220 protein-coding genes, 3 tRNA genes and 1 pseudogene (1 of these 224 cut by a window edge) are annotated in these 224,782 nt (G+C 72.7%); 100 read left to right on the forward strand and 124 right to left on the reverse strand.

Translation table 11 applies throughout. The features are described 5' to 3' along the window. Together ABD709_RS10105 and ABD709_RS10110 are read left to right on the forward strand one after the other, a co-directional pair. Positions 1-241, forward strand: a pseudogene (locus ABD709_RS10105) (pyridoxal 5'-phosphate synthase lyase subunit PdxS); the annotation flags it as partial. A gap of 20 nt (positions 242-261) precedes the next feature. Further along, positions 262-2,418 (forward strand): molybdopterin-containing oxidoreductase family protein, encoded by a 2,157-nt coding sequence (locus ABD709_RS10110; RefSeq protein WP_344774922.1) that lies wholly within the window; start codon positions 262-264, stop codon positions 2,416-2,418. An 11-nt stretch (positions 2,419-2,429) separates the two neighbouring features. Here the strand turns inward: ABD709_RS10110 and ABD709_RS10115 are convergent, their stop codons facing one another. Both ABD709_RS10115 and ABD709_RS10120 read right to left on the reverse strand, forming a co-directional pair. Next, positions 2,430-3,575, reverse strand: coding sequence for an acyl-CoA dehydrogenase family protein (locus ABD709_RS10115; protein ID WP_344774924.1), 1,146 nt, complete (start codon positions 3,573-3,575; stop codon positions 2,430-2,432). Positions 3,576-3,585: 10 nt separating this feature from the next. After that, entirely contained in the window at positions 3,586-5,076 is a 1,491-nt protein-coding gene (locus tag ABD709_RS10120) for an MFS transporter (protein ID WP_344774926.1), read from the reverse strand. Positions 5,077-5,197: 121 nt separating this feature from the next. Between ABD709_RS10120 and ABD709_RS10125 the strand changes: the two genes are divergently transcribed. Both ABD709_RS10125 and ABD709_RS10130 read left to right on the forward strand, forming a co-directional pair. After that, the gene (locus tag ABD709_RS10125) at positions 5,198-6,223 is read left to right on the forward strand and encodes an ATP-binding cassette domain-containing protein (protein WP_344774928.1); all 1,026 of its coding nucleotides are present in this window, start codon (positions 5,198-5,200) and stop codon (positions 6,221-6,223) included. Continuing rightward, the gene (locus ABD709_RS10130; RefSeq protein WP_344774930.1) at positions 6,220-6,972 is read left to right on the forward strand and encodes an ABC transporter permease; all 753 of its coding nucleotides are present in this window, start codon (positions 6,220-6,222) and stop codon (positions 6,970-6,972) included. Before ABD709_RS10125 ends, ABD709_RS10130 begins: the two co-directional genes overlap by 4 nt. 15 nt (positions 6,973-6,987) lie before the next feature. On the opposite strand, the gene ABD709_RS10135 is transcribed toward ABD709_RS10130, so the two are convergent. The 3 genes from ABD709_RS10135 to ABD709_RS10145 are packed head-to-tail and all read right to left on the reverse strand — an operon-like array spanning position 6,988 to position 11,180. Continuing rightward, the gene (locus ABD709_RS10135) at positions 6,988-7,254 is read right to left on the reverse strand and encodes a protealysin inhibitor emfourin (RefSeq protein ID WP_344774932.1); all 267 of its coding nucleotides are present in this window, start codon (positions 7,252-7,254) and stop codon (positions 6,988-6,990) included. Continuing rightward, entirely contained in the window at positions 7,254-8,987 is a 1,734-nt protein-coding gene (locus ABD709_RS10140) for a serine/threonine-protein kinase (protein ID WP_344774934.1), read from the reverse strand. The genes ABD709_RS10135 and ABD709_RS10140 overlap by 1 nt, the downstream gene beginning before the upstream one ends. A gap of 9 nt (positions 8,988-8,996) precedes the next feature. Beyond that, positions 8,997-11,180 (reverse strand): MMPL family transporter, encoded by a 2,184-nt coding sequence (locus ABD709_RS10145; RefSeq protein ID WP_344774936.1) that lies wholly within the window; start codon positions 11,178-11,180, stop codon positions 8,997-8,999. A 112-nt stretch (positions 11,181-11,292) separates the two neighbouring features. Between ABD709_RS10145 and ABD709_RS10150 the strand changes: the two genes are divergently transcribed. Beyond that, positions 11,293-12,057, forward strand: coding sequence for a TetR/AcrR family transcriptional regulator (locus tag ABD709_RS10150; RefSeq protein WP_344774938.1), 765 nt, complete (start codon positions 11,293-11,295; stop codon positions 12,055-12,057). On the opposite strand, the gene ABD709_RS10155 is transcribed toward ABD709_RS10150, so the two are convergent. Beyond that, on the reverse strand, positions 12,054-12,743 hold the full coding sequence (locus tag ABD709_RS10155; protein WP_344774940.1) for an NAD-dependent deacylase: 690 nt from the start codon (positions 12,741-12,743) through the stop codon (positions 12,054-12,056). The two genes, ABD709_RS10150 and ABD709_RS10155, sit on opposite strands and share 4 nt — an antisense overlap. A 182-nt stretch (positions 12,744-12,925) precedes the next feature. Between ABD709_RS10155 and ABD709_RS10160 the strand changes: the two genes are divergently transcribed. Continuing rightward, positions 12,926-13,123 carry a hypothetical protein gene (locus ABD709_RS10160; RefSeq protein ID WP_344774942.1) on the forward strand — a complete coding sequence of 66 codons (198 nt, stop codon included), beginning with the start codon at positions 12,926-12,928 and terminating at the stop codon, positions 13,121-13,123. A 4-nt stretch (positions 13,124-13,127) separates the two neighbouring features. Here ABD709_RS10160 and ABD709_RS10165 read toward each other — a convergent pair whose 3' ends face one another. Then, positions 13,128-13,322 (reverse strand): hypothetical protein, encoded by a 195-nt coding sequence (locus tag ABD709_RS10165; RefSeq protein WP_344774944.1) that lies wholly within the window; start codon positions 13,320-13,322, stop codon positions 13,128-13,130. A 237-nt stretch (positions 13,323-13,559) separates the two neighbouring features. Here ABD709_RS10165 and ABD709_RS10170 point away from each other — a divergent pair, with 237 nt between their 5' ends. Next, on the forward strand, positions 13,560-14,549 hold the full coding sequence (locus tag ABD709_RS10170) for an exonuclease/endonuclease/phosphatase family protein (protein ID WP_344774946.1): 990 nt from the start codon (positions 13,560-13,562) through the stop codon (positions 14,547-14,549). Positions 14,550-14,875: 326 nt separating this feature from the next. On the opposite strand, the gene ABD709_RS10175 is transcribed toward ABD709_RS10170, so the two are convergent. From ABD709_RS10175 to ABD709_RS10195, 5 genes are all read right to left on the reverse strand, one after another. Further along, complete coding sequence (locus ABD709_RS10175; protein WP_344774948.1) at positions 14,876-15,826, reverse strand: AraC family transcriptional regulator; 951 nt, start codon at positions 15,824-15,826, stop codon at positions 14,876-14,878. Between the two features lie 52 nt (positions 15,827-15,878). Then, complete coding sequence (locus tag ABD709_RS10180) at positions 15,879-16,379, reverse strand: hemerythrin domain-containing protein (protein ID WP_344774950.1); 501 nt, start codon at positions 16,377-16,379, stop codon at positions 15,879-15,881. Positions 16,380-16,401: 22 nt separating this feature from the next. Continuing rightward, positions 16,402-17,355 carry a 1,4-dihydroxy-2-naphthoyl-CoA synthase gene (locus ABD709_RS10185; RefSeq protein ID WP_344774952.1) on the reverse strand — a complete coding sequence of 318 codons (954 nt, stop codon included), beginning with the start codon at positions 17,353-17,355 and terminating at the stop codon, positions 16,402-16,404. A gap of 20 nt (positions 17,356-17,375) precedes the next feature. Next, positions 17,376-17,861, reverse strand: a complete 486-nt coding sequence (locus tag ABD709_RS10190) for a nitroreductase family deazaflavin-dependent oxidoreductase (protein ID WP_344774954.1) — start codon at positions 17,859-17,861, stop codon at positions 17,376-17,378. A 310-nt stretch (positions 17,862-18,171) separates the two neighbouring features. Further along, entirely contained in the window at positions 18,172-19,641 is a 1,470-nt protein-coding gene (locus tag ABD709_RS10195; RefSeq protein ID WP_344774956.1) for a hypothetical protein, read from the reverse strand. 92 nt (positions 19,642-19,733) lie between these two features. On the opposite strand from ABD709_RS10195, the gene ABD709_RS10200 reads away from it, so the two are divergent. Further along, entirely contained in the window at positions 19,734-22,667 is a 2,934-nt protein-coding gene (locus ABD709_RS10200; RefSeq protein ID WP_344774958.1) for an AfsR/SARP family transcriptional regulator, read from the forward strand. A gap of 4 nt (positions 22,668-22,671) precedes the next feature. On the opposite strand, the gene ABD709_RS10205 is transcribed toward ABD709_RS10200, so the two are convergent. The 4 genes from ABD709_RS10205 to recC form a co-directional block, all read right to left on the reverse strand. After that, a complete protein-coding gene (locus ABD709_RS10205) occupies positions 22,672-23,280 on the reverse strand; it encodes an ACT domain-containing protein (protein ID WP_344774960.1) in 609 nt (202 codons plus the stop codon). A gap of 64 nt (positions 23,281-23,344) precedes the next feature. Then, on the reverse strand, positions 23,345-25,138 hold the full coding sequence (recD, locus tag ABD709_RS10210) for an exodeoxyribonuclease V subunit alpha (protein WP_344774962.1): 1,794 nt from the start codon (positions 25,136-25,138) through the stop codon (positions 23,345-23,347). Beyond that, entirely contained in the window at positions 25,135-28,509 is a 3,375-nt protein-coding gene (locus tag ABD709_RS10215; RefSeq protein ID WP_344774964.1) for a UvrD-helicase domain-containing protein, read from the reverse strand. Before ABD709_RS10215 ends, recD begins: the two co-directional genes overlap by 4 nt. Then, positions 28,506-31,928: an exodeoxyribonuclease V subunit gamma gene (recC, locus tag ABD709_RS10220; protein ID WP_344774966.1), complete on the reverse strand. Its 3,423-nt coding sequence runs from the start codon at positions 31,926-31,928 to the stop codon at positions 28,506-28,508. Before recC ends, ABD709_RS10215 begins: the two co-directional genes overlap by 4 nt. Positions 31,929-31,981: 53 nt before the next feature. Between recC and chrA the strand changes: the two genes are divergently transcribed. Beyond that, positions 31,982-33,346, forward strand: coding sequence for a chromate efflux transporter (chrA, locus tag ABD709_RS10225; protein ID WP_344774968.1), 1,365 nt, complete (start codon positions 31,982-31,984; stop codon positions 33,344-33,346). On the opposite strand, the gene ABD709_RS10230 is transcribed toward chrA, so the two are convergent. Together ABD709_RS10230 and ABD709_RS10235 are read right to left on the reverse strand one after the other, a co-directional pair. Further along, positions 33,331-33,828: a PGPGW domain-containing protein gene (locus tag ABD709_RS10230; RefSeq protein WP_344774970.1), complete on the reverse strand. Its 498-nt coding sequence runs from the start codon at positions 33,826-33,828 to the stop codon at positions 33,331-33,333. The genes chrA and ABD709_RS10230 overlap by 16 nt on opposite strands. A 22-nt stretch (positions 33,829-33,850) precedes the next feature. Beyond that, positions 33,851-34,345: a nuclear transport factor 2 family protein gene (locus ABD709_RS10235; RefSeq protein WP_344774972.1), complete on the reverse strand. Its 495-nt coding sequence runs from the start codon at positions 34,343-34,345 to the stop codon at positions 33,851-33,853. Positions 34,346-34,479: 134 nt separating this feature from the next. On the opposite strand from ABD709_RS10235, the gene ABD709_RS10240 reads away from it, so the two are divergent. The 7 genes from ABD709_RS10240 to ABD709_RS10270 all read left to right on the forward strand — a co-directional run bounded on the left by ABD709_RS10240 (position 34,480) and on the right by ABD709_RS10270 (position 43,542). Then, positions 34,480-36,054 (forward strand): adenylate/guanylate cyclase domain-containing protein, encoded by a 1,575-nt coding sequence (locus ABD709_RS10240; protein WP_344774974.1) that lies wholly within the window; start codon positions 34,480-34,482, stop codon positions 36,052-36,054. A 97-nt stretch (positions 36,055-36,151) separates the two neighbouring features. Then, the gene (locus ABD709_RS10245; RefSeq protein ID WP_344774976.1) at positions 36,152-37,474 is read left to right on the forward strand and encodes an O-antigen ligase family protein; all 1,323 of its coding nucleotides are present in this window, start codon (positions 36,152-36,154) and stop codon (positions 37,472-37,474) included. After that, positions 37,471-38,406 (forward strand): glycosyltransferase family 2 protein, encoded by a 936-nt coding sequence (locus ABD709_RS10250; RefSeq protein WP_344774978.1) that lies wholly within the window; start codon positions 37,471-37,473, stop codon positions 38,404-38,406. Before ABD709_RS10245 ends, ABD709_RS10250 begins: the two co-directional genes overlap by 4 nt. 46 nt (positions 38,407-38,452) lie before the next feature. Continuing rightward, positions 38,453-39,805: a Wzz/FepE/Etk N-terminal domain-containing protein gene (locus tag ABD709_RS10255; protein WP_344774980.1), complete on the forward strand. Its 1,353-nt coding sequence runs from the start codon at positions 38,453-38,455 to the stop codon at positions 39,803-39,805. Continuing rightward, a complete protein-coding gene (locus ABD709_RS10260; RefSeq protein ID WP_344774982.1) occupies positions 39,802-40,713 on the forward strand; it encodes a sulfotransferase family protein in 912 nt (303 codons plus the stop codon). The genes ABD709_RS10255 and ABD709_RS10260 overlap by 4 nt, the downstream gene beginning before the upstream one ends. Next, complete coding sequence (locus ABD709_RS10265) at positions 40,686-41,978, forward strand: hypothetical protein (RefSeq protein WP_344774984.1); 1,293 nt, start codon at positions 40,686-40,688, stop codon at positions 41,976-41,978. The genes ABD709_RS10260 and ABD709_RS10265 overlap by 28 nt, the downstream gene beginning before the upstream one ends. Continuing rightward, complete coding sequence (locus ABD709_RS10270) at positions 41,962-43,542, forward strand: lipopolysaccharide biosynthesis protein (protein ID WP_344774986.1); 1,581 nt, start codon at positions 41,962-41,964, stop codon at positions 43,540-43,542. Before ABD709_RS10265 ends, ABD709_RS10270 begins: the two co-directional genes overlap by 17 nt. Here the strand turns inward: ABD709_RS10270 and ABD709_RS10275 are convergent. From ABD709_RS10275 to ABD709_RS10295, 5 genes are all read right to left on the reverse strand, one after another. Beyond that, positions 43,517-44,551, reverse strand: coding sequence for a glycoside hydrolase family 16 protein (locus tag ABD709_RS10275; RefSeq protein ID WP_344774988.1), 1,035 nt, complete (start codon positions 44,549-44,551; stop codon positions 43,517-43,519). The genes ABD709_RS10270 and ABD709_RS10275 overlap by 26 nt on opposite strands. A gap of 30 nt (positions 44,552-44,581) precedes the next feature. Continuing rightward, the gene (locus tag ABD709_RS10280; protein ID WP_344774990.1) at positions 44,582-47,464 is read right to left on the reverse strand and encodes a fibrinogen-like YCDxxxxGGGW domain-containing protein; all 2,883 of its coding nucleotides are present in this window, start codon (positions 47,462-47,464) and stop codon (positions 44,582-44,584) included. Positions 47,465-47,603: 139 nt separating this feature from the next. Next, positions 47,604-48,224: a hypothetical protein gene (locus ABD709_RS10285; protein ID WP_344774992.1), complete on the reverse strand. Its 621-nt coding sequence runs from the start codon at positions 48,222-48,224 to the stop codon at positions 47,604-47,606. Continuing rightward, positions 48,224-48,988, reverse strand: a complete 765-nt coding sequence (locus ABD709_RS10290) for a class I SAM-dependent methyltransferase (protein WP_344774994.1) — start codon at positions 48,986-48,988, stop codon at positions 48,224-48,226. The genes ABD709_RS10285 and ABD709_RS10290 overlap by 1 nt, the downstream gene beginning before the upstream one ends. A gap of 90 nt (positions 48,989-49,078) precedes the next feature. Continuing rightward, a complete protein-coding gene (locus ABD709_RS10295) occupies positions 49,079-50,074 on the reverse strand; it encodes a glycosyltransferase (protein WP_344774996.1) in 996 nt (331 codons plus the stop codon). 181 nt (positions 50,075-50,255) lie between these two features. On the opposite strand from ABD709_RS10295, the gene ABD709_RS10300 reads away from it, so the two are divergent. Continuing rightward, positions 50,256-50,999 carry a LuxR C-terminal-related transcriptional regulator gene (locus ABD709_RS10300; RefSeq protein WP_344774998.1) on the forward strand — a complete coding sequence of 248 codons (744 nt, stop codon included), beginning with the start codon at positions 50,256-50,258 and terminating at the stop codon, positions 50,997-50,999. Positions 51,000-51,029: 30 nt separating this feature from the next. Here ABD709_RS10300 and ABD709_RS10305 read toward each other — a convergent pair whose 3' ends face one another. From ABD709_RS10305 to ABD709_RS10315, 3 genes are all read right to left on the reverse strand, one after another. Further along, positions 51,030-51,611, reverse strand: a complete 582-nt coding sequence (locus ABD709_RS10305; protein ID WP_344775000.1) for a TetR/AcrR family transcriptional regulator — start codon at positions 51,609-51,611, stop codon at positions 51,030-51,032. An 11-nt stretch (positions 51,612-51,622) separates the two neighbouring features. After that, entirely contained in the window at positions 51,623-54,676 is a 3,054-nt protein-coding gene (locus ABD709_RS10310) for an MMPL family transporter (RefSeq protein WP_344775002.1), read from the reverse strand. A 107-nt stretch (positions 54,677-54,783) separates the two neighbouring features. Next, positions 54,784-55,947, reverse strand: a complete 1,164-nt coding sequence (locus tag ABD709_RS10315) for a zinc-binding dehydrogenase (RefSeq protein WP_344775004.1) — start codon at positions 55,945-55,947, stop codon at positions 54,784-54,786. A 72-nt stretch (positions 55,948-56,019) separates the two neighbouring features. On the opposite strand from ABD709_RS10315, the gene ABD709_RS10320 reads away from it, so the two are divergent. Genes ABD709_RS10320 through ABD709_RS10340 form a run of 5 tightly spaced genes read left to right on the forward strand, consistent with a single transcriptional unit; the run spans position 56,020 to position 60,734 of the window. Beyond that, positions 56,020-57,048 carry an ABC transporter substrate-binding protein gene (locus ABD709_RS10320; RefSeq protein WP_344775006.1) on the forward strand — a complete coding sequence of 343 codons (1,029 nt, stop codon included), beginning with the start codon at positions 56,020-56,022 and terminating at the stop codon, positions 57,046-57,048. Then, a complete protein-coding gene (locus ABD709_RS10325) occupies positions 57,045-58,031 on the forward strand; it encodes a FecCD family ABC transporter permease (RefSeq protein ID WP_344775007.1) in 987 nt (328 codons plus the stop codon). The genes ABD709_RS10320 and ABD709_RS10325 overlap by 4 nt, the downstream gene beginning before the upstream one ends. Beyond that, positions 58,028-59,044, forward strand: a complete 1,017-nt coding sequence (locus tag ABD709_RS10330) for a FecCD family ABC transporter permease (protein ID WP_344775009.1) — start codon at positions 58,028-58,030, stop codon at positions 59,042-59,044. Before ABD709_RS10325 ends, ABD709_RS10330 begins: the two co-directional genes overlap by 4 nt. Next, entirely contained in the window at positions 59,041-59,829 is a 789-nt protein-coding gene (locus ABD709_RS10335) for an ABC transporter ATP-binding protein (RefSeq protein ID WP_344775011.1), read from the forward strand. Before ABD709_RS10330 ends, ABD709_RS10335 begins: the two co-directional genes overlap by 4 nt. Positions 59,830-59,843: 14 nt before the next feature. Then, a complete protein-coding gene (locus ABD709_RS10340) occupies positions 59,844-60,734 on the forward strand; it encodes a siderophore-interacting protein (protein WP_344775013.1) in 891 nt (296 codons plus the stop codon). A 6-nt stretch (positions 60,735-60,740) separates the two neighbouring features. On the opposite strand, the gene ABD709_RS10345 is transcribed toward ABD709_RS10340, so the two are convergent. Together ABD709_RS10345 and ABD709_RS10350 are read right to left on the reverse strand one after the other, a co-directional pair. After that, complete coding sequence (locus tag ABD709_RS10345; RefSeq protein WP_344775015.1) at positions 60,741-61,586, reverse strand: acyl-CoA thioesterase domain-containing protein; 846 nt, start codon at positions 61,584-61,586, stop codon at positions 60,741-60,743. A 77-nt stretch (positions 61,587-61,663) separates the two neighbouring features. After that, the gene (locus tag ABD709_RS10350) at positions 61,664-63,487 is read right to left on the reverse strand and encodes a phosphoenolpyruvate carboxykinase (GTP) (RefSeq protein WP_344775017.1); all 1,824 of its coding nucleotides are present in this window, start codon (positions 63,485-63,487) and stop codon (positions 61,664-61,666) included. Positions 63,488-63,647: 160 nt separating this feature from the next. Here ABD709_RS10350 and ABD709_RS10355 point away from each other — a divergent pair, with 160 nt between their 5' ends. Both ABD709_RS10355 and ABD709_RS10360 read left to right on the forward strand, forming a co-directional pair. Further along, positions 63,648-63,938: a calcium-binding protein gene (locus ABD709_RS10355; RefSeq protein ID WP_344775019.1), complete on the forward strand. Its 291-nt coding sequence runs from the start codon at positions 63,648-63,650 to the stop codon at positions 63,936-63,938. A gap of 56 nt (positions 63,939-63,994) precedes the next feature. Continuing rightward, a complete protein-coding gene (locus ABD709_RS10360) occupies positions 63,995-64,585 on the forward strand; it encodes a calcium-binding protein (RefSeq protein ID WP_344775021.1) in 591 nt (196 codons plus the stop codon). Here ABD709_RS10360 and ABD709_RS10365 read toward each other — a convergent pair. The 3 genes from ABD709_RS10365 to ABD709_RS10375 form a co-directional block, all read right to left on the reverse strand. Continuing rightward, entirely contained in the window at positions 64,582-65,217 is a 636-nt protein-coding gene (locus tag ABD709_RS10365; protein ID WP_344775023.1) for an HAD family hydrolase, read from the reverse strand. The genes ABD709_RS10360 and ABD709_RS10365 overlap by 4 nt on opposite strands. 10 nt (positions 65,218-65,227) lie before the next feature. Then, positions 65,228-65,431, reverse strand: coding sequence for a hypothetical protein (locus ABD709_RS10370; protein WP_344775024.1), 204 nt, complete (start codon positions 65,429-65,431; stop codon positions 65,228-65,230). Between the two features lie 105 nt (positions 65,432-65,536). Beyond that, a complete protein-coding gene (locus tag ABD709_RS10375) occupies positions 65,537-65,863 on the reverse strand; it encodes a DMT family transporter (RefSeq protein ID WP_344775025.1) in 327 nt (108 codons plus the stop codon). Positions 65,864-65,962: 99 nt separating this feature from the next. On the opposite strand from ABD709_RS10375, the gene ABD709_RS10380 reads away from it, so the two are divergent. Continuing rightward, on the forward strand, positions 65,963-66,523 hold the full coding sequence (locus ABD709_RS10380; protein ID WP_344775026.1) for a TetR family transcriptional regulator: 561 nt from the start codon (positions 65,963-65,965) through the stop codon (positions 66,521-66,523). Here the strand turns inward: ABD709_RS10380 and ABD709_RS10385 are convergent. Then, a complete protein-coding gene (locus ABD709_RS10385) occupies positions 66,516-67,709 on the reverse strand; it encodes a glycosyltransferase (RefSeq protein ID WP_344775028.1) in 1,194 nt (397 codons plus the stop codon). The two genes, ABD709_RS10380 and ABD709_RS10385, sit on opposite strands and share 8 nt — an antisense overlap. Next, positions 67,706-69,730 carry an ArnT family glycosyltransferase gene (locus ABD709_RS10390; RefSeq protein ID WP_344775030.1) on the reverse strand — a complete coding sequence of 675 codons (2,025 nt, stop codon included), beginning with the start codon at positions 69,728-69,730 and terminating at the stop codon, positions 67,706-67,708. The genes ABD709_RS10385 and ABD709_RS10390 overlap by 4 nt, the downstream gene beginning before the upstream one ends. A gap of 121 nt (positions 69,731-69,851) precedes the next feature. Between ABD709_RS10390 and ABD709_RS10395 the strand changes: the two genes are divergently transcribed. Next, positions 69,852-71,876, forward strand: coding sequence for a heparinase II/III domain-containing protein (locus ABD709_RS10395; RefSeq protein WP_344775032.1), 2,025 nt, complete (start codon positions 69,852-69,854; stop codon positions 71,874-71,876). 3 nt (positions 71,877-71,879) lie between these two features. On the opposite strand, the gene ABD709_RS10400 is transcribed toward ABD709_RS10395, so the two are convergent. After that, complete coding sequence (locus ABD709_RS10400; RefSeq protein WP_344775034.1) at positions 71,880-72,755, reverse strand: LLM class flavin-dependent oxidoreductase; 876 nt, start codon at positions 72,753-72,755, stop codon at positions 71,880-71,882. Between the two features lie 34 nt (positions 72,756-72,789). On the opposite strand from ABD709_RS10400, the gene ABD709_RS10405 reads away from it, so the two are divergent. Further along, entirely contained in the window at positions 72,790-73,278 is a 489-nt protein-coding gene (locus ABD709_RS10405) for a nuclear transport factor 2 family protein (RefSeq protein ID WP_344775036.1), read from the forward strand. Positions 73,279-73,296: 18 nt separating this feature from the next. Here ABD709_RS10405 and ABD709_RS10410 read toward each other — a convergent pair whose 3' ends face one another. The 4 genes from ABD709_RS10410 to zwf are packed head-to-tail and all read right to left on the reverse strand — an operon-like array spanning position 73,297 to position 78,345. Continuing rightward, a complete protein-coding gene (locus ABD709_RS10410) occupies positions 73,297-74,298 on the reverse strand; it encodes an alkaline phosphatase family protein (RefSeq protein ID WP_344775038.1) in 1,002 nt (333 codons plus the stop codon). 48 nt (positions 74,299-74,346) lie between these two features. Beyond that, positions 74,347-74,973, reverse strand: a complete 627-nt coding sequence (gene eda / locus ABD709_RS10415) for a bifunctional 4-hydroxy-2-oxoglutarate aldolase/2-dehydro-3-deoxy-phosphogluconate aldolase (RefSeq protein ID WP_344775040.1) — start codon at positions 74,971-74,973, stop codon at positions 74,347-74,349. Beyond that, positions 74,966-76,855, reverse strand: coding sequence for a phosphogluconate dehydratase (gene edd, locus ABD709_RS10420; RefSeq protein ID WP_425575101.1), 1,890 nt, complete (start codon positions 76,853-76,855; stop codon positions 74,966-74,968). Before edd ends, eda begins: the two co-directional genes overlap by 8 nt. Further along, positions 76,852-78,345: a glucose-6-phosphate dehydrogenase gene (gene zwf / locus ABD709_RS10425; RefSeq protein WP_344775042.1), complete on the reverse strand. Its 1,494-nt coding sequence runs from the start codon at positions 78,343-78,345 to the stop codon at positions 76,852-76,854. Before zwf ends, edd begins: the two co-directional genes overlap by 4 nt. Positions 78,346-78,431: 86 nt before the next feature. Here zwf and ABD709_RS10430 point away from each other — a divergent pair, with 86 nt between their 5' ends. After that, positions 78,432-79,631, forward strand: coding sequence for an ROK family transcriptional regulator (locus ABD709_RS10430; protein ID WP_344775044.1), 1,200 nt, complete (start codon positions 78,432-78,434; stop codon positions 79,629-79,631). Continuing rightward, on the forward strand, positions 79,628-80,557 hold the full coding sequence (locus ABD709_RS10435) for an MBL fold metallo-hydrolase (protein ID WP_344775046.1): 930 nt from the start codon (positions 79,628-79,630) through the stop codon (positions 80,555-80,557). The genes ABD709_RS10430 and ABD709_RS10435 overlap by 4 nt, the downstream gene beginning before the upstream one ends. Here ABD709_RS10435 and ABD709_RS10440 read toward each other — a convergent pair. Beyond that, the gene (locus ABD709_RS10440) at positions 80,538-81,140 is read right to left on the reverse strand and encodes a TetR/AcrR family transcriptional regulator (protein ID WP_344775048.1); all 603 of its coding nucleotides are present in this window, start codon (positions 81,138-81,140) and stop codon (positions 80,538-80,540) included. The two genes, ABD709_RS10435 and ABD709_RS10440, sit on opposite strands and share 20 nt — an antisense overlap. Before the next feature lie 59 nt (positions 81,141-81,199). On the opposite strand from ABD709_RS10440, the gene ABD709_RS10445 reads away from it, so the two are divergent. Then, a complete protein-coding gene (locus ABD709_RS10445; protein WP_344775050.1) occupies positions 81,200-81,715 on the forward strand; it encodes a GNAT family N-acetyltransferase in 516 nt (171 codons plus the stop codon). A 39-nt stretch (positions 81,716-81,754) separates the two neighbouring features. Next, the gene (locus tag ABD709_RS10450) at positions 81,755-82,120 is read left to right on the forward strand and encodes a hypothetical protein (protein ID WP_344775052.1); all 366 of its coding nucleotides are present in this window, start codon (positions 81,755-81,757) and stop codon (positions 82,118-82,120) included. Between the two features lie 25 nt (positions 82,121-82,145). Here the strand turns inward: ABD709_RS10450 and ABD709_RS10455 are convergent, their stop codons facing one another. Continuing rightward, entirely contained in the window at positions 82,146-82,742 is a 597-nt protein-coding gene (locus ABD709_RS10455) for a hypothetical protein (RefSeq protein WP_344775054.1), read from the reverse strand. A gap of 109 nt (positions 82,743-82,851) precedes the next feature. Here ABD709_RS10455 and ABD709_RS10460 point away from each other — a divergent pair, with 109 nt between their 5' ends. Next, positions 82,852-83,583 (forward strand): SDR family NAD(P)-dependent oxidoreductase, encoded by a 732-nt coding sequence (locus ABD709_RS10460; protein WP_344775056.1) that lies wholly within the window; start codon positions 82,852-82,854, stop codon positions 83,581-83,583. Positions 83,584-83,831: 248 nt separating this feature from the next. After that, entirely contained in the window at positions 83,832-85,472 is a 1,641-nt protein-coding gene (locus ABD709_RS10465) for a PP2C family protein-serine/threonine phosphatase (protein ID WP_344775058.1), read from the forward strand. Positions 85,473-85,507: 35 nt separating this feature from the next. On the opposite strand, the gene ABD709_RS10470 is transcribed toward ABD709_RS10465, so the two are convergent. After that, positions 85,508-85,777: a winged helix-turn-helix transcriptional regulator gene (locus ABD709_RS10470; protein WP_344775060.1), complete on the reverse strand. Its 270-nt coding sequence runs from the start codon at positions 85,775-85,777 to the stop codon at positions 85,508-85,510. Positions 85,778-85,954: 177 nt separating this feature from the next. Here ABD709_RS10470 and nadC point away from each other — a divergent pair, with 177 nt between their 5' ends. Beyond that, a complete protein-coding gene (gene nadC, locus ABD709_RS10475; protein WP_344775062.1) occupies positions 85,955-87,385 on the forward strand; it encodes a carboxylating nicotinate-nucleotide diphosphorylase in 1,431 nt (476 codons plus the stop codon). A 132-nt stretch (positions 87,386-87,517) separates the two neighbouring features. Here the strand turns inward: nadC and ABD709_RS10480 are convergent. Then, positions 87,518-87,590: transfer RNA gene (locus ABD709_RS10480), tRNA-Arg, on the reverse strand. Between the two features lie 82 nt (positions 87,591-87,672). Here ABD709_RS10480 and ABD709_RS10485 point away from each other — a divergent pair. Then, positions 87,673-88,692 (forward strand): LuxR family transcriptional regulator, encoded by a 1,020-nt coding sequence (locus ABD709_RS10485; protein WP_344775064.1) that lies wholly within the window; start codon positions 87,673-87,675, stop codon positions 88,690-88,692. 9 nt (positions 88,693-88,701) lie between these two features. Here ABD709_RS10485 and ABD709_RS10490 read toward each other — a convergent pair whose 3' ends face one another. The 7 genes from ABD709_RS10490 to ABD709_RS10520 all read right to left on the reverse strand — a co-directional run bounded on the left by ABD709_RS10490 (position 88,702) and on the right by ABD709_RS10520 (position 91,889). Further along, positions 88,702-88,848, reverse strand: coding sequence for a hypothetical protein (locus ABD709_RS10490; protein ID WP_344775066.1), 147 nt, complete (start codon positions 88,846-88,848; stop codon positions 88,702-88,704). Between the two features lie 123 nt (positions 88,849-88,971). Next, positions 88,972-89,062, reverse strand: a tRNA-Ser gene (locus ABD709_RS10495). A 94-nt stretch (positions 89,063-89,156) separates the two neighbouring features. After that, entirely contained in the window at positions 89,157-89,609 is a 453-nt protein-coding gene (locus ABD709_RS10500; protein WP_344775068.1) for a hypothetical protein, read from the reverse strand. Positions 89,610-89,643: 34 nt separating this feature from the next. Next, positions 89,644-89,731 (reverse strand) — tRNA-Ser (locus ABD709_RS10505). A 51-nt stretch (positions 89,732-89,782) separates the two neighbouring features. After that, positions 89,783-90,013 (reverse strand): biotin/lipoyl-binding carrier protein, encoded by a 231-nt coding sequence (locus ABD709_RS10510; protein ID WP_344775070.1) that lies wholly within the window; start codon positions 90,011-90,013, stop codon positions 89,783-89,785. 44 nt (positions 90,014-90,057) lie between these two features. Then, positions 90,058-91,074, reverse strand: coding sequence for a hypothetical protein (locus ABD709_RS10515; RefSeq protein ID WP_344775072.1), 1,017 nt, complete (start codon positions 91,072-91,074; stop codon positions 90,058-90,060). Between the two features lie 11 nt (positions 91,075-91,085). Beyond that, a complete protein-coding gene (locus ABD709_RS10520) occupies positions 91,086-91,889 on the reverse strand; it encodes a carbon-nitrogen hydrolase family protein (protein ID WP_344775074.1) in 804 nt (267 codons plus the stop codon). A 48-nt stretch (positions 91,890-91,937) separates the two neighbouring features. Here ABD709_RS10520 and mobA point away from each other — a divergent pair, with 48 nt between their 5' ends. Genes mobA through ABD709_RS10540 form a run of 4 tightly spaced genes read left to right on the forward strand, consistent with a single transcriptional unit; the run spans position 91,938 to position 94,566 of the window. Then, positions 91,938-92,510, forward strand: a complete 573-nt coding sequence (gene mobA, locus ABD709_RS10525; RefSeq protein WP_344775076.1) for a molybdenum cofactor guanylyltransferase — start codon at positions 91,938-91,940, stop codon at positions 92,508-92,510. Between the two features lie 58 nt (positions 92,511-92,568). Further along, positions 92,569-92,916: a DUF6457 domain-containing protein gene (locus tag ABD709_RS10530; RefSeq protein ID WP_344775078.1), complete on the forward strand. Its 348-nt coding sequence runs from the start codon at positions 92,569-92,571 to the stop codon at positions 92,914-92,916. A gap of 42 nt (positions 92,917-92,958) precedes the next feature. After that, positions 92,959-93,936 carry an NAD(P)H-quinone oxidoreductase gene (locus ABD709_RS10535; protein ID WP_344775080.1) on the forward strand — a complete coding sequence of 326 codons (978 nt, stop codon included), beginning with the start codon at positions 92,959-92,961 and terminating at the stop codon, positions 93,934-93,936. A 30-nt stretch (positions 93,937-93,966) separates the two neighbouring features. Beyond that, positions 93,967-94,566, forward strand: a complete 600-nt coding sequence (locus ABD709_RS10540; RefSeq protein WP_344775082.1) for a bacterial proteasome activator family protein — start codon at positions 93,967-93,969, stop codon at positions 94,564-94,566. Positions 94,567-94,581: 15 nt separating this feature from the next. On the opposite strand, the gene ABD709_RS10545 is transcribed toward ABD709_RS10540, so the two are convergent. From ABD709_RS10545 to ABD709_RS10565, 5 genes are all read right to left on the reverse strand, one after another. Continuing rightward, entirely contained in the window at positions 94,582-95,322 is a 741-nt protein-coding gene (locus ABD709_RS10545; RefSeq protein WP_344775084.1) for a hypothetical protein, read from the reverse strand. Positions 95,323-95,366: 44 nt separating this feature from the next. After that, a complete protein-coding gene (locus tag ABD709_RS10550) occupies positions 95,367-95,846 on the reverse strand; it encodes a GNAT family N-acetyltransferase (RefSeq protein WP_344775086.1) in 480 nt (159 codons plus the stop codon). Beyond that, positions 95,843-96,688, reverse strand: coding sequence for an HAD family hydrolase (locus ABD709_RS10555; protein ID WP_344775088.1), 846 nt, complete (start codon positions 96,686-96,688; stop codon positions 95,843-95,845). The genes ABD709_RS10550 and ABD709_RS10555 overlap by 4 nt, the downstream gene beginning before the upstream one ends. After that, positions 96,681-97,958 carry a serine--tRNA ligase gene (gene serS / locus ABD709_RS10560; RefSeq protein WP_344775090.1) on the reverse strand — a complete coding sequence of 426 codons (1,278 nt, stop codon included), beginning with the start codon at positions 97,956-97,958 and terminating at the stop codon, positions 96,681-96,683. The genes ABD709_RS10555 and serS overlap by 8 nt, the downstream gene beginning before the upstream one ends. Before the next feature lie 288 nt (positions 97,959-98,246). After that, entirely contained in the window at positions 98,247-99,248 is a 1,002-nt protein-coding gene (locus ABD709_RS10565) for an aldo/keto reductase (RefSeq protein WP_344775092.1), read from the reverse strand. Between the two features lie 53 nt (positions 99,249-99,301). On the opposite strand from ABD709_RS10565, the gene ABD709_RS10570 reads away from it, so the two are divergent. Continuing rightward, positions 99,302-100,879 carry a bifunctional phosphatase PAP2/diacylglycerol kinase family protein gene (locus tag ABD709_RS10570; RefSeq protein ID WP_344775094.1) on the forward strand — a complete coding sequence of 526 codons (1,578 nt, stop codon included), beginning with the start codon at positions 99,302-99,304 and terminating at the stop codon, positions 100,877-100,879. A gap of 1 nt (position 100,880) precedes the next feature. Here the strand turns inward: ABD709_RS10570 and ABD709_RS10575 are convergent, their stop codons facing one another. Then, the gene (locus tag ABD709_RS10575) at positions 100,881-101,276 is read right to left on the reverse strand and encodes a DUF4446 family protein (protein WP_344775096.1); all 396 of its coding nucleotides are present in this window, start codon (positions 101,274-101,276) and stop codon (positions 100,881-100,883) included. A 59-nt stretch (positions 101,277-101,335) separates the two neighbouring features. Here ABD709_RS10575 and ABD709_RS10580 point away from each other — a divergent pair, with 59 nt between their 5' ends. The 4 genes from ABD709_RS10580 to ABD709_RS10595 all read left to right on the forward strand — a co-directional run bounded on the left by ABD709_RS10580 (position 101,336) and on the right by ABD709_RS10595 (position 104,896). Then, positions 101,336-102,166 carry a prephenate dehydratase gene (locus ABD709_RS10580; protein WP_344775098.1) on the forward strand — a complete coding sequence of 277 codons (831 nt, stop codon included), beginning with the start codon at positions 101,336-101,338 and terminating at the stop codon, positions 102,164-102,166. Positions 102,167-102,193: 27 nt separating this feature from the next. Then, entirely contained in the window at positions 102,194-103,405 is a 1,212-nt protein-coding gene (locus ABD709_RS10585; RefSeq protein WP_344775100.1) for an arginine deiminase, read from the forward strand. A gap of 83 nt (positions 103,406-103,488) precedes the next feature. Beyond that, positions 103,489-103,860, forward strand: a complete 372-nt coding sequence (locus ABD709_RS10590) for a Crp/Fnr family transcriptional regulator (RefSeq protein ID WP_344775102.1) — start codon at positions 103,489-103,491, stop codon at positions 103,858-103,860. Between the two features lie 4 nt (positions 103,861-103,864). Then, positions 103,865-104,896 carry an adenylate/guanylate cyclase domain-containing protein gene (locus tag ABD709_RS10595; protein ID WP_344775104.1) on the forward strand — a complete coding sequence of 344 codons (1,032 nt, stop codon included), beginning with the start codon at positions 103,865-103,867 and terminating at the stop codon, positions 104,894-104,896. Between the two features lie 26 nt (positions 104,897-104,922). Here ABD709_RS10595 and sigJ read toward each other — a convergent pair whose 3' ends face one another. Continuing rightward, a complete protein-coding gene (sigJ, locus tag ABD709_RS10600; protein WP_344775106.1) occupies positions 104,923-105,831 on the reverse strand; it encodes an RNA polymerase sigma factor SigJ in 909 nt (302 codons plus the stop codon). Positions 105,832-105,956: 125 nt separating this feature from the next. On the opposite strand from sigJ, the gene ABD709_RS10605 reads away from it, so the two are divergent. Continuing rightward, positions 105,957-106,406: a carboxymuconolactone decarboxylase family protein gene (locus ABD709_RS10605; protein ID WP_344775108.1), complete on the forward strand. Its 450-nt coding sequence runs from the start codon at positions 105,957-105,959 to the stop codon at positions 106,404-106,406. 18 nt (positions 106,407-106,424) lie between these two features. On the opposite strand, the gene ABD709_RS10610 is transcribed toward ABD709_RS10605, so the two are convergent. Together ABD709_RS10610 and ABD709_RS10615 are read right to left on the reverse strand one after the other, a co-directional pair. Further along, entirely contained in the window at positions 106,425-107,363 is a 939-nt protein-coding gene (locus ABD709_RS10610; RefSeq protein ID WP_344775110.1) for a DUF5926 family protein, read from the reverse strand. A 9-nt stretch (positions 107,364-107,372) separates the two neighbouring features. Next, positions 107,373-108,170 carry a glycerophosphodiester phosphodiesterase gene (locus tag ABD709_RS10615; RefSeq protein WP_344775112.1) on the reverse strand — a complete coding sequence of 266 codons (798 nt, stop codon included), beginning with the start codon at positions 108,168-108,170 and terminating at the stop codon, positions 107,373-107,375. A gap of 160 nt (positions 108,171-108,330) precedes the next feature. On the opposite strand from ABD709_RS10615, the gene ABD709_RS10620 reads away from it, so the two are divergent. Together ABD709_RS10620 and ABD709_RS10625 are read left to right on the forward strand one after the other, a co-directional pair. Next, the gene (locus ABD709_RS10620; RefSeq protein WP_344775114.1) at positions 108,331-108,555 is read left to right on the forward strand and encodes a PspC domain-containing protein; all 225 of its coding nucleotides are present in this window, start codon (positions 108,331-108,333) and stop codon (positions 108,553-108,555) included. 34 nt (positions 108,556-108,589) lie between these two features. Next, positions 108,590-109,381: a putative protein N(5)-glutamine methyltransferase gene (locus ABD709_RS10625; protein WP_344775116.1), complete on the forward strand. Its 792-nt coding sequence runs from the start codon at positions 108,590-108,592 to the stop codon at positions 109,379-109,381. Here the strand turns inward: ABD709_RS10625 and ABD709_RS10630 are convergent. Then, positions 109,362-110,447 carry a serine/threonine-protein kinase gene (locus ABD709_RS10630; protein ID WP_344775118.1) on the reverse strand — a complete coding sequence of 362 codons (1,086 nt, stop codon included), beginning with the start codon at positions 110,445-110,447 and terminating at the stop codon, positions 109,362-109,364. The two genes, ABD709_RS10625 and ABD709_RS10630, sit on opposite strands and share 20 nt — an antisense overlap. A 62-nt stretch (positions 110,448-110,509) precedes the next feature. On the opposite strand from ABD709_RS10630, the gene ABD709_RS10635 reads away from it, so the two are divergent. Continuing rightward, positions 110,510-111,061, forward strand: coding sequence for an RNA polymerase sigma factor (locus tag ABD709_RS10635; protein WP_344775120.1), 552 nt, complete (start codon positions 110,510-110,512; stop codon positions 111,059-111,061). On the opposite strand, the gene ABD709_RS10640 is transcribed toward ABD709_RS10635, so the two are convergent. From ABD709_RS10640 to ABD709_RS10650, 3 genes are all read right to left on the reverse strand, one after another. Then, a complete protein-coding gene (locus ABD709_RS10640) occupies positions 111,058-111,597 on the reverse strand; it encodes an NUDIX domain-containing protein (protein WP_344775122.1) in 540 nt (179 codons plus the stop codon). The two genes, ABD709_RS10635 and ABD709_RS10640, sit on opposite strands and share 4 nt — an antisense overlap. Before the next feature lie 24 nt (positions 111,598-111,621). Beyond that, positions 111,622-113,274, reverse strand: a complete 1,653-nt coding sequence (locus ABD709_RS10645; RefSeq protein WP_344775124.1) for an ABC-F family ATP-binding cassette domain-containing protein — start codon at positions 113,272-113,274, stop codon at positions 111,622-111,624. A 128-nt stretch (positions 113,275-113,402) separates the two neighbouring features. After that, positions 113,403-114,599, reverse strand: a complete 1,197-nt coding sequence (locus tag ABD709_RS10650; RefSeq protein ID WP_344775126.1) for an ATP-binding protein — start codon at positions 114,597-114,599, stop codon at positions 113,403-113,405. 82 nt (positions 114,600-114,681) lie between these two features. Here ABD709_RS10650 and ABD709_RS10655 point away from each other — a divergent pair, with 82 nt between their 5' ends. Then, positions 114,682-115,572 (forward strand): Fpg/Nei family DNA glycosylase, encoded by an 891-nt coding sequence (locus ABD709_RS10655; RefSeq protein ID WP_344775128.1) that lies wholly within the window; start codon positions 114,682-114,684, stop codon positions 115,570-115,572. Positions 115,573-115,575: 3 nt separating this feature from the next. On the opposite strand, the gene ABD709_RS10660 is transcribed toward ABD709_RS10655, so the two are convergent. Next, positions 115,576-116,067, reverse strand: coding sequence for a DUF4396 domain-containing protein (locus ABD709_RS10660; protein WP_344775130.1), 492 nt, complete (start codon positions 116,065-116,067; stop codon positions 115,576-115,578). 57 nt (positions 116,068-116,124) lie between these two features. On the opposite strand from ABD709_RS10660, the gene ABD709_RS10665 reads away from it, so the two are divergent. Beyond that, positions 116,125-116,457 carry a rhodanese-like domain-containing protein gene (locus ABD709_RS10665; protein WP_344775132.1) on the forward strand — a complete coding sequence of 111 codons (333 nt, stop codon included), beginning with the start codon at positions 116,125-116,127 and terminating at the stop codon, positions 116,455-116,457. A 3-nt stretch (positions 116,458-116,460) separates the two neighbouring features. Here the strand turns inward: ABD709_RS10665 and ABD709_RS10670 are convergent, their stop codons facing one another. The 5 genes from ABD709_RS10670 to aat form a co-directional block, all read right to left on the reverse strand. Next, positions 116,461-116,982, reverse strand: coding sequence for a hypothetical protein (locus tag ABD709_RS10670; RefSeq protein WP_344775134.1), 522 nt, complete (start codon positions 116,980-116,982; stop codon positions 116,461-116,463). A 13-nt stretch (positions 116,983-116,995) separates the two neighbouring features. After that, entirely contained in the window at positions 116,996-117,448 is a 453-nt protein-coding gene (locus ABD709_RS10675; protein ID WP_344775136.1) for a hypothetical protein, read from the reverse strand. Positions 117,449-117,571: 123 nt separating this feature from the next. Continuing rightward, positions 117,572-118,042 carry a hypothetical protein gene (locus tag ABD709_RS10680; protein ID WP_344775138.1) on the reverse strand — a complete coding sequence of 157 codons (471 nt, stop codon included), beginning with the start codon at positions 118,040-118,042 and terminating at the stop codon, positions 117,572-117,574. A 153-nt stretch (positions 118,043-118,195) separates the two neighbouring features. Then, the gene (locus tag ABD709_RS10685) at positions 118,196-118,720 is read right to left on the reverse strand and encodes a hypothetical protein (RefSeq protein ID WP_344775140.1); all 525 of its coding nucleotides are present in this window, start codon (positions 118,718-118,720) and stop codon (positions 118,196-118,198) included. Positions 118,721-118,796: 76 nt separating this feature from the next. Then, positions 118,797-119,534 (reverse strand): leucyl/phenylalanyl-tRNA--protein transferase, encoded by a 738-nt coding sequence (gene aat / locus ABD709_RS10690; protein WP_344775142.1) that lies wholly within the window; start codon positions 119,532-119,534, stop codon positions 118,797-118,799. Between the two features lie 62 nt (positions 119,535-119,596). Between aat and ABD709_RS10695 the strand changes: the two genes are divergently transcribed. Beyond that, positions 119,597-120,304, forward strand: coding sequence for an EcsC family protein (locus tag ABD709_RS10695; RefSeq protein ID WP_344775145.1), 708 nt, complete (start codon positions 119,597-119,599; stop codon positions 120,302-120,304). Here ABD709_RS10695 and ABD709_RS10700 read toward each other — a convergent pair. Continuing rightward, complete coding sequence (locus tag ABD709_RS10700) at positions 120,265-121,482, reverse strand: hypothetical protein (RefSeq protein ID WP_344775147.1); 1,218 nt, start codon at positions 121,480-121,482, stop codon at positions 120,265-120,267. The two genes, ABD709_RS10695 and ABD709_RS10700, sit on opposite strands and share 40 nt — an antisense overlap. Then, entirely contained in the window at positions 121,479-122,714 is a 1,236-nt protein-coding gene (locus ABD709_RS10705) for a hypothetical protein (RefSeq protein WP_344775149.1), read from the reverse strand. Before ABD709_RS10705 ends, ABD709_RS10700 begins: the two co-directional genes overlap by 4 nt. Positions 122,715-122,735: 21 nt before the next feature. On the opposite strand from ABD709_RS10705, the gene ABD709_RS10710 reads away from it, so the two are divergent. Next, the gene (locus ABD709_RS10710) at positions 122,736-124,049 is read left to right on the forward strand and encodes a hypothetical protein (RefSeq protein WP_344775151.1); all 1,314 of its coding nucleotides are present in this window, start codon (positions 122,736-122,738) and stop codon (positions 124,047-124,049) included. 9 nt (positions 124,050-124,058) lie between these two features. On the opposite strand, the gene ABD709_RS10715 is transcribed toward ABD709_RS10710, so the two are convergent. The 6 genes from ABD709_RS10715 to ABD709_RS10740 all read right to left on the reverse strand — a co-directional run bounded on the left by ABD709_RS10715 (position 124,059) and on the right by ABD709_RS10740 (position 133,728). Then, positions 124,059-126,629 (reverse strand): hypothetical protein, encoded by a 2,571-nt coding sequence (locus ABD709_RS10715; protein ID WP_344775153.1) that lies wholly within the window; start codon positions 126,627-126,629, stop codon positions 124,059-124,061. A gap of 176 nt (positions 126,630-126,805) precedes the next feature. Continuing rightward, positions 126,806-128,161: an FAD-binding oxidoreductase gene (locus ABD709_RS10720; RefSeq protein ID WP_344775155.1), complete on the reverse strand. Its 1,356-nt coding sequence runs from the start codon at positions 128,159-128,161 to the stop codon at positions 126,806-126,808. A 117-nt stretch (positions 128,162-128,278) separates the two neighbouring features. Beyond that, complete coding sequence (locus ABD709_RS10725) at positions 128,279-129,220, reverse strand: hydroxymethylglutaryl-CoA lyase (protein ID WP_344775157.1); 942 nt, start codon at positions 129,218-129,220, stop codon at positions 128,279-128,281. Between the two features lie 132 nt (positions 129,221-129,352). After that, a complete protein-coding gene (locus ABD709_RS10730) occupies positions 129,353-131,098 on the reverse strand; it encodes an ATP-binding protein (RefSeq protein ID WP_344775159.1) in 1,746 nt (581 codons plus the stop codon). A gap of 5 nt (positions 131,099-131,103) precedes the next feature. Beyond that, entirely contained in the window at positions 131,104-132,681 is a 1,578-nt protein-coding gene (locus tag ABD709_RS10735; protein WP_344775161.1) for a carboxyl transferase domain-containing protein, read from the reverse strand. A 45-nt stretch (positions 132,682-132,726) separates the two neighbouring features. Continuing rightward, entirely contained in the window at positions 132,727-133,728 is a 1,002-nt protein-coding gene (locus tag ABD709_RS10740; protein WP_344775163.1) for a CARDB domain-containing protein, read from the reverse strand. Between the two features lie 125 nt (positions 133,729-133,853). Between ABD709_RS10740 and ABD709_RS10745 the strand changes: the two genes are divergently transcribed. The 5 genes from ABD709_RS10745 (at position 133,854) to ABD709_RS10765 (ending at position 136,942) form a co-directional block, all read left to right on the forward strand. Next, positions 133,854-134,396 carry a hypothetical protein gene (locus ABD709_RS10745; RefSeq protein ID WP_344775165.1) on the forward strand — a complete coding sequence of 181 codons (543 nt, stop codon included), beginning with the start codon at positions 133,854-133,856 and terminating at the stop codon, positions 134,394-134,396. Between the two features lie 3 nt (positions 134,397-134,399). Continuing rightward, entirely contained in the window at positions 134,400-135,128 is a 729-nt protein-coding gene (locus ABD709_RS10750; protein ID WP_344775167.1) for a VOC family protein, read from the forward strand. Positions 135,129-135,148: 20 nt separating this feature from the next. Continuing rightward, complete coding sequence (locus ABD709_RS10755; protein WP_344775169.1) at positions 135,149-135,727, forward strand: TetR/AcrR family transcriptional regulator; 579 nt, start codon at positions 135,149-135,151, stop codon at positions 135,725-135,727. 91 nt (positions 135,728-135,818) lie between these two features. Beyond that, complete coding sequence (locus tag ABD709_RS10760) at positions 135,819-136,352, forward strand: hypothetical protein (RefSeq protein ID WP_344775171.1); 534 nt, start codon at positions 135,819-135,821, stop codon at positions 136,350-136,352. Between the two features lie 113 nt (positions 136,353-136,465). Next, positions 136,466-136,942, forward strand: coding sequence for a hypothetical protein (locus ABD709_RS10765; RefSeq protein ID WP_344775173.1), 477 nt, complete (start codon positions 136,466-136,468; stop codon positions 136,940-136,942). Here ABD709_RS10765 and ABD709_RS10770 read toward each other — a convergent pair whose 3' ends face one another. Beyond that, positions 136,943-138,583, reverse strand: a complete 1,641-nt coding sequence (locus ABD709_RS10770; RefSeq protein WP_344775175.1) for an acyl-CoA dehydrogenase family protein — start codon at positions 138,581-138,583, stop codon at positions 136,943-136,945. It lies immediately after the preceding gene. Between the two features lie 5 nt (positions 138,584-138,588). Next, positions 138,589-139,515, reverse strand: a complete 927-nt coding sequence (locus ABD709_RS10775) for a crotonase/enoyl-CoA hydratase family protein (RefSeq protein WP_344775177.1) — start codon at positions 139,513-139,515, stop codon at positions 138,589-138,591. A 54-nt stretch (positions 139,516-139,569) separates the two neighbouring features. Between ABD709_RS10775 and ABD709_RS10780 the strand changes: the two genes are divergently transcribed. The 11 genes from ABD709_RS10780 to ABD709_RS10830 all read left to right on the forward strand — a co-directional run bounded on the left by ABD709_RS10780 (position 139,570) and on the right by ABD709_RS10830 (position 145,453). Then, positions 139,570-140,304 carry a PaaX family transcriptional regulator C-terminal domain-containing protein gene (locus ABD709_RS10780; RefSeq protein ID WP_344775179.1) on the forward strand — a complete coding sequence of 245 codons (735 nt, stop codon included), beginning with the start codon at positions 139,570-139,572 and terminating at the stop codon, positions 140,302-140,304. Between the two features lie 143 nt (positions 140,305-140,447). Further along, positions 140,448-141,134: a hypothetical protein gene (locus ABD709_RS10785; RefSeq protein WP_344775181.1), complete on the forward strand. Its 687-nt coding sequence runs from the start codon at positions 140,448-140,450 to the stop codon at positions 141,132-141,134. Between the two features lie 6 nt (positions 141,135-141,140). Further along, complete coding sequence (locus ABD709_RS10790) at positions 141,141-142,220, forward strand: SRPBCC family protein (protein ID WP_344775183.1); 1,080 nt, start codon at positions 141,141-141,143, stop codon at positions 142,218-142,220. After that, a complete protein-coding gene (gene gvpJ / locus ABD709_RS10795; RefSeq protein ID WP_344775185.1) occupies positions 142,217-142,651 on the forward strand; it encodes a gas vesicle protein GvpJ in 435 nt (144 codons plus the stop codon). The genes ABD709_RS10790 and gvpJ overlap by 4 nt, the downstream gene beginning before the upstream one ends. Continuing rightward, positions 142,648-143,397 (forward strand): GvpL/GvpF family gas vesicle protein, encoded by a 750-nt coding sequence (locus tag ABD709_RS10800; RefSeq protein WP_344775187.1) that lies wholly within the window; start codon positions 142,648-142,650, stop codon positions 143,395-143,397. The genes gvpJ and ABD709_RS10800 overlap by 4 nt, the downstream gene beginning before the upstream one ends. Continuing rightward, the gene (locus ABD709_RS10805) at positions 143,397-143,630 is read left to right on the forward strand and encodes a gas vesicle protein GvpG (protein ID WP_344775189.1); all 234 of its coding nucleotides are present in this window, start codon (positions 143,397-143,399) and stop codon (positions 143,628-143,630) included. The genes ABD709_RS10800 and ABD709_RS10805 overlap by 1 nt, the downstream gene beginning before the upstream one ends. Then, a complete protein-coding gene (gvpO, locus tag ABD709_RS10810) occupies positions 143,617-143,877 on the forward strand; it encodes a gas vesicle protein GvpO (RefSeq protein ID WP_344775191.1) in 261 nt (86 codons plus the stop codon). The genes ABD709_RS10805 and gvpO overlap by 14 nt, the downstream gene beginning before the upstream one ends. Next, positions 143,874-144,215 carry a gas vesicle protein gene (locus ABD709_RS10815; protein ID WP_344775193.1) on the forward strand — a complete coding sequence of 114 codons (342 nt, stop codon included), beginning with the start codon at positions 143,874-143,876 and terminating at the stop codon, positions 144,213-144,215. Before gvpO ends, ABD709_RS10815 begins: the two co-directional genes overlap by 4 nt. Then, positions 144,208-144,975, forward strand: a complete 768-nt coding sequence (locus ABD709_RS10820) for a GvpL/GvpF family gas vesicle protein (RefSeq protein WP_344775195.1) — start codon at positions 144,208-144,210, stop codon at positions 144,973-144,975. The genes ABD709_RS10815 and ABD709_RS10820 overlap by 8 nt, the downstream gene beginning before the upstream one ends. Next, entirely contained in the window at positions 144,972-145,157 is a 186-nt protein-coding gene (locus tag ABD709_RS10825; protein ID WP_344775197.1) for a gas vesicle protein, read from the forward strand. Before ABD709_RS10820 ends, ABD709_RS10825 begins: the two co-directional genes overlap by 4 nt. Further along, positions 145,154-145,453: a gas vesicle protein K gene (locus ABD709_RS10830; RefSeq protein ID WP_344775199.1), complete on the forward strand. Its 300-nt coding sequence runs from the start codon at positions 145,154-145,156 to the stop codon at positions 145,451-145,453. The genes ABD709_RS10825 and ABD709_RS10830 overlap by 4 nt, the downstream gene beginning before the upstream one ends. Positions 145,454-145,463: 10 nt before the next feature. On the opposite strand, the gene ABD709_RS10835 is transcribed toward ABD709_RS10830, so the two are convergent. Genes ABD709_RS10835 through ABD709_RS10850 form a run of 4 tightly spaced genes read right to left on the reverse strand, consistent with a single transcriptional unit; the run spans position 145,464 to position 152,385 of the window. Further along, a complete protein-coding gene (locus tag ABD709_RS10835; RefSeq protein WP_344775201.1) occupies positions 145,464-146,150 on the reverse strand; it encodes an SWIM zinc finger family protein in 687 nt (228 codons plus the stop codon). Further along, positions 146,147-148,921: a DEAD/DEAH box helicase gene (locus ABD709_RS10840; RefSeq protein ID WP_344775203.1), complete on the reverse strand. Its 2,775-nt coding sequence runs from the start codon at positions 148,919-148,921 to the stop codon at positions 146,147-146,149. The genes ABD709_RS10835 and ABD709_RS10840 overlap by 4 nt, the downstream gene beginning before the upstream one ends. Before the next feature lie 48 nt (positions 148,922-148,969). Next, positions 148,970-150,202 carry a hypothetical protein gene (locus ABD709_RS10845; RefSeq protein WP_344775205.1) on the reverse strand — a complete coding sequence of 411 codons (1,233 nt, stop codon included), beginning with the start codon at positions 150,200-150,202 and terminating at the stop codon, positions 148,970-148,972. A 59-nt stretch (positions 150,203-150,261) separates the two neighbouring features. Continuing rightward, complete coding sequence (locus ABD709_RS10850) at positions 150,262-152,385, reverse strand: RecQ family ATP-dependent DNA helicase (RefSeq protein ID WP_344775207.1); 2,124 nt, start codon at positions 152,383-152,385, stop codon at positions 150,262-150,264. A 55-nt stretch (positions 152,386-152,440) separates the two neighbouring features. Here ABD709_RS10850 and ABD709_RS10855 point away from each other — a divergent pair, with 55 nt between their 5' ends. Then, positions 152,441-152,941 carry a GNAT family N-acetyltransferase gene (locus ABD709_RS10855; protein WP_344775209.1) on the forward strand — a complete coding sequence of 167 codons (501 nt, stop codon included), beginning with the start codon at positions 152,441-152,443 and terminating at the stop codon, positions 152,939-152,941. A 1-nt stretch (position 152,942) separates the two neighbouring features. Here the strand turns inward: ABD709_RS10855 and ABD709_RS10860 are convergent, their stop codons facing one another. Further along, positions 152,943-153,248 (reverse strand): hypothetical protein, encoded by a 306-nt coding sequence (locus ABD709_RS10860; protein WP_344775211.1) that lies wholly within the window; start codon positions 153,246-153,248, stop codon positions 152,943-152,945. Between the two features lie 49 nt (positions 153,249-153,297). Continuing rightward, a complete protein-coding gene (locus tag ABD709_RS10865) occupies positions 153,298-155,268 on the reverse strand; it encodes a M13 family metallopeptidase (RefSeq protein ID WP_344775213.1) in 1,971 nt (656 codons plus the stop codon). 137 nt (positions 155,269-155,405) lie between these two features. Between ABD709_RS10865 and ABD709_RS10870 the strand changes: the two genes are divergently transcribed. From ABD709_RS10870 to ABD709_RS10885, 4 genes are read left to right on the forward strand one after another with little or no spacing between them, the layout of a single operon-like run. Further along, the gene (locus ABD709_RS10870) at positions 155,406-155,951 is read left to right on the forward strand and encodes a SigE family RNA polymerase sigma factor (protein ID WP_344775215.1); all 546 of its coding nucleotides are present in this window, start codon (positions 155,406-155,408) and stop codon (positions 155,949-155,951) included. Then, complete coding sequence (locus tag ABD709_RS10875) at positions 155,948-157,057, forward strand: hypothetical protein (protein ID WP_344775217.1); 1,110 nt, start codon at positions 155,948-155,950, stop codon at positions 157,055-157,057. The genes ABD709_RS10870 and ABD709_RS10875 overlap by 4 nt, the downstream gene beginning before the upstream one ends. 57 nt (positions 157,058-157,114) lie before the next feature. Next, entirely contained in the window at positions 157,115-157,624 is a 510-nt protein-coding gene (locus tag ABD709_RS10880) for a CAP domain-containing protein (protein WP_344775219.1), read from the forward strand. Positions 157,625-157,672: 48 nt separating this feature from the next. Next, positions 157,673-158,419, forward strand: a complete 747-nt coding sequence (locus ABD709_RS10885) for a 2-phosphosulfolactate phosphatase (RefSeq protein ID WP_344775221.1) — start codon at positions 157,673-157,675, stop codon at positions 158,417-158,419. A gap of 89 nt (positions 158,420-158,508) precedes the next feature. On the opposite strand, the gene ABD709_RS10890 is transcribed toward ABD709_RS10885, so the two are convergent. Next, positions 158,509-159,474: an NADPH:quinone oxidoreductase family protein gene (locus ABD709_RS10890; protein WP_344775223.1), complete on the reverse strand. Its 966-nt coding sequence runs from the start codon at positions 159,472-159,474 to the stop codon at positions 158,509-158,511. 65 nt (positions 159,475-159,539) lie between these two features. Between ABD709_RS10890 and ABD709_RS10895 the strand changes: the two genes are divergently transcribed. The 3 genes from ABD709_RS10895 to ABD709_RS10905 all read left to right on the forward strand — a co-directional run bounded on the left by ABD709_RS10895 (position 159,540) and on the right by ABD709_RS10905 (position 164,488). Next, entirely contained in the window at positions 159,540-160,082 is a 543-nt protein-coding gene (locus ABD709_RS10895) for a PadR family transcriptional regulator (RefSeq protein ID WP_344775225.1), read from the forward strand. Then, a complete protein-coding gene (locus ABD709_RS10900) occupies positions 160,079-162,091 on the forward strand; it encodes an NADPH-dependent 2,4-dienoyl-CoA reductase (RefSeq protein WP_344775227.1) in 2,013 nt (670 codons plus the stop codon). Before ABD709_RS10895 ends, ABD709_RS10900 begins: the two co-directional genes overlap by 4 nt. Before the next feature lie 66 nt (positions 162,092-162,157). Then, positions 162,158-164,488 (forward strand): CocE/NonD family hydrolase, encoded by a 2,331-nt coding sequence (locus ABD709_RS10905; RefSeq protein ID WP_344775229.1) that lies wholly within the window; start codon positions 162,158-162,160, stop codon positions 164,486-164,488. Here the strand turns inward: ABD709_RS10905 and ABD709_RS10910 are convergent. From ABD709_RS10910 to ABD709_RS10920, 3 genes are read right to left on the reverse strand one after another with little or no spacing between them, the layout of a single operon-like run. Beyond that, positions 164,485-165,411: a nucleoside hydrolase gene (locus tag ABD709_RS10910; RefSeq protein WP_344775231.1), complete on the reverse strand. Its 927-nt coding sequence runs from the start codon at positions 165,409-165,411 to the stop codon at positions 164,485-164,487. The genes ABD709_RS10905 and ABD709_RS10910 overlap by 4 nt on opposite strands. After that, positions 165,408-166,106: a YoaK family protein gene (locus tag ABD709_RS10915; RefSeq protein WP_344775233.1), complete on the reverse strand. Its 699-nt coding sequence runs from the start codon at positions 166,104-166,106 to the stop codon at positions 165,408-165,410. The genes ABD709_RS10910 and ABD709_RS10915 overlap by 4 nt, the downstream gene beginning before the upstream one ends. A 27-nt stretch (positions 166,107-166,133) precedes the next feature. Next, a complete protein-coding gene (locus tag ABD709_RS10920; RefSeq protein WP_344775235.1) occupies positions 166,134-167,495 on the reverse strand; it encodes a GH1 family beta-glucosidase in 1,362 nt (453 codons plus the stop codon). A gap of 17 nt (positions 167,496-167,512) precedes the next feature. Here ABD709_RS10920 and ABD709_RS10925 point away from each other — a divergent pair, with 17 nt between their 5' ends. Further along, entirely contained in the window at positions 167,513-168,196 is a 684-nt protein-coding gene (locus tag ABD709_RS10925; RefSeq protein ID WP_344775237.1) for a pirin family protein, read from the forward strand. A 67-nt stretch (positions 168,197-168,263) separates the two neighbouring features. Here the strand turns inward: ABD709_RS10925 and ABD709_RS10930 are convergent, their stop codons facing one another. After that, a complete protein-coding gene (locus ABD709_RS10930) occupies positions 168,264-169,169 on the reverse strand; it encodes a diacylglycerol/lipid kinase family protein (RefSeq protein ID WP_344775239.1) in 906 nt (301 codons plus the stop codon). Continuing rightward, positions 169,166-170,767: an FAD-binding oxidoreductase gene (locus tag ABD709_RS10935; protein ID WP_344775241.1), complete on the reverse strand. Its 1,602-nt coding sequence runs from the start codon at positions 170,765-170,767 to the stop codon at positions 169,166-169,168. The genes ABD709_RS10930 and ABD709_RS10935 overlap by 4 nt, the downstream gene beginning before the upstream one ends. 48 nt (positions 170,768-170,815) lie before the next feature. Between ABD709_RS10935 and ABD709_RS10940 the strand changes: the two genes are divergently transcribed. From ABD709_RS10940 to ABD709_RS10955, 4 genes are all read left to right on the forward strand, one after another. Then, positions 170,816-171,394: a TetR/AcrR family transcriptional regulator gene (locus ABD709_RS10940; protein WP_344775243.1), complete on the forward strand. Its 579-nt coding sequence runs from the start codon at positions 170,816-170,818 to the stop codon at positions 171,392-171,394. Continuing rightward, positions 171,391-172,959, forward strand: coding sequence for a glycerol-3-phosphate dehydrogenase/oxidase (locus tag ABD709_RS10945; RefSeq protein WP_344775245.1), 1,569 nt, complete (start codon positions 171,391-171,393; stop codon positions 172,957-172,959). Before ABD709_RS10940 ends, ABD709_RS10945 begins: the two co-directional genes overlap by 4 nt. A gap of 245 nt (positions 172,960-173,204) precedes the next feature. Next, positions 173,205-174,200, forward strand: a complete 996-nt coding sequence (locus ABD709_RS10950) for a sigma-70 family RNA polymerase sigma factor (RefSeq protein ID WP_344775247.1) — start codon at positions 173,205-173,207, stop codon at positions 174,198-174,200. Between the two features lie 2 nt (positions 174,201-174,202). Beyond that, positions 174,203-174,778 carry a maleylpyruvate isomerase family mycothiol-dependent enzyme gene (locus tag ABD709_RS10955; protein WP_344775249.1) on the forward strand — a complete coding sequence of 192 codons (576 nt, stop codon included), beginning with the start codon at positions 174,203-174,205 and terminating at the stop codon, positions 174,776-174,778. A gap of 163 nt (positions 174,779-174,941) precedes the next feature. Here the strand turns inward: ABD709_RS10955 and ABD709_RS10960 are convergent, their stop codons facing one another. Further along, the gene (locus ABD709_RS10960) at positions 174,942-176,864 is read right to left on the reverse strand and encodes a penicillin-binding transpeptidase domain-containing protein (protein ID WP_344775251.1); all 1,923 of its coding nucleotides are present in this window, start codon (positions 176,862-176,864) and stop codon (positions 174,942-174,944) included. A 42-nt stretch (positions 176,865-176,906) separates the two neighbouring features. Beyond that, the gene (locus ABD709_RS10965) at positions 176,907-177,725 is read right to left on the reverse strand and encodes an SGNH/GDSL hydrolase family protein (protein ID WP_344775253.1); all 819 of its coding nucleotides are present in this window, start codon (positions 177,723-177,725) and stop codon (positions 176,907-176,909) included. 158 nt (positions 177,726-177,883) lie between these two features. Here ABD709_RS10965 and ABD709_RS10970 point away from each other — a divergent pair, with 158 nt between their 5' ends. Beyond that, a complete protein-coding gene (locus ABD709_RS10970; RefSeq protein ID WP_344775255.1) occupies positions 177,884-178,387 on the forward strand; it encodes a VOC family protein in 504 nt (167 codons plus the stop codon). 4 nt (positions 178,388-178,391) lie between these two features. On the opposite strand, the gene ABD709_RS10975 is transcribed toward ABD709_RS10970, so the two are convergent. Beyond that, positions 178,392-178,973, reverse strand: a complete 582-nt coding sequence (locus ABD709_RS10975) for an aggregation-promoting factor C-terminal-like domain-containing protein (protein WP_344775257.1) — start codon at positions 178,971-178,973, stop codon at positions 178,392-178,394. Positions 178,974-179,033: 60 nt separating this feature from the next. Here ABD709_RS10975 and ABD709_RS10980 point away from each other — a divergent pair, with 60 nt between their 5' ends. Beyond that, entirely contained in the window at positions 179,034-179,630 is a 597-nt protein-coding gene (locus ABD709_RS10980) for a YczE/YyaS/YitT family protein (RefSeq protein ID WP_344775259.1), read from the forward strand. Positions 179,631-179,636: 6 nt separating this feature from the next. On the opposite strand, the gene ABD709_RS10985 is transcribed toward ABD709_RS10980, so the two are convergent. Continuing rightward, positions 179,637-181,331 (reverse strand): DEAD/DEAH box helicase, encoded by a 1,695-nt coding sequence (locus ABD709_RS10985; RefSeq protein WP_344775261.1) that lies wholly within the window; start codon positions 181,329-181,331, stop codon positions 179,637-179,639. Positions 181,332-181,403: 72 nt separating this feature from the next. Continuing rightward, complete coding sequence (locus ABD709_RS10990) at positions 181,404-181,877, reverse strand: MarR family winged helix-turn-helix transcriptional regulator (protein WP_344775263.1); 474 nt, start codon at positions 181,875-181,877, stop codon at positions 181,404-181,406. A 58-nt stretch (positions 181,878-181,935) separates the two neighbouring features. Between ABD709_RS10990 and ABD709_RS10995 the strand changes: the two genes are divergently transcribed. Continuing rightward, positions 181,936-182,310 (forward strand): cupin domain-containing protein, encoded by a 375-nt coding sequence (locus tag ABD709_RS10995; RefSeq protein WP_344775265.1) that lies wholly within the window; start codon positions 181,936-181,938, stop codon positions 182,308-182,310. Positions 182,311-182,313: 3 nt separating this feature from the next. Here the strand turns inward: ABD709_RS10995 and glmS are convergent, their stop codons facing one another. Both glmS and ABD709_RS11005 read right to left on the reverse strand, forming a co-directional pair. Next, entirely contained in the window at positions 182,314-184,143 is a 1,830-nt protein-coding gene (gene glmS / locus ABD709_RS11000) for a glutamine--fructose-6-phosphate transaminase (isomerizing) (protein WP_344775267.1), read from the reverse strand. A 10-nt stretch (positions 184,144-184,153) separates the two neighbouring features. Beyond that, positions 184,154-184,417, reverse strand: coding sequence for a hypothetical protein (locus tag ABD709_RS11005; protein ID WP_344775269.1), 264 nt, complete (start codon positions 184,415-184,417; stop codon positions 184,154-184,156). Between the two features lie 204 nt (positions 184,418-184,621). Here ABD709_RS11005 and ABD709_RS11010 point away from each other — a divergent pair, with 204 nt between their 5' ends. The 4 genes from ABD709_RS11010 (at position 184,622) to ABD709_RS11025 (ending at position 187,564) form a co-directional block, all read left to right on the forward strand. Further along, entirely contained in the window at positions 184,622-184,753 is a 132-nt protein-coding gene (locus ABD709_RS11010) for a hypothetical protein (protein WP_344775271.1), read from the forward strand. Between the two features lie 174 nt (positions 184,754-184,927). After that, entirely contained in the window at positions 184,928-185,491 is a 564-nt protein-coding gene (locus ABD709_RS11015) for a YceI family protein (RefSeq protein WP_344775273.1), read from the forward strand. Positions 185,492-185,540: 49 nt separating this feature from the next. After that, positions 185,541-186,449: a GNAT family N-acetyltransferase gene (locus tag ABD709_RS11020; RefSeq protein WP_344775275.1), complete on the forward strand. Its 909-nt coding sequence runs from the start codon at positions 185,541-185,543 to the stop codon at positions 186,447-186,449. 20 nt (positions 186,450-186,469) lie between these two features. Next, positions 186,470-187,564, forward strand: coding sequence for a serine/threonine-protein kinase (locus ABD709_RS11025; protein ID WP_344775277.1), 1,095 nt, complete (start codon positions 186,470-186,472; stop codon positions 187,562-187,564). 150 nt (positions 187,565-187,714) lie between these two features. Here ABD709_RS11025 and ABD709_RS11030 read toward each other — a convergent pair whose 3' ends face one another. The 5 genes from ABD709_RS11030 to ABD709_RS11050 all read right to left on the reverse strand — a co-directional run bounded on the left by ABD709_RS11030 (position 187,715) and on the right by ABD709_RS11050 (position 193,635). Beyond that, positions 187,715-189,076, reverse strand: coding sequence for a hypothetical protein (locus ABD709_RS11030; RefSeq protein WP_344775279.1), 1,362 nt, complete (start codon positions 189,074-189,076; stop codon positions 187,715-187,717). A gap of 33 nt (positions 189,077-189,109) precedes the next feature. Continuing rightward, entirely contained in the window at positions 189,110-189,835 is a 726-nt protein-coding gene (locus ABD709_RS11035; protein ID WP_344775281.1) for a PadR family transcriptional regulator, read from the reverse strand. 150 nt (positions 189,836-189,985) lie between these two features. After that, the gene (locus ABD709_RS11040) at positions 189,986-191,926 is read right to left on the reverse strand and encodes a M3 family metallopeptidase (protein ID WP_344775283.1); all 1,941 of its coding nucleotides are present in this window, start codon (positions 191,924-191,926) and stop codon (positions 189,986-189,988) included. Between the two features lie 142 nt (positions 191,927-192,068). Beyond that, the gene (locus ABD709_RS11045) at positions 192,069-193,280 is read right to left on the reverse strand and encodes an RNA polymerase sigma factor (protein WP_344775285.1); all 1,212 of its coding nucleotides are present in this window, start codon (positions 193,278-193,280) and stop codon (positions 192,069-192,071) included. Then, a complete protein-coding gene (locus tag ABD709_RS11050; protein ID WP_344775287.1) occupies positions 193,273-193,635 on the reverse strand; it encodes a YciI family protein in 363 nt (120 codons plus the stop codon). Before ABD709_RS11050 ends, ABD709_RS11045 begins: the two co-directional genes overlap by 8 nt. 146 nt (positions 193,636-193,781) lie before the next feature. Here ABD709_RS11050 and ABD709_RS11055 point away from each other — a divergent pair, with 146 nt between their 5' ends. Together ABD709_RS11055 and ABD709_RS11060 are read left to right on the forward strand one after the other, a co-directional pair. Next, positions 193,782-194,438 carry an SDR family oxidoreductase gene (locus ABD709_RS11055; protein WP_344775289.1) on the forward strand — a complete coding sequence of 219 codons (657 nt, stop codon included), beginning with the start codon at positions 193,782-193,784 and terminating at the stop codon, positions 194,436-194,438. 23 nt (positions 194,439-194,461) lie between these two features. Next, positions 194,462-195,739 (forward strand): MFS transporter, encoded by a 1,278-nt coding sequence (locus ABD709_RS11060; RefSeq protein WP_344775378.1) that lies wholly within the window; start codon positions 194,462-194,464, stop codon positions 195,737-195,739. On the opposite strand, the gene ABD709_RS11065 is transcribed toward ABD709_RS11060, so the two are convergent. Continuing rightward, entirely contained in the window at positions 195,728-196,228 is a 501-nt protein-coding gene (locus tag ABD709_RS11065; protein ID WP_344775291.1) for a mycothiol transferase, read from the reverse strand. The genes ABD709_RS11060 and ABD709_RS11065 overlap by 12 nt on opposite strands. An 88-nt stretch (positions 196,229-196,316) precedes the next feature. Here ABD709_RS11065 and ABD709_RS11070 point away from each other — a divergent pair, with 88 nt between their 5' ends. Beyond that, complete coding sequence (locus ABD709_RS11070; RefSeq protein WP_344775293.1) at positions 196,317-197,180, forward strand: sigma-70 family RNA polymerase sigma factor; 864 nt, start codon at positions 196,317-196,319, stop codon at positions 197,178-197,180. Between the two features lie 145 nt (positions 197,181-197,325). Here the strand turns inward: ABD709_RS11070 and ABD709_RS11075 are convergent, their stop codons facing one another. Continuing rightward, positions 197,326-198,282, reverse strand: coding sequence for a TauD/TfdA dioxygenase family protein (locus ABD709_RS11075; RefSeq protein ID WP_344775295.1), 957 nt, complete (start codon positions 198,280-198,282; stop codon positions 197,326-197,328). 168 nt (positions 198,283-198,450) lie between these two features. Between ABD709_RS11075 and ABD709_RS11080 the strand changes: the two genes are divergently transcribed. Further along, positions 198,451-199,659, forward strand: a complete 1,209-nt coding sequence (locus ABD709_RS11080; protein ID WP_344775297.1) for an ROK family transcriptional regulator — start codon at positions 198,451-198,453, stop codon at positions 199,657-199,659. Between the two features lie 10 nt (positions 199,660-199,669). Here ABD709_RS11080 and ABD709_RS11085 read toward each other — a convergent pair whose 3' ends face one another. The 9 genes from ABD709_RS11085 to ABD709_RS11125 all read right to left on the reverse strand — a co-directional run bounded on the left by ABD709_RS11085 (position 199,670) and on the right by ABD709_RS11125 (position 208,749). Then, positions 199,670-200,905 carry a cytochrome P450 gene (locus tag ABD709_RS11085; protein WP_344775299.1) on the reverse strand — a complete coding sequence of 412 codons (1,236 nt, stop codon included), beginning with the start codon at positions 200,903-200,905 and terminating at the stop codon, positions 199,670-199,672. Positions 200,906-200,926: 21 nt separating this feature from the next. Beyond that, complete coding sequence (locus tag ABD709_RS11090) at positions 200,927-201,451, reverse strand: flavin reductase family protein (RefSeq protein ID WP_344775301.1); 525 nt, start codon at positions 201,449-201,451, stop codon at positions 200,927-200,929. Continuing rightward, on the reverse strand, positions 201,448-201,957 hold the full coding sequence (locus tag ABD709_RS11095; RefSeq protein WP_344775303.1) for an NADPH-dependent FMN reductase: 510 nt from the start codon (positions 201,955-201,957) through the stop codon (positions 201,448-201,450). The genes ABD709_RS11090 and ABD709_RS11095 overlap by 4 nt, the downstream gene beginning before the upstream one ends. Next, entirely contained in the window at positions 201,950-203,314 is a 1,365-nt protein-coding gene (locus ABD709_RS11100; RefSeq protein WP_344775305.1) for an LLM class flavin-dependent oxidoreductase, read from the reverse strand. The genes ABD709_RS11095 and ABD709_RS11100 overlap by 8 nt, the downstream gene beginning before the upstream one ends. 20 nt (positions 203,315-203,334) lie before the next feature. Further along, on the reverse strand, positions 203,335-204,177 hold the full coding sequence (locus tag ABD709_RS11105) for an ABC transporter permease (RefSeq protein WP_344775307.1): 843 nt from the start codon (positions 204,175-204,177) through the stop codon (positions 203,335-203,337). Further along, on the reverse strand, positions 204,170-204,994 hold the full coding sequence (locus ABD709_RS11110; protein WP_344775309.1) for an ABC transporter ATP-binding protein: 825 nt from the start codon (positions 204,992-204,994) through the stop codon (positions 204,170-204,172). The genes ABD709_RS11105 and ABD709_RS11110 overlap by 8 nt, the downstream gene beginning before the upstream one ends. A 13-nt stretch (positions 204,995-205,007) precedes the next feature. Next, positions 205,008-206,021 carry an ABC transporter substrate-binding protein gene (locus tag ABD709_RS11115; RefSeq protein WP_344775311.1) on the reverse strand — a complete coding sequence of 338 codons (1,014 nt, stop codon included), beginning with the start codon at positions 206,019-206,021 and terminating at the stop codon, positions 205,008-205,010. Positions 206,022-206,094: 73 nt separating this feature from the next. Continuing rightward, positions 206,095-207,360 (reverse strand): Bcr/CflA family efflux MFS transporter, encoded by a 1,266-nt coding sequence (locus ABD709_RS11120; RefSeq protein ID WP_344775313.1) that lies wholly within the window; start codon positions 207,358-207,360, stop codon positions 206,095-206,097. Positions 207,361-207,426: 66 nt separating this feature from the next. Next, positions 207,427-208,749 carry a cytochrome P450 gene (locus ABD709_RS11125; protein WP_344775315.1) on the reverse strand — a complete coding sequence of 441 codons (1,323 nt, stop codon included), beginning with the start codon at positions 208,747-208,749 and terminating at the stop codon, positions 207,427-207,429. A 78-nt stretch (positions 208,750-208,827) separates the two neighbouring features. Here ABD709_RS11125 and ABD709_RS11130 point away from each other — a divergent pair, with 78 nt between their 5' ends. Both ABD709_RS11130 and ABD709_RS11135 read left to right on the forward strand, forming a co-directional pair. Continuing rightward, complete coding sequence (locus ABD709_RS11130) at positions 208,828-209,583, forward strand: beta-phosphoglucomutase family hydrolase (protein ID WP_344775317.1); 756 nt, start codon at positions 208,828-208,830, stop codon at positions 209,581-209,583. Continuing rightward, on the forward strand, positions 209,580-212,135 hold the full coding sequence (locus ABD709_RS11135) for a glycoside hydrolase family 65 protein (protein ID WP_344775319.1): 2,556 nt from the start codon (positions 209,580-209,582) through the stop codon (positions 212,133-212,135). The genes ABD709_RS11130 and ABD709_RS11135 overlap by 4 nt, the downstream gene beginning before the upstream one ends. Before the next feature lie 13 nt (positions 212,136-212,148). Here ABD709_RS11135 and trxA read toward each other — a convergent pair whose 3' ends face one another. After that, positions 212,149-212,496, reverse strand: a complete 348-nt coding sequence (gene trxA / locus ABD709_RS11140; protein ID WP_344775321.1) for a thioredoxin — start codon at positions 212,494-212,496, stop codon at positions 212,149-212,151. 93 nt (positions 212,497-212,589) lie between these two features. On the opposite strand from trxA, the gene ABD709_RS11145 reads away from it, so the two are divergent. Further along, positions 212,590-212,808 (forward strand): hypothetical protein, encoded by a 219-nt coding sequence (locus ABD709_RS11145; RefSeq protein WP_344775323.1) that lies wholly within the window; start codon positions 212,590-212,592, stop codon positions 212,806-212,808. Here the strand turns inward: ABD709_RS11145 and ABD709_RS11150 are convergent. Then, a complete protein-coding gene (locus ABD709_RS11150; protein ID WP_344775325.1) occupies positions 212,801-214,033 on the reverse strand; it encodes an MFS transporter in 1,233 nt (410 codons plus the stop codon). The two genes, ABD709_RS11145 and ABD709_RS11150, sit on opposite strands and share 8 nt — an antisense overlap. A 133-nt stretch (positions 214,034-214,166) precedes the next feature. Between ABD709_RS11150 and ABD709_RS11155 the strand changes: the two genes are divergently transcribed. Further along, positions 214,167-215,426, forward strand: a complete 1,260-nt coding sequence (locus tag ABD709_RS11155) for an MFS transporter (protein WP_344775380.1) — start codon at positions 214,167-214,169, stop codon at positions 215,424-215,426. Positions 215,427-215,436: 10 nt separating this feature from the next. Here ABD709_RS11155 and ABD709_RS11160 read toward each other — a convergent pair whose 3' ends face one another. The 4 genes from ABD709_RS11160 to ABD709_RS11175 form a co-directional block, all read right to left on the reverse strand. After that, positions 215,437-215,997 (reverse strand): NADPH-dependent FMN reductase, encoded by a 561-nt coding sequence (locus ABD709_RS11160; RefSeq protein ID WP_344775327.1) that lies wholly within the window; start codon positions 215,995-215,997, stop codon positions 215,437-215,439. A 41-nt stretch (positions 215,998-216,038) separates the two neighbouring features. Continuing rightward, the gene (locus ABD709_RS11165; protein ID WP_344775329.1) at positions 216,039-216,683 is read right to left on the reverse strand and encodes a VOC family protein; all 645 of its coding nucleotides are present in this window, start codon (positions 216,681-216,683) and stop codon (positions 216,039-216,041) included. Between the two features lie 39 nt (positions 216,684-216,722). After that, the gene (locus ABD709_RS11170; protein ID WP_344775331.1) at positions 216,723-217,370 is read right to left on the reverse strand and encodes a hypothetical protein; all 648 of its coding nucleotides are present in this window, start codon (positions 217,368-217,370) and stop codon (positions 216,723-216,725) included. An 80-nt stretch (positions 217,371-217,450) separates the two neighbouring features. Further along, on the reverse strand, positions 217,451-217,744 hold the full coding sequence (locus tag ABD709_RS11175; protein ID WP_344775333.1) for a DUF1905 domain-containing protein: 294 nt from the start codon (positions 217,742-217,744) through the stop codon (positions 217,451-217,453). Between the two features lie 61 nt (positions 217,745-217,805). Here ABD709_RS11175 and ABD709_RS11180 point away from each other — a divergent pair, with 61 nt between their 5' ends. Continuing rightward, positions 217,806-218,369 carry an ester cyclase gene (locus ABD709_RS11180; RefSeq protein WP_344775335.1) on the forward strand — a complete coding sequence of 188 codons (564 nt, stop codon included), beginning with the start codon at positions 217,806-217,808 and terminating at the stop codon, positions 218,367-218,369. Here ABD709_RS11180 and ABD709_RS11185 read toward each other — a convergent pair. Further along, positions 218,338-218,970: a DUF2867 domain-containing protein gene (locus tag ABD709_RS11185; RefSeq protein WP_344775337.1), complete on the reverse strand. Its 633-nt coding sequence runs from the start codon at positions 218,968-218,970 to the stop codon at positions 218,338-218,340. The two genes, ABD709_RS11180 and ABD709_RS11185, sit on opposite strands and share 32 nt — an antisense overlap. Before the next feature lie 88 nt (positions 218,971-219,058). On the opposite strand from ABD709_RS11185, the gene ABD709_RS11190 reads away from it, so the two are divergent. Both ABD709_RS11190 and ABD709_RS11195 read left to right on the forward strand, forming a co-directional pair. Further along, a complete protein-coding gene (locus tag ABD709_RS11190; RefSeq protein ID WP_344775339.1) occupies positions 219,059-219,616 on the forward strand; it encodes a TetR/AcrR family transcriptional regulator in 558 nt (185 codons plus the stop codon). A gap of 165 nt (positions 219,617-219,781) precedes the next feature. After that, the gene (locus ABD709_RS11195) at positions 219,782-220,321 is read left to right on the forward strand and encodes an MOSC domain-containing protein (protein WP_344775341.1); all 540 of its coding nucleotides are present in this window, start codon (positions 219,782-219,784) and stop codon (positions 220,319-220,321) included. 4 nt (positions 220,322-220,325) lie between these two features. Here the strand turns inward: ABD709_RS11195 and ABD709_RS11200 are convergent, their stop codons facing one another. The 4 genes from ABD709_RS11200 to ABD709_RS11215 are packed head-to-tail and all read right to left on the reverse strand — an operon-like array spanning position 220,326 to position 224,300. Continuing rightward, complete coding sequence (locus ABD709_RS11200) at positions 220,326-221,132, reverse strand: ABC transporter permease (RefSeq protein WP_344775343.1); 807 nt, start codon at positions 221,130-221,132, stop codon at positions 220,326-220,328. Beyond that, positions 221,132-221,992 (reverse strand): ABC transporter permease, encoded by an 861-nt coding sequence (locus tag ABD709_RS11205; protein WP_344775345.1) that lies wholly within the window; start codon positions 221,990-221,992, stop codon positions 221,132-221,134. The genes ABD709_RS11200 and ABD709_RS11205 overlap by 1 nt, the downstream gene beginning before the upstream one ends. A gap of 3 nt (positions 221,993-221,995) precedes the next feature. Next, entirely contained in the window at positions 221,996-223,201 is a 1,206-nt protein-coding gene (locus ABD709_RS11210; RefSeq protein WP_344775346.1) for an ABC transporter substrate-binding protein, read from the reverse strand. Positions 223,202-223,229: 28 nt separating this feature from the next. Further along, positions 223,230-224,300, reverse strand: a complete 1,071-nt coding sequence (locus ABD709_RS11215) for an ABC transporter ATP-binding protein (RefSeq protein ID WP_344775348.1) — start codon at positions 224,298-224,300, stop codon at positions 223,230-223,232. A 123-nt stretch (positions 224,301-224,423) separates the two neighbouring features. Between ABD709_RS11215 and ABD709_RS11220 the strand changes: the two genes are divergently transcribed. After that, a protein-coding gene (locus ABD709_RS11220) for a FadR/GntR family transcriptional regulator (protein WP_344775350.1) crosses the window boundary here: on the forward strand, positions 224,424-224,782 show its 5' end (the start). 385 nt of this gene lie beyond the right edge of the window; only the first 359 of its 744 coding nucleotides appear in the window; its start codon is at positions 224,424-224,426; the stop codon falls past the right edge of the window.

Consider the following 224,782-nt stretch of genomic DNA (forward strand, 5'->3'; position numbering starts at 1 on the left):
CGCGACGCCGGCGGATGCGGCGATGATGATGCAGCTGGGTGCCGAGGGTGTGTTCGTCGGTTCGGGGATCTTCAAGTCCGGGAACCCTGCCCAGCGTGCGGAGGCGATCGTGAAGGCCACCACGTTCTATGACGACCCCGACGTGGTCGCGAAGGTCTCGCGTGGCCTGGGCGAGGCGATGGTCGGGATCAACGTCGAGGACCTCCCCGCCCCGCACCGCCTCGCCGAGCGCGGCTGGTGATTTAGCGTCACAATCGTGGGGTGACCGCGGACCTGGTGCCGACCTACTGCCCCCTGTGCGTGTCCCGGTGCGGCGCTACGGCCGAGGTGGCGGACGGGAGGCTGGTGACGCTGCGGCCGGACCCGTCGCACCCCACCGGGCAGGCGCTCTGCCTCAAGGGCAAGGCAGCGCCGCAGATCGTCGACCACGCCTCGCGGCTGCTGCACCCGCTGCGACGTACGGCCCCGAAGGGCGCGGCCGACCCGGGCTGGGAGCGGATCACCTGGGACGAGGCGCTCGGCACCATCGCCGACCGGCTCACGGCAACGGCCGCGACCGGCGGCCCCGAGGCGGTCGCGTTCAGCTCGAGCTCGCCGTCGACGTCCGCGATCAGCGACTCCATCGACTACGTGCAGCGGCTCGGCCGCGCGTTCGGGACGCCGAACTTCTCCAACTACATGGAGCTGTGCGGGTGGGGCCGCTTCTTCGCGCCGCTCTACACCTTCGGCGCACCCGTCCCCGGGGAGTACCTCCCGGACCTCGACCGTGCGGGCTGCATCCTCTACTGGGGCTACAACCCCTCGGTCGCGCGGCTGGCCCACGCGACGGCCACGGCGGCGGCGGTCGCCCGCGGCGCGAAGCTGGTCTTCGTCGACCCGCGCAAGGTGGGCATGGCCGCGAAGGCCGACCACTGGCTGCAGGTCCGGCCGGGCACCGACGCGGCGCTCGCGCTCTCGCTGATCCACGTGATGATCGAGAACGGCTGGTACGACGAGGACTTCGTGCGCGACTGGACCAACGCGGCCGACGTGGTGGACGGCACCCCGGTGTGGGACCTGCTCAGGGAGCGCGCGGCGTCGTACTCGCCATCCGTCACCGAGCTCATCACCGGCGTCGCGGCCGCCGACATCGTGGCGACCGCCCGGAGCCTGTGGGAGTCGCGGCCGGTCGCGTTCTACACGTGGAGCGGTCTCGAGCAGCACACGACGACGACCCAGACGATGCGGGCGATCGACGTCCTCTACGCGCTCACCGGCAGCCTCGACCTACCCGGCGGCAACGTGCTCTTCGAGAGGGTTCCCACGAACCCCGTCGACGGCCGCGACCTCATCGCACCCGACGGGCCGCGGACCGTCGGCGCCGAGGAGCGGCCGTTGGGGCCCGCCCGGTACGGCTTCGTCACCGGCGAGGACCTCTACGGCGCTGCCCTCGACGGCCGGGTCCGGGCGCTGATGGCGTTCGGCGGCAACCCGGTGATGGCGCACGCCGACAGCGCGCGCGGCCGCGCCGCCCTGAGCAGCCTGGAGTTCTTCGCGCACGCCGACCTCTTCATGACGCCGACCGGCGAGCTCGCCGACATCGTGCTCCCGGTCGCCTCCGCCTTCGAGTCCGAGGCGCTCAAGGTCGGCTTCGAGTACAGCCAGGAGGCCCAGTCCCTCGTCCAGCTCCGCAAGCCGCTGGTCGCGCCGCGCGGCGAGGCCCGCTCGGACCTGCGGATCGTCTTCGACCTTGCGACCCGCTTGGGCCTCGGCGACCGGTTCTGGGACGGCGACATCGACGCGGCCTGGGCGCACCGGCTCGAGCCGAGCGGGATGACCCTCGAGCAGCTGCGCGCCCGGCCCGAGGGCATCCGGGTCCCGCTGACCACCCGGCACCGCAAGTACGCCGACACCGGCTTCCGCACGCCGTCCGGCCGGGTCGAGCTCTACTCGGCCACCCTCGCCGAGCACGGCTACGACCCGTTGCCCGCGTTCGAGGAGCCGCTCAGCCCGCGCTCCCGGCCGGACCTCGCCGAGCGGTTCCCCCTGGTGCTCAGCTGCGCCAAGTCGCTGTTCTTCTGCGAGACCCAGCACCGCCAGGTCGCCGCGCTGCGCAAGAGCTCACCCGACCCCCAGCTCGAGCTGCACCCCGACACCGCCGCCGCCCGCGGCATCGGCGGCGGCGACTGGGTCTCCCTCCACACCCCCGGCGGCAGCGTGCGCGCCCGGGCCAAGCTCAACCGCAGCCTCGCCCCCGACGTCGTCTTCGCCCAGCACGGCTGGTGGGACGCCTGCGAGGAGCTGGGACTGCCCGGCTACCCGCCGTACGGCCCGAACAGCGCGAACCTCAACCTGGTCCTCCGCCAGACCCCCAGCGACCCCATCAGCGGCAGCTCGCCCCTCCGCGCCGGGGTCTGCGACGTGCGTCCGCTGGGGTGAGGTGGGCGGACTCAGAAACCGAGCTCGCGCCCGATGAGCTCCTTCATGATCTCGTTGGAGCCGGCCCAGATCTTGGTGACCCGCGCGTCGCGCCAGGCGCGAGCGACGCGGTACTCGTTCATGAAGCCGTAGCCGCCGTGGATCTGCACGCAGTGGTCGATGACCTCGTTCTGCATCTGCGAGGACCACCACTTGGCCTTGGCGGCCTCGACGGCGGTGAGCTCGCCCCGGGTGTGGGCGTCGATGCACTTGTCGATGTAGGCCTCGCACACCTCGACCTGGGTCGTCAGCTCGGCCAGCAGGAACTTGATGTGCTGGAACCGGCCGATGGACTGGCCGAACGCCTGCCGGTCCTTCGCGTACTCGATCGTCTCGGCGAGGATCTGCTTGGCGTGGTGGGTGTTCGCGACCGAGCACGCGATCCGCTCCTGGGGGAGCTTCTGCATCATGTGGATGAAGCCCATGTTGAGCTCCCCGATGATGTCGTCGTCGGTGCAGCGCACGTTCTCGAAGAACAGCTCGGACGTGTCGGACTCCTCCATGCCGACCTTGTCGAGCTTGCGACCGCGGCTGAAGCCCTCCTTGGAGGCCTCGATGCCGAACAGGGTGATGCCCTTGGGCCCCTTCTCCGGGTCGGTGCGCACGGCGGTGACGACGAGGTCGGCGGAGAAGCCGTTGGTGATGAAGGTCTTGGAGCCGTTGATGACCCACTCGTCGCCGTCGCGGACGGCGGTCGTCTTGAGCGCGGCGAGGTCGGAGCCGCCGGACGGCTCGGTCATGCCGATGGCGAGCAGGATCTCGCCGGAGGCGACGCCGGGGAGCCAGCGCTTCTTCTGCTCCTCGGTGCCGAGCTCGACGATGTACGGCGCGGTGATGTCGACGTGGATGCCCACGCAGGTCGGCATCCACGCGCCGACCTTCGCCATCTCCTCGTTGAGGACCGCGTTGAAGCGGAAGTCGTCGGCCCCGCCGCCGCCGTACTCCTCGGGGAGCGACAGCCCGAGCATCCCCTGGTTGCCCGCCTCGAGCCAGAACTCCCGCGGCAGCGACTTGTCCTGGATGTACTTCTCGGCGTTCGGGATGACCGACCGCTCGATCCAGGTGCGGGCGGACTCGCGGAACGCCTCGTGGTCCTCGTCGTAGATCTCGCGCTTCATGCGCGGGATTCTACTCGCCGGTAGCCACGCCCGACTCTGTCGCCTCGGCCACACGGGACGGCATCAGCAGCCCGGCGGCGACGAGCAGCAGCGCGCATGCCGCGACCGCGACGAACACCGCGTGCAGGGCCGGATCCAGTACGCCGACCGGCAGGTGCTCGAGCTCGACCTGCTCGGGGCGCGAGCTCCCGAGGCGGTGCACGACGGTGGCGTTCGCGATGGCCCCGAACACGGCGACGCCGACTGCGCTGCCGATGGAGCGGGCGAACAGGTTGGCGCCGGTGGCCACCCCGCGCTGCTGCCACGCGACGGCGGTCTGCGCCGCGATGATGCCGGGGCTGGCGACGTACCCGAGCCCGAGACCGAGCACCAGGCACCCGGCGGCGACCAGCCACACCGAGCTGCCCGGCCCGACGAGCAGCAGCACCGCGCAGCCGAGCACGCCGAACCCGGCGCCGAGCAGCTGGGTGGTGCGGAAGCCCCAGCGCAGGTAGATCCGGCCGGCCGTGGTGGCGGCGATCGGCCAGCCGATCGTGAGAGCGGCCAGCGCCAGGCCCGCGACGACCGCACCGGTGCCGAGCACCCGCTGCGCGTAGAGCGGGACGTACGACGTCACGCCCATCATCACGACACCGACCACGAGGGCGCCGACCATCGCCGCGTTGAGCACCCGCCGCTGGAAGATCCACGGCGGCAGCACCGGGTCGGCCGCGCGGGTCTCCACGAACGCCGCGGCGATGGCGAGCACGGCGGCACCGGTGAAGATCACGAGGCTGGCCGGCGAGTCCCAGGCCCAGCGGATGCCGCCCTCGAGCAGCCCGAGCAGCAGCAGGCCGGCGGACAGCGCCAGGAAGAGGGCGCCCCACCAGTCGATCGGCGCACGCGTCCGCTCGACCGGCTCCTCGTGGAACGAGCGGGCGAGCATCCAGCACGCCAGGCCGCCGAGCGGCACGTTGACCCAGAAGATCCACCGCCAGGACAGCTGGTCGACGAAGAGGCCGCCGAGGGTCGGCCCGACGACGGCCGACACGGCCCAGACGCTGGCGATGTAGCCCTGCGCCACGGCCCGCTCGGCCAGCGAGTAGATGTCCCCCATGATCGTGGTGCCCGCCGGCATGATCGCGCCCGCGCCGATCCCCTGCACCGCACGGAAGGCGATCAGCGCCGTCATCGACCAGGCCAGCGCCGACAGCACCGACCCGCCGACGAAGACCAGCACGCCGAACAGCATCAACGGCTTGCGCCCGACCACGTCCGCGACCTTGCCGTAGACGGGCGTGGTGACGGCCTGCGCCAGCAGGTACGCCGAGAACAGCCACGGGAACTGGGTGAACCCGCCGAGGTCGGCCACGACGGCCGGCACCGCGGTGGCGAGGATCGTCGAGTCGATGGCGACCAGCGCGATGCTCAGCATCACCGACCCCAGGATCGGCCCACGCTCGCTGCGCAGCCCCACCGTCGACCGGGCGGGGCGGGCGGTCGGGATCTGGGGCGCGGTCACGTAACGCCGCAACCGGCGGTCGCCGTAGGGCATTCCCCGGATGTCGGCGAGCGATGAATCGCTGTCGGTGCCATGGTCTGAGATGGGGGCCAGGCCAACACTCACAGCAAGGACGCGATCCATGATCCGTGCTCGGGGTCTCGTGCAGACCTTCCAGACCGGCAGGGGCAAGCAGCGCAAGGAGGTGCACGCCGTGCGCGGCGTGGACCTCGACGTCGCCGAGGGCGAGGTCGTCGGGTTCCTCGGCCCCAACGGGGCCGGCAAGACGACCACCCTGCGGATGCTGACCACCCTGCTCAAGCCGACCGCCGGGACCGCGACGGTCGCGGGCTTCGACGTGGCGACCCAGTCCGTCGACGTACGACGCAGCATCGGCTACTGCTCGCAGGTCGGCTCGACCTTCTCCGGCGCCTACGCCGGCGACGAGGTCGTCGACCACGGGATGCTCTACGGGATGTCCCGCGCCGACGCGGTGGCGAAGGGCCAGGAGCTGTTCGACCGGCTCCAGCTCGAGGGGCTGTGGCGGCGGATGCCGCGCAACATGTCCGGCGGCCAGAAGCGCCGGCTCGACATCGCGATGGCGCTGATCCACTCGCCGTCGCTGGTGTTCCTCGACGAGCCGACCACCGGGCTCGACCCGCAGGCGCGGATCAACCTCTGGCAGCACATCGGCGACCTGCGCGACCGGCAGGGCGCGACCGTCTTCCTGACCACGCACTACCTCGACGAGGCCGACGCGCTCGCCGACCGGATCGTGATCATCGACCGCGGCGAGATCGTCGCGAGCGACACCGCCGACAACCTCAAGGCGGCGGTCGCCGGCGACCTGGTCGACCTCGAGGTGACGACCGACGAGCAGGTCGCGGTGGCGCGCGACAAGCTCGCCAGCATCAGCGACGACGTCGAGGTCACCGGCCACCACGTCCGCGGCCGGGTGCCGCGCGCGGGCAAGGCGGTGCCGGGCCTGCTCCGCGACCTGGAGGCCGCATCGGTCGCGCTGGAGTCGATCGAGGTCGTCCGGCCCACGCTCGACGACGTCTTCCTGACCCTGACCGGCCGCACCCTGCGCGACGCCGAGGCCGCGACCGAGGGCGCGGCCGCCGACGGCGAGACCGCCGACCCCGAGACCGAAGGAGCCCCGTCATGACGACGTTCGCCCGCGAGTCGTTCATCGTGTTCAACCGGCAGCTGCGGATGAACCTGCGCAACCCCGCGTGGGTGATCATCGGCATGCTGCAGCCGGTGCTCTACCTGCTGCTGTTCGGCCCGCTGCTCAAGCCGCTGGTCGAGCAGCTCGGCGGCAACGCCTACACCTGGTTCGTGCCCGGGATGCTGGTCCAGCTCGGCATCTTCGGCGCGTTCTTCGCCGGGTTCTCGCTGATCGGCGAGTGGCGCGAGGGCGTGATCGAGGCCGAGCGGGTGACCCCGGCCCACCGGTCGGCGCTGCTCGCCGGCCGGCTGCTGCGCGACCTGCTCCAGCTCTTCGTGCAGGCGGTGATCCTCGTCGCGCTCGGCCTGGTCCTCGGGATGGACGCGTCCGCGCCCGGCATCGCCCTCGGCGTCCTGCTCACCCTGCTCCTCGGCGGCTCGTGCGCGGCGGCGTCCAACGCCCTCGCGCTGACGACCAAGAGCGAGGACGTGATGGCCCCGGTCATCAACGTCGTGATGATGCCGGTGCTGCTGCTGAGCGGGATCCTGCTGCCGATGAGCCTCGGCGCGGGCTGGCTGGAGCGGCTCAGCGACTTCATGCCGATCAAGCACGTGGTCGACGCGGTGCGCTCGTCGTTCTTCGGCGACTTCGACACCTCGATGCTGTGGGGCGTCGGCTGGACCGTCGCGCTGTTCGCGCTCGCGGTCTGGTGGGGCACCGCGGTCTTCCAGAAGGAGAACGCCTGAGGGGTCGCGGCGTGCTCAGCCCTCGTCGAGCACCAGGTCGACCAGCTCGGCGAGGGCCGGGGTCAGGTCCTGCTCGTGGACCTCGACGTGCAGGCCGGGTCCGTCCACGACGTAGTGGTAGCGGTCGGGCCGCGGCTCGGAGTGCTGCACCACGGCGGGGTCGACCCGCTCGAGCAGCGCGCGGGCCCGCGCGCTGGTCGGATCCTCGGCGGCGAGGTCGACGACACCTTCGGTGACGGCCCCCAGGAGGCCGCCGGTCCGCCGTACGCTCAGGGCGTCCACTAGCCGGTGATCTCCGCGAGCAGGTCGTCCAGGGTGGCCCGGTCTGCGGCGGCCGGCTGGGTGATGCGGTCGACGTCGTTGAACGAGGAGTAGTCGAGGCTGTCGGTCTTCGACTCGTCGATCCGCAGCGTGTAGTGCGGGTCGTCGAGCGCGACGTAGTAGGCCTCCCAGTTGCTGCCCTCGGTGAGCTCGATCTTGATCGTCTCCTTGCCGTTGACCGTGACGGTGCCCGCGGCGGTCGCGGTCGCGTCCTCCCTGCCGTCGCGCTCCTGCAGCCGGTCGAGGTCGCAGATCTTGGTGAGACTGCGATCGTCCTCACCCTTGTCGAACTCTAGCCAGCGGCCGTGCAGCGCGTTGAGCATGAGCTGCGCGGTGGACGCGTCCGTGCCCGCTCCGGAGCTGCTGACCAGGAACTCCTCGTCCGGCTTGACGTAGGTGTGCCCGTCGACGCGGAGCACCTCGATCCGGCCGGCGCCGTCCTCCTGGAGCGTGCCGTGGCAGTCGCCGGCCGACGTCACGTCGAAGTCGACCATCAACCGCGAGCCGCCCTCGAGGAACGCCCCCTGGATGTGCGCCGCCGTCAGCACCTTCATCTCCTTCTCGGAGTCGAGCAGGATGTCGGCCGCGGGCTGGTCCACGAAGGACGACGAGCCGTCGGTCGGGTCCGTCGACGGGCTGTCGCCGCCGTTGCCCACCGCGACGGCCGCGCCGACGCCGACGGCGACGGCCAGCACGGCAGCGGCGCCGATGCCGGCCCACATGCGGGTGCGGGTCGGCGGCCGGGGCCCGCCGGGCGGGACGGTGGGCGCGGGGGTCGGCGGCTGCCAGGCCGGCGGCGGTGTCGTCGGCATCCGGGCGAAGGTCGGCGTACCGGGCTGCGGCGAGAGGCGCAGCGCCGCTCGCAGGTCCGCGCGCATCGCGGCGGCCGAGGCATAGCGCTGGCCGGCCTCCTTGGCCATCGCGATCCGCAGGATCCGGTTCGCGGCCTGCTCCAGCGGACCGCCACCGGGAAGCTGGGGCACGGGGGCGCCGATGTGCCCGCCGATCACCTGGTACTCGCTGGTGCCCTGGTAGGGCGCCGTGCCGCTCAGCGCCACCCACAGCACGCAGCCGAGTGAGTAGATGTCGGTCGCGACGCTGGCCGGAGCGCCGCCGTGCAGCTCAGGCGCCATGTAGGAGGGCGTGCCGACGACGAGGGAGCCCATCCGGGTCGCGGCGGCGTCCATCCGGCGGGCGATGCCGAAGTCGGCGAGGTAGGCCCAGACCGCGCCGCCGCGGATCCGCACCAGCACGTTGCCCGGCTTGATGTCGCGGTGGATGAGCCCGGCCTCGTGCGCGTCGGAGAGACCGCTGGCGACCTGCTCGATGACGTCGAGCGCGTCGCGCACGGGCGGGACGCCGGCCGTGCGGATCAGCCGGCCGAGGTCCCCGTCGATGACGAGCTGACTCGCGATGTAGAGGTAGCCGTCCTCCTCGCCGTGCGCGTAGACCGCGACCACGTGCGCGGACTCCAGGGAGGCCTGCGCGCGCGCCTCGCGGATGAACCGCCCCCGGAACTCGGGGTCGTGCGCCAGGTGCGGCGCGACGATCTTCAGCGCCACCTCGCGCCCGAGGTTCTCCTCGCGGGCGCGGTAGACCACGCCCATCCCACCCTGGCCCAGCTGCTCCAGGATCAGGAACCGCCCGATCCGGTCGCCAGGGACCGGATATCCGGAGGCCGAGAACGAGGACACGCCTCGTTTCTACCCGACGCCGGTGACGATCATGTCTCGGGCGCCCGGCTGATGGGGGTCGGCGGGCTCCTCGCGGAACCCGTGGCGCTCCCACCACCGCCGCAGCGGGGTGGGAGCCCACCAGTTCCAGCGGCCGAGCAGCCGCATCGTCGCCGGCACCATCAGGGCGCGCACGACGGTCGCGTCGACGAGCAGGGCGACGAGCATCCCGACGCCGAGCATCTTCATGAACACGATCCCGCTGGTGGCGAACGCGCCGATCACGACGGCCAGCAGCACGGCGGCGCTGGTGATGATCCGCCCGGTCTTCTGCACGCCGGTGGCCACCGCCTGCCGGTTGTCGTGGGTGCGGTCCCACTGCTCCCGGATCCGCGAGAGCAGGAACACCTCGTAGTCCATGGAGAGGCCGAACAGGATCGCCAGCATCAGGATCGGGTTCGTTGCGTCCAGTGCGCCCGCGGACGTGAAGCCGAGCAGGTTCGTCAGGTGCCCGTCGCTGAAGATCCAGGTGATGACGCCGAACGAGGCGGTGATCGAGAACGCGTTCATGACGACCGCCTTGAGCGGCAGCACCAGCGATCCGAAGGCGACGAACAGCAGCACCATCATCACCCCCACGACGATCATGCCCATCCACGGCAGGTGCGCACCGACGGAGTCGAGCAGGTCGACCGTGTCGGCGGTGATGCCGCCGACCATCGCCGTGCCGCCCTCGGGGTGGATCGCGCGCAGGTCGCGAACCAGGTCCTGGGAGGCCTCGGTCTGGCCGTTGCCCGGCCAGGCCACCCGGACCAGCGTCGCGTCGCCCTTGCGGGCGACGACGTCGGCGGTGATCCCATCCCCGAGGGCGGCCGCATCCGCGACGTAGTCCTGCACGGCGGGCCGGTCGACCCCGCGGAGCAGCACGCTCGCGGTCGAGGTCTCCGGGCCGAAGTCGAGCAGCCGGTCCGCGGCGACCCGGGCGGGCGCGTCGGAGGGGAGCACCCGGTCGTCGACGCTCGCCCACCGCACGCCGAGGAACGGCGCCGCGACGGCGAGCAGGACCACCACGGTGACCGCCAGCACGGCGACCGGCCGCTTCATCACGCCGCGGGCCAGGGCAGCCCAGCGGCCTCCGTCGTCGGCCACGCTGACGGGGCGGTGCCTCAGCCAGGGGAGGCGACCGGCGTCGATGCGCCGGCCGAGGAGGACGAGCACCGCCGGGAGCACCGTCAGCGAGGCCAGCATGGCGATCACGACGGCCGCGATGCCGCCGTACCCCATGCTCCGCAGGAACATCTGCGGGAAGATCAGCAGGCTCGACAGCGCGGCCGCGACGGTCAGCCCGGAGAACAGCACCGTGCGCCCGGCGGTCCCCATCGTCACCCGGATCGCGGCGGCGACCGCGTCGGGATCGTCGGGCCGCGCGGCGAGCTCCTCGCGGAACCGGCTGATGACGAACAGGGCGTAGTCGATCGCGAGGCCGATGCCGAGCAGCGAGATCACGTTGACCGAGAAGACCGAGACGTCGGTGAGCGTGGTCAGCAACCGCACCACCGCGAGCGCACCGGTCATCGCCACCACACCGACCAGCGCCGGCATGGTCGAGGCGACCAGGCTGCCGAAGATCAGCAGCGCCAGCAGGATCACCAGCGGCATCGAGATCATCTCGGCGCGGGAGAGGTCCTCGGAGGTGATCGTGTTGACGTCGCTGTAGACGGCGTACTCCCCCGCGACGTCGGTGCGCAGCCCGGAGCCGTCGGGCGCGGCGAGCAGCGGCTTGACCTCGTCGTAGCTGTCGAGGAAGTCGTCCTGGGTGACGCCCTTCAGCGAGATCACCACCTGCGCCTCGTGTCCGTCCGGGCTCACCAGGCCGGCGCTCGCGGGCGCCGCGAAGTACGGCGTCACGCGCGCCACCGCGTCCGCGGGCAGGCCGTCGACCACCTCGGTGACGGCCGAGCGGAACGCCGGGCTGTCGGCGGTCAGGTCGTCGCTGGAGTAGATCGCGACCACGTCGGCCGCGCGGTTGCCGAAGATGTCGCGCTCCTGCGCGAGCTCCTGACGGCCCTCGGCGCCCGGGTCGTCGAATCCGCCGCGCGACAGGTGGTCGAAGACACCGGTGCCGTAGAGGGCCGCGGCGACCACGACGAGGACACCGAGCGCCAGCACGGAACGGGAGTGACGGGCGACGAACGCGCCCCAGCGGTCGAGCATCGTGGTGCCTCTCGTGGTCTACAGTGAACTCACGTCAGAAGTGTTTACGCCGTAAACCGTAAACGGTGTAAACTTGAGTGTCAACCGTTCTTTCTGGCTTCGAGGAGCACGCGTGTCGACGACCAGCACGCCCACCCGGCGCGAGCGTCAGCGCGCCGCGACCTACGACGAGATCGTCGAGGTCTCCGCGGCGCTGCTCGACGAGGGCGCCGAGCTGTCGCTGCGCGCGGTGGCGGCGCGGATGGGGATGACCGCCCCCGCGCTCTACCGCTACGTCTCGAGCTACCAGGAGCTCGTCGACCTGGTCGCCTTCGAGCTCGACAAGGCGGCGACCGCCGAGTGGGCCGCCGAGGCCGAACGGCTGCCGGCCGACGACCCCGCCGGGCGGCTCACGGTCGCGTGCGCGTCCTTCCGCCGGTGGGCGCTGGCCAAGCCGCGTCGCTTCAACCTGATCTTCGCCAACCCGGTGGCCGATCCCGGGGCCGCGCGGCAGGAGCTGCTGACGCAGTCGTCGTCGGGGCACTACTTCACCGACCTGCTCTGGCAGATCCAGGACCGCTACCACTTCCCCTACCCGTCGCTCGACGAGCTCGACCCGGTGGTCCGGGAAGCCGTCCTGGACCCGCTGATCCCCGCGAAGGCCGAGCACATCGACCGCGAGGACCGCGGCGTGCTGTGGGTCTACATGCGCTCGTGGTCGGCGCTGTACGGCGTGGTGACCCTCGAGTCGTGCGGGCACTGCGACCCGCGCGTGATCTCGAGCGGCCAGCTGTTCCGCGCCACCGTCATCGACTGGCTCGGGCCGCTCGGTCTCGAGGACGAGAGGGAGCGCCTGGTCGGCCTGCTGGACGCGGAGCTCGCGAAGGACCGCTCCTAGTCGACCAGCTGGGACACCCAGTCCGGGACGAGCAGGCCGGCCGGACCGTGCCGCGCCTCGTGGAAGTAGGGGCTGCCCTCGGAGGGCTCGAGGTTGAGCTCGAGCGTGCGGGCGCCGTACACCCGGGCCAGCTGGACGAAGCCGGCCGCGGGGTAGACCGCGCCCGACGTGCCGACCGAGACGAACAGCTCGCACGACGCGAGCGCCTGCTGGATGTCCTGCATCCGGTAGGGGACCTCGCCGAACCACACGACGTCGGGCCGGAGATCGACCGCTCCGCACACCGGGCACGGCGGGTGGTCGGAGAGCGCGCCGCGGAACGGCGTACGGCGACCGCAGGCCCGGCACAGCGCGGACAGCAGCTCGCCGTGCATGTGGACGACCCGCTGGGACCCGGCTCGCTCGTGCAGGTCGTCGATGTTCTGGGTGACGACGAGAAGGTCGTCGCCGACCGCCGCCTCCAGCTCGGCCAGCGCGCGATGGGCCCGGTTGGGCTCGACGGTGGTCAGGGCCGCCCGTCGGGCGTCGTAGAACCGCTGCACGGTCTCGGGATCCGCGTCGAACGCCTCCGGCGTCGCGACGTCCTCCACGCGGTGGCCCTCCCACAGCCCGTCCGGGCCGCGGAACGTCGGCACGCCGCTCTCCGCGGAGATCCCGGCGCCGGTCAGCACGACGATGCGAGGCACGCCGGCAGCGTAGCCGCGGGCGGAAGCGGGCGCCGTCCGCTCCCGCGCCGGGTTTGGGAACGTGCACAGCGGGTACCAACCGCCGCGAGCCGCGCGCTGCACGACCCTTCCGGACGACGCCGCGGATCCGAAGCGTCAAAGAGCGGCGCCGGAGCAGAACCTTCCCCCAGGAGCGCGTCGTCATGCAGACGAGTCACCCCGAGCAGATCAGCGACGATCCCACCGACCCCCGCAACCAGGCGCTGGTACACCAGTACATCCGGATCTTCGGCCGGACGCCGACCGACGTCGAGCTCGAGCGCTACGCCCGCGCGAAGGCCCGGGTGGCGAACCGCGAGCCGATCAAGCTGCGCGTGGCCCGGCTGATCAGCCGGGTCTGAGCCGTCAGCCCCGCCAGGTGCCCCGCTGCCTGGCCTCGGAGAGCCGGGCGGCGGCTTCCTCGCCGTCGCGCCGCGCCTCCTCCTCGCTGCCGCACCCGCCACCCTCGTGGGCGACGAGCCCCCACCGGCTGAGGACGCGCCACTCCCACAGCCAGTGATCTGCGGCCAGCAGGCACTGGCGAACCTCGACCCGGTACATGTGCTCGCCTCCCCTCGGGCATCGGCGCCCGTCCGCGCCTCGGACCACGCTAGGTCGACATATCGGCGCGCGCGGCGAATCGCACGAATCCTCGGGCACCCGACACGTCCGCAGGTCCCCGATCGGGGCCCGCCGCACCGATAGCGTCGCCGTCGACCAGGCACGCAGGCAGAGGGGAACTGACGGGTGCGGCCAGCCACGCGGGCTGAGCGTTGGAAGGGCCCACCACCGCTCCTGGTGGTGGCCACCGTCGCCGCTTTCCTCGTGGCCCCGCTCGTGAGCAACAACGACCCCGCGACCGCGGACTCCGCCGCTCGGACGGTTGCCGCCACGACCCACGACGTGCCGGAGCTCTCCCGCGACGACTCCCGTCCGTCGGTGCAACCGACGAAGCACGACCAGTCCCCGGCACCGAAGGCGGCGCCCAAGAAGCCCGTGATCCGCCCGACGACCATCGGGGTCGCCAGCTTCAACGAGTGGGGCGAGCTCCCGATGTCCGAGCTGCTCTCCGACGCGCATCGGATCACCAGCCTGCCGACCGTCGACATCATCGGCTGGCAGGAGGGCATCCGGAGCCACCCGGTGTTCGCCCAGCTCGAGCAGCGCGGCTGGGTGACCCGCCAGCTTCCCGGGCACGCCCGCGAGCTCGCCGTCTCGTGGCGGAAGAAGGACTTCGCGCTCGTGTCGGCGTCCTACCGGCTCGTCGCGCACGGTGTCGACCACGCCTACGGCCGCTACCCGTTCGGCAACCGCTACGTCCAGCGCGTGACGCTGCGGCAGCGCGCCTCGGGGCAGCTGATCACCGTCCTCAACACCCACCTGCCGCAGAAGATCGAGGACCTCGACCACCCGGGGCACTGGCTGCAGACCAGCAACGCCGCCCGGGCCCGGTTCCAGCTCGCGCGGATGATCCGCGACTGGAACGCGGCGCCCGGCCGCTGGGTCGTCGGCACCGGCGACTACAACTTCGACGCTCGCGCCGACCGGCGTGAGAACCCCAAGGGCGGCCCGCGCCGGACGCTGGGCCCGGTCGCGGTCTCGTCGTACGGCGCACTGGGCTTCGACGGCATCGGGCCGTCCCACCCGCCGACCGGGCGGTACGTCGACTACGTGCTGGCAGCCCGGCCCGATCTGCACGCCGGCCACCTGGGCTTCGTCGGGCAGCGGGTCATCGGCGGCCTCTACTCCGACCACAACGCGCTGCTCGCGCGGATCAGGCTGAGCTGAGCGCGGCGCGGCGGCGTCAGAGGACGGTACGACCCTCAGTGCACTCCACGCAGGTCCACCACTGCACCGCCACCGAGCCGTCGGCGACCTGGGTGACCGGACCCGGGACGTGGTCGGTCTCCCTCGCGCACCAGAGGCACTCGGCCTTCCTGGTCGCTCGACCGCGATCGGTGTCGCGGGCGTCCCTGCGAATGCGAGCGGCGACTGTCAGGGGGTTCGGAGGACCGGCAGTCCGGTCCGACCCATCCGTTATCGCCGGCACATAGCGAAAGTAGGCGCCGCCGAACCTCGCGCGGTAGCCGCTGAGCGACAACCTCGATGGCCGCTCAGCGAAGCCGACGCAGCGTCGTCCCCGGCGTCTCGCCGTACGCCTGCTGGTACGCCTGGCCGAACCGGCCCTGGTTGGCGAAGCCCCACCGGAGCGCGATGCCCACGACGGTGGCACCGTCACCGGGCTGCGCGGCGGACAGCTCGCGACGCGCCCGGGCCATCCGCACGCTGCGCAGGTAGCCCATCGGGGTGGTGTCGAGGTGGCGCCGGAACGCCAGCTGCAGCGAACGGATGCTCACGTGGGCCGCGGCCGCAACCGCGGCCGGCGACAGGTCGGCGTCGGCGTTCGCGTCGATATAGGCCACAGCACGGCGGAGCGCCGCGGGCCGCGCGTCCCGCCCGTCGGCGATCGACGGTCCTGCGGTCGAGCTGTTCGGGAAGGCAGCCAGGACCTGCGCCGCCAGGTACCGCACCGCGGACCCGCGCACGAGCTCGCTCGCCGCTGCCGCGGGGTCCGAGAGCACGACGTGGTCGACATGGTCGATCGCCGCTCGCAGCCGGCCGATCGCGGCGCTGTCGACCGGACGGTGGCCCAGCAGCTCGACGGTGTCATGACCGCGCGCCGGGGACGCGACATGGGTCAGGACCACCGGGTCGATCATCGTGATCGTGTAGCGCGCGCGGCTGACGGTCCCCGCGTAGCCCCGGTCCGGCGGCGAGAGCGAGAAGAGGTCGCCGGCGCCGAAGTCCTCGACGGCGGTCCCGTCCGGCCCGTGGGAGTCGATCGAGCCCGACTGCATGTCGCACAGGCAGATCCGGCCGAGCGGCTCGCCGTCGTAGGCCATCTCGAACCCGATGTCGAGGCGGTCGATCGTGACCTCCTGCGACGCCGCGCGGGCGACCCGCGTCGTCACCTGCTCCGAGCCGCTGCCGATCTGCATCGGGGCGTAGTGAGCGCTGAGGAACTCCTCGGTCTGCTCGAGGTCGTCGCTCTCGAACACCAGCATCCAGGACCTCCTCGGTCAGATCCTCGACTGTAGCGCTGCCGCGGATGTCCCTCTAGGACAGCACCGCGTCGACGGTCTTCTTCAGGGCGCTGGGCTGGGAGGGACGCTTCGGCGCCTTCTTGCGCGCCTGCTCCATCTCGGCACCGATCTCCTGGAGCGTCTTGCGGCCGAGGCCTTCGCGCACCTTGGGGAACCAGTCGCTCTCCTCCTCCTCGATGTGGTGCGTGACGCTCTCGATGAGGACGGTCGTCTTGGCGTCGAACCGCTCCGCGTCGGGCTTCATGCCGGCGAGCTCCACAACCAGCACGTCGGCGACGTGGTGCTCCTCGTAGGACTCGAGAACGTCGTCCTCGAGGTCGGGCAGCAGCTCGCGCACCCGCGGGTACATGACCTCGTTCTCGATGTAGGTGTGCACGGTCAGGAGCTCGATGATCCTGTCGACCAGCTTCCCCTTGCGCGCCGTCGCGTTCTCGCCCGCCTGCTGGAACTCGCGGAAGAGGCGGCGGATCTCCTTGTGGTCCTGCTTCAGCAGGACGATGGCATCGGTGGACATGCCGGGGAGGTACCCAGCTGCGTCAGTAGTACCAGGGGTAGGGCGACCAGTCCGGCTCGCGCTTCTCGAGGAACTGGTCGCGGCCCTCCTGGGCCTCGTCGGTCATGTAGGCGAGCCGCGTCGTCTCACCCGCGAAGAGCTGCTGCCCGACGAGGCCGTCGTCGGGGAGGTTGAAGGCGTACTTGAGCATCCGCATCGCGGTGGGGCTCTTGCCGTTGATGATCCGGCCCCACTCCAGCGCGGTCGCCTCGAGCTCGGCGTGCGGTACGGCGCGGTTGACGGTGCCCATCCGCATGCCGTCCGCGGCGTCGTACTCCTGGGCGAGGAAGAAGATCTCGCGCGCGAACTTCTGCCCCACCTGGCGGGCGAGGTACGCCGACCCGTAGCCGCCGTCGAACGAGCCGACGTCGGCGTCGGTCTGCTTGAACCGCGCGTGCTCGGCGCTGGCGAGGGTGAGGTCGGCGACGACGTGCAGGCTGTGCCCGCCGCCGGCCGCCCAGCCGGGGACGACGCAGATGACGATCTTGGGCATGAACCGGATCAGCCGCTGGCACTCCAGGATGTGCAGCCGCGCGAGCCGGGCCTTGTCGATCGGGCTCGGCTCCTCTGCGCCGGTCTTCGACGCTCCGTCGGCGACGGCAGCGCCGTCCTCGTACTGGTAGCCGGCCTTGCCGCGGATCCGTTGGTCGCCGCCGGTGCAGAAGCTGCGCTTGCCGTTCTTGGCGCTCGGACCGTTGCCGGTGAGGAGGACGCAGCCGACGTCGGCCGAGGTGCGCGCGTGCTCCAGGGTGCGCAACAGCTCGTCGACCGTGTGCGGCCGGAAGGCGTTGAGCACGTCGGGCCGGTCGAACGCGATCCGCACCGTCCCGTGCTCCCTGGCCCGGTGGTAGGTGAGGTCGGTGAGGTCGTCGAACCCCGGCACCTCGTCCCACCGCTCGGGGTCGAACGTCTCGCTCACGCCCTCGATCGCGCTCATGGCGCGAGGCTATCGAGTGCTCAGCTGGCGGCCTCCGCCGGCGGCACGGAGTAGCCCGTGACCTCGACCGGCTCCAGCAGGAACACCGGGATCTCCCGGTCGGTCTTCTTCTGGTACTCGGCGTACGTCGGCCAGGTGCTCACCGCGTGCTCCCACCAGTCGGCCCGCTCCTCGCCCTCGAGCAGCCGCGCCTCGTAGAGCTTCGGCTCGGGGCCGTCCTGCAGCTGGACCACCGGGTTGGCGACGAAGTTGGCGTACCAGGTCGGGTTCTCGGGCGCGCCGCCCTTGGACGCGATGGCGACGTACTTGCCGTCGCGCTCGACCCGCATCACCGGGTTCTTGCGGAGCTTGCCGGACCTCGCGCCGCGGGAGGTGATCACCACGATCGGGTCGCTTCCCCCGCGCAGCGTGTTCGCCTCGGCGCCGCCCGACGCCTCGTAGGCCTCGACCTGCTCGCGCACCCAGTCGGCCGGGCTCGGCTCGTACTCACCTTCGAGAAGATCCATGCCCGTTCCAATGCCCGAAACCGGTTCCGGCATTCCCGGAAACGCCCCGCCAAGAGGTCACTAAGCGGGCACTAAGCGACCTGGGCCAGAGTTCCTTCTGACGAGATTCCACGTCAGGGACCCGCACCGGGCGGGACGGCAGGACCAGGAACCACACCAGGCGTCGGTGGGAACGCCCGTGGCTCCCCTGTCGCCCGCAGCGACGCCCGGTGCACCCCCGACGTGGAGCTCGCCGAAGGACAAGACGCAGCGGCAGAAGCCCGCCCGCCTCACCGGCGGGCGGGCGCTTCGCGTTGTGGAGCCGGATCCGCTACCGGGCGATCCAGCGCGACGTGCCGGTGGCGCGGACGACCATGATCACGTCGCCGGCCTTGTCGCGGCTGCTCACGCCGGCGATGCCGCGCCGGTCGACGCACGCCTGCTCGCCCACGGGCGGCCGGCCGTTCTCGTCGCACGCATGCACCTTGCGGTAGCCGCCCGGGCCGTCGCTGTTGCGCCAGATGTGGAGGTAGCGCCAGGACGCACCGGGCAAGAGCAGGGAGTCGTCGTAGCGGAACGTCAGGATCGCCGGGTGACGCTTGGTCGCGTCCAGCTCGTCGGCATGCACCTCGACCGCTGCCCCGATCGAGTAGAGCGTCGGGTCCTTGTCCAGCTCACTGACGGTGACGTCGGCGCCATCGTGGTCCACGAGGGGCACGCGCAGCGCGGCGTTCTGCTTGTCGACGGTGTCGGTCCGCGGTCGGCAGCCGAAGGTCCCGCCGACGTGGCGGCACTCTCCGCTGCCGTAGGACGCCCCGGCTGCCACCCGGGCCGCGACGGGCGTCCCGGAGGCGACCCGCAGGGTGCCCGACTCGATGCGGATCTCGCCGCCGAGCTGCGGATAGATCGCGTTGACGGCGGAGACGCCGTCGCCCGCCTTCTTCAGGAGAAGGCCCTCGTTGAGGAACTTCGAGAGCTGTGTCTGGCCGAACCGGGCCTCGCCCTCGTAGTAGCCGCCGTCGTTCTCGAAGCGGAACTCGCCGTTCTCCGCGACCTCGGTCGTGGTGCCGTAGTCGGCGACGACGTATCCCGCGCCACTGACGTCGACCACGCCCTGATCGCGGATCCGGTAGCCGTCGGTCAGCGCGACACCGGCCCCGTCCACCTCGAGCGTGCCGGCCGGCTTGACGACGAGCAGTCCACCCGGCCGGTCGAGATGACCGCCGGCGGGGCCGTTGCACGGCGCGGTGCGCGCTGTGGTGTCGGGATCTGCGGCCACCACGGAGCACGGCCGGGTGGCGAAGGTCGCCATCGGACCGTCGGAGTTGCTGTGCCAGACCAAGGTGCCGGCGAGCTTCACCTCACCTTCGCCGCCGAACGTCGAGCCCTCCACGGAGAGCACTGCGCCGTGGTCGATGGTCGAGGTCATGTTGCCGGGGTTGCCGCGGACGAAGAGCTGGCTCTCGTCGTTGAGCACGAGGCTGGCACCCTTGCCCAGGTGGAGCGCCTGGACGTTGCGCACGTCGGCAGGGCCCTCGAGCCGGACGTCGTCGGACGGGATGCAGGCGTAGCCCAGGCCGCCCTCGCTGACACCGGGCGCGAAGCCGAGCGACCAGTTGTCGTCGTCGTGCCACAGGTCGCTAGTCCCGCCCACCCACACGTTCGGGGTCAGGCCGGCGATGGCGGGGCAGTCCGGGGTGGCCGTGGCGGCGGAGGACGACGTCCCGAGCGCAGCGCCGAGCCCGGCGACGAGCAGCAGTGCTGCGCACGTCGCCCGGATGCTGTGAACGCCCGGGGCCATGGTCCTCCTGTCGCTGAACCTCATGACGGTAACCGCCGAACGCTTATCGCGAACCACAATTTCAGGTATCGGGGTCGCCTACCATGCCTCGGGTGGAGATCCGACTGCTGGGGCCGGTCGAGGCCGCCGTCGGGGAGACCACGGTCAGCCTGGGTCCACCGCGCCAGCGCGCGGTCGCCGCGATGCTCGCGCTCGCGGCTCCCGAGGTCGTCTCCACGGACCGTTTCGTCGACGGCCTGTGGGGCGAGCAACCCCCGGACCGCCCGCTGCCGGCCCTGCAGGTCTTCGTCCACGGGCTGCGCAAGGCCCTCGCCGCCGCGGACCCGTCGGTCACGGTCGAGCGGGTCGCGCCCGGCTACCGGATCACCGGCATCCAGACCGACGCCGCGCGCTTCGAGCAGCTGGTCCAGCAGGCCGAGGCGGCCACCGATCACGCGGCGACCGAGGCGGCGCTGAGGGAGGCGCTCGGCCTGGTCCGCGGTCCCGCGCTCGCCGACCTGGTCGACACCCCGTTCGCCGCCCCCGAGTGCGTGCGCCTCGACGAGATGCGCCTGCTCGCGCTGGTGAACTGGTACGACGCCCGCCTGCACCTCGGCGAGCACGCCTCGCTCATCACCGACCTCGAGCTGCTCGTCCGCGAGCACCCGACCAGGGAGCGGCTGTGGGCGCAGCTGATGACCGCGCAGTACCGCGCCGACCGCCAGGCCGACGCGCTCGCGACGTATGCCCGCGCCCGCGACCGGCTCGCCGACGAGCTCGGCATCGACCCCGGTCACGCGCTCCAGCAGCTCGAGCTCGCCGTGCTGCGCCACGATCCCGACCTCGCGGCCCCGGTGACGGCCGCGCGCCGCACGGCGGTCGTCGCGCCGCGGCCGCCGGCCCGGCTGGACACGCCGACCACACCGACCTTCGGCCGCGACGAGCTGGTCGCCGACCTGCGTGGGCGGCTCGTCGACCCCGACATCCGGGTCGTGACCCTGACCGGCCCGGGCGGGTCCGGGAAGTCCCGGGTCGCCGCGCTGGTCGCCGGTGATGGCGAGCCCTTCCCGGCCGGGGTGGTCGCGTTCGCCGCCTCCGAGGGGACCGACGACGGGCAGCTGTTGCGCGAGATCGCGCGGGCGCTGACGGGGAGCGACGGCGGCGACGACCCGATCGGCGTGCTGCCGGCCGACGCGCTCGTCGTGCTCGACAACCTCGAGGCGCTCGACGACGCCTCGGCGCTGGTGGCCCGCCTGGTGGACGGCAGCAAGGTCACCGTGCTCACCACGAGCAGGCTCCCGCTCCGGCTCCGGGCCGAGCACGCCGTCCCGGTGCCACCGCTGCCGGTGCCCGCCCCCGACACCGGCCGGGACGCGGCGCTGGCGACGCCGTCGGTGGCGATGTACGTCAACCGCGCGGTCGCCGCCGCCGGCCACTTCGACACCGAGCGCGAGTGGCCGGACGTCGCCCGGTTGGTGGGCTTCCTCGACGGCCTGCCGCTCGCGATCGAGCTCGCGGCGACCCACGCGGCGCTGCTCTCCCCCGGCCAGATCCTGGAGTCCATCCAGACCTCGCTCGACGTGCTGTCGACGCGCGCGGTCGACGTGCCCGAGCGCCAGCGGACCCTTGCCCGCACCATCGACTGGAGCTACCAGCGCCTCGAGCCGGCGGCGCAGGAGCTGCTGGACCGGCTCGCACTCTTCGAGCGGAGCTTCACGATCGAGACCGCGCAGGCGGTCTTCACCGACGTGCCCGACCTGGTCGACACCCTCGGCCAGCTGATCGAGGTGCGGCTGGTGCGGAACGTGCCGTCCCGGGTCGGGCTGCGGTTCCAGGTCCTCGGCACGGTGCGGGCGTTCCTGCGGCAGCGGCGCGCCCGCGGACCCGAGCTCGCCGCGCTCCAGGACCGGCTGACGACGTACCTGCACGAGGAGGCCCGTCGCTGGCGGTCGGACCTGGACGGGCCGCAGGGCCTGGTCGCGCTCGGGCGCTACGACGACGCCGCGATGGACCTCGACGCGGCCGTCGACCGCGCGCTGGCGGCCGGCGACGGCGTCCGCGCCACGGCCCTGATCGCCGACGTCGCCGACCTGTGGGTCTCCTCCGGGCGACTGGTCGACGGGAGCACCCGGGTCACGCGCCTGCTCGAGCTGCTCGACTCCGGTGGCAGCGACGGCGCCCGCGCGGCCGCCCACCTCGCCGCGGCCAAGCTGCACCACCAGCTGAGCCACTTCGACCGCTCGGCCGACGAGAGCGCCCGCGCGATCGCTGCCGGGCCCGCCCGCGGTGACGACGCGTGGGCGCGCTGCCTGCAGGCGAACGCGCTGCTGATGAACGGCGACCTGGCCGGCGGGCGCCAGCTCGCGGCCGAGGCGCTCGCGCTGGCCGACGGCGTCGACTGCTACCCCGTGCCGGCGATCGCCCACTCCACGCTCGCGATCGGCGCCGCGATGGCCGGCGAGTTCGACGTCGAGCGGGCCCACTACGAGCAGCGTCTCAGCGTCGTCACCGAGCACGGCGACGTCACGCGGATCGCCGACACGCTCAACGTGCTGGCCGAGATCGCGCTCGACAACGACGACCCGGCGGGTGCGTTCGCACTCGCCACGGAATCGGTCGAGCTGGCCGGCGCCGCGCTGCCGAACGAGGCGCGGGACGCGTCCATCTCCTTGGCGCGCAGCGCGGCCGCGACGGGCGACGTCGCGACCTGCGCGCGGCAGCTGCTCGCCGCGTTCACGCTCGTCGACCGGACCGGCCAGACGTTCGCGCTCGGCCAGACCCTGCGCACGGGCGGGGTGCTCGCCGCCGCCCTGGGCGAGGCTGACCTGGCGGTGCGGTGCTTCGCTGCCGGCCACCAGGTCGCTCCCTCCCCGTCGGGAACCGAGGAGCCGATCGAGGCCGACCTCGCCGAGGCGCTGTCCCGGGCGCGCGCCGCTCTCGGCGACGCGGCCGATCGCACGTGGCTCCTCGGCCGGACGTCGCCCGACCGCACGCGCGCCGCGCTCGAGGCAAGACTCACCGAGCTCCTCGCGACCGAGGCCGGCTAGGGCGTCACACCTCCGCGATGCTCACCGCGAGCCCGCAGAGGTGCCCGAGCCGGGCGATCTCGGAGTCGACGAACTCGGGGCCGCCGCGGCGGCCGATCACGATGATGTCGTTGCCGTCGAGCCGGGCCGCGGCGAACAGGGTGACGTCGTCGTCGGCGACCTCCAGCCGCGTTCCTGCGCCCTCGATCTCGACGAACTCGAACTCGTCGGGCGCGGCGCTGGTGCCGTAGACCAAGCCCTTGGCCCGGTGCACCCGCGCGCCCCAGTCCGCACGGAACGTCGCGGGCAGCAGGTCGACCAGGCGGTCGTAGACCTCGCCCGGGTGGGCGGTGAGCTCCTCGACCGCCTCCAGGTCCAGGACCAGGTTGCCGCCGGCCGGGTAACGGCTGATCCACACTACGCGCACGTCGTCGAGCGCGTTGCACGCGGAGACGATCGAGTCCGGCATCGTGCCGGGCGCGGTCTCGAGCAGCACGTCGTCGAGCGCGACCCCATCACGCTTCTCGACGATCTCGATCGCCTCGATGTCGCCGCCCGCCATACCGATCGCGGACGCCACCCGGCCCAGGGACCCGGGGACGTCGGGCAGCTCGACGCGCAGCAGGAACGGCATGGACGACAACCTAACCCGGCCGCGTTGCCGGATCGTTTCGACACCGTCATCCGGTCGGTGGCCCTCAGCCGAGCAGCCGTCGCCTCAGCCCGGTCGCCCGGCGGGCGGTCGTCGCGACGGCGGCACGCACGGCGTCCTCGGTGCCCACGACGCGCAACCGCTCCTGGGCACGGGTCGCGGCCGTGTAGAACAGCTCGCGGGTCAGCAGGGGCGAGTCCACCGGAGGCAGCAGCACCGTCACGGTGCGCGCCTGGCTGCCCTGGCTCTTGTGGACGGTCATCGCGTGCAGCGTCTCGATGTCGCCGAGCCGGGACGGAGCGAAGGTCAGCGGCTCGCCCGAGGCGATCACCGCTCGCAGCTCCGTCGGGTCGACGCCGCTCTGCACGACGACGCCGGTGTCGCCGTTGAACAGGCCGAGGCCGTAGTCGTTGGAGGTGACCAGGATCGGGCGGCCGGCGTACCACTCGTGACCCCACGTGGCGCCCACCGGCGCACCGGTCTCCTCGGCCAGCCAACGCTCGACCTGGCGGTTCCAGTGCGCGGCGCCCCACGGGCCCTCGCGGTGCGCGCAGAGCAGCCGGTGCTGCTCGGCCGCGGCAAGGGCAGCGGCCGGGTCGCCGCCCAGCGCGGCCGCTCGTACGCCGACCGCGTGACCGGTCAGGTCGGCTCGCAGCGCCGCCATGGCCGCCGCGTCGCCGGGGTCGACGAGCTCGACGTCGGCCGCGCCCGCACGCAGCAGGTCGACGACCTCGTCGGCGTCCGCCGCGCGGAGCGCCTGCGCGAGCCGGTCGATCGTGCCGTGGAAGCGCCGGGTGGTCACCAGCTCGGCCACGGTCTCGGGGGCGCGCTCACGGAGCCCGCCGACCAGGTCGGCGAGCACAGCGCCCGCCTCGACCGAGGCGAGCTGGTCGGGGTCGCCGACGAGGATCAGCCGGGTCTCCGGGCGGACCGCCTCGAGCAGGCGCGCCATCATCGTCAGCGACACCATCGACGTCTCGTCGACCACGATGACGTCGTGCGGCAACCGGTTGCCACGGTGGTGCTTGAACCGGGTCCGCGAGCCCGGCCGCCAGCCGAGCAGGCGGTGCAGCGTCGCAGCGGTCAGTCCGGTCAGCCGGGCACGGTCGTCGTCGTCGAACCGGTCGGCCCGTTGGGCCTCGACGACGGCCTCCTGCAGCCGGGCGGCGGCCTTGCCGGTGGGCGCGGTCAGCGCGATCCGCAGCGGTCGGTCGCCCGCGGCCAGCGCCTGCTCGGTGAGCAGCGCGAGCACGCCCGCGACCGTCGTGGTCTTGCCGGTGCCCGGGCCACCGGTGAGGACCGTCGTCGCCTGCGTGGCGGCCGCAAGCGCAGCCGTGCGCTGCTCGGCGTACCCCTCACCGGGGAACAACCGCTCGGCACTCTCGTGGAGCCGGGCGGGATCGGCGACCGGAGGCGGGTCCGCGGCGAGCCGGGCGACCAGGTCGTCCCGGACCTGGGTCTCCTCGCGCCAGTAGCGGTCGAGGTAGAGCAGGCCCTCGTCGACGCGCACCACCGACTGCGCGGCCACAGCGCTGGCGGCCACAGCGTCCTGCCACTGCGCCACGTCGGGCCAGGGCAGGTCCGCCCCGCTCTCGCCGTCGGCGGCGAGCGACGCCAGGTCGACGCAGACCGAGCCGTGGCGAGCGGCCCGCACGGCGAGCGCCACCGCGAGCCGGACCTCCTCGGACAGCTCGCCGACCAGGTCGGCGGTGCGGGCCGCCACGTGGACGTCGGCCGCGGTCAGGACACCCGCCCTGTTGAACGCGCCGAGCAGCCCGCTGGCGCCGAGCGCGAACCGCGCGTCGGCCGGGTCGTCGGTCTCCCAGAGCTCGATCGTCATGCGGCACCTCCGGCCGGGACCCCGTCGAGAAGGTCGGAGAGCGCCAGCACCAGCGACGTCGGGGGCGACCAGGAGAAGACCCCGGCAGGGTGGCCGTCGGTGACAGGGGTCTCCGGGCCGCACATGCCGCGGAGGTAGAGGTAGAGCACGCCTCCGAGGTGGCGCTCCGGGTCGTAGCCCGGCACCCGCCACCGCAGGAAGCGGTGCGCGACGACGGAGTAGAGCAGTGCCTGCAACGGGTAATGGGAGTGCAGCATCGCCTGGGCCAGCTCGCGCGGCCCGTAGTCGGCCGCGGTGCCCGGCTCGTCGGCCGGTCCCAGCCGGTTGGTCTTGTAGTCGACGACGACGTAGCGGTGCTCGTCACCGTCGGCGACGCGGAGCAGCACGTCGACCGATCCCGCCAGGTAGCCGCGCAGCGCCTGGTCGCCGAGCGCCGGCTGCTCGAGCGTGGCGGCGTAGGGCGCCAGCGGGTCGTCGGCGGGCAGGTGCTGCCGGAGCAGCGGCGCGACCTCACGCAGCCGGACGTCCCGCGCGGTGGTCGTCGAGGAGGTCGCGAAGCGACCGTGACGAGACCGGTCGCCCCCGTCGAGGGGCAGCTCGAAGTCGAGCTCGCGCAGCCGGTCACGCAGCGGGATCTCGGCGAGGGTCAGCCCGCCGGCGAGCGGCCCGAGGGGGGTGCGCACGACGGGGACGAGCGCGGCGGCGATGTCCTCGGGCGCCGCGGCGACGTACCACCAGCGCAGCTGCTCGCGGACGTGCGCGAGCAGCTCCGTCTCCAGGTCCGGCGCGTCCGGATCGGCGTGCTCGAGGACTGCGTGGACGAGTGATCCGAACGTCGCTCCCGCGGGGAGGTCGGCCATCGGCGACACGAGCGGCTCCCCGGCGGTCGACGAGGTCTCGGAGCGGCCGTGCCGCGACCCGTCGGTCGCGCTCTCGGGCTGGTCCTCGTCCTCCCGCCCGGTCTGCTCCGGCTCGGACGTGACGGCGCCGTGGCCGCCGGTCTCGTCGGCCCGGATCAGCCCCGAGTAGGACGTCCGCCGCCACTCGACGTCGACCTCGCGGTCGAAGGTGCGGACGGCGAGCTCGGCACGTTCTCCGTCCGACCGCTCGGCGACCGCCTCGGCCACCACGGACACCTCGGCGGCGGGACCGCCGAGCTCCTCGATCAGCGCGAGCACGCGGGCGGCGTAGTCGTCGTCGCCCACCTGCTGCTGGTCGGGCACCTCGGCGATGCCGGGCTGCCGGCCGAACAGCAGCCGGTGCAGGCCGCCGGCCGCGGTGTTGCTGGTCGGGGCCCACCAGGTGACGACCTGCGACTGCGCGCGGGTGAGCGCGACGTAGAGGTCGCGAAGCTCCTCGCCCAGCTCCTCGCCCTGGTGCAGCCGCGCGTGGTCGTTCCACTGCGGACCGGCTCCGGACACGTCGAGGGTGCGGCGTCCGGCGGCGTCGTGGAACCGAGCGACGTCGACGGGGAACTGGTAGAGCTGGTAGGCGAACGGCAGGTAGGTGACGGGGTACTCCAGCCCCTTGCTGCCGTGCACCGTGACGATCTGCACCGCCGCCGCGTCGGAGTCGAGCCGGCGCGGCCGCTCGCTGGCGGCGGTACGGCGCCGCTCGTCGCGGAACCACTCCAGCAGCGCGGTCAGGCCGAGGTCCTCGCGCACCGCCATCTCGTGCAGCAGCTGGCCCAGGTGACGCAGGTCGGTCAGCAGCCGCTCACCGCCGGTGCGGGCGAGCACCCGGCGGGTCAGTCCGCGCTCCTCAGCGGCCTCGACGAGCGCCGCGACGCCCCGGCCGCGAAGCAGCAGCGCCCAGCCGCGCAGGGTGTCGGCGACCCTGGCCGTCAGCGTCTCGCCGCCCTCGTCGAGCTCGACGGCGGAGTGCCCGAAGAAGCAGGTGAGCGCGGCCGCCCGGACGAGCGCCGAGCGGTGCGGCGCCTCGAGCGCGGCGAGCAGGCTGAGCCACTCCTCGCCCGCCGTCGTGAGGAACACGTCGCCCCCGCCCGCCAGCACGGCCGGCACGCCCCGCCGCTCCAGCGCGTCCTTGACCAGCTGGCCGTGGTCGCGGACCGCGACGATGACCGCGATCTGCCCGGCCCGGAGCCTCTCGCCGCACCAGGTCGCGCCCGCGTCGAGCAGCGCCGCGATGTCGGCGGCGCAGTCCTCGGCGACGTGGGCACGGGCGTCGGCAGCACCGATCAGCCCGGCCTTGTTGAGCTTGAACCCGTCCCGCGGCACCCGCCTGACCCGGAACGGCGCCGGCCGGGGCGCGCCGGACAGCCGCCCGCCCCGGTGGTGCGCGGTGACGTCGCGGACCACGATCTCGGCGTTGCCGAGAGCGGCCGACCCCAGCGGCACCAGGAGGCTGCGGACCAGCCCGTCGTCGCTGCGCCAGTTGGTGCCGAGCGTCGCGCGGTGGGTCGCCGTGCGGGCCGCGGCCAGGTAGGTGACGACGTCGCCGCCGCGGAAGGCATAGATGGCCTGCTTCGGGTCACCGATCAGCACCATGGTCGCGTGCCCGGTGAAGGCCCGGTCGAGCACGTCCCACTGCACCGGGTCGGTGTCCTGGAACTCGTCGACCAGCACGATCCGCCACCGCTGCCGCATCCGGGCCCGCGCGGGGGCGTCCTCGTCGGCGAGAGCGTCGGCGAGCCGGCTCAGCAGGTCGTCGTAGGACAGGACCCCGAGCCGGCGCTTGCGCCGCTCGATCTCCGCTCGTACGGCGACCGCGAACTCGCGCCGCGCGACGGCCGTCGCGGGGGCGCCCTCGCCGACCTCGGCCAGCGCCGACTGCGGATCGCCCACCGCGGTGCGCGCCAGCGCCAGCGCGGTGTCGCGTCCGAACGGCGGCCGCTCCTTGCTGGCGCCGAACAGCTGGAGGTAGAGGTCGTCGACGACCTCCACCACCAGCTCGTCGAGCGACTCGACCAGCGCCGAGCCCGCATCGGTGTCGCCGGCGACACCGAGCGAGCGCAGCACCAGCTGGCAGAACTGGTGGGTGGTGGCGATCGTCGCCGCGTCGAACGCGGCGAGCGCGTCGCGGAGCCGGGCGCGGCGCACGGCGCGCTCCTCCTCGTCGGCGTCGAGCAGGTGGGAGAGCAGCGAGTTGTGCGGGTCGGCCGAGCCGGGGTCGCCGAGCACCCGCTCGGCCTCGACCAGCTGTGACCGCACCCGCTCGCGCAGCTCCTGGCTGGCGGCACGCCCGAAGGTGATGACCAGCATCTCGTCGAGCTCGGCGACGCCCTCGGCGACGTACCTCGCGACCAGCGCGCCCACCGTGAAGGTCTTGCCGGTGCCGGCGCTCGCCTCGAGCAGCGTGGTGCCGGTGGGCAGCGGGCCGCACACGTCGAAGGTGGCGAGAGGATCGGTCACCACGACCCCTGCTCCGCGCTCAGCAGCGGCGACCAGAGCCGCAGCGCCAGCGCGCCGAACCGCGAGACCTCGCCGGGGTGCTCCTCGTCGGGGCGGGGCGGCTCCTGCAGCCCGGGCAGCGCGGACTTCGCCCCCCACGCGCGCACCTGCTCGACGTCGGAGCACTCGCCGGGGAACTTGCCGTCGTCCCAGTCCCAGCCGGCCTTGCGCAGCGCCTCCTCCTCGGTCGCCCGGGTCCGGCGCTGCCGGGCGTAGGCGAGTGAGGCCTTGAGCGGTAGCGGCAGCGGCTCGGTCAGCCCACGGTCGCGCAGGGCGACCAGGTCACCGAGCGTCTCCCGCGCCGTGTGGTCGAGCGGGCCGAGCTGCGACAGGGAGTACGGCGTCCGGGAGCGCCCGTTGCTGGGACGGCCCAGCGCCCGGGCGGTCCAGGCCCGGTCCTCGTTGCTCGACGCCAGCGCGAGCAGCTGGATCCAGACCTGGAGCCGGTGGCTGGCCCCGAGCCGGCTGTAGGTCACCGGCACCAGGCGGTCGCCGTACACCTCGGGCACGGTGCCACGCAGCCGCCGGCCGCCGCCGAGGTCGACGTCCACGTCCACCGCACCGGCGGGACGGACGCGCAGGCTCCGGGCCTCGGCGGCGATCGGCTCGGCCTTCACCAGGATGTCGGAGAGGATCCGCCAGCCGAGCCAGCCCGGCGGCAGCACGCCGCGCCGCCACTCCTGCTGCTTGGCCTGCTCGGCGTCCATCCCGGCGAGCAGGTCGCGCAGCACGCGGTCGCCGACCGACCACTGCGCGAGGCTGTCGATCTCGACGGGCAGGCCGTCGAACAGCGGTTCCTCCTCGCGCGGCAGCGCCAGGTCGAGCCGATCGCGGAAGAACCCCCGCACCGGCGACTTCCAGTAGGCCAGCAGGTCCTCGAGCGACACGTCCTCCACAGGCTCGGCGGGGAGCGGTGCGGTCAGCAGCGGCGGCGGGACCGTCCGGGTGCCGCTGGCGGCGACGGCGCCGGCGAGCGCGGAGCGGTCGAACGAGAACGGCGTGCCCGGGACGAGGTCGCCCGGCGTCACGTTGCGCCGGTCGAACGGCTGGAGCGGGTGCCGGACGACCACGGGCTCCCTGACCGGACGGCCGTCGGCGCACGTGGCCGTGGCGTCGAGCGCGTCGAGCAGCTCGCCGAGCGGGGAGGCCGGCGGTCGCGGCTGGCCGGAGTACTCGTTGGCCCCGGTGTAGGTCACCACCAGCGTCTCGGTGGCCGCCAGGATGGCGTCGAGGAACAGCTGGCGGTCCTCGCTGCGCGGGTCGCGCTCGCCCGTCATCGGGTCGCGCGCGAGGACGTCGTCGCCGTCGGTGACGCCGACCCGCGGGAAGACGCCGTCGTCGAGGCCGAGCAGGGCGACCACCCGGTGCGGCACCGACCGCATCGGCACCAGGGTCGCGACGGTCAGCGTGCCCGTGCGGAAGTTGGCTCGGGTCGGCCGGCCCGCGAGCCGGTCGGCGAGCATCGTGCGCACGTCGGGGAGCCGGAGCACGTCGCCTCCTCGCGGAGTCCCGGCCTCGGCGGCGGCTCCCGAGGAGCTCGCGACGGAGGAGCGGGCGTCTCGAAGGGCTCTTTGGAGCTGACCGGTCTGCCAGCTCTCGTCCGACGGCACCGCGGTGAGCCCGGAGACGCCCTGGTGCAGCGCGGCGAGCCAGTGCTCGAGCGGGTGCGCGCCGACCAGCCGGTCGGTCACGTCGCGGAGCCGGGTGACGAACTCGGTGAGCCGGCCGACCAGCTCGACCTCACCACTGCCCACGTCGTCGAGCGGCAGCGTCTTGTCGAGCCAGGTGCCGGCGTCGCCGCTCATGGCCACGCCGGCCAGCAGCCGGTCGAGCCCGAACTGCCAGGTGTTGGCGACGTAGCCCTCCAGCCCGAAGTCCGCGCGGTGCTCGGCGTCGAACCCCCACCGGATCCCGGCCTCCCGCGCCCAGTCGGCGATCTGCTGCAGGTCGTCGTCGCGGAACCCGAACCGCCGCCGCACCGGGTCGAGGTGTGCCAGGTCGAGCACGTCGCCGACACCGGCGCGGCCGCCCGCGAGGTCGAGCAGGCGGGTCGCGACGGCCAGCAGCGGGTTGGTGCGGTCGAGCGCGCGGTCGGCGAGCCGCACCCGCAGCCGGTGGGCCGGGTGCCCCTCGTCGCCGACGACGTCGCCGAGACCGAAGCCCGCAGCGATCAGGGGCGCGTAGGTCTCCACGTCCGGGCACATCACCAGCACGTCGCGCGGCTCCAGGGTGGGGTCGTCCTCGAGCAGCCCGAGCAGCACCTCCCGCAGCACGTCGACCTGGCGCGCGGCCCCGTGGCACGCGTGCACCTGGACCGAACGGTCCGCGACCGGGTCGAAGGTACGGCGTCCACCGGGCGCGACGTCGTTGCCCCGCAGGTCCTGCTGCAGCCAGCCGAGCAGCCTGGCGCCGGTCGGGTCGCCCTCGCGCGGGACGAGCGAGGACGTGTCGAGTCCGACCGGCTCGTCCACGAGCTCGACGGTGGCCAACGTGCGCTGCAGCTCACGGGTGTCCCGGCCGAGCGTGGCGAGCAACGGGTGCCCTACGACGTCGTGGGACCGGTCGGCAGCGCGGGGAACGGGACCAGCGGCGGCGACGTCGCGCAGGGCGTCCCACAGCGCCGCGGACGGGTGCGGCAGCCACAGGTGCACCTCGCGCTGCTCCCCGATCGCGTGCAGCAGTCGGACCTCCGTCACGGGCAGCCGGGTGTGGCCGAACAGCGAGAGCCGCTCGGGCAGGTCGAACGATCCGGGGTCGTCGTGGAGCCGCGCCAGGGTCGCCGCCTGCCGCTCCGGCGGCGACGGGGCGTCGACCACCGCCGCCAGCCGGCGCCACAGCTCCGGCTGCCACGCGAGGTCGTCGGCGATCGGGCGGCCGCAGCCGTCGGTGTCGCGACCGGCGGCCCAGTCGCCGACCACGCCGGGGCGCTGCACGGCGTAGCCGGCGAACAGCCGGGCCAGCCGCCGGGCGACCGCGAACCGCCGACCGCGTCGCAGGTCGCCCTCCTCGCCGGTCATGCCGTGCCCGACGTGCCGCGCGAGGGTCGCCGCCCACGGCTCGTCGAGCGAGTCGTCGAGCACCTGCAGCAGCGGCCAGACCAGGGTGTCGGGCGCCCAGGGGTCCTCGTCGCGGGTGCCGAGGACCTCGGCGATCAGCGCCCAGGGCGAGCGGAACTCGACCCCCGCGCAGATCCCGTCACCACCCCGGCGGCAAGCCCCGAGCCGGTGGGACAGCCGCTGCGAGAGCCAGCGCTCGACGCCCTTCGCCGGCACCACGACGACCTCGGCCGCGAACGGGTCGGGCAGCGGCACCGCGAGCAGCTCGCCGAGCCGGTCGGCGAGCAGGTCGGTCCGCGGAGCGCGGTGCAGGTGGAGGGCCATCGCGGCGACCCTAACCAGGACGCCCGACGGATGAGCACCCCTACGCTTTCCCCATGCACACCCGGCCGACCCAGGGCGACGTCATCCCGCTCGGCGAGGCGACGAAGGCCTGGGCGTCGATCGCCCTCCAGACCTTCGGCGGCCCGGCCGGCCAGATCGCCGTCATGCAGCACAAGCTCGTCGACGAGAAGCGCTGGATCGGCCAGCAGCGGTTCCTGCACGCGCTGAACTTCTGCATGCTGCTGCCGGGGCCGGAGGCCCAGCAGCTGTCGATCTACACCGGGTGGCTGCTCAACGGAACCCGCGGTGGGCTGGTCGCCGGCAGCCTCTTCGTGCTTCCCGGGGTGCTGGCGATGCTCGCCCTCTCCGCCGTCTATGTCCGGTTCGGCGAGACCGACGTGCTCGCCGCGCTCTTCGACGGGATCGCGCCCGCTGTGATCGCGATCGTCGTCCAGGCCGTCCAGCGGGTCGGGAAGCGCGCTCTGCGCCACCGGGCCCTGGTCGGCATCGCGGTCGCCGCCTTCGTCGCGCTGACCCTCTTCGCCGTGCCGTTCCCGCTCGTCGTCCTCGCCGCCGGCCTGATCGGATGGCTGCTCGGCCGGCGGATCCCCGGTCTCGCGGACGCGACCGCGCACGGCAGCACGGACGGTCCACCGCCCCTCATCAGCGACGACGCACTGCACCACGCACTGCCGACCAAGCGCCGGTCGCTCGGCGTGCTCGCGCTGGGCCTGGTCCTGTGGTTCGCGCCCGTCGCCGCGTTCGGCGTACTGGTCGACTCGACGCCGGTCTTCCGCGACCAGGGGCTGTTCTTCTCCGGCGCCGCGGTGGTGACCTTCGGCGGGGCGTACGCCGTCCTGTCGTTCGTGGCGCACCAGGCGGTCTACGTCTACGGCTGGCTCGCGCCCGGCGAGATGGTGCGCGGTCTCGCGCTCGCCGAGACGACGCCGGGACCACTGATCATGGTGGTCCAGTTCGTGGCGTTCGTCGGGGCCTACCGGCAGCCGGGCTCGTTCGACCCGTGGGTCGCCGCCGTCCTGGCCTCGCTCCTGGTGACCTGGGTGACGTTCGTGCCGTGCTTCCTGTGGGTGCTGCTCGGGGCGCCGTACGTCGAGCGGCTCCGCAGCAACCGCGTCCTCGGCAACGCCCTCACCGGCATCACCGCCGCCGTGGTCGGCGTGATCGCCAACCTCGCGGTCTTCTTCTCCCTGCACAACCTCTTCGACGACCAGCACACCTTCGAGCGCGGCCCGTTCCGGCTCGACCTGCCGGTGCTCACCTCGTGGGACCCGGTGGCGTTCGCGATCACCGCGGTCGCGCTCGTCGGCATGTTCCGGCTCGGCTGGGGCACCCTGCGGACGATCGGGATCTGCGCCGCGCTGGGGCTTCTCGTGTACGGCGCTCAGCTGCTCTTCTGAGACTTCTCGCGGCGCTGGTCGGCGTCGTCGATCTCGTGCTCGAGCTCCGCGACCGCCTCGGGCCTGCCGTGGAAGCGCCGGTAGGAGTAGCCGATCAGGACCAGTGCCAGGATCCCCGACAGGATCTGGGTGACGCCGGTCCAGAGTCCCCCCGGCAACCAGAGGCTGTCGTCGGCCGGCCACCACGACGGCTCCTCGGGGCTCAGGATCCAGAGCACGCCGCAGCCCATCAGCGCCAGCGCGAACGCCGTCGACATCACGATCCGCGGCCACGTCGCCACGCTCTCGGCCGCGCCCTTGAGCGCCCGCAGCCGCACCGGCTTCACCCAGCGCTCGGCCCACGCGTACTGCTCGGAGAGCACGGCGAGCCCGAGGAACATCAGGATCAGCCCGGGTCCCGGCAGCACCAGCGCCGCGACGCCGGCGAGCAGCAGCGCCCAGCCGACCACCTCGAGCACGATCCGCCGAGCCGCTCCCGTCATGGAGCCATCCTGTCCGAGCGGGTCAACCCCCGAACCGCTCGAGGTAGGCCAGGGCGTCGTCGTCGGCGCGGCCGTGGTCGCGCGCGATCCGCGCCCACCGCATCGACATCTCGTGGAACCGGAGCGGGTTGTAGACGTCCTCCTCGCGCGAGAACAACCCGTCGCCGGCGTAGGTCATGATCGTGATGTTCGGCTCCTCGAGCATCGTCCCGTCGCCCGGGTCCGGCATCGGGTTGCGCACCTCGCAGACCAGCCGGGCGCTCTCCGCGTCCACGACCTGCCAGGCCAGCGGGAAGCCGGTCATCACCCGTCCCGGGTACGTCGTCATGGTCCGCACCGACCACGCCCGGATCTCCTCGCGCCCGCGGAACGTGCCCATCGCGTGCTCGACGTACTCCGCGTCCTCGGTGAACAGGTCGGCGTAGCCGGTCCAGTCGCCGGTCGCCACGAAGCCCTCGACCTGCCGGTGGAAGGACGCGTACGCCGACCTGATCTCGTCGGCCGTGAAGGAGGTCACGGCCGGATCCTAGGTCTCGATACACCCGGATCGGTGCTCGCACGCTCGCACCGGCGGGCACTCGACCTTCTCGCGACGACGCCGACCGCTCGTTCCCTCGCGGCCGGCTGCGCTCGAAGCACTACTCTCCCCGCATGACCGGAAGGGCGACCGAGGGCGGGGACCAGCCGGTCAGCCCCTTCGGCGCCCGCATCCTCGGGCCGGCCGACCAGGACCCCGACCGGCTGCGGCTCCGCATCCAGCTGCTGCTCACCGGCGCGCTGACGTCGATCAACGTGATCGGGTCGGCGGTCGTGTTCACGATCAGCAACTTCGTCGTGCCGTCGGAGCCGCCGACGACCGCGACCAAGGTGGCGCTGGCGATCGCGGTGCCGACCTACGTGCTGGTCGCGGCGGTCGTCGGTGTCGGCTGGGGGACGGCCTCGACGCTGCGTTCGCTGCGCTGGGCCACGACGGACACCGAGCCGACGGAGGCCGAGCGGACCCGGGCGCTGCGCGTGCCCATGCAGCTGACGGCGATGCAGCTCACGCTGTGGCTGATCGGGACGGTGGTCTTCACGAGCCTGATCTGGGCCGTGCAGCCCGCCCGGGCGGTGAACACGGCCGTGACCGTCACCATGGGCGCGGTCGTGGCGGCCGGCATCGCCTACCTGTCGGTGGAGTTCGCGCTGCGACCCCTGTCGGCGCGGGCGCTCGCGGGGAGCACCGCGACGCACCCGCGCAGCCTCGGCGTCGGCCAGCGGATGGTCGTGTTCTGGGCGGTCGGCACCGGCGTGCCGGTCGTGGGGCTGATGGTCGCGGGGCTGCTCGCGCTGGTGGACGACGAGACCACCCTGCACGAGCTCGCGATCGTCACCATCGTCGCCGGCGGCCTGATCCTGGTGACCAGCCTGGTGATCACCCTGCTCACGGTGCGCGCGATCGTCGCCCCGATCATGTCGGTCCGCAACGCGATGCGCGCGGTGGAGGCCGGGGACCTCGACGCCGACGTCGTGGTCTACGACGGCACCGAGCTCGGCATGCTGCAGAGCGGGTTCAACCTGATGGCCAACGGCCTGCGCGAGCGCGAGCGGATCCGCGACCTCTTCGGCCGCCACGTCGGCCACGACGTCGCGGCCGCCGCCGCCCTCGACACCGGCGAGATCGAGCTCGGCGGCGAGGCGACCATCGCGTCGGTGCTGTTCATCGACCTGCTGGGGTCGACGGCCTACGCGACGGCGCACGGCCCGGTCGACGTCGTCGCGATGCTCAACCGGTTCTTCGCTGTCGTGGTCGACGAGGTCGACCGGAACGGCGGCCTGGTCAACAAGTTCATCGGTGACGCGGCGCTCGCGATCTTCGGCGAGCCGGTGCGCAAGAACGACCACGCGGCGTCGGCACTGACGGCCGCCCGGGCGATGTGCGCGCGGCTCACGGAGGAGGTCCCCGAGGTCGGCTTCGGGATCGGCGTCGCGACCGGGATGGTGGTGGCGGGCAACGTCGGCCACGAGCAGCGCTACGAGTACACGGTCATCGGCGACGCGGTGAACTCGGCCGCCCGGCTCACCGACCTGGCCAAGCAGGAGACCGGGCAGCTGCTGGCGATGTGGCACACGGTCGAGGTCGCGTCGTCCCGCGGCGACCCGGAGGCCGCGCACTGGCAGCGGCACGGGGCCACCGTGCTGCGTGGCCGCACCGAGGAGACCGCGCTCGCCGTACCGAAGGGCTAGGGGCGCGAGCTGCCCTCCTGCGGGATGGATCACGGCGGCCTGTCGGGCGCACTGGTGAGTCGACGTCACCTGTCAGTGGGGGAAGGCACCCGACCCGATGATCCTGCGCGAGCAGCCCGCAGCCCGCCCGGCGAACCGCCCGGAGGGCCTGCAGGTGCGCCCGGCGTCGGCACTGCCGAGCTGGCCGATCGGCTGCCTGTTCGGCGGGCTGCCGGTGTGGTGGGCGATCGGCGTCCTCGACATCATCACGGTGCCGTTCGCCCTGCTGATGGCCTGGCTGATGGCACGGTCCTCGGGCGTCCGGGTCCCGCGCGCGTTCGGTTGGTGGCTGCTCTACTGCGCGGTCGCGGGCGCCTCGGTCGTGATGCTCGACCGCGCCTCCGGTCTCGCGTTCTTCAGCTACCGGTGGCTGCTCTCCGCCGCGGCCGGCGTGCTGTTCGTCTACGTCTTCAACGCGCGCGCGACGCTGACGTCGCGCTACCTGTCGGGGACGCTCACCCTCTGGTTCGTCTACACGACGGTCGGCGGGTACCTGGGCCTGCTGATCCCGACGGCCTCCTTCGCCACGCCCATGCACCGGCTGCTGCCGGCCGCGGTGACCGCGAACGAGCTGGTGGGGCAGATGACGGTGCGCACCTTCGCGCAGTTCAACCCCTACGGAGTGCTCGAGGTCTCGCCGCGGCCGACCGCGCCGTTCCTCTACACCAACAACTGGGGCAGCGTGTACGCGCTGCTCATGCCGTTCGTCGTGGTCTACCTGGTGCACACCTGGCGCACGGCGCGAGCCTGGCTGGTCGCGATCGTGCTCGCGGCCTCCGTCGTTCCCGCCTTCCTCACCCTCAACCGCGGCATGTTCCTCAGTCTCGGCGTGGCCACGGTGTACCTCGTGCTCCGGTCGCTCCTGGCCCGGCAGTGGGGCGTCGCGGCCCTGGTCGTCGCCGCCGCGGTCATCGGCGTGACCGTCTTCAACCTGCTCCCCGTGAGCGAGCGGCTCGCTGTCCGCCTCGACGAGAACGCCGCGGCGACCAGCAACGACTCGCGCCTGTCCCTCTACGAGCAGTCGCTGTCCGCCGTCGCGGACTCGCCCCTCCTCGGGCACGGCGGCCCCATCCAGGGCACCGACGCCCGCGAGCCGGACGTGGGCACCCAGGGCCAGCTCTGGATGGTGCTCGTCTCGCACGGTCCGCTGGCGGCGGCGTCGTGGGTGATCTTCTTCGGCATGATGTACGCCCGCGGCCGCGGTCGCGGCGATCCGATCGGGGTGGCCGGCTGCACGACCGTGGTCGTCGGCACCGTCCAGCTCCTCTTCTACGGCCTGCTGCCCTACGGCCTCCCGCTGCTGATGATCGCGGCCGCCGTGGCCGCCCGCGGTCCCGAGGCCGACCGGCCCGCCCCCCTTCCTGCAGGAGGCCAGGCATGACCGATCTCCGCCCGTGCCCACGCGTCGGCGTGGTGATCCCCACGACCGACCGCCCTGCTCTGCTGCGCCGCGCGATCGCGGCCGTCGTCGCCCAGGACTACCCCGGCCCGATCGAGACGGTCGTCGTCTTCGACGGCACCGAGCCCGACCCGGACCTCGTGGTCACCGAGCAGGAGCGGCCTCTGCGCCCCGTGCGGGTCCTGCCGAACACCCGCACCTCGGGGCTGTCCGGGACCCGCAACACCGGGATCCTCGGGCTGGACACCGAGTTCGTCGCGTTCTGCGACGACGACGACCACTGGCTCGCCGCCAAGGTGCGACGCCAGGTCGAGCGCGCGACGGCACCCGACCACCCGGAGATGGTGACCTGCGCGATCACCGTCGACTTCGACGGCGTCCGCACCGACCGGCTCGCCGGCACCGACGCAGTCACCCACGCCGACCTCACCCGGTCCATCTACTCGATGCTGCACTCGTCGTGCTTCTTCTTCGACCGCCGGACCCTGGTCGAGGAGATCGGGCTGATCAACGAGGAGCTGCCCGGGAGCCAGCTCGAGGACTGGGACATCAAGCTGCGAGCGGCGGCGCGGCGGCCCATCGCCCACATCGACGAGCCGCTGACCGTCGTGCAGTGGGGGCGGGCCTCGCTCTTCGCCCGCCGCTGGCACACCAAGAACGCCGCCCTGCGCCACATCCTGACCCTCCACCCCGCCATCGCGGCCGACCGGCGGGGGGCGGCGCGCGTCTACGGCCAGCTCGCCTTCGGGACGGCAGCCGCAGGAGAGCGCGCCGAGTCGTGGCGCTGGATCCGGCGGTGCGTGCGCAGCGACCCGCGCCAGTGGCGCGCGGCGGCCGCGCTCGCCGTACTCCCCAACCCGCGCAACGCGGAGCGGGTGCTCGACACGCTGCACCACTTCGGGCGAGGCGTGTGACCACCGTGAACAGCTCGATGCACCTGTCCGAGAAGGAGTCCCCAGCGTGACCACAGACCTGCAACCCACCGTCGAGATCAGCCGCTTCGGCCTGGCGATCTGGCGGCGCTGGCGGATGATCGCGCTCTGCGTTATCTCCCTGCTCGTCGCTGCCTGCGCCTGGCTGGTCCTGGGACCCTCGTCGGTCACGGCGACCACCGAGGTCACGGTGAACGTCATCTCGACCGACCCCTTCACGTCGCAGCGCACCTCCTCGGAGCTGATCGACCCGGCCACCGAGCAGCAGCTGATCAAGTCCTCCGAGGTGCTCGACCGCACGGCGAGCAAGCTGGGCGACGGCGCCACCGCCGGTTCGATCCTCCGCGGCCTCGACACCGAGGTCATCCCGGCGTCCACGGTGGTCCGGATCAGCTGGACCGGATCAGACGCCGCCCACGCCCAGGTGGTGGCCGACACGCTCGCGGAGGAGTACCTCGACTACCGCGGCGAGCTGGCGCGCGAGCGCCAGCAGGAGACGCTCGCGCCCCTCAACCAGCGGCGCGACTCCCTCATCGACCAGCTCCGGCAGGCGAGCTCGGGGCGCACCACCCTCTTGAACGAGCTCAACCTCGTCTACAGCCAGATCACCGACGTGTCGAGCCTCGCCACGTCCGGCGGCACGGTCCTCACCCGCGCGGCGGACACGACCCCGTCGGCGAGCCCCGATGCCGTGCAGGTGCTGGCCGCTGCTCTCGTGCTGGGTCTCCTGCTGGGCACCGTGATCGCGGTGGTCGACGACATCGTGCGCCGCCGCGTGCACGACGCGTCCGACGTCGCCGCCGGCGGTGGCGGGCCGATGCTCGCCCGGCTGCGGGCCCGCAGCGCCGCCGAGCTGGCCGAGCCCGAGGACCGGGACGCCCTGCAGACCGTGTGGCACCGGCAGCGGCACCAGGTCGCGGTCGACGTACCGGTGATCCTGGTGATCGGGGCGTCGGTCGGAGCACCGGTCGTCGAGGTGGCTCGGGCCCTCGAGCTGGCCGCCAACATGGTGGACGCTGCCGGCCTGCACACCAACCGGCGGCCCCGCGCGGTCCCCGTCCCGGCCGAGGAGGGGTACGCCGTGGCCCTGTCCCTCGCACCCCGCGCGCACGTGGTGGTCCTGGCCGCCGAGGCCGGCCGCACCCCGGTGCGCAAGCTCGCGATCCTGGTCGAGCACCTCCGCGCGATCGGTGTGGAGCCGGCGGGGACGGTGGTGGCCCACCGGTTCACCGACACCACCGAGAAGGACTTCTCCGACCTGCTCGAGGAGCTCGCTGATGCCGGTCCGAAGGCGGCGCGAGCCGTCATGGCCGACCGGAGCGACCGCGGCGACCGCAGCGACCGCAGCGACCGCAGCGACCAGTCGGAAGCGGTGCGATGAGCCGGATCGCGGCGCACAAGGAGGCCGCTCCGCGCTGGCTGAAGGACGCGGCCAACCTGACCACCCGGAGCTACGCCCTGTCGACGACCGCGGCCCGGCCGGGCCCGGACTTCCTGGTGATCGGCACCAAGCGAGGCGGTACGACCTCGCTGTTCGGCTACCTCCTGCAGCACCCGGCGCTGCTCGGCCTCTTCCCGCAGCCGCGGGGACGGAAGAGCACCGACCACTTCTTCGCCTCGACGCAGCGCGGCGAGCGCTGGTACCGCTCCCACTTCCACACGCAGGTCTACCGCAACCGGCTGGCCCGACGGACCGGCGACCGGCCGCTCGGCGGCGAGGCGTCGCCGTACTACCTGTGGGACCCGCGCATCGCCGGCCGGGTCCACGCGCGGTATCCGCAGGTCAAGGCGATCGCGCTGCTCAGGGACCCGGTCGAGCGCGCCTGGTCGCACTACCAGGAGCGCACCGAGAACGGCGTCGAGCCGCTCGGCTTCGCCGACGCCCTGGCGGCGGAGGAACGCCGCACCGCCGGCGAGCTGGAGCGCATGCTCGTGGATCCGGGCTACCACAGCACCGCGCACGACTGGTACAGCTACCGGGCACGCGGCGTCTACCTCCCGCAGCTGCACAACTGGTTGTCGGTGTTCGCCGCCGAGCAGCTGCTGGTGCTCCGCAGCGAGGACATGTACGACGACCCGCAGTCGGTCCTCGACCAGGTCTGCCGCTTCCTCGGGGTCGGCTCGTTCGCCCTGCCCGACCGCCGGCCCCGCAACGCCAGCCGGTCGCGGTCCACGATGCCCGAGCACTGTCGTGCGGAGCTGGCCGAGTTCTACCGCGAGCCCAACCAGGCGCTGGAGGCCTTCCTCGGCCGCTCGCTGCGATGGACGACCCCGGGGGCACCGCGGTGAGCGGACTCGGTGCCGTGGACCATCTCGTCGAGCAGCTGTGGGCCCCGGCGCTCGCGAGCGGCGACATCCGGATCCAGGCCGGCACGCCCGGTTCCCGCCACCAGCGCGGTGGCTGGAGCGACGTCGAGACCTATCTCGCGCTGCCTTCGGTCGGTTCCGCGACGATGCTCCTGCCGGCGGCGAACCGGGAGGTGCTGGCGCGCTCCCTGCTCAACTTCAGGCGACTGCGCGCCCGCGGACCGAGCACGCAGCGCGCGCTGCTGGGCTGGACGACGGGCGCCGGGCTGCCGCTCCCCTTTCCCACGGTCCGCATCCAGACGCGCGCACCTCGCGGCGAACGCCCCGAGCTGCCCACCGAGCGGGTCGCCCGCGACCTGGGGCTCCCGCGCGTCCACGCCTCCCTGGGTGTCCGTACCGCCGCCAACCGCAAGGCCACGCTCCAGCTCGTCGACGACGCCGGGGACCCGGTCGGTTTCGCAAAGTTCGCCTGGGACCCCGCCAGTGCCGCCGCGGTGACCCGGGAGGCCGACGTCCTCGCGCGGCTCGCCGGAGGCGCCCACGACCTCCGCACCCCGCGCCTGCTGGCGCGAGGGTCGTGGCACGGGCATCCCTACCTGGTGAGCGAGCCGCTCCCGAGCGGGGCCCGCCGGCCGGACCCCGCGGTGCTTCCGAGAGCCCAGGAGCTCTTCGCCCTGTGCCCGATCGTGCGGCACGACACCGTCGACCGCACCGGTCAGCTGGTGGCGCTACGCCGGCGGATCGAGACGCTGCAGGAGGCGGGAGCGGAGACCGGGCTCCTCGCCAGGGCCGTCGACCTCCTCGACCGCATCGACCGCATCGACGTACCCGTGGCCGCACGCTGGCACGGTGACCTGACCGCGTGGAACTGCGCCCGCGACGACCAGCAGCGGCTCTGGTGCTGGGACTGGGAGTCGACCGAGGCCGACGCGGTGGCGGGCCTCGACGCCGTCCACTGGGCGGCGACCGACCTGACCCTGCGCGGCCACCGCTACGGCGGCGCCGTGCTCGCCGCGGCGGCCGAGAAGGCGGCACCGTTGCTGACCGCGGCCGGCCACTCGCGCACGACGCGGGCGGCGGTGCCGGTCCTCTACGTGGCGATCCTCGTGGAGCGCGCGGTCGCGCTCGCCGTCGGCAACGGCGGTTGGGACGAGGGCTGGCTGTCGCAGAGCGAGGCCTTCGAGCTCGTCCGGGCCGCAGGCGCCATGGTCCCCGCACTCCGGGACAGCCGTGTCGACCAGCACTGAGCCGGAGGCCGCCGTCCCGGCGCGCTCGGTCACCGCCGACCTGCGCAGTGCTGCCCGGGGCGGCCTGTTCACCGTGGCGGGAGCAGCGACCAGCACCGCCATGGGCTTCGTCCTCACGATGCTCCTGGCCCACGAGCTCGGGGCGGCCGGCGCCGGGGTGGTCCAGCAGGCCATCGCCGCGGCCACGATCGCGCTGGCTCTCGCCCGCCTGGGCATGGACACCACCGCGGTGTGGCTGCTTCCCCGCCTCCGCCGGCAGGCCCCGGCGAGCGTGCGCGGCGCCTGTACGACGATCGTCGGGCTCAGCGCCCTGGGCGGCGCGCTCGTCACCGCGGCCTGGCTCGGCCTCGACGCCCTCAGCGGCCGCCCGCTCCTCGGCGACGTGCGGGTCGACCAGGCCTTCACCGCGGTCGCCTGGGCGCTTCCCTTCGGGGCGGTCATGCTCACTGCCCTCGCCGCGACCCGCGGCTTCGGGAACGTGGTGCCCTTCAACCTGATCGGCAACATCGCGGTGCCCGGGCTGCGGCCGGTCGTCGTCGGCCTGGTCTGCCTGATGGGCGGGTCCGCGGTCGCCGCCGCCTGGGGCTGGGCGGTCGTGCTTCCTCCTGCCGCTGCCCTGGCGGTCCTCGTCCTAGCCCGCCGGGTGCGGGCCGAGGAGCAGCGGCGCGACGACGGGTCCGGTTCGTGGCGGTCCACCGGCGCGCTCCGTCGTCAGGTGCTGGGGTTCGGCCTCCCGCGCACGGTATCGACGATGCTCGAGCAGTCCCTGGCCTGGCTCGACGTGATCCTGGTCGGCATCCTGCTGGGTCCGGCGGCTGCGGGCATCTACGGCGTCGCCTCGCGGTTCGTCGCCGGGGGCCAGGTGGTGATGACGGCCCTGCGGATCGTGGTCGCTCCCCAGTTCAGTGCACGACTGGCGATGGGCGAGAAGGCCGAGGCCCAGCACCTCTACGCCGTCACGTCGACCTGGATCGTGGTCTGTGGCGCCCCGGTCTACCTGCTGCTGGCCTGCTTCGCGCCGTCCATCCTCGCGCTGCCCGGCGGTGAGTTCGTCGAGGGCGACGGTGCGATGGTCGTGCTGTGCCTCGGTGGCCTCGCGCTGCTCTCGGGCGGCAACATCCAGTCGCTGCTGCTGATGACCGGCCGCAGCGGGTGGGCGCTGGTCGACAAGCTGGTCGTGGTGACCGTCAGCGTGACCGGCAACCTGGTGCTCATCCCCGTGTGGGGCATCACGGGAGCCGCCGCGACGTCGTCCGCGTGCTGGGCGCTGGACGGACTGCTGGCCGCCGTGCAGGTACGCCGGTTCACGGGCATCAGCCCGTCGCTGCGCCGGATCGGTGGCGGGCTCGCCCTCGCCTTCGCGGTCACCGCGAGTGCGGCGCTGGCGGGGCTGGCGCTCGGCGGGCAGTCGCTGACCGGCCTCGCGGTCGCAGCCGCGCTCACCGCGCTCGGCATGCTGGGAGCGGCGTACGCAGCCCGTGGGCCGTTGCACCTCGACGAGCTCTCCGGGCTCCTGCGCCGCCGCGGCGGCACCCGGCTCAGCGAGCGGGAACCCAGGTCGTGACACTGTCGACGAGGAGCGTGGCGCGATCGCCGCTCCAGTCGTCGTCCGCCCGCGGCGCCCCGCCCCAGCCGCCGACCTGGAGGTTGATCCGCAGGTTCCACCTCTTGCCGACGTCGTAGTAGCTGTCGTACCAGCCGGGTGACCCGGTGCAGAACGCCGCCTCGACCTCGCCGTCGACCCACATCACCATCAGGCCCGGCGTCTTGCGGAGGACGTAGGTGTGCCAGCCGGTGCCGGTGCGGTCGCCGATCCCGGCGAACGGATAGCGGCGGGCCGCCACCTGCTGGTCGGGGCCGTAGCTGGTGTGGATGCTGTGGTGGACGGTCGGGCGCTCGCCCGGCTGGTGCGTCGTCTCCGCGAGATCGATCTCGCCGCCGCTGCCGTCCGTGGGGCGCAGCCAGAGGGGCGCCGCCCACAGGCCCGGTCGCGTCGGCACCTTCGCCCGCACCTGGACCTGGAACGTCGGCGGCAACGAGTACTTGCCGTCCGTCGCCACGTACCCGGACGTGAAGTCGCGGCCGCCGGCCGCCTCGCGCCGCGCGCTGATCGCCAGGTCGCCACCCCGGGTCGTGACGTTGCCGGCCAGCAGGTAGGCGTCGTCGTGGTCGAGGAGGGTGTGGTCGCGGACCGTCCACCAGCGGCTGTCGATCCGGTCGAAGTCGTCGTTCAGGTCCGGTCGCCAGTGCCGGGACTCCGCGGGAGCATCGGGGCGCACGGTGTCGGCCGGGCGACCGAGGAGGCAGGCCCGGCTGGCGGCGTCGACGCCGCGCAGCTCGTCGAGATCGAGGCCGTCGTGACGGCCCGCGCGCTCCTTGGCCGCCGTGGGGTCGAACGGATCGGCGGGCGGATCCGTCGACGGTCCGTCCTTCCCCGATGACGCACCGGCCTCGTCGCCGGCCAGACCCCCGTCCACGTCGCGCAGCGCGACCGCGGTGATGCCGGCCGCCAGCACCGCCGACGACAGCGCGAGCAGCCAGCCCCGGACCCGGTCACGGTGGTGGGGCCTCACGAGGTGCTCATCTCCCGGTCGATGCGGTGGTCACCCGCTGTGTGTCGCGAGCGCCCGCAGCTCGAAGGTCAGGTCGGGCGTGGCGCGGTAGTTGAGGTGGGTCTCCACGGCGATCACGTTGGCCCCGGCGTGCAGCAGCCCGAGCGGCACGTCGACCACGATCGGATCGGCTGTCGCCGCTGCCTCGCGCGGGGCGGAGGTCGCGTACGTCCCCTGGGTGAGCGTGCCGGTCGGCAGCCGCTTGCGCGCCACCTCGACGCCGTTGACGTAGACGGCCGCGCCGTCGTTCGCCACGCCGGTGAGCTGCAGCGAGGTGAGGGTCTGGAACTCGGCGCTGGTGCCGAGGTCGATCGCCCGCCGGAAGTACGCCGTCAGCGGCCGCTCGGCCGTCGTCGCGAAGGAGTCGATGCCGGTGACGACGGACGCGGTCCCCCAGCCGAGCACCGCCCGGCCGGTCCGCCACGCGGTGTCGTCGAAGCCGGTCTGGGCCCACGTCGACGGCGGGGCGCTCGTCTGGTACCACCAGCGCCAGGAGGCGTCCGCCGCGACCACCTCCGACTTCGCGGCCACCGGGAGCGCGAGCGTCGAGGCCGAGACGTTGCCGGCGCCGTCGGCGGCGCGGACGAAGTAGCGAGCCGGACCGTCGTAGGGCAGCGTGATCGTGGTCGCCTTGGTGGCGGCGATCGGGCGGTCGTCCCGCAGGACCTGGTAGTGCACACCACTGGGGTCGCTGCTGGCCCCCCACGCCAGGGTCACCTGGCCGCCGGTCTGGTCCACGACGCGGAGCTGTCCGGGCCGCTCCGGCGGTGTGACGTCACGGGGGCTGTAGCGGGCGAACCCACCGGACGGATCCTTGGCGCTGCGGGTCGAGGACGCGGTCTCGATGTCCCCACCCATCCACATCCGGCCGTTCGAGTCGGCCGTGATCGCCCAGATGCCGGCGCCCAGGCGCAGCTTCATGGCCGGCGTGAAGCCGGGCACCCGCTGACCGGTCACCGTGCTGAAGGCGCCGACCCAGTGCACCGTGTCGGCCTCGCTCCACGGCGTGGAGTCGAGCGGCCAGGTGACGGCGCCGGTGAAGGAGTTGGAGTTGCAGTGGCAGCCGGCATAGAGCACGTCGCCGTTCGCGCCGATCGCCTGGACGTCGCCCTTCGGGTCGAAGATCGTGGTCGCCTGCCGCGCGAAGGTGGTGGGCGAGAACTGGAACAGGCTGTGCTCCGAGCCGCCGACCCAGATCCGGCCGGGGGTCGCGGCGATCGCCTGCTGGTAGTCGTTGCTGCTGCTCCACTTGGGAGTCCAGGCGGGCGAGGCCAGGTCGCCCGAGCCGGAGGTCAGCACGGCGGCCGCCCGTCGGGCCGGCACGCCCCCCTTGGCCTGGGTGAAGTAGCCGGCGGCGTAGACCTGCGACAGGTCGCCGGTTGCGTCGGCGGAGGAGGCGACGTCGACGACCGTCCCGTTGAGCTCGGGGTTCCAGCCGGTCGCGACGGCGGCGTGCTGCACGTCGACCCGCGCGAGGTTGCGCATGTAGGTCGCGGTGGACTGGAAGGTGCCCTTGAGGTGCGTGAAGGAGCCACCGATGTAGAGGTTCTGCCCGACGACCTTCAACGCCCGTACGGCGACGGTCCCGCCGGTCACCCGGTTCTCGATCTGCAGCGACCAGTCGGGCGAGGTCGCGCCGGTCGAGGGGTCCAGGGCGACGATCCCCGTCGCCGGCTGCCCGTTGGCCTTGGTGAAGATGCCGCCGGCGACGACCCTGCCGTCGGGGAGGGTCGCCAGGGTGCGCACCTGCTGGTCGAGCACCGGGCGGAAGGACGGGATCCACTCACCGGTGTTGACGTCGAAGGCGGCGAGGTAGGACTGCTGGTACTGGGTCCCGTCGTCGGCGGTGACGTAGCGGAAGTTGCCGCCGACGTACATCCGGTTGCCGGACTGCGTGAACGCCTGCACCTCGACGTCGCCCTCCCACGTGACGGGGCTCGCGAGGCCGGTGACCCCCCAGGTCAGAGCGTCGGCGAGCGAGGAGGCCTCGCTGGGCTGCCTGATCGGTGCGGTGCCGGTGTCGGGGATCGTCGAGAAGCCCGTGGTCGAGGAGATCTGGGGACGTAGGTAGACGAGCGTGAAGGGCAGCGCGTTGCCGCTGTTGGTCGGCGAGTAGAGGTAGGCGTTGTCCGCGCTGGAGCCCGCGACGTTGGCGCCGTAGCCGAACCCGTAGTTCCACCCGGTGACCTTGCGGTCGGTGGTGTCCACCCAGCGGAAGGAGCTGTCGGTGCCGAAGGCGTTGCTGCGGCCGCCGCTGCGCGTGACGCCGTCGATGGTGTAGGAGCTCAGGGGATGGCCGGCGTCGAACGACCAGACCCATCGGTCCCGGTTCGCCAGCTTGAACCGGGCCTCCTGCCACGCGCTGCCGTTCATGGAGGTCGCACGTCGCAGCCGAACGCCGTCGGGGAGCGCGTCGACGCGCCCGCCGTTCAGCAGCTGGTCGACGGCGGTGCTCGAGAGCTGGTGCACGTCCGCCCCGCCGGCGAAGTCCGGGGTCAGCAGCGCTGCGCCCGCGTCCCGGCCGTCGTAGTCGCTGGTCCACGCGTTGCGGCCCTTGGCCACCAGGACCCAGCCACCACCGTCGGTGGTCTGGTCGCAGTAGAACCGCGCCGGTTCGGCCATCGCAGGTGTCAGCAGCCAGTACGCCCCGCTGGGTGCGTCGGGGCGTCGCTGCTTGATCTCCCAGCAGGAGCCCGCCGCGGTGTCCGAGGTGGATCCCAGCGAGGCGGCGGGCGGGGCGGCCGCCCGGGGTGCGGCCGACGGCGTGGTCGCGGTGGTCACCGTCGCCCGCACGGGCGACGACCAGAGGCCGACGGCGACGACGGCGAGGACCGTCGCGGCAACGGCGAGGGAGCGGGTCGGGTTCCTGCGCACGGTGCGTCCTGACGGGGTCGGATCGGTCGGGTGGGCCGGCGGTCGGGCGCGGCGATGCTGCGGCGGTGCGGCCGGGCGTCCAGCGTGGCCGGGAGGGAACGCGCTGTCGTCATCAGAGTTGGTGATCATCGCCGCTCCCTCAGCAGTCGGGATCGTTGGGGAAGGTCTGGTCGGTGACCTGCCAGCCGGCACCGGCGGGAGCGAGGGCGAAGATCATCGATGTCCGCGACCCGGCCGAGCCCGGCGGCAGCCGGTGGCCGTCCCGGTCGGTCACCACGACGGCCGCCTGGTCGACGCACGCGCGGACCTGGAGACCGCCCGGGACTCGGTGGACCGCCATGCGCACGATCCGGGGCTCACCGCTCACGGTCCAGCCGTAGTCGGCGTACTCCGTCGCCTGGGCGAGCACCGCGGCGCGTGCCGCCCCGGCCACGAGGCCCGGGTCCAGGACGGAGCCGGCGTCGCGGGGCGCGGCGAGCGCGCTGTTCATGCCGGCCATCGCCCTGCCGACCGTGTCGACCGCGGCCGACACCTCGGCCCGCCCGGTTCCACGGCTGGTCACGCGGCGGGGGGCGGGCGTCGGGACGCTGTCGACGGTGGTGTGTCCGGACGTCGCGTCCGCCGTGGAGGGTCCGCCCTGTGCCTCAGGAGACCCGGAGCCCGAGCACCCGGCGAGGGCGAGGGGCGCCACGAGTGCGGCGACGACCACGCGGGAGCGCGGGAACGAGCTCGTCGCGTCCTTGCCGGCCCGACGTCGCATCAGGCGTCCTTGGTGAGCCGGTCCCGGACCGTGGCGAGCCGATGCATCGTGCCCGACTCCACGATCGAGAGGAGCTCGTCGAGCGGGGCCGGCGGTCCGTCGCCGCGGCCACCGATCATCTGGCGCGCGTTGACGCCCCAGGGCACGAACAGTCCCTCCGCGGCGAGGTCGTCCACGGCCCTGGCCACGTCGTCGGCGTAGCTGCCGTAGTCGTCGAACACCACGATGCCGGCGTCCGCGAGCCGGGGCAGCCAGTGCTGACCGTCCTCCATCACCGCCTCGTAGGCGTGCCAGCCGTCGATGTAGAGCAGGTCGATCCGACCGCCCCCCCAGTCCCTCGCGGCCTCCATGGAGGTCGCTCGCACCATGTCGATGCGACGGTCGGGGTCCAGGCTCCTCACGAAGTAGCGGAACAGGTCCCACGTCGGCAGCTCGTCGAGGCCGAGGCGCTCGAGGTGCTGACGATCGCCCGTGTGCGGATCGATGGCGGTCACCCGGCCACCCCGGCCGAGCGCGGAGAGGATCCGGGCCTGGAACACCGCGCTTCGTCCCAGGTAGGAACCGATCTCGACGACCGTCGGGTCGGGCGGGAGGGCCTGCAGGGCGAGGGTGAACGCGGCAGCCTGCCGCTGCTCGAACCAACCCGGTACGCCGCCCGCGGCCTGCCAGGCCGCGTCGAACTCAGCTGGGAGCAGCTGCTGGATGCGCTCCCACTGGTAGCGCCGCACGGCCGCCGAGGCGCCCTCGGTCAGGCTCCGCCGCATCGTCGAGAGCATTCCGTCGTCCCCTTCGTGGTCCTGGCCGCGCGTCGAGCAGACTCAGACGCAGCTCGCCTGTCGGAGGACTGGTGTCGCTCAGGCGACGATCTGATCCGTCCCGACCACGGAAATCGGCTGGCTGCTCCGGGTCACCTGCAGCGCGCCGGCCAGCCGCAGGTGCTCCAGGGAGAGCGCCTCCGGGCTCCCGGCGTCGACGGCCAGGCCGCGGGCCGCGAGGCCCTGAGCCATCCGGACCTGGTGGTCGTCCCGGTGCTCGCCCCTGCCGGCGCGCCGCGGCAGCACCACCGGGACCTTCCCGGCGGCCAGCGCGGTCAGGATCGAACCGGCGCCGGCGTGCGTGATGACGACGTCCGCCCGCGCCATCGCCGTGGTCAGCTCGGTCGTGGTCAGCCACCGGTTGCGCGCGAGGCCGTCGGCACAGTCGGTGTTGCCGACCTGCCAGGTGACCTCGACCGTGGGCGGCAGGACGCGCTCGACGGCGTGCACGGCGCGATCGAAAGGGAACTGCTCGCTGCCGAGGGCGACCAGCACGGAGGTGACCGGTGACGTCGTGCCCGTCGGGCGGACCTCGAAGGCGCTGAAGGCGTCGAGCTCGAAGGCCCACGGCTTCGGCCAGCCCGGCTGCGGGGCGAGGAGCCGCACGTTCGGCAGGGACGCGGCGAGGCGGCCCGTGATCGACGGTCCGTCCAGGCGCGCGACGGACTCGACGTACACGATCGGCGTCCGCGAGCGGGCCGCGGCGATCAGGTGGGGTGCGGCCTGCGCCGCACCCGTCGAGACGAGCAGGCGGGGTCGGAGGCGGCGGTGCAGGGCCATCGCGAAGCGGAGGTTGCGCATCGCCTTGCCGTACTCGCGGGACTGGACGAGGGGTGACCAGGTCACGTCCTCGCCGGCCAGGCGGTCCTCGGTCTGGATGTGCCGCGCCACCGCCCAGTGCCGGTCGGCACGATCGATCCGCAGCGCGTCGACGACGAGCTCGAGCTCCGTGAAGTGGCCGCCGACGGAGGAGACGAGCAGGACGGGGCCCGCGCCGGGGTGCGGTCGGGACCGGTAGGGGACGAGGGTGGCCATCCCGCGACCGAAGCCGACCGGCCGAGCCGACCGGCGCGGGAGACGGGAAGTTACCCCATCTGAGTCAGCGCGGTTCGTGGATCTACCGCATTTGGTGGATCACGGACGCCCGGAGCCTGCACCTGTGTGTCGACGGCCCCGATCGGGGCTCTCCCCATCGAGCAGGGACGGAGGCGACGCGATGGCACGGCAACCGTGGGTCGCCGGCGGCGCGATGTCCACGCCGTCCACGGCGGCGGCCTCGAGCACGACCGTCGACCGTCGCATCGCGGTCGTCGACGACCACCAGCTCCTGGCCGAGTCGCTCGGGATGGCCCTCTCGGTCCACGGGTACGACGTGCGCCGGATCCCCGTCCCCGCGACGGGCGGCGCGCCGGGGGCCCTGGTCGCGGCCGTGCAGCGGATCCGGCCGCGGGTGGTGCTGCTCGACCTCGACCTGGGCGGGTTCGGCGACGGCGGCCGGCTGCTCGGTCCGCTCTCCCGGTCCGGCATCCGGGTCGTCGTGCTCACCGGCTCGATCGACCCCCCGCGCTGGGGCGCGGCCCTCGCTTCCGGCGCGAGCACCGTGGTGGCCAAGAGCCGTGCGCTCAACGAGGTCATCTCCATCGTGCGTCGCGCCAACGAGGGGCTCAGCGTGATGGACGGCCGCGAGCGCGACGACCTGATCGCGGCCTGGCACGACCGGCTGGCGCGGCAGGACGCGGACGAGGACCGGCTGGCACGACTGACGCCGCGTGAGTCCGAGGTGCTGGCGGCGCTGATGGACGGCCGGAGCGTGCGCGACATCGCCGCCGCGAGCGTGGTGTCGACAGCCACCGTGCGCACGCAGGTGAAGTCGATCCTCGCCAAGCTCGACGTGTCGTCGCAGCTGGCCGCGGTGAGCCTGGCCCACCGCTGCCACTGGCGGTACCCGGGAGCCGCCTGAACGACCGGGCCGGGACGGTGCGGCCCGCGGTCAGGCGAGTGCGTCCAGCAGGCGCACCACCCGCAGCAGGATCGCCTCGAGGTCGACCTCGGGGTGCATGTCGCTGATCAGGGCGTCCCTCTCGAGCACGGCCAGGCCGTGAGCCGCGGCCCAGCCGAGCGTCGCGAGCTCGGCGGCGGGGGCGTTCCGGCCCCAGCCGCACCGCTGCGCGTGCTCGAGCAGCTCGACCTGGAGCGCGCGGTACGCCTCGCGGGCGCGCAGCAGTCGCGGGTCGCCCGCACGAACGAGGTCGGGCCGGAACATCACGTCGAACATCGCGGGGTGCAGCAGCGCGAACTCGACGTACGCCGTCGCACCGGCCACGACCTGGCGGCCTCCCGAGGGGTCGACGTCCTGCACGGCGCTCCGGGTCCGCGCGCACAGGACGTCGAAGCCCTCGAGCGCCAGCGCGGTGAACAGGCCCGCTCGATCCTCGAAGTGGTGGGCGGTCGCCTGGTGGGAGACTCCGCACCGGCGGGCGATCGCGCGCAGGCTCGCCCGCGCCGGGCCGACGGCGGTGATCTCCTCCTCGGCCGCACGCAGCAACCGCTCCCGCAGGTCGGGCTGCCGCATGGGCCCTCCTCCTAGCCTGCGTCGTGGGTCGCCGGTGCCGTCATCCGGCGCGGCCACCATAGGCGGGGTCCCAGGAGGGTCGCCAGGCCGGGCACCAGCACGGTCCGGACCACGAAGGTGTCGATGAGGAGCCCGGCCCCGATCGTGAGCCCGCACTGTCCCATCGTCGTCACCCGTCCGGCGAGCAGCGCGAACATGCTCCCCGCGAAGATCAGCCCCGCGGTGGTGATGACCCCGCCCGTGGCGGCGGTCGCCCGGGCCACACCGGACCGATCGCCGTCGGGCGCCTCCTCGTGCATCCGCTTGGTCAGCAGCAGGTTGTAGTCGGCGCCCACCGCCACGAGGACGACGAACGCGACGGCGACGACGGTCCAGTCGATCTCGCGGCCGAGCACCAGCTGGAAGACGCCCACCGCGAGACCCATCGCGGAGGCGTAGGACAGGACGACCGTCGCCATCAGCATCGCGGCGGCGACGAGGCTGCGCAGGAGCAGCAGCAGGACGAGGAAGACCGCGACCAGCGCCCCGATCTCGATCAGCCGGAGGTCGTCGGCCGACAGCCGGACCAGGTCGTGGTTCGTGCTCGCGATCCCGGTGGTGCTCACGTCTGCGCCGGCCAGCCGGGTGCCCGCGAAGGACCCGCGGACGATCTCGGCGATGTCACTGGTCCGCGCCGCGGCGGCGTCGCCGAAGGCGTTCTCGGAGTCGAGCACCATGAACCGGGCCGTCCGCCCGTCGTCGGACAGGTAGAGCCCGCTGGCCGCAGCGAACCGCCTGTCGTGCAGTGCGGCGGGCGGCAGGTAGAAGCCGCCGATCGCCGGGTCCCTGGCGACCGCGCCCGTGCGTCGCAGGTGCCGGGACGCCTGGGCCAGGCCCTTGCGCAGCTCGGGCAGCGACGCGGCGACCTGCTCGGTGCCGCCCGCCAGCCGGCCGGCGCCGTCCGCGAGCCGGCCGGCGCCGTCCGCGAGCCGTTGCGCGCCGGCACCGAGACGGCCCAGCCGCGAGGCGAACTGCCGCTGCCCGTCGCGCAGCGCGCGGACGCCCTGCTCTGCGCGTGCGATGCCCTCACGGAGCCGCGAGAGCCCCTCGCTGAGCTCGCCCGAGCCGGAGGCCAACCGGTGTGCGGCTGCTGCGGCCGTCCGGAGCCCGGGCAGCAGCTGGTCCCGCTCGGCCGTCCAGATCTGGACCAGCCCGGCCCGCGCTCGCCGGCAGGCAGGATCGAGGCCGCAGGTGAGGCTCTTGTGCTGCAGCGCGTCGACCACGGCCCCGAGCCCGTCGACGGCCAGCCGGGTGTTGGCGGCGGCCAGGTCCAGGCCGTGGGCCAGCTGCTGCGTCCCACTCGCGATCCGGTCCGAGCCGGAGGACGCCCGTTCCGCGCCGCGGAGCAGCCGGTCCATCCCGGACGCCAGCCGCCCGGCACCGGCCGCGAGCCGACCGGCGCCCGAGACGGCCAGGCCGGTCCCGTCGGCCAGCCGGTCCGCGCCGGCGCCCAGCCGCCCCGCGCCACCGGCGACCCGGCGCGCACCACCCGCCAGCTTGCCGGCCCCCTGCGCGCCGTCCCCCAGGCGGTCGCCGGCGTGCCCGAGCCGGCGGCCGACGACGGCAGCCTGGTAGCCGACCGAGGCCTGGTCGATCCGGCGGCCGTCGGGCCGGGTGATGGTGCGCACGAGGTCGATGCCGGGCTGACGCGCGACCGAGCCGGCCGCACGCTCCAGGAGCGCCAGGTCCGCCGGGTCGCGCAGGTCGTGGTCGGCCTGGACCAGCACCCAGTCCGGCACGACCTCGTTGATCGGGAAGTGCTTGCCGAGCAGTGCGTACCCGCGGTTGCTCTCGGTGTCGTCCGGCTGGGACGAGCGGGTGTCGTAGCTCAGGTCGATCAGCGGGAACAGTCCGGCGAGCAGGAGCAGCGGCACCAGGGACAGGACCACCGCCCGCAGCGGAGCCGCCGCGACGCGGTCGGCCAGGCGCTGCCACCCGGTCCCGCCTGCGGCCGCTCGCGGCTCTAGGAGCCCGCGCCGACCCGCGACTGTCAGGAGCGCCGGGACCAGCGTCAGGCTCACCGCGAGGTTGACCATGATGCCGACCGCGATCGGCGGGCCGGTGGTCGTGAAGAAGCCCATCCGGGCGGCGGCCATGCAGAGCGTCGCCAGCACCACGGTCAGGCCCGAGCCGAGCACCACGCTGGCGACCCGGGTGGTGGCGAGCGCGGCCGCCTCACCCGGGAGGACGGCGAGCCGTCGCTGCTCGTGGTAGCGGGCGAGGAGGAAGACCGCGTAGTCGGTGCCCGCCCCGAGGAGGATCGCGGTCATGAAGGAGCCGCCGAAGGTCGACACCGGGAAGACGCCGGCGAGCCCGCAGGCCGACACGACGGCGCGGGCCACGCCGAGCCCGACGCCGACGACGGCGAGGATGAGGCCCGCGGCCAGCAGCGACCGGTAGATGAGCAGGAGGATCAGCCCGATGAGCACGACCGTCGCGATCGTGATCCGGACGACGCTGCGGTCGGTCTCGTCGGCAAGGTCGGCGACCGTCGCCGTCGGGCCCGTGACCTCGACCTCCAGCCCGTCCGGCACGTGCTCGGAGGCGACGCGACGCACGTCGCTCACCTGCTGGATCGCCGCCGGGGCACCGGTCGGGGCGGTCGTCCCGACGAGCAGGTAGCGCGCCTCCCCGTCGTCGCTCGTGAGCGCCTTCAGGAGCTCGGGACGGCGGCGCACGTCCTGGACGAAGCCCACCTCCCCGTGCAGGCGGCGCAGGCGGTCGGCGACCCCGACCAGGTAGGCACGGTCCGCGGCCTCGAGGCCTCCGGAGCGCGCGGTCGCGAGCACGAGCACGCTCTGGCTACGACCGTTCCCGAAGGCCTCGTCCATGGCGTGGGCGGTGCGCATCGACGGCGAGTCGACGGGCACCATCGGCGAGGCGTTGCGCGCGGCGACGGTCTCCAGCTGCGGCACCGCGAGGTTCAGGACCGCGACGACGACCAGCCAGCCCGCCACCACCCACCACGGCCGCGCGGTGACCAGGCGGGCGGGACGAGAGGCCGCGTCCGAGGCACGACGTCCCATCCGGCCTCCTCACCCGCGCAGTGCTCCTTGCCACTGGCAAGGGAGGGCGGCAGCGTAGCCCGTCGTCCTTGCCAGTGGCAAGGACGCCAGCGCCGCCCGGCACCGGGTCAGACCACGGTGGCGTCGCTGCGCGGGTCGATCAGGATCTTGGCGTGCCGCTCGGGGTCGGCGAGGGCGCCGAACGCGCCGGCCACGCCGCCCAGGCCGACCTCGCCGGTGACGAACGGCGCCACGTCGACCTTGCCGTCCGCGATCCAGCTCAGGGTCTGGTGGAACTCCGAGGGGTCGTAGGCGAACGCGAACCGGAGCTCGAGCTCCTTGTTGATCGCCATCGACGGCCGGAACCTGTCCTCGTCCATGCAGACGCCGACGACGACCACCCGCGAGAGGAGCGGCGCGTTGCTGACGACGTGCTCGATCATGCCGGGCAGCCCGACGCACTCGAAGACGACCGGGCCGCGCGGCGTCGCGCCGGCCTTCTCGGCCGCCCGCATCACGTGCCACCACGGGAGCATCGGCACCCGGCGGAGCTTGTCCATCGCGTCGATCCCCAGCTCCGCCAGGGCGATCGCCTCCGTCAGGTAGCGGCTGGACTCCTCGAAGGACGACCACGGCGAATCGTGCGCGGGGTCGACGACGACGTCTGCGCCGCACCGCCCGGCCAGCTCCCGGCGGGTCGGCGAGAAGTCGCTCGCGATGACGTGCCGGACGCCGCTCGCCTTCAACATCGAGATCACGGCGAGCCCGATCGGGCCGCAGCCGATCACGACGGCGGTGTCCTTGGCGCCCACCCTGCCCTTGCGCACGGCGTGCAGCGCGACGGCCAGCGGCTCGGTCAGCGCCGCCTGCTCGGCGCCGAGCGAGTCGGGCACCCGCATCGTCATCGACTCGACGGTGAGCACCTGCTCGGCGTACCCGCCCGGCGCCTTCTCGCTCAGACCGGTCAGGTGCACGGCACCCTCGGTCTTGAGCACCGGGAGCGCCACGACGCGGGTGCCGATCGGCCACGGCTCGCGACAGCCCGCGCCGTAGCCGGCCACGGTCCCGACGAACTCGTGGCCCATCACGACGGTCTGCGCCGCGCGCATGAAGTCGTCGTACCCCAGCTCGGCGGCGCCGTCGGCCGTGACGTCCGCGTGGGTGCGGGCGTGCAGGTCGGACCCGCAGATCCCGCAGCGCTCGACGTCGAGCAGCACCTGCCCCCGACCCGGCACGAGGTCCGGGACCTCGGCGACCTTCAGCTCGGACTGGTGGCAGGTGACGGCACGCATGCCGGGAGAGTATTGGGTCCCCGTGAGTTAGGGTTACCTAAGTAAGTGTTACCTAACTCGAAAGGCGTCCCGGTGCACCGACGCTCCCTCCTGGCCTGCTGCACGCTCCTCGCCGCGGCCACCCTCCTCTCCGGCTGCAGCACCGGGTCGACCCAGGCGACGGACACCCCGTCCGCTGCGACGTCGGCGGATCCGGACGCGTTCCCGGTGACGATCGAGCACGCCTACGGCGAGACCACGATCCCGAGCGAGCCGGCGCGGGTGGTGTCGATCGGCTCCAGCGACCAGGACGACCTCCTCGCCCTCGGCGTGGTCCCGGTCGGGATCCAGAAGGTCACCTGGGGCGGCAACGCCCGCGGCACCACGCCCTGGTTCGACGCCCGGCTGGAGGAGCTCGGCGGCGCCACCCCCACCCTCCTCGACGAGACCGACGACATCCCCGTCGACGAGGTGGCCGCGCTCGAGCCGGACCTGATCCTCGCCACGCTGTCCGGGATCACCCAGCAGCAGTACGACAAGCTCTCCAAGATCGCACCGGTGGTCGCCTACCCCGACCAGCCGTGGACGACCACCTGGCAGCAGTCCCTGGAGATGACCGGCGAGGCGGTCGGGCGGTCCGAGCTCGCCGAGCAGCTGGAGGAGGAGACCGAGGCGGCGTTCACGCAGGCCCGCACGGACTTCCCGGAGCTCCAGGGGAAGACCTTCATCTGGGGCGCGCTCGCGACCACCGACCTCTCCCAGGTCTACTACTACACGCCCCGCGACCTTCGGCCGGTCTTCCTCACCTCGATCGGCATGCAGAACGCGCCGGTGATCGAGCGGATCAGCCCGGAGGACTCCTTCTACGGACAGCTGTCGGCCGAGCGGGCCGCGGAGCTGGAGTCCGACTTCTTCTTCACCTACGCGGTCAAGGAGTCCGACGCGCAGACCTTCGCCGACGACCGGCTGCTCGGCCGGATCCCGGCCATCGCCAACGGGCACCTGTGGGCCTCGACCGACAACATCACCTCCAACGCGGCAGGTGTCCCGACCCCGCTCTCGGTTCCCTACGCGATCGAGCACTTCGTGCCGAAGGTCGCCGAGGCGGTAGCCGGCCGGTGACCCTCGCTCCCGGCCGGGGCCGGGCGGCGTACGTCGTCCTCGGCGTGCTGCTCGTCGTCGCGCTCCCGGCCTCGATGTTCCTCGGCGCCCGCTGGGTCCCGCCGAGCGACCTCCTGGATGCGGGCAGCGGGGGCCGGGCGATCATCGAGGCTCGGCTTCCCCGCACCGCGCTCGGCCTGCTGGTCGGGGCGGCGCTCGCGCTCGCGGGCGGCTGCCTGCAGGGCCTGACGCGCAACCCGCTCGCCGACTCGGGCCTGCTCGGCGTCAACGCGGGCGCGTCCTTCGCGATGGTGGTGTCGGTCTCGGTGCTCGGCGTCAGCTCGCTGCAGGCCTACCTGTGGTTCGCGCTCCTCGGGGCAGCCTCGGCAGCGGTGGCCGTGCACGCCGTCGCGTCGTTCGGTCGGGACGGCGCGACGCCGGCGAAGCTCGTCCTCGCGGGGGCCGCCCTGTCCGCAGGCGTCGCCAGCTGGACGAGCGCCGTGCTGCTCACCGACCGCCAGACCTTCGACGTGATGCGCCGCTGGCAGGTCGGCACCATCGGCGGCCGGGACTGGGACGTCGTCGTGACCGGGCTCCCGTTCCTCGCCGCGGGCGCGCTGCTGGCGCTCGCGGGCGCGCGGACCCTGGACACCATCGCCCTCGGCGACGACCTCGCGCGCGGCCTGGGCCGGCACCCGGCCCGCGACCGCATGGCCATCGGGCTCGCCGTCGTCCTGCTGGCCGGCTCCGCCACCGCCCTGGCCGGTCCGATCGCGTTCGTCGGCCTGGTCGTCCCGCACGCGGTCCGGGCGCTGGTCGGCGGCGCGTACGTGCGGGTCCTCCCGCTCTCGATGGGGTACGGCGCCGCCCTGGTGCTGCTCGCCGACGTCGTCGGCCGCATCGTGCTGCCGCCGACGGAGGTGCAGGTCGGGATCATGACCGCGGTCGTCGGCGTCCCGGTGTTCTGCTGGTTCCTCCGCCGCGGACGGATGGCGGGCCTGTGAGCGCTGTCGCCGTACGCCGCGCCCGGCGGGCGCCCCGGCGCCGGCTCGCGCTGGTGCTCACCGGGCTCGCGGCGGCGCTGGTCGCCGCCTTCCTGCTGCGCGTGCTCGGGGGCGACTACACCGTCACGCTCCCGGACTTCCTGCGCATCCTCGGCGGCGAGCAGATCCCGGGAGCCACCTTCATCCTCACCGAGTCCAAGCTCCCCCGCGCCGTCCTCGGCCTGCTGGTCGGCGTCGGGTTCGGGGTGGCCGGCGCGATCTTCCAGGGCACCCTCCGCAACCCGCTCGCCAGCCCCGACCTGATCGGGGTCAGCATGGGCGCGAGCGCCGCGGCGGTCTTCGCCATCGTGGTCCTCGACCTTTCGGGGACGGCCCTGTCGGTGGCCTCGGTCCTCGGTGCCGTCCTCGTCGCGGCGACGATCCGGCTCGCCGCCGGTCCCGGCGCCGGCTACCGCCTGGTGCTCGTCGGCGTCACCGCCGCGGCCGCGCTGATGGCGATCGTCGAGTACCTCTTCACCCGCGCCGACCAGTACGACGCCCAGCTCGCCCTGCGATGGCTCACCGGCAGCCTCAACGCCGCCGACTGGCCGACGATCCGCGCGCTGGCGCTCTGCCTGGCCGTGCTGCTCCCGGCGGTCGCCAGCACGGCGCGCGCCCAGCGGGTGCTCGAGCTCGGCCGCGACGTCGCCACCGGCCTCGGCGTCGGCCGGACCACCGCCGACGTGCTGCTCGTCGTCGCCGTCCTGCTGACCGCGCTGGGGGTGGCGGCCGCCGGGCCGGTCGCGTTCGTGGCGTTCGCCGCCGGTCCCGTCGCGCGGGCCCTCAACGGCGGTCGCTCGACGCTCTGCGGGGCGGCGCTGGTCGGCGCGGTCCTGGTCGTCCTCGCCGACCACCTGGCGGCGTACGCGATCCCCGACGTGAACCTGCCCGTCGGCGTGGTGACCGGCGCCCTCGGCGCGCCGTTCCTGCTGTGGCTGCTCGCCTCCGGGCGAGCCGGAAGGAGATCCGCATGAGGCTCGTCGCAGAAGGGCTGACCCTCGGCTACGGCGGCACCGCGGTCGTCGACGACGTCACCCTCGCCGTACCCGACCGGGCGACCACCGTCGTGGTGGGTCCCAACGGGTGCGGCAAGTCGACCCTGCTTCGGGGCATGGCTCGGCTCCTGCAACCGACCCGTGGCGCGGTCCTGCTGGACGGGCACGCCATCCACCGGCTGCCGACCAGGCGGGTCGCCCGGGTGCTCGGGCTGATGCCGCAGTCGCCCGTCGCGCCCGAGGGGATCACCGTCGTGGACCTGGTCGGGCGGGGTCGCCAACCGCACCGAGGCCCGCTGTCGAGGTGGAGCCCGGCCGACGACGCCGCCGTGACGGAGGCGCTGACGCGCACGGGCACGCTCGACCTGGCGCACCGCGTCGTCGACGAGCTCTCCGGCGGGCAGCGGCAGCGCGTCTGGGTGGCGATGGCGCTGGCCCAGCAGACCGACCTGCTGCTGCTCGACGAGCCGACGACCTACCTCGACGTCGCCCATCAGCTCGAGCTCCTCGACCTCCTCCACACCCTCGGCCGGACGCGCGGCACGACCGTCGTGACGGTGCTCCACGACCTCAACCTCGCGGCGCGGTACGCCGACCACCTGGTCGCGATGCGCGACGGCCGGGTGGTCGCCGAGGGCAGGCCCCGCGATGTCGTCACCGAGGAGCGGGTGCGCGAGGTGTTCGGCCTCGACTGCCGGGTGGTCCCCGACCCCGTGTCCGCCACCCCCCTCGTGGTGCCCATCGGCCGCCACCACCGTCCCTGACCGGAGGAAGTCCCATGCCTGTTCTCGCACCCGTGTCGGTCCGCTCGGTCGAGCGACCGTCCCCGTCCTTCGTGCGGATCGAGCTCGGCGGGCCGGCGCTCGCCGACTTCGGCGTCGACGGACCGACCTACGACCAGCGCTTCAAGCTGCTGCTGCCCGGGCCGGCCGGGCTGCCCACGCTGCCCGAGGAGGGGTGGTGGGCAGCGCTCCAGGCCCTACCGGAGGGGGAGCGGTGCGTCGTCCGGACCTACACGATCCGCGAGGTGCGCGGCCGTGACGCCGGCACCCGGATCGTCGTCGACCTGGTGCTCCACCCGGGTGCCCACGGGCCGGGCTCGGCATGGGCCGCGGCGGCGGCGGTCGGCGACGAGGTGATGGTCTGCGTGCCCCGGCGCGGCGAGCCGTTCGGGGGCATCGAGTGGGACCCCGGGCACACCGACCGCCTGCTGGTCGTCGGCGACGAGACCGCTGTCCCCGCCGTCGCGTCGATCCTGGGATCGCTGCCGGGCGACGCCGGCGGCGCGGTCTTCCTCGAGGTGCCGGAGGACGCCGATGTGCAGGAGCTCGCCGGACCGGCAGGCGTGGTGGTCACCTGGCTGCCGCGCTCCGGGGCTCCGGTCGGGTCGCGCGCGGTCGCGGCCGTCGCGGACCACCTCGGCTTCCGGTCGGCGCCCTCCGCGAGCAGCGAGGTCGACCCAGACCTGTGGGAGACGCCGACGTACTCCTCCTCCGGGGAGCCGCTCGGCGCGACGGTCGCACCCACCGACGACCGCTATGCGTGGATCGCGGGCGAGGCCGGGATGGTGACCACCTTGCGACGACACCTCGTCGGCGAGCTCCGGCTGCCCCGCCACCAGGTCGCCTTCATGGGCTACTGGCGCACGGGCGTCGCCATGCGCGGCTGATCCCGGTCAGGCGCCGGGGTTGGCCTGGTGGGTGTCGCCGCTGTCCTGGCCGAAGTCCACGGTGCGCCGGGTGTTGGCGAGCGCCGTGACCGTGGCGGAGCCGAGCGGCCCGGCGCGGTCGAAGACCTCGGCGGTGCCGACCGCGATCCCGTCGCGCGAGACGTGGTCGAGCGCGCGGAGCCCGATCTCCTGGCCGACCGGCCGCCGGACCAGCGCCAGGCTGTAGTCGGTGTTGATGAACTCGACGCCGCCGCTGCCCCAGTTGGTCACCATGCTCGTCGTGTCGCCGATCGAGGCGACGGCCTGGAAGGGCGTCGGCGTCTCCCCCGCGACCATCGGCACGCCGGTGTGCCAGACCGCGTGCCGGCCGTCGTTCTGGTGGTCGCCGAAGTTGTCCGACCACGGCGCCGCGCTGGCGAAGAACGGGACCCGCGGCTCGTCGGACTCCGGTACGACCGAGGCCGGCGGCACCTCCGCCCGGGCGTCGCTCGACCACACCCGGCCGGGCGGCTCCTCGGTCGGCAGCAGGAACGAGGTCGTCGCCCTCGCGACGGGTCGGTCCTCCTGGAGCACCATCGTGTCCACGAGCGCGAGCCGCGGGCTGATCCGCACCACGGCTGCCGTCGTGGTGGTCGGCAGCATCCGTGCCGGCCGGAAGAGGTCCACGTGGAACCGCGCCGGCACCAGGTCCGACCGGCCCTCCGCCAGGACGGTCTCCTCGGCGGCGCGCGCGAGCAGGCCGCCGATCGCCACGCCGTGCAGCTGGCCGCCGCCCCACATGCTCTGGGCCATCGGCGTGGGCTCGAACCCGTCGCCGGCGCGACGGAAGAACGCAAAGGAGTGGTCAGTCACCGGAGCATCCTGTCGAAAAACGCCGAGTCGGCAGAAACTTGGTCCACGTTCCTGCCGACTCGGCGATGGTGCGGGTCTCAGGCGTCGTCGAGCGCCTTGGTGACGCGACGGTGGGCCTCCCAGATCTCCTCGGGGAGACCGTCGAACTGGGCGAGGTGCTTCTCGCGGTGGCCCATCTCCTGCTGCCAGCGCTCGACGTCGATCGTGAGGACGGTGTCGAGGTCGGCGAGGGTCTGCTCGTCGCAGCCCTCGAGGTTGAGCTCCTCCTTGGTCGGGATCACGCCGACCGGGGTGCGCGTGCCCTCGACCTCACCGTTCTTGTACTGCATCAGCCACACGAGCGGGCGGAGGTTCTCGCGGTAGCCCGGCCACAGGAAGCGACCGTCGTCGCCACGCTGGAACCAGTTCACGTGCGCGAAGACCGGCTTCTCCTCGGCGGCGCCGATCACCTTGAGCCAGTGGGCGGCGTAGTCGGCCTCGGCGTAGGACATGAACGGCCGCATCGACATCGGGTCGTAGCGGAGCACGCCCTCGAGACCGTCGGCCGCGGCGGTCGCCTCGGCGCCCAGGGTGAGGCCGTCGTAGACGCCCTCGGCGATGTCGTCGATCGCGCGGATCAGCGGCTCCCGGTCGCGCGTGCGGCCGCCGAAGATGATGCCGTGGATCTCCACGCCGGCGGGGTCCTCGAAGTCCTTGGCCACGTTCGGGACGTTCTCGAGGGTGGTCGTGAACCGGCTGTTGGGGTGGGCCCAAGGAAGGTCGGCGTCGTCGTCGCTCCGGTCGGCGATCGGCTCACCCTTCCAGTCGAGCCAGCCGTCCAGGTCGGTCGGCTTCGGGCCCTTGCCCTCCCACCAGACCTCCTCGGTCTTCTCGTTGTAGGCCACGTTGGTGAAGATCGCGCCGGTGCCCGGCACGATCGACTCGACCGCGGTGGGGTTGGTCTTCTCGTTGGTGTCCTTGGCGACACCGAAGACACCGTTCTCCGGGTTCATCCCGTAGAGCTTGCCGTCGTCGCCGACCCACAGCCACGCGATGTCGTCACCGTAGAACTCGACGTAGTAGCGGTCGCCCAGGGCGTCGGGCGCCAGCGTCATCGCGAGGTTGGTCTTGCCCGAGGCGCTGGGGAAGCCGCCGCAGATGTTGTACTTCCTGCCGGTCTCCTTGTCGGTGATGCCGAGCAGCATGAACTGCTCCACGAGGAAGCCGTTCTTCCAGCCGTCGTAGGAGCCCTGGCGCAGACCGTGGGCGATCTTGCCGAGCAGCGCGTTGCCGCCGTAGGACGAGCCGAAGTGCAGGATCGTGCGCTCGTCGGCGACGGTCACGAAGTAGCGCTTGTCGTCGGGCGTGCCCTGGCCGAGGTTCTCGAGGTCACCGGTGACGTGGACGGCCTTGACGAAGTTGTCGCCGAGGTCGTTGATGTACTCGACGCCGACCCGGGACATGCGGATCATCTGGAGCACGACGCTGCGGTTGTCCGTCAGCTCGACACCCGCGGCGAACTTCTCCAGCGGGGAGCCCTTCGGCGCCATCAGGTAGGGGATGACGTACATGGTCTTGCCCTCGGAGGCGCCGGTCATCAGCTCGATGAGCTTCGGCTTCATCTCCGCGGCGGGCTTCCAGTTGTTGTAGACGCCCTTGTCGCGCTCGTCGCTCGTCGCGACGATCGTGCGCTCCTCGGCGCGCGCGGTGTCCTTGTAGTAGGACCGCGAGTAGTAGCGGCCCTCACCCGCGGGAAGGAGCTCGCCCGCGTCGAGTGCCTCCTGGATCAGGCGCGCGTCGTCGGCAGCGCTCACCACCTCTACGCGCTCGGCACCGGTCACCCCCGCCCAGTGCGCGACGTACTCCCGGACGTGGGGGTTGGACAACCCCGCGTCGTCCAGAACCCGCTCCAGATCCACCATGCCAGCCAGCCTTTCGGTCCTCTTCAGGGGTGGGGGCAAGGTACCTCACGGTGAAGTCCCGGCTGCCGGATGGCGGCCAATGCCCGCTCCGCGGACGCCGTCGTCCTCGAAGCCACCATGACACCGATCGGTGGGTCATCGCACATCGGGGTGCACCTCTGTGCGGTATTGCACAGATTGGATCGTTCGAAGCGGTTGGACCCTGATTACATGGGGAGATGGCACGCCGACTCCTGGCCTTCGCGAGCTGTCTCGCGGCCGCCGGCGTACTGGCCACCGGGGCATCCCGGCCGCCGGCGACGAGGACGACCAGGCGTTCGGCAGTGCCGGACGGGACCAGATGACCGGCGGTGGCGGCGACGACCGCCTCGCCGGCGGGAGCGGTGAGGACGTCGGGATCGGCGGCCCCGGGCACGACGTGCTCGGCGGCATCGAGCACGCTCGCCCGTGACCGGCGACTTCGACGAAATCCCGGCGGCGCACGCGACCCACTGCTCTCATAGGCGCATGCACCGGATCCTCACCGCGGCGGCCCTGACCGCCCTTGCTCCCCTCGCCGTGCTCGCGACCTCGACCCCCGCCACCGCGGGCAGCGGCTTCAGCTGCCACGGCCAGGCAGCGACGATCGTCGACATCAGCGGTGCCGACGTCGTCGGCACCGACGGCGACGACGTCATCGTCGCCGCCGGCGACGTGCACGCAGGGGCCGGCAACGACACCGTCTGCAGCCAGCGCAACAACGCGACGGTCTACGGCGAGGACGGCGACGACACGCTCGTGCTGCAGCTGCCCGGCACCGCCTCGGGCGACGAGGGCGACGACCTGGTCCTCGGCAGTGACGACGACGACACCATCGACGGCGGCGCCGGCGACGACGAGCTGCGCGGCGGCGCGGGATCGGACGAGGAGCTCGGCGGACCGGACAAGGACCTGCTCTACGGCGCCGGCGGCGTCGACGTGCTGCACGCCGGCGGCGGGAACGACCGCGCCTACGGCGGCAACGACGACGACCTCGTCGACGGGGGCAAGGGCAACGACCTCGGCCGCGGCGGCAGGGGCCACGACAAGCTGGTGCACATCGAGCGCGGGCACGCCTAGCCCGCGACGTACTCCTCGAGCCACGCCGGGAAGTCCGCGAGCGTGTCGAGCACGACGTCGGTGCCGGCGTCGAGCAGCTCCTCGCGGGTGCAGCCCCCGGTGAGCACCGAGACGCTCAGGGCACCGGCGGCGACCGCGCCCTCCACGTCGTGGACGTGGTCGCCGACGTAGACGCTCGCGCCCTCGCGGCGCAGCACGTCGGCCTTGCCGATGCCCCAGACCTTGCCCTCGAGGTGGTCGACGTCGAGCCCGATGTGGTCGACGTGGAGCTGGGCGTTGGGCGTGTACTTGCCGGTGACCACGATGACCCGCCCACCGTGGCGCCGTACGGCGGCGATCGCCTCGTGCGCGCCCGCGAGGGCGGCGACGCTCTCGATGGCGTGGTCGGGGTAGAGCGCGCGGAACCGGTCGATCGCAGGCTGGATCGCGTCCTCGGCCAGGTGCGGCCGGAGCAGCAGGTCCAGCGGCGGCCCGAGGGCACGCGTCATCTCGTCGACCGGGAAGTCGACGCCGACCTCGCGGCCCAGCGCGTGCAGCACCTCGCGGAACCCCGGCACCGTGTCGATGAGCGTCATGTCGAGGTCGAAGCCGACCACGAGCGGCCGGCGCTCCGTGCCGGGCGCCGTCTCCATGCGCCGGATGCTATGCGGCCCGGTGCCACCAGTGGTGATGGGTGTCGTGCTCCTGCTCGTCGGCCGGGGATTCGTCGGTCGTCGCCTGGTCGGCTTCGTCGTGGTGACCGTGCAGGTGCAGCACGTCTGCCATCACGAGGGTGCCGAGGGCGAGGACCGCAAGGATCGCGACGGCCATGACGATGAACCAGATCATGTAGCCGGTGTAGGACATCTGCGCCTCCTTCCGTCCCTGTCGACGATAGGTCGTGCACGACGAGGGCAACAGCCGTCCTTCGGCCCTGGTCCGACGGGACCTTCGGCCCGCAGGGAGAAGTCGTCAGTGCGCGCCGTTGAGGTTGAGCAGCACGACGCCGGCGACGATCATGCCGATCGCCGCGACCTTGGACCAGTCCCACGACTCGCCCAGCCACAGCACGCCGATCACCGCAACCGCGGCGGTCCCGAGGCCCGACCAGACGGCGTACGTGGTCGACACCGGCAGCTGCCGGACGACCACCGCGAGCAGCCAGATCGACACGGCGTAGCCGCCGACGACCAGCGCGCTCCACCCCGGGTCCCGGAAGCCGTTCGCGCGCGGGAGGGTGGAGGTGGCGGCCACCTCGGTGGCAATCGCACCCAGGAGGAGGGCGAGGGCGCCGTACATGGAAGGAGTCCTTGGCTGGTCGGGTTGTCTGTAGCGGTTGCTACACCATCAGCGTAGCACCCGCTACACTCACCTCCCAAGCGAAGAGGAGGGGACGGTATGGCGAAGGACCAGCGGCGACGTGAGGAGTGGACCGGGGCCGCGACCGACTACGCCCTGGAGCACGGCCTGATCGGGCTCAGCCTGCGACCGCTCGCCGCCGCGCTCGGCACCAGCGACCGGATGCTGCTCTACCACTTCGGGTCCAAGGACCACCTGGTCGCCGACGTGCTCCGCGAGTCCAACGACCGCGCCATCGAGGCGCTCGCCGTGCTGCCGGCCTCGGCCGGCCCGCGGCGCGCGGTCGGGGACCTCTGGGACGCGGTGCGCGCTCCGCAGGTCCTCCCCTGCACGCGGCTGTACGTCGAGGCTGCGGCCCTCGGCCTGCTGGGGCGCGAGCCCTACGCCTCCGTCGTCCGCCAGGCCAACGCCCGATGGGTGGCGGCGCTCAAGGACCACCTGGTCCGCTCGGGTGTCGACGTCCGCCGGGCCGGCCGCGCCGTCAACCTCGTCGACGCGGCCTTCCTCGGATTCCAGCTCGATGCGCCCCTCGACGTCGACGAGCGCGCCCGCCGGCGGGTGGTCGCCGACCTCGCTCGCGCGGTGGAGGCGCTCATCTGAGCACCGCGCGACGGAGCACCACGAACCGCAGCAGCGTGGCGGCGGCGTTGGCCACCACGAGCACCGAGATCTCGGCGAACCTGCTCGACTGCGGACTGCTCCCGTGCAGCAGGGCCAGGGAGCCGCTGGTCAGCGCCAGCCCGGCCGCGAAGGCACCCAGGCCGGCGACGTGGTCGCGGATCGCGCCGGCCCGGGTGGTCACGCCGAAGGTGAACCTCCGGTTGGCCGCGGTGTTGCCGACCGCGGTGACCAGCAGCGCGACCAGGTTGGCCGCCTGGGCACCGAGGGTGCCCCGGGCCAGCAGGTAGAGGAGCAGGTAGAGGGCCGTGCTCAGCACACCGACCGCCGCGAACCGGGCCAGCTGGGTCGCCAGGGCCGGCCGCGAGGGCGCCGCGGCCGGCCGTCTCAGGCCGGAGAGGTCGACGTCGCCGCGCACCAGCCGCGCCGCGACCCGCGCCATGCCGCGCAGGTCGTCGCGCGCCGTACGCCAGACGTCGACGCGGGAGTCCGGGTCGTCGACCCAGTCGACCGGCACCTCGTGGATCCGCAGGCCGGCCTCCTCCGCGAGCAGCAGCAGCTCGGTGTCGAAGAACCACCCGTCGTCCTCGACCAGCGGCACCAACCGCTCGGCGACATCGCGTCGCAACGCCTTGAACCCGCACTGCGCGTCGGTGAACCGCGCGGCGAGGAAGCCGCGCAGCAGCAGGTTGTAGCCGCGCGAGATCAGCTCCCGCTTGGGCCCGCGGACGACCCGGCTGCCGGTCGACAGCCGGGTGCCGATGCTGATGTCGGAGTGGCCGGACAGCAGCGGCGCGACCAGCGGCAGCACCGCGTTGAGGTCCGTCGAGAGGTCGACGTCCATGTAGCCCACGACCCGCGCCGACGACAGCTCCCAGGCCGCACGCAGCGCGCGGCCGCGCCCCTTGCGGTCCAGCCGGACCGCCCGCACCCGCGGCAGCTCGGCCGCCACCGCCTGCGCCACCTCCCAGGTGCCGTCGGTGCTGGCGTTGTCGACGATCGTCACGACATAGGCGTACGGCTGCTGCGTCGCGAGGTGCTCATCGAGGTGACGTACCGCATGCTCGAGGACGTGCGCCTCGTTGTGGACCGGGACCACCAGGTCCAGGTCGACGGTCGCCGGGGCCAGCTCGCCCGGCACGCGGAGCAGCTCACCCGTCGCCGTCACGAGCTCACCGTCGATCCGCCGGACGACGACACCGGGCTGGTGAGGTCGTAGACCGTGACGCCGTCCACTGTGGTGCTCGAGAAGTTGGCGCTGACCCAGTCCTCGATCTGCGACGCGGTCGACGTGCTGCCGCTCTGGCCGCCCATCGCGCCCATGCCGCCGCCGGCGACGTAGTAGTGGATCTCGCCCTGGTCGACGTACTCCTGGAACTGCGCGAGGGTCGGGCTCGGCGACGTGCCGTTGAACCCGCCGATCGGCATCACCGGGTCGCCGGTCGCGAGCTGGTAGCTCGCCGCGCCCTGCGCCCCGCCCGTCGCTGCGACCCAGGTGTAGCTGTCCGCGTCGTCGGAGAGCAGCGCGACCAGCTGGTCGCTGACCTGGGCCCCGTCGAGCAGGCCGCCGGCTGCGCCGCCCGGCATCGCGCCCGGGGTTCCCTGCGTCGGGGGCGCCCCGGTCATGCCCCCCGGTGGCGGACCACCGGGGAACGCGCCGCCTCCCGGCCCGCCCCCGGCACCCGGCCAGCCGTGGCCGCCGGGACCGCTCATCGAGCCCTGGTAGGGACCGGCGGTGACGATCGATCCGGTGTGCGCGGTGGTGACGGTCTGGACGGAGTACGCCGCCGGGCCGATCCCGAGCGAGAGCACGGCCCCGAGCAGCGCGGCAGCTGCCAGCCGGCGCGAGAGCCGGTCGGCCGCGACGATCGCGGAGGCGGACAGCACGCCGAGCACGAGGACGACCCAGCGCAGCGCGAGGTAGGGCTGCTGGCCCGACTGGCCGAGGAGGTACGCCGCCCAGCCGGCGCTGAAGGCGACGGTGGTGCCGAGCACCAGGCGTGCTGCCAGGGCGCGCCGGTGCCGCCAGACCTCGGCGCCGCCGACGACCGCGGTCGCAGCGATCCACGGGGCGAGCGCGACCGTGTAGTAGTCGTGGTAGATCCCGGCCATGAACGAGAACACGAGGCCGGTGACGACCATCGAGCCACCGGTCAGCAGCAGGAGCGCGCGCGTCCGGTCGGTGCGCGGCGCCCTCCCGCGCATCACCACGCCCGCGACGAGCAGCGCGAGCGCGGCCGGCAGCAGCCAGGTGACCATCCCGCCGGACACGCCCTGGAAGAGGCGGAGGATTCCCGCAGCGCTGCCGAAGCCCGCATTGCCGTGGCCGCCGGCCTCGTCGCCTGTCAGCCGGCCCAGCCCGTTGTAGCCCCAGATCAGCTCGAGGACCGAGTTGTCCTGGGACCCGTCGACGTAGGGACGCCACGACTCGGGCACCAGCTCCACGATCGCGACCCACCAGCCCGCGCTCGCGAGCATCGCGCCGAAGGCGGCGATCAGGTGCAGCAGCCGGCGACGGACCGTCGTCGGCGCGGCCAGGAGGTAGACGAGCACGAACGCGGGCAGCACCAGGAACGCCTGGAGCATCTTGGTCAGGAACGCGAACCCGACGAGCACGCCGGCGAGCACCAGCCAGCGGCCACGGGCCGCCTCGGTCGCACGCATCGTGGCGTAGCCGGCGGCGACCAGCAGCAGGACGAGCAGCGCGTCGGGGTTGTCGAACCGGAACATCAGCGCGGCGACCGGCGTGGTCGCGGTGGCGGCTCCGGCGACGATGCCGGCCCAGTGGCCCGCGGTTCGCCGTACGGTCGCGTGGACCAGCGCCACCGTGGCGACGCCCATCAGGGCCTCGGGGACGAGGATGCTCCAGGAGCTGAGCCCGAACACCCGGACGCTGAGGCCCATCGCCCAGAGTGCTGCCGGGGGCTTGTCGACGGTGATCGAGCTGCCGATGTCGAGGGAGCCGAAGAAGAACGCCTTCCAGCTCTCCGAGCCGGCCTGCGCGGCCGCGGCGTAGAAGGAGTTGGCGTAGCCCGACTCCGACAGGGTCCAGAGGTAGGCCACCGCTGTCACGGCGAGGAGCGCCGCCAGCGAGGCCCGGCGGGTGCGGGCGCTCGGCCGGTCCGGCTCCGGAGCGGCCGGTCCGGGCGGCGGCGTGGTGCGTGCAAGTACGTCGTCGAGAGCAGTCATGCCGTCGAAGGTGACCGTCCGCGCTGTGCGGCCCGTACGACGTACCTGTGCGCCGGCTGGGAGGCGCGGCAAAGTCGGAAAGAGGCGCGCGGTCCCGCGACGGCGGGCCTAGCCTGCCGGAATGGGCCGGCGCTCGTTGGTGCTCGGGGTGTCGCTGGGCGCCGTGCTGCTCGCAACGAGCCTCGCCGGCGCCCCGGGGTCCGCGCGAGCCCCCGGCGGTCCGCCGACCGCCGCTCGCGCGGCAGCCAGGACGCCGGCGCTCCGGACCAGGCATCCGTTGGTCTACCTGGACGCGGACAACCTCGCGCGACTGCAGAGCCTGCTGGCTTCCGGTGACCCTGCGGCCGTCCGCTTCCGGCACCTGGTCGACGGCGCGGTCGGCGGGGACGACGTCTACGAGTACCGGGCCTGGTACTCCGCGCTGATGGGCGCACTGACAGGCAGGAGGAGCTACTGCACGGACGCGGTCGGTCGCGTCCAGCGCCTGGTCGGGAAGGAGGAGCGCCGCATCGCCGCCGGCAAGGTCCCGCTCATCGCCGGGGACAGCTATCTCGAGGTCGGGCCCCGGGTCGCCGAGATCGCGCTGACGATCGACTGGTGCCACGGCGCGGTGACCACGGCCCGGCGCACCGACTGGATCGCGTTCGCCGACCAGGCCGTGTGGAACGTGTGGCACCACAACCACGCGCGGTGGGGCGACCACGTCGTGAAGTGGACCGGCTGGTCGGTCGACAACCCCTCGGACAACTACTACTACTCGTTCCTCGAGGCGACCGAGCTCCTGGGCCTGGCGACCCTCGGGGAGAACCCGATGGCGCAGCAGTGGCTCGACAAGTTCACGAGCAAGATCCACGACCAGCTCGTTCCCACGTTCGACGCGCAGCTGCACGGCGGCGGCTCCCGCGAGGGCACCGGCTACGGCAACGCGATGCGCACCCTGTGGTGGCTCTACGACGTGTGGCAGGCCAGCACGGGCGAGTCGATCGCCGACCTCACCACCCACGCGCGCCTGTCGATGGCCTACCTGATGCACGCGACGCTCCCGACGCTGGACCGCATCGCTCCGATCGGCGACCAGTCGCGCGACAGCACGGCGGCACTGTTCGACTACCACCGGGAGTACGGCCTCGCGCTCGCCCAGCTGTTCCCCGACGACCCGCTCACCGAGAACCTGCGGTCCTGGCTCGCCACCAACTCGGTGCCGCGGATGACGCAGCCCTTCGAGTACGTCTGGGACCTGCTCTACGGCGGCGGACCGGTCACGGTGGCGCCACCGCAGCCTCTGCGGACGACGTACTTCGCCGACGGCACCGGACACCTCTTCGCGCGGTCGGGGTGGACGACGGACGCGACCTGGCTGCAGTTCTCGATGGGGGCGCACACCGAGTCGCACGCGCACCAGGACCAGCTGTCGTTCATGCTCTTCGACGACGGCTGGCTGGCCTACGACCCCGGCGTGGAGTCTGCCAGCGGGCTGAAGCAGGACACCGACGCGCACAACCTGGTCGAGATCACCGAGGGCGGTGACGAGCTCCAGCAGTACGACGGCAGCACCGACGTCGAGGCCTTCGCCGACAACGACACGTTCACCTACGCCGCCGCAGACGCGACCGGCCTGTACGCCGATCCCTACGGCAACCAGCCGGCGGACCTGGTGCAGCGCGAGATCGTCTACCTCAAGCCCGGCGTGCTCGTGGTCCACGACCGGGTCCACGCGGAGGCCGGGACCGCCTACCACTGGCTGCTGAGCTCGCCGTTCGAGCCCACGGTCGCCGGGAGCACGGCGAGCTTCGACGGCGGCCGGCTCGTCGACCGGGCGATCGAGCCCGGCGGGGCCGTGGCGTCGGTGACCGACCTGACCACCGTCGGCGAGGACTACGCCGGCGGCTACCGGCTCGCCTGGACGGTGCCCGGCGGCGACCAGGTGGACTTCTTGCACGTGCTGTCCGTCGACGGCGCCGTCACCTCCGCGGTCGCCGACCCGCAGGGCAGCCAGGACGGGGTGACCATCGGCCTCGCGTCGGGGGTCACGGCGACGGTCCGGTTCGAGCGGGACGACGTCGGCGGCACGCTGGCCCTCAGCGACGGCTCGTACGACGCGCCGCTGCCCACGGGCGTGCAGCAGCTGCCGCTGTTCGCGCCCTGAGGGCTAGAGGAGCTCGGCGATCCGGTCCACCTGGGAGCGGTCCGAGCTGGTGGGGATGAGGTGCACCTCGTCGGTGCCGATGTCCTCGAACCGGCGCAGCACGTCGCGCAGGCCGGCCGGCGTACCCGCGAAGCCGGCCGTCGCGGCGAGCGCGTCGACCAGGTCGGCGGGCAGCCAGTTCATGTAGTGCCGCAGGTGCCGGTGGACCTGCTCGCGCGGCTGGTCCCCGATCGCGAACCAGAACGAGGTCGTCAGCCGTGGGGGCGGTCGGCCCGCGTCCGCCCACGCCTCCCGGGCGAGGTCGAAGAGCGAGGAGACCGCGGTGACGTCGGCGTCGAGGGTGACGCCGGCGAGCCCGTCGGCCCAGCCGGCGGCGTGCCGCACGGTGCGCGGCCCCATCGTGCCGACGAGGATCTCGGGCCCGCCGGGCTGCACGGGGACGGGTCCGACCGGGCGCCGCGCGTCGGCGACCCGCTCGCCGGCCCAGACGCGTCGCATCCGGTCGACCGCGTCCGCCATCGCGGCCATCGTCTTCGCGCCGAGGTCGGCGCCGGCCACGCGGTAGTCCTCGTCCCTGCCGCCGACACCGACGCCGACGGTGAGCCGGCCGCGGCTGAGCACGTCGGCGGTGGCGAGGCCCTTCGCGAGCAGGACCGGGTTGTGCAGCTGCGGCACCACCACGGTGGTGGTCAGCCGGACCCGGCTCGTCCACGCGGCCACCGCGCCGAGCAGCGTCAGGGAGTCGGGGTTGTCGAAGGCCATCCGCTCGCCGAAGCACAGCGAGGAGAACGCCCCCTCCTCGATCGTGCGGGTCCAGCGCTCGAGCACCTCGGCGTCGAGGTCCGGCTCCATCACCGGCAGCGTCATGCCCACGTCCATGCCGGGACTCTAGAACGTGTTCTAGAGTCCCGGCATGGACCTCGTCGCGATCGAGCAGATCCGCCAGCTCAAGTACCGCTACTTCCGCACCCTCGACCTCAAGGACTGGGACACCTTCGGTGACTGCCTGGCCGAGGACGTGGTCGCGCGCTACGGCACCCAGGCGATGGACAAGCCGCTGCACTTCGACAACCGCGCGGACGTCGTGGAGTTCATGTCCGGCAACCTCGGCACCGGGATCATCTCGGTGCACATCGCCAACCACCCGGAGATCGAGGTCGGTGAGGCCGGCGACACCGCGACCGGCTCGTGGGGCTTCGAGGACACCGTCATCGTCCCGGACTTCAAGGTCCTGATCCGAGGTGGCGGCTACTACCAGGACGAGTACCGCAAGGACCCCGACGGCAGGTGGCGGATCGCCTCGACGCGGTACGAGCGGATCTACGAGGCGATGACCTCCCTCGAGGACACCCCCAGCTTCAAGCTGATCGCCAACCGCTGGGACCCCGCGCTGCGGCACTGAGGACCGCGACGGCTTCGCTCAGCCGGGTGCGAGCCCGAACGCCGCCAGCAGGTCCGGCGCACCGTTCGCGTTGCCGAGCGGGGCGAAGCCGGCCACGTCGGCGTAGGCGCGTGAGAGCGAGTAGTGCGTGAGCGGGGTCGAGGCCGCGACCTGGTCGAGTGCGGGATGCGCGACCACGGTGAGGATCTGGTTGCCGTGGTTGCGGTCGTCCTCGTCCGCGGTGATGACGATCGCGAGGTGGCCGTCCTCCCAGTCCGGTCCGCTCATGGCCTCCTGCACGTAGGTGCTCAGCCACTGGTCGGCCTGGGCGAGCGCGCAGTCGTGGGCGTCGTTGCAGAGGTCCGGGATCACCATGCCGACCGCGGGCAGCCGGCCCGCGGCGGCGTCGTCCGTGAGCGCCGCCAGCGGTACGTCGTCGCGTTCGCACATCGATCGCTCGGCGGTGAAGTAGGCCCACGGGTTGTGCTTGACGGCGTACCTGCCCTGGTCGGTGCTCTGGCAGCTGCCGGCCATCCCGTCCGCGTAGAGCCGGGCGGTGCTGCCCTCCTGGACGGCCCGGCCGAACACGCTCGGCGAGCTGACCGGGTGGGCGCTCGGGGGCCCGTCGTCACCCACCCCGAAGGTGCTGCCGCCGGCGATCGCGAGGTAGTTGGGCAGGGAGGGGTGCGTGATCGCGGTGAAGTGCGCGGCGTAGCCGTACTGCTGGGCGAGCGACCAGGTGAACGGCATGCCCGCACGCATCTGGTCGAAGGAGTGGTTCTCCACGACGAAGACGAGCAGCTTGGTGACCGCGTTGCGAGCGGGGCCGGCGCTCGTCGTCGGCTGGGCGGGCTTCTTCGTGCGGGACGGGCGGTGCGAGGGCGACCCCGGCGTCGACGGCTCCCGGCCGGGGCTGTCGGTGACCGGCGCCGAGGCCGTCGTGACCTCGGGCGACCCGTCCGTACCGTCGCTTCCGTCGGTTCCGCACGCGGACGCGAGCAGCGCGGTCGCCGTGAGCGCAGCTGCCAGGAGCCTCTTCACGTCATCGAACCTAACGGGCGGCCCTCGCGCCGCTCGCGCGTGGTCGGGCTACCGGAGGTTCGCGGCCTCCGCGGCGAGCTTCGCGACCCGCTCCCAGTCGCCGCTCGCGATCGCGTCGGCGGGGGTGATCCAGGTGCCCCCGACGCAGCCGACGTTGGGCAGCGCGAGGTACGCCGGCGCCGTGGCGGCCGTGATCCCGCCCGTCGGGCAGAACCGCGCCTGCGGCAGCGGGCCGGCGACGGCCTGGAGGTACGGCGTCCCGCCGGCCACCGCCGCCGGGAAGAACTTCATCTCGGTCAGGCCCGCCTCCAGCACGGCCAGAACCTCGGAGACGGTGGCGGTACCGGGCAGGAACGGCAGCCCGGTGTCCCGCATCCCGGCGAGCAGCCGCGGGGTGCAGCCCGGCGAGACCAGGAAGCGCGCGCCCGCGGCGGCCGCGGCCGCAGCCTGCTCCGGCGTGGCGACGGTCCCGGCGCCGACCAGTACCTCCGGCACCTCCGCCGCGATCGCCCGGATGGCGTCGAGGGCGACCGGTGTGCGGAGCGTCAGCTCGACGGCGGGCAGGCCCCCGTCGGCCAGCGCCCGGGCCAGCGGCACCGCGGTCGCCACGTCGTCGACGACGACCACCGGCAGCACCGGGACGACGTCCAGCAGCGAGGCGGTCTGCTCAGGCAACGGGCACCTCCAGGTCGCGGGCGTCGACGGCAGCGACCGGCTCGCCGTACGAGAAGACCGAGGCGCCCCGGTCCGCCGCGCCGACGGCAGCGCGGAACGACTGGAACAGCTCGCGCCCCGTGCCCACCCACTCCTCGTCGCCGGGCGCGCGACCCGTCGCGGAGCGGTGCGGCAGCTCGGCGGCCTGGTCGATCGTGAGCAGGCCGGCGTCCGCGTCGAGCGTGATGATGTCGCCGTCGCGGACCCGTGCGAGCGGCCCGCCCATCGCGGCTTCCGGCGTCACGTGGATCGCAGCGGGCACCTTGCCGGAGGCCCCGGACATCCGGCCGTCGGTGACGAGGGCGACCCGCTGGCCGCGGTCCTGGAGTACGCCGAGCGCAGGGCTCAGCTTGTGCAGCTCGGGCATCCCGTTGGCCGAGGGACCCTGGTAGCGGATCACCGCGACCAGGTCGCCCCGGTCGAGGTCACCGTCCGCGAAGGCGGCGAGGAAGTCGTCCTGGTGGTCGAAGACCCGCGCCGGCGCCCGCACCACCCGGTGCTCCGGGTCGACGGCCGAGGTCTTCACGACGGCAGTGCCGAGCGGCCCGCGGACCACCTTCAACCCGCCGTCCGCCGCGAACGGCGCCCCGGCCGGCCGCAGCACGTCGTTGTCGAGGCTGCGGCTGGTGCGCTCCCGCCAGACGACCGTGCCGTAGCCGGCGTCGGCGAGCACCGGCTCCGCGACGTAGCGGCGCAGACCGTGGCCGGCCACGGTCTGCACGTCCTCGTGCAGCAGCCCCGCGTCGAGCAGCGTCCGCACCAGGAATCCGATGCCGCCGGCGGCGTGGAAGTGGTTCACGTCCGCGGACCCGTTGGGGTAGATCCGAGCGAGCAGCGGCACCACGGCGGACAGGTCGGCGAGGTCGTCCCAGGTGAGCTCGATGCCGGCGGCGCGCGCGATCGCCACCAGGTGCAGGGTGTGGTTGCTCGAGCCGCCGCTGGCGAGCAGCGCCACGCAGGCGTTGACGACCGTCCGCTCGTCGACCAGCTCGCCCACGGGGAGGCGGTCGTCGTACCGGCTGATCGCCACGGCGCGCGCGGCCGCCTCGCGGGTGAGCGCCTCGCGCAGCGGGTTCGACGGGTTGACGAACGACGAGCCCGGCAGGTGCAGGCCCATGACCTCCATCAGCAGCTGGTTGGAGTTGGCGGTGCCGTAGAACGTGCAGGTCCCGGGCGAGTGGTAGGACGCGGCCTCGGCCTCGAGCAGCTCCTCGCGTCCGACCCTGCCCTCGGCGTGCAGCTGCCGGACCCGGGCCTTGTCCTTGTTCGGGAGTCCCGACTCCATCGGCCCGGCGGGCACGAAGACGGCCGGCAGGTGGCCGAAGGAGAGGGCACCGATGAGCAGCCCGGGGACGATCTTGTCGCAGACGCCGAGCAGCAGCGCGCCGTCGAACATGTCGTGCGACAGCGCGACCGCCGTCGACATCGCGATCACGTCGCGGCTGAAGAGGGAGAGCTCCATGCCGTCGCGACCCTGGGTGATGCCGTCGCACATGGCCGGCACGCCGCCGGCGACCTGCGCGATGCCCCCGGCGCGGATCGCGGCGTCCTTGAGCAGCGCCGGGTAGGTGGCGAACGGCTGGTGCGCCGAGAGCATGTCGTTGTAGCTCGTGACGATCGCCAGGTTGGGCTTGGTGCCCCGCCGCAGCTCGGCCCTCGACCTGCCCTCGGCCGCCGCGAAGCCGTGCGCGAGGTTGGCGCAGGCGAGGCGGCCGCGCGCCGGGCCGCGGTCGGCGGCGGCGCGGATGCGGGAGAGGTACGTCGCGCGGCTGGCCGCGCTCCGCTCGGTGATCCGGGCGGTGACCGCCGCGACGGCGGGGTGCACAGGGGTGGGGCTGGTCATCGGTCGAGCTCCTGCCAGGTGTGGCCGGCCCGCGCGAGGAGCGCGTCGGCGGCATCGGGTCCGGCGCTGCCGGCGGGGTAGGGGTGCGGGTGGTCGGCCCCGGTCGCCCAGCGGTCGAGGATCGGCTCGACCCAGCGCCACGCGGACTCGAGCTCGTCGCGGCGCAGGAAGAAGGTGGGGTTGCCGCGGATGACGTCCATCAGCAGCCGCTCGTAGGGGCCGGGGCACCGCTCCGGAAACGTCGTGTAGCTGAGGTCGAGCGACGCCGGCCGCATCCGGATCCCGCCGGGGCCGGGCTGCTTGGCGGTGAGGTGCAGCTGCATGCCCTCGTCGGGCTGCATCCGGATGGTCAGCCGGTTCGGCTGGGCGGTGCCCGTGGCACCGGGGAACATCGCGTGCGGCGGTGCCTTGAAGACCACGTCGATCCGCGACTCCCGGCGCTGCATCCGCTTGCCGGTGCGCAGGTAGAACGGCACCCCTGCCCACCGCCAGTTCTCCACCTCGGCGCGCAGGGCGACGTACGTCTCGGTGGGCCCGCCGGGGCGCCGGGCGTCCTCGTCGTAGGACGGGACCGGCCGGCCCGCGATCTCGCCGGCGGCGTACCGCCCGCGGACGACGTCGCGGTCCACGTCCGCACCGACGAGGGGGCGCAGCGCCTGCAGCACCTTGAGCCGTTCGTCGCGCACGCTCTCCGGGGTGACGTGGGTCGGCGGCTCCATCGCGACCAGGCAGAGCAGCTGGAGCAGGTGGTCCTGGACCAGGTCGCGCAGCGCGCCGACCTCGTCGTAGTAGTCGACACGGTCGCCGACGCCGGCGTCCTCCGCGACGGTGATCTGGACATGGTCGACCCAGCGCGAGTTCCACAGCGGCTCGAGGAAGGTGTTGGCGAACCGGGTGACCAGCAGGTTCTGGACGCTCTCCTTGCCGAGGTGGTGGTCCATCCGGAACACCTGGTCCTCGGCGAACACCCGACCCGCCGCCTCGTTGATCTCCTCGGCGGTCGCGAGGTCGGTGCCGATCGGCTTCTCGACGACCAGGCGGGAGGTCGGGGTGACCAGGCCGGTGCGGTCCAGCCAACCGCACACCTCGGGCACCAGGCCGGCCTCGAGGGCGAGGTAGAAGACGCGCAGCGCGTCCGGCTCGCCGTCCCGGTCCTTGAGCAGGCTGTGCAGCAGGTGCCAGTCCTCGGCGTTGCCGACGTCGAGGCGCAGGTGGTGGATCCGGCCGAGCAGCCGGTTGAGCGGGCCGACCTCCAGGTCGTCGTCGGGCACGACGTCGAACAGCGCGGCGCTGACGAGCTCGCGGTACTCGGCGTCGTCCACGTCGGCGCGGGACACCCCGATGATCCGGGTGTCGTCGGTGAGGTGGCGGTCGCGCTCGCGGTGGTAGAGCGCCGGGATCAGGGTGTGCAGGGTCAGGTTACCGGTGTCGCCGAAGACCACGACGTCGCATGACGGCAGGGCCAGCTCGGGAGCATCGACTTCGGGCACGTGCTCCACCGTAGGGCCGAAGTGGGGTCACCATCAACCACTCTTTGGTCTTTTTCAGTCAAAAGTCAGCCGACTAAGGTGTGCCCATGGCGGAGATGGCGAGCGTGCCCGGCACGTCCGCCACCGCCGGGGACCTGCTCGCCCTGCTCCGATCCGGCGCTGCCGCCACCCGCTCCGACCTCCGGCGGGTCACCGGCCTGTCCCGCTCCGCGGTCGTGAGCCGGGTGAACGCCCTCGCCGACGCGGGCCTGGTGCTCGTCGGCGCCGAGCTGCCGTCCACGGGCGGGCGGCCGCCGGGCAGCCTGGTCTTCAACACCGACGCCGGCACCGTGCTCGCCGTGGCGATCGGCCGGTCCCGCTCGCAGGTCGCGGTGTTCGACCTCGGCGGCCGGGAGCTCGGGTCCTCCGCCGTCGACCACGAGGTCGGCGCCGGACCGGAAGCGGTGATGCCCGTCGTCGCGACCCAGCTGCGGACCCTGCTGAGCGACGACATGCCTCCGGTCCTCGGCGTCGGCCTCAGCCTCCCGGGCACCGTCGACCCGGTCCGGGCCGTCAGCGTGGACACCCCGGTGATGGCGGGGTGGGACGGCGTGGAGCTCGCGCCGTACCTCGCCGACCTCACCCGTGCGCCGCTCATCGTCGCCGGCGACACCGACATCCTGGCCCGGTCCGAGCGCCGTGACGGCCACGCCACGAGGTACCGCGACCTGCTCGTCGTCAAGGCGTCGACCGGCCTCGGGCTCGGCATCATCGCGGACGGCCGGATCGTCTCGGGGTCGCGCGGCGGCGCCGGCGAGATCGGGCACACCAAGGTCGCTGCGGCGGCCGGCCGGCCGTGCCGGTGCGGAGCGATCGGGTGCGTCGAGACGGTCGCCGGCGGCTGGGCGCTGGTCGCCGCGCTGCAGGCCGAGGGCCGGCCGATCGGGCACATCCGCGACCTGGTCGCCCTCGCGGTCGCCGGAGCCCCCGACGCGAAGCAGCTGCTGCGGGAGAGCGCCCGGCAGCTCGGCGAGGTGCTCGCGGTCGCGATCAACCTGCTCAACCCCCAGGTCGTCGTGCTCGGGGGTGACATGGCCGCGGCGTTCGACGTGTACGCCGCCGGCGTGCGCGAGAGCGTCTACGCGCTGTCCACCGCGCTCGCGACCAGCGACCTGCAGGTGCTGCCGTCGACGTACGGCGACCGCGCAGGCCTGGTCGGCTGTGCCGTCGCCGCCCTCGACGAGGTGCTCAGCCCAGCGGCGGTGGACCGCCGGCTCCGCGGGGCCGGCTCGGGAGGCACTCGATGAGGTTCAAGGTCGGCCGCCCCCACATCGGCCGCTACGCCGACCGGTTCGACCTGCCGGGGTCGACGAGCGGCCTCGCCGCGACCTTCCTCGGGGTGTCGAGCCTGCTGCTCGACGACGGCGAGACAGCGGTGCTCACGGACGGGTACTTCTCGCGACCGTCGCTGGCGCGGGTCGGGCTCGGCCGGATCGCGCCGGACGAGGCCAGGATCCGCAGCGTCCTCGACCGGGCCCGCATCGACCGGCTCGCCGCGGTCGCTCCGGTGCACACGCACTTCGACCACGCGCTGGACTCGGCCGTCGTCGCGCGGCAGACCGGCGCCGTGGTCGCCGGCGGGACCTCGGCGGCGCGTCTCGCCCGCGGCGCCGGTCTCGACCCCGACCGGGTGCGGGTGGTGACGCCGGGCGAACCGGTGTCGTTCGGAGGCTTCGCGCTCACCTGGATCCAGTCCGAGCACTGCCCGCCGGACCGGTTCCCCGGCGAGATCGCCGAGCCCGTGGTGCCGCCTGCGCGGGCCCGTGCCTACCGGTGCGGCGAGGCGTGGTCGATCCTGGTCGAGCACGCCGGCGGCCGCACCGCGCTGGTCCAGGGCAGCGCCGGGTTCGTGCCCGGGGCGCTGGCCGGCCGGGACGCGGAGGTCGCCTACCTCGGCGTCGGTCAGCTCGGCATCCAGAGCCACGACTACATCCGGACCTACTGGGCGCAGACCGTAGAAGCGGTGGGCGCCCGGGAGGTCGTGCTGCTGCACTGGGACGACTTCTTCCGGCCGCTCGACCAGCCGCTGCGGGCGCTGCCCTACGCTGGCGACGACCTCGACGTGACGATGACGGTCCTCACCGATCTCGCAGACCGCCAGGGCGTCGGCCTCCACTTCCCCACCGTGTGGCGGGCCGAGGACCCCTGGAGCCTCATCGCCCCGTCGCGCTGAGCAGCTCGGCCTGGTGCCGCACCGCGGCCGACACGCGTTGGTCGTCATCGGTGGCGAGCAGGTCGAGGAGTGCGCCCCGCAGCACCGCGAGGGCGACCGTACGACGAGCCAGGCCGCGCTTGCTGTTCCGCTCCCGCGGGGGCTGGCAGCTGGCCAGCAGCCGCAGCCAGTCCTCGACCGTGGCGGCAGCGAATCCCGACCACACACCGCCGGGGTCGACGAGCGACCGACCGTAGGCCTCAGCCCAGAGCCGCAGCAGCGCCCGGTGGTCGGCGGCGGCGAGCCACGCCCACACCTCCCGCACCGCCGGCACCAGGCCGATCGGCGTGCCGGCCGTTCTCGCCGCGAGCCGCTCCAGCATCGCCACCTCGTCCGCCCGGGCCCGACCGAGCAGGGCGCGCACCAGCCCCTCCTTGCTGCCGAAGAGGAACAGCAGCACCCGCGGACTGGAGCCGATCGCGGCCGCCAGCGGCCGCAGGGAGAGCTCGGCGAGACCGTGCTCGAGGACGTAGGAGTACGCCGCCTCGAGCAGCTCGGTCTGCCGAGCCGACGGCGCTGCGGGGGTTGTCGACTCGTCGGCCACGGAGCTAGTGTAGCGGCTACTGAAACGATCGTTTCAGTTACGGGCGAGAGGTGGATCCGGTGGCGGGGCAGGACGAGCAGTCGGCGGTGGTGGTCCGTCGGGCCGAGCGACCCGGCGACCTCGGCTGGATGGTGCTGGCGCACGGAGAGGTCTACGAGCGGCAGTTCGGCTGGGACACGGACTTCGAGGCCTTGGTGGCCCGGATCGTCGCGGACTACGCCGCCGACCACGACCCCGGCCGCGAGGCGGCGTGGATCGCCGAGGTGGGCGGCGCCAGAGCGGGCTGCATCCTGCTGGTCACCGACCGCGACGACCCAGCGGTGGCGCGGCTGCGCATCCTGCTGGTCGCCGAGGACGCACGTGGGCACGGCGTCGGCACCCAGCTGGTCGGGGAGTGCCTGCGGTTCGCTCGGGAGGCCGGCTACCGCACGGTGACGCTGTGGACCAACGACGTGCTCGTCGCGGCGCGGCGCATCTACGAGGCATTCGGCTTCGTGCTGGTCGACGAGGAGCCGCACCGCAGCTTCGGCAAGGACCTGGTCGGCCAGAACTGGTCGCTCGACCTCGGCGCTTGAGCCGCCGCGGCGCCGGCCGGTACCACTAGGTTGACGCCCATGAACCCCGTTGCAGGCCTCGCCATCGGCCGGATCGTCATCGGCCTCGCCATGTTCGTCGCGCCGCGCCTCGCCGCGCGCCTCTTCCAGCTCGACGGCAGCGGATCGGCGACCCCCTACATCGCGCGGCTGTTCGCCTCGCGGGAGATCGCCCTCGGGGCCGCGACCCTCGCCACCTCCGGCGAGACCCGCAACCGCCTGGTCACGGTCGGCGTCGCGGTCGACGCAGCGGACGGCGTGGCGGCGATCCTGTCCAACAAGAGTGGCGACGTCGGCAAGATCGTCACCGCCCTCCTGCTCGCTCCGGCGGCCGGCGCGGTCGCGGTCGGTCTCGGCGAGGTCGTGCGGTCGCGGTCGCAGGCCTGACGGCTCGCGCCGCGGCCCGACGGCATCAGCTGGTCAGGGGCCGCAGCGGGCAGCTCGAGATGTCCTCCTGGTCGGCGTACAACGGGAGCTCGGCCATCGTGCGCTCCAGCGCCTCGGCCGACCCGAACAGCCGGGACGGGTCGAGGTAGACCTCCTCGTCGAAGGACTCGCACACGATCGCCCGCACCGGCGGCGATCCCGGCGTCAGCGTGCGGGCGACCGCGTCGCGGATGTAGCCCTGGCGCAGCGGGTGCAGCTGTGCGGACGACGGCGTGTGCACGACGTGCCACCCGTGGAAGAACTCCTCCTCCGAGAGCCGCTCCGGCTTGGGGAACCAGGTGAAGTGGGTCAGCCAGTCGCCCGGCGCCAGCGGCTGCGGCACGGACTCGGTGACGAGGTAGGCATCGCCGGGCACCTGCTCGACGAGCTCCGGCCACACGTCGACCGAGTCGACCCAGAGCTCGACCATCGCCCGCAGCTCGGCGCCGCGGCCCATCAGCAGCGGCGCCCCGGGCAGGTCCGCGGCCGCGAGGACCCGCAGCGAGCGCATCCCCTGCACCGCGACGGCCGGCGCCGCAGCGACGGCCTCGTCGTCCCACACCAGCAGGTCGATCTTCTCCACGCGCACTCCTCGTTCTCGGCACGTCCGGGGTAGAACGTGTTCTAATCTGCTCCCGACGGAGCGTCAACGCACCCCGCGTCGGCCGTCGCGCGTCCCCGAGGAGGACCAGGTGTCCGAAGCGTCCCGCCCCCATCGTTTCACCGACAAGCGCGTCGTGGTGACCGGAGCGAGCGGCGGCCTCGGTCGCGCGGTCGCCGCGGCGTTCCGTGAGGAGGGCGCCCGCGTGCTCGCGACCGACGTCGTGCCGGGCGACGACGTGGTGGCGTGCGACCTCACCGACGACGCGGCGCGCGACGGCTTCGTCACCGAGGTGCTCTCCCGGCTGGGCGGCCTCGACGTGCTCTGCAACGTCGCCGGCATCCAGCAGTTCGCCGAGGTCGGGAAGATCACCGCCGAGAGCCTGCGCCGCCATCTCGACGTCAACGCCGTCGCTCCCCTGCTGCTCGCGCAGGCCTTCGCAGACGCGCTGGTCGCCGACAAGGGCAACGTCGTCTCCGTCGCGTCGATCTCCTCGGTGATGGGCCAGCCCTACAACACGCAGTACTGCGCCTCGAAGGCCGCGCTGCTCCTCGGCATGCGCTCGCTCGCCGTCGAGCTGGGCAAGAAGGGGGTGCGGGTCAACTGCGTGTCGCCCGGCGGCATCGACACCCCGATGGTCCAGGCTGCCGCCGCCGGGCTCCCCGAGGACGTCGACTGGAACCTGATCGCCAAGAGCACGTCGGTGATCCCTGGCTTCATGCCGCCCATCGACGTCGCCGAGGCACTGCTGTTCCTCGCCTCCGATGCAGCCGCCTCGATCACCGGCGCGAACCTGGTCGTCGACCGCGGCGTCGTGTGGTGAGCCTCCCGATCCCCCGGTGCGGGACGCGCGACCTGGACAGCTGAGTTCTGCTGCCGACGGGCTGGCACCGGAACCTCCGCGTTCGGTCGCGGACCACTCCTCGTTGGTGGCACCATCGCCGCAGCCCTTGGGTAGGCCGGGGGGCCGCGACGCTGAAGGAGGCGACCAGGCATGGGGATCTCTGATCGCCCACGGCGGCCGAGGTGACCTCGACGACCGGGCCCGCACCACAGGCCGACACGGTCCCGGTGCCTGTACCTCAGCGCGGCCGGTGGCGTCCCGATCGGCTCGCTGCCGCCATCGTGCTGATCGGCGTTCTCGCCACCGCGAGCGGCGTGTGGGCGTCGGTGCGTACCGACCACAACACCGAGGAACGCCTCCTCCAGGTACAGACCCGACAGGCAGCCACCGTCCTGGCCACGGCGATCGGCAACCTCCAGCAACCCCTGTCCGCGGCCCTGGACGTCCAAGCGGCCGTCCCTCGGACTCCTCGCGCCGAGCGAGCGGCGTTCAGCGACCAGTTCGCTCGCAACGTCGGGGACGACGAGCTGTTCCTCAGCGCGGCGCTGTGGCGCCGCACGAGCGACGGCGGTTTCGTGCGCGTCGCGAGCCTCGGCCTCCCCCCGGGCCTCCAGCCGGGCAGCACCCGGTCGGACGACTTCCTGGCTCGCGCCACGAAGGCGACCACCGCAGCCGTGCAGCGGGTGGACGTAGGTCAGCAGACCCGTTTCGCCTACGGCCTCGCGGACGACGACACCGGCCTGGTCGTCTACGCCGAACGCGCGATACCGGCGGATCGCCGGGCGCCGGTCGACAGGGACTCGGCGTTCTCCGGTCTCGACTACGCCATCTACCTCGGCTCGAGCACCGATCTCGACGACATGACCACGACCGACGTCGACCCCTCCGACCTACCGCTGACCGGGCTCACCTACGAGACCAGCGTCCCCTTCGGGGACAACATGCTGACCTTGGTCACCCGGCCGCGCGAGCACCTCGGGAGCGAGCTCGGCCAGCAGATGCCCTGGCTGGTCCTGGTCGGCGGGCTGACCGTCACCTTCGCCGCCCTCGCCGTAGCCCGGCAGGTGCTGCGCGCCCGGGAACGAGCTGAGAGCGACACCCGCACGATCTCTGCGCTGTACCGCAAGGTCGAGACCCTGTACGGCGAGCAGCGCGACCTCTCGGTCCGGCTCCAACGAGCTCTGCTCCCCCAGACCATCCCGACGGTGCCCGGCATCGAGATCGCCGCCGAGTACGTCGCCGCCGCAACGGGCATCGACATCGGTGGCGACTGGTACAGCGTCGTCGAGTTCGACGAAGGCAGGTTCGCCTTCGTCGTCGGCGACGTCTCCGGTCACGGCATCGACGCCGTCGCCGAGATGGCCAGGGCGCGCTTCACCCTCCGCGCGTACCTGGTCGACGGCGATGCCCCCGACCGGGCGCTCAGCAAGTGCGCGCCGCAGTTCGACATCGCCGCCGACGGACACCTGGTCACGGTCATCGCGGGAGTCGGTGACTGGCGCACCGGCGAAGTCACGATGGCATCCGCGGGCCACCTCGTACCGCTGCTGATCGACCCCGAAGGGGCAACCGAGTTCGTCCCGCTGCCCGTCGGACCGCCCCTGGGCACCGGCCCCAGCTCCTACGAAGCGGCCACCGTCGTCCTGCAACCAGGGTGGACTCTCGTCTGCTACACCGACGGACTCGTCGAGCGGCGGACCGAGGACATCGATGCTGGCCTGGATCGACTCGCCCGGGTAGCCGCTGGCATCCACAGCGGACAGACGAACCCGTTGCGCTCGTTCGTCGCCGCGCTGCTCGACGGCATGCGCGACGACGCCCGTAGCGACGACATCGCCGTCCTCGCCCTCAAGCGGGCGGACGCCTGACCACCGGCTCTGCGAGGGCTGGCCAGGGCCGGATGTCAGGCGCGCTCGGCCCAACGGCGCGACCATGCGTCGAGGGGTTCGAGCGCACCGCGCAGGTCTCTGCCCAGCGGCGTGACGGCGAAGCGGCCGTCGCCGTCCTGGACGACCAGTCCCGCTTCCGACAGCTCCCGCAGTCGTTGGTAGAGGACGCTCGAGGACATGTCGTCACACCGGTCCTTGAGCTCGAGCGCGCGCATCGGCTCATGAGAAAGCTCCCACAGGACCCGCAACGCCCACCTCCGGCCGAGAAGGTCCAGGGCAGCCATGACCGGGCGACCGGTCGACGAGCCGCGAACCGGATGACCGGGTGCCGGAACGGGCCGTGTCACACATCCCCCTAGGGTTTTCGGATTCAGAAATGATAGCGTCAGGGGCGATTTCGATTTACGAAATGAGGACACGTCGTGCGCATCGCTCCGCTCGGGGCCCCGTTCGAGCGGGGCGTGGCCGACGCACTCGCCCCGATGATGCCGCCGGGGGTCCCCCCGATCGCGCTGTTCCGCACGTTCGCCAAGAACCTGCCGATGACCAAGGCGATGCACGCCTGGGGCTCCTACGAGCTGGGCCGCGCTTTGTCCCTCAGCCTGCGCGACCGGGAGATCCTCATCGACCGCACGTGCGTCCGCTGCGGTTGCGAGTACGAGTGGGGAGTTCACGTCAGCTTCTTCGCAGATCGAGCCGGCCTGTCCTCGGATCAAGTCACATCGCTGACGCACGGCAGCCCCGACGACTCCTGCTGGTCCTCGGCGCGGGACCGCCTCCTGGTTCGCGCGGCTGACGCACTCCACGACGACTCCTCGATCTCAGAGTCCCTGTGGGAGCTGCTCGCGGTCGAGTTCGACGAAACGGAGCTGCTCGACATCCTTCTGCTCTGCGGCTGGTACCACGCGATCTCCTTCGCTGCGAACGCCGCTGGAGTCCCGCTCGAGCCGCACGCACCTACCTTCGACAGCGTGAAGGCGCTCGACGGCGCAGGCAGCGCGCGTGACACGTTGAGGCGGGCGAACCTGGATCCGGCCGAGGTGCTCAGGCTGCTTCGGACCACCCTGGCCGAGGATCTGTCTGACGCCGGCGACCTCACGTCGTCGGCGGTGGTACCCGCTGACGCGAACCTTGAGGTCACCTTCACCTCTCGCCAGTCCGGCGTGGCCTGCGGACTCCCGGTGGTGGCCTTGCTCTGTGAAGACGCGGTCGGCCCGTCGGCGAGGTTCACGTCGCTGGTGGCCGACGGAGACGGAATCGCTCCGGGTCAACACCTGGCAACACTGAGCGCTCCGGCCCCTTCCGTGTTGGCGGTGGAACGAACAGCGCTCAACCTCCTGACCCACCTGAGCGGAATCGCCACCGCGACCCGGGCGTGGGTCGACGCGGTCGAAGGCACCGGCGTCACGGTGCGCGACACCCGCAAGACCACCCCGTTGCTCCGCTCGCTGGAGAAGTACGCAGTGAGGTGCGGCGGAGGCACCAACCATCGCCAGGGGCTGTTCGACGAGATCCTCGTCAAGGACAACCACATCGCAGCTGCCGGAGGGATCGCGAACGCGCTCGACCGAGTCGCCGCGGCTCACCCCGGCGCCGCAGTGCCGGTGCAGATCGAGGTGGACACCCTCGACCAGCTCGACGAGGCCCTCGCCCACGGGGCCGACCAGATCATGCTGGACAACTTCGCCGTGAGCGACATGCGTGTCGCCGTGGAACGTGCACGCGGATGTTCGCGCGACGTCCGAATCGAGGCCAGCGGCGGCTTCCGCCTGGGCGATGCCCGCGAGGTCGCGCTGACAGGGGTGGACTCCATCTCCGTCGGCTCCATCACCCATTCCGCGCCGGCGATCGACATCGGCCTTGACGCCTCGATGTCTGCCGGCCGGCAGTGACCGGAGGGCGAAACGGACGGATGTGGCTGCGATCGTGGTCCTGCGACGGCCACTTGTGTCCGTTTCTGCGTGACCACACGCGGCGATCGATCTGCGCGCCCGGACCAGGTGACGAAGAGCCTGGCCTCGCTGCGCGCCCGTAGGGATTCGAACCCCAAACCTTCTGATCCGTAGTCAGATGCTCTATCCGTTGAGCTACGGGCGCCTGTCCACTCGCGAGCGGACCGGTCGAGAATAGCCGAGCGTTGTGATCGATGCCGAATCGGCACCCGTGGGAGCATTGAGGCATGCCCGACTTCGACGCGCAGGACCGCGAGCTCTTCGAGCGCGCCGCGGTGGACCTGTACGACGAGATCGTGCAGGCGGCCGGCATGGCGGCGGAGGACCCGCGGATCTCCGGCAGCGCCGATCGCAAGCAGGCCTTCGACCTGCTGGTGGAGCTGGGACTGGTCCAGCGCGCACCCGGCGACGGCACCTGGCTGCCGGTCGAGCCGAGCACGACGCAGGGCCGGGTGGTGACGCCGCTGGGCACCGAGGGGGCGCGGCTCCTCGACGAGTCGGCGCGCTGGGCGCGGGCGTTCCAGACGCTGGCGCACAGCTGGAAGCGGTCGCCGCAGGCCGAGACCAGCGGCCCGTTCACCTACCTGCACGGCGAGGCGATCAGCCCCTACCTCACCACGATCCTGGGCGAGGCCGAGGAGGAGCTGTTGACCGCGCAGCCGCAGACCGGCCGCGACGCGGCGTCCCTGGCCGCCGCGACGCTGCGCGACATCGAGGCGCTCGAGCGCGGCGTGACGATGAAGACGCTCTACCAGCACAGCGCCCGCCGCAACGCGGTCACGCACAAGTACGTCGCCCAGGTCACCGCCCGTGGCGCCGAGGTCCGCACCCTCGACGAGTTCTTCAACCGGATGATCGTCGTCGACCGGCGGGTCGCCGTCATTCCGGCCGGCGACGACCTGACGACCGCGGTCGCCGTACGCGAGCACTCGGTGGTCGCCTACCTCGTCGACGTCTTCGAGCGCGCCTTCGCGCGCGGCCGGCCGTTCACGAGCAGCGAGACGCCGGTCATGAAGGAGATCGCGTCGGAGCAGCGCGCGATGACGATCCGGATGCTGATCGAGGGCCACGCCGACGCCGTCAGCGCCAAGCGGGTCGGGGTCAGCCCGCGCACCTACGCGGGCTACGTCGCCGAGCTGAAGGAGGAGTACGACGTGGAGACGCGCTTCCAGCTCGGCTACGCGATGGGACGGCTCGGCATCTCCGGCAAGGAGCTTCCGAGCGACGAAGCGGGAGGGGCGGGCTGATCCCGCCGGTCAGTTGTCGTGCGCGACGCGGCAACCGCCGCCGCAGCCCCAGCTGCTGTCCATGGCCTGGCTCGGCGGCGCGGACACTGCGACGAGGCCGACCGCGGTAGCGGTCGCGGCCAGCGTCAGCGCTGCCCGGCGTGCGAACTTCTTCATGGTCCCATCCCCCACTTGTGGTCGGTCGGTGGTTGCATCCTGCACCATTCCCCGCGGAAACGGAACAGCCCCCCGGCAGGTGGTCCATACCGGGGGGCTGTGCTCGCGACCGTGGTCGCGCGGCGGAGGCGGAGGGATTTGAACCCTCGATGGGGTTGTAGCCCCAAACCCGCTTAGCAGGCGGGCGCCATAGACCGGACTAGGCGACGCCTCCATGCCGGCCCAGTTCGGCGTGGCCGGCGGGGGAAAGGTTACTCACACGAGGACGGCCGGGCCGAATCGGGCCGGAGGCAGTACGCCGTGCGTGCTCAGCGGGCGGCGGCGCGCAGGTGGTCCCGTACGTCGCGGGCGAACTCGTCCTTGTCGGCGGCGATCAGCGCGACCGGGACGGTCGTCGTCCGCCCGTCCTTGAGTCGCAGCACCAGGCACTCGACGTCGCGCGGCGCCGCGGCGACCGCCTCCTCGACGTCGGCCCAGCGACCCTCGGAGACGCCCGCCACCCGGATCATCCGGGTGCGGTAGCCGGTCGCGGTCAGCGTCACGACGCTCAGCCGGCTGCGTAGCCACCACGAGAAGCCGATCAGCCCGAGGATGCCGGCGGCGAGCAGCAGCACGAGGTAGTCCAGGCTCCCGCCGAGCACCCCGACGAGGATCGTGGCGACGAGCAGGACGGCGGCGAACGCGACGAGGTAGGCACCCACCAGGCGGGCGAGCACGAGCGGCGCGAGCCGGTAGCTGCTGACGTCGGGAGGGGCGCTCATGGCTCCGAATTCAACTCGACGGACCGGCGGCACCTGGCAGTGGGGGCGGGATTCGAACCCGCGGTAGGTCTCCCTACGACCGCTTTCAAGGCGGTTCCGATCGGCCACTCCGGCACCCCACCCGGCGGCACCGCACCCGGTGCCGACCCCGCGAGTGTAGGAGGTCGCGCCCCTCAGGCCGGCGCGAGCTCGAGCAGCACGTCGCCCTCCTGGACCACGTCGCCCGCCCCGACCTTGATCGCGGTCACCACACCGCCCGTCTCGGCGAGCACCGGGATCTCCATCTTCATCGACTCGAGGAGCACGACCGCGTCGCCCGCGGCCACCGTTGCTCCGACCTCGACGTCGACCGACACGACGTTCGCCACCATCTCCGCCTGGATCGCCAGCGTCGCGCCTGCCATGCCGAGGACGCTAGCCGTTACCGATGGGTACGCCGAGCGGGCGCTCAGAGGAGCGACTGGGTGCGCGCGGGCTCGGGACGCAGGGCGGCCGCCTGCTCCTCGATCCGGCGGCCACGGCCGTGCGTGCCGGTGAGCGCGAGGTCGAGCCGGATCAGCAGCCAGCCGATGATCACGCCGACCACCAGCGCGTAAGCGATGGACAGGCCGACCTCGGTCAGGTCGATGGTCGGGTCGTCCAGGCCGGTGGCGACCCGCGCGGTCGCGGCGACGCCGAACATGCAGACCCACCAGCCCTGCCGGCGGCGGGCGCGCATGTGCCCGCCGTAGACCAGCGCAGGCACGCCGAGCACCGCCATCACCGGTCGCGGGAAGGCCCCGAGGTGCTCCCGGCTCCACGCGACCCAGCCGTCGAGGGTGTCGATCAGGTCGGTCGCGCCGTAGCGGTGCAGCGTCTCGGCGTAGAGCACGATCAGCAGCAGCACGAGGGTCCCCACGGCCACGCCGAGCAGCCCGCGCCGCCCGAGGCCGTGGAAGCCCGCACCGAGCCGGTAGACCACCAGGAAGGCGCCGACCAGCGCGATCCCCAGGACGGCGTACTCGAAGCGGGTCACCCGGATCGCCGGCTCGAAGCCGACCGACGCGAGCGCCCCGAGGGCTGCGACGAGGATCGCCACCACACTCTCCCGCGCCGCGCTGAGGATGCTCTGCGCGGGAACGGTGACCATCACGCCGAGCACCGCGGCGATCGCCGCGGTGGCGACGGCTGCTCCGCTGTGCAGGAAGTCCTGGCTGTTCAGGACGCCGAGCAGGCCGAGGCCGAGGGCGACCAGGCCGAAGATCACCGGCCGTCCGCCGGTCCGCGCGGCCAGCGCCCAGGTGTAGGTGCTCGCCACCGCGACCGCGCCGGCCTTTCCGAGCCAGTCCGGGCCTACCGGCACCATCGCGCACACCAGTGCTGCGGTCTCCGCGGCGAGCAGGACCAGCCAGGCGGCGACGGGAAGGCGGGAGGCCGAGATCCGGGCGACGCGCTCCTGGAGCGGGGAGGCCGAGGCGCGGGACACGGGCGATGAGCCTACAAGCGGCGGTTCGCGAGGGAGGGGTTGGTACGGCGCGCCTCCGCGAGCACGCTGCGCTCGACGACGCCGCTCACGACGACGGGCTCCTCGGCGCTGCCCGCGCCGGTCTCGGCCACGACGTCGCCGAGGGGGTCGGCGACCAGCGAGTGGCCGGTGTAGCGCGGTGCCGGCTGCCCGACCGCCGCGACGTAGACCGTGTTCTCGATGGCCCGCGCCCGCACCAGGGTCCGCCAGTGGTCGGCCTTGCGCGGGCCCGCGACCCAGGCGGCGGGCACGATGATCAGCTCCGCGCCCCGGTCGACGAGGCCACGCGCGAGCTCGGGGAAGCGCAGGTCGTAGCAGGTCATCAGGCCGACCCGCCAACCCGCCAGGTCGACGACCAACGGCGCCAGCGGTCCGGCGGTGAGCCGATCGGACTCGCGGTAGCCGAACGAGTCGTAGAGGTGGATCTTCCGGTAGTCCGCCTCCACCGCGCCCCGCACCAGCAGCGTGTTGAAGGGCCGCTCCGGGTCCTCGCCACGCTCGAACATGCCGGCCACGACCGTCGTACGCCGATCCGCGGCGACGCGCGCGACCTCCTTGGCGAACGGACCGTCGGCCTGCTCGGCGAACTGCGCGACGTCCGAGCCCGCCTCCCCGAAGTCCCGCGCGAACGCCTCCGGGAACACGACCAGGTCGTGGTCCGCAGGGGTCAGTGCCTCGAGCGCGGCGCGGTTCTCGTCCGGGTCGAGCGACGAGGCGGCCTGCACCAGCGCGATGCGGAGCGCTTCCTGGGGCGAGGTCGACGTGGGCGCGGTCACGCCCCCAGTGTGTCGCACCGCGCGGTGCGGGCTGAAAGACTCGGGACCATGATCGAGCCGGGCTTGGTGAGCTTCGTCGCCGTGATCCTCGCGGGCGGCCAGGCGACGCGACTGGGCGGCGCCGACAAGGCGTCGATCGAGATCCACGGCCGCACGCTCCTCGAGCACGCGCTGGACGCCGTGATCGACGCCGCGGAGGTGGTGGTCGTCGGCCCGCAGGTCCCGACCGACCGGCCGGCGACGTTCGTGGTGGAGGACCCGCAGTTCGGCGGCCCGGTGGCCGGGCTGCTCACCGCACGGGACAACTTCCTGCGGAAGACACCGACGATCGCGGTGCTCGCCGTCGACATGCCGCGGATCACGGCCACCACCTTCCGGCGGCTGCACGAGGCGGCCGTCGGCCACGACGGCGCCGTGCTCACCGGGCCGGACGGCCGCCGCCAGCTGGCGTTCGTCGTCGACACCGAGCGGCTCGACGCCGTACGCCCCGACCGCGAGAGCCAGCACGGGATGGCCCTGCACGCGCTGTGGGAGCCGCTCGACCTGGTCGAGGTCCCGGCCGCCGGCACCGAGCACCGTGACATCGACTCCTGGACCGACCTGCGCGATCTGGACTCCTGAAGGATTTTCGCCGGAATCCGCTCTTGCCTGCGGCGCGAACGGCAGCCAATCTGGATGGGTGAACCTCCACGACTGGATCGATGAGCTCAGCGACCTCCTCGACGTCGAGACGGAGGCGGACGAAGCCCTCCTCGGGGACCTCGCCGACATCGCCGTCGAGAACGTCGACCACCACGCCGGACCGGTGACCACCTTCCTGCTCGGGGTGGCGGCCGGCGCGCGCAACGCGGGCCCCGACGCCGTCGAGAAACTGGCCGCACGCGTGCAGGCCCTGGCCGAGGCGTGGGACCGCCCCGCCGACGCGGTCGCGGCCGACGACGACGAGGTCGAGGTGGAGATCGACGACCTCGCCGAGCTGGACCTCGAGGAAGAGGAAGAGTCGGAGACCGAGGACGCCGTCGTCTAGTCGGCGCGAGGTCGTTCGGCGCTGCCCGGCATAGTGGGGCTCATGCGCGCTGTCATCGCGAACGGGGCCGGTGGGCCCGAGGTGCTCTCACTCGGCGAGCTGCCGGACCCGGAGCCGGGCCCCGGCGAGGTGGTGGTCGAGGTCGCGGCCACCGCGATCAACCGCGCCGACCTGCTGCAGCGGCAGGGGTTCTACCCGCCGCCGCCCGGTGCACCGGACACCCTCGGGCTCGAGTGCAGCGGGACGGTCGCCGCGGTCGGTGAGGGCGTGACCGGTCACGAGGTCGGCGACGAGGTCTGTGCGCTACTCGCCGGAGGGGGGTACGCCGAACGCGTCGTCGTCCCGGCGGGCCAGCTCATGCCGGTGCCCGCGGGCGTCGACCTGGTCACCGCGGCCGCGCTGCCCGAGGTCGCGTGCACCGTGTGGTCCAACGTCTTCATGATCGCGGGCCTGCGGCCGGACGAGGTGTTCCTGGTGCACGGCGGAGCCGGCGGGATCGGCACCTTCGCGATCCAGCTCGCGAAGGCCTCCGGCGCCCGGGTGTTCACGACGGCCGGCTCGGCGGAGAAGCGCGAGAAGTGCGTCGAGCTCGGCGCGGAGGTGGCGATCGACTACCACGAGGAGGACTTCGTCGAGGTGGTGCGGCAGCACACCGACGGCAAGGGCGCCGACGTCGTGCTGGACAACATGGGCGCGAAGTACCTCGAGCGCAACGTCTCCGTCCTCGCCGACAAGGGCCGACTGGTGATCATCGGCATGCAGGGCGGCATCAAGGCGGAGCTGAACATCGCCGAGCTGCTCAACAAGCGGGGCGCCGTGATCGCGACCCAGCTCCGTGGCCGGTCCGCGGAGGACAAGGCGGCCATCTGCGCGTCCGTGGTCGAGCACGTCTGGCCGCTGGTCGCCGACGGCACCGTCCGGCCGATCGTCCACGACGTGCTCCCGCTGGAGCGGGCCGCGGACGCGCACCGGATGATCGAGGGCAGCGAGCAGATCGGCAAGGTCCTGCTGCGGGCGTGAGCCCAACCACCGGCCACTAGGCTCGGACCCATGACGGAGAGCACCCCGGAGGAAGGCGAGCAGCGGATCGTGGTCATCGGGCCCGACGGGCAGCCGGTGGCGTCGATGCCCGCTGCGGCCGCTGCAGCGCCCGAGGCCGAGGACGGCGACGAGGACGGCGAGCGCGCCCTCACCGACCTGGTCGAGCAGCCCGCGAAGGTGATGCGGATCGGCAGCATGATCCGGCAGCTGCTCGAGGAGGTGAAGGCGGCGCCGCTCGACGAGGCCAGCCGCCAGCGGCTCGCCGAGATCCACCGGTCCTCGATCGCCGAGCTCGAGCAGGGTCTCGCACCCGAGCTCGTCGAGGAGCTGGAGCGCCTGTCGCTGCCGTTCTCCGAGGAGACGACACCGTCGGAGGCCGAGCTGCGGATCGCCCAGGCCCAGCTGGTCGGCTGGCTGGAGGGGCTGTTCCACGGGATCCAGACCGCGATCTACGCGCAGCAGATGGCCGCCCGGGCGCAGTTCGAGCAGATCCGCCGAGCGCTGCCGCCCGGCATCGCGCCAGGGCCCGGCGGACCGCAGGGCCCCCACCCGCAGCCGCACGACGCCGCGCAGCCGGAGGACCCGTCCGGCGGAGGCATGTACCTCTAGCCGCGAGACTCCTCGTCAGGCCCGGCGGCGGCCGAGCCACGAGAACAGCACCAGGCCGAGGACGCCCAGCAGCGCGAGCGCGATGCCGGGAGCGATCGTCCGGCTCAGCGCCGGCGGCTCGGAGGCACCGCCCGCGGGGTCGGAGAGCACCGGCTCGGCGCTCGGAGCGCTGTCGCCCGCGAGCAGCTGGTCCACCTGGTCGCGCAGCCGCGCGCTCAGGCCGTCGGGCAGCGCGGTCGTCCCGGCGCAGTCGACGGCCATCACCGTGGCCACGTCCTTGCCGCCGCCGCCCGAAGCACCGCCGGTCGGGCTCGGGATGCCGTCCCCGGGGCCGGTCTCGACGTCGGTGGTGAAGAACAGGTAGGTGCTGTCGACCTTCAGCGGCCCGAGCCCGTGCTGCGCCCCGGCGTCGTTGGTGAGGAGCATGACCCGGTCGCCGGAGCCGAGGTCGCCGCGGAAGACCTTGTCCACCCGCACCGTGTGCGTGTAGGTCCGGGGCTTCTTGTGCCCCGAGCGCTTGACCTTGCCCACGTGCGTGGACCGGTCGAGCACCTTCCCGGCGAACACGTCGTCGGCGGCGTCGGCGTACGACTGCAGCAGGGTCGCGTCGAGGTCGTCCGGTGCGAGCTCCATGCACGCGCCGGAACGGGCAGCCGGCGCCGGCTGGGCCGCCCGGGCCGGGGTCGAGGGTCCGGCGAGCGCGACGGTCGGGGCCACCACGAGCAGGGCCACGGCGGTACGGAGCAGGACGGTCACGCGCTCCATCTCACCAGATCGCCGAAGCGGCGGGCCAGCCCGCCTCATCCGGCCTGCCGGCGGACCATGACCAGCTCGCCGTCGGCGGTGGTGCCGCGCAGGTCCGCGAAGCCGCACTTGGCGAGGACCCGGACGCTCGCCCGGTTGTCGGGGGCGACCGAGGCGCGGAGCCGTACGCCGACCCGGTCGGCCTCGGCGGCGAGGGCGGTGAGCGCCTCGGTCGCGAGGCCCTGTCCGCGGGCCGCCTCGACCAGCCCGTAGCCCACCTCGGTCTCGCCGTCGACGGGCGGCCCGAAGCAGCCGATCGAGCCGACCGCGCGGGTGCCGAGCACGATGTGCCGCGGCCCCCAGGTGTCACCCTCGCGGGCCATGGACGCGGCGTCGACGTCGTCGGGCCGGGGATAGTCGGCGTGCCACCGGTCGTCGTGGCGGCGCCCGGCGCGCATGTCCGCAGCCTCGGCGGGCGTGATGACGAAGAGCCGCAGCCGCTCGGTGGCGATCACTGCGGGCAGCTGCGGGGTCATGCCGGGAACCAGCGCGACAGCTCTTGCGCCGCCCCGTCCTCGTCGACGGTGCCCGTCGTGACATCGGCCGCGTCGTGGACGGCCTGCACCGCCTGGCCCATCGCGACGCCGCGCCCGGCCCAGCGCAGCATCTCCAGGTCGTTGCGGCCGTCGCCGATCGCCAGCACGTCGGTGGCGTCGACGCCGAGCTCGGTGGCGACGTACTCGAGGCCGGAGGCCTTCGAGACACCGACCGGGGCGAGGTCGAGCCAGGCCGTCCAGCCGACGACGTAGTCGGTGCCGTGCAGGCCCAGCTCGCCGGCCGTCTGCAGGAAGTCGTCCGCCGTCGCCTCGGGATCGCGGATGATCACGCGGCTCACCGGCATCGACACGATCTCGTCGAGATGGGTGACGATCTGCTCGCCGTCGAGCTCGCCCTCGGGGAACGGCGCGGACACGCGATAGCCGACGCCGCGTTCCTCGATCGCGACCAGCGCGTCGGGGTGCCGCTCCAGGACGGCGCGCACGGCCGGCGCCGCGTCGAAGGTCTCCTCGCGGACGATCTCGAGCGGTGGGTAGCGCACGAGCACCGACCCGTTCGACGCCACGATCCACAGACGGTCGCCCCCCGGCGCCGCGTCGTGCAGGCCCAGGCGGTCGGCGACCACCGTCATCGAGTGCGGCGCGCGGCCGGAGGCGAGCACCACGTGCGCGCCCGCGTCGAGGACGCGCCGCACCGCGTCCTGCACCGCGGGCGCGACCTCCTCGTGCGTGCTCCCGCCGCCCTGGACCCACTTGAGCAGCGTGCCGTCGATGTCGAGCGCGACCAGCTTGGGCTGCCAGCCCTCCCGCACCTCAGCCACCGACGGGCTTGAGTTCCTCGACGCCGCCCATGTAGGGCTGCAGCGCCGCCGGTACGCGGACCGAGCCGTCGGCCTGCTGGTGGGTCTCGAGGATCGCGACGATCGCGCGGGTGACCGCGGTCAGCGTCCCGTTGAGGGTCGCGACCGGGCGGGTCCCGTCGGGGAAGCGGCCGCGGATGTCGAGCCGGCGGGCCTGGAACTCGGTGCAGTTGGAGGTCGAGGTGAGCTCGCGGTACTTGCCCTGGCTGGGGATCCACGCCTCGCAGTCGAACTTCCGGATCGCCGACAGGCCGAGGTCGCCCGCGGCGACGTCGATCACCCGGTAGGCGAGCTCGAGCTTGTCGAGGAACTCCTTCTCCCAGCCGAGCAGCCGCTCGTGCTCGGCGTACGACTCCTCGAGCGTGGAGTAGACGAACATCTCGACCTTGTCGAACCAGTGCACGCGGATGATCCCGCGGGTGTCCTTGCCGTGCGAGCCGGCCTCCTTGCGGAAGCACGGGCTGAAGCTGGCGTAGCGCCGCGGCAGCGTCGCCACGTCGAGGATCTCGTCGGAGTGGTACGCCGCCATCGGCACCTCCGAGGTGCCGACGAGGTACATGTCCTCGCCCTCGATCCGGTAGACGTCGTCGGCCGCCTGCCCGAGGAAGCCGGTGCCCTCCATCGCCCGCGGTCGCACCAGCGACGGCGCGATCACCTGGGTGAAGCCGGCGTTGCGGGCCTGGTCCATCGCCATGTTGACCAGCGCCAGCTCGAGCTGGGCGCCCACCCCGGTGAGGAAGTAGAAGCGGCTGCCGCTGACCTTGGCACCGCGCTCGAGGTCGATCGCGCCGAGCAGCTGACCGAGCTCGACGTGGTCGCGGGGCTCGAAGCCCTCGGCCGCGAAGTCCCGCGGCGTGCCGATGTGCTCGAGCACGACGAAGTCGTCCTCTCCACCGGCCGGCGCCTCGTCGGCCGCGAGGTTGGGGATGCCGGCGAGCGCCGCGCTCCACTCCTCCTCGGCCGCGGCGCGGGCCGCCTCGGCCTCCTTCACCTCGGCGGCGAGCGTCTTCGTGCGGGCGAGCAGGTCCTGCTTCTCCTCCGGCGACGCCTTCGGGATCTGCGACCCGAGCTGCTTCTGCTCCGCGCGCTTCGCCTCGAACGACGCGATCGCCTCCCGCCGCGCCGTGTCCGCCGCGAGCGCCCGGTCCACCACGTCCGCGGACAGCCCGCGCTTCGCCTGGGCGGCTCGGACACGGTCGGGCTCGTCGCGGAGGATGCGGGGGTCGATCATGCCGCTCAGGCTATCCGGGTCCCGGCTCCCGACGCTCACCGGTTTGCCGGGTCGAACCCTCACTTCGAGCACGTCGAACCCTCAGTTGGAGCACGTCGAACCGTCAGTTGGAGCACGTTCACCACTCAGTTCGGTCTCGCGGCGGATGTCCACGCGACAACAACTGCCGGTTGGACGTGCTCGAAGGTCGGGTTCGACGTGCCCGAACTGAGGGTTCGACGTGCCCGAACTGAGTGTTCGACGTGCCCGAACTGAGGGTTCGACGTGCTCGAACTGAGGGTTCGACACTTAGAACGGGGCGATGGGGTCGGGGGGAGGGAAGATGTCGTCGAGCTCGGCGAGGTCGGCGGGGGTGGGGGTCCAGGAGGAGGGGGCGGCGGCGTTGGCGGCGACCTGCTCGGGGCGGGTGGCGCCGGCGATGACCGAGGTGACCGGCTCCTGGGCGAGCAGCCACCCGATCGCCACGGCGACCTCGGACAGGTCGCGGGCCGCGGCGAACTCGGAGTACCGCTTGAGCTCCGGCGAGGTCGCCGTGTCCAGCAGGTGCTGCCGGGTGCGGGACAGGCGCGAGCCCTCGGGGGCGGTGCCGTCGGCGTACTTCCCGGTGAGCAGGCCGTTGGCGAGGGGGAAGTAGGGCAGCAGGCCGAGGCCGAACGCGGTGCAGGCGGGCACCACCTCGTACTCCGCCCGCCGGTCGACGAGGTTGTACTGGCTCTGGCTGGAGATGAACCGCTCGGCGCCGATCTCGCGAGCCACGAAATCCGCCTCGGCGATCTGCCAGCCCGAGCGGTTGGAGTGACCGACGTAGCGCACCTTGCCGGCCCGCACGAGCGCGTCGAGCGCGGCCAGGGTCTCGTCGATCGGGGTCGCGGGGTCCGGGGTGTGGAACTGGTAGAGGTCGATCCAGTCGGTGCCGAGCCGGCGCAGGGATGCCTCGACCGCACGCACGATGTAGCGCCGCGACCCGCGGGCGCCGCCGTCGGGGCCGTTGGTGCCGCTCATGTCCATGCCGAACTTGGTCGCGACCACCACCTCGTCGCGGTGGCCGCGGAGCGCGGCTCCGAGCCGCTCCTCGGACAGGCCGGGCCGCGCGCCGTAGGTGTCGGCGGTGTCGAAGAAGGTGATCCCGGCGTCCAGGGCGGCGCCGACCACCCGGTCGGTGCCGTCCTGGCTCTCGGTCGCCGTGTCCGGCCGTCCGAGGTTGTTGCAGCCGAGCCCGACCGCGGAAACCACGAGGCCGGAGCTGCCGAGCCGGCGGAGAGGCGGGGTCGGGTCCGTGGCGTCGCTCATACCGTGAAAGTAGCGAAGCGGGTCCAACGCCGGTGATCGCCTATTCTCGCGGCGTGCTCGACCGCCCCCGCCGTACCCAGCTGACGTGGGCACTCGCCTTCCTCGCGCTGCTCGCGGCCGTGACCGCCCTGGTCGTGGTCGACCCGGGCTGGCTGGTCGATCTCGACGGACAGGCGCGGCCCGCGGCCGCGTGGGCGGCGGACGAGCACTGGCTCCGGACCCCTCTCGAGGTCGTCGAGCGCGCGCTCGGAACCGTGGCGATGTCGGGCTACACCGTGCTGCTCGTGCTGCTCCTGTTGCTGCGCCGGCACCGGCGTGCGGCGATCCTCAGCGCGGGCATCATGGTGACGACGTCCCTCCTCGACAGCGCGTTGAAGGCCGCGACCGACCGGCACCGGCCACCGTGGCAGGAGCACGGTCACTTCCTCGTCTCCCGTTCCTTCCCGTCGGGGCACGCGTCCGCGTCGGCGGCGCTGGGCGGCGTCGCCGTCCTGCTGGCGGTGATGCTGATCCGCCGGGCCAGCGTCCGGCGGCTGGTGTACGCCGGCGCGGTGCTCCTCGTGCTGGTGGCGTGCACCGACCGCGTGCTGCTGGGCCGGCACTACCCGAGCGACGTCGTCGGCGGGACCCTGCTCGGCGTCACCGTGGTGCTGGTCGGGCTCACCCTCTACAACCCGCTCCCCCGGAGCCACGCCCTGGGCGCCGCGCCGCTGCCGCAGGCGTTCCCCACGAGGGGCAGGCTCGCGGTGGTGCTCAACCCGATCAAGGTGGAGTCCGTCGACGGGTTCCAGTCGATCGTCCGGCAGCTGGCGCTCGAGTCGGGTTGGCAGGAGCCGGCCTGGTACTACACGACCGTCGAGGACCCCGGCACCGGCCAGGCCGAGCAGGCGGCCGTCGAGGGGGCCGAGCTGGTCATCGTCTGCGGCGGTGACGGCACGGTCAGGGAGGTCTGCGCCGAGCTCGCCGGCACCGGCATCCCGGTCGGCATCGTCCCCGCAGGCACCGGCAACCTGCTCGCCCGCAACCTCGACATCCCGCTGTTCATCCGCGCCGCGATCGACATCGCGCTGACCGGTCAGGACCGGGCGATCGACATGGTCGCAGTCTCCGGCGACGGCATCGAGGACACCCACTTCATGGTGATGGCCGGTATGGGCTTCGACGCCGCGATCATGGAGGGCGTCAACGAGGACATCAAGCAGAAGGTCGGCTGGCTGGCCTACGTCTGGTCGGCGCTCAAGGCCCTGATGTTCCCCGCGATGCGGCTCGAGGTCTCGGTCGACGACGGCCCGTTCACGACGCACCGGGCGCGCACGTGCGTGATCGGCAACGTGGGCAGCCTCCAGGGCGGGATGGTGCTGCTGCCGGACGCGGCGATCGACGACGGCACCATCGACGTGGTGCTGCTCTACCCCCGCAAGTTCCTCAGCTGGATCCCGCTCGTGCTGCGTGTGATGAGCCGGCGCGAGAGCAACGCGGGCGAGTCGGTCGCCCGGATGTCCGGGCGCAAGGTCGTCGTACGGGCGACCAGCGAGGTGCCGCGCCAGCTCGACGGCGACACGATCGGGCTCGGCAAGGAGCTGACCATGGAGTGCATCCACGGCCGGCTGCTCGTGCGCGTGCCGCGCTGAGTCAGCCGGCGGCTCGGGCGTGGTCGACCGCCTCGACCTCCTCGGGCGACAGGTCCTGCTCGCTGCGCCAGCCGGCGATGCTCTTCGCGTAGGTGCGGGCCTCGTTGCGGCCGCGGATCGAGGTGAGGACCACGCCGTCGCCGCCGTCGTCGAGCAGCGCGAGCGACCAGGAGAGCCCGCCGCCCATCTCGTCGAACGCGTCGTAGCGGACCACGGCCAGGTGCCGCAGCGCCCCGCCGGCCTCCGCCTTCAGCGCGGCGACCTCGCGGCGCAGCCCGACCAGGTCCGGAGGTACGCCGAGGTCCCCGTCCGGCCGCACCCGCCGCCAGGTGAGCAGTGCGAGGACGCACGCGACGGCGGCGAGCACCAGGGCCAGGAGGGCGAGGGCGACGGCCATGTGCTCACGGTAGGTGTTACGCGTCGGCCACCAGCGGAGGCGCCACTACCCTTGCCGCCATGGCCCGCATCGCCTACCAGGGAGAGCCCGGCGCGAACTCCCACATGGTCTGCAAGCAGAGCTACCCCGACGCCGAGGCGGTTCCGTGCGCCTCCTTCGAGGACGTGTTCGCCGCGGTCACCAACGGCCAGGCCGACCTCGGGATGATCCCGATCGACAACTCGATCGCCGGGCGGGTCGCCGACATCCACCACTTCCTGCCGGACTCCGGGCTGCACATCGTGGCGGAGCACTTCCTGCGCATCCAGTTCATGCTGATGGCGGTGCCCGGGGCGAGCCTGGACACGATCCGGACCGTGCACAGCCACGTGCACGCGCTGGGCCAGTGTCGCAAGGTGATCCGCGAGCTCGGCCTCACCCCGCTGATCTCCGGCGACACCGCCGGCGCCGCGCGGGAGGTGGCCGAGGCCAACGACCCGACGCAGGCGGCGATCGCCCCGCCCCTGGCCGCGGACATCTACGGCCTCCGGATCCTGCGCGAGGACGTCGAGGACGAGGACCACAACACCACCCGGTTCGTCGTGCTGTCCAAGGACTTCGTGCTCGCGCCGCAGGGCAACGGGCCGGTCGTGACCACGTTCGTCTTCAACGTGCGCAACCTCCCGGCCGCCCTCTACAAGGCGCTCGGCGGCTTCGCGACCAACGGGATCAACATGACCAAGCTCGAGAGCTACATGGTCGGCGGCCACTTCGCCGCCACCCAGTTCCTCGCCGAGGTCGACGGCCACCCCGACGACCCCGGACTCAAGCGCGCGCTCGAGGAGCTGGCCTTCTTCACCACCGACATCAAGGTGCTCGGCGTCTACCCGGCCGATCCGTTTCGCGGCTGATCGCCCGGGGCTGACTACAGTGCCGCCATGGCGGCGTACTCCCAGACATCCGGTGCGGACAGCGAGGTGGGCCGCCTGCGGACGGTGATGCTGCACCGTCCCGGGCCCGAGCTGCAGCGGCTGACGCCGCGCAACAACGACCGGCTGCTGTTCGACGGCATCCCGTGGGTCGCGCGGGCGCAGGACGAGCACGACGCCTTCGCGCAGGCGCTGCGGGACCGCGACGTCGAGGTGCTCTACCTGACCGAGCTGCTCACCGAGTGCCTGCGCGAGCCCGAGGCGCGGCAGATCGCGATCGACACCGTGCTCACCGACCTCGACCTCGGGGAGACGCTGCGCGGCTACCTCCGCGGCCTGCTCACCGACGCGACGCCGGAGGAGCTGACGCTGCACCTGACGGCGGGCATCCGCAACGACGAGGTGCGCGACGGGCTGGGCAGCCGCGAGCTCGTGACCAGCCTGCTGCCGGACGACGCGTTCCTCATCGACCCGCTGCCGAACCTGCTCTTCACCCGCGACTCCTCGGTGTGGATCCGCGACCGGGTGGCGATCACCTCGCTGGCGATGCCGGCCCGGCACCGCGAGACCCAGCTGACCGAGCTGATCTACCGGCACCACCCGCGGTTCGCCGCGCACGAGCGGATCCTCGGTCACCACTTCGAGCACGTCGAGGGCGGCGACGTGCTGCTGCTCGCGCCGGGCGTGGTGGCCGTCGGCGTCGGGGAGCGTACGACGCCCGCGGGCGCCGAGCGGCTGGCCCGCCAGGTGTTCGCCGGTGGCCTGGCGAGCACCGTGCTCGTCGTACCGATCGCGCAGGAGCGGGCGACCATGCACCTCGACACGGTGTGCACGATGGTCGACGTCGACAAGGTCGTGATGTACCCCAACGTCGCGCACACGCTGACGGCGTACGCCGTGACGCCCGGCGAGGACGGGCGGCCCGAGGTGGCGGCGCCGGAGCCGTTCCTCGTCGCGGCGGCCAAGGCGATGCAGATCGACACGCTGCACCAGATCGACACCGGGCTCGACCCGCTGACGGCCGAGCGGGAGCAGTGGGACGACGGCAACAACACCCTGGCGCTCGCACCCCGGCTGGCGGTGGCCTACGAGCGCAACGACGGGACCAACGCTCGCCTCGAGGAGGCCGGCATCGAGGTGATCCGGATCGCGGGCTCCGAGCTGGGGTCGGGCCGGGGCGGCCCGCGGTGCATGAGCTGCCCGATCGCGCGTGACGCGTGACGCACTGACCTGACCGCCGTTTGTCGATAGGGTCGGCCCAAGCGCGACTCCGCGTCATGGGGAGAGCAGGGAAAGGGTCAGCGATGGCGACGTTCTTCGAGCACTTCACTCCGCAAGAGGTGGCACGCATCAGCGGGGCAGGCCGCCGCGTCAAGCTGCCGTCCGGGTGGTCCCCGATCTGGGAGGACACGCCCGCCGACAAGGCCTACATCATCCTGACCGGCACCGTCTCGGTCCGCCGCGACGGCAAGGAGATCGCGCAGATCGGCCCCGGGGACATCGTCGGCGAGGCCGCGATCGTCGGCCACAAGCTCCGCAATGCCTCGGTCGTCGCTCTCACGCCGCTCGAGACCATCCACCTCACCGACGAGACGCTGCGGGAGCTGGACGAGGACATGCCGAGCTTCCACCAGGCTCTGCAGGAGGTCGCGCAGTCCCGGATGCCGTCCGAGTGACGGTGTGACTCAGCCCGGACCACCGGACGACGCTGCGCCCGCCGCCGCGCTCGAGGCGCTCGAGGACCTGCTGCTCGGTGGCCATCCGTCGCTGACCCGGGTCGAGGTGTGCGAGCGCGCGGGAGTGGCCCTGGAGGACGCCTCCCACCTCTGGCACCTGCTCGGCTTCCCACACTCCGACGACGACGAGGTGGCGTTCACCGAGACCGACGTCCGGTCGCTGCAGCACACCAAGGCGCTGATCGACCTCGGCATCCTCGACCAGGAGCGCCAGGACGGCCTGGTCCGCACCTGGGGCCGCAGCTTCGCCCGGCTCGCGGAGTGGCAGGTCGACCTGCTCACCGAGGTCTCGGCCGACCTCGGCGTCGACCTCGCGGAGGGGGTGACGGCGCTGTCGGAGCAGGTGCTGCCGCTCGTCGAGGACCTGCAGTCGATCGTGTGGAAGCGGCACCTGATGGGCGCCTGGTCGCGAGTCATGGTCAGCGCGTCCGGAGAGGCGCACCGGGCGGTGTGCTTCGTCGACATCGTCGGCTACACCTCCCGGTCCAAGACGATGACCGACCGCGAGCTCGTGTCGTGGCTCGAGGACTTCGAGAGCGCGGCGCTCGACACGGTCCTCGAGCACGACGGCCGGATCATCAAGAACATCGGGGACGAGCTGCTGCTCGTCACGGACACCGCCGAGCAGGCGGCAGCCATCGCGTGCAAGCTGACCCACCGCGGCGAGGACCCCGACGACCCCTTCCCGTCGGTGCGCGCCGGCGTCGCGTACGGCGACGTCGTCCTGCGGCTCGGCGACGTGTTCGGCCCGGTCGTCAACATCGCCTCCCGGCTCACGTCGGTCGCCCGGCCCGGCACGGTGCTCATCGACGAGGGCACCTACCTGCAGCTGACCGGGCGCGAGCACCACGACGACGACGACGCCCGCGACGAGGACGACCACGACGCTCCCTACCGCCTGCGCCGGCTGCGCCGGCTGTCGGTGAAGGGCTACTCGCGACTCAAGGCCTGGAGCCTCCGGCCCCGCTCGTCCTGACCACGCCGCGCGCAGCCGCGCGGCCCTCAGCCGCGCCAGCCACTCAGCTTTCCCGGGTGCAGCACCAGCCAGACATCGGTGACCAGGCCACCCGCGACCCGGAGGTTGGCGACGGCGTGCACCCGGTCGCCGTCGAGGAGCGCGAAGCCGAGGCCGTCGGCGGTCTCCTTCTCGGCGGGCCGCAGGCGCGGGTTCTTCTTCAGCACCCCCACCAGGAACCGCGCCACCTTGTCCGCCGTGAGCACCGGGTTCAGCGCCGCGCGGGTCAGGCCCCCGCCGTCGGAGCGCAGCGTCACCGACGGGTCGAGCAGCCGGGCGAGGGCGTCGAGGTCACCGCCCGACGCGGCGGCGACGAACGCGCGGACCACGGCGTCGTGCTCGGCGGGGCGCACCACGCCCTCGCGCTGCTCGGCCACCCGGCGGCGCGCGGAGGTCGCCAGCTGGCGGACCGCCGCGGGCGAGCGCCCCACGACGTCGGCGATCTCGGGGAACGGCACCGCGAACACGTCGTGCAGCACGAACGCGACCCGCTCGGCCGGGGTCATCGCGTCGAGCACCACGAGCAGCGCGGTGCTGACGGTGTCGTCGAGGGTGACCCGGTCCGCGGGGTCGGTCGCGACCGAGGCGACCAGGTGCCCGGCCGGTACGGGCTCGGGCAACCACTCCCCGACGTACTCCTCCCGCCGGCTGCGGGCCGACTTCAGCACGTCGAGGCACACCCGGCTCGCGACCCGCGTCAGCCAGGCCTGGGGGTTCTCGATGGCGGCGCGCTCCTCGGCAGGGAGGCGGTACCACCGGAGGTAGGTCTCCTGCACCGCGTCCTCGGCCTCCGCGACCGTGCCGAGCAGCCGGTAGGCGAGCGCGATCAGCCGCCGCCGCTCCGCCATCACCGCGTCGAGGTCGTCCACGGGTGCTCCGTCGGGTCCTGGGGGCATGTCCACACCATCCTGACGAGCCGGCCACCGGGAGTGTGAGCCGGGTGACCTCACGATCCGCCGCGCTGGCTCGTCGATCAGTCGAACGTCCCGGACCGTCCGGGCACTTCCCGAAGGAGACAACCGTGCTGCCCAGCGTCGACCTCAAGCTGTTCCCGGCCGTCTACGAGGCCCAGCTCGCCGCGGAGAAGGCCTCCCAGGAGGCGGCCGAGACCGCCGGCCTGGACCCGCTGCTGGTGGACCTGGTGAAGGTCCGGGCGTCGCAGATCAACGGCTGCGCCTACTGCCTGCGGATGCACACCCGTGACGCCCTCGAGAAGGGCGAGACCACCGACCGACTGGCCCTCGTGGCCGCGTGGTGGGAGTCGCAGTACTTCACCGAGCAGGAGCGCGCGGCGCTGCTGCTCACCGAGCGGATCACCCGGATCGGCGAGGAGCACACGGCCGGCTCCCCGTCGATCGACGTCGCCGCCGTGCTCGACGAGAAGCAGGTCGCGGCCGTGACGGTGCTGGCGATCACGATCAACACGTGGAACCGGATCGCGATCACCAGCCACTACCCCGTCGCGCCCTGAGGCCGCCGGGGCGCGGCGTCAGCGGATCGTGACCTGCCGGTTCGCCAGGCCGGACCTGGCGCTGCGCTCCTCCGCGGTGAGGTCGGACTCGTCGGCCAGCGCCTTGTCGAGCGCGGTCTTGAACGCCGACGCGGCGTCCTCGAGCGGCTCCGGCCCGGTGCCGACGGGGAGGTCCCACACGGGCGCGAGCAGCCCGTGAGCGCGGAACATCCCCACCAGCCGGGCATCGGGCACGATGACGTCGGCACCGCTGACGTGCAGCCGCGCGAGCGCGGTGAGCAGCTGGTCCTCCGGCTCGGGCATCACCCAGCGCAGGTGCTCCTTGGCGCCCATCCGGGTCCAGTACGCCGCCTCGACCTCGGTCAGCCGGCTGGTCGGGGCGGCCGCGCCCTCCGCCTGCTCGAGCGCCGCCCGCAGCTCCGGCGACTCCTCCATGTCGGCCACCCAGTAGTCGAAGCCCTCGTGCACGGTGATGCTCAGCGGCTGGTCGGCGACCAGGTCCTGGATCCGCGGGCCCTCGCCCGGCGGCTCGGTCAGGCCGACCGCTCCGGCCCCCGGCTCGGCGGCGAGCGCCTCCAGCAGCACGGCACCGAGGTCGCGCGCGACGTCGCCGAAGTCGTGCTGGACCTGCAGGCCGAGCCACACCTCGCCGCTCTCGCGCACCATCGCCGGGGTCGCGGCCGGGAGCAGCGTGCAGAGCTTGACGGTGCGGTCGGCGTACTCGCCCTGCAGCGGGAGCGGGGCGGTCGCGGCGGGCACGAGCTCGCGCATCGCGACGATGTCGCACTCCGAGGGGAGCCCCTCGAACGGCCGCTTGACGAAGACCTGGCCGCCACCGGGCGCGCCGTGGCACGCCTTGTAGCGCTTGCCCGAGCCGCAGGGGCAGGGCTGGCGCGGCCCGATGCCGGACGCGTCTGCGGGCGCGGGGGCGGACTTGGTCCGGGAACGCTTGGCCATGGGCCGAACCTACTGGGCGGCCCGATCCCGCTGGTCGAGCAGGTCGAGGATGTAGGCCGGGCGGTCGCTGATGACGGCCTTCACGCCCGCCGCCAGGCAGCGGTCCAGGTCCTCCTCGGTGTTGACCGTCCACACGTGGATGTCGCGGCCGCTCTTGGTGATGCTGTCCGCCAGGCCCGGCCAGTCCCGCAGCAGCCGGATGCCCGGCCCGACGATCCAGTCCTTGCCGATCACCCGCCGGACCATCGGCCAGGTGGAGCCGCGGTCGAGCAGCTGGACCAGCCGTACGCCGTGCGCGAGCCGCTCGACGCGCTGCAGGGCGGTGAACGAGAAGCTCATCACCCGGACCGGGGACTGCTCGGTCTCCCAGCCGAAGTCGCGGAGCATCTCGACCAGTCGCTTCTCGACCAGGCCGCCGTAGCGCGTCGGGTGCTTGGTCTCGATCGCGACCTCGACCCGGCGGTCGTAGTCCGCGACGGTCTCCAGCAGCTTGCGGAGCGTGAGCACGCCGTCGAGCGTCTCGTCGCGGTCGGGCGCCTCGTCGTCGAGGTCGGACCAGGGGTTCTTCCACGCGGCGAAGTCGAGCTCGGCGAGCTCGGCGAGCTCCATCGTGGAGACCCGGCCGCGCGTCGACGCCGTACGGCGCAGCGTGCTGTCGTGCACGCAGACCAGGTGCCCGTCGGCCGTCAGCCGGACGTCGCACTCGAGGGCGCCGGCGCCCTCGTCGAGCGCCTCGACATAGGCGCCGAGGGTGTGCTCCGCCATCTCGTGGCTCGCGCCGCGGTGGGCGACGACCTGCGGTCGCATGCCTCGATTGTGACGGGATTTGCCATGCGATGCGCGCTCGTTCCGCGAGATGTCGTGTGATCCACAGCCACGTCTCAGGGTCGCACCGCGGATCGACTCCGGGGGCGACCAGGGACGGCCCCCGATGTGGACGGTGCCGGGATCGAGCGAGACTCGATGCATGAGCAACTACCACTCCCCCGAGCCCGGCTCCTACGGCTCGCCCAAGCGACTCGTGCGCCGCACCGACGACAAGATGATCGCCGGCGTCTGCAGCGGCGTCGCCGCCTACACCGGCCTCGACACCACCCTCGTCCGGATCCTCCTCGTCGCCGCCGTCGTCTTCGGCTTCGGCAGCGGGATCCTGCTCTACCTGGTCGGCTGGCTGCTGATGCCCCAGGCCTAGCCACTCCGTGCCCGGCTCCGCCTAGCCTCTGCGGGTGACCTCCCCGGAAGAAGCCCTCGCGGCGCGGCTGCGCGCCGCTGGCTGCGTGTTCGCCGAGGAGGAAGCGGCGCTGCTCCTGGACGCGACCGACGACCCGGCGGTCCTCGAGGACCTCGTCGCCCGGCGTGCGGCCGGCGAGCCGTTGGAGCAACTGCTCGGCTGGGTCGACTTCGCCGGCACCCGGGTCCTGGTCGGGCCCGGGGTCTTCGTGCCCCGGCAGCGCACCGCACTGGTGGTGGACGTCGCGACCACGCTCCTGGGCAAGGGCGACGTCGTCGTCGACCTGTGCTGCGGCGCCGGCGCCCTCGGTGCCGCAGTCGCCGCCAGGGTCCCCGGCGTCGAGGTGCACGCCGTCGACGTCGAGCCGCCCGCGGTCGCGTGGGCGCGGCGCAACCTGGAGCCGCTCGGAGGCAGGGCGTACGTCGGCGACCTCGACGCGCCGCTGCCGGACTCCCTCCGCGGTCGGGTCGCCGTGGTGGTCGCGAACGCCCCGTACGTCCCGACCGGACGGATCCGCGACATGCCCGCCGAGTCCCGCGACCACGAGCCGCGCGTGACCGTCGACGGAGGCGCGGACGGGCTGGCGGTGCTCCGCCGGGTGGTCGCGCGATCGCCGTACCTCCTGCGTCCCGGCGGCCACCTCGTGGTCGAGGCGGGACGGGACCAGGTGCCGGCGCTCGTCGAGGCGTTCGGCGAGGCGGGCTTCGACTCCGTCGAGCACCACGAGGACGACGAGCGCGGGGCGCACACGATCGCCGGGAGGCTGCTCAGCGCAGCTGGGTCGTGAGCAGGTAGGACCCGCCGAAGGCCGCGAGCAGCACGATGACGAAGAGCAGCACCGGCAGGACGAGGCTGCGTCGCGGGGCAGCCTGGACGTCCGGCACCGGTTGCGGTGAGACCAGTGTGTGCCGGTCGGCGACCGGCCCGGCCGGCATCTGCTCGGTGGGCGGGTCCGCCGCCGCCGGGACCGGCCGGCCGGTCGGAGGCCCGACCGGTCGCGCCTGCGGAGCGGCCACGACCGTGCTGGGGGCGGGCGGCGGGGCGGGCCGGGCCCCGGCGCGGCGTACGGCGGCCACGAGCTCCTCGATGCTGGCCCAGCGGCGGTCCGGCTCGGGCTCGAGCGCCTTCAGCAGGGCGTCGTCCCACTCCGGCGCGACCCGCACCAGCCGGGAGGGGGCCGGCGGGAGCGACCAGCCGACCGCGCCGGCGAGACCGCTCTCGCGCACCAGGCGCCCGGTGAGCAGCACGTAGGCGACCGCCGCGAGCGCGTGCACGTCGGCGCGCTTGTCGATCCCGAGGCCGGTGGCCTGCTCCGGCGCCATGTAGGCCGGCGTGCCGACCACCTGGGTCAGACCGCTGGCGTGCAGCACCGCCTTCGCGACGCCGAGGTCGGCGACCAGGACGCGGGTGCCGCCCTCCGGCGTGGAGCGCAGCAGCAGGTTCTGCGGCTTGATGTCGCGGTGGATCACCCCGTTGCGGTGCAGCACCGAGACACCGTCGCCGGCCTGGGTGATGAGGTCGGCGACCTGCTCGGGCGGCAGCGGCCGTCCCGGCTCCAGCAGCATGGCGAGCGAGCCCCGGTCGGCGTAGGACATGACGAAGTACGGCGTGCCGTCCGCCTCGCCGATGTCGTAGACCCGAACCACGTGGTCGGAGTCGGCTCGGCGGAGGATCCGGGCCTCCTCCAGGAACCGCTCGCGGATGTCGTGGCGGACGGCCCAGTTGTCCGCGAGCGCCTTGACGGCGACGAGCGAGTCGAGCTCGTCGTCGCGGTAGAGCCACACCGTTGCGAAGCCGCCGACCCCGATCCGGTCGAGCCGGCGCAGGCGTCCGAGGCGCTCCGGGAGTGACACGCGCCGTATTCTGCCTCACACGGAGGCCCGTGAACGGGCCCGCGCCCGAGGGGTTCAGGCACATGTACGAAGCCGAGGTCGACCTCGACGAGCTGGCGATGCGCGCCGCGAACGGGGACCGTGACGCGCTCGAGGACCTGCTCGCCGCCATCCAGCCGCGGGTACGGCGGATCTGCGGGCGGATGCTGCTCTACCCCGAGGACGCCGAGGAGGCGGCCCAGGACGCGCTGCTGCTGGTCGCCACGAAGATCGGGTCGTTCGCCGGGCGCAGCAAGTTCACGACCTGGCTGCACGCGGTCGCGTCGAACAGCGCCCGGACGACGTACCGCACCCTGAAGCGGCGCGCCGCCGAGCGCTCGGTCGACGAGCTTCCCGTCAACGCCGACCCGCGTACGACGAGCGTGATCGCGGGCAGCCGGCTGGACCTGCTCGAGGCGCTCGAGGTCCTCGGCGCCTCATCACCGGAGCTGGTCGAGCCGCTGGTGCTGCGCGACGTGCAGGAGCTCGACTACAACGAGATCGCGCGGCTCCTCGACATGCCGCTCGGCACCATCAAGTCGCGGATCCACCACGCGCGGCAGGCGGTCCGGCCGCTGCTGCGCGTGCACGACTAGTCCCCAGCCGCCCCTTCGCGGAGCATCAACAGTGTGAGGGCAGCCAGCGACTTCGAGTCGACGATCCGGCCCGTCCGGATCATCCGCTCCACCTCGGCCCGGGTGAACCAGGACGACACCATGTCCTGCTCCTCGGGCTCGCGTTCCGGCTCCCCGGGGGTGAGGTCGGTCGCCAGGAACACCGCACAGCGCTGGGTCAGCGTCCCCGGCGAGGAGTCGAGCGTGCCGAGCAGCTCCAGCCGCCCGGCGGACAGGCCCGTCTCCTCGCGCAGCTCTCGGGCGGCCAGCGCCTGCGGGTCGGCGTCGTCTCCGGCATCCTGGGTGCCAGCGGGGAACTCCCACCGGCGGGCGCCGACCGGGTGCCGGTACTGCTCGACCAGGTGCAGCCGGCCGTCGTCGACCGGCACGATCAAGGCGACGTCGGGGCTCTCCACGACGGCGTATCCGCCGGTCGACCCGTCCCGGCGGCGGAGGGTGTCCTCGCGGACCGAGAACCACGGGTTGGCGTAGGCCTTCGTGGTGTCGAGGATCTCCATGCGGCGATTGTGCCCGGCCTCCGACTACTCCCAGGCGGACCGGCTGGCCGACAGTCCGAGCTCGCGGCCGCTCCACCGCCGGCGCAACCATCGGTCGTGGGAGGCGAGGACGACCGTCCCGGGGCTGGCGTCGATCGCCTCCTCGAGCTCGCCGACCAGCGCGAGGGAGATGTGGTTCGTCGGCTCGTCGAGCAGCAGCAGGTCGGGCGCGGTGGCGACCGCGACGGCGAGCGCCAGCCGGCGGCGCTGGCCGACGGAGAGGGCACCGACCGGCCGGGCGCGGTCGCGGGGGTGCAGCAACCCCAGCGTGTGCAGCGGCCGGGTCTCGGCGAGCGCCTCCCCCACCTGGTCGCGGTAGACGGTCGCCGCCGGGCGGGCCGGGTCCGGGAAGTCCGGGTCCTGGGTCAGCTCGGCCACCCGGCGCGCGGTCACGTCGACCGTCCCGCTGGTCGGGGCGATCCGGCCGGACAGCACTCCGAGCAGCGTGGACTTGCCCGCCCCGTTGGGGCCGGTGACCAGCAGGTGCTCGCCTCCGGCGACGTCGAGCCGCGGGAGGTCGAGCCGGTCCGTGACGACCAGCCCGCGGGCCACCACCATCCGGCCGCCCGGAGCCGTCCCGGCGGTGAGGTCGGTGGCGAGCCGCAGCGGCGCCGGTGGCTTCGGCACCTGCGTCCGCTCGGCCTCCTCGAGACGCCGCTCGGCGTCGCGCTTGCGCCGGGCGAGCGTGCGATCGACGTTCTGGCCCTTGAAGTGGTGGATGAACTTGTCGTTGTCCGTGGGCCCACGCCCCGGAGCGATCGCACCGGTCCCGATCCGGGTCGCCGCGCGCAGCCGGTCCAGCTCCTCCTGCTGCGCGGCCCAGGCGTCCTCCCAGCGCCGCCGCGCGTCGCGCCGGGCCTGCTCGTACGCCGACCAGCCCCCACCGAACCGGCGGCCGCCACTGCCGTCGGTGCCGAACGCCGACGGGTCGAGGTCGACCAGGTCGGTCGCCGCGTCGTCGAGGAAGACCCGGTCGTGGCTGGCGAAGAGCACCACGCCGGGCAGGTCCTTCAGGAACCCCGTCAGCACGGCGACGGCATCGTCGTCGAGGTGGTTGGTCGGCTCGTCGAGCAGCAGCGCGAGCGGGCGCCGGGTCATCATCGTCGCGATCGCGAGCCGGGTGCGCTGGCCGCCGGACAGGGTCCCGACCGCGCGGTCGGGGGCGAGGCCGCCGAGGCCGAGCTGCTCGGCCGACGTCAGCGCCCGACGGTCGGCGTCCCACGCGTCGTGGTCCAGGGCGAACTCGAGCGCACGGGAGTACGCCGCCTCGGAGGAGGGGTCGTCGAGGCGGTCCGCCAGCCGCTCGACCGCGGCGACCGCGGCGCGCAGCGGGCGCAGCGTGCTCGCGAGGACGTCGGCGACGGTGTCGGCGTCGGCGAACGGCGGCTCCTGCGTGAGCAGCACCAGGTCGTCGGGCCGCGCGACCTCACCGGCGACCGCCGCCGACCGCGGGAGCGTCCCGGCGACCGCCCGGAGCAGCGTCGACTTCCCGACGCCGTTCTCGCCGACCAGGCCGATCCGCCGGCCGGGCTGAGCGATCACGTCGATGCCGTCGAGGACGACGCGGGCCCCGTAGGAGACCGAGAGGTCGCGGACGACGACGGGCTGGAGGGTGGAGGTGGGAGAGCTTGCGGACACGACGGAGGCCTCTCGGAGAGGGAGGGACTCGCCGGGCACGGGCCGCGGGCGCGAGTCTGTTCAGCCGTCGATGAGCATGATGCGACCAGTCTAGAGGCGGCCCACCGGCGGCCGCGACCGGTTAACGGTCAGGCCTGGGTGCGGAGGTAGCGCCCGAAGTGCGGCACCGTGAAGGCGATCCGGCCGCGCTCGCCGGAGTAGATGAGGCCCTTCTTCAGCAGCGCGTCGCGCGCCGGGGACAGCGACTGCGGCTTCTTGCCGAGGACCGCGGCCACGTCGGCCGTGGCGACGGCGCCGACCGGGTCCTCACCGAGCTGCACCGCAGCGTCGGCCATCGCGCGGAGGTAGTCGCGCTCCCCCGGCGTGGCGCGGTCGTAGCGCGACCCGAAGAACCCGACCGCCAGCTCCCGCTCGGCCTCCGGGGCGGCGACGGCGACGTCGTCCGCGGTGATCGGCGAGCGCGGGGCGAGGTCCCAGACGCTCTTGCCGTAGGCCTGGATGAAGTAGGGGTAGCCGCCCGTCGCGGCGTACATCGCGGCCAGGGCCTCGTCGTCGTACGCCGCCCCCTCCTCGGCCGCCGGCGCGACCAGCGCCCGGTCCGCGGCCTCGCGGCCGAGGCGGTCGATCCGTTGGTAGGAGAAGAGTCGCTCGGAGTAGGACTTGCTCGCCGAGAGCACCGCCGGGAGGTGCGGCAGGCCCGCGCCGACCACGATGACGGGGAGCCCGGTCTGGCTGAGCTCGTGGCAGGCCGCGCAGAGTGCGGAGACGTCGGCCGCGCCGAGGTCCTGCATCTCGTCGAGGAAGATCGCGACACCCTTGCCCGTGTCGGCCGCGAGCCCGCCGACGTCGCTGAGCAGCTCGACCAGGTCGATCTCGATGTCGCCGGAGTCGGCGCGACCGCGGACGACGGCAGCGTCGATCCCCGGGCTCCAGCGGTCGCGCAGCTTGGCATCGGCGCCGGCCTCGCGCTCGACGAACGACCGCACGACTCCCAGGACGTGCTCGGCCTGCTCGGCCTCCGGGTGGCCGAGCTCGCGCACCGCCTGGTGCAGGGCACCGCTGAGCGGGCGCCGCAGACCCTGGTCCGGCCGTGCCTCGAGCTTGCCGGTGCCCCATCCCTTGCGCACCGCGGCGCTGCGTAGCGCGTTGAGCAGGACCGTCTTGCCCACGCCCCGCAGCCCGGTGAGCACCAGGCTGCGCTCGGGGCGGCCGCGTTGGACCCGCTCGAGCACCACGTCGAACGCCGCCAGCTGCTCGTCGCGGCCGGCGAGCTCGGGCGGCCGCTGGCCGGCACCGGGCGCGTAGGGGTTCCGGATCGGGTCCACGATCGGACCGTATCGAGGCCTCTAGCCGGATCCCTAGATTCGGCTAGCGTGTCGGATCGACCGGCGCTACTAGGCTGTGGGGGTGCCCGAGCTGCCCGAGGTCGAAGCGCTGGCCCTGGACCTGAGGGGCCGGCTGGACGGCCGCGCCATCACCAAGGTGCACGTGCCCCAGTTCAGCGCGCTCAAGACCTACGACCCGCCCCTCAGCGCGGTCGAGGGCACCCTCGTCGACGGGGTGTCGCGGCACGGCAAGTTCCTCGACATCGAGGCGAGCGGCGTGCACCTGGTGCTGCACCTCGCCCGCGCGGGATGGGTGCGCTGGAAGGACGAGGTGCCGTCGATCCCGCCCCGTCCGAGCACCAAGTCCACCCTCGCCGTGCGGATCGTGCTCGACTCCGGCGACGCAGCGCCCGACGCGCCCAGTCCCGGGCTCGACATCACCGAGGCCGGGACCAAGAAGTCGCTCGCCCTGTACGTCGTCCGCGACCCCCAGGACGTTCCCGGCGTCGCGTCGCTCGGTCCGGACCCGCTCACCGACGACTTCACCCGGGACGTGCTCGCCGCGATCCTCGAGCGGGAGGGCCGCAAGCAGATCAAGGGCGTGCTGCGGCACCAGGGGACGATCGCGGGCATCGGCAACGCCTACTCCGACGAGATCCTGCACGCCGCACGGATGAGCCCGTTCAAGGCCTCGAACAGCCTGACCGACGAGGAGCTGGAGACGCTGTTCGTCGCGGTGAAGCAGACCCTCGGCGACGCCGTCGAGCGCTCGCGCGGGCTCGCCGCGAGCGAGCTCAAGGCCGAGAAGAAGTCCAACCTCGCCGTCCACGGCCGCACCGGCGAGAAGTGCCCGGTGTGCGGCGACATCGTGCGCGAGGTCTCCTTCGCGGACTCGAGCCTGCAGTACTGCCCCACCTGCCAGACCGGCGGCAAGCCGCTGGCCGACCGGCGGATGTCCAGGCTGCTGAAGTAGCCGCTACGCGTGGTGGCCGTGCGTCAGGGCGTGTCCCTTGCCGCGCCGCAGCAGGTACCAGTTGACCGGCACGGCCGCGACGAACGCGACGGCCAGCGAGAGCAGCAGGCTCACCCAGAACGTGAGGTCGAGCAGCCCGGCGGTCATGGCGCCCGGGTAGACGAGCACCACCAGGTTGTCGACGACCTCCATCGTGAGGATCGAGAGGGTGTCCGCGGCGAGCACCAGCCCGAGAGCGGTCGGAAGGCCGAGCCCGCCCTTCAGCAGCGGCAGCGTGGACAGCGCGTAGCCGAACACGAAGGCCAGCGCGATCGAGATCGCCACCGTCGGGGTGTTGCCCAGACCCGCGGCGGCGCCGATCACCAGACCCGCGATCTCGCCGATCGCGCAGCCGGTCAGGCAGTGCAGGGTCGCGGCCACCGCCATCGCAAGGGTGTCATCCTTGCCCTGGTGGCTCTGGTGGCCGTGCGCGTGCTCGTGCTCCAAGTCGTCCATGTCCGTCACCAACTTATACCCCATGGGGGTATATTCCCCGTACCGGAAGGAAGCTCCATGCACGTCCCGACCGTCTCCGTCGACGGCGTACCGAACCCGCTCCCCGACGGGCTCGCCGTCGTCGACGTCCGCGAGCCCGCCGAGTGGGAGGCCGGCCACATCGAGGGCGCCCTGCACATCCCGCTCTCCGAGCTCGTCGGCCGGGTCGGCGACCTCCCCGATGCCCGGACGCTGGTGGTCTGCAAGGTGGGCGGTCGCTCCGCGCAGGCCGTGGCCTACCTGGCTCAGCAGGGGTACGACGTCGTGAACCTCGACGGCGGGATGCTCGACTGGCACGGTGCCGGGCGACCGATGGTCAGCGAGACCGGCGGGTCGCCGTACGTCCTCTGACCGTCACCGACCCGCAGCGGAGCCCGTAGCCGTCAGGTCGCAGTTCGCGGCGAACCAGTTGCTCGCTCCGGTGATCAGCCGCTGCTCGTCCTTGGTCAGGTCGCCCTCGACCGCGTCGAGCTGCCGGCGGGTGGGGCGGGCCGGGAGACGGAGGATCCGCTTCGCGAGCAGCCGCAGCCCCACCCAGACGTCCTCGGCGATCCCGGGCGGACGCTCCAGGCCCGGCAGTGCCTCGGCCCACGCCCGCATGACCGGCCCCATCTCGGCGGCGATCGCGTCGGCGTCGCCGCTGTAGTCCAGGGCCTCGAGTGCCTGCCGCATCCGGACGTACGGCGCGCAGAACGCGGCGACCGCTGCGGCCGGACCGCCGCTGCCGGTCGAGCTCCCTGCCGGAGCGCCGTCAGAGCCGCGGGAGCCCCCGGAGCCCCCGGAGCCGCCGGAGCCGCCGCACCCGGCGGTGAGGAACACCGCCAGGATCACGCAGACCGTCGCGACCGAGGTGCGCGCAGCACGAGGCGGGGTCATCGCAGGCGACCGCTCACTTCGTGCCGACCTCCCCGGGCTTGCACAGGGCGGCGGCCTCGCTGTTGAACGTGCGCGCGCTGGCCTCGTCGGCGTCGGTGACGCCCGGGAGGTTCTGGGCGCTGCGCAGCCGGCGCATGTCCGCGGCGCTCAGACCGCTCAGGGCGTCGGTGAAGACCTCGAGCCCCGCCGCCGCCTGGTCCGACAGCTCGTCCGGCGCACCGATCCCGGCAAGCTTCTCCAGGTCGCTGCGCACCGCGTCCCACTGCTCGTCGGTGGGTCCACCGGCGCCGGTCGCCGCGAGGCCGTTCAGCGCGTCCTCCCAGGTCGAGCAGAAGTCGGCGACGCTGGCCGCGCTCGTCGTCGCGGCGTCCGTGGGCTGGTCCGAGCCGCCCCCGCACGCGGTGGCCGAGAGCACCACCAGCACCGCCGCGCCGAGCCCGGCGAACGATCGGTGCATCCAGGTCATCCGGCGCTTCCTTCCCCCAAGCCGCCGACCGCTCACCGGCCGACCGCCGCCACCCTAGACGCAGGACGAAACCGGCCGGCCCCCCGTTTCGGGGAGCCGGCCGGTTCGCGGATCAGGCGTCGGTCAGGACGCGCCGGAGTCCGTGGGGACGTCGGTGGGAACGCCGAGCTCGGCCGCGCACTCGGTGCTGGCCCACGTGAAGAACGCCTCGGCCTTCGCCTCGTCGTCGGCGTTGACGCCCGGCAGGCTGTCGCTCTCGCTCTTGAAGTCGTCGTAGGAGCCGTCGTGGACGGCGTCGATGAAGACCTCGAAGCCCTTGCGGTTGTCGTCGCTGATGTCGGAGGGCGTGCCGACGTCGCCGAGCTTGGAGACCGCGTCCTTGAAGTCGTTGAACTGGTCCTCCGTCGGGTCGCCCGACAGGTTCGCCAAGGGGGTGAAGGCGTCCGAGAACGCCTTGCAGAAGTCGTCCTTCGAGGCGCTGGCGGGGGCGTCGTCGGAGCCGCCGCCGCTGTCGTCACCACCGCAGGCGGTGAGCGAGAGCGCGAGCAGGGCCGCGGCCCCGAGGGCAACGACGGGTCGCTTGAGGCTGGTCATGGGCAGATTCCTTTCGGGATGGCACCGACGCGTGCTGCGGTCGGTGTCGAACGCGTGAACCGGCCCGGACCGGTCGACGGAGCCTTCCTACCCAAGCGGCCGCGGAGTATGCACCGCAAGGACATCCGCGCGACGCGCCGCCACGTTCCTCCCTCAGGAGGGGCTGGGGACCGCCGTCGGAGCGCCGGAGGGAACGCTGGCGCACTCCTCGGTCGCCGCCCACTGGACGAACTGCTCGGCCTGGGTCTCCTCGTCCGCGGACACACCCGGGAGGCTGTCGCTGTCGGACTTGGTCACGTCGGCGTAGGACGCGTTGCCGATGGCGTCGACGAACACCTCGAAGCCCTTGCGCTGGTCGGCGCTGACCTCGGCCGGCGTGCCGACCTCGCCCAGGTGCGCCACGGCGTCCTGGAACTTCCCGAAGGCCGTCTCGTCGGGCGTGGTCGTCGACGCGAGCACGTCGAAGACGTCGTTCCAGGCGCCGCAGAAGTCGTCCTTCGAGGCATCGGCCGGCGCGTCCGCCACGTCGCCGCCGGCGTCCGTGCTGTCGCTCGCCGCGCTGGTGCTGTCGCTGCTCCCGGACGAGCTGTCGTCGTCGGAGCCGCCGCAGGCGGTCAGCGAGAGAGCGAGCAGGGCGGCCGCACCGAGGGCGGTAGCAGGTCGCTGGAGGCGGGTCATGCTGTTTCCTTTCGGGAAGGGAGCAGGCGGGCGGCGCAGCGGCCGGCCCGGAGCGACCCACCCAAGCACGGCGCTCCTAACCACCCCAATCGTCGGTCGGCTCCCCCGTGAACGCCCGGGGAGCCGGGCCGTCGACGAGCGTCTGCAGCCGGGCGAGGTACGCCGAGCGCGGCATCTCGACCACGCCGAGGCTCGCGAGGTGCGGGGTCGACCACTGCACGTCGATCAGCCGGGTGTCGGGGTCCGCGTCGTCGCGGAGCAGCTCGACCAGCCGCACCAGCGCCACCTTCGACGCGTCCCGCTCGCGGTGGAACATCGACTCGCCCGCGAACAGCCCGCCGACGCTCACGCCGTAGAGGCCGCCGACGAGACGGCCCTCACGCCACGTCTCGATCGAGTGCGCCCACCCCAGGCGGTGCAGGTCGGCGTACGCCTCCTTGATCCGGCCGTCGATCCAGCCGCCTTCGCGGCCCGGGTCCGCGCAGCCGTCGACGACCTCGGCGAACGCCGTGTCCACCCGGACGTCGAAGTCCCGGAGCGAGCGGCGCAGCGATCGCGAGACGTGCAGCCCGTCGAGGGGCAGCACGCCGCGCTGTCGCGGGCACCACCAGCCGACCCGGGGCGCTCGGAAATCGCCTTTGCGGCGGCCGTGCGGCATGGGGAACAGGCCGGTGCGGTAGGCGGCGAGCAGCGTGCCCGGCGCCAGGTCCGCGCCGAGCGCCACCAGGTCGTCGCCCTGGTCGTCACCGAGCGCGGCCAGCTGCTCGCGGGTGGGCAGCTGCCACGGCGTCGGTGGCGGCTCGATCGGGTTCACCAGACCTCCTCTCTGCATCCAGGGTGCGGCACCCGCTTCGTCCTGCCTGTCAGGATGGCGGGGTGCCGAGCATCAAGCCCAACCTCCGCCGCGGTGTCGCGGTCGAGGCCGCCCGTCAGCTCGCGCCGCGGATGACCGCGTTGGCGCCGGGGCTCACGTCCGCCTTCGTGCGGCAGGCCCTGTCGAGGGCGATCCACGGCGTCGGGCCGCTGCCGGGCGCGGCCGCCGCGGCCGAGGCCCAGCTCCGCGAGCAGCGCGGCCACGTGGACAAGGCGATCCACGAGGTGATCGAGAACCACGTGCGCTACGCCGGCGTCGAGGGGTTCGTCACCAACATCGGTGGACTGGTGACGACCACCATCGTCGCCCCCGCGAACATCACCGGCCTCGCACTGATCCAGTGCCGGATGGTGGCGGGCATCGCGCACCTGCGCGGCTACGACATCGACGACCCGCGGGTCCGCAACGCCGTGCTGGTCACGATGCTCGGGCAGGACAACGTGACCAAGCTGGTGAAGAAGCTGGAGATCCCGGCACCCCCGATGGCGATCGCGACCGCGCCCGAGCACGACCCGACCCTGGACCAGACGATCTCCAACGCCGTCGCGCAGGACCTGGTCGGCCAGGTGATCGGCAAGCGCCTGGCGTCGACGATCGGCCGCCGGGTCCCGCTGGTCGGCGGAGTGGTCGGCGCCGCGGCCGACGGCTTCGACACCTGGAAGGTCGGCCGCTACGCCGACCGGGAGCTCCTGCCCCGCACCCTGCGGTAGACCCGCAGCAGCAGCTGGCCGCCGCCCGACGACTCGAGCACGCGGACGATCTTCTTGCGCAGCCGGTAGACGGGCATCAGGTGCGCCCGGTCGAGGGCGGCGCGGGACTCGGCGAGCTCGCGGTGCAGTCCGTCGATCTCCTCGCGCTGCCGCGCGGCCTCCAGCAGCAGCGCCTTGATCGCATCGACGGCCGCCTCGGCGACCTGCTTCTCCCGCGGCCGGTCCGGGTCGGTCCACTTCTCGGGATCCGGCGCGATGCCGCGCAGCTCGTCGAGGTCGCCGACGACGTCGTAGCCGCGGACCTTCAGCTCGTCGATCCACGCGTCCTGCAGCTCGGTCACCCACGGCAGCAGGTCCGGCGGCAGCGAGAGCCGCGGCGAGCCCGTGCGGTGCGACAGGGTGCGGTGCGCCAGCAGCTCGCGCACGAGCGGCCGGTAGTGCACCGGCGGGACGTCCTTGTTGGCGGCGATGTTGATCCGCCGGACCAGGGTCGTCTCCGGCACGCCGAGCGAGGGGTTGGCCCGCTCGGTGTGCAGGTCGAGCTCGACGTCGTCGAGCCCGAAGATCGCGCTGAACCGCTTCCAGAGCACCTCCGGCGCGCCGCCGGGCGGCGGCACGGTCACGACGTGCACCCGCTCCGGAGGGAGACCGCCGCCCCACCGGTCGAGGATGTCGGGGACCTCCTGCACGCCCCAGAACCAGGACGGGATCCGGCCCTCCCGCGCGGGGTCCTGCAGCCGCTCGAGGAACTGCTCGTAGCTGAGCGCCGCGCGGTGCTTGACGTTCTCCTGCCACTCGGCGGGGATCTGCCGGATCAGGTCCCGCGCCGAGAGCACGAGGTGCACCTCGGTCGTGGCCGGGTCACCGAGGGAGGCGAGCGCGCGTCCGGCCTGGGACCGGCTGGCCGTGGCGAGGATCTCGTGGCTGATGATCGACGTGCCGTCGTGCGCGCGGACGGCGTGGGCGAGGTCGTCCCAGGCGCCGACGGCCTCGTGCTCGAGGCCGCCCCAGGGCAGCCGCATCAGGTCGAGGGCACCGAGGAAGTGCGCGTCGAACCGGCGGCCGGGGTAGAGGATGCCCGACTCCTCGAGCACGCGCTGGTTGTGGAACAGCACGTCCTGGAGGTACGACGTCCCCGTCTTGGGGGTGCCGACGTGGAGCAGGACCTTCTTGCTCACGGTGCTCCTTCTGCCACGCGGACCGGATCGAGCAACAGCCGCGTCGCCAGCGCGAGCACGTCGTCCTCCGGCGGATCGCCCCCCACGGTTCCCGTCGCGCGCTGCCCGAGCAGCTGGTCCAGGTCGCCGAGGACAGCGTATCCACCGGCGGACAGCGCATCGCGCATCCGGTCGGCACGCTCGGCGACCCACCCCCACCGCTCCTCCGGTACGACGACCGGCGGGCCGCCGGTCCCTGCGAGGCGCGGCAGCAGCACCTCCCGCAGCAGCGTGCTCCGGCGGCGCGGCCGGACCAGCACCCCGAGCGAGGCCCCCACCCGGCGGGCCAGGTCGGCGGCGGCACCCCCGACGACCGGCGGGCCGGCGACCCGACGTACGCCCAGCTCTCCCGGCAGCGCGGCGGGGTCCAGCACCACGGTCACCCGCTCGGCCCCGATCCGCGCCGCCCAGTTGCGGGCCGGGGTCACCAGGTCGGCCCGCGGCGGCAACCGGTCGGCACGGGCCAGCCCCGCCAGCCACTCCGACCACCCGGCGCCGCCCTCGTCGAACGCCCGCGCCGTCCAGGCGAGGCCGATCATCGCGGGGAGGTCGGCGCCGAGGACGTAGGCCCGGCGCGGGTCCGGGCGCGGTCCCCGCCCGACCCGGGCCAGGCTCTCGACGGCCGGCTCGACCAGCCAGGGGTGCCCGACCAGGGCGTACCGCGGGGCCCACGGCCGCCGCGCCCTGTTGCCGACCCGGCTCGAACTTTCCCTCCAGGAGCGCCGATCCGGCTCGAGGGCCGAGCCGGGTCGGCGGCTGGCCGCGAGGTCCTCGGCGAGCAGGCCCGCGGCGACGCGCAGCAGCTCGGCCGCGGGGAGGTCGGCGGGGTCGACGGGTCGCGGGCCGAACCGCGGCTCGGTGCCGCCGCCGGCCAGCAGCAGGTCCGGCGTGCCGCGACCGGGCGCGCTCGCGGCGAGGACCCGCTCGGCGAGCCGCGCATCGGTCCCGCGGCCGGAGCGGAGGCTCTCGAGGTTGATCCGCCGGAGCAGCTCCAGCTGCTGGGCGCCGGGCAGCCACGGCCCGTTCTCCTCGCCCTCGCCGGTCCACGCCGACCACGGCGTGGTCGACCCGGAGCGCAGCGCAGCCACCCAGCCCCACGCCCGACGCACTCCGTCCATGACGGTCCAGTCTGCCGCAGGGGTGCCCCACCACCGGACCCGGCGGCCCGGCGGGGCGGTAATCTGCAGCGTCATCTCGCGGAGGGAAGGATGAGCGTGGGGAATCCGGTCGTCGTCCTCCACGTCGGCGCGATGAAGACCGGCACGACGTACATCCAGAACAAGGTGCTCGCCAACCGCGACGCACTCGCCGAGCAGGGCGTGGACTTCGCCGGGCGCCGCTGGCGCGACCAGGTCAGCGCGGTGCAGGACCTGCTCTCGCTGGCCCAGCACGACCCCGAGGTCGAGCAGCGCAGCGACGACGCGTGGGCCCGGATGGTCGGGCACTTCCGGCAGGTCGACGCGCGGATGTCCCTGCTGTCGATGGAGTTCCTCAGCTTCGCCGACGAGGCGACCGCCCGACAGGCCGTGGCGTCCCTCGAGGGCCTCGAGGTGCACGTCGTGATCTCCGTCCGCGACACCGCCGCGGTGATGCCGTCGCTGTGGCAGACCTCGATCACGAGCGGCGGGATGGTGCCGTGGCCGCGCTACCAGCAGGTGGTCCGGGCGAGCACCCGCGCGGGCGGCCGGGTGGGGGCCGCGCTCGCGCGGGCAGGGGTGCCGGCGGCAAGGCGGTTCGCCGAGGCGATCGACATCCCGCGGATGGTGCGGGTGTGGACCTCGGTGCTCCCGCCCGAGCGCGTGCACGTGCTGGTCGTGCCCGGCCCGTCGACACCCCGGGACCGGCTCTGGGAGCTCTTCGCGGACATCCTCGGCGTCGACCCCGCCGCCACCCCCGAGCCACCCGAGCACGTCAACGAGTCCCTGGGGCTGCCCTCGGCTGAGCTCGTACGCCGGCTGAACGTCGCCCTGTCGCTGAAGGAGCCGTCCCAGCAGCGGACCCTCAAGGTCGACCTCGCGCGCGACGCGCTCGGACGGCTGCGCCAGGACGAGCGGCGGGCGCGGATCGACCCGTCCACCTTCCGGGCGGCGCTCCGCTGGAACGGGCGGATCCGCGATGCCGTCACCGCGGCCGGCGTACGGGTGCACGGGGACCTCGCCGACCTCCCGACGAAGGCCGACCCGTCCGACTACGACGTCGACGCCGAGCAGGCACCGCCGACCGAGGACGAGCTGCTGAAGGCGGCGCGACACGGCTTCTGGGCCCTGCGCCGGCTGAACAACCGGCTGATCCAGGAGGGTCTGCCCAAGCGCAAGCGCAAGGCCTACCAGGACGCGCTGGCCGCCGCCGCCCCCGGGCGGAAGGCCTGGACGAAGGCCGACGACCCGGTCGCGTCGGCCGTCGAGGACCTCGCCACGCAGACCCGGTCGGCGATCAAGCTCCAGCGCAAGGCCGCCAAGCGGAAGCGCAAGAAGCGCCGGCGCCAGGCCGCCCGCCGCGCCGAGCGCCGGGCCCAGCGCGAGGGCTGAGCGTCCAGGTCACCTCACCACGCGCACGGACGCCGTCGTCGACCGCTTGGCCAGCAGCCCGCTGCCGCCGTACTTGACGACGACCTTGTGCCGTCCGGTCGTGTGGAAGACCGGGAGCGAGAGCTCGACGGTGCCGTCGGCGCCGAGGTCGCCGTCGGCGACGTCGACCCCGCGGACGAGGACGCGGACGGTGCCGCTGACCGGGAGCCCGTCGGGCGCGGCGACCGTGACGGTGACGACGACGCGGTCTTGGCCGACCTCCGGCTTCTTGGGGGACAGGGTCTTCGTCAGCACGACAGGCGCCCTGCGCACCGGCGCGGTCCGCTCGGACGTCGCGGAGGTGTCCGGGTAGCCGGCCGCCGATGCGGTCACCGCCACCCACACCGGACGGCCGATCAGGGACGGGTCGTCGAGCACCAGGGTGTCGGCCGTGGCGCCGGCGATCGGACGCTCGCCGGCGTACCACTGGAACGCGAGGTGGTCCGGGGCGAACGACCACTGACCGTGCGACGCGGTGAGGGTCTGCCCGGCTCGCGGCGTGCCGGTCACCGTCGGCGCCCCCGTGCTCGCGCCGGCACCGGGCCGGACCGGGAAGGTCGCGGGCGTGGTCGCGCCGCCGTCGGCGTACCCGGGTGCGCTCGCGGTGACGTGGACGGCGAGCTGCTCACCGACGTCGGCAGCGGTGGGGGTGTACGACGGCCCGGTCGCACCGGCGATCGGCGTTCCGGACCGCAGCCACTGGTAGCCGAGCGACACGGAGTCCGGGTCCCAGGCTCCGTCGGTCACCGCCAGCTCGTCGCCGACGACCGGGTCGCCGACGATCGTCGGCCGGGTGACCAGGTGGACGGCGCCCTCCTGGACAGCGGCGGTGGGCGCCGAGGTCGCGGTCGCGGGGGTGCAGCCGGTCTTCGAGGCGGTGACGGCGACGGTGATCTCCCGGCCCGCCTCGGCGCTCGTGACCGTGTGCTCCTGGGCGGTCGCACCGGCGATCGGCTGTCCGTCGGCGAACCACTGGTAGCCGAGCGACGCCGGCTCGGGCGCCCACGCGCCCCCGCTCGCCTCGAGGACCTCGCCGACGGCCGGGGTGCCCACGACCACCGCGTCGGACAGGTGCCGGATCGTGCACGGGGCCACGGGATCGCCAGGCTCCGACTCCACCACCGCGGGGGCGAACCCGTCCTCGGTCGCCGTCACCCGCACCGAGATCCGGTGCGTCGCGTCACCGCCGCGCACGTCGTACGTCGTCCCGGTCGCGCCGGCGATCGGCTCGCCGTCGAGGAGCCACTGGTAGTGCAGCGTCACGCCTGCCGGACCCCAGGTGCCCGGCGTGACGGTCAGCGTCCCGTAGGCGACCGGCGTGCCGCTGACCTCCGGCGCCGTGAGGTTGACGACGCGGCAGGTGCCGGGCTCTGCATCGTCGCCGTTCGCGCCCGCGGGGGGTGTCACGGTGCCGCCACAGGTGGCGACCGTGCCGCCGTCCCCGCCGGCGCCGCCGCCACCTGCGGTGCCGGGGGTGCCCCCGCTCCCGGCGGACCCGCCGAGGCCTCCCGAGCCTCCGACGCCACCGCCGATGCCCGGCGCTCCGGCGCCGCCGCTCCCTCCGAGCGTGCCGCCGGAGCCCATCAGGACGCCACCGCTGCCGCCCGCGCGGCCGGCACCTCCCTGACCGCCGGCGCCGCCGCCTGGTGCCCCGGCCCCGCCGTTGCCGCCGCTGCCCCCGGCGCCGCCGCCGATCCCCGCGGCGCCCGAGCCGCCGGTGCCGCTGCCGGCTCCGCCTGACCCGAACACCCAGCCTCCGGCACCGCCTGCACCACCCTGGCCGCCGGCGCCGCCGTCACCACCTGCCGTGCCGAACGCGCCCCTGCCCCCGGCCCCGCCTGCTCCGCCGCCGATCCCCGCACCACCGGTGCCACCGGTCCCGACGACGCTCCCTCCTTCGAGCATGGTGGTGCCGCCCGCCCCGCCGTGGCCCCCCGCTCCGCCGTCGGGGCCGACGATCCCACCGACGCCGCCCGCACCCCCGGCCCCGCCGCCGATGCCGGCACCGCCGGTGCCACCGGTCCCGGACACGGCACCGCCGCTGACGACGAGGATCCCACCCGAGCCGCCGGCACCGCCGGTTCCGGCGTCCCCGCCGTCGGCGCTCGCGGCCTGGCGACCACGTGCGAACGAAGGCACCGGGACGTCCCTGCCGGCGTCGCCGCCGATGCCCGCGCCGCCGCTACCGCCGAAGGCCTGCAGCGAGCCGGTGTGCCCGGCACTGCTGTCGGTGACGGTGAGCGTCGCGCCGGTGATGCGGATGCCGGCGTGCCCGACCGATCCGCGCACGATCAGCGTGTGGCCGCTCAGGTCCAGGGTGACCGTCTTGCCGGACGGGATCACCAGGCCGACGAAGTCGGTGTCGTCGATGTCGCCGTCCAGGGTGACGGTTCCGCCGTCCGATGCCGCGTCGATCGCCTCCTGGAGACCGGAGAGCGTCGAGACCGCCGCGAGGGCGGACACCGCGGGCGCGAGCACGACGAGCCCGGCGGCGACCGCCAGGGTGAGCAGAGCGGACGCGAGCGGGCGGGAGCGGACCACGGCAACCTCCGAGCGGTACGTCGGCGGAGCGGCCGACGGTGAGCAGGAACCCCCCGACCCGAGGCTCAGCCACGGCGCCGGTCACCGGTTGGATCTTTTACTTTCTGCGGTTGCCGGCAACAAGCAGGTCACCCGACCCGGACCCTCCCCACGAGCTCGGGCCGCGCCCGACGGTCCTAGTCCGCAGGCGGGATGTTCTGGTTGAACCGGAACACGTTGTCGGGGTCCCACTGCTTCTTGATCGCGCGCAGCCGCGCGTAGGTGTCCGGCGCGAACGCGCTCGCGACCCGGTGGAGCCCCTCGTCGCCGATGAAGTTGAGGTAGACCGATCCGGTCGTCCACGGCTTCATCGCCGCGGCGACGGACCGGGTCTTCTCGATGTTGGCCTGGTCGAGGCTCGGGTCCGGAGGCCACATCGACAGGTGGTGCAGGTTGAAGGGAGCGTCGCGGTTCCCGAACGCGGTGGCGCCCTCCTCGACCCGCGCGACCGCGCCGCCCCCGGCGACGAGGATCATCTGCGTCATCGGACTGGCCGGCGGGAAGGCGCTTCCGACCCAGGCGTCGACCGCCTCGTCGGGCAGCTCGGCGAGGAAGTCGCCGCTCCAGTAGTTGCGCATCCCCGGCGGGTTGGGGGGTTCGAGCAGCCGCTGCACGGCGACGTACGGCATCGGCTGCACGAGGTCGACCGCGGGCGGTCCGAACTCGATGACCGGCGCCATCACCTCCCGGCCCTTCTCCGGATCGCCCGCGTAGACGACGATCACGCCGACGCAGGGCTGACCACGCGCGGGCTCCGGCACGAAGTCCTCGGGGGGCGCGGTGATCAGCGCGACCCCACCGCCTGCCTCGTCGGGAGCGGTCAGGATGAAGTCCCGCCAGTTGCGGGTGACGTCGGCCGCCATGAAGCCGGGGTAGAGCAGCATGCCGCCGAGCACCACCGGGCCGATCGGGTGCAGCTTCAGGACGAACTCGGTGACGATGCCGAAGTTGCCGCCACCGCCGCGGATCGCCCAGAACAGGTCGGCGTTCTCGGACTCGCTCGCGGTCACGATGTCGCCGCTCGCCGTCACGACCTCGGCCGAGAGGAGGTTGTCGCACGTGAAGCCGAGCTTGCGCTCCAGCCAGCCGCTGCCGCTGCCGAGCGCGAGCCCACCGACCCCGGTGCTCGGCACCCGGCCGCCGGTCACCGCGAGGCCGAGCTCCTGGGTGGCGGCGTCGACGAGGCCCCAGGTCGCACCTCCGCCGACGCGCGCCGCGGCCGCCGCCGGATCGACCTCGACCCGGTCCAGCCCGCGCAGGTCGATGCACACCGCCCCGTCGATCAGGGCGCTCCCGGTGACGCCGTGACCGGCACCGAGGACGGAGAACGGCTCGCCGAGGGCCCGGCAGTCGGCGACGGCCGCGGCGACGTCAGCCGTCGACCCACACCGGAGGATGCGGGACGGACGGCGGTCGATCATGCCGTTGAAGAGCCGCCGGGCCTCGTCGTAGCCCGGTTGGTCGGGGCTGAGAGTGGTGCCGCTGAAGGTCATGGCTCGGTCCTCTTCTCTCGAAGTCCTCACCAGTGTCCGCCGCTCGTCGGGGCTACGCCTGACCACGACGAGGCATGCGGACTGGCCCCGACGGACTGGCCCCAACGGACCAGGGCGTCACGTCGTCGCGAGCGCGCGGACGACGGCCGAAGGGCTCGGCCGGCCGAGGTGACCGGCCATCCAGTGGCTGGTCCCGACGACGCCGGCGAGGTCGACGCCGTGCTCGATGCCGAGCCCGGTGAGGAACCAGACCAGGTCCTCGGTGGCGAGGTTGCCGGTCGCGCTCTTGGCGTAGGGGCAGCCGCCGAGCCCGCCCGCGGAGGCGTCGTACGTCGTCACGCCGGCCTGCAGGCCCGCGTGCACGTTGGCGAGCGCCTGGCCGTAGGTGTCGTGGAAGTGCAGGGCCAGCCGGTCGACGCCGACCCCTGCGTCGGAGAAGGCCGCCACCAGCTGCTTGACGTGACCCGCGGTCGCGACGCCGATGGTGTCGCCGAGGCTCAGCTGCTTCGCACCCAGGTCGAGCAGTCGCGTCCCGGCCCGCACGACCTGCTCGACCGGGACGGCTCCCTCCCACGGGTCGCCGAAGCACATCGAGACGTAGCCGCGGACGTCCAGGCCGGCCTCCAGCGCCCGCGCCATCGTCGGCTCGAACATCTCGAACTGGCTGTCCAGGGTGCGGTTGAGGTTCTTCTGCGCGAACGTCTCGGTCGCCGACGCGAACACCGCGACGTGCCGGAGGCCGAGGTCCAGCGCCCGGTCGAGGCCGCGCTCGTTGGGCACCAGGACCGGCAGCTCACGGGCGCGGTCGCCGAGCTCCGCGATCAGGCCGGTCATCAGCTCGGCGGCGTCGGCGAGCTGCGGCACCCACTTCGGGTGCACGAAGCTGGTCGCCTCGACCACCGGTAGCCCCGCGGCCAGCAGTCGACGTACGAACTCGGCCTTGACGGCCGTCGGCACCGACGTCGCCTCGTTCTGCAGCCCGTCCCGCGGTCCGACCTCGTAGATCGTGACCCGCTCCGGCAGCCCCGGCTCGGGCGCCGTCATCGGCAGTCCGCTCATGTCCCCTCCGTTGATTCGAAAGCCCGTCGGGGTTGAATCGAAGGTCTCTCGAGGTTGATTCGAAGCTCGGTCGACGCCGAATCGAGGATTGGTGCAGACGGATCCTCGATTCGATGCCGATCAACCTTCGATTCAACCCTCATGGACCATCGATTCAACGTGGAAGAGGGGGGCACCGAGGGCGACCTGGCGGCCGACGGTGGCGGTCACGGCCGTGACGAGACCGTCGTACGGCGCCTTCAGCGCGAGCTCCATCTTCATCGCCTCCACCACGCCGAGCACGTCGCCGGCGGCGACGCGATCACCCTCGGCGACACGTACGTCGAGCACGGTGCCGGGCATCGGGGCAGTCACGGTGCCGTCGCCGGCCTCGGCGGCGTGGTCGGCGGCCGGGTCGGGCCGGTCGAAGACGTAGCGCTGGCCGTGGTGCGCCAGCTCGACGCGGTGCTCGTCGGCGATGGCCACGGGGAGCTCGCGGGGAACGGGCCCGAGGGTGACCGAGCCGTCCTCGAACTCCACGACCGCCGGCACGGCCGGGGCACCGATCCGGAAGCCGTCCGCTGCGAACGGACCGCTCGGCACCTGCCGGGCCCGCTGCCACACGTGTGCGGCGAGCTCGCGGGCCGGGCCGCGGTCCGGCGGCTCGAGCGGGTTGCGGTCCAGCCAGGCGGTGTCGATGCCCCCGGGCTCGGTGAACTCCTCGCTCGCGGCCAGCTCCCGCAGGAAGCCGGTGTTCGTCGTGAGCCCCAGGATCGCGGTGCCGTCGAGCGCGGCGATCAGCCGGCGCCGCGCGTGCTCGCGATCGACGCCGTGCGCGATCACCTTGCCGAGCATCGGGTCGAAGGACGTGCTCACGACCTGCCCGGACTCGAGCGCGTGGTCGACCCGTACGTCGGCCTCGGGCCACCGGACCAGCGTCGCCGTGCCCGCCTGGGGCAGGAACCCGGCGTAGGGGTCCTCGGCGTAGACCCGGGCCTCGATCGCGTGCCCGCCACCACCGGTCGGCGGATCGAGACGCTCACCCTCGGCCACCCGCAGCTGCATCTCGACCAGGTCGACGCCGTTGACCAGCTCGGTGACCGGGTGCTCCACCTGGAGGCGGGTGTTCATCTCCAGGAAGTAGAAGTCGCCGGTCTCGGCGTCGAGGAGGAACTCCACGGTGCCGGCGTTGGTGTAGTCGACCGCCCTGGCGAGGTCGACGGCCGCCTCGTGGATCCGCTCGCGCACGTCGTCGTCCAGCGCGGGCGCCGGCGCCTCCTCGATGACCTTCTGGTGCCGCCGCTGCGCCGAGCACTCCCGGGTGCCGAGGTGGATCACGGTCCCGTGGGAGTCGCCGACGACCTGCACCTCGATGTGGCGGCCGCGCTCGACGTACTTCTCGATCAAGAGGGTGTCGTCGCCGAAGGCGGAGGCTGCCTCGCGTCGCGCCGCGGCCGCGGCGTCGGCGTGCTCGGGCGCCGAGCGCACCACGCGCATGCCCTTGCCCCCGCCGCCGGCCGCGGCCTTCACGAGCACCGGGAAGGCGAACGAGGTCGGGTCGTCGTCCACGGAGTACGACGGCACGACCGGTACGCCGGCGCGGACCGCGATGTCGCGCGCCCGGTCCTTGCGGCCCATCACCTCGATCACCTCGGGAGCGGGCCCGATCCAGGTCAGCCCCGCGTCGATGACCGCGCGGGCGAAGCCGGCGTTCTCGGAGAGGAAGCCGTAGCCGGGATGTACGGCGTCCGCGCCGGCCTCGAGCGCCGCGGCGACCTGGGCCGCGGCGTCGAGGAAGTCGGGACGTCCCGGTACGGCGCGGACGCCGAGCCGCTCGGCCGTGCGGGCGATGCGGACCGCGATCTCGCCGCGGTTGGCGATGTAGACAGTGGTGATCATCGCGCTCACATCCTGAAGATGCCGTAGGACGGCTCGGGCACCGGCGCGGCCGCGGTGGCCTCGAGGGCCATGCCGAGCACCCGCCGGGTGTCCGCGGGGTCGATCACGCCGTCGTCCCACAGCCGCGCGGTTGCGTAGTAGGGCGAGCCCTGGGTCTCGTACTGCTCGCGGATGGGCGCCTTGAACTCCTCGTCCTCCTCGCGGCCCGCGACGGTCGCGAGCACGTTGGCGGCCTGGTCGCCGCCCATCACCGAGATGCGGGCGTTCGGCCACATCCAGAGGAACCGGGGGTCGTACGCCCGGCCGCACATGCCGTAGTTGCCGGCGCCGAACGAGCCGCCGATCACCACGGTGAGCTTGGGGACCACCGAGCACGCGACTGCGGTGACCAGCTTGGCGCCGTCGCGGGCGATGCCGCGGTTCTCGTACTCCTTGCCGACCATGAACCCGGTGATGTTCTGCAGGAACAGCAGCGGGATCCCCCGCTGGTTGCACAGCTCGACGAAGTGCGCGCCCTTGAGGGCGGACTCGCTGAACAGGATCCCGTTGTTGGCAACGATCCCCACCTGGTGGCCGTGGATCCGCGCGAAGCCGCAGACGAGCGTCTCGCCGTACAGCTGCTTGAACTCCTGGAGCCGCGACCCGTCGACGATGCGCCGGATCACGTCCCGGACGTCGTACGGCGTCCGCGTGCTCGCCGGCACCACGTCGTAGATCGTCTCCGGGTCCTCCAGCGGCTCCTCGACCTCGCCGAGTCGGCTCAAGCTTGAGCCGACTCGGCGGTCTGCGGCCCGAGCTTCTGCCGGCTCGGCGGGGTTCGGCAGGGTGGCGACGATGTTCCGCAGGATCTGCAGGGCGTGGGCGTCGTCCTCGGCGAGGTGGTCGACCACGCCGGACCGCCGGGCGTGCACGTCGCCGCCACCGAGCTCCTCGGCGGTGACGACCTCACCGGTGGCGGCCTTCACCAGCGGCGGGCCGCCGAGGAAGATCGTGCCCTGGTTCCGCACGATCACGGTCTCGTCGGACATCGCGGGGACGTACGCGCCCCCGGCGGTGCACGACCCCATCACCGCGGCCAGCTGCGGGATCCCCTTCGCCGACATGTTCGCCTGGTTGAAGAAGATCCGGCCGAAGTGCTCCCGGTCGGGGAAGACCTCGTCCTGCATCGGCAGGAACGCGCCGCCGGAGTCGACGAGGTAGAGGCACGGGAGCCGGTTCTCCGCGGCGATCGTCTGCGCGCGCAGGTGCTTCTTGACGGTGATCGGGTAGTAGGTGCCGCCCTTCACCGTCGCGTCGTTGGCGACCACCATGCACGGTCGCCCGTGCACGGTGCCGATCCCGGCGACGACGCCGGCGGACGGTACGGCGTAGAGGTCCTCGGCGCCGGCGCCGTACATCCCGAACGCGGCCAGCGGTGCGACCTCGAGGAACGGGCTGCCCGGGTCGAGCAGCCGGTCCACCCGGTCGCGGGCCAGCAGCTTGCCGCGGTCCGTGTGCTTGCGCCGGGCGGCCTCGCTGCCGCCCTGCCGGACCCGCGCGAGGTGGCCGCGCAGCTCCTCGGTGACCTCCCGGAGCGTCGTCATGGAGCGAGGTTAACGATCGTTAACCTACCCGGTCAATGCACGGGCTCAGTCGAGTGCGAAGGTGATCGTCCCCTCGATGGTGTCCCAGTTCGACGACGTCCCGAGCTCGGCCTCCCAGTCGACCGCCCGGTAGGTCACGCTCGTCGCGGTCCGGGCGACCTCGTCGAACTCGATGCTCACGACGTTCAGCGCCTCGGTGGCCTGCTCGTGCGAGGCGTCGCAGTCGCCGTAGGTGGTCGCGGCGTCGTAGTGGACGAAGAGGCCGATCCGCAGGCCGCTGCGGTCCACGCGGGTGAACCCGCCGTGGATCTCGTCGGTGAAGGGGTCGCCGGTGGAGACGAACCCGCCCTCGCCGGTCTCGGCGCGGTCCCAGAAGGTCGGGCACTCTCCGGTGCCGTCGCGGTGCTCCTCCCCGGTGTAGGTGTAGCGGCTGCCGTCGTCGGCGAACGTGGCGTCGTAGGAGTCGCCGTCGACGTCGATCCGGATCCCCACCGTGGCGGTCCGGTCCCACGCGCTCGTGCCGCTCTCGGAGGAGGTCTCGCCGACGTCGCGCAGCGTCAGCTCACCGGCGATCGACCCGTCGCCCGCCAGCGAGAGCACCCGGGTGCGCCTGCTCGGCGCCTTGCAGTCGTTGCGCGCCGGGCCGGCGTCCGCCTCGACGCAGGCGAGAACGTAGTAGCGGCCGGGCGCGGTCCCCTTCGGGACCGTGACCCGGGCGCCGACGTCCCACGACGTACCGCCGATCAGCGACTTCAGCCGTGCGCTGCCGCCGAGCGCCCGGTCCCCGCGGTCCCGCCGCTGGTCGGTCGAGAGGTAGTAGCGCACCGTGGTGGCGGCAGACCTGCCGAGCCCGGCGTTGCGGATCCCGGTCTCCACGCGGAACGCCTTGCCGGTCGTCGCGGTCGCGGGTGCCGTCGTGCGGGTGACGGTCAGGTCGGCCCGGTCCCGCGCCACGGCAGGGCCGGGTGCGGCCAGCGGAGCGCCGGCGGCGAGGCCGACGGCGAGCAACGTCGCGAGGGCGCGGCGGCGCGATCGGGCGGGGGTCATGGGGCCTCCTGGACAGGCGTGGTCGGGATGAGTCGACATTGGACGCGTCACACCGCCGATCGGCCGTCATCCTCCCGGATGATTTCGGGTAACGGGTTGGCAGAACCCAACGAGAGGAGCCCCTCATGTCGGCAGTCGGCACCATCACCAGGATCGCCGGGACCGTCGTCACCCGTACCGCCCAGGTCGTCCTCCACCCCGTGGGGACGACCAAGTACGCCGCCGGCGTGGCGCGCGGCGTCGCCGGTGCCGTGCTCCCGATCGGCCAGGAGGAGCCGCCCACCGACCGCGGGGACGTCGACGTCGCGGCAGCGGCGGAGCCCGTGGTGACGACCCCGGATCCCGAGGCGGCCGCCGGCCGGCCCCCGATCCCGGTCGCGGCTCCCCCGGAGGCCGTGACCACCGAGCCCTCCGCGCCGACGAGGAACGCGGCCCACGGCGGCCCGGGCGCCGACAGCGTCGACGACTGGCGCGAGGAGCTCGACGACGGACCGGACGTGGAGACCCCCGTCGGCACGACCGGAGCGAGCAGGGGAACCAATCCCGACACCGGCGACACGGACCTCCAGCAGCCGGGCACCGCGCCGCTCATGGACCCCTCGCTCACCAAGGCGGTGCGCGCGGAGTCCGAGACGCTGCAGAAGGCCGCCGACCCGACGAAGGAGTGACCAGTGCCGCTCGCGACGTACAAGGACCTGTGCATCGACGCCGTCGACGCGCGCCGCATGGGCGAGTTCTGGGCGAAGGTGCTCGACCTCGACCTCGAGGAGCTGGACGACGGCGACACCCGGCTGACCGGGTCGACACCGCAGCACACCGTGTGGATCAACACGGTCCCCGAGCCGGTGTCGGTCAAGCAGCGGGTGCACCTCGACGTCGCGGCGCGGACCGTCGACGACGTGCTGGGCCTCGGCGCCTCGCCGGTCGACCTCGAGTCCTTCCGGTGGAAGGTGCTCCGCGACCCCGAGGGCGGCGAGCTGTGCGTGTTCGAGCGCGACTCGGAGGCGCTCGAGCCACGGCTCTTCGAGATCGTGGTCGACAGCGTCGACCCGGCGGCCCAGGCGGCCTGGTGGGCCGACGTCCTCGACGCCACGGTCGGCCGGGAGGAGAACGACAGGTACTCGTGGGTCGAGGGCATCGTGGGCGCGCCCTTCGACTACCTGGTGTTCGTCCCGGTCCCGGAGGCCAAGACGGTCAAGAACCGGATCCACATCGACGTCGAGGCGGGCGACATCCCCGACATCGTCGGGAGGGGTGCCACCCGGCTGCGCGAGCCCGACGACGAGGTCCGCTGGACCGTCCTCGCCGACCCGGAGGGCAACGAGTTCTGTGCCTTCGAGCCGCGCCGCATCAACGACGACGTGGACCCGCTTCCGCCCGAGGCGGACTTCCCGGGGTGAACGAGCACTAACCTGACCGGGTGACCGCCACCGAGCCGGCCCCCACTCGGCGAGAGCAGATCCTGGCCATCGCGGCCGACCTGTTCGCCGCGCGGGGGTTCCACGGCGTCTCGGTGGCGGAGCTCGGCGCCGCCTGCGGGATCTCGGGTCCGGCGCTCTACAAGCACTTCCCGTCCAAGCAGGCGATGCTGGCCGAGATGCTCGTCTCCATCAGCGAGCGGCTGCTCGAGGTGGGCCGCGAACGCGTCGCCGCCGGGGGTGGAGATCCCGCAGCCGCGCTGCAGGGCCTGGTCGACTGGCACGTCGAGTTCGCGCTCGGGCACCGCGCACTGATCATCGTCCAGGACCGTGATTGGGAGTCGCTCCCTGAGGACGCGCGCGACGCCGTACGCCGCCTGCAGCGGTCGTACGTCGGCCTGTGGGCCGACCAGCTGCGCGCCCTGCGACCCGGCCTCTCGCGCGCCGCGGCGCACGCGACCGCCCAAGCCGCGTTCGGCCTGCTGAACTCCACGCCCCGGGCCGGACACGGCATCCCGGACGCCGAGCTGCGGGCGCTCCTCGTCGCCATGGCGATGGCGGCCCTCACCGCGGTTCCGTGACAGCACCAGGGGTCCCGATGGTCTAGACAGCTACGGAAGACGGGGGCTAGCACCGTAGTTCCCGGGTGCCCCGGGTTCTTAGTTTCGCTGGATGAAGAAGATCTCTCTGCGGGGCCTCCCCGCCATCATCGTCCTCGCCGTCTCGATCGTCCTCGCTGCCACCGGGGGTGCCGTGGCCGGCGGCCTGATCACGAGCAGCCAGATCAAGGACAACACCATCAAGTCGGTGGACGTCCATGACGGAACCCTCCAGCCCGCCGACTTCTCGTCCGCGGCGCAGTCCTCACTCCAGGGCCCGCAAGGACCGCAAGGACCGCAAGGACCGCAAGGACCGCAGGGACCGCAGGGACCGCAGGGTCCGAGCGGCAGCACCGGTGCGCAGGGACCGGCCGGCGTCAGCGGCCGGGTGCTGGTGACGGGCGACGCCTCGCTCGGCGCCGGCGGCTCCGGCTTCGCCCAGGCGAGCTGCCCGGCCGGGACCGTGGTCTGGGGTGGCGGCGGCGAGCTGCTGTCCACCAACGACGGCGTCCAGGTCCGGCTGACGAACACCATCGTGTACGCGCTCGCGAAGTCCCCGGTCGCCCAGACCCTGCGCGCCTACGCCGTCTGCGCCAAGGCCAGCTGACCCTCCGACCTCGGTCCCCGCGGGCCCGCTCGGGTCCGCGGGGACTTTCCGCAGCGAGCGGCACGGGGGCTAGCACCGTGGTCGCACCAGGCCGACCTTCCTAGGGTCGGCTCATGAAAACCCTCTCGTTGCGCGGGCTCCCCGCCGTCATCCTCCTCGCCCTCACCATCGTCGTCTCCGCCACCACCGGCGCGGTCGCCGGGAACCTCATCACCAGTGCCGACATCAGGGACAACACCATCAAGTCCGTCGACGTCCACAACGGCACCCTGCAGCCCTCGGACTTCTCCGGCGCTGCCACCTCCAGTCTCCAAGGTCCTCAGGGCCCCCAGGGTCCCCAGGGGCCCGCGGGCGTGAGCGGCTACGAGCGGATCACCTTCGACACCACCGTCGCCGGCAACGCGAGCAACAGCTCGACCGCCACGTGCCCGGGAGGCAAGAAGGTCCTGGGTGGCGGAGGCTTCTTCACCAGTGGCTACGACGGCGTCCAGATCGTGCTCAACGAGGGCTCCGTGACCACCTACGGCCACAACAGCTCGGGCGCCTCGAACACCCTGCGGGCCTACGCCGTCTGCGCCAACGTCAGCTAGTCAGCCGACGTCCACCACGGCGCGCTCGAGGATCGGTTCGAGGTCGAGACCGGCGGGCAGCGTGCCCAGAGCGCCGCCCCAGTCCCGGGCAAGCCGCGAGGCGCAGAACGCGTCGGCGACCGCGGACGGCGCGTGCCGCAGCAGCAGCGAGCCCTGGAAGACCAGGGCCAGCTGCTCGACGACGCGACGCGCACGCAGCTCGATGTCGTCGAAGGAGGTGAGCTCCTTCTGCAGCCGCGCCAGCGCCTCGTCGAACCGCGGGTCGGCCCCAGAGGCGAGCGAGACCTCCTCGAAGTAGGCGTCGAGGGTGTGCGGCTCGCGCGCGATCGCGCGGAGCGCGTCGAGGGCGGCGACGTTCCCCGACCCCTCCCAGATCGAGAGCAGCGGCAGCTCGCGGTAGATCCGCGCGGCGTCGAAGTCCTCGATGTACCCGTTGCCCCCGAGGCACTCCAGCGCCTCGGCCGCGTGGATCGGCCCCCGCTTGCAGACGTAGTACTTCGTCGCGGCCAGCGCGAGGCGGCGTAGGGCGGCCTCGCCCTCGTCGCCGCGGATCGCCCGGTCGTTGGCGCCGGCGAGCCGCATCATCGCCGTCGTCGCGGCCTCGGACTCGACGGCGAGGTCGGCGAGCACGTTGCGCATCGCGGGCTGCTCGACCAGCAGCTTCCCGAACGCGGACCGGTGCCGGGCATGGTGGGTCGCCTGGACCAGCGCTGTCCGCATGCCCATCGAGGTGCCGATCACGCAGTCGAGCCGGGTCATGTTCACCATCTCGACGATGGTCCGCACGCCGCGGCCCTCCTCGCCGACCAGCCAGCCGACCGCGGCGTCGTACTCGATCTCGGACGATGCGTTGGACTTGTTCCCGAGCTTGTCCTTGAGCCGCAGGAACCGCATCGCGTTGGGCTCCCCGCCCGGCAGCACCCGAGGCACGAGGAAGCAGGTGACGCCCGCGGGCGTCTGGGCGAGGGTGAGGAACATGTCGCTCATCGGCGCGCTGGTGAACCACTTGTGGCCGCGCAGGACGTAGGTCCCGTCGGCCTGCGGGGTCGCCGTCGTCGTGTTCGCGCGTACGTCGGATCCGCCCTGCTTCTCGGTCATCGACATGCCCGCGATCAGCCCGCTCTTGGTCTCCGGGTCGCGCAGCCCGAAGTCGTAGGTGCGGTTGGTCAGCAGCGGCTCGAACCTGGCGGCCAGCTCGGGGTTCGCCCGCAGCGCGGGCACGACGGCGTAGGTCATCGAGATGGGGCAGCCGTGCCCGGCGTCGACCGACCAGGCGTAGAACTTCGCGGCCCGGGCCACGTGTGCGCCCGGCCGCTCGTCGGCCCAGGGGGCCGCGTGCAGCCCGTGACCGACGGCGGTCTCCATCAGCTGGTGGTAGGCCGGGACGTACTCGACCTCGTCGACGCGGTTGCCGTAGCGGTCGTGCGTGTGCAGCCGGGGCGGCACCCGCTCGGCGAGCCGGCCCCACCCCTGCGCCTCCGCGGTGCCCGCGAGGCGGCCGAGCTCGTGGACCTCGGGAGCGGCCCAGCCCGCGCCCTCCCGCTCGAGACCCTCGAGCAGCGCGGGGTCGGCGGCGGTGTCGTGGCCGACCAGCGGGGGAACCTGGTTGAACACCTCGTGGGTCCCTGGCAGTCCAGTCATCTCACTCATCCCTTGTTCGTGGAGGGTCCGAAGTCGCCGTACGGCGCCGCGTCGCGCTCGCGCACGGCCTGCTTGAAGCCCGCCTCCATCGCCCGAGCGGCGAAGGAGTAGCCCTCGCGGGTGTGCCGGGAGATCCCGTCGAAGACGGTGGAGACCATCCGGCTGGTCTCGACGCCCTGGGCGAGCAGGGCGGAGTTGAGGGCGAGCTTGACCATCATCAGCTGGTTGAGCGGCATCGCCGCGATCCGCTGCACGAGGTTCTCGGTCCGCTCGTCGAGGTCCGCGGGCTCGGGCGCCTCGATGGCGAGCCCCCACTCGGCGGCCTCGCGGCCGGACAGGCAGTCGCCGGTCAGGAGGAGCCGCTTGGCGCGCTGGTCGCCCAGCCGGTGCGCCCACAGGCCCGCGCTCGGAACTCCCCAGACCCGGGTGGGCGGGTAGCCGATCTTGGCGTCGGCCGCGATGACGATCTGGTCGCAGTGCAGCGCGATGTCGGTGCCGCCGGCGACGCAGAAGCCGTGGATCTTCGCGACCGTCGGCTTGTTCGCGTGCAGGAGGCTGGCGTAGCCCTTGGTGAAGCGGCTCATCATCGCGTAGTCGACCATCGGGTCCCACGGCTGAGTGGGGTCGTGGTTGGGGATCGCCTGCTCCGCGAACGCGCTCAGGTCGTAGCCGCCGCAGAAGCCCTTCCCGCGCCCGCTCACGACGATCACCCGCACCCGCGGGTCGAGGTCCGCGCGCTCCACGGCGTCGGCGAGCTCGCGCGGTGTGTCGACGGTGATCGCGTTGCCGTGCTCGGGACGGTCGAAGGTCAGCCGGGCGACCGCGCCGTCGACCTCGTAGGTGAGCGTCCGGTAGTCGGGAGCAGCCGCCGCCTGCGCGGGAGCTGCGACGTCCTCGTCGGCGGAACGGCGCCAGGGCGCCTCGTCGGTCATGAGACGACGTTACAGTTTCACCGACAATCGTGTCCAGATGTGTAGCATGACCAGGTGCCGCCCGAGACGACCGTGCCGACCGGGATCGCCCCGCTGTCCGCGCGCTCGGTCGTCCTCAGCCTGCTGCTCGGCCGCCACCCGGACCGGATGAGCCCGGCCGAGCTGGCCACTGCCGGTGGGTACTTCGGCATCCCGCCGTCGACGCTGCGGGTCGCCTTGACCCGCGCTGTCGCCGCGGGCGACCTCCGCCGGGCGGAGGGGGACTACGTGCTCGGCGAGCGGCTGGTACGCCGACAGCGGCACCAGGACGAGGCCGTCGACGACGCCGGGACCCCGTGGGACGGCGACTGGGAGATGGCCGTCGTCGTGGTGACCGGACGGTCGGGGGCCGACCGGGCCGCGCTCCGTGACGTCCTCGCGACGCACCGGCTCGCCGAGCTCCGGGAAGGCGTCTGGACCCGGCCCGCCAACCTCGGCCGCGCCCGCGGCTACGCCCCGGAGCCCGTGCTGACCACCTTCCGGTGCCGGCCCGACGGCGACCCGGCGGCGCTCGCGGCGGATCTCTGGGACCTCGACGGCTGGGCAGCGGTCGGCCGCCACCTGGTCGACCTGCTCGCCCGGACCACGGCGCCCGCGGCGCGACTCGCCGTCGCCGCGCAGCTCGTCCGACACCTGACGGCGGATCCGCTGCTCCCTGCGGAGCTCCTCCCGCGGGACTGGCCGGGGACGCGACTGCGGGCGACGTACGCCGACTACCGGGCGGAGCTCCGCGACCTCGCCCTGGGCTGACCCGAGGCACCGATTGGGTAAAACCTGTGTTTGCGATCACAGGAGCGGGTACCGCGGATGCTGGAGGGAGGAGGTCATCCCCGCGCTCTGGAGGGGGCGCAGCGTTCTGGAGGGAACGCGAGAATGGGATGGCTCTACTACTGATGTCTGCAACCACCACGGCGAAAGTCGCCACCGCAGTCGCAGGTGGCTACCTGCTCGGCAGGACCAAGAAGTTCAAGCTCGCGATCACCCTCGCGGGGCTGCTGGCCGGCAAGAAGCTGTCGGCCGACCCGAAGGCACTCGTCGGCAAGATCATCGAGGAGAACCCCGAGCTCGGGCAGATGCGCAGCCAGCTCACCGACGGGCTCACCAAGGCCGCCAAGGACCTCGCGCTCGCTACCGCTGCGGCGCAGATGGAGTCGATGACCTCGGCGCTGCAAGGGCCGTCCGACAGCGCGGACGACGAGGAGGACGAGGACGACTCCGAGTCGGAGTCCGAGTCCGAGTCCGAGTCCAAGGCCAAGCCCAAGCCCAAGCCCAAGGCGAAAGCGAAGCCGGCCACGCGCCGGTCGTCCGGCAGCTCGTCCGGCAGCTCGTCCGGCAGCTCGTCCGGCAGCTCGTCGGGCAGCTCGTCCGGCAGGTCGGGCACGTCGAAGAAGCCGGCGAGGAAGAGCTCCGGCGGCTCGTCCAGCGAGAGCGGGTCCTCCGGCACGAGCGGCGCGCGCAAGAAGTCCGCGGCCAAGAAGGCGCCCGCGAAGAAGGCGCCCGCGAAGAAGGCGCCCGCCAAGAAGTCGACGGCCAAGAAGACGTCAGCCAGGAAGACGTCCTCGTCGAGATCGGCGAGGTGACCTGCGATGGCGAACACACCCACGGCGGAGGACCGCCTGCGCGAAGCGTCCCGTGCGCTCGCCGACACCGTGAAGGATCGAGCCCTCGGCGCGGCTGACAAAGGGGTCGGCGCACTGACCGATCGGCTGGGCGAGATGGCCCGCGACGGCGGCGTCTCGATGCCGAAGCCGCACCTGCCGAAGCTGCATCTCCCGGACCTGCCCGGGCTGCGCCTCCCCCACCCGCACCTCCCGGGACGCGGCTCGGGCAGCACGGGGGACGACAGCGACGAGGACAACGAGAACGGTGGCGAGGAGGGCGGCGGCATGAACGGCAGCATGAACGGCAGCTCGCCCAAGGTCACCACGATCATCGAGGAGATCGACGTCGGTCTCCCGATCTCCTTCGTCTACGACCAGTGGACGCAGTTCGGCTCGTTCCCCTCCTTCATGAAGAAGGTCGAGAACGTCGACGCCGTCGAGGACGAGAAGCTGCACTGGAAGGCGCAGATCTGGTGGTCGCACCGGGAGTGGGACGCGACCATCCTCGAGCAGCTGCCCGACGAGCGGATCGTCTGGCGCTCGGAGGGCAAGAAGGGTCACGTCGACGGGGCGGTGACCTTCCACGAGATCACGTCCGACCTGACGCGGATCATCGTGGTGCTCGAGTACTTCCCGCAGGGCCTTTTCGAGCGGACCGCCAACATCTGGCGTGCCCAGGGCCGCCGCGTGCACGCCGAGCTCCAGCACTTCCGCCGGCACGTCATGGCGCACGCGGTCCTGGAGCCGGACGCGGTGCAGGGTTGGCGTGGGGTGATCGAGGACGGCGAGGTCGTCGAGTCCCCGGAGGACCACGAGGCGGCCGAGGCGCAGGAGAGCGACGAGGACGACGACTCGCCCGAGGAGAACGACGAGGAGTCCCCCGACGACGCCGACGAGCTCGACGAGTACGACGACGAGGACGAGGACACCGACGAGGACGAGGACCTCGACGAGGACACCGACGAGTACGACGACGAGGACGAGCTCGACGACGAGGAGGACCTCGACGAGGACGAGGACGAAGAGGACGAAGAGGAGTACGACGACGAGGAGGAGAGGGCATGACCGTCCAGACCACCAGCCAGCGCTCAGGCGGCGGCTACCTCTCGCGGCCGGCTCCTAGCGGCCTGGCCGACGTCATCGAGATCATCCTCGACAAGGGCCTGGTCATCGACGCCTACGTCCGCGTCTCGCTCGTGGGCATCGAGCTGCTGACGATCGACGCGCGGATCGTGATCGCGAGTGTCGACACCTACCTGCGCTTCGCGGAGGCCACCAACCGCCTCGACCTCGGCACCGCGGAGGGCAAGGACCTTCCCGGCGTGCTGGACGACCTGCGCGAGGGCGGAGCGCGGAAGAAGACCAAGGGCGCGCTCGCCGGCGTGAAGGACGCGCTGACTCCGGGGAGCAGCAAGGACGAGGACGAGGACGACGAGGACGACGACTCCGGTCGCAGCCGGACCCGGCGCTCGTCGTCGCGGAGCAGCTCGAAATGACGGCCGCGCCGACGGCACACCCAGCTGGCCTGCTGGTGTACGCCGTCGTGTCGGCCGACCAGGCGTTGCCACACGTCTCGGGCGTCGGTGACGGGCCGCTGTCCTCGGTCGGGCACGGAGGGGTCGCGGCCGTCGTCGGCCCGGCGCCCGCCGAGGGCAGCACCGGTCCCGCCGACCTGCGGGCCTACCACGAGGTGGTGGATGCACTGGCTGCCAGCGGGCCGGTTGCACCGGTCCGGTTCGGCTACGTCCTCACCGACGAGCAGCAGGTCGTGACCGACGTGCTGGCGCCACGGGCCGAGGAGCTGGGAGACCTGCTGGCCGCCCTGGCCGGCCGCACCGAGCTGAAGGTCCGGGCCCGCTACATCGAGGAGGCCGTGCTTGCGGAGGTGGTCCGGTCGGACCCCGAGATCCGCACTCTCCGGGAGCGCACGCGCGACGTGCCCGAGGAGGTGTCGTGGTCCGACCGGGTACGGCTCGGTGAGCTGGTCGCGCACGCGGTCGAGGCCAAGCGGCGCGACGAGGCCGCGGACCTCTGGGACCTGGTGGCCCCGCACGTGGTCGAGATGCGGGAGACGCCGGGCACGGGCCTGGACCACCTGCTCGCGGTCGCGCTGCTGGTCGACGACGACCGCGTCTCGGTGCTCGAAGAGGCGCTGGAGGCGTACGCCGAGGCCGCCCACGAGCGGGTCCGCGTGCGGCTGACCGGCCCGCTGCCGCCGTACGACTTCGTGGGCGGCGCCTGATGGGCCTGATCACCGCGCTGCTCGGCGCGCCACTTCGTGGGCCGATCAAGATCGCCGAGGTGGTGCTGCAGCAGGCCGAGGCCGCCTACTACGACCCGGCGACGATCAGGCGCCAGCTCGACGAGGTCGCCGAGCTCCGCGAGGAGGGCGTGCTGAGCGGGGCGGAGGCGGACTGGTGGGAGGCGGAGCTCGTCGCACGGCTGATGGAGGGAGCTGCACGTGAACGGGAGTGAGGCAGCCGGTGCCGCCGTCCGGGTCCTGGCCGACCTGACCGGCAAGGAGGCCGAGGCCGTCGTCGGCCTCGAGCAGGACGAGGGCGGCTGGAAGGTGCTGCTGGAGACCGTCGAGCTGCGCCGGGTGCCGTCGACCACCGACGTGCTCGCGACGTTCGAGGTCGCCATCGACGGCGACGGCGAGCTGCGCGGGTGCCGCCGGCTCGGCCGCTACTCGCGCGGTGCCACTCAGGAGGAGGGACGATGACCGAGCTGAGGAACGACAGCGTCGAGAGGCGACCCGGGCCGTCGGCGGCGAGCCCGTACGCCGACCGCCAGCCACGGCCGGCCTCGCTGGCCGACGTGCTGGACCGGGTCCTCGACAAGGGGATCGTGATCGCCGGCGACATCCAGGTGAACCTCCTCGACATCGAGCTGCTGACCATCAAGATCCGGTTGCTCGTCGCCTCGGTCGACAGGGCTCAGGAGATGGGCATCGACTGGTGGAAGAACGACCCGATGCTGAGCGGCCGCGACGACAAGCTGGCGGAGGAGAACCGCGAGCTGAAGCGCCGCGTCCAGGAGCTGGAGGCGCGCCGTGGGTGAGCCGGCCCGCTACCTCTACGCCGTGACCCGCGGCCTCGCTCCTGCCGTCCTGGACGGTGTCTGCGGGCAGGCGGGCGAACGCCTGGAGATGCTCGGCGTGCTCGACCTCGAGGCCGTCGTGAGCACCGTCGACCTCGACGAGTTCGGCGAGGACGCGCTCCACGAGAACCTCGAGCACCTCGACTGGATCGAGCGCACCGCTCGTGCGCACGACGCGGTCGTGCAGGCCTGCGCCGCCGCCGCGCCGACCGCACCGATGCGGCTGGCGACCGTGTGCCTCGACGACCAGAGTGTCCGGCTCCGCCTGGAGGAGTGGTACGACGAGCTGGCCGCCGCGCTGGACCGGGTCGCCGGCCGCGAGGAGTGGAGCGTGAAGGTCTTCGCCCACCCGGCGCCGACGACGGCCGTCATGGAGCCCGCCGAGCCCGCGCTCGCCGGCGGAGCCGCCTACCTGCGCCGGAAGAAGGCGGCGACCGAGGAACGGCGCGCGGCCGAGGCCCGGTCGCTGAGAGCAGTCGAGGCGGTCGACCGGGAGCTCCGGGGGATCTCGGTCGCCGCCCGGCACCTGCGCGCCCAGGACCCGCGCCTCTCAGGACACGCCGGGACGATGCTGCTCAACGCCGCCTACCTCGTCGAGGCCGGCGACGCCCGCCGGTTCACCGAGCTGGTGGCGGAGCTGGTGCGCACGCACCCGGGCGTGTCCATCGGCTGCGACGGGCCGTGGCCGCCGTACTCCTTTGCGACGCTGGACCGGTCGTGACCCTGGCGACCGGGGAGCAGGCGTACGCGGACATCGCGCTCGTCGACCTGCTCGACCGGCTGCTCGGCACCGGCGTCGTCATCGCCGGGGACGTCGTGATCAGCCTGGCGGGGGTCGACCTGGTCCAGATCCGGCTCAACGCACTGATCACGTCGGTGCGCCGGGAGATGGCGGGCGGATGAGCGAGCACCGCCACCACCCGCTCGCCCAGCGGCTCGAGACCGACCCGGACTCCGTCGAGCGCGACCTGCTGAAGCTGGTGCTGACGATCGTCGAGCTGGTCCGGCAGCTGATGGAGAAGCAGGCGCTGCGCCGTGTCGACGAGGGCGACCTCTCCGAGGAGCAGGTCGAGTCGCTGGGCCTCGGCCTGATGCGGCTCGAGGAGGCGATGGAGGACCTCAAGGCGCGTTACGACCTGACCACCGACGACCTCAACCTCGACCTCGGCCCCCTCGGCACCCTGCTCCCGGGCTCCTGACCCCCCCGAGTCAGACCAGGCCGGGGTCGATGTCGGCGCCTGCGTCCAGCAGCTCGGCCAGCCGGCGGGCCCGGATCACCGCGTCGGCGGCGATCTCGACGTCGTCGGCGAGCTCGCCCGCAGCACCGCCCGGCGCCGGCCCGCGGTCGTGGAGCGCGGCGACGAGGTGGTCGCGGTCGAGCCCGCGCAGGGCGAACAGCACGAGCGGGTCGGCGTCGGCGAGCCAGCCCGCCTGGACGAGCACCGCGACGGCGTGCGGGCACGGGTCGAGCGCACGGTGGCAGGTGCAGCTGGCGGCGAGCTCGCCGCCGAAGGGCAGCAGCTCGGCACCGGCCTCGTCGGCGTGCTCGACCAGGTCGTGAGGGAGCTCACCGTCGAGCAGCGCCGCGATCCGGCCGGCCTCGGCGGCCACCACGTCCACGAGCGCGCGCCGGGCAGGCTCGTCCAGGACCGGTACGTCGACCTCGACGGTCCAGGTGTCGTCGCCCTCACGGACCGCGGCGAGCAGCGAGCCGGCCGCGACGCTGATACCGCCCACGGCTCCGGCCCGCGCGATCGCCCGCCCGGCCCGGAGGTCGGACTCGGAGAACGCGGCCTCCTCGACGGCCCGCTGCCACGCCTTGCCCCACCAGCTGCGGACCGGGCGGCGGCCCGTGGAGAGCCGGGCGTGCGTCACGCGGGACGGCGCCCCGCTCACTCCGACTCCAGGTCCGCGAGGTAGGCCGCCCGCCGCTGGCCCTCGCGCAGCGTGACCAGGTCGCGGAGGTCGCGGTCGCTGAGCTCGGTGAGCGCCGCGTCGCCGCGGGCGAGGACGGCGTCCGCCAGCGACCGCTTCCGCTCGAGCAGTGCCGCGACCCGTTCCTCGATCGTGCCGCGGGTGACCATCTTGTGCACCTGGACCGGCTTCGTCTGCCCGATCCGGTGGGCGCGGTCGGTCGCCTGCTCCTCGACCGCCGGGTTCCACCAGCGATCGACGTGGATGACGTGATCGGCGCGAGTGAGGTTCAAGCCGGTGCCGCCCGCCTTGAGCGAGAGCAGGAACACCGGGACCTCGCCGTCCTGGAACCGGCGCACCATCGCCTCGCGCGCGGGAACGGGGGTGCCGCCGTGCAGGAACTGGTGCGGGACGCCGAGGGTGGTCAGGTGGCGCTCGACGATCCGGGCCATGGCGACGTACTGCGTGAAGACGAGGACCGCACCGTCCTCCGCGAGCACGGTGCCGACCAGCTCCTCGAGCAGCTCGAGCTTCTCCGAGCGGCCACGGAGCCGGACCCGGCTCTGCCCCTGGGCGCCCCAGTCGGTCTGCTTGAGGAACTGCGCGGGATGGTTGCAGATCTGCTTGAGCCCCGTGAGCAGCGCGAGGACGAGGCCGCGGCGCTGCGGATCATCGGCGGGGAGCCGCTCGATCCGCGCCATCGTGTCGCGGACGAAGGACTCGTAGAGCACGACCTGCTCCCGGGTCAGGCCGAGCAGGTGGTCGGTCTCGGTCTTCTCCGGCAGCTCCGGCGCGATGCCGGGGTCGGACTTGCGGCGACGCAGCACGAACGGCCCGATCAGGTCGGCGAAGTGCTGGGTCACCGCGGGGTCGACGCCGGTCTCGATCGGCTCCGCCCACACCCGCCGGAACGCCTGGCGGCTGCCCAGCAGGCCCGGCGTCGCCCAGTCGAGGATCGACCACAGCTCGGTGAGCTCGTTCTCGATCGGAGTGCCGGTGAGCGCCACCCGGGCGCGGCTCGGCAGGGTGCGCAGGGCCCGCGCGGTCGACGTACGGGAGTTCTTCACGTGCTGCGCCTCGTCGGCGACCACCAGGTCCCAGGGCACCTTCGCAAGGGCGGAGCTGTCGCGCCGGAGGGTGCCGTACGTCGTCAGCACGAACCCGCCGTTGCCGTCGGCCGGGTCGAGTCCGCCGAGCTCGCGGGCGGTGCCGTGGAACCGGCGGACCGGGACGCCGGGCGCGAACCGCGCGACCTCGGACTCCCAGTTGCCGAGCAGGCTGGCCGGGCAGACGACGAGGGTCGGCCGGCCACCGGACACGCCCTGCTCGAGGCGGTGCAAGTGGAGCGAGATCAGGGTGATCGTCTTGCCGAGCCCCATGTCGTCGGCGAGGCAGGCACCGAGGCCGAGGGCGGTGACGTCGGCGAGCCAGGTCAGGCCGTGCCGCTGGTAGTCGCGGAGCTCGGCGGGCAGGCCGTCCGGTGCCGGCAGCGGGCTGCGGGTCGGGGCCGCCAGCAGCTGCTCGCGGACCTTCAGGAGGCTGGCGCCGACGATGACCTCGTCGGTCGCGCGCTCGCCCTCGGTCGAGGGCAGCTCGGTGACGCCCGACAACGCCGCGCCGAGGGCCTCGGCGCCGCTGGCCCGGCGGATCAGCCGCTTGCGCGCACGGCGTGCAGTCGTGGGGTCGACGATGGTCCAGGCGCCGCGCAGCTTGAGGATCGGGGTGGTCGCCGCCGCCAGCGCGTCGAGCTCCTCCTTGGTGAGCGGGTCGCCTCGGAGCGCGACCTGCCAGGAGAACGCGAACAGCCCGTCGACCGAGAACGGGCTGTCCTCGAGCGGGAGCTCCGGGTCCCGCGGCTCGCGCCGGTCGAGCACGGCCCGGGTGGTGAGCTCCGGCCCCAGCGCCCGGGGCCAGTGCACGTCGACCTGGACGTCCCGGAGCGCGCCGACGTGCTCGAGCAGGTCCGCGACCTCGGCCCCGTCGAGCGTGATCTGGTCCGGCACGGACAGGCCGAGGAACCGGTCGAGCACCGGCCACGCGTCCGCCGCCCGGCGCAGCGCGATGCTCGCATGCACGCGCGCCCGCGGCCCGAACCCGGTGACCTCCGGCTCGTCGGTCCACAGGGCCGCCGCGTCGCAGAGGTGCAGCGGCTCACGCTCGTCGTGCACCTGCAGCACCAGCCGCACGCGGCCGCCGAGCAGCTCCTCCTCGTCGGCCTCGACGCGGAGCGACACCCGCACCAGCTCCGGCAGCTCGCCTCGCGCCGTCCGAGCCGTCCGCTCCTCGACCCGCCTCCGCACCCGCTCCGCGAAGTCCGGCGCCCGTCGTCGGGGGGCGTCACCCGGGGCGGCCGGGGCCGCGTGCGGCAGCGAGTCGGCCACCGCCCGCAGGACGTCGTGCACCAGCTCCCGGGCCGCCGCGACGCCCAGGTCGCCGTACGCCCTCGTCCGCGCGAGCGTCTCGATCCGCTCCTCGTCCCGGTCGTCGAGATCGTCGAGCTCCCACCCGCGGCCGTCGGGGGACGGAGCCAAGCGGCCGTCACCGACCAGCCGTACGCCGAGCAGCGCCGCCCCGGCCAGCAGGCCGACGCTGGGGTGGGCACCGCCGTCCTGGAGCGCACGGCCGAGGGCGGGCATCGCGGCCCGGACCCCGAGCGCGATCGTCCGGCGGTCGCCGGTGAACTCGATCGTCGACTCCCGCGGCGGCTCGGCGGGCCGGAAGGTCGCCGGGCCGCTCACGGGGACGAAGCTCACCCGGAGACGCTAACCCGCGCCCCCGACACCACGTCGCGTCGACGAGCCTCAGTAGGCCGGCGTCGCGGCGTTCCTCGCCCGCGTCCGGCCGAGCAGGGCGCCGAGGACGAGGAGCACGGTGCCGGCAACGCCGACGACGACCCCCCACCACGTCGGGTGCTCGACGACCAGCACGATCGCGGCCAGCGGCACGACGATCGTCGGCATCAGGATCGCGCAGATCGTGAACCCCGAGCTGCCTGTCCAGGCAGCCGCGAGCGCCCACAGCACCGTGAGCGCGGCAGCAAGGGCGACCACCACCCAGGTGTCGTTATCGAAGTCCAGCGTCGGCGGCGCGCCGCCGCCGAGCGTCGTGCCGCCGGTGTCGTCGCCGGAGACCGTGAACATCATCGACGCGAACGCACCGGCGAAGGCCTTGGTCACCGCCATCCCGATCAACAGGGCGGCGAAGGACACGACGCCGACCACGCCGAGCACCACTCCCGTGGTCACCCGCGTCGGCAGCACCCAGCCCACCACGGTGAGGCCGGCGACGAAGACGGTGACCGCGATCGCGATGGTGATCACGGTGGAGTCCTCGTCGAGGGAGTCGCCGAACAGGTCGTCGAACGCCTGCACGTAGAGGATCCCGATGCCCGCGATCGCCGTGACGACGTACGCCGCACGCCGGCTCGCCAGATAGCCGAGCAGGGCGAGCACGGTGATCACGCCACCCTCGAGGTAGGCGAAGAAGTCCTGCACCCAGTCCTGGTCGCCGATGCCCACGCCGAGCATCGCCGCGATGCCGAGGATCCCGACCACGCCGGGCCAGGTCACCAGCTCACCGCGGGCCACGGGCTCGTGCTGGCGCCGCACGACGACGACCGCCACCAGCGTCACGACGACCAGAACCGCCGTCGCGCCGAGACCGACGATGAAGTTCGACCAGTCCAGGTCGCCGTCCCTGCGGCTCATGTTCGCCGACAGCACGATGGCCGCCCCGAGAAGCCCCACGCCGATCGTCGTCAACGCGCCCATCAGGCCGGGCCGGCCGGGCGTCGCCGGCACGACCGCTGCCGGCGGGGGCGGCGGAGGCGGGTCGACCACCGCGGTCGTGGTCCCCGGCGGAGGCGGTGGCGCGCCGGCGGGCAGCGTCCCCGTGGGAGGCGGCGGCGGCACCGACTCCGGCTCGGGGCGGCTCGGGGAGGTGGCCGCGATGGGCGCGGTCTCGTCGATCCTGGGATCGGAGCTGTGGGAGCCGCCCGAGCTGCTCGAATCCGGGGTGGGAGCCTGGTCGTTCATGCTGACGACGCTAGCCGTCCCGGCTCGGGAATCGGGGGACGCTGGCGTCGTCGACGCCGCTACCCGGACACCGCCAGGGTGACCGGCAGCACCGCCTCGGCGCCCGCATCGTGCAGGGCGGCGGCCGCCAGCGTGAGCGACCATCCGGTCACCACGACGTCGTCGACGAGCAGCACCCGCGCGCCACGCACCCGGTCGTCCACGTCCAGCGCGCACCGGCGGTTCACCGCCGCCACCCGCTGCGCGGAATTGGTGGCGCCCCGGCCCGGCGGCACCGACGGGTCGCGCACGACCCAACGGCCGAGCACCGGCCGGTGGAGGTAGCGGGACAGGCCGTCCGCGAGGTCCTCGAGCAAGCCAGGTCTGGTGACCGACTCCGTCACCACGATGCCGTCCACCGCCGGCCGCCAGTCGCCGAGGACGGTCACCATCGCGCGGGCGAGGTGCTCGGGCACGGCGTCCGGCGCCGGCTCGGCGCGGAACAGCTGCCGCAGCGTCGGACCGTGGCCGAGGTCGGTGAGCCGGGCGATCGCGCGGCCCGGCTCCGCCGGCTGCCTGATCCGGCCGGACAGCCCCACCCCGATCGCGTCGAGGCCGGTGGGCCAAAGCTTGCGGGGCTCGATCACGACCCCGGGCCGGGCGATCCGCTCGGCCGCGGCCGCGACGGACTCCTCCGACACCACGCTGGCGAGGTCGAGCCCACCGCAGTTGTCGCACCGGCCGCAACGCCAGTCGGGATCCGCCGCGAGGTCCGGGTCGTCGAGCTGCTCGCGCAGGAACGCCATCCGGCACCGGTCGGTGCCGAGGTAGTCGAGCACCGCCTGCTGCTCGCGCTCGCGCGCCTCCGCCACCCGCCGGTAGCGCTCGGCGTCGTAGGTCCACTCCTGCCCGGTCGACTCCCAGCCCCCCTTGACCCGGCGCACGGCGCCGTCGACGTCGAGCACCTTGAGCATGGTCTCCATGCGCGCGCGACTGAGGTCGACCCGCGCCTCGAGCGCGGGCGTGCTGAGCGGCCGGCCGGCATCGGCGAGGGCCGCGAGGGTCTCGCGGACGAGCTCCTCCCGCGGGAACGCCAGCGACGCGAAGTAGGCCCAGATGTCGCGGTCCTCGGTCGCCGGCAGCAGCACCACCGGCGCTCCGTCCGGCCCGAGGTTCGTGCCGCGCCCGGCACGGCCGACCTGCTGGTAGTAGGCGACCGGCGAGTCCGGGGCGCCGAGGTTGACGACGAACCCGAGCGAGGCGTCGAAGCCCATCCCGAGCGCGCTGGTCGCCACCAGTGCCTTGACCTCGCCGTCGATCAGCTGCTGCTCGAGCGCGAGCCGCTCGGTCTGCTCGGTCTGCCCGGAGTACGCCGCCACGTCGTGCCCGCGCGAGCGCAGGTAGTCGGCCACCTCCTGCGTCGCCGCGACCGTCAGGCAGTAGACGATGCCGCTCCCCGGCTGCTCGGCGAGGTGGTCGGAGAGCCAGGCCAGCCGCTGCTCCGCGGTCTTCAACCGGACCACGCCCAGCCGGAGGGACTCGCGGTCGAGCGAGCCGCGCAGCACCAGGACGGTCCCGTCGGCGCCGAGCTGCTCGGCGACGTCGTCGGTCACCCGCTGGTTGGCGGTGGCCGTGGTCGCGAGCACCGGGATGCCGTCGGGGAGCTCGGCGAGCAGCGTCCGGATCCGGCGGTAGTCCGGCCGGAAGTCGTGACCCCAGTCGGAGATGCAGTGCGCCTCGTCGATCACCAGCAGGCCGCAGGTCGCGGCGAGCCGCGGCAGCACCTCGTCACGGAAGCCCGGGTTGTTCAGCCGCTCCGGACTGACCAGCAGCACGTCGACCTCGCCGCGGTGGATCGCGGCGTGGGTCTCCTCCCACTGCTCCATGTTGGTGGAGTTGATCGTCACCGCGCGGATCCCGGCCCGCTCGGCCGCCGCGATCTGGTTGCGCATCAGCGCGAGCAGCGGCGAGATGATCACGGTCGGACCAGCCCCCTGCTCGCGCAGGAGCAACGTCGCCACGAAGTAGACCGCCGACTTGCCCCAGCCGGTGCGCTGGACCACCAGCGCGCGGCGCCGGGCCTCGACCAGGGCCTCGATCGCGGCCCACTGGTCGTCGTACAGCGTCACGTCCTCGCGCCCCACCAGCGCGCGCAGGTGCTGCTCGGCACGGGCCCGGAGCTCGGTCGTCGCAGCGGTGGTCATGCCGACGTGTCTACCAGCGGCCCCCGACCAGGGAGACGTGCCCTAGGGTCGGTCCGTGGTCGAGGTGCGCGCGGCGACGTACGACGACCTGCCGCGCGTCGCGGCGATCTACGCGCCCTACGTCACCGACACGGTCATCACCTTCGAGCTCGACGTCCCCGTCCTGGCCGAGTGGCGGCAGCGGTACGACGCCGTCGTCGGCGCCGGGCTGCCGTTCCTCGTCGCCGAGGACGAGGGCGACGTCGTGGGCTATTCCTACCTCGCGCCGTGGAAGACCCGGCCGGCCTACCGGCAGACGGCGGAGGACTCGGTCTACCTCGACCCGGACGCGCGCGGCCGCGGCACCGGCGGCGAGCTGCTGGACCGGCTGCTCGACGCCGCGCGTGCGGTCGGCGTGCGCGAGGTGCTCGCCGTCATCGCCGACACCGGAAGCGACGTCTCCGTGCGGCTGCACCGCAGCAGGGGCTTCCGCGACGCCGGCCGGCTCGAGCAGGTCGGGTTCAAGCTCGACCGCTGGGTCGACACCGTGATCCTGCAGCGCTCGCTCGGCGGCTGAGCTACGGCAGCTTCCGCACCAGGCTCAGCAGGAGCGGGATCCCGGTGCCGAGCATCACCCACATCGGCCAGAAGTAGCCGCCCGCGTCGGTCATCAGGTAGATCGCGGTGCAGATCGTCGAGGCGACGACGAACGGCTCGTAGGCGACGCCGCGGAGGAGCCCGTGGGCCCGTGCCGTTGGTACCGCCGCCGCCGGCGGCACGGCCGGCACCCGGTCGGGGCCGTGGGGCGCCGGCTGCTCGGGCTGCGGCCGCTCGGCGGGCACGTAGTTCTCGTACCCACCGTCGTCGGCGTCGCGCTGGCTCATGCCGTCATGGGACCCCGCGCCGACGACGGCGTCAAGGGCCGAAGGACCGTTACCAGATCCGGACCCGGTCACCCGCGTCGAGCCACAGGCCGTCGCCCTCGGCGGTGCCGAACACGTCGTGGAACTCGTCGAGGTTGCGCACGATGTTGGCGCGAAACTCCGGCGGGCTGTGCGGGTCGATGGTGAGGTACTGCCGCTCCTGCTCCAGCCGCCGCTTGGTGCGCCAGACGTGCGCCCAGTTGAAGAAGAGCGTCTGCTTGTCCTCGAGCGACGCGTCGCGGCCCGCAGCCTCCTCGGACATCAGGAACGCCTTGAAGGCGATCGTCAGCCCGCCGAGGTCGCCGATGTTCTCGCCGACGGTGAGAGCGCCGTTGACGTGCTCGCCGGGCAGGGCGCGCGGCTCGAAGCCGTCGTACTGCTCGATCAGCGTCTTCGACTTCACCTCGAAGGCGGCCTTGTCGTCCGGCGTCCACCAGTCGTTGAGGTTGCCGAGCCCGTCGTACTGCGCGCCCTGGTCGTCGAAGCCGTGGCCGATCTCGTGGCCGATGACCGCGCCGATGCCGCCGTAGTTCTCGGCCGGGAGGGCGTCGGGGGCGAAGAACGGCTTCTGCAGGATGCCCGCGGGGAAGCAGATCTCGTTGGTGCCCGGGTTGTAGTAGGCGTTGACGGTCTGCGGCAGCATGAACCACTCGTCGCGGTCGACCGGGGACCCGATCTTGTTGAGGGCGCGGTCGGTCTCGAACGCCGCCGCGGCCGCCGCGTTGCCGACCAGGTCGTCCGGCGAGACCTTCAGGCCGGAGTAGTCGCGGAACTCGTCGGGATAGCCGATCTTGGGCCGGAACGTCTCGAGCTTCTCGTAGGCCCGGCGCTTGGTCTCCTCGGTCATCCAGTCGAGCTTGGAGATCGACTCCCGGTAGGCCGCGAGCAGGTTCGCGACGAGGTCGTCCATCAGCGCCTTCGACGTCGGCGGGAAGTGCCGGGCGACGTACTCGCGGCCGACCGCCTCGCCGATCGCGCGCTCGACGAAGGACACCGCGCGCTTCCAGCGCGCCCGCAGCTCCGGCGTCCCGGAGAGGGTGCGGCCGTAGAAGTCGAAGTTCGTCTCGACCAGGTCGTCGGTGAGGTACGCCGCGGCGGACCTCAGCACGTGGCTGAGCAGCCACTCGCGCCAGGTCTCGACCGGCGTCTCGTCCAGGACGGTGGAGAGGTGCTCGAAGTAGGACGGCTGCCGCACGCAGACCTCGGCGATGGTCGCGTGCTCCCCCTCGAGGTAGCCGCCGAGGTTGGTGACGTAGGCGTCCCAGTCGAAGCCCGGGCACATCGCCTTGAGCTCCTCGGCGGTGCGCAGGTTGTAGGTCTTCTGCACGTCGCGGGTCTTGGAGCGCTCCCAGTGGCCCTCGGCCAGTCGGGTGTCGAGCGCGAGGATCCGCTGCGCGGCGCCCTCCGGGTCGGCGTACTCGCCGAGGGTGAGCATGCGGGTGAGGTAGCCGACGTACTTCTCGCGGATCTCGGCGAACTTCTCGTCGCGGTAGTAGGACTCGTCCGGGAGCCCGAGCCCGCCCTGCGCGAGATGGAAGAGGTAGCGGTCGGAGTTGCGGTCGTCGGTGTCGACGTAGGAGCCGAACAGCCCGTAGCCGCCGATCCGCTCGAACTCCCCGAGGAACGCGGCCAGGTCGCGTGCGTCGCGGATCGCGGTCGCCGCCTCGAGCAGCGGCCGGACCGGCCTCAGTCCGAGGCCGGCGATCCGGTCGGTGTCGAGGAAGGAGTTGTAGAGCGCGGCGATCTTCTCGTGCTCGGTCGTCGGCGGGCCGCTGGTCGCGGCCGTGCCGGCGAGCTCGGTGATGATGTCGCGCACCTGCTGCTCCGCGGTGTCCGCCAGCTGCACGAACGGTCCCCAGCTCGAGCGGTCGGACGGGATCTCCGTCTCCGCGAGCCACTTGCCGTTCACGTGGCCGAAGAGGTCGTCCTGCGGCCGGATGTCGAGGTCCATGCCCGGTCGGGCGTCGTCGAGGATGCTCACCCCGGCAGCGTAGCCAGCCCGGAAATCCTGTCGACCCCTGTGCCGCTCGGACCGGTTGCGGTTGAATCGCGATCGGACACAACCTATTTCGCCGGGACGGCGTTCTCCCTGGTGGCGGCCGCCGACTGAGGATCGAGATGAGCGCTCGGGAGTATCCGGACTTCGCGGAGTTCGTGCAGACGATGCAGCACCGCATGCGCCGCTCTGCCTTCTTGATGACCGGCGACTGGGCGATGGCCGCGGACCTCACGCAGGAGGCGCTGGTCAAGGTCTACATCGCGTGGCCGCGGATCCGGCTCGGCGACGGCGTCGGCGCCTACGCCCAGCGCACCCTGGTCACGACCGTCCTCGACCACCAGCGGTTCCGGAACCGGCGGCCCGAGACGCCGCGCGCCGAGCTCGACGGCAGCGCGACCTCCGACGCGACCAACCTGCTCGCGGACCGCGAGCTGCTGCTGTCGGCGTTGCGCCGGATCGCGCCCCGCCAGCGCGCGTGCGTGGTGCTGCGCTACTTCGAGGGGCTGTCCGTCGCGGAGACCGCCGCGGCGATGGGCTGCTCGGAGGGCAACGTGAAGAGCCAGACCTCGATCGCGCTCCGCGCCCTCCGGAAGGTGCTCGACGACGAGGAGCTCCGGGACGCGGTCTCCGCGGAGATGGACAGCGCGCTGGGAGGCATCCGATGAGCCGGCTGGAGGAGCTGCTGCGCGACGCGTCGGAGCCGGACGACCTGTGGTCGCTGGACCCGTCCGCCATCGCGCACGAGGGACGCCGACGGGTGGTGCGCAAGCGCTGGACCCGGGTCGGCGCGGTCGCGGCTGCGGTCGTCGTCACCGCGGGGGTCGCGGTCGGCGTACCGCTCCTGCAGGGGGCGAGGAACGACCGGGTCACCGACGCCCCCGCGCGCGGGGAGTACCGCGACGTCGTCCTCTCCCGGGCCGAGATGGAGCGCCGCTGCACCGACGAGCTGAACGAGCGCAACGGGACCGACGTCCCGTACGTCGCCGGCCGCGCCCCCGACGGCACCGCCGTCCCCAGTACCGGCCGGCCCGGGTACGTCGAGACGCGCGAGGGCTGGGCGGTGCAGCTGATTCCCGAGGGGGACACCTGGCCTAAGGGCATGCCGCTGGGCACGAAGGCACCAACGGGGGCGCTTATCACGGAGGTTGCGCGCCGCGCACGTCTCGGAGCGGTCTCGAACGTATGCCTGATCCCACAATCCGGGATGACTCCAGGCGTCGATCTCAGAGCTGGTGTGCCGAGGCCGAGTGACCACGCGGCGATCATCGCGGACTGCTCGCGCGCCGCCGGCTACGACTTCGATGGATGGAGAGTCGAAGCGGCTATCAACAACACACCATTCACCTCGCCCCCAACGCCACAGTGGCTCGACGCTGTGCTCCTGTCATCGGACGGACACGAGGCGCAATGCTGGCTTCGGCCGGACCGGACGAGCGGGATGGGAATGGTTCCAAGGCCGTACCTGACGCTCGACGGACAACCCCTCCTAGAGGCATCGGACACGGATCCCTCGAAGCGTTACGCGGTCGTTGCGCCAGTGGTCGACCCGGCGATGGGCATCGGAATCGTGCCGGGATTGCCCGACGGATGGCGTATTGACGTGCTGGCCGACGGCATGAGGATCGCCACGGTCACGACCGACGGCGGCGGCTTTGCGTACTCCTTGGAAGCAACGATTGTGGCCCGTCGGTGGCGTGCCCGAGTGTTTGATGCGTCGGGTGAGATGGTTTGGCAGGGTCGGCTCGACACCGATTCTTTGCACGCCTATTGACCCGCACATTTTCGCAACATCTGGCCCGAGTTCGACGTCGCGTGCGGAGAATGAGTGATGGGGAAATCGACGATTGCTGCTTCGATCTTGCTCGCGATTCTCGCGCTGGCTGGGCCGGCTCTGGGTTCGCAACCGTATGCCCAAGCCGAAGACCCGAACGCGAAGGCGGCTAGGGCGAATCCCGCGTTCGAACGCCAGGTCGTCAAGATCGTGAACAAGAAGCGCGTCGCGCACGGCTGCCACAAGCTGAAGATCAACAACGCGGTCCACCGCGCCGCCCGGCGACACACCAACAAGCAAGCGGTCGCGAATGAACTCAGCCACCAACTCCCCGGAGAGCCGTGGGTCGGGCTGCGTCTGACGATTGCCGGTTACAACAACTGGACGCGAGTCGGCGAAGTCGTCGCAGAGGGGTATCAAACTCCAAAGCAGGTAGTTCAGGGTTGGCTTGACGACATCCCTCACAGACGCATCCTGCTTGACTGCCACTTCAAGGACACCGGGGTCGGCTATGCCGAGGCGAGCGACGGGACGCCGTACTGGACCCAGGACTTCGGCCGGAAGTAGCCGACGATCGACCCGGTAGCGCTGGCGCACGCCCAGAGCGGTACGGCGGTGCGGCTCGAGTGGGGGCCGACGGGTGGCGCGGCGGTCGCCGCGGGCGCCGACGTGGCGGTGGTCGTGGACGTGCTGTCGTTCACGACCACGCTCGGCATCGCGGTGGCTCGAGGTACCCGCGTCCTGCCGTTCGCGTGGAAGGACGAGCGGACGGCTGAGTACGCCGCCGAGCACGGCGCGGTCCTCGCCGTCGGCCGGCACGAGGCGCGTGTCCTCGAGAACCCGCCGCCGAGCCTCTCGCCGGCCCAGCTGCTCGAGGCCGACCCGGTCCCCCGCCTGGTGCTCCCCTCACCGAACGGCTCGACCATCTGCGCCGCGCTCGGCACCGCGCCGGGCGCACCGGCGCTCGTCGGCGCCTCCCTGCGCACCCGTGCCGCCGTCGCGGCCTGGCTGGCGCCGCAGGTGGCGGCGGGGGCGACGGTCGCCCTGGTGCCGGCCGGCGAACGATGGCCGGACGGCTCCCTCCGCCCCGCCCTCGAGGACCTCTGGGGCGCAGGCGCCGTACTCGCTGCCCTGACGGCACACGTGCCCGACGCGCGACTCAGCATCGAGGCCGAGCACGCCGCGGCGGCGTACGCCCTCGTCGCGGACCCTCTCCCCGACGCCCTCGACCGCTGCGCCAGCGGACGCGAGCTGACCGCGGTCGGCTTCGCCGCCGACGTACGCGCGGCCGCCCACCTCGACGCCGACGACGTCGTCCCGCTGCTCGGTCCCGACGGGTTCGCGCCCGCACCGGTGCTGTAACTCAGTGTTCCGAACGCTCCCACCGAGTTCCGACACTGAGTTACATCTCGCGCCGCCGCCGCTAGAGCCCGCCGCCGGCACCGCGATCGTCAGTCGCGAACCCGGACGACCGACTTGCCCAGCGTCCCCCGGGCGTCCATCTCGGCGAGGGCGGCGCCGAACTCCTCGAGGGGGTAGACCTTGCCGATCGGCGGCTTGACGACGCCGGACTCGATCATCGGGACGAGCTGCTGCCACTGCTGCTGCATGTACCCGGGGCGCACCATCGCGTAGGCGCCCCAGCCGACGCCGCGGACGTCGACGTTGTTGAGCAGCAGCCGGTTGACCTTGACCTCGGGGATGCCCTGGCCGGAGGCGAAGCCGACGACGAGAAGCCGACCCTGCGGGGCGAGCGAGCGGAGCGAGTCGGTGAACAGGTCGCCACCGACGACGTCGAGCACGGCATCGACGCCCCGGCCGCCGGTCAGCCCGGCCACCGCGTCGCGGAAGCCGTCGACCAGGACGGTCTCGTCGGCCCCGGCGCCCTTCGCGAAGGCCGCCTTCTCCTCGGTGCTGACGACCGCGATGGTGCGCGCACCGAGGCCCTTGGCCACCTGCAGCGTCGCGGTACCGACGCCGCCGGCCGCGCCGTGCACCAGCACGGTCTCGCCCTCGCGGACCTGGCCGCGCTCGGCGAGCGCGAACAGCGCGGTGAGGTAGTTCATCGGCAGGGCTGCGCCCTCGTCGTACGACGTCCCGTCCGGCAGCGCGAAGATCCCCTCGGGGTGGGCGGCGACGAGCTCGGACGCCCCGCCGTAGGGCCCGACCCCGGCGACCCGCTGCCCCGGCTCGAAGCCGGGGCCGGACACGACCACGCCGGCGTAGTCGACGCCGAGGGTGAACGGCGGCTCCGGCTTGATCTGGTACTCGCCCCGGCTCAGCAACAGGTCCGGGAAGGACACCCCGACGCTGTGCACCTCGACGAGCACCTCCCCGTCCCCGGGTGCGGCGTCCGGCACCTCCTCGACGACGACGTCGGAGGGGCCGGTGGTGGTCTGGACTCGCACGGCGCGCATGGACGCGAGGTTAGCCGGGTCACGGAGGCTTGCAACTCGTTGCATAGGTATGCCACGCTGCGGCCATGGCCCTCGAGCACGCCCTCCTCGTCGCGCTGCGCGAGCAGCCGGCGTCGGGCCTCGAGCTGTCGCGGCGGTTCGGGAAGTCGATCGGGCACTTCTGGTCGGCGACCCACCAGCAGATCTACAAGGTGCTCGCGCGGATGGAGGCCGACGGCTGGGTCGTCGCCGAGACCGTCGTCCAGCAGGGCCGCCCCGACAAGAAGGTGTACGACGTCACGCCGGCCGGCCGCGAGGCGCTCGTCGCGTGGCTGGCGACGCCGACGCCGGAGAGCCCGCTGCGCAGCGAGCTCGCGGTGAAGATGCGCGGCGCATCCTTCGGCGGGTCCGCGGGCCGCGCGGCAGTCCTCGAGTCGGTCCGCCAGCACGCCGCCGACCACGAGCTGCGCCTCGACCACTACCGGCACCTGACGAAGCGCGACTACCCCGACGGCCCGGCGGGCCTCTCCCCGCTCGAGCTCGACCAGTACCTCGTCCTGCGCGGCGGCATCCTCCTCGAGGAGGGGCAGCTCGCCTGGCTCACCGAATACCTGGAGGCCCACTCATGACGTCCTCGCCCGGCACGGCGTACCCCCACCTCTTCCAGCCGCTGGAGCTCGGGCGGCTCACCCTGCGCAACCGGGTCGTCATGGGCAGCATGCACACCGGTTTCGACGACCACCCGTGGGACATCGGCAAGCTCGCGGCGTTCTACGCCGAGCGCGCCCGCGGTGGTGTCGGCCTGATCGTCACCGGCGGCTTCTCCCCCAACAAGCGGGGCTGGCTCAAGCCGTTCGGGGCGGAGATGACCAGCCGGCTGCAGGCGACCCGGCACCAGCAGGTGACCGGCGCGGTGCACGAGGAGGGCGGCGCGATCGCGCTGCAGGTGTTGCACGCGGGCCGCTACGGCTACTCGCCGTTCAACGTGAGCGCCAGCAACCGCAAGTCCCCGATCACCCCGTTCAGGCCCGGCCGGCTCTCCACCAGGGCGGTCGACCGGACGGCGTCCGACTTCGCCCGCTCGGTCGCGCTGGCGCAGAAGGCCGGCTACGACGCCGTGGAGATCATGGGGTCCGAGGGCTACCTGATCAACCAGTTCCTCGCCGCGCGCACCAACGACCGCACCGACGCGTGGGGCGGCACCGCGGAGAAGCGGATGCGCTTCCCTGTGGAGATCGTCCGCCGCTCGCGGGAGCTGGTCGGCGACGACTTCCCGATCGTCTACCGGATCTCGCTGATCGACCTGGTCGAGGACGGTCAGACCTGGGACGAGGTCGTCGAGCTCGCGCACCGACTCGAGGAGGCCGGCGTCACCGTGCTCAACACCGGCATCGGCTGGCACGAGGCGCGCGTCCCCACGATCATCACCCAGGTCCCCCGCGCGGCCTGGCGCGAGTACAGCGGCCGCCTCAAGGCCGAGGTCTCGGTGCCGGTCTGCGCCTCGAACCGGATCAACACCCCCGAGCTCGCCGAGGACATCCTCGCCGCCGGGCAGGCCGACCTCGTCTCGATGGCGCGGCCGCTGCTCGCGGACCCGGAGTTCGCGGCCAAGGCCGAGGCCGGCCGCGCGGACGAGATCAACACCTGCATCGCCTGCAACCAGGCGTGCCTCGACCACGCCTTCTCCAACAAGCCGGTCTCCTGCCTGGTGAACCCACGGGCCGGCCGCGAGACGACCCTGCTGCTCGGCCCGACCCGGCGCAGGGCGACCGTCGCGGTGGTCGGCGCCGGCCCCGCGGGCCTCGCCGCCGCGACGTCGGCGGCCGAGCGCGGCTTCTCCGTCACCCTCTTCGAGAAGGCGCCCGAGATCGGCGGCCAGTTCCGCCTCGCGATGGCCGTCCCCGGCAAGGAGGACTTCGCCGACACGCTGCGCTACTACGCCCGCCGGCTCGAGGTGCTCGGCGTCGACCTGCGGCTCGGCACCGAGGCCACCGAGGACGTGCTGTCGTCGTACGACGAGGTCGTCCTCGCGACCGGCGTCGCCCCGCGGGTCCCCGCGATCCCCGGCATCGAGAGCCTCCGCGTGCTGCGGTACGACGAGGTGCTGTCCGGCGCCAAGGTGCCCGGGCGGCGCGTGGCGGTCATCGGCGCCGGCGGCATCGGCGTCGACGTCTCCGTCTGGCTCACCCACTCCCCCGAGACCCACGACCAGTGGATGGCCCACTGGGGCGTCGGCGACCCGAGCCTGCACCGCGGCGGGCTGACCGAGCCCAAGGCCCGCGAGGTCAAGCGCGAGGTCACCCTGATCCAGCGCAAGACGACCCCGATCGGCATCGGGCTCGGCAAGACCTCGGGCTGGGCGCACCGCGCGGTGCTCAAGCAGTCGGGCGTCCGGCTGGTCAGCGGCGCGACGTACGACCGGGTCGAGGACCTCGAGAACGGCGTCGCGCTGCACGTCACCGTCGACGGCGAGCCGCAGGCCGTCGAGGTCGACCACGTCGTGGTCTGCGCGGGCCAGGAGTCGGTGCGCGGGCTGGCCGGTCCCGGCCGCCACGTCATCGGCGGCGCGGACGTCGCCGCCGAGCTCGACGCGAAGCGGGCGATCCGCCAGGCGACCGAGCTGGTCGCGGCCCTGTGACCCGTCCGTAACCAACAGGTCGGCCGACCTGTTGAGTGAGCGGGATCACAGGAAGGCACGCACGCCGTGGAACGAATCAGCCTGCAACGACTCGCGGTGGTGCTCACCGCTCTCGCCCTGCTCCTGCTCGGGGTGTCCGGGCTGGGTCCCGACGCCACCGCGGCATCGACCGTGGTCGCGCACGGCAGCGCGGAACAGGTCTACGCGACCGGCCTCGCGCCGTCGGCCCAGGTCACCCTGCTCGACGGGTCCGGCGGCACGGTGGCGACCCAGCAGGCCGACGCCGAGGGCGGCGTCCTCTTCCGCAAGGTGACCCCGGGCGACGGCTACCGCCTCCAGCTCGCGGACGGCACCCTGTCCGACCCGGTGACCGTGCACACGACCGCCGCGGCGCCCTGGAACCCCAGCGTCTACAACCAGTCGATCCCGTCCAACGGCTACGGCTACCTGACCACCCGCGACGGCACCCAGCTCGCGATCGACGTGCACCCGCCGACGAGCCCGGCCGGGCTGCCGGGCCTGCCGCCGGGCACGCCGCTGCCGAACGGACCCGACTACCTGCCGCCGTACCCGACGCTGATCGAGTACTCCGGCTACGGCTACGCCAACCCCGACGGCCCGGTCAACGGCATCGCGGTGCTCGCGAACCTGATGGGGTTCGCGGTCGTCGACGTCAACATGCGCGGCACCGGTTGCTCGGGTGGCGCCTACGACTTCTTCGAGACGATGCAGCAGCTCGACGCCTACGACGTCATCGAGACCATCGCCAACCAGCCGTGGGTCAAGGGCCACAAGGTCGGCATGATGGGCATCTCCTACGGCGGCATCAGCCAGCTCTTCGCCGCCCAGCTGAACCCGCCGTCGCTGGCCGCGATCTCGCCGCTGTCGACGATCGACTCGGTCGCGACGACGCTCTACCCCGGCGGGATCCTCAACAACGGCTTCGCCGTCAACTGGGCCGAGGAGCGCGCGCACGAGGCGCTGCCAGCGAGCCCGACCACCGGCCAGCCCTACGCGTGGGACCGGATCCAGGGCGGTGACCAGACCTGCGCGGACAACCAGGCGCTGCACGGCGAGGCGGTCGACCTGCTCGGCAAGGTGCGGGCCAACGACCACTACTACCCCGACGTCGCCGACCCGCTCGACCCGATCACGTTCGTCAAGGACATCCACGTGCCGGTCTTCATGGCCTGCCAGTTCCAGGACGAGCAGACCGGCGGGCACTGCCCGATGCTGGTCCGGCACTTCACCGGTACGACGAAGAAGTGGTTCACCTTCACCAACGGCGCGCACATCGACTCGCTCGATCCCACGACGTTCAACCGGTGGTACGACTTCCTCGAGCTCTACGTCGCCCATCAGGCGCCGATCCTCAACTCGGCGGTGATCAAGGTCGCGGCGCCGCTGATCTTCCAGCAGGCGATGGGGCTGCCGCTCACGAACCCGGCGACCCTGCCCTACGACCCGATCCAGACCAAGCTCACCTACCAGGCGGCGCTCACGGCGTTCAACAACCTGCCGTCGGTCCGGGTGCTGTTCGACAACGGCGCGGGCCGTGGGAAGGGCGACCCCTACCCCGGCTACGAGAAGTCGTGGCCGCGGTTCCCGATCACCGGCACCCAGGCGACGTCGTTCTACCTGAACGGCGACGGCAAGATGCTGCGCACCAAGGCGACCACGGCGCAGCCCGACGCCTACACCTCCGACGCGAACGCCCTGCCCAAGACCGACTTCACCGGCGGGACCGGCACCGGCGGCCTGTGGGGCAACGCCTCGCAGTGGTCGTGGGACTGGAAGCAGTGGCCGGACGGCAAGGCGGTGTCCTACGTGTCGCCGGCCCTGACCCAGGACACGACCGTCCTGGGAGCGGGATCCGTGGAGGTCTGGGTGCGCTCGTCGACGCCGGACGTCGACCTGCAGGCGACGGTCAGCGAGGTGCGGCCGGACGGCAAGGAGGTGTTCGTCCAGAACGGCTGGATGCGGGCCAGCGACCGCACGCTGTCCTCGGACCCGAACAACATCTTCCGGCAGCCGAGCACGCTGCTCGAGCCGGTGCCGAGCCTGCTGCCCTCCGACGTCCAGCCCATGCCGGCCGGGCAGTACGTCAAGGTCACCATCCCGCTCTACTACCAGGGACACGCCTACCGTGCCGGCTCGCGGATCCGGCTGACGATCTCGGCGCCCAACGGCACCCAGCCGATCTGGGCGTTCGACGAGACCCAGCCGCCGTCGGGCACCGCCACGGTCTCGATCGCGCACTCGGCGGCGATGCCGTCGCGGCTGGTGCTGCCGGTGATCGCCGGGGCCACCATCCCGACCAAGGTGCCCGCGTGCGGGGTGCTGCGGAACGAGCCGTGCCGTGACTACGTCGCGGTGACCAACCACCCGGCTCCCTAGTCGAGCGGCCGCCCGAGCACGTCGCAGAGGAGGTCCACGTAGCGGTCGCGGTCCGCCGCGACCGCTACGGCGACCGCACCCTGCCGCTCGTCCGCCTCGGCACGGAACCGCGTCGCTCCGTAGGTGGTCGCGTCCGCCCGCTCGACCTCGACGCTCGCGCGGAGCACGGTGAGCAGCTCGGGTGCGACGAGGGCCGCGACGGCGAGCGGGTCGTGCAGCGGCGCCGCGCCGCCGTAGTAGCCGATCCGCTGCTCGACCAGGTCCGCGGCGGCGGAGGCGGCGGTCGTCCCGAGGGCGCGCAGCCGCGCGACCTCGACCTCGGTGAACGGCGCGGAGAAGGTCGCGTCCATCGTCACCAGCAGCACGTCGCGGAAGCCCGCGGTCAGGACGTCGTGCGCAGCCTCCGGGTCGCACCAGACGTTGCGCTCGGCGTACGGCGTCACTCCGGCCTGCCGGTGCGTTCCGCCGAGCACGACCAGCCGGCCGACGGCGGCGGTGACGCGGGGATCGGCGGCGACGGCCGCGGCGACGTTCGTGAGCGGCCCGGTCGGAACCAGCGCGACCGGCTGCGTCGCCGCCCGGAGCGTCTCGACCAGCCACTCGACGGCGTCACCCGCCGGCTCCGACGTCGGAGCGGGCAGCGGCAGCGTCGGCTCGAGGTCGTCCCGGCCGCTGGGCAGCGGCGAGAGCCGCGGCCGCACCGGGCCGTTGCGACCCGGGTGCACGCCGGTCCCGGCGGCAGCGCCCCGGCCGATCACGTCCAGCACCCGCAGCGAGTTCTCGGTCGTGTGCCGGACGTCGTGGTTGCCCCACACGGCGCAGACGCCGAGCAGGTCGAGGGCGGGGTGCAGCGCGGCGAGCAGGATCGCCACCGCGTCGTCGGTGCCCGTGTCGCAGTCGAGGATGACGGGGGTGCGGGTCACGCCGCGGTCTCCTCGGTCTCGCCGGGGTGGAGGGCGCCGACGACGGTGACGACGGCGATGACGACACCGGCCAGCAGCAGGCCGGCGCCGAGGTGCACCTTGAGCAGCAGCGCGCCGACCGCTGCCCCGAGCAGGATCAGGGCGACCGCGAGGAAGCGCCGCGCCGACCGGACGCTCGACCCGCCGCCGAGGATCGAGTCGGCCGCGAGGCCGGTGATCGTCGAGGTGACCACGACCGTGGTCACGTCCTGGACGGCGACGTGGCGGGCGGTCGCGGCCTGCAGCCCCATGGCGACCGCGGCGCCCGTCGTGACCGAGACGACCAGCCCGTGCGCGGGGTCGTCGCCGACGGCGAACAGCACCGCAGCGAGAACCAGCATCAGGATCGCGACGCACGCGAGCAGCACCGTGACGCCCCTGGACCACGCACCCGTGACCCGCTTGAGTGCCCGGCCGCCGACGGCCGCGCCGGCCATGAAGCCGACGAGCGCGAGCGCCGGGCCGAGGGTCGGCAGGCCGGTACCGCCGACGAGCGCCATGCCGAGCACGACGACGTTGCCGGTCATGTTGCCGGTGAAGACCTTGTCCAGGCCGAGGTAGCCGACGGCGTCGTTGATCCCGGTCGTGAAGGTCAGCACCAGCATCAGGAAGAGGTGCAGCCGGGCGGCGGGTACGGCGCGGAGTCGTGCGGTCACGACGGCCATTGTGGCCGTTCGCTGCGCTCAGACCTGCGCGCGGTGGGCCGCCACCAGGTCGGCGTACCACTGGAAGGACCGCTTCTTGGTGCGCTCCTTCGTCTGCTGGTCGACGTGGACCAGGCCGTACTGCGGCAGGAACCCCTGCGCCCACTCCCAGGAGTCGAGCAGGGTGTAGGCGAAGAACGCGCGTACGTCGACGCCGCGGTCCACCGCGGCGGCGACCGCCTCGATGTGGGCGGCGAGGTAGTCGATCCGGTCCTGGTCGTCGACGACGCCGTTCTCGTCCGGGTCGGCGGCGACGGCCGCGCCGCACTCGGTGATGACGATCGGCGGCATCGCCGCGCGGAACCGGGCCCGCGTCATGACCAGCCACTCCCGCAGCGCGTCGGGCACCACGGCCCAGCCGGCGTCGGTGTAGCGGTGGCCGAGCACGTCGACGAACCGGAAGGGCGTGTCGGAGTCCTCGTCGGCCGCGCCGACGCGGAGCGGGCTGTAGTAGTTGACGCCGTAGAAGTCGAGGGGCTGCCGGATGGTGGCGAGGTCGCCCGGGTGGGTGAACTCCTCCTGGAGCATGGCGAGGTCGCCGGGATAGCGACCGAGCAGCATCGGCTCCAGGAACAGGCCGTTCCAGAGCGCGTCGAAGAGCTTCGTGGCGCCGACGTCCGCGGGGTCGTCGGACGCGGGCCACATCGGCGAGTGGTTGTTGGCACAGCCGACGATCTGCGCACCGGCGCGGCGGAGCTCGATCACGGCCCGGCCGTGGGCGAGCAGCGAGTGGTGAGCGGCGGGGAGTGCGTCGAAGAGCGCCCGGCGGCCCGGCGCACCCTCGCCGGTGGCGTAGCCGCGGAACACCATGACGGCCGGCTCGGCGATAGGCACCCAGGCGTCGACCCGGTCGGCCAGTCGCTCGCCGACGATGCCGGCGTACTCCGCGAACGCGTCGACGGTGCTGCGGTTGAGCCAGCCGCCGTCGTCCTCGAGCGCCTGCGGCAGGTCCCAGTGGTGCAGCGTGACCACGGGGTCGATGTGCGCCTCGACCAGCTTGTCGACGAGGCGGTCGTAGAAGTCGAGGCCCTTCGCGTTCACCGCACCCTTCCCGGACGGCAGGACGCGCGGCCAGGAGATGGAGAACTTGTACTCGGGGGCGCCGAGGTCCTTGAGCAGGGCGATGTCCTCGTCGACCCGGTGGTAGTGGTCCGCGGCCGTGCTCGCGGTCGAGCCGTCGGCGATCCGGCCCGGCTCCGCGGCGTACGCGTCCCAGATCGACGGCCCTCGGCCGTCCTCGGCAACGGCGCCCTCGATCTGGTACGCGGCCGTGACGGTGCCGAAGCGGAACCCCCCAGGCAGCGCACCCAGCGACGCCGGCATCGGCGATTCGGGGGCCACGAGGACAATCCTGCCTTGTGACCGTCGAGATCCGCAGATCATCGGACCGCTTCGTCGACCGCGAGCCCGGCCGGCTGACCCGCCACGCCTTCTCGTTCGGGCAGCACTACCGACCCGACTGGGCCTCGTTCGGGCCCCTGGTGTGCCATGACGACCATCTCCTGGGAGCCGGTCGAGGCTTCGACGAGCACGCCCACTCCGGGCTGGAGATCGTCACCACCGTGCTCCTCGGCGAGCTCGACCATCGCGACTCCAGCGGTACGGCGCACACGCTCGGCCCCGGTGAGGTGGCGGTGCTGTCCGCTGCCTCCGGCGTGCGCCACTCCGAGCTCGCGTCACCGGCCGGTTCGGCGCGGTTCGTCCAGGTCTGGCTGACGCCGGACACCGCCGAGGGCGAGCCGGGCTACGCCACGACCGGCGTGCCGGACGGCAGCGGGCTGGTGCCCGTGCTCGGCGCCGGCGCTCCGCTCGGCATCGGCGTCGCCGGCGCGTCGTACGGCGTCGCGCGGCTCGCGGACGGCGAGACCCTCACCCTGCCCGCTGCGCCGCGGCTGCACGTCTACGTCGCGTCGGGGGCGCTGCTCAGGTTCTCCCTCGCCGAGCCGCTGCACGACGGGGACGCGCTGCTGATGACCGACGAGCCGGCCCACGAGGTCACCGCCGGCGTGCCCACGCAGCTCCTGGTCTGGTCCTTCGCCTAGCCGAATCCCCCCTTTTGGCGCGCCGAATCGTGGGTTATGACGCACCGAATCGTGGGTTATGGCGCGTTCAGCCGAGGATCCGCACGGCGCCCGGGCGGACCTCGACGCCGAGCGGCGCATCAGGGCCGAGCGCAGGCATCGGCTCGCCGTCGGCGCCGACCGGGACGGTCGCGCCGCCGCGGTAGGCACCGGAGATCGCGACCTTCCTGCCGCGCAGCACGGTGACCTCGTCGAGGTCGACGTGGCTGCCGTCGTAGGCCTTCGGCAGCGAGCGGATCAGCTCGATCCGCCCGGCCGCCTCGATCACCACGACGTCGAGCTCGCCGTCGTCGACCACGGCAGCGGGCGCGATGTGCACGCCCTTGCCGTAGAAGCCCGAGTTGGCCACGACGACGCAGGCCGCGCGGTGCTCGGTGCGGACGCCGTCGACGTCCAGGGTGAGGTCGAAGGGGCGGTAGGTCGCGAGGGCGCGGACCGTCGAGACCGGGTACTGCAGCTTCGACGGCAGCCAGTGCGCCTTGTTGACCAGCTCCCCGGCACGGGCGTCCACGCCGCAGTAGACGGAACCGGCGACGAAGGTCTCCACGCCGCCGGAGGCGGCTGCGAGCAGGTCGATCCGGCGCTCCTCGCCGTGCAGGAGCATCTCCACCTGCGCGGCCTCGTCGTGCGGAAGGCCGAGCTGGCGGACGAAGTCGTTGCCGCGCCCGGCGGGCACCAGGGCGAGCACGCCGCCCGCGGTGGCCACCTCGCCCGCGACCGACGACACCATCCCGTCGCCGCCGACCGCGACGAGCACCGCGTCCGCGGCTGCTGCCGCCGCCACGAGGGCGGGCACCTCGTCGACGGAGCCCGTGTAGGTCACCTCGACCTCGGCGCCCTCCTCGCGCAACCGGCGGGCGAGGGGTACGACGACCCGCGCCGCCGTACCTCCGCCGGACAGCGGGTTCACCAGGAACGAGAAGGACCGGCTCACGGGACGAGCACCCCGGGGTTGAGGACACCCGCGGGATCCAGCGCCTGCTTGACGGCGCGCAACGCGGTCACGCCGACCTCACCGATCTCCGCGGTGAGGTAGGGCTTGTGGTCGGTGCCGACCGCGTGGTGGTGGGTGATCGCCGCTCCGCACCGCACGATCGCCTCGCAGGCCGCGGCCTTCGCGGGCAGCCAGCGCTCGAGGGGCTGCTCGCCTCCCGGTGTGGCGACGGTGAAGTAGAGCGAGCAGCCGGTGGCATAGACGTGCGACACGTGGCAGAGCACGAGCGTCCCCTCGCCGAGGGCGCCCTCGAGGGCCTCCTTCACCGCGCGGTAGAGCTCGTCGCGCTTCGACCAGAAGGTCGCGGTCTCGAGCGTCTCTACGAGGACGCCGACGTCGAGCAGGGAGTCGCGGAGGTACGGCGCCGCGAACCTCCCGGCCGCCCAGGACTCGCCTGGCTCGGTCCCGAGCGGGGTGCCGCCGAGCTTCCGGAGCACCTCGGTGACGGCGGCCTGCTTGGCGGCGACCGCCTCCGGGGTGCCTTCGTAGCCGGTGATCATCAGGCACCCGCCCGCGGCGTCGCCGCCGATCGCGTCCGGCCGGGCGAGGTTGATCGACGTCTCGTTCTCGTCGGAGAGTCGCAGCACGGTCGGCAGCAGGTCGGACTGCGCGAGCATGCGCATCGCGTCGGCACCGGCCGCGAAGTCGGGCCACTGCCAGCCCTCGTAGACCTTCATCTCCGGGAGCGGGCGCACCCGCACGGTGACCTCGGTGATCACGCCGAACGCACCCTCGGAACCCAGGAAGAGCTCCCGCAGGTCGGGGCCGGACGCGTTCGCGGGCGCGCTGCCCAGGTGGACGTCCCCGACGGGCGTGGCCACGCGGAGCCCGACCACCATCGCGTCGAACCTGCCGTAGCCCGCGCTCGACTGGCCGCTGGACCGGGTGGCGGCGAAGCCGCCGATCGAGGCGAACTCGAAGGACTGCGGGTAGTGCCCGAGCATCAGCCCGTGCTCGGCGAGCAGGGCCTCGGCCTCAGGGCCGCGCAGCCCCGGCTCGAGCGTCGCGGTCGAGGAGACCGGGTCGACGGCGAGCAGCCGGCGCATCCGGCCGAGGTCCAGCGAGACGACGCCGGCGTACGACGGCCGCTCCGCCGCACCGACGACGAGTCCACCGGTGACGGCCGTGCCGCCGCCGAACGGGACGACCGCGATCCGGTGCTCCCCGCAGTAGGCGAGCACGGCCGCGACCTCGTCGTGGCTCCCGGGCCGCACGACCACGTCGGGTGCGTCGCCGAGGTCGCCGACCCGCTGCCGCAGCAGGTCGGGCGTCGACTTGCCGCGTGTGCGGATCCGGCGGGTCGCGTCGTCCACCAGGACGTCGGCGTCCCCGACGACGGCGGCCAGCGCGGCCGTGTGCGCCCGGTCGAGCGCCGGCGCCGGGACGTCGACGCGCTCGGCGGCGGGGGCGTCCGTGATCGGGAAGACCATCGAGACGAGCTCGCGGACGTGGTCGGGGAGCGGGCCGGCCTCGCCCGGGTCGCCCCAGCGGGTCGCGGGCATCTCGGGCTGGCGGTGCGCGGTGTCGAGCTCGGTCATGTGTTACAGTGTTGCATAGATTGTCACACTGTCACAAGGAGCTCCTCGATGTCGGAAGCACCAGCGCGCGACGGCTACCTCGACGCGGCGCGTGCCTGCATCCTCGACGTCGGCTGGCGCCGTACGACGCTGACCGAGGTCGCCCGCCGCGCCGGCGTCTCGCGGATGACGATCTACCGCGCCTGGTCGGACATGCCGCAGCTGCTCGGCGACCTGATGACGCGGGAGTGGGGCGAGCTGGTCGCGGCGACGACCGAGGAGTACGACGGCTCGGCGCCCGACCCGGCCACGATCGCCGAGGGTGTCGTCCGCGCGGTGCGCGCGCTGCGCGAGAACGAGCTGTTCGTGCGGATCCTCGAGCTCGACCCGGAGCTGATCCTCCCCTACGTGCTGGCCCGCCGCGGCCGCTCCCAGGAGCTGGTGCTCGGTGTGCTCGTGACGGGCATCCGCGCCGGCCAGGACGCCGGCACGGTGCGGGCCGGCGATGCGACCGCGATGGCGCGGTCGGTGCTCCTCGCCGCGCACGGCTTCGCCCTGTCCGCCCAGACCATGCTCGACGACGACGTCACCGAGGACGTCCTCGACGCCGAGCTCCGCCTGCTCGTCGAGAGGAACCTGGCCCCGTGAACGCCCAGAACGCTTCCCCCGCCCACCGGATCACGCCCGGCCTGCCCGGCGTACCCACCGACGTCGACGTCGTCGTGATCGGGCTCGGGGTCACCGGGGCCGGCGTGGCGCTCGACGCGGTCAGCCGCGGCCTCTCGGTGCTCGCCGTCGACGCCCACGACCTCGCGTTCGGCACGTCGCGGTTCTCCTCCAAGCTGGTGCACGGGGGGCTGCGCTACCTCGCCAACGGCCAGGTCGGCGTGGCGCACGAGAGCGCGGTCGAGCGCGGGATCCTGATGGAGACGACCGCTCCGCACCTGACCCGTCCGATGCGCACGCTGCTGCCCGTCGACGCCCGGATGAGCGGCACGCAGGCGCGCGTCGCCCGCGCCGGTCTGATCGCCGGCGACCTGCTCCGTCGCGCCGCGCGCACCAGCAGGGTCACGCTCCCGCCGCCGCGCCGGATCGACGCGGCAGCGACGCTCAGCCTCGCGCCCGGCCTCCGCCGAGGGGGCCTCCGCGGCGGTCTGCTCGGCTGGGACGGGCAGCTCGAGGACGACGCCCGCCTGGTCACCACGATCGCCCGGACCGCCGCCGCGCGCGGCGCCGCGGTCCACACCCACGCCCGGGTCCTCGCGGCGAGCGGCACGCAGGTCACCCTCCGCGACGAGCTGACCGGCACGACGGTCGACGTACGCGCACGAGCGGTCGTCAACGCCGCGGGCGTCTGGGCCGGCGACCTCGTGGACGACGTACGACTCCGCCCGTCGCGCGGCACCCACCTGGTGCTGCGCGCGGACACGCTGCCGGGCCTGCAGGCGGCGGTGTTCGCCCCGATCCCCGGCGAGCGCAACCGCTTCGTGCTGGTGCTGCCGCAGCCGGACGGGACGATCTACGTCGGGCTGACCGACGAGCCCGTCGACGGCCCGATCCCCGACGTCGCGCAGCCGAGCGAGGTCGAGATCGGCTTCCTGCTCGACGTGGTGTCGGCGTCGTTCGCGCACCCGCTGCGCCGCAGCGACGTGGTCGGGTCCTACGCCGGCCTCCGTCCGCTGCTCGATGCCGGCCCCGGCTCGACCGCGGACCTGTCCCGCAAGCACGCCACGATCGTCGGCCGCTCCGGCGTCGTGACCATCGTGGGTGGCAAGCTGACGACCTACCGCAGGATGGCCGAGGACGCCGTCGACGCCGCCGTCGCCCACGCCGGCCTCGACGCCGGCCCCTGCGTCACCGCGACCCTCCCGCTCGCCGGCGCGGCGCCCCGCGACCAGCTCGCCCGTCTCGCGGCCGACGACGGCCGCCCCGGCTTCGCCCGCCTGGTCCGCCGCTTCGGCGCCGACGCCGCATTGGTCCTCGACTCGGCCGTCGACGCCACCGGCCTGGCCAGCGACGAGCTGCTCGCCCCCGTCGCCGACACCGTCGCGGTCACCCTGGCCGAGCTCGTCTTCGGCGTCACCCACGAGGGCGCTCACGACGTCGACGACCTCCTCGACCGTCGCACCCGCGTCGGCCTCGTCCCCGCCGACCGTGCCCTCGCCCTCCCCGCCGCCGAGAAGGCCCTCGCCCTCACCCACGCCGCGAGCTGAACCCTCACTTCGAGCACCTCGAACCCTCACTTCGAGCACGTCGAACCCTCAGGTTGCGCACCTCGAGCACTCACTTCGGAGCGCTGGCCCCGCCCGCTCGAACTGAAGGCTCGAGGTGCTCGAAGTGAGGGTTCGGCAGGCTCGAAGTGAGGGTTCGACATGACCGATGAGTTTCTCCGTCGACTCGGGTCGGACCCATCAGGCAGACTCCACCTCACGACCCGGGGGTACCGATGGGAACCGCAGTGACCGAGCAGACCACCACGTCCACCGCGACCGACGAGCTGGCCGACTTCGACGCGCTCGCGGGCCGCTACCAGCGTGAGCTGATGGCGCACTGCTACCGGATGAGCGGGTCGGTGCAGGAGGCCGAGGACCTGGTCCAGGAGACGTTCCTGCGCGCGTGGAAGGCGTCTGCCGGCTTCCAGGGTCGCAGCTCGGTCCGGACGTGGCTCTACAAGATCGCCACGAACGTCTGCCTGACCAACCTCGAGGGCCGCCCGAAGCGGCCGCTGCCGACGGGCCTCGGCACGGCGGACTCCCGCGTCGGCGACGCCCTCGACGAGAACACCGACATCCCGTGGCTCGAGCCCGTGCCGGACGCGGCCGTCGAGGTCGCCGAGCGGGACACGATCCGGCTCGCCTTCGTGGCCGCCCTGCAGCACCTTCCGGCGCGCCAGCGCGCCGTGCTCATCCTGCGCGACGTGCTCCGCTGGTCCGCCGCCGAGACCGCGACCGCGCTCGACACCACGACGGCCGCCGTGAACTCGGCGCTCCAGCGCGCGCACGCCCAGCTCGGCGAGCGGCAGCTCACGCCCGACGACGTGACGCCCGAGCTGAGCAGCGACCAGCAGCGGATGCTCGACGCCTACCTCGAGGCGTTCTGGCGCAAGGACGTCGACACGATCGTCAAGCTGCTCGCCTTCGACGCGACGTGGGACATGCCGCCGTTCACCAACCACTACCGTGGCGCGCAGAGCATCGGCGAGCTGATCAGCAACCAGTGCCCCGGCGGCTACGAGGACATGCCGATGGTGGCGACGACGGCCAACGGGCAGCCCGCGTTCGGTCTCTACATGCGGCAGCCGGAGGGCCACTTCGAGCCGTTCCACCTCCAGGTCCTCGACGTCGAGGGCGAGCGGGTCCGGCACGTGACCGCCTTCTTCGACACCGAGCTGTTCGAACGGTTCGGCCTGCCGTCGCAGCTGCCCGCCGACTACCGGCCGACGCTGGCCACCTGACCGTGTCGGCCCTGCCGGGGCCGGCGTTCGATCCTGCTCCGCCAGGTGTGGAGCTGCTCGAGCGCTCGCTGGCCTACACCCGTGCCGCCCTCGTCACCGTCGGGCCGCAGCACCTCAGCCTGCCCACGCCGTGCGACCACTGGCGGCTCGGCGACCTCCTCGCGCACATGGAGGACGCCCTCGATGCCTTCGGGGAGGGCGCCGGCGGCGCGATCGACCTGCACAGCCAGGCACCGGCTCCCCTGGAGCTGCGGATCATCAGCCTGCAGGAGAAGGCCTGCGCGCTGCTCGGCGGCTGGCTGGCCGCGCGTTCGCCGTACGTCGACGTCGCCGGCCACCCCGTCGCCGTCGACACGATCGCCCGCCTCGCCGCGGTCGAGATCACCGTCCACGGCTGGGACGTCGGCCGCGTCACCGGCCACTCCGTGCCGGTCCCCGACGCGCTGGCCGCCGAGCTGCTCCCCACCGCCGTCGCCCTCGCCCTCGACCATCCCGACGGCTTCGGTCGACCGCTCCCCGTCCCCGACACCGCAGGCAGCGGCGACCGGCTCCTCGCCACCCTCGGCCGCTGCCCCTGAAACAGGAAAAAGGAGCGAGCCCCCGGAGTTGCATGGGGTCAACTCAAACGGGGGCTCTGTCGTTCTCGGTGCTCCCTCCGAAATACGACAGCCCCAGGATAGCCGGTCCGCCGCGCGCGTCCAGCGGTACCGGAAGAAAAGTCCCGACCTTTACGAGCGCTGCTCAGCCGGCTGCCCGGAGGAACGACTCCAGGATGGGGCCGGCGGTGCCGGATCCCGAGCTGCCGACGTCCACGAACACGGCGACGGCGAGGTCGCCCTGGGCGGCGACCATCCAGGCGTGCGTCTGGCGGCCGTGGGGCCCGTCGAACTCGGCGGTCCCGGTCTTAGCGATGACCGGCGGGCCGGGCACGTCGGCGAGGCCCGCGCCCGAGCCCGACGTGACGACCGCGCGCAGGATGTCCCGCAGCGCCGCGACCTCGCCGTTGCTCGGCTCGTCGACGTTCTTGGGCGCCGCGACGTCGACCTGCTCGACGAGGCGGGGCACGACGATCTTGCCGGCCTGCACGCTCGCGATCACGGTGGCCATCGACATCGGCGAGGCGAGCACCGTGCCCTGGCCGATCATGTCGGCGGCACCCTCGGTCTCCGAGGCGGGTGGCTCGACACTGCCGAAGTAGGCCGGGAAGCCGAGGTCGTGGTCCACGCCGAGGCCGAGCGAGGCCGCCGCGTCGACGAGGTCGTCCTTGCCGAGCCGGCCCCGCTGCGAGATCACGGCCGTGTTGCAGGAGTTCGCGATCGCCGTACGCAGCGGGATGTCGCCGATCGCGCTCGGCGGGTAGTCGTCGTAGTTCTCGAACCGCTTCCCGTCGACGGTGACCGACGGCGTGCAGGGCACGGTCGAGCTCGGCGTCAGCCCCGAGCGCAGCAGCGCCAGCGTGCTGACGATCTTGAACGTCGACCCGGGCGCGAACTGCCCGTAGGTCGCGTAGTTCTGACCGCCGGTGCCGGGGCCGTTGGCGGCCGCGAGGATCGCGCCGTCGCTCGGGCGGATCGCGACGAGCGCGCTCGCCGGGCCTACCCCGGCGAGCAGGTTCTCCGCGGTGGTCTCGAGGCGCTCGTCGAGGGTCAGCGCGAGCTTCTTGCCGGCCACCGGCTCGATCCGGGTGAGCGGACGGTCCCGCCGCGTCGAGTCGGGATCGGTCGCGACCACGCTCCGGCCCGGTCGGCCGCGCAGCTGGTCGTCGTACCTCGCCTCCAGGCCGGACACCCCCGCGACGTCGCCCACGTGGTAGGTGTCCGGGTCGTCCTTCACCATCTCGGCGGTCACCGGGCCGACCCGGCCGAGGATCGGTGCGGCGAACTCGCGGGTCGGGGCGAGCGCGAGCTTGTCGGCGACGGTGAGCAGGCCGGGAATGCTGGCGGCGCGTACGGCGGGAGGGACCTCGCCTCGCCGGTAGACGATCGCCTGCACGAACGCCTCCGGCCCGGCTGCCTTCACCGCGGCGACGTAGGACCCCACGTCGACACCGACCAGCTGGGCAAGTGCGCGCGCGGATGCAGGTGCCTCGGCGGGCTTGACCTTGGTCTTGTCGATGCCCAGCTCGACGACGGGACGGTCGGTGACGAGCACCTGACCGTGCGCGCCCGTGACGTCGCCGCGCGGTGCCGGCAGGGTCGTCGCGTCGAGGACCTCCTTGGCGCGCAGGCTCGGCTCGACCGCCGTGCGTGCCCACACGAGGGACCAGTCGCCGCCGGTCTCCTGGGTGGCGACCGTCGTCTGGTAGGTCCACGGGTCGTGGCCCTCGACCAGCGGCCAGCTCCAGTCCACCGTGATGGCCGTCGCGGAGGTGTCGGCCACCGTCACGGTCGGCTCGATCCCGTCCATGCCGTCGACCGCGTCGACGAAGTCCGCCGCCACGTCGGCGCCCTGGGCGTCGACGAACGTCAGGTCGGCGAGCCCGCTCCCGGCTGCTGCCTCGTCGGGGTCGTCGTCGGCGAGCGAAGCGGCGGTGTCGGCGAGCGCGGACGCGAACGAGTCGGCGAGGTCGTTCGGCACCGCACCGTCGTCACCTCCTCCTCCGCCGCCACCGCTGCACGCGGCCAGCAGGGGCAGGAGGAGCACGACCGCCGAGGTTCGCCGCATGGGTCGGTTCTACCAGCGAGCCCCGACCCAGCGGCGGACGCCTCAGCCGACGAGCAGCGGGCTGACCAGCGGCGTGTAGCCCTGGCTCTGACCGAGCCGGTTGGGGTGGTAGCTCTCGCTGACCGGGTTCGACAGCCCGTTGAGCCACTCCACCGAGTCGCAGACGGCGTGGCCGGTGAACCTGCTGACCGGGTTGACGAACTTGAAGCCGTGCGAGCTGGCGGCGGCGGAGAGCTTGGAGTCGAGCAGGTCCGCGGTGCTGTTGAGGCTGGTCTCCTCGCTCGGGGAGAAGAACGTCGCCGCGTTGCAGTCCTCGCCCATGAACAGGTGCGGGTAGCCCACGACGACGACCACGGCGCTCGGCGCCTTGGACCGGATCGAGGTGTAGAGCGTGTTCAGCCGACCAGGCAGCGTGTTGTTGATGATGTTGCGCGCGTTGGTGATCGCGCCGTTGCAGTCCGACATCCAGCCCGGCTGGGCGCACTCGGTCACCACGTCGCTGAAGCCCGCGTCGTTGCCGCCGACGGAGATCGTGACGTAGCTCGTCGTGGAGCTGAGCGCCCCCAGCTGGTTGTTCGTGACCGTCGAGGTCGTCGCACCCGAGCAGGCCTGGAAGTTGAGGGCGTACCCCTTCTGCTGCGCGACCAGATAGGGGTAGGCGTACGTCGACCGCTGGCAGCTGGTGCCGTCGGAGATGTAGCTGCGGGTGCCGACACCCGAGGAGTAGGAGTCGCCCAGGGCGACGTACGACGGGCCCGCGGCGTGCGCGGGCGGCGGCGCGACGAGCGCGACCAGCGCGGCGGCGAGGGAGACCAGCGCGGCCACGACGGGACGCGTGAGAACAGGGGTGATCCGGGACATGACGGCCTTTCCGAGGGAGCAGGAGGTCGGTGTGACCTGGGTCACCTTTGCACTTCGCCGCTGCTTCTGACCAGCCCCTCGGTCAACCTTCGGGTGCCGACCCCGAGCTCCGCGGGGGTCTACCGTGGTCGACGGCTCGACCTTCGAGGAGAACCCCTATGGCACTCGACAGTGCACAGCTCGACGAGATCACCCAGGACCGCGAGCGGATCAAGCGGGAGTTCCTCCGGCCCGAGGGCGAGCGCCCGCCGACGCGGGCCCGCGGCAACCACCACACGGCGCTGCTCTCCTCCGACGTCCGCAGGACCATCCGGTTCTTCCAGGACCTGCTGGAGTTCCCGTTGACCGAGATCTTCGAGAACCGGGACTACCCGGGATCCGACCACTTCTTCTTCGACATCGGCGCGGGCAACCTGCTCGCTTACTTCACGCTGCCCGGGCTGGACCTCGAGGAGTACCGCGAGGTGCTCGGCAGCCTCCACCACCTGGCGATCTCGGTGACCAAGGAGAACTGGGACCACCTGCGCGCGAAGCTGGACGCCGCGCGCGTGGACTACCTGCTGGAGAGCGAGCGGTCGATCTACTTCCGCGGACCCGACGGCGAGCGGTTCGAGCTCCTCGCCGACCCGCTCGGCGAGATGTACGGCACGAAGGTGCTCTGAGGCCTCAGTACCAGCCGAACCTCTGCGAGTGCGCCCACGCGCCCTGCGGGTTGCCGTAACGCGCCGCGATGTAGGCCAGCCCCCACCGGATCTGGGTGTCCGGGTTGGTGCGCCAGTCCGGGCCGACCACCGCCATCTTGGTGCCGGGCAGGGACTGCGGGATCCCGTAGGCGCTCGAGGTCGGGTTGTCCGCGCGCTCGTTCCAGCCGGACTCGCGGGTCCACAGCGCGTCGAGGTACTGCCACTGGTCGGCCGGGAAGCCGAACTCCACGAGCAGGTGGAAGCCGAGGGCCCGGTTGCTGCCCGGCGACACGTCGACGGGCGTCGGCGCCGTCATCGGGACGTGCTTGGCGATCCGCTCGGCGACCATCGCGAGCTGGTGCAGGATGACCTCGCGCGGCACCCTCGCCGCGGCGCCCTCCTTCTGCGGCCTCGGTGACTCGCTCGGCGAGGTCGCGGCCGAGCTCGGCGGGAGCGCGGTCGAGGCGCTCTCCGACGGTCTCGGCTCTGCGGCCGGCGTACCTGCGCAGCCGGAGAGGACGGCCACGATCGCCGCGGCGGCCACAGCGGTTCTTGCTCCCCCCATGCCGACCATTGTCCCCCGACCGCCGCACCCGGTCCCTCCGGCGTCCCCGATACTGACCGGGTGCCCGGACCCGCTCGGACGTCCCTCCTGCTCGCCGGTTGCGTCGTCCTCGGGATCGGCGTCGCCCTGCTCCTCACCGCAGACCTGGGGTCTGACGGCTACTCGACGCTGGTCAACGGCATCGCGATCAGGTCGGGGATCTCCTTTTGGATCGCCAACCTGCTGGTCGGGGTCGTCTTCGTCGCGCTGGCGGCGGCACGCCGGGTCTACCCCGGCGCCGGCACGGTCGTGCAGGTCGCGCTGGTCGGCGGCACCGTCTCGGTCGTGCTCGACCTCGTCAGCACGCCCGAGCAGCTGCCCTTCCGGATCACCGTGCTGGTCGTGGCCTTCCCGCTCCTCGCCCTCGGCATCGCGTGCTACCTCGGCAGCCGCACCGGGGCGGGTCCGGCCGAGGCGGCCGGCCTCGCGTGGGATCCTCCGGTCCCGTTCCGGTGGAGCTACAGCGCCGTCCAGGGCGGCGGTGCGCTCGTCGGGTGGTTGCTGGGCGCGACGATCGGCGCCGGCACCATCGCTGTCGTGCTGCTGCTCGGCCCGCTGGTCGACCTGACTGCCCGACTCCTGCACCTCGACGTGCACCAGGAGCCCGGCACCCCCTGACCCAGCTCAGTCGCGGTCGCGCTTCTTGGCCTTCGCCGACGGTCCGTAGTCGCGGGACAGCTCGATCAGCCGGCCGCTGATCCGAGTCTGCTTGAGCTTCTCCCACGCCTCGCCCGGCAGCCGCGCGGGCAGCTCGACGAGCGAGTAGTCCCCGCGGATCGTGATCGCACCGAAGTCGTGGCGCTGCAGGCCGCCCTCGTTGGCGATCGCGCCGACGATCTGGCGCGGCTCGACCCGGTGCCGCTTGCCGACCTGGATCTTGTACGTCGCCATCGGCTGGTCGCTCCCGCGGCGGGGCTTGCGCGGCCGCTCGCCCCGGTCGCCGCCCCGGTCCGGGCGGTCGTCGTGGTCGCGGCGCGGACGGCGCTGCGGCTCCGGCTCGTCCTCGAGGATCAGCGGGGTGTCGCCCTGGAGCACGATCGCGAGCGCGGCTGCGACGTCGGCCTCCGGCACGTCGTTGTTCTTGACGTAGTGGCCGATGACGTCGCGGAAGAACGAGATCTGCGGCGACCCCAGAGCCTCGGTGATGTTGTCGTCGAACCGCGCGAGGCGCGTCGCGTTGACGTCGTCGACGCTCGGCAGCTGCATCTGCTCCAGCGTGGTGCGGGTGGCCTTCTCGATGTGCTTGAGCAGGTAGCGCTCGCGCGGGGTGATGAACGAGATCGCGTCGCCGCTGCGGCCCGCACGACCGGTGCGGCCGATCCGGTGCACGTAGGCCTCGGTGTCGGTCGGGATGTCGTAGTTGACGACGTGCGTGATCCGGGGGACGTCGATGCCGCGGGCCGCGACGTCGGTTGCGACCAGGATGTCGAGCTTGCCGTCGCGGAGCTGGTTGACCGTGCGCTCGCGCACGGCCTGGGGGACGTCGCCGTTGATCGCGGTCGCGCTGACCCCGCGCGCCCGCAGCTTCTCGGCGAGGGTCTCGGTCTCGTTCTTGGTCCGGACGAAGACGATCATCGCCTCGAAGTTCTCGACCTCGAGGATCCGGGTGAGGGCGTCGACCTTCTGGGGGTAGCTGACGATCAGGTATCGCTGCCGGATGTTGTCGGCCGTACGGGTCTTGCGCTCGATCGCGATCTCGACGGGATCGGTCAGGTACGTCGCCGAGAGCTTCTTGATCTGGTTGGGCATGGTCGCCGAGAACAGCGCGACCTGCTTGTCGTCGGGAGTGTCGGCGAGGATCGTCTCGACGTCCTCGGCGAAGCCCATGTTGAGCATCTCGTCGGCCTCGTCGAGCACGAGGAACCGCAGCTCGGTGAGGTCGAGGGTGCCCTTGTCGAGGTGGTCCATGATCCGGCCCGGGGTGCCCACGACGACGTGCACCCCACGGCGCAGGGCGGAGAGCTGGACGCCGTACCCCTGACCGCCGTACACCGGCAGCACGTGCACGCCCTTGACGTGCGCGGCGTACCGCTCGAACGCCTCGCAGACCTGCAGCGCGAGCTCGCGGGTCGGCGCCAGCACAAGTGCCTGCGGGGTCTTCTGGGACAGGTCGAGGCGGTCCAGGATGGGCAGGGCGAACGCCGCCGTCTTGCCGGTGCCGGTCTGCGCGAGGCCCATCACGTCGCGTCCCTCGAGCAGGTGCGGGATGGTCTCGGCCTGGATCGCCGACGGGGTCTCGTAGCCGACGTCGGAGAGGGCCTTCAGGATCTTCGGGCCGAGGCCGAGATCGGCGAAGGTGGTCGCATCGTCGGAAGTCACCGTCCAACGGTAGTGGCGCGCGCCACTACCACTCCATTCCGCGGTGCGGTGCGCTGGGTCACGTGGACGACCTCAGAGGTAGAGGGCGCGCAGCTCGCGGTCGAGTCCTCCGCCCGCCGCGCCGGCCATGTCGTCCAGCACGGTGCGGAAGCCGGCGATCGCGTCGACCCCGTGGCGCCTGGCCATCCGGGCCTCGAACCGGCGGTGGAAAGCGCGGGCCGCGTCGATGGCACCGCGTCCGCGCTCGCCCAGCTCGACCAGCCGGGCGCGCGCATCGGCCGGGTCCGGACGTCGTACGACGTAGCCGCGCCGCTCCATGTCCTCGACGATCTGCGCGGTGCCCTGCGGCGTGATGTCGAGCAACCGGGCGAGGTCGCTGACCTTGCGTCCCCCGCCGTTGAGCACCCGCATCACGACACCGTCCGAGCGCCCGAGGTCGTCGTACCCGTGCTGCGCCATGTCCTCGTGGAGCAGGCGGACGAACCCCTGGTAGGCGAGAAGCACCAGGATCCCGAGGTCCGAGGGAGGTTGCACACGAGAGGGCACTGCCCCATGATAGCCAATAGCACTTGTACAAGTGTACTTGTCTATTTGAGGAGTTCCCATGAACGTCGTCCGAGCCACCGAGGCACCCACCTTCGACATCCCCGGCATCCGCTTCACGTCCCTGGCCACACCCAGCCTCGGATCCTCGGGCACCTGCGTGTGGCAGCTGACCGTCGAGGGCGGCGTGTCCTCCGAGACCGCGCACGTGCTCGACCAGGACGAGGTCTTCGTCGTGCTGGCGGGCGGGGTCCGTCTGGTGCCGGACGGCCCCGAGCTCGGGGTCGGCGACGCCGCGGTCGTGCCCGCCGGGGACCCCATCCAGCTGGTCAACCCCGGCTCGTCACCCGCCCGCCTCCAGGTCGCGATCCGTGCCGGCTTCACGGCGACGATGGCCGACGGCACCCCGGTCGGCACGCCGCCGTGGGCGGCGTGAGGACTACTCGACCGTGACCGACTTGGCCAGGTTGCGCGGCTTGTCGATGTCGTGACCGAGCTCGAGCGCGGCGTGGTAGGCGAGCAGCTGCAGCGGGATGGTGAGCAGGATCGGGTCGAGCTCCCGCTCGCTCTTCGGTACGACGATCCGCTCGCAGTCCAGGTCGCCGACGGAGACGTTCTCGTGGGTCACGACCACCAGCGGACCGCCGCGCGCGTCGATCTCGTGCAGCGCGCCGACGTTGCGCTCGACCAGCTCGTCGTCGGGGACGATCGCGACCGTCGGGACTTCGGGCGAGACCAGCGCGAGAGGGCCGTGCTTGAGCTCGGAGGTCTGGTAGGCCTCGGCGTGCCGGTAGCTGATCTCCTTGAACTTCTGCGCGCCCTCGCGGGCGACGGGGTAACCGCGGACCCGGCCGACGAAGAACAGGCTCTCGGCACCCGCGAGGCGACGAGCCGTCTCGGCGAGCGCGTCTTCCGTGGCGAGCACCTGCTCGATCTGCTCGGGCAGCGCGTTCAGCGCCGCGATGAGCCGTCGCCCATCGGCGATCGAGAGGTCGCGCACCCGGCCCAGCTGGATCGCGAGCATCGCGAACGCCAGGAACATGTTGGTCAGGGCCTTGGTCGAGGCGACGGCGACCTCGGGGCCGGCGTGCAGGTAGATCCCGCCGTCGACCTCGCGGGCGATCGCGGAGCCGACCACGTTGACCAGGCCGATGACCCGGCCGCCCTTGCGCCGGATCTCCTGCACGGCGAGCAGGGTGTCGATGGTTTCGCCGGACTGGCTCACCGCGACGTAGAGCGTCTCCGGCTCGATGATCGGGTTGCGGTAGCGGAACTCCGAGGCGGCCTCCGCGTCCGCAGGCACCCGGGCCAGCTCCTCGAGCAGCGTCGCCCCCATCTGGCCGACGTAGAACGCCGAACCGCAGCCGAGGATCTTGACGCGCCGGATCGCCCGGAGGTCGCGCGGGTCGAGGTTGAGCCCGCCGAGGTGGCCGGTGCCGAACCGCTCGTCGAGCCGGCCGCTCAGCACCCGCCGCGCGGTGGTCGGCTGCTCGGACATCTCCTTGTGCATGAACGACTCGTGGTCGCCCGCGTCGTAGGCGTCCGGGTCGACGTCCAGCCGGGACGCGGTGCGAGGCGAGGCGGCGAGGCCCGAGGACTCCAGCCGGTACGTCGAGAAGCCGGCCGGCGTGAGCAAGGCCATCTCGCCGTCCTCGAGGTGGGCGACCGTGGTCGTGTAGCGGACGATCGCGGCGAGGTCGCTGGCGACGTACGTCTCCTTCTCGCCGACGCCGACCAGCAGCGGGCTGCCGTTGCGGGCGACCACCATCTGCTCCGGGAAGTCGACGTGGAGGAACGCGACGCCGTAGGTGCCCTCCACGCGACCGAGCGCCTCGGCGACCTTCGCCTCGAAGGTCTCGGCGCTCGAGCGGGCGACCAGGTGCGCCAGCACCTCGGTGTCGGTGTCCGACGCGAGCTCGATGCCGTCGTCGGAGAGCTCGGCGCGCAGCGCGGCGGCGTTGTCGATGATCCCGTTGTGCACGACTGCCACGAGGCCCTTGCCGTCGGTGTGCGGGTGCGCGTTGACGTCGTTCGCCGGGCCGTGGGTCGCCCAGCGGGTGTGGCCGATGCCCGTCCGCCCGGCGAACCGCTTCGGCAGCGAGTCGGTCAGCGCGTGCACGCGTCCGGCGCCCTTGTGCACGCGCAGCCCGGTCCCGCCGAGCACCGCGACACCCGCCGAGTCGTAGCCGCGGTGCTCCAGCCGGGCCAGCCCCTCGAGCAGCAGCGGCGCTGCCTGCTGACTGCCGACGTATCCGACGATCCCGCACATGGGTGTCTCCCTATCCGTAGACGATCCGGCGCAGCTGGCGCTCGGTGAGGTCGGGCGCGGCGACGACGCGACCGGCCAGCTCCTCGCGGAGCCTTGCGAAGATCTCGTCGTTCTTGGCGCCGAAGGTCTTCATCTCCGCGTGCCGGCGGCGTACGACGTCCTCCACCGGCTCGGCGAGGTAGGCGATGACGTCCTCCACCACGCGGGTGGCCTCGGCCGCGCTCAGTCCGCTGCCCGCCATCACGTGGCGGAGGAGGCGCTGGTCGACCGGCATCCCCCGATGATGCGGGGACAGCGGACGTCGAGCAAGTTCCTGCCCGCATTCGGGCAGAAACCCTGCAATCGACCGCGAGAAGCCCGCACCCTCGTAGCCACCCCGGCATCGGGTGGAGCGCGGCGGCGCATTTGCGCCGCGATTCGGGGGTCCATGTGGGGGACGTGCTATCTTGGTGAACGCAAGATGAACAGGAGGTGTCACATGACCGACACTCGGATGACCGACGAGCGACTCGAGCAGCGCTGGGTTCCGGTGACCGACGAGACCGGACGCACCCACATGGAAGCCGCGTGGATCACGGTGGGCGGTCACGCGACGGCCTCCGCCGCCTGACGGCGCACCCCACGACCCTTCGAGCGGGCCGGCACCTCCCACCCGGAGGCGCCGGCCCGCTCGCGTGTTCCCGGGAGCTCACGAAGAAGAGTGCCGTCGGTGGAATAGATCCGGACCGGGGTCCGGTTATGGTGGTTGAGTCTTCAACCAAACCGCTCTCACCGAGGAGTCACCATGACCGAGACCACCGCCACCGCCGCCCTCACCGACATCAGCGGCGACTACACGATCGACACCGCCCACAGCCGGCTCGGCTTCGTCGCCCGCCACGCCATGGTCACGAAGGTGCGGGGCGCCTTCGACCAGTGGGCCGGCACCGCCCACATCGACACCGCCAACCCGGCCGAGTCCTGGGTCAAGCTGACCATCCAGGCCGCCAGCATCAGCACCGGCACCGCCGACCGCGACGGCCACCTCAAGTCCGCTGACTTCTTCGACGTCGAGACCTACCCCGAGTGGTCGTTCGTCTCCACCGCGGTCTCCCGCGACGGCGACGAGTGGACGATCGTCGGCGACCTCACCATCAAGGACACGACCAAGCCGGTCACCATCGTCTTCGAGGAGGGCGGCTCCGCGAAGGACCCGTTCGGCAACCTCCGCGTGGGCTTCGAGGGCTCGACCACGGTCAACCGCAAGGACTGGGGCCTGACCTGGAACGCGGCGCTCGAGACCGGCGGCGTCCTGGTCTCCGAGAAGGTCAAGCTCGAGTTCGACGTCTCGGCGATCCGCAACGCGTGAGGCGTCAAACCAGTCGCAGCAGGCACCCGGGTGGACCACAATCCCCCGGGTGCCTGCGATTTCACTGCCCGCCGACCTGACCACCCGGCCGCTGCGGCCCTCCGACACCTACGCCGTCTGGGAGGTCATCGCCGCCCAGGAGAAGCACGACATCGGCTCCGTCGAGATCGAGGAGGCCGACCTCGTCGCCGAGTGGCAGCGGCCGTCGTACGACCTCGCCGGCAGCTCGATCGCCGTCCTGGACGATGACCGGATCGTCGCGTACGCCGAGCTGATGGGCGGAGACCGGTACGACGCCGCGGTCCTCCCGTCGCACCGAGGGCGCGGCATCGGGACCTGGCTCGCCGCCTGGATCCGCGACCTCGCGCGCTCCCGCGGCTCCCAGGTCGTCGGGATGCCGGTGCCGGAGGGCTCCGACGGCGACCGGCTGCTCACCGAGCTGGGGTACTTCGTCCGCTGGACCAGCTGGGTGCTGCGGCTGCCGCAGGGCGCGACCATCGAGGAGCGCCCGCTGCCGGAGGGGTACGCCCTGCGCGAGGCGACCGAGGCCGACCACGAGCAGGCCTGGCACGTCATCGAGGACGCGTTCCTCGAGTGGTCGGACCGCGAGAAGTCGACCTTCGAGGACTTCGCCGCCGAGGTCTGGCAGCGGCCGGGCTTCGAGCCGTGGCACCTCCAGGTCGTCACCGGTCCGGACGGCCGGATCGCCGGCGCGTCCTTCTCGACGATCGCCGAGGAGGGCCGCGAGACCTACGTCGCGAAGATCGCCGTGCACCGCGAGCACCGCAACCGCGGCCTCGCGCAGTCGCTGCTCGTCGCCGCCTTCGGCACCGGTCGCGAGCACGGCGCGGTCTCCTCCTGCCTGTCCACCGACTCCCGGACCGGCGCCCTCTCGCTCTACGAGAAGGTCGGGATGGTCCCCGACTCGGTGTGGGTGCACCGCGCCACCAACCTCTGAGCCGGCAATAGGCTGCCCGCATGGGTGAGCTGTTCGCCGGTCGCTACGAGCTGCTCGACCCCATCGCGTCCGGAGGCATGGGCACGGTCTGGGCCGTGCTCGACCGGGCCGACGGCCAGGTGAAGGCCGCCAAGATGCTGCGCCAGGCGGACGCGGCGATGCTGCTGCGGTTCGTCCGCGAGCAGTCGGTGCGGATCAACCACGAGCACGTGGTGACGCCGCTGTCCTGGGCCGGCGTCGACGACCGGGTGCTGTTCACGATGCCGCTCGTGCGCGGCGGCTCGGTGTCCGGGCTGATGCGGAGGTACGGCGCCCTGCCGCCTGCGTGGATCGGGCACCTCACCGCGCAGACGGCCGACGCCCTCGCCGCGGTGCACGCCGCCGGGATCGTCCACCGCGACGTCAAGCCGGGCAACCTGCTGCTCGAGCCGACCCGGCGCGGCGTGCCGCACCTGCTGCTGACCGACTTCGGCATCGCGGTCCCGAGCGACGAGCCGCGGCTCACCCAGCTCGGGACGGTGATCGGCACGCCGGGCTACATGTCGCCGGAGCAGGTGCAGGGCGCGGACCCGATGCCGAGCGCGGACGTCTACTCCCTCGGCATGGTCGTGCTCGAGATGCTGACCGCCCAACGGCCGCCGGCGGACCCCGTGCCGACGCCGCCGCGGGTCGACGAGCTCCGTACCGGCGACCGCGGGCACGACCTGGTGCTCGACGTGGTGGCCGCCGCGACGACGTACGACCCGGGCACGCGGCCCACCGCGTCCCAGCTCCGGCAGCATCCCGCGCTGCTCGCCCTGCTCGCCCTGCCCCTTGCCGCCGACGACCCCATCGACGTCGTCGACGACTACGCCTCGCTCGCCGTACCTCCCCGGACCGCTCCGCCCCCGCCGCCCCCGCCGCCGCTCGGCACGGCGCCGCACCCGGCCCCGACCTCCCTGCTGCCGCCGCCTCCCCCGCCGCCCCAGCACGTCGCGTACCCCGCTCCCTCTCCCCCTCCCGCTTCCCCTCCCGATTCCTCTCCGACGGCAGCCCGCGGCACCCTCTCCGCCGTCGTGCTCCTCGTCGCCGGCCTCCTCGCCCTCCTCGCCGGCGGCTTCCTCCTGCTGGGTTGAATCGAAGGTCGCTCAAGGTCGATTCGAGGGTCCGTACGGGTCGAATCGAGGGTTCGTCGACGTTGACTCGAGGATTTGTGCGGGCCCCGCCGCACAGAACCTCGAACGAACCCGCAGGGACCTTCGAATCAACCCCGCGGGAACCTCGATTCAACGGGGGTGGCGGCGGGAGGAGGCGCGGAGGCGCCAGAGGCCGGCGGCGCAGGAGGCGGCGCCGGCGACGAGCAGGGCCAGGCCGGCGTAGCGGCGGGTGCCCCACCAGCCGGAGTCCTCGTCGCCGGGTGCGACCGGGGAGCCGGAGGCGACGGCGGCGAACTGGCCGGGGCCGATCAGGAACGGTCGGGCGGGATCGTAGCTGCCCGTGAACTTGCCGCCGCCCTGGGCGAGCACGCCGCCGGAGTACGACGGCGCGCCGGACTGGTCGGTGAGCTCGACGGCGACGTCGAGGGGTACGGCGAGCGGCTCGTCGACGGCGTCCGGCTTCGGGGAGGCGGCGATCGAGATCCAGTAGTCGCCGGGCACGTCGGCCGGCAGGCTGCTCCACCGGTTGAGGTAGCCGACGGGCGGGAGCGCGTCGCTGAGGTCGAGCGGCTCGGAGTCGTCGTAGCTGCCGCTGGTCGCGACGTCGGAGACGGCGCCGGTCACGGTGTCCCGCAGCGGTCCGACGACCTGCACGGAGACCGCGACCCCGGTGTAGCTGCGCACGTCCACGTAGGTCTTCTCGTCCAGCTTCGGCGCGTGCGCCGCGACCGACAACGCCTGGCCCCAGGCGAGCGGGACGCGGAAGAGCCGCTCCTCGCCCTCGGTGACCGAGGTGGAGAAGTCGGCCCGGCCGCCGGACAGCGGCACCGGCGGCGCGGCGTCGAAGGAGCCGGCGCCATCCACGTGCTCGCCACCGCTGACGTCGGTGATCCGGTCGTAGCTCGGCGAGTCCGGTGGCGCCGGGAGCTCGGCGGCGCTGGGGACCGGCGCCTCCTCGACCACCTTGATCGCGACCGGCAGCTCGTCGTCCTTGCTGCTGCCCTGGGTGCTCCGCTCGAGCTTGAGGTCGATCTCGCCGGCGGTGAGGCACGGTGACGAGGTGTCACCGGGCTCGCTCCCCCCGATGGTCAGCTCGGCGCCGAAGACGGCCTGCGGGACCGACGAGTCGCTCGGGGACGCCGACACGGACCCGCAGTCGGTCTGGTCGGGCCCGGTCGCGCTGAGCTCGAAGCCGTCGTAGTCGTCGCTCGACTCACCGACGACCCCGACGTGGACGGTGCTGTTCTGGATCTGCCGCTCGTAGCGGAAGAAGTGGTCGCGGTACGGCGACTCCGCGTCCCCGAGGCTGTCGGTCCAGAGCCCGGGCTCGAGCACCGTGGGACGGGCCTGGTCGGTGCTGCCCGTTCCGCCCGGAACCGGAGAGCCGCCGAGGTCGACCTGCGACCCGGTGGCCGCGGCGCCGTACCCCGTCGTCAGCGCCAGCCAGCCCGCGCACACGGCGAGCACGATCAGGGGGCGTCCGGGGCGCACGCGCCGAGCGTACTGGCGCGTGCGCCCCGCGACTCACTCCGCGGCGGCCTCGGTGTCCTCGGGCGCCGGACCGTCGGCGAGGATGCCGTAGAGCCGGCGCCGGGCGTCGACCAGCACCTCCACCGCGGCGTCCTTCTGGGACTCCGAACCGGTGGTGATGATCTGCCAGACGGCGCTCATGACCTGGCCGATCTCGGCCTTGAAGTCGGCGTGCGCCGGCCGGGCGTCAGAGGCACTCTCCTGGAACGGCGCCCAGACCCCCTCCAGCTCGGCAGAGTTCTCCTCGCAGTACGCCGCGCCCGCCTCGGTGAGGCGGAGCGACCGGCGGCCGCGCTCGTCGTCGGACTCGACCAAGCCCTCGTCCTCGAGCTGCGAGATCGTCGGGTAGACCGAGCCCGGGCTCGGCCGCCAGGCGCCGCCGCTCTTGTCGGTGATCTGCTGGATCACCTGGTAGCCGTTGACGGACTCCTCGCGGCCGGCGGCCGCACGGAGCACGTCGAGGATCGCGGCGCGGACGTCGCCGCGCCGGACACGGGGGCCGCGACCGGACTCCGGCCGGCCCATGCCGAACAGGCCGGCCAGCCACGGCGGCGGACCGCCCATCGGGCCGGGACGGCCGTGGCCGCCACCCTCGGTGGCCCAGGCCCACGGGCCACCCGGACGGTGCTGCCGGCGGTGGTCGTGGTCGTACGGGCCGCAGTCGGGGATGGAGCCTGCCATCCAGAACGGGCCCATGCGCTTCTCGAATCGGTGACTCATGATGTTCCCTCCAAGTCGTAGGATCGCGAATCGTTCGCGATATATCGTGATCGTACAGAGAAGGGTACGACGACACAAGCTCCGCTGCGGCAGGCACCAGCGGGGCCGGGCCGGGCGGGGTTCCGGACGGGGTGCCCAGCCCCTCCGGAGCTACCGCGCCAGCCAGGCCGCGTAGGAGTCGAACGAGTAGGGCCGGCCCAGGAAGTCGGCGACCAGGTCGGCGGCGTCGGCCTCGCCACCGCGGGCCAGGACCCGGTCGCGGTAGCGCCCTGCGACCTCGGGGTCGAACAGGTCGTCCTCGTCGAAGGCGCTGAACATGTCCTTGGCGATCACCAGCGACCACATGTAGGTGTAGTAGGCCGAGCTGTAGCCGCCGAGGTGGCCGAAGCTCGCGAACATGTGGGTGCCCTCGAGGTAGGGCAGGGCGGCGTACTTCTCCTGCAGCTCGATCATCCGCTCGGTGAGGTCCCGCGGGCCGCCGGGCTCGGCCGCGTCGCGGTGGAACCAGTAGGACATCGACGCGTAGAACATCTGGGTGCGTGCATAGATGCCCTTGCCGTAGTCGTCGGAGCGGCGCATCGCCTCGACCAGCTCGACCGGGATGGGCTCGCCGGCCTCGTTGCTCGCGAACGTGCGCAGCACGTCGGGGTCCCAGGCCCACTCCTCGAGCATCTGGCTCGGCGCCTCGACGAAGTCCCACTCGGTGGCGACCCCGGCGAACCGGGCCCACGCGCTGTGCCCGCCGAGCACGTGGTGGATCAGATGCCCGAACTCGTGGAACAACGTGGTCACGTGGTCGTGCTCCATCAGGCCGCGGGAGAAGTTGCACACCAGCACGCCCTCGGGGTTCTGGATGCCCTCGACGCCGTCGGCCAGCGTGAACTGCGCGGCGTGCTTGTACTTGCCCTCGCGCGGGTGCAGGTCGAGGTAGATCCGGCCGAGGCTCTCCTCACCCTCGGCGCGGAACACGTCGTAGGCCGTCACCTCCTCGTGCCACACCGGTACGTCGACCTGCTCGTAGCGGAGGCCGAAGAGCCGGCCGGTGACCTCGAGCAGACCCTGCCGGACCTTCGGGAACGGGAAGTAGGTGCGCACCTTCTGCGCGTCGACGTCGTAGCGCTCCTGCCGGACCAGCTCCTGGTAGTGGATCGCGTCGTAGGGCTCGATCCGCTCGGCGTCGGGGAAGTCGCGACGGTAGCGGTCGAGGAGCAGACCGAGGTCGCGCTCCATCGGCTCCTGCGCGGCGGCGGTGATCTTGTCGATGAACTCCGGGATCGCGTCGCCCTCGCCGATCATCTTCACGTCGGCGTCGTAGGACGGCCAGTCCGGGAACCCGACGGTGGTGGCGAGCTCGTGCCGCAGCGCGAACAGCTCCTGCAGCAGCGGCTCGGTCGTCGGCCAGCCGCGCTGCAGGAACGCGACCGACATGTCGCGGCGCACGTCCTGGTCCCGGGCGAACATCCGGGTCGGCACCGCGTCGGGGTAGTCGGTCGTGACCGTGACCAGCCCGTCCTCCTCCGCCGGGTGCGCCTCGAGCCAGTCGGCGGGCATGCCCTCGAGCCGCTCGGGCGCGACCCGGATCGACCGCACGTCGTCGCGGGTGACCTTGCTGAACTCCTGGTCGAGCTCGGTGATCCGCTGCCGGATCGCGGAGATCCGGTTGCGGGTCGGCTCGTCCTTGTCCACCCCGGAGCGGCGGAAGTCCTTGCGCACCTTCTCCAGCAGCCGGGCCGCGAGCGGGTCGAGCCCGTCGCCGTCGAGGGCCGCGAACACGTCGTAGAGGCCGCGGTCCAGGCTCCACTCGGTGGCGAGCTTCTGCGCGTCCTGCTCGGCCGCGTCGGCGAGGTCGCGCACCTGCTGGTCGGGATGCACGTTGCCGATCAGCGAGCCCATCGCGGCCGCGTTGCCGAGGTGGAGCGCCGCCGCGTCCCACTTCCGGAGTACGGCGACCGCGTCCTGCGTGGAGGCCGTGCGCACCTCCTCCACGAGCCGCCGGGCGCTGTCCAGCTCGGTGGTCGCCCGGTCCTGGACCCAGTCGGACCAGGTCGTCGCGTCATCGGTTACGGGGAGGGCGAGGGGCTCGAGGGTCACCGACACACATTAGGCGACCAAGTGAGCGAAAGGCACGCGCGAGGAACGAGCTCAAGTGCCGATCGCGAGCGCGGGAGCCAGCCGCGAAGCGGCTCGGCAGCCACCGCCGTCCCACGGAAGGCGAGGGAGGCCGCGTTCTGCCTCAGATCAGCTCGCCGCGCTTCCGGCTGAGGTAGGCGCGCTCGGCGGAGTTCTGGGTGGCGGCGATCGCGGCGTCGTAGGCCTCCTTGGCCTCCGCGCTGCGGCCGAGCCGCCGCAGCAGGTCGGCGCGGGTGACGTGCCAGGCGTGGTAGCCCGGAAGCGGCAGCCGGTCGACCAGCGCGAGCGCGACCTCCGGACCGTCGAGCTCCGCGACCGCGACCGCGCGGTTCAGCGCGACGATCGGCGACGGGTCGATCCGGGTGAGCTGGTCGTAGAGCGCGACCACCTGCGACCAGTCGGTGTCCGTGGCGGCCGGCGCGTCGGTGTGCACGGCGTTGATCGCCGCGAGGATCTGGTAGCGGCCCGGACGGTTCGCGGCCAGGCACTGCCGCACCAGGTCGTGTCCCTCGGCGATCAGCGCCCGGTCCCAGCCGCCGCGGTCCTGCTCGTCGAGCGGAACCAGCTGACCGTGCCGGACCCGTGCCTCCCGGCGCGACTCGATCAGCAGCATCAGCGCGAGCAGGCCCGTCACCTCGGGCTCCTCGGGCAGCAGGTGCCGGAGGATCCGGGCGAGCCGGATCGCCTCCGCCGTCAGCTCGCCACGGACCGGGTCGCCGTCGCCGGTGGCGAGGTAGCCCTCGTTGAAGACGAGGAACAGCACGGCCAGGACACCGCCCAGCCGGTCGGGGAGGTCCGCCGCCTCGGGCACCCGGTAGGGCACCTTGGCGGCGGCGATCTTCTTCTTCGCGCGGGTGATCCGCTGGGCCATCGTGGTCTCCGGGACGAGGAACGCCTGCGCGATCTCCGCGACCGTCAAGCCACCGAGCAGCCGCAGCGTCAGCGCGATCCTCGCCTCGGGAGCGAGCGCGGGGTGGCAGCAGGTGAAGATGAGCCGGAGCCGGTCGTCCTCGACGGGCCCCGTCGGTTCGGGGGGTGTGTCGTCTACGTAGAGCATCGTTGCCGCCTGGTGCTTGGCGTCGCGCAGCTTCTCGCGGCGGAGCTTGTCGATAGCGCGGTTGCCGGCGGTCGTGGTGAGCCAGGCGCCGGGATTGGGCGGTACGCCGGACTCCGGCCACTTCTCGAGGGCGGTCACCAGCGCCTCGCCGGCCGCCTCCTCGGCGATGTCGATGTCGCCGAAGCGGCGGACCAGCGAGGCGATCAGGCGGCCGTACTCCTCGCGGAAGACCCGCTCGACCGCCGAGACCTCAGGCAAGGCCCTCGAACGGTCGGACCTCGACCTTGCCGCCGCAGGCCTTCGAGCCCTCGGCGGCGAGCTTGAGCGCGACGTCGAGGTCGGGCGCGTCGATCACCCAGAAGCCGCCGATGACCTCCTTGGTCTCCAGGTAGGGGCCGTCGGTCATCACCGGGGCGTCGCCCGTGCCGTCGACGACGGTCGCCGTCGTCGCCGGCTCGAGCCCACCGGCGAACACCCAGTAGCCCTGCTCCTTGAGCCGCTCGTTGAAGGCGCCGGTGTCCGCGAACGCCTGCTCCATCGCCTCGCGGGAGCCGTAGTTCCCGAACTCGGTGCGCTCGACCGGCCCGTGCACGCTCATCAGGTAGTGCGTCATGTCGATCTCCTCAGCTCCGGGGCGGACCCGTCGACCGCCCTTCACCCCCACCACGAACCGCATCACGGCGATACGACAACCTGCCACAGCCATTTTGCAATGGGCAGAGCAGCCGGTTCGTCGAGGCGTCGTCCTAGGCTCGATCCATGAGCTCTCCGGTCTACCTCGTCCTCGGCGCCGGCCCCGGCCTCGGCCTGGCCGTCGCCCGCCGGTTCGCGCAGGGCGGTCATCTCGCGACCCTGACCACACGGCTCCAGGAGGAGGCCGACCCCCTCGCCCGGACCCTCTCCGAGGAGGGGTACGCCGCCGAGGGGCTCGCGGTGGACCTGACCGATCCCGACGACGTGGCCCGCGTGGTCGCGACCGTCGGCGAGCGGCACGGCCGGATCGACGTGCTGCACTTCAACCCGAGCGCCTGGCGCGAGAAGAACGTGTTCGAGCTGACGGTGCCCGAGCTGCTGGAGGACGTCGCCCTGGGGGCCGGCGCGCTGCTGCCGGCCGTGCAGGCGGCGCTGCCCCACCTGCACGCCGGGGCGCGGGTGCTCGTGACGGGAAGCGCGGCCGCCGACAAGCCCTCGCCGGCGGCGCCGTCGCTCGGCGTGCAGAAGGCGGCGGTGCGCAACCTGGTCACGAGCCTCGACGCGACGCTCCGCGAGCGCGGCGTGCGGGCGGTCGCCGTGCAGATCAACGGCGTGCTCGGCAAGGAGGGCCCGTTCTCGCCACCGCCCATCGCCGAGGCGATGTGGAGCGCGGTCAGTCGGCCCGACGACGACTGGACCCCGCACGTCGCCTACGACGGGTGAATCCTTAACATCTTGCGGTGACGATGCGGGGCCTGCTGGCCGACACCCGGCCGCTGGCCAACCCGCACTTCCGGCGCCTCTGGAGCGCCAACATCATCACGGTGATCGGCGCCCAGCTGACCGTGGTCGCGGTGCCGGCGCAGATCTACGCGCAGACGGGGTCCTCGGCGTACGTCGGCCTCACCGGTGTCTTCGGTCTGGTGCCGCTGGTGGTGTTCGGCCTGTGGGGCGGCGCACTCGCCGACCACTTCGACCGGCGCACGCTGCTGGCGATCACCACGACCGGCCTGATCGGGACCAGCGCACTGTTCTGGCTGCAGGCCGCCGTCGGTGGCGCCGACGTGTGGCTGCTCCTGGCGCTGTTCTCCGTGCAGCAGGCGTTCTTCGCGATCAACCAGCCCACACGCAGCGCGATCCTGCCGAAGCTGCTGACGAACGACCTCCTCCCCGCCGCCAACTCGCTGAACATGACCGTCTTCCAGGCGGGTGCGATCGCCGGCCCGCTGGTGGCCGGCGCGCTGATCCCGCTCACCGGCTACGCGCTGCTCTACCTGATCGACACCTTCACCCTGCTCGCGACGATGTGGGCGGTGCTCCGGCTGCCCCGACTTCCGGTCGAGGGCGCGCCGGCCGGCACGCCCGGCCTGCGGTCGGTCGTCGAGGGTCTCGGCTACCTGCGTGGGCACCCGGTGCTGCTGATGTCCTTCCTGGTGGACATCATCGCGATGGTCTTCGGCATGCCACGGGCGCTGTTCCCGCAGATCGCCCACGAGAGCTTCAACGGTCCGACCGAGGGTGGGCTCGCGTTCGCGCTGCTCTTCGCCGGCATCCCCGCCGGCGCGGTGCTCGGCGGCGTGCTGTCCGGCTGGGTGTCGCGGGTCTCCGCCCAGGGCCAGGCGGTGGTGTGGTGCATCGCGGTGTGGGGAGTGGCGATGACGGGCTTCGGCATCGCCGTCGGCGCGGCCGGCGCTGCCCCGAGCGCGGCGCACGTGCTGGTCGTCGTCGCCGTGCTGATGCTCGTGATCGGCGGCGCGGCGGACATGGCCTCGGCCGCGTTCCGCCAGTCGATGCTGCAGGCCTCGGCCACCGACGACGTGCGCGGACGGTTGCAGGGCATCTTCATCGTCGTGGTCGCCGGCGGTCCGCGGATCGCCGACGTGGCCCACGGAGCGACCGCGGCGATGGTCGGCACGGCCGCTGCGGCGGCAGGTGGCGGCGTGCTGGTGGTCGTGCTGCTGGCCGCCGCGGTGCTCGCCGTACCGGTGTTCTGGCGCTACCGCCTGGCGCCCTCAGCCCAGTAGACCGCGTACGTAGGCCGCCTGGCCGACGTGCTGGGTGCAGTCGTTGACGACGCTGACCAGCCGCACGCCGAGGGTGACCGGCGGGTCCCACCGGCTGTCGACGACCTCGTCGAGGTCGGCCTCGCCCAGGCCGGCGATGAAGTCCAGGGACTGGCGGTGGGTGGCGCGGTGGTAGTCCAGCAGCAGCCCGGCCGGCGCGCGGACCTGCGCGACCTCCTCCGAGCTGTGCCCGTAGCCGTGCGCACGCGGCTCGAACGGCAGGCCGAACCGGTCGACGAACCCCTGCCCGATCCAGACCTGCTCGATCCCGGCGACGCCGGCGACGTGGTCGTCCTGGACGCGGGTCAGGTGCCAGACCAGCCAGGCGATCGTGTTGGCATCGGGCGCGGGCCGGTGGGTCAGCGCGGTCTCGTCGAGTCCGTCGAGCACCGCCTCGACGGACTCCTCGACCCGGTCGAGGGCATCGGTGAGCAGCTCTGCTGGCGTCATGGCTCGAACGTACGCCGACCCCGTGCTGTCACACGACGCCCGGCCCGTACGTCGACCTGGTGACGACGCCCCGCGAGAGGATGTGCCCGTGCCAGAGATCGACGACCTGACAGCAGTGTTCGAGGAGGAGCGCCCGCGGCTGCGGGCGGTGGCCGTGCGGATGCTCGGCTCGCCCGACGACGCCGACGACGTGCTGCAGGAGGCGTGGCTGCGCTGGTCGGCGGTCGAGCCGGGGGAGATCGAGAAGCCCGCCGCGTGGCTGACCACGGTGGTGTCGCGGATCTGCCTCGACCGGCTCCGGTCCCGCGGCCGCCGCGACGAGACGGACCTCGACCATGCTGCTCCGCTGCCGGCGACCACGCCGGGTCCGGCCGAGGAGTCGGAGCTCGCCGACTCGGTCGACGCGGCGCTGCTCGTGGTGCTCGACCTGCTCTCCCCGGCGGAGCGGCTCTCGTTCGTCCTGCACGACCTGTTCGGCGTGCCGTTCGACGACATCGCGGCGATCACGGGCCGCACCCCCGCCGCCGTACGCCAGCTCGCCAGCCGCGGCCGGCGTCGCGTGCAGGACCCATCCGCCGCCGAGGCGGCCGAGGCGAAGGCGCGGCAGCAGCGGGTCGTGGACGCCTTCTTCGCGGCCTCGCGGGCCGGCGAGTTCGACCGGCTGCTCGAGCTGCTCGACCCCGACGCCGTCGTCCGTGCCGACGGGGAGGTGGTGCGGATGGGCGCCGCCGGCCTGATCACCGGGGCGCAGGCGGTCGCCGAGCGGTTCTGCGGCCAGGCGCGGGCGGTGCTGCCGATCAGGCTCGACGGGTACGCCGCCGGCGTCTGGCAGGTCCACCGCGAGCCCAAGGTCGTCTTCGGCTTCGTCATCAACGACGAGGGCCGGATCGTCGAGATCGAGCAGCTCGCCGAGCCGACGGTGCTCGCGGCGCTCGACCTCGCCCGCGACTAGGGCTCCGAGAAGACTGACGGGCCGGGCGGCTCCGTGGGTGCACACGGAGCCGCCCGGCCCGAGCATGGGGACCGGCCCGGCCTGTCCCGGCCGGCAGCGGTCTGCCAAGACCGGCCGGCTCCGCCGGAGACGCGCTCGGCCCGATCTAACTGATCAGGTCGTCGAGGCGGTTGTAGACGCCGGCGTCGCCCTCGATCACCCGGCTCCGCCGCCCGTCGATGCTGACCGGCACGTCGCCCTGCACCGTGATCCGGCGGACCTCCCGCGGCTGGGTGTCGAAGTCGGCGACCGCGTAGTGCTGGGTGGCGCGGTTGTCCCAGATCGCGACGTCGCCGTGCTGCCAGTGCCAGCGGATGGTGTTCTCGAGCTTGGTGACCCGGTCCTGGAGCAGGTTGAACAGGACCGCGGACTCCTTGGCGTTGAAGCCGCTGAACTGCTTCACGAAGTGGCCCAGCACCAACGTGCGCTCGCCGGTCTCCGGGTGGACCCGGACCACCGGGTGCTCGGTCTGGTAGACCGACGAGGTGAACTGCTGGCGGTAGAAGTCGGTGTCCTCGTCGCGGACGCTGCCGTCCTCGCCGTACTGGTGGGCGTAGTCGTAGTCGTTCGAGTGCACCGCCCACAGGCCGTCGACGAGCGCCTTGAGCGCCGGCGGGAGCGTCTCGTAGGCCGTCGCGGTGTTGGCCCAGTTGGTGCTGCCGCCGTACGCCGGGATGGTGACGCCGCGCAGGATCGAGAACGCCGGCACCCGGTCGACGAACGTCACGTCGGTGTGCCAGGAGTTGGCGGCCATGCCACGGGTCGCCTTGAGCGAGAGCACCCGCGCGCTGCCGGTGTTGACCGTCGGGTGCGCGGTCGTGAGCGGACCGAGCAGCTCGCCGAACGCGATCTGCTGGTCGTCGTCGAGGTGCTGCTGGCCGCGGATGAAGACGACCTTGTGCTCGAGGATCGCCGCCCGGATCGCGGCGACCGTCTCGGCCGGCAGGTCACCACCGAGGCGCACGCCGTCGATCCGGGCGCCGATCCGGCTGCCCAGCTTGTGGACGGAGATGGCCGTGGCGCCGGTGTGGGGCGCCGCGTCGCGCTCGATGCTGATCGTCATGGATTCCTCCTGAGGACGGTGGTCTGGAGCTCCTCAACCGTCCGTGGCGGAGCGTGTCCCGGACAAGGTTTCCGATCCCGGTGATCCGAAAGCCGACCGCTGGGCGAGCCGGTACGACGGCGGCAGCCCGGCATGTCCTATCGTTAGTCTTGTTATTCACTAGACAAAGTGTCGGAGGTGTCCGTGCAGGTCTCGCCGATGATCACCGTCGCCCGCGGCCGCTTCGGGTCGCCCGCGGCCCAGGTGCTCGAGCTGGTCCGCGCCGAGGGCATCGTCCACCGCGACGAGCTCGCGGCGCGCACCGGGCTCAGCGTCGCCACCGTGGGCCGTGCCGTCGGGCAGCTGGTGGACGCCGGCCTGCTCCAGGAGCGGCCGGACCGCAGCCGCACCGGCGCCGTCGGCCGTCCCGGTGTCCCCGTGGAGGTCGATGGCGAGCGGTTCGTGAGCATCGGCGTGCACATCGGCCGCCGGATCGCGACCGTCGCCCTCGGCGACCTCACCGGCAAGGTGATCGCCCACGAGACCCTGCGGCGGGAGCGCGGCGACGATCCCGACCTCGACCGGCTGAGCCGGGTGGCCGCCGGGCTGCTCGGCAACCTGCCGGGGCGGGCGCCGCTCGCGGCCGGGCTGGTCGCGCCGTGGCGTGAGCTCGGCCTGAGCTCCGAGAAGCTCGGGGCCGAGCTGCACGACCTCACCGGGCTCGACGTACGCACCGCCGACCACGTCGCCGCCGTCGCAGCGACCGAGTTCCTGCACCGCCGGCACGGCACGACCGGGGTGACGCTCTACGTCTACGCCCGCGAGACGATGGGCTTCGCGGTCGCCGTCGACAAGGGCGCGCAGACGGAGGTGTCGCGGGTGGGCAGCCTCACCCACTTCCCGACGGGCGCGACGACCTCCTGCCCCTGCGGGCGCACCGGCTGCCTCGAGGTCACCGCCGGCGACGAGGCGGTCGTCGCCCAGGCGATCGCGGCCGGCGCGATCTCCGAGCCGACCATCGACGCGGTCTACGCCGCCGTCGGCGACCAGCTCGTCCGCACCCTGCTGCGCAACCGCGCGCGGGTGCTCGGCCAGGTCGCCGCCTCCGTGCGGGACATGGTCGCGCCCGACCGCGTGGTCCTCGTCGGTCAGGCCTTCACGGGCTGCAGCGCGGTGCTCGACGACATCAGCCGCGCGTTCGCCGAGACCACCGCCCACGGCGACGTCCCCGTCTCGTTCACCCGCTTCGGCTCGGGCATCCAGGCGATCGCGGCCTGCACCATCGGGCTCGGCCCGGTGTACGACGACCCGCTCGGCATCGTCCCGCACCGGGTGAAGCGCACCGTGCGCCCGCCGGTCGGCGTACGTCCGGGAGCGGCGGAGCCGGCCGGCGCGTGAGAGCCGGCGGTCAGCCCAGCGTCAGCGGCACCGACAGCGGCCGCCGGACGTAGGCGCCGGGGGCCCAGGCGATCGCGTCGGGGTCGACGTCGAAGTCGGGCACCCGGGCGAGCAGCTCCTCGAGGGCGACCCGCGCCTGGAGGCGGGCGGCTGCGGCACCGAGGCAGTGGTGGTGGCCCTGGCTGAAGGTGAGGATCTGGGTGGGGCGCCGGCGGATGTCCAGCACCTCGGCGTCCTCGCCGTACTTCCGCGGGTCGCGGTTGGCGGCGCCGTAGAGCAGCAGCACCCGCCGCCCGGCGGGGATCACCGTGCCGTGCACCTCGACGTCACGGGTGACGGTCCGGGCGAGACCCTGGACCGGGGCGGTCAGCCGCAGCAGCTCCTCGACGGCGTCGGGCACCAGACCCGGGTCGGCGGCCAGCGCCCTGCGCTGGTCTGCATCGGCCGCGAGCAGCGGCATGGACCCGCCGAGCAGGCCGGTCGTCGTGTCGTTGCCGCCGGTGACCATGGTGAAGACGAAGGCAAGGATCCCCAGCAGGTCCGGACCGTCCTCCTCCGCGGTCGCGGCTACGAGGTGCGAGACGGTGTCCTCGCTCGTCTCCCCGCGCGCCTGCTCGGCGCGGCGGCGCTCGACCAGGTCCGAGAAGTAGGCCATCAGCTCCATGGTCGCCCCGGCGGCGCCGGCGGTGGCACCCGCGACACCGTCGGCGGCGTTCGCCGACACGATCGCCGAGGACCAGTCGTCGAACCGCGCCCGGTCGGCCTCGGGGACGCCGAGGTAGTGCGCGACGACCATGCTCGGCAGCGGCTTGAACAGCTCGGCCACGACGTCGCCGCCGCCGGCGGCCCGCAGCCGCTCGACGCGCTCCACCACGAACGCCCGCACCGCGGGCTCGATCTCCTCGACCTGCCGGGGCGTGAACCCGCGGGCCACCAGCCGGCGGAACGTCGTGTGCACCGGTGGGTCGGTCATGACGAACGGCCGGTTGTCGGCCAGCCCGATCTTCTCGAGGTCGTCGTAGGCGACGGTCAGCCCCTGCGCGCTGCTGAACGTCTCGGTGTCCACCGCGGCGGCGAGCACGTCGGCGTGCCGGGTGAGGACGTAGTAGTCGTGCTCGGGATGCCGCTCGGGCACCACGTGGTGCACGGGGTCGTGCTCCCGGAGGGCGGCGTACGACGCCCACGGCTCGCGCCATGCGTCGCCGCCCCCCGGGACGTAGCGGGCTTCGGCCTGAACGGTCCTCATCCCACCATTGTGGAACACGTTCTAGCGGGCGTCGACCCCCGCTACCGCCGCGGCCAGCCGGCCGAACGCACTGCGGTGGAAGACCAGCGGCTCGATGTCGTCGGTGTGCGCGACGGCGTGCAGCTCCAGCAGGACCAGCACGTGGTCGCCGGCGTCCACCTCGCGGTAGATCGTCGTGTCGAACATCGCGAGACCGTCGTCGACCAGTACCGCGCCGCCGTCGGTCACCGTGACGTCCACCCCGTCGAAGCGCCGCTCCACCGGCCCCGCCAGCTGCCGGCACAGCGGACCGTGATGGTCCGCGAGCACCGTCACGCCGAGCCGCTCGGCGCGTCGCAGGTCCGGCCAGGTCTTGGAGGCCGTGGCCAGGTTGATGGAGACGAGTGGCGGGTCGAGGCTGACGCTGGTGAAGCTGCTGGCAGCCAGGCCGACGAGCTCGCCGTCGACCTCCGCGGCCACGGCGACGACGCCGGTCGGGAACACGCCGAACGCCTGCCGCAGGCGCACCGGGTCGAGGTCCTGGTTGGTGGTGAAGGCGACCGTCATGCTCGCCTCCCGAGGAGGTCGGCGACGACCGGCCGGGTGGCGTCGAGCCAAGGCCGGTAGGGCTCGGGGTCGTCGTGCTCCTTGTCGATGACGTAGAGCCCGCGGCCCGGGACCGTGGCACCGAGCTCGGTCAGCACCGGGCGGAGGGTGAGCTCCGGGGCCAGCGCGTGCGCCCACGAACCGCCGAGCAGCAGCGGCACCGCCAGCCCCGTCAGCCCGGTCCCGCCGGCGAACCGGTCGAGGAAGAGCTTGAGCAGGCCGGTGTAGGTGCCCTTGTACGTCGGCGAGGCCACGACCACCAGGTCCGACTTCCCGACCGCGTCCACGAGGCCCGAGACCTCCGCGGAGGACCAGTCGAGGAGCTCGGCGCCGACGGTCGCGAGGTCGACCACCAGGTCCGGCTCGCGCCCGCTCAGCTCGCGCGCGACCAGGGTCGCCGCGGCCAGCGTGCGCGAGGCCGGCTTGGGGTTGCCGACGACGACGGCGACCTGCCCGGGGCTAGACAAGCTCTGCCTCCCGCTCGTCGGCCACGCCCGCGTAGAGGCTGTCGGGACGGGGCAGGCCGTAGTGGTCGCGCAGGGTGGTGCCGGAGTACTCCGTGCGGAAGAGCCCGCGGTCCTGCAGGATCGGCACCACCGTGGCGGTGAACGCGTCGAGCAGCTGCGGGTAGAGCGGCGGCATCACGTTGAAGCCGTCGGCCGCGCCGTTCTCGAACCACTCGGTGATGATGTCGGCGACCTGCAGCGGCGTGCCGGCCACGACGTTGTGCCCGCGGCCGCCGGCCAGGCGGTGCAGCAGCTGGCGCAGCGTGGGCCGGTCGCGCTCGACGATGTTCGCGACCACCATCAGCCGGCTGCGGTTGTTGTCGAGCACGTCGCCGGAGCCGGCGAACAGCTCCAGCGGCACCTCCTCGTCGAGGTCGAGGTGGCCGAGCGAGACGCCGCCGAGGCCCTCGAGCTGCGCGAGCCCGTAGGCCGGAACCGTCAGCGAGTTGATGTGGTCCTGCAGCTCCTTGGCCTCGGCCTCGGTGTCACCGAGGAAGGGGCTGATGCCCGGCAGCACCTTGACGTGGTCGGGGTTGCGGCCGAGCTTGACCGCACGCGACTTGATGTCGTCGTAGAAGGCGCGCGCGTCGCCGATCGTCTGGTGGGCGGTGAAGATCGCCTCCGCGTTGCGGGCGGCGAACGCCCGGCCTTCGTTGGACGAGCCTGCCTGGACGTAGACCGGCCGGCCCTGCGGCGACCGGGGCGCGGCCAGAGCGCCCTCGACCTGGTAGTAGGTGCCGACGTGGTTGATCGCGTGCACTTTCTCCGGGTCGAAGAACAGCCCGGACGCACGGTCGGCGAGGACCGCGTCGTCCTCCCACGAGTCCCAGAGCTTGGTGACGACGTCGAGAAACTCCTGGGCGCGCGCGTAGCGCTCCTCCGGGGACGGGATCTGCTTCAGGTTGAAGTTCCGCGCCACCGAGTCCGACTGCGTGGTCACGATGTTCCAGCCGGCCCGGCCGCCCGAGGCGATGTCGACCGACGAGAACAGGCGGGCCAGGTTGTAGGGCTCGTAGAACGTCGTGGACGCGGTCGCGATCAGGCCGATCCGCTGGGTGCGGGCGCCGATCGCGGCGAGCCGGGTGATCGGCTCGAGGTGCGCGGTCGGGCGGTACGGCGTCGCCGACCACAGGCCGGGCGAGTCCGCGAAGAAGATCGCGTCGAGCTTCGCGGCCTCCGCGGCCTGGGCCTGCTCGATGTAGAACTCGATGTCGTGCGCCCGCTCGACCGAGGAGTCCGCGTGGCGCCAGGACGCCTCGTGGTGGCCGGTGTCGTGCAGGAACGCGTTGAGCGAGAGCTGTCGGTTCTTCTTGGTCATGTCTGTCGTCTCCTTGAGGGTCAAGCCGGGCGCCAGCGCGAGAAGCGGCGCTCCAGCGCGACCAGGGCGTAGTTGACGGCGACGCCGATGATCGAGGTGGTGATGATCGCGGCGTACATCTTGGGGATGAGGAAGTTGAACTGCGAGTAGTTGATGAGGAAGCCGAGGCCCGCGGTGGCGCCGATCATCTCGGCGGCGATGAGGACGAGGATCGCGGCGGCGCCGGAGATCCTGATGCCGGTGAAGATGGTCGGCAGCGCGGCCGGGAAAACGACCTTGCGGAAGGTCGCGACCGCCGACAGGTTCAGCACCTTCGCCGATCGCAGCAGCTGCGGGTCGACGGTGGCGACGCCGGTGATCGTGGACAGCAGGATCGGGAAGAAGCAGGCGTAGACGACGATCGCGATCTTCGACGTCTCCCCGATGCCGAGCAGCAGCGTGAACACCGGGAGGATCGCCAGCGCCGCGGTGTTGCGGAACAGCTCGAGCACCGGCTGGAAGAACTCGCGGACCGGGCGGTACCACGCGATCGCGGCACCGAGCGGGATCGCGATCAGGATCGCGAGCGAGAAGCCGATCCCGGACCGCACCAGGCTGGCCTTGACGTGCTTGAGCAGCTCGCCGTCGGTCGCCATGCTCCACCACTCCTGGAGGACGACGTGCAGCGGCGGGATGAAGTAGCTGTCGACCAGCCCCATCCGCGGCGCCGCCTCCCAGATCACCGCGAGGGTGAGCAGGCCCGCGGCACCGCGGGCCAAGGTGACCGCCCGCCGCCGCCGGGGCGAGGCGCCCTTGGCCCGGACCGCCTCCTCCTGGCGCGGGTTCGGCCGCGCCTCGGTCTTCTCCGCGAGCAGGCTAGGCACTGGCGAGCTCCTTGTCGGGTACGGCGTCCAGGTGCTGCTGCCGCAGCAGCGACCAGACGTGGTGGCGGTAGTCGCCGAACCGGCGCGAGGCCCGGATGTCCGTCTCGCCCGCGTCGTCGCGGTCCAGGTCGATCCCGATGGTCTCCCTGATCCGGCCGGGCCGGGAGCTCATGACGGCGACCCGCTGGCCCAGGAAGACGGCCTCCTCGATGTCGTGGGTGATGAACACGATCGTGGTGCCGAGGCGGCGCCAGATCCCGACCAGCTCCTCCTGGAGCCGCTCCCGGGTCTGCGCGTCGAGGGCGCCGAACGGCTCGTCCATCAGCAGCACCTCCGGCTCGTAGGAGAGGCTCCGGGCGATGGCGACGCGCTGCTTCATGCCGCCGGACAGCTCGTGCGGGTAGCGGTTGGCGAACTCGCTCAGACCCACGAGCTCGAGGTACTCCCGGGCCGTGGCCGCGCGCTGCCGCTTGGTGCTGCCGCCCTTGGCCTCCAGCGCGAACTCGACGTTCGCCGCGGCCGTCCGCCAGGGCAGCAGCGTGTACTGCTGGAAGACGACGCTCCGGTCGAGGCCCGGGCCGGTGATGGGCCGGCCGTCGATGGTCAGCCGGCCGCTGCTCGGCGTGGCCAGGCCGGCGATCAGGTCGAGCACCGTCGACTTGCCGCAGCCGGAGGGTCCGACCAGGGTCAGGAACTCACCGGCTCCGACCGTGAGGTCGACGTCGTCGAGGGCGACGAACTCCCGGAGCTGCTTGTCGTCGTCGCCGCGGACCCAGAAGGTCTGTCCGACGTGGCTCAGCTCGATGCGTGAACTCATGGGTCTCTCGCTCTCAGGCGTTGGGGTTGAACTCGTTGGTGTAGACGTCGGACACGTCGAGGTCGCCGTCGAGGTCACCGCGGTCCTGGAGCCACTTCGTCCAGCGGGAGATGTCCTCGTCGTGGATCACGGGGTGGGCGTCGAGACCCGTGGTGCCGGGGAAGTTCGTCTGGATGGCCGGGATGTAGTCCTCGAAGCCCTCCTTCTTGAGGTAGGGGAAGTAGACGTCGAAGACCTGCTGCTTGGTGTGCGTCTCGATGAAATCGATGGCGGCGGCGATGCCCTCGACGAGCTCGCGGGTGGTGTCGGGGTTGTCCTTGATGAAGTCGTCGCGCATCGCGAGGCCGCCGCCGGCGTAGGGGCCGCCGACGACCTTCACGTCGTCGGTGAGCTCGCGCACGCCGAACTGCTGCTTCATCTGCTCGTAGCCGAGGAATCCGACGACCGCGGCGTCCACCTGACCCTTCTGCAGGGCGTCGGGGGTGTTGAGGGGCGGGAGCGGGACCAGGGTGACGTCGTCGGGGTCCACCCCCTCCTGCTCGAACCAGGTGTCGAGCACGGCCTCCGCGTTGGCGCCGAGGGTGTTGACCGCGATCTTCTTGCCGACGAGGTCCTGGGCACTCTTGATGTCGGAGTCGTCGAGGACGACGACCTTCTGGTTGGACTTGTCGTTGGAGCCGTAGGAGGGGATGACCGCCTTGATCGGCGCTCCGGTCGAGGCCAGCTGGGCGATCGCGCCGTAGAACGCGTTGGCGGAGATGTCGGTCTGGTTCGACAGCACGGCCTGCAGGGACTGGGGTCCGCCGGTCACGTCGCCCTCGCGCTTGAGGGTGAGTCCGTCGAGCTTGCCGAGCGCATCGGCGAGCAGGAGCGGGTCGACCGCGCCGGCGTAGCTCTGGTAGCGGATGGTGGTCTCCTCGCCACCAGTCGCGCCGCTCGCCTTGCAGCCGGTGAGGGCGGCCAGGCCGAGGACGAGAGCGAGGAAGAGGGCAGGGAGGCGTGTGGAGCCGGGGAGTACTCGGTTCATGGAAACAACCTAAGGTCGACTGACTTACTCCTCTATGGTTCTGATCGGGCTGACCAGATGTGCGTGGGGTGCGTCACGCGAAGGCGGCCTCGCTCACCGGGTGCCGAGCGATCCACGCCCGGCCGAGGGCGAAGCTGAGCGACGCGAGCATGGACATCGACGTCATCACCAGCCCCATCGTCACGGCGGAGCCGACGCCGCCGATCAGCCCGGCCATTGGTGTGACGAGGGCGCTGATGCCGAACATGAACAGGCCGAGCATCGCCGATCCGGCCCCGGTCAGGCCGCGGGCCTGCTCCATCGCCAGCCCCATGCAGTTGCCCATCACCAGGTTGCTGAAGAACGCGTTGCCGAAGACCGGGACCACCATGAGCAGTGGCCACGGCGACAGCGCGGCGGCGACGACCAGCAGGCAGCACAGCACCGCGCCGGGCAGGGCACGAGCGACGGTGCGCGCGGGATGGTGGCGGCGCCGGGCGAGCCGGGCGGACAGGAACCCGGCGGACGTCATGCCCAGGGCGTTGACCGCGAACGCGATGCCGAAGACCAGCGGCGTGAAGCCGAGCACGTCCTGGTAGACGAAGGACGCGCTGGCGACGTAGGACATCACCGAGCCGACGCAGAGCCCGAGCGTGAGCGCGTAGGTGACGTACGCCGGCCGCGCGACCACCCTCGCGAGGTCGCCGTAGTCGAGGCGGGGCGAGCGCTGCTCGGGCGGCAGGGTCTCCCGTACGACGACCACGGTCACGACCAGCTGGACCGCGACGACCACGGCGAGCACGGCCAGGACCCCCCGCCAGGGCAGGAAGGCGGCGAGCGCGCCGCCCGCCGCCGGCGCGACCACAGGGACCGCGCCGACGGTGGTCATCATCAGGGCGAGCGCCCGGACGCCGGCGTACCCCTTCGCGAGGTCCGCCACCATCGCGCGGGCGATCACCATGCCGGAGGCGGCCGAGAGCGCCTGCACCAGGCGGGCGCCGATCAGCACACCGATCGTCGGCGCGAGCACCACCGCGACCGACGACACGACCGTGATCGCGTTGCTGACCAGCAGCGTGGACCGGCGGCCGTACCGGTCGGACAGCGGGCCCCACACCGGCTGCCCGACCGACACGCCGACCAGGTAGGCCGTCAGCGTGAGCTGGACCAACCCGGGCGAGGTCGCCAGGTCCCGGCGGATCTCCGGGAAGCTGGCGAGGTAGAGGTCGACCGCGAGCGGCGAGAACGCCGCGATGAACGCGAGGGTCACCAGCAGCCGGAGCGGGACCGCCTCCTCGGAGTCACCGGTGTCGCCGGTGTCGTCGGGGATCGCTGCCGGTGCGGGTGCCGTCGTCGTCACAACGCGGACAAGCGCCGCGCTTCCGCTCTTGTTTCGATTCCGCTCAGGGTGAGCGCAGGGCGTGACTCAGACCGTGGCGCCGGCGAGCTGGTCGCCGTACAGCAGCACCGGCAGGGCCTCGACGCCGTAGACCGCCGACAGCTTGCGGAAGTCCAGGTCGCCGATGTCCGCCGCCATGGCCAGGTCGGGGAACCGCTGGGCCAGCATCCGCAGCGCGGTGCGCAGCTCCATCCGCGCCAGCTCCGCCCCGACGCAACGGTGCATGCCCCACCCGAAGGACAGGTGCCGGGTGGGCTCGCGCGTGGGGTCGAAGGTACCGAGGTCGTCGCCCAGCCGCGGGTCGCGGTTGGCCGCGAGGAGGGAGACGCCGACGGCGTCGCCCTCCTTGATCAGCCGGCCGCCGATCTCGACGTCCTTCTTGGCGAACCGCAGGAACGCCAGCTGCACGACGCAGAGGTGCCGTAGCAGCTCCTCGACGACGCGGTCGACCGACTCCGGGTCGGAACGCAGCATCTCCCCCGCCGCCGGGGTGGTGGTGATCAGGTAGGCGCCGAGCGCGAGCATCGACGCGCTCGTCTCGTAGCCGCCGAGGAAGACGCCGTCCGCGATCCCGCCGAGGGTGACGTCGTCCAGCTCGTCGCCGTGCTCCTTCAGCAGGCCGCCGATGAGCCCGTCCCGGGGAGCGTCGCGCTGCTCCCGGACGGCGTTGATGAGGAACTCCCGCGTGTGCGCGGCCGCGCCGAAGACGCCGACGCCGCCCTCGGTGAGGTCGAACCGGGCGACGCCGAGGTCGAGGAAGCGCTTGCGGTCCTCGACCGGGAGGTCGAGCAGGTCGCAGATGACGTCGAACGGCACGGCGAACGCGAACTCCTGGACGAGGTCGACGGCGCGTCCCCCGGCCCCTGCCGCCTCCATCGCGTCCAGCCGGGCCTCGACGATCCGCTCGATCCCGGGCTGCAACCGCGCGAGGCGGCGCATCGTGAACTCCGGGGTGAGGTACCGACGCAGCTGGGTGTGCAGCGGCGGGTCGGTCATGCCGAGGCCACCGATCTGCTCCTCCTCGGCGCGGCCGTCCTGCGACACGAACTGCCCCAGGTCGTTGGACCACGTCTCGGGACCGCCCGAGAGCAGCTCGCGCGCCTCGTCGTACCCGCTCACCAGCCAGACGCCCTTGCCGAAGAGGTCGGCGAGCTTCGTCACCGGCGCGGAGCCCTGCGTCTCGATCAGCTCCGGGACCGGGTCGAGGCCGTCGCGCCGCAGCGGGAAGGTCAGGTGGTCGGGCAGGAACCGCAGCTTCCGGAGGTCGATCCCGTCACGCATCGTCCGGTTCAGCAACCAGATGCCGACGCGCCGCTTCACGAGTCCGAGCGGGTCGAACGGGAGCACCATGGCCGTATTCCACCAGACCACCCGCCCGTCACGAAGCGGAAACCCCTCGGGGATCACCCCATCGTTACCCTGACGTCCATGCAGGAACTCGTGGACTGGAGCCGGTACGACGCGGCGCTGTTCGATCTCGACGGCGTGGTGACGCCCACCGCGGAGGTGCACATGCACGCCTGGTCGGCGATGTTCAACGCCTACCTGACCGAGCGGGCCGAGCGCGAGGGCGCGCCACCGCCGGCGCCCTACACCGACGAGGACTACTACGCGTACGTCGACGGCAAGCCGCGCTACGACGGCGTGCGGTCGTTCCTCGCCTCGCGCGACATCGTGCTCCCCGAGGGCAGCGCCGACGACCCGCCGGACGCCGAGACCGTCAGCGGCGTGGGCAACCGCAAGAACCTCTACTTCTCCAAGGTCCTCGACGAGGACGGCGTCCAGGCCTACCCCGGCTCCCTGAAGCTGCTCGAGGCGCTCAAGGAGCGCGGGGTCGCGATGGCGATCGTGTCCTCCAGCCGCAACGCGCCGGCCGTGCTGGACGCAGCCGGTGTCACCGACTTCTTCGCCACCGTCGTGCACGGCGGTGTCGCCGCCGAGCTGCACCTCGACGGGAAGCCGGCGCCGGACACGTTCCTCGCGGCGGCCGAGAAGCTCGGCGTCACGGCCGACCGTGCGGTCGTCCTCGAGGACGCGATCAGCGGCGTCGCCGCCGGCCGCGCCGGCGGGTTCGGCCTGGTCGTCGGCGTGGACCGCGGCGCCGGCCACGACGCCCTGACCGAGAACGGCGCGGACGTGGTGGTCACCGACCTCGAGCAGCTCCTCCCGGGGGACGCCGCGTGAACGTCCCGCCGGAGGGCCCGTCGCACCACGCGCCCCCGGTCCGCGACCCGCTCGACCGCACCCGCTTCCCCGCCGACGAGTGGCGGCTCGTGGAGACCCGGTTCAACCTCGACGACGTCGGCGTCACCGAGTCCCTGTTCGCGGTCGGCAACGGCTACCTCGGCATGCGCGGCAACTTCTCGGAGAGTCGCGACGCCCACGTCGACGGCACCTACGTCAACGGCTTCCACGAGACCTGGCCGATCCTGCACGCCGAGGAGGCCTACGGGTTCGCGCGGGTCGGCCAAACCATCGTCAACGCACCGGACTCCAAGGTGATCCGGCTCTACGTCGACGACGAGCCGCTGCAGATGTCGACCTCCGACCTGCACGAGTACTCCCGGCACCTCGACTTCCGCACCGGCGTGCTGACCCGCGAGCTGGTGTGGCGCACGCCGGGCGGCAAGCGGGTGCAGCTCAAGAGCACGCGGATGGTCTCGCTGACCCAGCGGCACCTGGCGCTGATGACGTTCGAGGTGACGTCGCTCGACGAGAAGGCGTCGCTGGTGCTGTCCTCCCAGGTCCTCAACCGCCAGGACCACGCCGGAGAGCTGCCGGACGAGGTGGCGCCGGAGGTGGCCGACCCGCGCAAGGCGGACTCCTTCGACCGTCGAGTCCTCGAGCCCCAGCTGGCGACGGCCGACGAGGAGCGCGGCCGGATCCGGCTCGGCTACCGGTGCGCCGAGAGCAAGATGACGCTCGGCATCGTCGCCGACCACACGCTGGAGACCGAGGCGCCCTACTCCAGCCGCGTGCACGCCGAGGACGACCTCGCGAAGGTCATCTACCGCGTGAACGCCGAGGCGGGGCAGACGGTCCGGCTGACGAAGCTGGTCTCGGTGCACACCTCCCGTGGCGTACCGGCGATCGAGCTCATCGACCGGTGCGAGCGCACCCTCGACCGCGCCGCCGAGCAGGGCGTGCGGGCGATCCTCGACGAGCAGAAGGAATGGCTCGACGCGTTCTGGGCGCGCTGCGACGTCGAGATCCCCGGCCATCCCGACCTCCAGCAGGCGGTGCGCTGGAACCTCTTCTCGATCGCCCAGGCGTCGGCCCGGGCGGAGTCGCAGGGCATCCCGGCGAAGGGGGTGACCGGCTCCGGCTACGGCGGCCACTACTTCTGGGACACCGAGATCTACGTGATGCCGTTCCTCACCTACACGATGCCGTACGCCGCCCGGAACGCGCTGCGCTTCCGTTACAGCCTTCTCGACTACGCCCGCGAGCGGGCCGGTGAGCTCGCCCAGCGCGGCGCGCTGTTCCCGTGGCGGACCATCAACGGCAACGAGGCCTCCGCCTACTACGCAGCCGGCACCGCGCAGTACCACATCGACGCCGACATCGCCTACGCGCTGAGCCAGTACATCGGCGCCACCGGCGACCAGGAGTTCCTCGGTCGCGAGGCGGTCGACATCTTCGTCGAGACCGCTCGGCTGTGGGCCGACCTCGGGTTCTGGCGTGACGAGCCGACGTCCGAGGGGCAGGGTCGGACCTTCCACATCCACGGCGTCACCGGGCCGGACGAGTACACGACCGTCGTGAACGACAACCTCTACACGAACGCGCTCGCCCGCTTCAACCTGCGCCGCGCGGCCCACGCGGTGTGGACGTTGCAGCGGGACGACCCGGAGGCCTACGCCGACCTGGTGCGCCGGACCAAGCTGCGGGAGGAGGAGCCGGAGGAGTGGGACGAGTGCGCGGAGCACATGGCGATCCCGTTCGACGACTACCTCGGCATCCACCCGCAGGACGCCCACTTCCTCGAGCGGGAGATGTGGGACCTCGAGAACACGCCGATGGACATGCGGCCCCTGCTGCTGCACTACCACCCCCTGGTCATCTACCGGTTCCAGGTGCTCAAGCAGGCCGATGTCGTGCTCGCCCTCTACCTGCAGGGGGCCGACTTCACGCCCGAGCAGAAGCAGGCCGACTTCGAGTACTACGACCCGATCACGACGGGTGACTCGACCCTCTCCGCGGTGGTGCAGTCGATCATCGCCGCGGAGGTCGGCTACCACGAGCTGGCGCTGCGCTACTTCCACTCCGCACTGTTCGTCGACCTCGCCGACCGGCACAACAACACCGCCGACGGCGTGCACGTGGCCTCGACGGGGGGCGTGTGGAGTGCGCTGGTCGCCGGGTTCGGCGGCTTCCGCGACCTCGGTGTCCAGCGCGGCGACGACCAGTGGTGCATCGACCCCCGGCTCCCGGAGTCGTGGACGTCGCTGACCTACCGGCTGACCCTGCACGGCACGCGCGTGCGGGTGACGGTGCGGGCGACCGAGCTGGAGCTCACGATCGAGGACGGCCCGGGGCCGGTGCTGTTCAAGGTGCGCGAGGAGCTGGTGACGGTCAAGCCGGAGGAGCCGTCGGTCGTGGCGCTCGCAGACCAGGGGCCGCGGATCGCGGGCGAGCCGCCGAACCCGGCGGGCATGCAGCGCGCCGACGGCACCGTCATCTCGGCGATCGTCCCGTCCGGCGAGGACCCCGCGGAGCACCCGCCGCCGAGCTGATCCCGGGCGGGGGTCAGCCCTCGGTCGACTCCGCGCGCGCGGCCTCGACGTCGAAGTCGCGCACCGCGGCGATGACCTGGTCGAGCGCGGGCGCGGGGAGGGCGCCGGCCTGCGAGAAGACCAACGTGCCCTTCTTGAAGGCCATCAGCGTCGGGATCGAGCTGACCCGCGCGGCCGAGGAGAGCTGCTGCTCCTCCTCGGTGTTGACCGACGCGAAGACGATGTCGTCGTTCGCCTCGGCGGCCGCCTCGTAGACGGGGGCGAACATCCGGCACGGTCCGCACCAGGACGCCCAGAAGTCGACGAACACGATGTCGTTGTCGAGCACGGTCTGCTCGAAGGTCTCGGCGGTCAGGTCCATCGTCGACATGGTGCAGTCAACGGTACGCCGTCCCCGGAGATTCCCACCCTGCTTTCATCTGGTTCTCAGGCTGGGCTGTCATCGTCCTGGGACATGGACGACGACCAGCAGGTACCAGCCCCTGCCCCCACGGGTCCGACTCCAGCACGGCGGCGCCGTCGCACCGCGTTGTTCACCTCGCGGTGGGCGGCGTCGGCCGCCGTGATCGCGGCGATGACCGCCGGCGCGGGCGCGACGATCGACGACGACGACCAGCCCGACCAGTCCGACCAGATCACCGCCTTCGCGGACCCGCCGGACGACCTCAGCTGAGCGCGCGCTCGTCGCGCACCGGCACCAGGGCGAGCGCCAGCACGGGCGTGAGCGCCGCCAGCGCATACGTCGCGCCGTATCCCCACTGAGCGATCGCGAGGCCCGCGAGCGGCGGGACGGACGCGGCGACGACGTGCTGGGCCGTGTTCTGCACGCCCAGCGCCCGACCCGACCAGAACGGCCCGGCCCGCTCCGCGACCGCCGTGAACGCGAGGCCGTTGTCGGCGACGGTGACCGCCGACGCGACGACGAGCAGCACCACCGCCAGCGCGGTGACCACCGGACCGTCGAGCGACGCGGTGAGGCCGAGGGCCAGCATGGTGGCGGCGGCGAGCACCGCGACGGTGCGCATCGGCCGCATCCGGCTGCCCACGAGGTCCGAGACGTGGCCCGACCCGATCCGGGCCGCCGCGCCGACGAGCTGGGTCCCCGCGATGACGAGGCCGGCCCAGCCGGCCGCCCAGCCGAGGTGGTCCACCAACCAGGTGAGCCCGAAGGTCCACACGACGAACTGCGGCACGACCAGCAGCATCGACGCCCCGTGCACGCGGATCAGGAAGGTGTCCTCGCGGTAGGGGTTGTGCACCGGATCGGCCGCGGACCGCTCCGGGCGGGGCGGGTCGATGACGACCAGCGCGACGAGCAGCAGCGCGAGGCCGCCGGCGACGACCGGCACCCAGAGCGCCGTCGCGACGCCGTACTTCTCGGCGAGGACGGCGATCGTGGCGGCGGCGATGCCGACGCCGAGCGGCTGCCCGGTCTGCCGGATGCCCATCGCGAGCCCGCGCCGCTCCGGCGGGAACCAGCCCACCACGACCCGCCCGGACGCGGAGTTGGTCGCGGCGCCGGCAGCCCCGGCGACGAAGAGCGCGATCGCGAGCGCGGCGAAGCCGTGGACCTGGGTCGCGACGATCCCCGCGGCCGTGGCGACGCCGAGACCGGTGAGCAGGGCGAACCGCTCACCGCGACGGTCGACGACCGAGCCCCACGCGACCAGGGCGACCATCAGACCGGCCAGGGGCGCGGCGGCCACCAACCCGGCCCGGGCCAGCGTCATTCCGTGCCGGGCGTGCAGGACCGGGATCAGGAAGGCCGCGCCGTTGACCATCACCGAGTACGCCGTCGACGCCCCCGTGCCGGCAGCGAGCATGGCCCAGCGCCGGTTCGCGCTGATGCGCTCGTGGGCCGGGATGCCGGACGAGACGGCCGCGGCGTCGGAGGTCACCCGGACAGTCAACGTCGGGAGACGGCTCCGACCGGAATCTTTCCCGCAGAGTGATCCGTGAGATACGTCTCTCCGCGGGCGGCGATGCCGGCGGGGCGGTGTCGGCGGCGTCGAGGATGATCGGCCCGTGACGATGCGGTCGTTCTGGGCGGACCTGCCCACCGAGGGACGCTGGCTGCTGTCCACGGTCGCGATCCAGACCCTGGGCCGCGGGCTCACGCTGCCGTTCACACTGATCTACCTGCACGAGGTGCGCGGCTTCGACCTCTCGCTCGCCGGCGTCCTGATGGCGCTGATCGCGATCGCCGGCCTCGCCGTGACCGGCCCGGCGGGCGCACTCACCGACCGGGTCGGCGCGCGCGCCGTGCTGCTGGTCGGGATGGCGTCGATGATCCTCGGAAACGCGCTGCTGGCGTTCGCGACGACGCCGGCCGCGGCAGCGGTCGCCCTGGTCCTGGTCGGCATCAACTTCGGCGTCTCGTGGCCGGCGTTCAACGCGTTGATCGCCGCGATCGTCCAGGGCGCGCTGCGGCAGCAGTACTTCGGGGTGAACTTCGCTCTGGTCAACCTCGGCATCGGCGTGGGCGGGGTGGTCGGCGGCCTCTACGCCGACGTGTCCCGGCCGTCGACGTTCACCGTCATCTTCCTGGCCGACGCCGCGAGCATGCTGGTCCCGGCCGCGCTGCTGCTCGGGCCGCTCCGCCACCTGCACGGACGCGCGGAGGCTCCGGAGGACGCGACGACGAACCCCGCGAGCTACGCCCAGATCCTCCGGGAACCCGCCGTGCGGCGGCTCACCATCATCACGTTCGTCGCCATCTTCATCGGCTACGGGCAGTTCGAGGCGGGGTTCCCCGGCTACGTCCGCGCGGTGGCCGAGGTGTCCACCCGCTCCGTCGGCCTCGCCTTCGCGGTCAACACCGCCGTCATCGTGCTGCTCCAGTTCACGGTGCTCACGCGGATCACCGGACGGCGCCGCACCCGGGTGATGCTCGCGATGGCCGCGATCTGGGCGGCCGCGTGGCTGCTGCTCGGCAGCACGGGCGCCGTGGCCGGCACACCGCTCGCGACGGCCGGGGTGCTGGGGTTCATGGCGGTGTTCGCACTCGGAGAGACGCTGCTGCAGCCCACGGTGCCGGCGATCGCCAACGACCTCGCCGCGGACCACACCCGCGGCCGCTACAACGCCATCAACGCCGGCGCGTTCCAGCTCGGCTCGATCACCGGCCCGGCCGCGGCCGGCGTGCTGCTCGACCAGGGGCTGGCCGGGCTCTACGTCGCGCTGATGGTCGCGGGGTGCGCGCTCATCGCCGTGCTCACCCGCGGGCTGGAGCGGGCCATTCCGGCGACGGCGAACGGGGTGCCCGCGGAGCCGTCGGCCGGCGTGCCCTGACCGGCGACGGTCAGGCCGCGTCGCGGACGGTGCTCAGCGCTGCCGCCCACTTCTCCAGCTGCTCGAAGAGCGTCTCGAGCGCCTCGGCCTGCTGCGGCTCGGGCTTGAGCTCGGACATGTCCTCGAAGTCCGCGAACAGGGACAGCGACACCTGCTGGCGCACGTGCGCCATCTGCAGCTCGCTGGCGATGCCACGCAGGTGCTCGATCGCCCGCGAACCACCCAGCGATCCGTAGCCGACGAACGCGCAGGCCTTGTCGTTCCACTCGGCGTAGAGGTAGTCGATGGCGTTCTTCAGTGCCGCCGACGTCGAGTGGTTGTACTCCGGGGTGACGAAGACGTAGCCGTCGTACTGGTCGATCAGCTCCGCCCAGGCCTTGGTGTGGTCGTTCTGGTACTGGCCCAGGGACGGCGGGACCGGCTCGTCGAGGAACGGCAGCGGGTGGTCGCGCAGGTCGATGAGGTCGTACGTCGCCGCGCGGCTGCTCGCCGCCTTGGCGACCCAGTCGGCGACCTGCTCACCGTTCCGGTTGGGACGGGTGCTTCCGAGGATGATCGCGATCTTGGTCATGGGGAGGCGGTACCCGGGCGCCACCAGCCCACACAGGAGGGTCAGTCCCGGCCCTGCCAGGTGGCGATGTCGACCTCGTTGCCCTCGGGGTCCGCGAGCGTCCAGTGGCTCGGTCCGTTGTCCCGCACCAGCGTGCCGCCAGCGTCGAGGCCCGCCTGCACCCGCGCCTCGGCCTGGTCGTGCGGCACGCCGACGTCGATGTGGATCCGGTTGCGACCGGTGCGCATCTCGTCCATCTGCTGCACGTAGACCGGCGGGTAGAGACCCTCGGGATCGGCGATGTCGCTGTCCCCGGCCAGCTCGTAGCCCAGGACCGCGCACCAGAACGCGCGCACCTTGTCGACGTCGAGGGCGTCCAGGGCGAACTCCCACGTGCGGATGGCGCCCGGGTCGGCCCGGACGCCGAGCTCGCGGGCCGCGGCGGAGATCTTGCGGGCGAGGTCGAGGTCCTTGTCGGTCAGCGACATCGTCGAGTGGGTCGCGAGCCGGAGCTCGAGGACCGGGTAGCGCAGGTTGACGTCGGGATGGTGGTCGGCCTCCTCGGCCAGCCGGCCGACCTCGTCGACGAGCCTCAGCCCGGTGGCGAAGTCCTTGGTGCGGAAGACCGCGAACGCCTGCCACCACAGGACCCTCCAGTCCTCGGTGCCCTCGGCCTCGGAGAACTGCTGCGCGGTGATCTTCTCCATGCGTCGACCCTAGGTCGGCGGACCGACAGCGGGAAGCGGTCAGGCCTGCCGGTCCTCCGGGCCCTGCGGGAGGATCGGCCGGGTCAGCTCGCCCCAGGCGTTGTCGACCAGCTCGGCGATGTCGAGGTGCGTCGCCCGCTGGACATAGGGCTTGGCGAGCTCGACCTGGACGACCTTGACCAGGAACCGCCGCAGCTCGGACTCCATGCCGGCGATCTTCTGGAGCACCGCGGCCCGGCGGGTGTCGGCCTGCAGGTTGAGCGCGACGTCCTCGGGCTGCGGCACCGCGATGTCGATCCGGATCCGCAGCGGGTGCTCGGCGTGCACCCGGAGGACGAGGGGCACCACGACGTCGGCGTTGAACCGGTGCCGGTCGACCTTCATGTCGACGTCGAAGACGACGCTGATGGGGAGGAACACCTTGTAGGTGAGGACGTCGCCGTGGATCTCCTCGCCCTTGCACTCGCGGAACGTGCCCAGCACGCTCACGGTCGCGAACTGGCGACCGGGTCCGGCGCCGATCGGGCCGAGCTGGATGGTCTCGCCGAGGATCTCGTTGATCATCCGGACCACGCGGTCCTTGCCGAGCACGCGGCGGACCCACTCCACCCCGAACTGCTCGTAGGTGATCGCGCGCACGGGCTCGGGCATCGGCGCGGGCACGTCGATCTCCTCGCCGATGGTCACGCCGTCAGAGTACCCACCGAAATCGCGGAAACCCCGGTGGGTGCGGCAAATTCGCCGTTCTCAGCCCTTGCCGGAAGTGGTCATGCGAGCGGCTCGAGGGTGAGGCGCACGTCGACGTGATCGCCGTCGTCGATGCCCTCCGCACGGCGTACGGCGACCTTGAGGGGCAGCAGGTAGCGGCCATCCTTGGGGAACAGGGAGGTGGTGAAGTCGGTCCCGCCGACGGTCGCGCTCACCGGGATGCAGCCCCAGCCGTAGCTGAGGATCGGCTCGTCGGCCTTGATGTCGGCGCTGTCGTCGTCGGGCAGGGCGACGTAGTAGTAGGGCGCCGGGCCGCGCCACTGGAAGACCGGCCCGCTGAACGCGATCTCCATGGCGGGAGCGTACGTCGGCGCGCCGACGTCCGCGCGTAGCCGGTCCCGCCACACTGCGGTCATGACGCGCACCAGGTTCGACATCCCCGACCGCGCCACGCTCGAGGCGCGGCAACGTCTCGTGCTCGACCACTTCCGCGACGAGGTCGCGCAGGACTGGGACGCGACGCTGTCGACGTTCCCGCACCCCCACTACGAGCTGGTCCCGACGCTGACGGTGCACGACGGCGGTGCCGACGTGCGGGCCTACTACCGGGACACGCGGACCGCCTTCCCCGACCAGCACCACGAGATCATCGAGCTGCGGCACAGCCATGACGCCGTGGTCGTGGAGTTCTGGCTGCTCGGGACCCACCTCGGGCCGCTCGGAAGGATCCCGGCCACCGGCGGCCGGTTCCGGGTGCGGATGACCGCCTACTTCGTCTTCGACGAGGCGGAACGGCTGGTGAGCGAGCGGATCTACTTCGACACCCTCAGCATGCTCAAGCAGCTGCTGGGCTCGCTGGACCACAAGGACCCCCGCTCGCTGCTGACCCTGGTCAAGGCGTTCCGCGGGCTCCTCGCGATGTCGGGCGACCCCGACCCGCGGCTCCTCAGGACGCCCGTGGCCGAGGACCTCGACTGACCCGGGAAGCCCAGTCGCGCGCGACCTGCCGCTCCATGGCCGGATAGACGACGAGGTAGCGGAACGGCTTGATGAACGCCATGTAGGCGTGACCGAACCGCCCGCGGGGCTTCACGTAGACCGCCATCTGTCCCTGGAACAGCCCGTCCGGCCGCTCGACCCAGGCCAGGTGGAGCACGCCGTGGACCGTGCGGTTGGAGATCTCGGCGGCGTACTCCGTCGCGGTCCGGTAGACCGGTGTGAACGGCAGGTGCTCGTGCCGCATGCCGTCGACGGTCCCGCGCAGGTCGGCCGGCAGTCGCGGCACGATGCTCGAGGCGGTGTCGCCCGGGATGGCCAACCCACCGCTCGGGTCGGCGTCGTGCACCTCGCCCAGCCCGAACCAGCGCCCGAGCGCGTCGCGAGCCCACCACAGGAACCGGCTCGGGACGTTGCCCCCGCGGCCGGGCTCGGCCGTCAGGGTCATCGCGATCGCGTCGTCGAACTCCTCGGCCGTCCCCACCACCTCCGGGAGCCGCCAGACGTCCTCCAGCCGGAAGTCCGGCAGGAGCTCGTGGACACGGAGGTCGAGCGTGAGGTGCTCGGAGCTGGGGATCCGCATGACCGGGGGCCTTCCATACGGGTGCGTATAGAGGGACGGTACGACGCGGCCTGCCGCGGGTCAATACGGTGGCGTATAGATTGTCGGCGTGGCGACCGCGAAGACCCCCGCCGACGCGTGGCTCGACGCCGGGCTGACCGCGCTGGCCGAGGGCGGGCCGGAGGCGGTCCGCGTCGAGCGGCTGGCCACTGCCCTGGGCGTGACCAAGGGCGGGTTCTACTGGCACTTCCCCGACCGGACGGCGTTCCTCGAGCGCGTCCTGGACCGGTGGGAGCACGCCGCCGTCGAGGACGTGATCGCGATCCTCGAGTCGCACCCCGCCGACGCCCGCGACCGGCTGCGGGAGCTCTTCGGCCTCGCGATGAGCTTCGTGGTCTCCCGCGAGGGCGCCGGCGTCGAGCTCGCGGTCCGCGACTGGGCCCGGCGCGACACCGCCGTGGCCGCGCGCCTGCGCGGGATCGACGACCGCCGGATGTCCTACATGCGCGCGCTGTTCGCGGAGTTCTGCGACGACGAGCTCGACGTCGAGGCGCGGTGCCTGCTGGCCTACTCGGTCTTCCTCGGTCAGCACCTCGTCGCCGCCACCCACGGCGACTACGCCCGCGCCGACGTACTCCACCGGGCGCTCGAGAACCTGCTCACCTGACCCCTCCCCCCCCCCCCCCGCGAATCTTCGTTCCTGCAGCGCCGAATCCTTTCCCGTGCAGGGTCGAATCGTGCCCGGTGCCGCGCGCGGCCGTCATCACGCAAGACTCGATGCGACATGACTCAAGATTCGCGGTGGGTGGGCCCAGCGAGGGAGGGTGGGACGGTGAGCGGTGAGGTGATCGGTGTGCACGTCAGCGACCGGCATGCGTTCAGCAAGCAGGCCGCGGACGTCATCACCCTGCTCGAGGGGCTCGGGGTCGAGGGCGACGCCCACTGCGGGGTGACGGTCCAGCACCGGTCCCGCGTGCGGTTCAACCCGGCGCAGCCGAACCTCCGCCAGGTGCACCTGATCCATGCCGAGCTCTTCGACCACCTGGCCGGGCGCGGCTTCGACGTACGCCCGGGCGACCTCGGCGAGAACATCACCACCCGTGGTCTCGACCTCCTCGATCTTCCGGTCGGCGCCCGGCTGACCATCGGCGACGCGGTCGTGACGGTGACCGGGCTGCGCAACCCGTGCGTGCAGATCGACCGCTTCGCTCCGGGCCTCCTCAAGGAGGTCGTCCACCACGACGACGATGGGAGGACGGTCCGGCTGACCGGCGTGATGGGCGTCGTGTCCCGCAGCGGCACCGTCCGTCCCGGCGACGACATCGTCGTCGAGCTGCCGTCGGGACGGCACTACCGGCTCGACAAGGTTTGACGCGCTAGCGGCCGGCGAGACCCTCGCTGGTGCCGGCGAGCTTCTGGGATACCCAGATCGGGACGATCGACAGCAGGATCAGCACGACCGCGATCACGTTGACGACCGGGCCCTGGTTGGGCCGGAACAGGTTGTTGAAGATCCAGAGCGGCAGGGTCTGCTCCTTGGGCCCCGCGGTGAACGTGGTCACGATGATCTCGTCGAAGGACAGCGCGAACGCCAGCAGCCCGCCGGCGATCAGCGCCGAGCGCATCATCGGGAAGGTCACCAGCCAGAACGTCTGGAAGATCGACGCGCCGAGGTCGGACGAGGCCTCCTCCAGCCCGACGCCGACCCGCCGCAGCCGCGCGACGACGTTGTTGAACACCGTGACGATGCAGAACGTCGCGTGCGCGACCACAATGGTGAGGAACCCGAGCTCGAGCCCGAACATGGTGCGGAACGCGTTGTTCAGCGCGATGCCGGTGACGATGCCGGGCAGCGCGATCGGCAGGATGATGAGCAGCGAGACCGCGTCGCGCCCGAAGAACCGGTAGCGCTGCAGCGCCATCGCGGCCATCGTCCCCAGCACCAGTGCGAGCACCGTGGCGAGGCAGGCGACCTCGATGCTGGTCACCACCGCGTCGCGCGCGCCCTGGCTGTCGAATGCCCGACGCCACCACTCGAGGGTCAGCCGGCTCGGCGGCCACGCGAACGTCTGGCTGGCGTTGAAGGAGTTGATCACCACCAGCATCAGCGGTGCGTAGATAAACAGCAGCGCGACCGCCGTGCACACCCGCAGGAAGACCCGGAACCCCGACGACAGCACCATCACACGTTCTCCAGGGCTCCGGTACGGCGTGCCACGGCGAGGTAGCCGAGCATGATGACCACCGGGATGGTCGCCACCGCCGCCGCGAAGGGCAGGTTGTTGGCCGCACCGACGTTGTCGTAGACCACGTTGCCGAGCATCTGGTTCGCGCCGCCGACGATCTGCACGGTGATGTAGTCCCCGAGCGAGAGCGAGAACGTGAAGATCGAGCCCGCGACCACGGCCGGGAAGAGCGTCGGCAGGACCACGCGCCGCAGGGTGTGACCGGTGCGGGCCCCCAGGTCCATCGAGGCCTCGAGCATCGAGTCGGGCAGGCGCTCCAGGCCGGCGTAGATCGGCAGGATCATGAAGGGCAGCCACAGGTAGGAGAGCGTGATCACCACCGCGGCGAGGCCGTAGCCGGGCAGGTCGAGGCCGAGGAGGCGGCCGGTGTCGTGCACGATCCCGTCGTCGGAGAGCATGATCCGCCAGGCGTAGGCCTTGACCAGGTAGCTCGCCCACAGCGGCGTGAGCACCGCGATGACCATCAGGTTCCGCATCCGCGGCGAGGCGACCTTCGCCATGTAGAGCGCCACCGGCAGCGCGACGACCACGTCGATGACCGTCACGCCCGCCGCGATGCCGATGGTGCGGAAGGTGATCCGGCGGTAGACCTCGGACTGCCACAGCTCGCGGAAGTTGTCGAGGTTCCACTGCCGGACCACCTCACCCGTGAAGGAGTTCTGTCCCCACAGCGAGGTGATGAACAGTGCCGTCAGCGCGCCGAGGTAGGCCAGGCCGAGCCAGAGCATCGGCGGGGTGATCAGCAGGCTCAGCCGCAGCCGGGACCTGCGGTAGAGCGCGGCGGACAGGCTCGCCAAGGGTCAGCCCTTGATCTCGGTCCAGGCCTGGGTCCAGTCGCCGTAGTCGGTGCAGGTCACGTCCGTCCGGCCGTCCAGGCACTCCGGGATCGGCGTGGTCCAGTACCAGATCTGGCTGGCGTAGTCCTCGTCGCCGGCGTGGTAGCTGTCGCAGAAGCCCTTGGTCGCGATGTCGCACGCCTTGGCGTTCGACGGCGCCTCGCCGAAGTACTCCGCCACCGCGTCGTTGGCCTCCGGGCTGATGATGTGGTTCATCCACTCGTAGGCGCAGTTGGGGTGCTTCGACTCCGAGGAGATCATCCAGGTGTCCGACCACCCGGTGGCGCCCTCCTCGGGCAGGGTCACGTCGACCGGCACGTCCTGGTCCTGCGCGACGTTGGCGATCACCTGCCAGGTCGTGCCGATCACGGAGTCGCCGGTCGTGAAGGCCTGGACCTCCTTGAGGTAGTTGGACCAGTACTCCGAGATCTGGCCGCGCTGCGTCTTCAGGAGCTCGACGGCCGCGTCGAGCTGGTCCTGGTCGAGCGCGTAGGGGTTCTTGATGCCGAGGTCGGGCTGGGTCTTCATCAGGTAGAGCGCGGCGTCGGCGATGTAGATCGGGGAGTCGTAGGCAGTGATGTTCCCGGCGTAGGGCGAGTTCTCGTCGAACACCGCGCTCCAGCTGGTCGGCGCGGGGCTCACCTTGTCCGAGCGCCACATCAGCAGGTTGGCGCCGTAGCCGTGCGGGACGCCGTACATCTGGCCGTCCACCGAGTTCCAGTCGCGGTCCTTGAGGAAGTCGTAGACGTCGGCGTAGTTGGGGATCAGGTCGGTGTTGACCGGCGCGACGTCGCCGGCCGCGATCAGTCGCAGCGACGCGTCGCCCGACGCCGAGACCACGTCGTAGTCGCCGGTCTTCATCAGGTTGACGGCCTCGTCGGAGGTGCCGAAGTACTTCACGTTGACCTGGCAGCCGGTCTCCTTCTCGAACGGCGTGACCCAGTCGATCGACTTGTCGGTCGAGCCGTCCTCGGCGTACCCCGGCCACGCGAGTACGTCGACCTCCCCCTCACCGTCGCCGAGGCTCTGGAGCATCGGCACGTCCGGCGGGGTGAACCCCTTCGCGCCCGGCTCGTCCGAGCCGCCGTCGCCCGAGCTGGTGCCGCACGCGGCGGCGAGGGTGAGGGCGGCGCAGGCGGCCGCGATGCGGGACAGGGAGCGGACCTTCATGAGCATTTCTCCTTGGGACGGTTCGGTTTCAGCCGGCGGCGGCCACGTCGGCGGCGGTGACGTCGACGGCGTGCTCGCGCACCCAGCTGAGGTGCACGCGGGCGCCCCGGCCGGCGGTCTCGCCGTCGGCCGCGGACTGCTGGTTCTGGCGCAGGACGATGAGCGACCCTCCGCCGTCGATGTCGACGATGCTCTGGGTCGCAGAGCCGAGGTAGACGACCTCGCGGACGACGCCGGCGGTGGTCACCGCGTGGCCCTCCGGGACGCTGGTGGAGTCGACGTGGAGGTGGATCTTCTCCGGTCGGAGGCTGTAGGTGCCCGCGGTGCCGAGCAGCCGCACGGCCTCCTCGCCCTCGATCACGTTCGAGGTGCCGACGAAGCGCGCGACGAACGGGGTGGCGGGGTGCTCGTAGAGCTCGTGGGCGGTCGCGACCTGCTCGATCCGACCGTCGTTGAACACCGCGATCCGGTCGCTCATGGTCAGCGCCTCCTCCTGGTCGTGGGTCACGAACAGGAACGTGATGCCGAGGGAGCGCTGCAGCTCCTTGAGCTCGACCTGCATCTCGCGGCGGAGCTTGAGGTCGAGGGCGCCGAGCGGCTCGTCGAGGAGCAGCACCTTGGGCTGGTTGACGATCGCGCGGGCGAGCGCGACCCGCTGCCGCTGGCCGCCGGAGAGCTGCCCGGGCCGGCGGGCGCCGTACTCCCCGAGCCGGACCCGCTCCAGCGCCTCGGCGGCGCGTGCGACCCGCTGCGCCTTGGGCACCCGCTTGACGCGTAGGCCGTACTCGACGTTCTCGCGGACGCTCATGTGCGGGAACAGCGCGTAGTCCTGGAAGACGGTGTTGACGTCGCGGGCGAACGGTGGCCTGCGGGTCACGTCCTCGCCCGCGAGCCGGACCTGGCCCGCCGTCGGGGACTCGAAGCCGGCGACCATGCGCAGCACCGTGGTCTTGCCCGAGCCGGAGGGGCCGAGCATCGAGAAGAACTCACCGTCGGCGACGTCGAGGTCGACCCCGTCGACGGCCGTGACCGCGCCGAAGGACTTGCGCAGGCCGCGCAGGGAGATCGCCGGGAGCTCCGTGTCGTCGGTGGCCGCCACCTGTTCTCCTGCCTGGGTCCGGGTTGTGGCCGAAAACATATGAGACTAGTTTTCAAACCGCAAGGGTGTCCGGCACAATTCATCCGGCCCGCCGGCGAGGGCCTGCGGAGCCGAGGAGGCGCAGTGGCGATCCAGTTCTACGGGCGTGCGACCGCTGCCGTGTTCGCGCCGCTGGAGAGCACCAGTCGCTCCTCGCGGATCGCCCGGCGGCTCACCGACGCGATCGCGCTCGGCCTGCTCCCCGACGCCCAGCAGCTGCCCGGCGAGATGGACCTCGCCGCCCAGTTCGGGGTCTCGACGGTGACCATCCGTGAGGCGCTGTCGATGCTGCGGCACGAGGGCCTGATCGAGACCCGCCGCGGCCGGGGCGGCGGCAGCTTCGTCCGCGTGCCCGCCGACGGTGCCAGCTCGCTCGCCCGCCGGCGGCTGGGCGAGGTCAGCCTGGTCGAGCTGCGCGACCTGGGCGACGTCTACACCGCGAT

Source organism: Nocardioides panacisoli (assembly GCF_039537325.1).
Classification (GTDB): domain Bacteria; phylum Actinomycetota; class Actinomycetes; order Propionibacteriales; family Nocardioidaceae; genus Nocardioides; species Nocardioides panacisoli.

Coding starts and splice junctions, on each gene's coding strand:
- ABD709_RS10665 (WP_344775132.1), top strand. CDS start 116,125: ATGCACGTCCCGACCGTCTCCGTCGACGGCGTACCGAACCCGCTCCCC.
- ABD709_RS10740 (WP_344775163.1), bottom strand. CDS start 133,728: ATGACCCCCGCCCGATCGCGCCGCCGCGCCCTCGCGACGTTGCTCGCC.
- ABD709_RS10300 (WP_344774998.1), top strand. CDS start 50,256: ATGGCACGGCAACCGTGGGTCGCCGGCGGCGCGATGTCCACGCCGTCC.
- mobA (WP_344775076.1), top strand. CDS start 91,938: ATGATCGAGCCGGGCTTGGTGAGCTTCGTCGCCGTGATCCTCGCGGGC.
- ABD709_RS10470 (WP_344775060.1), bottom strand. CDS start 85,777: ATGGCTGCCCTGGACCTTCTCGGCCGGAGGTGGGCGTTGCGGGTCCTG.
- ABD709_RS10340 (WP_344775013.1), top strand. CDS start 59,844: ATGCCTGTTCTCGCACCCGTGTCGGTCCGCTCGGTCGAGCGACCGTCC.
- ABD709_RS11005 (WP_344775269.1), bottom strand. CDS start 184,417: ATGCCGGTCGACCAGCGCCTCCTCCGCCACGTGATGGCGGGCAGCGGA.
- ABD709_RS10670 (WP_344775134.1), bottom strand. CDS start 116,982: ATGACCCCGCCTCGTGCTGCGCGCACCTCGGTCGCGACGGTCTGCGTG.
- ABD709_RS10550 (WP_344775086.1), bottom strand. CDS start 95,846: ATGACCCCGCAGCTGCCCGCAGTGATCGCCACCGAGCGGCTGCGGCTC.
- ABD709_RS10510 (WP_344775070.1), bottom strand. CDS start 90,013: ATGGCAGGCGCGACGCTGGCGATCCAGGCGGAGATGGTGGCGAACGTC.
- ABD709_RS10790 (WP_344775183.1), top strand. CDS start 141,141: ATGGCGAACACACCCACGGCGGAGGACCGCCTGCGCGAAGCGTCCCGT.
- ABD709_RS10675 (WP_344775136.1), bottom strand. CDS start 117,448: ATGACCTGGATGCACCGATCGTTCGCCGGGCTCGGCGCGGCGGTGCTG.
- ABD709_RS10775 (WP_344775177.1), bottom strand. CDS start 139,515: ATGACCGACGAGGCGCCCTGGCGCCGTTCCGCCGACGAGGACGTCGCA.
- ABD709_RS10730 (WP_344775159.1), bottom strand. CDS start 131,098: ATGATCACCACTGTCTACATCGCCAACCGCGGCGAGATCGCGGTCCGC.
- ABD709_RS11055 (WP_344775289.1), top strand. CDS start 193,782: ATGAGCTCTCCGGTCTACCTCGTCCTCGGCGCCGGCCCCGGCCTCGGC.
- recC (WP_344774966.1), bottom strand. CDS start 31,928: ATGGCCCTCCACCTGCACCGCGCTCCGCGGACCGACCTGCTCGCCGAC.
- ABD709_RS10770 (WP_344775175.1), bottom strand. CDS start 138,583: ATGACTGGACTGCCAGGGACCCACGAGGTGTTCAACCAGGTTCCCCCG.
- ABD709_RS10205 (WP_344774960.1), bottom strand. CDS start 23,280: ATGCCGTTCCTGCTGCGCGTCGAGCTGCCCGACGTCCCCGGGTCCCTG.
- ABD709_RS10175 (WP_344774948.1), bottom strand. CDS start 15,826: ATGCTGGTGTTCGAGAGCGACGACCTCGAGCAGACCGAGGAGTTCCTC.
- ABD709_RS10395 (WP_344775032.1), top strand. CDS start 69,852: ATGGGCCGGCGCTCGTTGGTGCTCGGGGTGTCGCTGGGCGCCGTGCTG.
- ABD709_RS10640 (WP_344775122.1), bottom strand. CDS start 111,597: ATGGAGATCCTCGACACCACGAAGGCCTACGCCAACCCGTGGTTCTCG.
- ABD709_RS10335 (WP_344775011.1), top strand. CDS start 59,041: ATGAGGCTCGTCGCAGAAGGGCTGACCCTCGGCTACGGCGGCACCGCG.
- ABD709_RS11090 (WP_344775301.1), bottom strand. CDS start 201,451: ATGACGGTCGCCTTCACCACCAACCAGGACCTCGACCCGGTGCGCCTG.
- ABD709_RS10635 (WP_344775120.1), top strand. CDS start 110,510: ATGTACGAAGCCGAGGTCGACCTCGACGAGCTGGCGATGCGCGCCGCG.
- ABD709_RS10765 (WP_344775173.1), top strand. CDS start 136,466: ATGAAAACCCTCTCGTTGCGCGGGCTCCCCGCCGTCATCCTCCTCGCC.
- trxA (WP_344775321.1), bottom strand. CDS start 212,496: ATGGACCTGACCGCCGAGACCTTCGAGCAGACCGTGCTCGACAACGAC.
- ABD709_RS10190 (WP_344774954.1), bottom strand. CDS start 17,861: ATGGATCTTCTCGAAGGTGAGTACGAGCCGAGCCCGGCCGACTGGGTG.
- ABD709_RS11085 (WP_344775299.1), bottom strand. CDS start 200,905: ATGAGGACCGTTCAGGCCGAAGCCCGCTACGTCCCGGGGGGCGGCGAC.
- ABD709_RS10250 (WP_344774978.1), top strand. CDS start 37,471: ATGACCGATCTCCGCCCGTGCCCACGCGTCGGCGTGGTGATCCCCACG.
- ABD709_RS10995 (WP_344775265.1), top strand. CDS start 181,936: ATGAACGTCGTCCGAGCCACCGAGGCACCCACCTTCGACATCCCCGGC.
- ABD709_RS11035 (WP_344775281.1), bottom strand. CDS start 189,835: ATGAGTCACCGATTCGAGAAGCGCATGGGCCCGTTCTGGATGGCAGGC.
- ABD709_RS10375 (WP_344775025.1), bottom strand. CDS start 65,863: ATGTACGGCGCCCTCGCCCTCCTCCTGGGTGCGATTGCCACCGAGGTG.
- ABD709_RS10285 (WP_344774992.1), bottom strand. CDS start 48,224: ATGCGACGTCGGGCCGGCAAGGACGCGACGAGCTCGTTCCCGCGCTCC.
- ABD709_RS10160 (WP_344774942.1), top strand. CDS start 12,926: ATGCAGACGAGTCACCCCGAGCAGATCAGCGACGATCCCACCGACCCC.
- ABD709_RS10970 (WP_344775255.1), top strand. CDS start 177,884: ATGGCACTCGACAGTGCACAGCTCGACGAGATCACCCAGGACCGCGAG.
- ABD709_RS10565 (WP_344775092.1), bottom strand. CDS start 99,248: ATGAGCGACGCCACGGACCCGACCCCGCCTCTCCGCCGGCTCGGCAGC.
- ABD709_RS10890 (WP_344775223.1), bottom strand. CDS start 159,474: ATGCGCGCCGTGCGAGTCCAGACCACCACCGGCCCCTCCGACGTCGTC.
- ABD709_RS10485 (WP_344775064.1), top strand. CDS start 87,673: ATGCCCGACTTCGACGCGCAGGACCGCGAGCTCTTCGAGCGCGCCGCG.
- ABD709_RS10685 (WP_344775140.1), bottom strand. CDS start 118,720: ATGACCCGCCTCCAGCGACCTGCTACCGCCCTCGGTGCGGCCGCCCTG.
- ABD709_RS11100 (WP_344775305.1), bottom strand. CDS start 203,314: ATGACCAAGAAGAACCGACAGCTCTCGCTCAACGCGTTCCTGCACGAC.
- ABD709_RS10585 (WP_344775100.1), top strand. CDS start 102,194: ATGGCGGCGTACTCCCAGACATCCGGTGCGGACAGCGAGGTGGGCCGC.
- ABD709_RS10265 (WP_344774984.1), top strand. CDS start 40,686: ATGGACGACCCCGGGGGCACCGCGGTGAGCGGACTCGGTGCCGTGGAC.
- ABD709_RS10540 (WP_344775082.1), top strand. CDS start 93,967: ATGACGGAGAGCACCCCGGAGGAAGGCGAGCAGCGGATCGTGGTCATC.
- edd (WP_425575101.1), bottom strand. CDS start 76,855: ATGACCAGCCCCACCCCTGTGCACCCCGCCGTCGCGGCGGTCACCGCC.
- ABD709_RS10850 (WP_344775207.1), bottom strand. CDS start 152,385: ATGACCACCGCTGCGACGACCGAGCTCCGGGCCCGTGCCGAGCAGCAC.
- ABD709_RS10895 (WP_344775225.1), top strand. CDS start 159,540: ATGGCCCTCGAGCACGCCCTCCTCGTCGCGCTGCGCGAGCAGCCGGCG.
- ABD709_RS11145 (WP_344775323.1), top strand. CDS start 212,590: ATGGACGACGACCAGCAGGTACCAGCCCCTGCCCCCACGGGTCCGACT.
- recD (WP_344774962.1), bottom strand. CDS start 25,138: ATGACGATCGAGCTCTGGGAGACCGACGACCCGGCCGACGCGCGGTTC.
- ABD709_RS10800 (WP_344775187.1), top strand. CDS start 142,648: ATGACGGCCGCGCCGACGGCACACCCAGCTGGCCTGCTGGTGTACGCC.
- ABD709_RS10380 (WP_344775026.1), top strand. CDS start 65,963: ATGGCGAAGGACCAGCGGCGACGTGAGGAGTGGACCGGGGCCGCGACC.
- ABD709_RS11075 (WP_344775295.1), bottom strand. CDS start 198,282: ATGACGATCAGCATCGAGCGCGACGCGGCGCCCCACACCGGCGCCACG.
- ABD709_RS10860 (WP_344775211.1), bottom strand. CDS start 153,248: ATGAGCCAGCGCGACGCCGACGACGGTGGGTACGAGAACTACGTGCCC.
- ABD709_RS10735 (WP_344775161.1), bottom strand. CDS start 132,681: ATGACGACGCTCCGGGAGGTCACCGAGGAGCTGCGCGGCCACCTCGCG.
- ABD709_RS11175 (WP_344775333.1), bottom strand. CDS start 217,744: ATGGAGATCGCGTTCAGCGGGCCGGTCTTCCAGTGGCGCGGCCCGGCG.
- ABD709_RS11110 (WP_344775309.1), bottom strand. CDS start 204,994: ATGAGTTCACGCATCGAGCTGAGCCACGTCGGACAGACCTTCTGGGTC.
- ABD709_RS10230 (WP_344774970.1), bottom strand. CDS start 33,828: ATGACGGGAGCGGCTCGGCGGATCGTGCTCGAGGTGGTCGGCTGGGCG.
- ABD709_RS10940 (WP_344775243.1), top strand. CDS start 170,816: ATGTCGGAAGCACCAGCGCGCGACGGCTACCTCGACGCGGCGCGTGCC.
- ABD709_RS10305 (WP_344775000.1), bottom strand. CDS start 51,611: ATGCGGCAGCCCGACCTGCGGGAGCGGTTGCTGCGTGCGGCCGAGGAG.
- ABD709_RS10360 (WP_344775021.1), top strand. CDS start 63,995: ATGCACCGGATCCTCACCGCGGCGGCCCTGACCGCCCTTGCTCCCCTC.
- ABD709_RS10430 (WP_344775044.1), top strand. CDS start 78,432: ATGGCGGAGATGGCGAGCGTGCCCGGCACGTCCGCCACCGCCGGGGAC.
- ABD709_RS10350 (WP_344775017.1), bottom strand. CDS start 63,487: ATGGTGGATCTGGAGCGGGTTCTGGACGACGCGGGGTTGTCCAACCCC.
- ABD709_RS10310 (WP_344775002.1), bottom strand. CDS start 54,676: ATGGGACGTCGTGCCTCGGACGCGGCCTCTCGTCCCGCCCGCCTGGTC.
- ABD709_RS10400 (WP_344775034.1), bottom strand. CDS start 72,755: ATGGACGTGGGCATGACGCTGCCGGTGATGGAGCCGGACCTCGACGCC.
- ABD709_RS10720 (WP_344775155.1), bottom strand. CDS start 128,161: ATGACCTTCAGCGGCACCACTCTCAGCCCCGACCAACCGGGCTACGAC.
- ABD709_RS10805 (WP_344775189.1), top strand. CDS start 143,397: ATGGGCCTGATCACCGCGCTGCTCGGCGCGCCACTTCGTGGGCCGATC.
- ABD709_RS10620 (WP_344775114.1), top strand. CDS start 108,331: ATGAGCAACTACCACTCCCCCGAGCCCGGCTCCTACGGCTCGCCCAAG.
- serS (WP_344775090.1), bottom strand. CDS start 97,958: ATGATCGACCCCCGCATCCTCCGCGACGAGCCCGACCGTGTCCGAGCC.
- ABD709_RS10260 (WP_344774982.1), top strand. CDS start 39,802: ATGAGCCGGATCGCGGCGCACAAGGAGGCCGCTCCGCGCTGGCTGAAG.
- ABD709_RS10590 (WP_344775102.1), top strand. CDS start 103,489: ATGGCGACGTTCTTCGAGCACTTCACTCCGCAAGAGGTGGCACGCATC.
- ABD709_RS10370 (WP_344775024.1), bottom strand. CDS start 65,431: ATGTCCTACACCGGCTACATGATCTGGTTCATCGTCATGGCCGTCGCG.
- ABD709_RS10580 (WP_344775098.1), top strand. CDS start 101,336: ATGGCCCGCATCGCCTACCAGGGAGAGCCCGGCGCGAACTCCCACATG.
- ABD709_RS11185 (WP_344775337.1), bottom strand. CDS start 218,970: ATGCGGATCCCCAGCTCCGAGCACCTCACGCTCGACCTCCGTGTCCAC.
- ABD709_RS10165 (WP_344774944.1), bottom strand. CDS start 13,322: ATGTACCGGGTCGAGGTTCGCCAGTGCCTGCTGGCCGCAGATCACTGG.
- ABD709_RS10660 (WP_344775130.1), bottom strand. CDS start 116,067: ATGGACGACTTGGAGCACGAGCACGCGCACGGCCACCAGAGCCACCAG.
- ABD709_RS11125 (WP_344775315.1), bottom strand. CDS start 208,749: ATGGTGCTCCCGTTCGACCCGCTCGGACTCGTGAAGCGGCGCGTCGGC.
- ABD709_RS10145 (WP_344774936.1), bottom strand. CDS start 11,180: ATGCTCGACCGCTGGGGCGCGTTCGTCGCCCGTCACTCCCGTTCCGTG.
- ABD709_RS11010 (WP_344775271.1), top strand. CDS start 184,622: ATGACCGACACTCGGATGACCGACGAGCGACTCGAGCAGCGCTGGGTT.
- ABD709_RS10125 (WP_344774928.1), top strand. CDS start 5,198: ATGATCCGTGCTCGGGGTCTCGTGCAGACCTTCCAGACCGGCAGGGGC.
- ABD709_RS10900 (WP_344775227.1), top strand. CDS start 160,079: ATGACGTCCTCGCCCGGCACGGCGTACCCCCACCTCTTCCAGCCGCTG.
- ABD709_RS11065 (WP_344775291.1), bottom strand. CDS start 196,228: ATGACGCCAGCAGAGCTGCTCACCGATGCCCTCGACCGGGTCGAGGAG.
- ABD709_RS10185 (WP_344774952.1), bottom strand. CDS start 17,355: ATGAGCGCGATCGAGGGCGTGAGCGAGACGTTCGACCCCGAGCGGTGG.
- ABD709_RS10365 (WP_344775023.1), bottom strand. CDS start 65,217: ATGGAGACGGCGCCCGGCACGGAGCGCCGGCCGCTCGTGGTCGGCTTC.
- ABD709_RS10295 (WP_344774996.1), bottom strand. CDS start 50,074: ATGGCCACCCTCGTCCCCTACCGGTCCCGACCGCACCCCGGCGCGGGC.
- ABD709_RS10315 (WP_344775004.1), bottom strand. CDS start 55,947: ATGCGTGCCGTCACCTGCCACCAGTCCGAGCTGAAGGTCGCCGAGGTC.
- ABD709_RS10245 (WP_344774976.1), top strand. CDS start 36,152: ATGATCCTGCGCGAGCAGCCCGCAGCCCGCCCGGCGAACCGCCCGGAG.
- ABD709_RS11060 (WP_344775378.1), top strand. CDS start 194,462: ATGCGGGGCCTGCTGGCCGACACCCGGCCGCTGGCCAACCCGCACTTC.
- ABD709_RS10705 (WP_344775149.1), bottom strand. CDS start 122,714: ATGACGCTGCAGATTACCGCCCCGCCGGGCCGCCGGGTCCGGTGGTGG.
- ABD709_RS11050 (WP_344775287.1), bottom strand. CDS start 193,635: ATGACGCACTACCTGATGAGCGTGCACGGGCCGGTCGAGCGCACCGAG.
- ABD709_RS10435 (WP_344775046.1), top strand. CDS start 79,628: ATGAGGTTCAAGGTCGGCCGCCCCCACATCGGCCGCTACGCCGACCGG.
- ABD709_RS11155 (WP_344775380.1), top strand. CDS start 214,167: ATGCGGTCGTTCTGGGCGGACCTGCCCACCGAGGGACGCTGGCTGCTG.
- ABD709_RS10975 (WP_344775257.1), bottom strand. CDS start 178,973: ATGGGGGGAGCAAGAACCGCTGTGGCCGCCGCGGCGATCGTGGCCGTC.
- ABD709_RS10405 (WP_344775036.1), top strand. CDS start 72,790: ATGGACCTCGTCGCGATCGAGCAGATCCGCCAGCTCAAGTACCGCTAC.
- ABD709_RS10115 (WP_344774924.1), bottom strand. CDS start 3,575: ATGAAGCGCGAGATCTACGACGAGGACCACGAGGCGTTCCGCGAGTCC.
- ABD709_RS10935 (WP_344775241.1), bottom strand. CDS start 170,767: ATGACCGAGCTCGACACCGCGCACCGCCAGCCCGAGATGCCCGCGACC.
- ABD709_RS10490 (WP_344775066.1), bottom strand. CDS start 88,848: ATGAAGAAGTTCGCACGCCGGGCAGCGCTGACGCTGGCCGCGACCGCT.
- sigJ (WP_344775106.1), bottom strand. CDS start 105,831: ATGCCCCCAGGACCCGACGGAGCACCCGTGGACGACCTCGACGCGGTG.
- ABD709_RS10240 (WP_344774974.1), top strand. CDS start 34,480: ATGACCGGAAGGGCGACCGAGGGCGGGGACCAGCCGGTCAGCCCCTTC.
- ABD709_RS10610 (WP_344775110.1), bottom strand. CDS start 107,363: ATGGCCAAGCGTTCCCGGACCAAGTCCGCCCCCGCGCCCGCAGACGCG.
- ABD709_RS11025 (WP_344775277.1), top strand. CDS start 186,470: ATGGGTGAGCTGTTCGCCGGTCGCTACGAGCTGCTCGACCCCATCGCG.
- ABD709_RS10680 (WP_344775138.1), bottom strand. CDS start 118,042: ATGACCAGCCTCAAGCGACCCGTCGTTGCCCTCGGGGCCGCGGCCCTG.
- ABD709_RS10450 (WP_344775052.1), top strand. CDS start 81,755: ATGAACCCCGTTGCAGGCCTCGCCATCGGCCGGATCGTCATCGGCCTC.
- ABD709_RS10760 (WP_344775171.1), top strand. CDS start 135,819: ATGAAGAAGATCTCTCTGCGGGGCCTCCCCGCCATCATCGTCCTCGCC.
- ABD709_RS10615 (WP_344775112.1), bottom strand. CDS start 108,170: ATGCGACCGCAGGTCGTCGCCCACCGCGGCGCGAGCCACGAGATGGCG.
- gvpJ (WP_344775185.1), top strand. CDS start 142,217: ATGACCGTCCAGACCACCAGCCAGCGCTCAGGCGGCGGCTACCTCTCG.
- ABD709_RS10180 (WP_344774950.1), bottom strand. CDS start 16,379: ATGTCCACCGATGCCATCGTCCTGCTGAAGCAGGACCACAAGGAGATC.
- ABD709_RS10535 (WP_344775080.1), top strand. CDS start 92,959: ATGCGCGCTGTCATCGCGAACGGGGCCGGTGGGCCCGAGGTGCTCTCA.
- ABD709_RS10845 (WP_344775205.1), bottom strand. CDS start 150,202: ATGAACGACCAGGCTCCCACCCCGGATTCGAGCAGCTCGGGCGGCTCC.
- ABD709_RS10830 (WP_344775199.1), top strand. CDS start 145,154: ATGAGCGAGCACCGCCACCACCCGCTCGCCCAGCGGCTCGAGACCGAC.
- ABD709_RS10745 (WP_344775165.1), top strand. CDS start 133,854: ATGTCGGCAGTCGGCACCATCACCAGGATCGCCGGGACCGTCGTCACC.
- chrA (WP_344774968.1), top strand. CDS start 31,982: ATGCACACCCGGCCGACCCAGGGCGACGTCATCCCGCTCGGCGAGGCG.
- ABD709_RS10870 (WP_344775215.1), top strand. CDS start 155,406: ATGAGCGCTCGGGAGTATCCGGACTTCGCGGAGTTCGTGCAGACGATG.
- ABD709_RS10195 (WP_344774956.1), bottom strand. CDS start 19,641: ATGGCCCCGGGCGTTCACAGCATCCGGGCGACGTGCGCAGCACTGCTG.
- ABD709_RS10965 (WP_344775253.1), bottom strand. CDS start 177,725: ATGTCCCGGATCACCCCTGTTCTCACGCGTCCCGTCGTGGCCGCGCTG.
- ABD709_RS10880 (WP_344775219.1), top strand. CDS start 157,115: ATGGGGAAATCGACGATTGCTGCTTCGATCTTGCTCGCGATTCTCGCG.
- ABD709_RS10290 (WP_344774994.1), bottom strand. CDS start 48,988: ATGCGGCGGAGCCTGACCGAGGGCGCCTCGGCGGCCGTGCGGCGCTAC.
- ABD709_RS11200 (WP_344775343.1), bottom strand. CDS start 221,132: ATGGTGCTGTCGTCGGGGTTCCGGGTCTTCCTGCGGGTGTGCACGGCG.
- ABD709_RS11015 (WP_344775273.1), top strand. CDS start 184,928: ATGACCGAGACCACCGCCACCGCCGCCCTCACCGACATCAGCGGCGAC.
- ABD709_RS11165 (WP_344775329.1), bottom strand. CDS start 216,683: ATGGAGAAGATCACCGCGCAGCAGTTCTCCGAGGCCGAGGGCACCGAG.
- ABD709_RS11180 (WP_344775335.1), top strand. CDS start 217,806: ATGACGCGCACCAGGTTCGACATCCCCGACCGCGCCACGCTCGAGGCG.
- ABD709_RS10785 (WP_344775181.1), top strand. CDS start 140,448: ATGTCTGCAACCACCACGGCGAAAGTCGCCACCGCAGTCGCAGGTGGC.
- ABD709_RS11115 (WP_344775311.1), bottom strand. CDS start 206,021: ATGAACCGAGTACTCCCCGGCTCCACACGCCTCCCTGCCCTCTTCCTC.
- ABD709_RS10875 (WP_344775217.1), top strand. CDS start 155,948: ATGAGCCGGCTGGAGGAGCTGCTGCGCGACGCGTCGGAGCCGGACGAC.
- ABD709_RS11130 (WP_344775317.1), top strand. CDS start 208,828: ATGCAGGAACTCGTGGACTGGAGCCGGTACGACGCGGCGCTGTTCGAT.
- ABD709_RS10575 (WP_344775096.1), bottom strand. CDS start 101,276: ATGGCCGTCGCCCTCGCCCTCCTGGCCCTGGTGCTCGCCGCCGTCGCG.
- ABD709_RS10390 (WP_344775030.1), bottom strand. CDS start 69,730: ATGACTGCTCTCGACGACGTACTTGCACGCACCACGCCGCCGCCCGGA.
- ABD709_RS10500 (WP_344775068.1), bottom strand. CDS start 89,609: ATGAGCGCCCCTCCCGACGTCAGCAGCTACCGGCTCGCGCCGCTCGTG.
- ABD709_RS10725 (WP_344775157.1), bottom strand. CDS start 129,220: ATGAGCGGACTGCCGATGACGGCGCCCGAGCCGGGGCTGCCGGAGCGG.
- ABD709_RS10815 (WP_344775193.1), top strand. CDS start 143,874: ATGACCGAGCTGAGGAACGACAGCGTCGAGAGGCGACCCGGGCCGTCG.
- ABD709_RS10130 (WP_344774930.1), top strand. CDS start 6,220: ATGACGACGTTCGCCCGCGAGTCGTTCATCGTGTTCAACCGGCAGCTG.
- ABD709_RS11210 (WP_344775346.1), bottom strand. CDS start 223,201: ATGAAGGTCCGCTCCCTGTCCCGCATCGCGGCCGCCTGCGCCGCCCTC.
- ABD709_RS11160 (WP_344775327.1), bottom strand. CDS start 215,997: ATGACCAAGATCGCGATCATCCTCGGAAGCACCCGTCCCAACCGGAAC.
- glmS (WP_344775267.1), bottom strand. CDS start 184,143: ATGTGCGGGATCGTCGGATACGTCGGCAGTCAGCAGGCAGCGCCGCTG.
- ABD709_RS10960 (WP_344775251.1), bottom strand. CDS start 176,864: ATGCGGCGAACCTCGGCGGTCGTGCTCCTCCTGCCCCTGCTGGCCGCG.